Below are 226,629 nucleotides of genomic sequence, written 5' to 3'. Positions count from 1 at the left end.
TACATCGCCGAGGGCAACGAGATGTTCCTCGAAGGCGTGCCGCCGGCGCTGATCGAGAACGCCGCCAAGATGGCCGGCATGCCGGTCGGCCCGCTGTCGCTGTCGGACGAGGTCGCGCTCGATCTCGGCCTGAAGATCATGAAGGCGACCGAGCACGACCTTGGGCCCAACGCGATCAACCAGGACCACAAGAAGCTGATGGTCGAACTGGTCGAGAAGCAGGGCCGCTTCGGCCGCAAGAACGGCAAGGGTTTCTACGATTATCCCGAGAAGGGCAAGGGCGAGAAGCGGCTCTGGCCCGAGCTGGCCGCGATGCAGCCGAAGCATCTCGATCCGGATACGCTTGATGTCGAGGAGCTGAAGCAGCGCTTCCTGGTGGTGCAGGCGGTGGAAGCCGCGCGCACCGTCGAGGACCACGTCATCACCGACGTGCGCGAGGCCGATGTCGGCTCGATCCTCGGCTTCGGCTTCGCCCCGTTCACCGGCGGCACGCTGTCCTACATCGACTTCATGGGGACAAAGACCTTCGTCGAGCTGTGCCACAAATTCACAGCCAAGTACGGCTCCCGCTTCGCCCCGCCGAAGCTGCTCGAAGAGATGGCCGCCAAGGGCGAAACCTTCTACGGCCGCTTCCCGCCGAAGAAGGCGGCGGCTTAGGTTCACCACGTTAGCGGGCTCCCGGAACGCTCCGGCTTTCCGGGAGCTCGCTTCCGTCACCCTGGTTGCAGCGTCTTGAGTCGTTTTTTCCAGATTTTGGCGCTATAGTCCGGTCATGGCTGAAACGTTCGATATCGCCAAGCTGACGAAGAAGGAGCGGCTCGCTCTGATTGGAGAGCTGTGGGACAGCTTGGCGCCCGAAGACGTGAGCCTGACGTCGGCTCAGGAGGCAGAGCTTGCCCGGCGCATGGCAACGTTCGAAGCTGATGCGCAGCGAGCCGTGTCCTGGGACGAGATTGAGGCCGATCTCGACAAGCGGTGACTGTGGATGCCGCGCGTTTTATTCACGGATGCCGCGCGTGGCGATCTCGAAGACGCCTTCGCTTGCTACGAGGCGCATGCACCCGAGGTCGTTCCGCGGTTTCGTGAATCGCTGCGAGCTGCCGTCGCAAGGCTAGGCCAAAACCCCAAGCAGTTTCCTGGCCTACTCGCACAAGGCGCGCCGGGCGCTGGTTCGGCATTTTCCGTATCTGTTGATCTTCAGCGAACCCCAGCGGCCGTCTACGTGGTCGCCGTCTTTCACACCAGCCGTGACCCAACGGTCTGGCGAAATCGAACATCGTAAGGCGCCACCTCAACTTCGCTGTCCTCCCGGACAAGCTCGGAAACGCGTCAGTGTTGCCGAGCGCCGATCCGGGATCCATACGCCGCGGCAGATGTTTGGCGGCACGAAAGACGTCATGACCATCTCGCGACACACTTCACCCTGTGGTTATGGATCCCCGCTTTCGCGGGGATGACACTGAGGGTTTTGCGGCAGTGTGCCAGAAATCGCCGATCAAAAGCGAACTCACCCCGCCTTCATCAGCCCTTCCTTCGTCAGCGCTTCCTGCACCTTCGGGCGCGCCGCGACCCGGTTCTTGTAGGCGACGAGATTGGGCATTCCTGACAGATCGAACTTCATCCGGTCCGCCCAGGTCAGGATCGTGAACAGATAGCCGTCGGCGACGGTGAAATGGCTGCCCATCAGATAGTCGCGGCCGGCGAGCTGGCTGTCGATGTATTTGAACTTGCCCATCACGCGGTCCTTGAAGAACGCCTTGGCGTCGTCGGCGAGCACCGGCGAGAACATCGGGCCGAAATTCTTGTGCAGCTCCGAGGTGATGAAGTTCAGCCACTCCAGGAGCTTGTAGCGCTCGCCGCTGTCGCGCGCCGGGGCCAGGCCCTTGTCCTTGGCCTGGTCGGCGATCATCTGGACAATGACCGGGCCCTCGGTCACGATTTCGCCGCTGGGCAGCCCCAGGGCCGGCACCTGGCCCTTCGGATTGACCTTCAGATAATCGTCGCCATTTTCCAGGGTCTTGGCGCGCAGATCGACCTTGACCAGATCATAGGGCAGGCCGGCTTCGAGCAGGGCGATATGGGGCGACAGCGAGCAGGCGCCGGGTGAATAATAAAGCTTCATCCTGTATTCCCTCCTTGAGACCGTTTTGGGTGGAACCGACCGGGCGGTTCATCCGCTCTGAATGCATTGCGCCCTTAAATGCATTTGCATGGAATCGTCAAGATTGATGCAGCTGCATCGAATGCGCTAGAACGGGGACGAAGAGGATACGAGCCGGCCCATGAAACGCAAACCATCGACCGAGGCGACCGCCGCCTGGATCCGCCTGATGCGGGTCCAGAGCCGGGTGCTGGACTGCGTCGAGCAGGAGCTGAAGAAGGCCGGTTTTCCCCCGCTCGCCTGGTATGATGCGCTTCTGGAGCTGTCGCGGGCCCCGTCCGGCGAACTGCGCCCGGTCGAGCTCGAGCGGCAGATGCTGATCCCGCAATATTCGACCTCGCGGCTGATCGACCGTCTTGTCGACGAAGGTCTGGTTGTCAGACGCGAATGCAAGATGGACAAGCGCGGCCAGTTCGTCGAGATCACTGAGGCTGGCCGCGAGCTGCAGAAGCGGATGTGGTCGGCCTATTCGGCGGCGATCGAGAAGCACGTCGGCTCGAAATTGTCGGATACCGACGCCGCCAAGCTTTGCATGCTGCTCGACCGGCTCGGCTGCTCCTGCGGCCAGACCGCGCAACTTTCCGCGGCAGAAGGCGCGTCATCCCGATGAGCCATCCGATCTCATTCACATCCGCGGTCCCCAGGGGTCCGCGGCCCTTCCTGTCACCCTGCGCGACCCTCGACGCGCCTTTCCACCGAGACTCCCATGGCGCGTGACCAGATCGACATGACCCCGCTGCAGTCGCGCGACGAGCTCGTCGCGTGGCTGGAGGCCGGCGTGAAGCCGCCATCCGCCTTCCGTATCGGCACCGAGCACGAGAAGACCCCGTTCACGCTCGACGGGCACCGGCCGGTGCCGTACGAGGGCGCCCGCGGCATCGGCGCGCTGCTGGAAGGCATGAAGCTGCTGCTCGGCTGGGAGCCGATCATGGAGCGCGGCAACATCATCGGGCTCTATGACGTCACCGGCGGTGGCGCGATCTCGCTGGAGCCGGGCGGCCAGTTCGAACTGTCCGGCGCGCCGGTCGAGACCGTCCATCAGACCCAGAGCGAGTTGATGGCGCATCTGGCGCAGGTGCGCGAGATCGCCACCCCGCTCGGCATCGGTTTCCTCGGACTTGGCATGACGCCGTCCTGGACGCGGCAGGAGATCCCGGTGATGCCGAAGGGCCGTTACAAGATCATGCGCGGCTACATGCCGAAGGTCGGCAGCTACGGCCTGGACATGATGTTCCGGACCTGCACGGTGCAGACCAATCTCGACTTCTCCTCGGAAGCCGACATGGTCAAGAAGCTGCGCGTCTCCGTCGCGCTGCAGCCGATCGCCACCGCCTTGTTCGCCAATTCGCCGTTCACGGAAGGAAAGCCGAACGGCTACCTGTCGTTCCGCTCCGAGATCTGGCGCGACACCGACAATCAGCGCTCGGGCATGATCCCCTGGGCGTTCGAGGACGGCATGGGCTTCGAGCGCTGGGTCGACTACGCGCTCGACGTGCCGATGTACTTCGTCAAGCGCGAGGAAGACTACATCGACGTGTCGGGCACCTCGTTCCGCGCGTTTTTCGAAGGCAAGAACCCGGCCCTGCCCGGCGAGCGTCCGAGCCTGTCGGACTGGGCCAATCACCTCTCGACGATCTTTCCGGAGGTACGGCTGAAGCGTTATCTGGAAATGCGCGGCGCCGACGGCGTGCCGTGGGGCCGGCTGCCGGCGTTGCCGGCGTTCTGGGTCGGCCTGCTGTATGACGATGCCAGCCTCGACGCCGCCTGGGAGCTGGTCAAGAACTGGACCGCGTTCGAGCGCCAGAACCTGCGCGATGACGTCCCGCGTCTCGGCTTCAAGGCGCGCATCCGCAATCGCTATGTGTTCGAGGTCGCCAAGGACTGCCTGACCTTGGCGCATCACGGTCTGCGCCGCCGCAATCGCGTCGATCATCTCGGCCGCGACGAGAGCCGCTATCTCGAACCGCTCGACCAGATCATCGATTGCGGCCGCTCGCCCGCCGACGAGATGCTGGAGAAGTTCAATGGCGCCTGGGCCGGCTCGGTCGAGCCAGCCTATGACGAGTACGCGTTCTGACCGTTTGGAATTGAGCCAAGCATCTTTACGTACGCCCGTTGCTTGATTGGCCGCGGGTGCCGCGGCGGATTCGCTGCGCGTTCAACCAGGCATCTGACGGCTAGTTTGTTTCGTCATGTTTCTTGGGTCCGTTTTGGCGGCCACGGGCCGTTGCCTTTTGTCTGGCTGTTCCAGTCTTTCGGATCTGTTCATCGGCCATACAGGTTCGTGGCCATCAAATGACAGTCCAAGAACACGCCAGAAAAACGCGAACGTTAACAATGGGTCTCATGGTTCAGCGGCGGCGCGCGGAGCGCCTGATCGGGGCACGGCTGCGCGTCTGCGTCGGCCTGCTCGCGGCCCTGTGCCTGACACCCGTGTCGGCCCAGACCTATTCCGACCGCCCCGGCGGCGACTACATGAGCGCGCCGATCGAGTCGGGCGACCCGGCCGATTGTGCGCTGCTGTGTGAGCACGACCGGCGTTGCCGGGCTTGGAGCTTCAACTATCCGACCGTGATGGAGGCCGGCGCCGTGTGCTGGCTCAAGAACAGCGTGCCGGCCAGGGTTCCCGATAATTGCTGTGTCTCCGGCGTGCGCGGCGCGGGCGTGGTCGAGATCCGCAACGACGCCGTCGAAACCTCGATCGATCGCCCCGGCGGCGACTACCGCAGCTTCGACATTAAGACCACCGATCTCAAAGCCAACGACAAGATCGAGAAGCCTGCTGAAAAGGCCGCTGACAAGGCCGCCGACACCAAGGCGCCCGACAAGAAGGACGAGAAGGCCGCCGACGCCGAGGAGATCTGCAAGGCCGCCTGCACGGGCGACAACAAATGCCGCGCCTGGACCTTCGCGCGGCCCGGCTATGCCGGCAAGGAGGCGCATTGCTTCCTGAAGAAGGAGATCAAGCCGCCGCGTCGCCGCGCCGGGTTTACGTCCGGCGTGGTGCGCTGAAGCCTCGAGCCCGCGCCGTCAGGAATTTTCTCCGTCAGCGCGTAACGTTTTATCTGCTCCGTTCGTAATGAGTTGCGGCGCCGAAAAGCTCTGCCATCGGCCGCTCATCGCAACGCAGAGATCGGGGTTTCGCATGATGTTGTCGCGCAGGTTGTTTGCCACCGCAGCGGTGGCTGCCGTGATCGCTATCGCCAGGCTCGGGACGGCCTTCGCCGTCGAGACCACCGTCTATTCGGACGCGGCCTTCAAGGCGGCGCAGAGCGCCGGCCAGCCGATCCTGATCGAAATCCATGCCGGCTGGTGCCCGACCTGCAAGGCGCAGAAGCCGATCATCGACAAGCTCGCGGCCGAGCCGAAATTCAAGGAGCTGAAGATCTTCCGCGTCGATTTCGACGACCAGAAGACGGTCGTGAAAGGCTTCGGCGCGCAGATGCAGTCGACGCTGATCGTGTTCAAGGGGACCAGCGAGACCGGCCGCTCCGTCGGCGACACCAAGGAAGCCTCGATCGCGGCGCTGCTCGACAAGAGCCTGTAGCGCACCATGCTCGCGCTGGCGCTGGCCTTCGTGGCCGGCCTGCTCTCGATCCTGTCGCCCTGCGTGCTGCCGCTGGTGCCGATCGTGCTCGGTGCCGCGGCATCAGCGCATCCACGCGGCGCGCTGGCGCTGGCGGGAGGGCTGGCGCTGTCCTTCACCGGCCTCGGTCTGTTCATTGCGCTCGCAGGCAATGGGCTCGGTCTCGACGCCGGCGCCTTCCGCCTCGTCGCGGCGGTGCTGATGCTGGTGATCGGTGTCGTCCTGCTGGTGCCGTCGTGGCAGGCGCAGTTCGCCGTCGCCGGCGGTCCGGTGCAGCGCTGGGCCGACAGGCACTCCCAGGGATTCGCGTCGTCAGGGGCCGGCGGTCAGTTCTTGATCGGACTCCTGCTCGGTGCGGTCTGGTCGCCTTGCGTCGGCCCGACGCTGGGAGCCGCCTCGCTGCTCGCCGCGCAAGGCCGCGATCTCGTTCGCGTGACGCTGACGATGCTGGCATTCGGCCTGGGTGCCGGTCTGCCGCTGATTCTGCTCGGCCTGTTGTCTCGGACCACCATGATGCGCCTGCGCGCACGGCTGCTGTCGGCCGGCAAGCTCGGCAAGATGCTGATGGGCGCGGCGTTTGTGGGGCTGGCGGCCGCGATCCTGAGCGGGGCCGACAAGCAGCTGGAAGCTTGGCTGGTGGAGCAATCTCCGGCGTGGCTCACCACGCTGACAACGTCGATCTAGCGAGTGTGGCGCAACAGTCGCAACAAACTCGCTGTCATTCCGGGGCGGCTCGCGCTACGCGCGCCCCGGAATGACGACTGGAGAGAGCTGTTGCGACCCCGCCGGATCATTCGTCAGGTGCGATGACCGTGATCTCGGGCCACAGCGCCTTCCAGCGTGCCGCCTTGGCCGCGTAGTTTGCGGCCGTGAAATTGGCCGTGTAGTTGGGCCGCACGATCATCTTTTCGATATCGCTCAAGCCCTTAGGCGCATAGAGCTCGTATCCGTCAAGGACAAGCCGTAGTCCGACCTGCGTGTTCGCCGTGAGAAACCGATCGATGCCGTCGGTGGAGCAGGTCAGCGCCGGGTAGGGACGGCCGTGCTTGGCCGGATACCAGAGATGGACGCGTGCCTGGTTGCGCACTTCGACCTTGGCGTCGACACCCGTAAGCTGTGCGGCGACGCGCTTGATCACTGCGTCCTCCGCCTCCCACGTCGTATCGGGATCGGAGTAGAAGACGTCGTAGTCGAGGATGCCGTGATCGACAGGGCGGCCGGTCCGCACGTTCCAGACCGTCTGCACGAGGCAGCCTGAGACGAGCCACGCATCGGGCAGGTCGATCCGGCGGATCACGTGCAGGATCGCCGCGTTGATCGGATTGCGCAACGCGGCCGTGATGAACTCGTCCGGGGTCATGGCAACGGCTACTGACGCGAGTCGTCCTGCGCCAATCTACCGCCGCTCACATCGTCTGTCATCGCGAGCGCTGTCTGCATAAGCGATCCAGGCCGATGTGGCAGCGGCAGCCTGGATTGTCTCGCTCGCGCTCGCAATGACGCTGCGGAAGACGCCGTCTCTCGCTCAGCGCACCGCGGTGAAGAACCGATCGAGCCGGAATCCGGACAGCCAGGCCCAGACCGGCTGGTTCTTGAAGCCGAGATCCCAGGAGCCGACCACGGCGTCGGCGCGGCCGACCAGATTGTCGATCGGCAGCAGGCCGACGCCGCCATCGCGCAGCGACACTCGGCTGTCGGCGGAGTTGTCTCTGTTATCACCGAGCACGAACAGCTTGCCCGGCGGCACCGTCACCTCGGGCGTGTTGTCGAGCCGGCCGTTGTCGCGCATCTTGAAGATCAGATGCGAGACGCCGTTCGGCAGCGTCTCGATATAGCGATAGGCCGGCTCGTTGCGGCCGGTGTCGTCCTCGGCGTCGCCGATGCCGTCCGGCTTCAGCTGCGCGGCCTGGCCGTTGATGTAGAGCTGGCCCTGGCGCATCTGGATGCGGTCGCCCGGCAGGCCGACGACGCGCTTGACCCAGGCCTGGGAGGTGTCGCCCGGCCAGCGGAACACGACGACGTCGCCGCGCTTCGGCGTTTCGCCGAACAGCCGTCCCGTCTCAGGCAGCGTGATCTGCATCGGCAGCGACGAGGTGCCGTAGCCATAGGGGAATTTCGAGGCGAGCAGCGCATCGCCGATCAGGAGCGTCGGCTCCATCGAGCCGGAGGGCACATAGAACGGCTCGGCGATCGCGCCCTTGGCAAGGAAGACGACCGCGACGACGGCGGCGAGCTGGGCAATCTGTCCGCCCCACGTCGTTTCCTTGCGCGGAGCTTTGGTGCTGACCTTGCTCGTGGACATCTTGTCGAGGCTCATCGGCCCGTGCCTCCTACCGTGATGCGATCCATGCGAAGCGTCGGCTGTCCCACGCCGACCGGCACGCCCTGGCCGTTCTTGCCGCAGGTGCCGATGCCGGTGTCGAGCGCGAGATCGTTGCCGATCATGCTGATGCGGTTGAGGTCGGTCGGACCATTGCCGATCAGCATCGCGCCCTTCACCGGCGCGCCGACCTTGCCATTCTCGATCTTGTAGGCCTCGGTGCACTGGAAGACGTATTTGCCGGAGGTGATGTCGACCTGGCCGCCGCCGAAATTCACGGCGTAGATGCCGTTCTTCACCGAGGCGATGATCTCGGCTGGATCGCGCTCGCCGGCCAGCATGTAGGTGTTGGTCATCCGCGGCATCGGCACATGCGCATAGCCCTGGCGGCGGCCGTTGCCGGTCGGCGCCATGTTCATCAGGCGCGCGTTCTGGCGGTCCTGCATGTAGCCGACCAGAATGCCATCCTCGATCAGCACGGTGCGGCTGGTCGGCGTGCCCTCGTCGTCGATCGACAGCGAGCCGCGGCGCGAGGCCATGGTGCCGTCGTCGACCACGGTGACGCCCTTGGCCGCCACCGGTTGGCCCATCAGGCCGGCGAAGGCCGAGGTCTTCTTGCGGTTGAAATCGCCTTCGAGGCCGTGGCCGACGGCTTCATGCAGCATCACGCCGGGCCAGCCGGCCCCCAACACGACGTCCATCTCGCCGGCAGGGGCGGGGACGGATTCGAGATTGACCAGCGCCTCGCGCAGCGCGCCGTCGGCGGCTTCGCGCCACGCCTTGGTCTCGATGAAGCGCGCATAGGCCTCGCGGCCGCCATAGCCCTTGCTGCCGCTCTCCTGGCGGTCACCCTGGCCGGCGACCACGGAAACGTTGACCCGCACCAGCGGGCGGATATCGCGATAGCTCTCGCCGTCCGGGCGCAGGATTTCCACGACCTGCCAGGTCGCACCCAGGCTCACCGTCACCTGGCGCACGCGCGGGTCCTTGTCGCGCAGGTAAGCGTCGATCTCGCCGAGCAGCTTGACCTTGCTCTCGAAGCCCGGCGCGTCGAGCGGATTGTCGTCGGCATAGAGGCGCACATTGGTGTGCGGCGGCGCGCTCGCGAAGGTGCCGGAATAGCCGCCGCGCACGGCGCTGACGGCATCGGCTGCGCGCATCAGCGCCGGCAGCGACACGTCAGAGGAATGGGCGTAGCCGACCGCATCGTCCTTCACCGCGCGCAGGCCAAAGCCCTGGCTGGTGTCATAGGTCGCCTGCTTCAGCCGGCCGTTGTCGAAGGTCAGTGCCTCGGTCTGGCTGTATTCGAAGAACAATTCGCCGTCATCGGCGCCAGCGAGGCCGCGGGCGACCTCACTCCGGACCGCATCACGATCCAGATTGGCGCGCTCGAGCAGGGACGTGGTGGGAGCTGTCATGGGTCAATCCGTTGTCGGAGCGTTCATTCCAAGATAGTTGTTTTGACGCCGGGGCGCGAGGGGCAGGATGATTACCGAACGGACATGGTTGAGATCGTTCCCATTACGGCCGCTCACATCGAGAGCTTTCATCGCACGCTGGACTGCGTCGCGCGCGAACGGCGATACTTGTCCTTCGTGCAGGCGCCGCCGCTGGAGTCGACGCGCGCTTTCATTCTGAACAACATCCACGAAGGATATCCGCAATTTGTCGCTCTTTCGGCCGGCGAGGTGGTCGGCTGGTGCGATGTGACGCCCAAATCGGGGCCAATCGATGCCCGGGTCGGGGTGCTCGGCATGGGCCTTTTGCCGCAGTTCCGACACCAGGGCCTCGGACGGCGCCTGATGGACGCGGCGCTGGATGCGGCGCGGGCCGCCGGTTTCTCGCGCGTCGAGCTCACCGTTTATCGCGGCAACACCAATGCGATCCGGCTCTACCAGAAGGCCGGCTTCCTGCTCAAGGCGGTGCAGCCGCGCGAGGCCGGCGATGACGGCTTTGACAAGACGCTCCTGGTGATGGCCCTGGCGCTGGATGCGCCACGCTGAAGCCTTCCCATCACGTGAACGTGCGTCACGCCATGTCAAGCAAGCGCGACGTCAGGGAAGCTTGTCGAATCCGTCCGCGAGGCCGTTGAGGCTCAGCGGAAAGCCGATTCCTTCCTCCGGCGTCTCGAAGATGATGAAGGTCGCGGTCTTCGCCGTCTTGAGCTGGTTGAGCAGCTTGTCCTCGAGCACGACCTCGGCGACGCAGCCATTGGGCAGGCAGCGCACGAAGCCGGCGCGGCCGACGTCCTGATTGTCGAGCTTGAGCCCGAGGCCGGACGGGAGCAGCACACCGAGCGGCGCTACGACGCGCATCAGCCGGCTCTTCTGATCCGCGGTCTTCAGCATGATCACCGTGAGGCCGGCATTGGAGCGGTCCTCGGCGACGACGCTCTGAATCAACGCGCACTGCTCCGCCTGCGCGCCTGGCGGGGTATCGCAACGGATCTGCCAATCGCCATGCACGGAGCGCACGGCGCCCTGCGCGTGCGCTGAGTGCGGCATGCTGATTGCAGTCGCCAGCGTGATGGCGACCGCCGCGACACTTGCAAGGGCATCAATGCGACTTGTGAGTCGCGCGCGCATGGCGCTGAGTCGGCACAAACCGCGCGAGTCATTCGCAGCTGAGGTCGAGATGTCAGCTGTTCTGTCGGTTGAAACCCTGAGCCGGGTCGGCGCCATGACAATTTCCTGTGGGTGATCTGCGCAGCCGACGCCATGATACGGCAATGATGGCGCCTTGAGGACCGCACCTGCAGCGTACGGCACGAAACGATACGAAATAAGGCCGCACCCCTGGTGCAGGGCCGTCGCGCCTCGCCGAATCAGCGCCGCAAACGGCCACGCTCCGTTGCCTACATCGCGCCGCACGCCTGTCAAGCGCCCGTTGTCCGCGAAACCACGGGCTGCGGCAATTTCTCGGAAAAATCGATGCGACGTCACGAAGAGCGCCGCGCGCGATATCCGGCTTAAGACTGCATTGCGATAGGTCAAGAATTATGGTTTGAGAAGAACGATTTCGTCATCCCAGTGAACTGGCCGAGGTGCTTTTCTCAAGCGTCCGCCCGAAGGCCAATTGTCAGGAGAGCGGATCGACGGCGCGGCGCGTGACGAGCGCGGTGCGCCGAGGGGGAAAGTTCTGAAGGGAGCGCGACGACATGAAGATGTCGAAAGGCCAATTGGGCGCCTGCTTGCTGAAGTTGGCTGTGACGGGCGTGACGCTCGTGTCGGGTGGATCGGCGTTTGCTGAAATGGGGCAGCCCGCCCCGTGGGAATACAAGCTGCAGGAAGCCGCGACGCCGGTGATGGAGAACATCACCTGGTTCCACGGGCTGCTGCTGACGATCATCACGCTGATCACGCTGTTCGTGCTGGCGCTGCTGGTCGCGGTGGTCGTCAAGTTCAATGCGCGCGCCAATCCGGTGCCGTCGCGCACCACGCATAACACGCTGCTCGAAGTGGCGTGGACGCTGATCCCGGTGCTGATCCTCGTCACCATCGCGGTGCCGTCGTTCCGCCTGCTGTTCCTCGAGCTCGACGTGCCGAAGGCCGATCTGACGATCAAGGCGACCGGCAAGCAGTGGTACTGGAGCTACGCCTATCCCGATAACGGCAAGTTCGAGTTCGACTCGCTGATGGCGCAGGACAAGAAGCCGCGCCTGCTCGCCGTCGACAACGAGATGGTCGTTCCGGTCAACAAGGTGATCCGCGTCCAGACCACCGGGGCCGACGTCATCCACGCGTTCGCGGTGCCGTCCTTCGGCATCAAGATCGACGCCATTCCCGGCCGTCTCAACGAGACCTGGTTCAAGGCGACCAAGGTCGGCATGTATTACGGCCAGTGCTCCGAGCTCTGCGGCAAGGACCACGCCTACATGCCGATCGCGGTGCGCGTCGTGAGCGACCAGGAATTCACCGCCTGGATCGAGGACGCCAAGAAGAAATACGCCAGCGCGCCCACCAGCACCTACGCGTCGGCTGCAGGCGTCTCGCAGTAACGCACGAGGCGATGCTTAGGAATTGAGGGCCGCCTCTGGCGGTCCACCGGGGACATTGAGGATTGGACAATGGCGACGAACGTAGCGACCCAAACCGGCCATGACGATCACGCGCACGACCATCCGACCGGATGGCGGCGCTGGGTCTATTCGACCAACCACAAAGACATCGGCACGATGTACCTGATCTTCGCGGTGTGCGCCGGCATCATCGGCGCCGCCATGTCGGTCGCGATCCGCATCGAGCTGATGTATCCGGGCGTGCAGCTCTTCCACGAGAGCCACACCTACAACGTGTTCGTGACCTCGCACGGCCTGATCATGATCTTCTTCATGGTCATGCCGGCGATGATCGGCGGCTTCGGCAACTGGATGGTGCCGCTGATGATCGGCGCGCCGGACATGGCGTTCCCGCGCATGAACAACATCTCGTTCTGGCTGCTGCCGGCCTCCTTCGCGCTGCTCCTGACCTCGACCTTCGTCGAGGGCGAGCCGGGTGCCAACGGCGTCGGCGCCGGCTGGACGATGTATGTGCCGCTGTCGACCTCGGGCCATCCGGGACCGGCTGTAGACTTCGCGATCCTGTCGCTGCATCTCGCCGGTGCGTCATCGATCCTGGGCTCGATCAACTTCATCACCACGATCTTCAACATGCGCGCGCCGGGCATGACCCTGCACAAGATGCCGCTGTTCGTGTGGTCGATCCTGGTGACCGTGTTCCTGCTGCTGCTGTCTTTGCCGGTGCTCGCCGGCGCCATCACGATGATGCTGACCGACCGCAATTTCGGCACCACCTTCTTCGCTCCCGAAGGCGGCGGCGACCCGCTGCTGTTCCAGCATCTGTTCTGGTTCTTCGGCCACCCCGAAGTGTACATCCTGATCCTGCCCGGCTTCGGCATGATCAGCCAGATCGTCTCGACCTTCTCGCGCAAGCCCGTGTTCGGCTATCTCGGCATGGCCTACGCCATGGTCGCGATCGGCGGCATCGGCTTCGTGGTCTGGGCGCATCACATGTACACGGTCGGCATGTCCTCGGCGACGCAGGCCTATTTCGTCGCCGCCACGATGGTGATCGCGGTGCCGACCGGCGTGAAAATCTTTTCCTGGATCGCCACGATGTGGGGCGGCTCGATCGAGTTCCGCGCGCCGATGCTGTGGGCCGTGGGCTTCATCTTCCTGTTCACGGTCGGCGGCGTCACCGGCGTCGTGCTGGCGAACGCCGGCGTCGACCGCGTGCTGCAGGACACCTACTACGTCGTCGCGCACTTCCACTACGTGCTGTCTCTCGGCGCCGTGTTCGCGATCTTCGCCGGCTGGTACTACTGGTTCCCGAAGATGTTCGGCTACATGTACAACGAGGGCATCGCCAAGGCGCACTTCTGGGTCACCTTCATCGGCGTGAACCTGGTGTTCTTCCCGCAGCACTTCCTCGGCCTCTCCGGCATGCCGCGCCGATACATCGACTATCCCGACGCGTTCGCCGGCTGGAACCTGGTGTCGTCGATCGGCTCCTACATCTCGGCGTTCGGCGTCCTGATCTTCATCTATGGCGTCGTCGAGGCCTTCATGCGCAAGCAGCAGGCCGCGGCCAATCCGTGGGGACCGGGCGCGACCACCCTGGAATGGACCCTTTCGTCGCCGCCGCCGTTCCACCAGTTCGAAGTCCTGCCGAAGGTGCAGTAGGCACTCTCGGCCTCCGATGCGGCGCCGCGCTCGGCGCCGCATTGCCATCTGCCGGCCGGTGCGCCCGCGCGCCGGCTGGATCTCTGAAGCGACGTGCTGACCTGTTTCGTTCAGCGCCTTTGAATTGAAGTCTGGATTCGTCGTGTCGGTCATTGATCAGAACGCCATCGCCGTCGGCCCGCGGATTTCCGAGGCCGATGTCGGCGATTACATCGCGCTGCTGAAGCCGCGGGTGATGTCGCTCGTGATCTTCACGGCGCTGATCGGCCTCCTGATTGCCCCTGGGCACTTCCATCCCGTGCTCGCGATCACGTCGCTGTTGTGCATCGCCGTCGGCGCCGGCGCCTCCGGCGCCCTGAACATGGCGCTGGAAGGGGACATCGACTCGCTGATGTCGCGCACCGCGAACCGTCCGATCCCGCGCGGCCGCGTCACCCGCCAGGAGGCGCTGGCCTTCGGCATCACGCTGTCGTTCTTCTCGGTGCTGACGCTCGGCATCCTCGTCAACTGGTTTGCCGGCGCGCTGCTCGCCTTCACCATCTTCTTCTACGTCGTGATCTACACGCTGTGGCTGAAGCGCTGGACCGCGCAGAACATCGTCATCGGCGGCGCCGCCGGCGCGCTGCCGCCGGTCGTGGCCTGGGCCGCGGTCACCGGATCGATCGCTCCTGAGCCGGTCTGGCTGTTCCTGATCATCTTCTTCTGGACCCCGCCGCATTTCTGGGCGCTGGCGCTGTTCCGCACCGACGATTACGCCCGCGCCGGCGTGCCGATGCTTCCCGTGGTCGCCGGCCCCGACGCGACGCGGCTGCAGATCCTGCTGTATACGATCGTGCTGGTGGCGATCGCCGCCGCGCCCTGGCCGCTCGGCTATTTCGACGCCGTCTATGGCGTCGTCTCGCTGGCGCTCGGCGCCGGCATGCTGTGGTTGGCCATCGAGGTGTTCCGCAAGCGCGATCGCATCCCCTCGCTGCGCGCCAACCGCAAGCTGTTCGGCTTCTCGATCCTGTATCTGTTCGCGCTGTTTGCGACGCTCGGGCTCGAGGCGATCGCGCGCATGATCGCGCCGCTGATCTGGTAAGGGGGCCGCGGGGCAGGAAAGCATGGCAACCGCAATGGTCGATCCGAATGAGCCCGAGGGCGTCGTCCTCACCGAGGCGCAGCTGCGCAGCCGCCGCCGGCGCTCGATCGCGATCGCCTTGGCGCTCGGCGTGCTCGTGGTGCTGTTCTTCGCCGTGACCATGGTGAAGGGCCCGATCGTTCTGAAGCGGCCGATGTAGAGAGACGCGATGGACGCGACCGACCAGGGCAAATCGACGAGCACGACCGCTGCGCAGGCTGCGCCGGGCAAGGCCGCGCCACGCCGTGGCATCGGCCGCGATGCGCTGGTCGGCGGCATCTGCGGCGCCGTGGTGGTGCTGATGATCGGAGCCTCCTACGCTGCCGTGCCGTTCTACAACTGGTTCTGCCGCGCCACCGGCTTCAACGGCACCACCCAGGTCGCGACCGCTGCGCCCTCGGCCGCGCCGCTGGCGCGCCGCATCGGCGTCCGCTTCGACGCCAATGTCGCCGGCGGGCTGCCCTGGAAGTTCGAGCCGGAAAAGACCGAGATCGAGGTCGCGATCGGCGAAGTCGTCACGGTCTATTACACCGTGACCAACCAGTCGGCGCGCACCACCATGGCGCAGGCCGCCTACAATGTGACGCCGCTGACCTCGGGCGCCTATTTCCAGAAGATCAACTGCTTCTGCTTCACCGAGCAGACCATGGCCCCGGGCGAGACCCGCGAGATGCCGGTCGTGTTCTACGTCGATCCGGCGATCACCGCCGATCACGAGAACGACGGTCTGAACACGATCACATTGTCCTACACCTTCTATCCCGTCCGCGACGCCGCGCCGAAGCCGGTCGCCGCGGGCGAGCCGGACAAGCCGCGGGGCAGCCTGTGACCGCGCGGCCATTCGATATCCGGGGACGTTTTTTGAGCGATACTTTGCCGGGGCGACCGGCATCGATCTGGGGAGAGACTTGCCATGGCTGAGGCGCACGCCAAGCATCACGACTACCACCTCGTTGATCCGAGCCCTTGGCCGTTCGTCGGCTCGGTGTCGGCCTTCATCATGGCGTTCGGCGCCATCGGCTGGATGCACAAGATGTTCGGCGCCGCGCCGATCGTGTTCGGCATCGGCCTGATCGGCGTGCTCTACACCATGGCGAGCTGGTGGGGCGACGTCATCAAGGAAGCCCAGTACAAGGGCGACCACACCCGCGTGGTGCAGCTGCATCACCGCTACGGCATGATCCTGTTCATCGCCTCCGAGGTGATGTTCTTCGTCGCCTGGTTCTGGGCCTATTTCAACGTCGCGCTGTTCCCGGGCTACGAGGTGCAGGCGACCCGCGACGCGCTGATCGGCGGTGTCTGGCCGCCCAAGGGCATCGAGACCTTCGATCCCTGGCATCTGCCGCTGCTCAACACGCTGATCCTGCTGACCTCGGGCACGACAGTCACCTGGGCGCACCACGCGCTGCTCGAAGGCGACCGCAAGGGCCTGAAATACGGCCTCATCCTCACCATCCTGCTCGGCGCCACCTTCACCTGCGTCCAGGCCTATGAGTACGGCCACGCGACCTTCTCGTTCGCCGGCCACATCTACGGCTCGACCTTCTTCATGGCGACCGGCTTCCACGGCTTCCACGTGCTGGTCGGCACGATCTTCCTGATCGTCTGCCTGGCGCGCGCCTATGCCGGCCACTTCACGCCGAAGCAGCATCTCGGCTTCGAGTTCGCCGCTTGGTACTGGCACTTCGTCGACGTGGTCTGGCTGTTCCTGTTCCTCTGCATCTACGTCTGGGGCCACGGCGCCGAGTCGATGGCGCACGGCGCACACTGACGCGGCAAGCGGACGGACTCCGTCGAACGTGTCATCGAGGGCGGCCGTCGGGCCGCCCTTTCTCGTTGAGCGGCGCTGCGAATGGTGATCCAAATGTGATCAGCGCTCGCCGTCCGCGGATGTATCACCACGACGTATGGCGTCCGGCGGCCCGCATCGAGACCAAGGGCAAGAGCAAGGGCAACACATCATGATCAGCCATCCGCCCGTCACCCTTGCCCAGACCATCCTGCGCGGTCTCGCCTGCCGCTGCCCGCGCTGCGGCCAGGGCAAGCTTTTCGAGGGCTTCCTCAATCTGCGCAAGCGCTGCGAGGCCTGCGACCTCGACTACGCCTTCATCGACACCGGCGACGGCCCGGCCATCTTCATCATGATGCTCGCCGGCGCCATCGTCGTAGGCGCCGCGTTGATCGTTGAGGTCAAGTACCAGCCGCCGTTCTGGGTCCACGCCGCGCTGTGGGGGCCATTGATCCTGGTGACGACCCTGCTGCCGCTGCGGGCCATGAAATCCCTGCTGATCGCCCTGCAATTCCACCACAAGGCCGCGCCGGGACGATTGGTGGACAAGACCCCGCAATGAATCACGACCTCCGCGTTGTAGCCGATGATCTGCGCCGCATCGGCGGTGCGCCCCCCTCCCCCTTGCGGGGAGGGGGCGGGGGTGGAGGTAACCCCAACGGCAGTCTTTGCTGGGCCACCCCCACCCCCAACCCCTCCCCGCAGGGGGGAGGGGAGCGCACTGACCGAGCTGGGAGAGCGCCGGCAAACGCGCGGACGGCTCCGCAATGACGAGTGCGACGAGCCGCAAAACCTCATCCCGCGCCTTCGCCGCCTTCACCGTCCTGATGGTTGCGCTGTTCATCGGCCTCGGCGTCTGGCAGCTGCAGCGCCGCGCCGCCAAGCATGCGCTGATCGCTGCCCTCACGGAGCGTGTCTCAGCTGTCCCCGCGCCGCTGCCGCCGCCCAGCGACTGGCGTAGCCTCAACTCCGAGCGCGACGAATTCCGCCGCGTCAGCTTCACCGCAATTTATGCCAAGCTCCCCGACGCCATGGTCTACAGCGCCGGTTCCGCCGTGCGCGAGGATGTTTCCGGCCCGGGCACCTGGGCCTTCCTCCCCGCACGCCTCGCCTCCGGCGAGACCATCGTCATCGACGCCGGCTTCGTCGCCAACACCATGCAGGAGCGCAGCCTCCAGGATCGTCAGGTCGGCAAGCTCGTCACCGGCGAGCCCGCGACCTTGACCGGCTACCTGCGCTTCCCCGAAGCGGCGGGCCTGCTCACAGCGGCGGAGAATCGCGACAAGCGCTTGTGGTTCACCAGGGACCATCTCGCCATGGCCAGGGCGCTCGGCTGGGGCGAGGTCGCGCCGTTCTACATCGATCTGGAATCGCCGGTCCCCGACAACGGCATTCCCAAGCCCGGCCCGCTGTCGCCGCATCTGCGCGACGAGCACATGCAATACGCCGTCACGTGGTTTTCGCTGGCCGCCGCGCTGATTGCTGCGTTCGCGGTGTGGGCAAGGAGACCTCGCGCGGCGAAGCTCTGACCCGTAGACCGCATGAGCGAAGCGACATGCGAGTTCGGCACCGGCCCTGCATCTCTCTTCGCCCATGCGCGCGACGGCGATCAAAACGCCGCTTGACTTAGAGCGCGCTCGAACCCGTAGCCTGCCTGACGTCGTGAATGGAGAGGGAGCCGCATGAAGATCGGCGAGCTGGCGAGGCAGTCGGGGCTGACAGCCCACACGATCCGCTACTACGAGCGGATCGGGCTGCTGCCGAGAGCCAATCGCGATCATGCCCGCCAGCGGGACTACGACGCATCGATCCTGACCTGGATCGAATTCCTCGGCCGCCTGAAGGCGACGGGAATGCCCATCCGGGACATGCTCCGCTATGCGGAGTTGCGCGCCCGCGGCGCCGCCACGGAGCCGGAACGACGCCGGCTCTTGGAGCGGCATCGCGAAGCCGTCCGGGCGCGCGTCGCCACGTTGCAGGATTGCCTTCTCGTTCTCGACGGCAAGATCGCCGGCTATGCCGGCAGCAGCGAGAGGACGAATGACGATGACGCGATCAACGCCCAGCCAATCCACGACGACGCGCCCGATGCCGGCGGGCGGACCAGCCGGCACCATCAACGATCAGGACCGGCTGGCGCGAGGCCGGCGCGCGCTCGATAGTATCGACGGGGAGGCCGGTCACAACGTGATCGCGGCGCTCGCGGACATCGCGCCGGATTTCGCCACCTACGTCATCGAGTTTCCGTTCGGCGACATCTACACACGTCCCGGCCTCGATCTGCGCAGTCGCGAGATCGCGACCATCGCGGCGCTGACCGCGCTCGGCAATGCCAGCCCGCAGCTGAAAGTTCATCTCCAGGCGGGCCTCAATGTCGGCCTCAGCCGGGAGGAGATCACCGAGGTCATCATGCAGATGGCGGTCTATGCCGGCTTTCCCGCCGCGCTCAACGGCCTGTTCGCCGCCAAGGCCGTGTTCGCCGAGGCCGATGCAAAGGCAAAAGAGGCCTCACCGGTCTGAGCGACGATCACGGCTCGTAGCCCGCATGAGCGGAGCGACATGCGGGGCCGGTGGATGATCATAGGGGAGCTCACGTTTGTTCTTCTTACGAATTCCAGGCTGCGCGTTCACGCAAGGCAAGATGTGCGAGCTGATCGGCTAAGTTCGTTTCCTCGCAACACCGACGAGCCGGGAGGTCTGTCGCCACGCACCGCTGTCGTCCCTGCGAACGCAGGGACCCATACCGCGGAATCTCTCGGTGAGACGCAACTGCCAGTCATCGTCTCACAAGAGCCGGGGTTATGGGTCCCTGCGTTCGCAGGGACGACAGCGCATCTGACGCGGCGTCCTCCGACCCTGCTTCGATCGGGTGACCGCTCGCAATGATGAAGTCTGGCGCGATCTGTGTTGAGCGATCGCCTTCTAAGCGGACCGCCTCGCCCTGACATACGCCCGCTCGCCGGTGCGCGGCTGAAACCAGACGTCGAGCGTCTCGCCGCTGGTGGGATCGACGAAGCGCTCCTCGGTCTTGACCCAATCCGGGCCGGGCGGCGCCGAGAGCGCGTCGCGCTTGTAGCCGCCCTGGCGGAAGAAGACCCACACCAGCACGACGGCTGTGATGACCGCGAGCCAGAGCACGAGGGCGATCATCGTGCGGGTTCGATGACGGCAGCGGTCCCGTAGGCGACGATCTCGCTCATGGTCTGGCCGATCTCGGCGCTGTCGAAGCGCATCATCACGATCGCGTTCGCGCCCATCGAGGTCGCATTGTGGACCAGCCGGTCGAGCGCATGGCGCCGCGCCTCCTCCAGCATCTGCGTGTATTCGTGAATCTCGCCACCGACGATCGAGCGCAGGCTGGCGATGAAGTTGCCGCCGATGCCCCGGCTGCGCACCACCACGCCAAAGCACTGCCCGAGCATCCGCACGGTGCGGTAGCCGGTCACGTTCTCAGTCGTCACGACGATCATGGAAGGCTCCATCTCCTGCCGGCCAGCACGGCCGACGCTCGGTTTGACAACGGAGATGGTGTTCCGGTTCAAGGGGCGCTTCGTAGCCCGCATGAGCGCAGCGACATGCGGGTTCGCCTCGACCGCCTGACTTGTCCCCGCATGTCGCTGCGCTCATACGGGCTACGGACTCCTCTGGAGATCATGCTGAGCCTCACACTCCGCTGTCATCCCGGGCAAGCGCGGCGGCGCGATAGCGCCGGCGTGCGCCGACCCGGGATCCATAACCCCGATCGGGGGTGAGGTAGCAGGCTGGAGCGACAGCGTGCCTCATACGGAGGACGGTGGTTATGGGTCCCGGGTCGGCGTCCGCCAACGCTGGCGCGTTGTCGGACTTGCCCGGGACGACACCGGGGGTGAGGGATGCCGTGTCCGTCCTCATCGCATGCCGTCGTCTCATCTTCGGACTTGAGTCGCCCGACGAGGCTGTCGGCTCTGGCCCGCGCAGGCGCCGCCAACTAACGAATCCGGCTGCGCAGAAAATTTCTTTTTGTCAGAAGATCCAAGGCGATCCAGCCGTCCCGCCCGATCCGCCCGAAAATTTTTCTTTCATCTTTTCCGAAATCATGATTGTCTATGTCCATCCCGCCTCGGCAGCGAGGGGCGTACGCGTCGTCACGGACGTGAGGTGGGGATGCGATGGACGGGCAGGCCGCAACTGACGAGTGCGGCCGGCACGGACGGCGAAGTCGCGTGGTCCTGGCACCCCGACGCTGGTGTCTTGCGGGAGCGCTCAGGCGCTGTCGCTCACGGTGGCCAACAAGCCGGTGCACCGAGGAGATCGCGTATAAGGCGTAAGCCATCGCGCAGGGAAGGCCGGGTCGCTCTGGCTGAACCTGTGGTTCCTGCCCCGTGCATTCTTGTTCGCACGGGGGCCGCGGGTGCCAGCCGGCATCCGGTCTTCCCTGCGCCCTCTGCTTCAAGGAGGGAGGATTTTTCCGCAAAGCTCGGGCGCTGATCGCGCCGCGAGAAGATGAAGCTGCGCGCACACGCAGGAGACGTCTCTGCGGGCGGACTGTTTGTGACGTCGTAGGCTCTCGCCACGTCATTGCGAGGAGCGCAGCGACGAAGCAATCCAGAGTCCCGCCCACCACCCTGGATTGCTTCGCTTCGCTCGCAATGACGGAGGAACCGGCAGTGTTTTCGATGAAAGTCTCGAATGGAGTCCGGCTGGGACCACCTCCACCCTCGTCATCCCCGCGAAGGCGGGGATCCCGGACGCCGCGGCGGCGCGGTCGATCCCAGGCGCTGCGGCCTACTCGATCGCGCGATTGAACGGGGCGATGACAGCTGCGGGGGAGGCGAGATTGGGCATCGATACGGGGGGCAGGGACGAGAGCGGGAGGCGGGGGCTCGGCATTGCTCATTCCCGGCCCATACCCGTCTGCGTAACCCCGCCGTAACCCGCAGCCATGACCATCCCCAGGCCAACAACCGGTTTCGCAGCCTGCCCAAAACCATTATGGTGCCGGACCATGTTGCCGCCAGGCGGTTCCGATTTCGAATTCAATCAACGGGTTATGGCCTGGTGACGCAGGTCAGGAGAGCGGTTTGACGCGCTACGTTTCGACCCGCGGGGAGGCCCCCGCGCTCACCTTCTGCGATGTGATGCTGACCGGGCTCGCCCGGGACGGCGGCCTGTACGTGCCCGAGACCTGGCCGCAGCTGACGCCCGCGACCATCGCCTCGTTCTTCGGCAGGCCCTATTGGGAGGTCGCCGTCGAGGTCATCAAGCCGTTCGTCGCCGGCGAGATCTCCGATGCCGAACTCGGCCGCATGGCCAACGAGGCCTACGCCACCTTCCGCCATCCCGCGGTGGTGCCGCTCGACCAGACCGCCCCGCATCAGTTCGTCCTCGAGCTGTTCCACGGCCCGACCTTGGCCTTCAAGGACGTGGCGATGCAGCTGATTTCGCGGCTGATGGACCACGTGCTGGCCAAGCGCGGCGAGCGCACCACGATCGTGGTGGCGACCTCAGGCGATACCGGCGGCGCCGCCGTCGACGCCTTCGCCGGCCGCGACAATGCCGATTTGATCGTGCTGTATCCGCATGGCCGCATCTCCGAGGTGCAGCGGCGGATGATGACGACGTCGGGCGCCGCGAACGTGCATGCGCTGGCGATCGAAGGCCATTTCGATGATTGCCAGGCGATCGTGAAGGGCCTGTTCAATCATCATGCCTTCCGTGACGCGGTGTCGCTGTCCGGCGTCAACTCGATCAACTGGGCGCGAATCGTCGCCCAGGTCGTCTACTACTTCACCTCGGCGGTCGCCGTCGGCGCGCCGCATCGCGCCGTCGACTTCACCGTGCCGACCGGCAATTTCGGCGATATTTTCGCCGGCTACGTCGCCAAGCGCATGGGCCTGCCGGTGCGCAAGCTTCGTGTCGCCACCAACGTCAACGACATTCTCGCCCGCACGCTCGCGACCGGCATTTACGAGGTGCGCGAGGTCCACGCGACGGCGTCGCCGTCGATGGATATCCAGGTGTCCTCGAATTTCGAGCGGTTGTTGTTCGAGGCGGGCGGCCGCGACGCCGGCACGGTGCGGCGGCTGATGGAGAGCCTGAAGCAGTCCGGCCGCTTCGTGCTGCCGGATGCGATGCTGGCGGCGATCAGCGCCGATTTCGACGCCGGCCGCGCCGACGAGACCGAGACGGCGGCGGCGATCCGCGCGGCCTTCCGCGAGGCCGGCGATCTCGTCGACCCGCACACGGCCGTGGCGCTGGCGGTGGCCGATCGCGACGACACCGATCGGTCAGTGCCGAATATCGTGCTGGCGACGGCGCATCCGGCCAAATTTCCCGACGCGGTCGAGGCCGCTTGCGGGCAGCGTCCGCAGCTGCCGGTCTGGCTCGAAGGACTGATGAGCAAGCGCGAGGACGCAAAGATCATGCGGAACGAGCAGGCCGAGGTGGAAAAATTCATCCGCTCGGTCAGCCGGGCCGCCAAGCAGGGAATTGCATGATGGGTGTGGAAGTCACGAAGCTGCCGACCGGACTGACCGTCGTCACCGACACGATGCCGCATCTGGAGACCGCCGCGCTCGGCGTCTGGGCCGGCGTCGGCGGCCGCGACGAGAAGCCGGACGAGCATGGCATCTCGCATCTGCTCGAGCACATGGCCTTCAAGGGCACGACGACGCGCAGCGCGCGCGAGATTGTCGAGGCGATCGAGGCCGTCGGCGGTGACCTCAATGCCGGCACCTCGACCGAGACCACGGCCTATTACGCCCGCGTGCTGAAGGCCGACGTGCCGCTGGCGCTCGACGTGCTCTCGGACATCCTCGCCAACCCGTCCTTCGTGCCGGAGGAGCTGGAGCGCGAGAAGAACGTCATCGTGCAGGAGATCGGCGCCGCGCAGGACACGCCCGACGACGTCGTGTTCGAGCATCTCAACGAACTGTGCTTCCCGGACCAGCCGATGGGGCGCTCGCTGCTCGGCACCGCCAAGACGCTCGAGGCATTCGATCGCGACAAGCTGCACGGCTATCTGTCGACGCATTATCGCGGGCCCGACATGGTCGTCGCCGCCGCCGGCGCCGTCGATCATCATCGCGTGGTCGAGGATGTGAGCAGGCGATTCGCCAGTTTCAACGGCGGCGAGGGGCCGAAGCCGCAGCCGGCGGCGTTCGGCAAGGGCGGCTCGCGGGTCGTGCATCGCGACCTTGAGCAGGCGCATCTGACCTTGGCGCTCGAGGGCGTGCCGCAGGCCGACCCGTCACTGTTCTCGCTGCAGGTGTTCACCAACATCCTCGGCGGCGGCATGTCGTCCCGGCTGTTCCAAGAGGTGCGCGAGAACCGCGGGCTCTGCTACTCCGTCTACACGTTCCACGCGCCCTACAGCGACACCGGCTTCTTCGGGCTCTACACCGGCACCGATCCGGCCGACGCGCCCGAGATGATGGAGGTCGTGGTCGACATCATCGGCAATGCGGTGGAGACGCTGAGCGAGGCCGAGGTCGCCCGCGCCAAGGCGCAGATGAAGGCGGGGCTGCTGATGGCGCTGGAAAGCTGCAGCGCCCGCGCCGAGCAGCTCGCCCGCCATATTCTGGCTTACGGCCGGCCTCAGACCTTGCAGGAGATGGTCGCCAAGATCGAGGCCGTCAGCGTCGAGAGCACGCGCGATGCGGCGCGTGCGCTCCTCGCACGCAGCAAGCCGGCGGTGGTCGCGCTCGGCAGCGGCAGGGGTCTGGACACGGCGGTGACTTTCGCCGAAGGTCTCGCCGGGCCGAAATCCAAGGCTCAGCTGCATTGAGCACGAGCCCGAAAGGCCCGGAGATGTTGGGAATCGCGGTCGTCAGGCCCGCCATTCGCCGATCGAAGGGCTGAAGAGCAGGGGGAGCATCACCGATGGCCCTGTTTCGCTTACCCAGCAGTGGACCGGCCGCGCTCGCTCCGCGCGGGCATGGGCTATTCCTGCGCGCGCCGCAGATGGCCGATTACGCCCAATGGGCTCAGCTGCGCGAGCTCAGCCGCGACTATCTGACACCGTGGGAGCCGATCTGGCCGTCCGACGACCTGACCCGCTCCGGCTTCCGCCGAAGGCTGCGGCGCTATGCCGAGGATATCTCGGCCGACCGATCGTATCCGTTCATCGTGTTCCGCGAATTAGACGGCGCCATGCTCGGCGGCATTACGTTGGCCAATGTCCGCCGCGGCATCGTCCAGGCCGGCACGATCGGCTATTGGATGGGCCAGCCGCACGCGCATCGCGGCTACATGACGACGGCGCTCAAGCTGCTGCTGCCGACCCTGTTCGGCGAGCTCAACCTGCACCGCGTCGAAGCCGCCTGCATTCCGACCAATACGCCGTCGATCCGGGTGCTCGAGAAGTGCGGCTTTACCCGCGAGGGGCTGGCGCGCCGCTATCTCTGCATCAACGGGGTCTGGCAGGACCACTACCTCTATGGCCTGCTGCACGAGGATTTTCGAGGCTAGCAATCGTGATCGGGCGCGGGGGATGGGACGCCGATCGGGGCTGGTTCCGGCCTCTGAAATGGGTATAGACGCCTTTGGACAGCGCCTTTCGGCCAAGCGGTCCGGGCTCACCGCCGTCGCGCGGTCCAAGCCCGAGGGCAGGCCGGGGCGATCGATGCCGGGGATTTCGAGAATGCGACAGACGCGTATGATTCGAGTTGGGACGATGGCCGCCGTGCTGGTGGCCTTGGGCGCCGCAGGCTTGGCACCCCCAGCGGTGGCGCAATCGCTGACCGACCGTTTCAAGAGCCTGTTCGGCGGCGGCTCGGACGACAAGCAGGAGAACCTGCCGGCCAGCGGCGGACCGCCGGCCGACCCGACCGATGGGTTGACCTGCCCGCCGGTCAACATCCGGGCCGGCGCGTCGACCTATGCGGTGGCGGCGCCCGGCAAGCAGGCCGTCGGCAACGACGTCCGCTTCCAGGCCTCGATCACCAAGACCGCGCGCGAGTGCAATCTCAGCGGCAACGAGATCATCGGCAAGATCGGCATCCAGGGCCGCGTCGTCGCCGGCCCGGCCGGCGCGCCGGGGACCGTCGACATTCCCATGCGAATCGCGGTGGTTGAGGGCGGCATCGGCGAGAAGGTGATCGCAACCAAGGCCTACCGCACGACAGTGCAGATGACGGCGGATGGCAGCGTGCCGTTCACGATCGTCGCCGAGGACATGGTCTACCCCGTGCCGCCGCCGGGCAGAAATGCCGACAATTACGTCTTCTACATCGGGTTCGACCCCCAGGCGCTGACGCCGGAGCGGGGGGCCAAGAAGCGGAAGTGACGTTTGCCGTTGCTCGGCGGCGACGGCGGAGCGCGGTGGGAAAAGCGAAAGGCCGGCGTTTGGCGCCGGCCTTTCGGAAGATCTTGTATCGAAGAGAGCGGACTCAGTTCAGCTTGCGGCTGACTTCCGCGATGCCCTTGGCGACGAGGTCGTCACCGAGACCGCCCTTGACCGACTGCGACAGCACGGTCGCGGCGGCTTGGACGGCGGCTTCGGCCGCGGCGGCACGGACGTCGGCGAGCGCCTGGGCTTCGGCGAGGGCGATCTTGCTCTCGGCGGCCTTGGTGCGACGGGCGACGAAGTCTTCCATCTTGGCCTTGGCGTCCGCCGCGATGCGCTCGGCTTCCGCCTTGGCGCTGGTGACGATCTCCTCGGCCTCACGCTCGGCGCTGGCGCGGCGGGTCTTGTAGTCGGCGAGCACCTTGGCCGCCTCGTCCTTGAGCCGCTTGGCCTCCGCCAGCTCGTCCCTGATGCGATCGGCACGGTGGTCGAGCGCCTTCAGGACCATGCGGTGGACACCGAGATAGGCGAACAGGCCCATCAGGATCACGAAAGCGATCGCAACCCAGGTTTCCGGATCTGCGAGCAAATGCATCACGCCGTTCCCTTCAACGATGCATCGACCGCAGCTTCGACCGTCTTGGCCGCAGGGGCCTTGCCGGTGAGCTGCTGCACGATCGCGGAGGCCGCATCCGCGGCGATGCCGCGGACATTGCTCATCGCGGTCGCACGCGTGCTGGCGATCGACGTCTCGGCCGCAGCGAGCTTGGCCGCGAGGCTGTCTTCCAGCGCCTTGCGCTCGGCCTCCGAGGAGGCCGCGAGCTTGTCGCGGGTCTCGGCGCCGATGGCCTGGGCCCGGGCCCGGGCCGTCGCCAGCTCGGTCTCATACGCCTTCATCGCAGCTTCGGATTCATCCTTCAGCCGCTGCGCCTCGGCCAGATCGCCATCGATCGACTTCTGGCGGGCGTCGATGACGGCCCCGACCTTCGGCAGCGCCACACGCGAGACGATCACGTACAGCGCCACGAAGGCGATCACCAGAGAGGCGATCTGGGAGGGAAAGGTTTCCTTCTGGAAGGGAGGAAACCCATGCCCGCCTTCGGCCTCGGTATGGGCGCTTGCGGTGCCCTTGGCCTCGCCGCCCTTGGCTTCGCCATGACTTTCAGCCACGGGCTTCTCCTGTCCGGCTCAGGCCGTCTTAGACGGCGTACAGCAGGAGCAGGGCGATCAGCAGCGAGAAGATGCCGAGCGCTTCGGTCACCGCGAAGCCGAAAATCAGGTTGCCGAACTGGCCCTGGGCGGCCGACGGATTGCGCAGAGCGGCCGACAGGTAGTTGCCGAAGATGATGCCGATGCCGGCACCCGCGCCACCCATGCCGATGCAGGCAATGCCCGCGCCAATGTACTTCGCTGCAACCGGATCCATGACGAACTCCTTTGAGAGGTTTGGTAGAGAGGCCGGATCAGTGACCCGGATGGATAGCATCGTTGAGATAGATGCAGGTGAGGATGGTGAAGACGTAGGCCTGGAGGAACGCGACCATCAGCTCGAGGCCGGTCAGGGCGACCGTGAGGCCGAGCGGCAGCAGCGCGCCGACCTTGCCGACGAAGCCGAGCGCGCCGAGCATGGTCACGAAGCTCGCGAACACCTTCAGCGTGACGTGTCCAGCCAGCATGTTGGCGAACAGACGGACGCTGTGCGAGATCGGGCGGGAGAAGAAGGAGATGATTTCAATGATGACCACCAGCGGCAGGATCACCGCGGGGATGCCGGAGGGCACGAACAGCTTAAAGAACTTCAGGCCGTTCTTGTAGAAGCCGTAGATGATGACCGTCAGGAACACCAAAAGCGCCAGCGAGAAGGTGACGATGATGTGGCTGGAGACGGTGAAGGTGTAGGGGATGATGCCGACGATGTTCGAGACGAAGATGAACATGAACAGCGAGAACACCAGCGGAAAGAACGTCATGCCGTGCGAGCCGGCGCTTGTTCTAATGGTGTTGGCGACGAATTCGTAGGCCAGCTCGACCACCGACTGGAACCGGCCCGGAACGAGCGCGCGCCCGGCGCCGAGCATCATGGCCGCGATCAGCACGACCGCGAGCAGCATGTAGGCGCTGGAGGTGGTGAAGGCGATCTCCTGATTGCCGATGTGGCCGATCGTGAAGATCTTGTTGAGATGGAATTGTTCGATCGGATCGATCATCCGCGTGGCGTCTCAGTTGTTCACCGGCCACGCCGGCGCTTTGCAATTCACTCGTTGGTCTTCCGCGCTGACATGTTCCGCTGACGTCTCATTGGCGGGACCTGTCGGGAGCTATGCCTGCAGATCTGACCACGTTCAACACGCCGGCGGCGAAGCCGAGCAGGAAAAACACGATAAATCCGAAGGGGGATGTCGACAGCAACCGGTCGAAGCCCCAGCCAAGCACCGCACCGACGAGGACCCCGGCGATCAACTCGGAGGATAGCCGCAGGCCACGCGCCATGGCCGAAGCCCGGGCTGCAGTGTCACCGCTGCCGTTTCCAGGTTGATCAGCCTCGATCTTTCGGCCGTCCCGAATTTCGGACAACCGCTGGTCGAGACTTCCGAGCCTTGCGGAAAGCGCAACCTCATCGGGCGACTTGTCGCGATCTCCGTGTCCGCTGCTGTTGTTCGTGTCATCCGCCATGTGCCATCCGCCAAATCTGGAGATGTCTGGAGACCCGACGCGTCGCCGCGAATTGCAGGAAATAGCGCCCCATCGCCCTTTAAAGCTGCGCGGACCATACTGACCGCATCCCCCCAAGTCAAGATTGCGTGTTGAACTGTTAGATGCCTGAATTTGCTCGTTTTCTCGGCTTTTTCGTCAGATCCCTCGCGGCTGTCACCGCGGCGCATCAACAGCGTCGTGCGCAGGTGCAATGTTGCGTCTCACCGGGCGCTCTGATCCGATGCCGCTGAGCCCCCACCAGCACGGGAACCCGCATGTCGCGCCACATCGACTATTTCTTCTCGCTCCAATCTCCATGGGCCTATATCGGTCACCGCCTGTTCCGCGACATCGCCGCGAGCCACGGCGTCGGGGTGAACCTCAAGCCGGTGATGCTGCTGGACCTGTTTGCCGAGACGGGCGGCCTGCCGCTCGCCAAGCGCCACCCGGCGCGGCAGCGCTATCGCATTGTCGAGCTCAAGCGCTGGCGCGACAAGCGCGGGCTCGATTTCCACGTGCAGCCGAAGAATTGGCCGTTCAATGCCCGACTCGCCGATGGCGTGGTGATCGCGGCGCTGCAAGCGGGGCTCGATCCCGAACCTTTTCTGCAACGGGCGTTTGCGGCGATCTGGGAGCAGCAGCTCAGCCTGGGTGATCCTCAGGTCATTGCGAGCCTGGCAAGTGCCGTCGGACTGCCCGGACTCGAACTCGTGACCCAGGCCGCGAGCGATGCCGTGGGGGCGGCCTATGAACAGAACCGGCTGGACGCGATCACCGCCGACGTGTTCGGCTCGCCCGCCTATGTGCTGGATGGCGAGGTGTTCTGGGGGCAGGACCGGCTCGAGCTGCTGGCCGACGCGTTGAAATCGGGCCGCTCCGCCTATACGTCCGAGCCATGAGGGCGGCCCGTGACAGGTGATCGCACCTGAGGCCACGTCATGGCCGCGACACAATGTCGGCGTGCATGACGGCGGTTGCGACTGCGCCCTGGAGAGCCCGCCATGAGTGTGACGAAGACGAGTGTCACCAAGCAGCCCTGCCGGCATCCCCTCGTCGCGCTGCTCGCATTGGGCTGTCTGGGAGGCGAAGCCTTGGCCGCCGAGGACGCCGCGCCCGACGGCGACAAGGGGCGCTACACGATGTCGACGACAGCGGACGGCGTGATCCGGCTCGACACACGCACCGGTGCGGTCTCGACCTGCAACAACAGCGCCGGGTCCGGCTGGGCCTGTTACGCCGTGCCCGACGAGCGCGCCGCGCTCGATGCCGAGATCGGCCGGCTCCAGGCGGAGAACGAGAAGCTCAAGGCGCAGCTCGCCTCGCGCGACCAGAGCATCTCCGGCAAGATCGATGAGCCGTTGCCGAAGGACCAGGCGCTGCCCAAATCCGATCAACTGAAGAAGTCCGAGTCCAAAGCCGGTGAAAAGCCGGGGGAGTCGAAATCCGCGGATGGAACGCGCAAGCTGGAAATTCCGTTGCCCAGCGACCAGGACATGGATCGCATGATGGGTTTCCTGGAGCAGGCCTGGCGCCGGCTGCTCGACATGGCGAACCGGGTGCAGAAAGACGTCTCCGGCAGGATCTGACGGGGCGGCGAGGAGGCGGAGCAGATGTCCGTCAGATCGATATCGCGCACGGCGCCTTCGACCGTCGCCGTCAACATGGTCGTCACGTCGGCATTGACGGTGCCGACGCCTGGCCGCGGCTTCACCGATCTCACCCGCGAGGTCGAGGCCTTTCTCTCCGAAATCTCGGCACGCGAAGGCATCGTGACCGCCTTCATCCGCCACACCTCGGCGTCGCTGACGATCCAGGAGAACGCCGATCCCACCGTGCTGCGTGATCTCACCACCGCGCTGTCGCGCCTGGCGCCGGAGGACGCCGGCTGGGTGCATGACACCGAGGGGCCCGACGATATGCCGGCCCACATCAAGACCATGCTGAGCGCGGTTTCGCTGCAGGTGCCCGTGCAGGACGGGCGCATGATGCTCGGCACGTGGCAGGCGATCTATCTGATCGAGCATCGTGCGCGTCCGCATCGGCGCGAGGTGGTGCTGCAGTTCATCGGCGCGGTCTGAGCCCGCAAAAAGACAAAACCTCTGGCTTGAAACGCCGAACGGCCGCGGAGTGATCCGCGGCCGTTCGCTCGAGGTGGATGCGAGCGGGTGCCGCTCGCATCGTGACAGAGACCTCAATGGTCCTGGATGTTGACGTCCTTCGTCTCCGGCAGGAAGACGAAGCCGACGATCGCAGTGATCACGGCGAATACGACCGGGTACCACAGGCCGGCGTAGATATCGCCGGTCGAGGCCACGATCGCGAAGGCGGTTGCCGGCAGCAGGCCGCCGAACCAGCCGTTGCCGATGTGATAGGGCAGCGACATCGAGGTGTAGCGGATCTTGGTCGGGAACAACTCGACCAGCATCGCGGCGATCGGGCCGTAGACCATGGTCACGAAGATCACCAGGATGAACAGCAGGCCGATGATGGCGGCGACCTGCGGACGGAAGATGTCGAAGGGGTTCGACATCTTCACGATCGCGGCGTCGCCGGCCTTCGGATAGCCGGCGGCCTGAACGGCCGCGAGGACCGCGGGATTGCCGGCCTTGGCGTCAGCATAAGGCACGTCCGTGCCGTTGACGGTCACCTTCACGCCGGAGCCAGCCGGACCCGAGGTCGTCGAGTACTTCACCGACTGCTGGGACAGGTAGGCGCGGGCGGTGTCGCAGGGCTGGGTGAAGACGCGGGTGCCGACCGGGTTGAACAGGTCGCCGCAGCCGGCGGGATCGGCCACCACTTCCACCTTCACCGACTCGATCGCCTTCTCCAGCGCCGGGTTGGCGTTGCTGGTGATCATCTTGAAGATCGGGAAGAAGGTCAGCGCCGCGATCAGGCAACCGCCCATGATGATCGGCTTGCGGCCGATCTTGTCCGACAGCATGCCGAAGATCACGAAGAACCCGGTGCCGAGCAGCAGCGACCAGGCGATCAAGAGGTTGGCGGTGTAGCCGTCGACCTTCAGGATCGATTGCAGGAAGAACAGCGCGTAGAACTGGCCGGTGTACCAGACCACGCCCTGGCCCATGGTGCCGCCGATCAGCGCCAGCAGAACGATCTTGGCATTGCTCCAATTGGCGAAGGCTTCCGTCAGCGGCGCCTTCGAGCTCTTGCCCTCTTCCTTCATCTTCTGGAAGACCGGCGACTCGTTGAGCCGCAGGCGGATCCAGAGCGAAACGCCGAGCAGCAGCACCGAGACCAGGAACGGAACGCGCCAGCCCCACTTGGCGAAGTCCGCCTCGCCGATGATGGTGCGGGTAAACAGGATCACCAGCAGCGAGAGAAACAGGCCCAGCGTCGCGGTGGTCTGGATGAAGGAGGTGTAGTAGCCGCGCTTGCCGTTCGGCGCGTGCTCGGCGACGTAGGTCGCGGCGCCGCCATATTCACCGCCGAGCGCGAGGCCCTGCAGCAGGCGCAGCGAGATCAGGATCACCGGCGCGGCGAAGCCGATCGTCTCGGCGTTCGGCAGCAGGCCAACGATGAAGGTCGACAGGCCCATGATCAGGATCGTGACCAGGAAGGTGTATTTGCGGCCGACGATGTCGCCGATCCGGCCGAACACGATGGCGCCGAAGGGGCGCACCAGGAAGCCGGCGGCGAAGGCGAGCAGCGCGAAGATGTCGCGCGTGGCCGGGGGATAGGCCGAGAAGAACTGGGCGCCGATGATCGAGGCCAGCGAACCGTAGAGATAGAAATCGTACCACTCGAAGACGGTGCCGAGAGAGGAGGCCAGAATGACGAAGCGTTCGTCCTTCGTCATGCCTCCCGATCTCGCTTGCGTGGCGACCATTGTTGACATTGGCATTCGCTCCCCAAGTTGTTGCTATGATGGTTTCGCCTCCGCATGCCGGACTTGGACGGCGAGAGATCGCGGAGACCTTGCGCCTTCGATAACATCGCAGTGAAACCCGCCCCAATAAGACTTTCGGCCCTGCCGGCGGCAAGCGCGGGAAAGGTGGGGACATTGCGGCGGATCAAGTTCGCCGAGCGGTTGTCGCGCTACGGATGGTGCGTTGCACAAGGCGCCAATTAACCGCCTTCCCCGCCAATGGAATTGCATGCTTGCATGCGACCAGTCGCCGGGCGAGTATTTCCGAAAGTTCAAGGCAATGAGCGGATTTCGCGCGTTGCCGGCGCGCAAGATCAAATCAGGATTGAAATCAGGTTTCATGGCGGCCGCCAGCACCCATCTCGTCATTGCCGATGATCATCCGCTGTTCCGCAACGCACTGCGGCAGGCGGTGGCGAGCGTACTTGCGGAAGCCGTTGTCGACGAGGCCGGGTCGTTCGAGGATCTCACCGCGCTCTTGGAAAAGGACTCCGAGGTCGACCTGGTGCTGCTCGACCTCACCATGCCCGGCATCTCCGGCTTCTCCGGCCTGATCTACCTGCGCGCGCAATATCCGGCGATCCCCGTCGTCATCGTCTCGGCCAGCGACGACGGCGCCACCATCCGCCGCTCGCTCGATTTCGGCGCCTCCGGCTTCATCCCCAAGCGGTTCGGCGTCGACACGCTGCGCGACGCCATCCAGAAGGTGATGGACGGCGAGGTCTGGGTCCCGCCGGACACCGATCTCGCCGCCGGCGTCGATCCGGAGATGACCAAGCTGCGCGACCGCCTGGTCACGCTGACCCCGCAGCAGGTCCGTGTCCTGATGATGCTGTCGCAGGGGCTGCTCAACAAGCAGATTGCCTACGAGCTCGGCGTCTCCGAGGCGACCATCAAGGCGCATGTCTCGGCCATCCTGCAGAAGCTCGGCGTCGAGAGCCGGACCCAGGCGGTGATCGCCGCAGCGAAGATCGCGGGCAGCGCCTGGCGGCAGGACGTGCCGACGGGGAAGTGACAGGCTCATCATCTGCTGATTCAAGCCTGTCTTCAGGACAAGACTGTTGATCCTCATGGTGAGGAGGCGCGCAGCGCCGTCTCGAACCATGAGGCCACAATTGGGCCTCGCCCTTCGAGACGCCCGCCTGCGGCGTGCTCCTCAGGGTGAGGGTCTGCAGTTCTCGTGGGTTCAGGCCGCGCGATCACGGCTATGAGATCCGCAAGGCCCAAGTCGCCGTCATAAAATGATTTGATCGACGATCCATCGCGACACACCCTCTCAGCCTCGCGGCACATCTCGTGCCCGAGCTTTGCGCTTCAACCGCCCTCTTGAAACCTGAGAGCGCAGGGAAGGCCGGGCGCTGGCCGCGCCCGTGGCCCGCCTGCAACAAAAAAGCAGGCGGCAGTCACCACAGGTCTGGCCGAACACACCCGGCCTTCCCCGCGCGATGGTTTTGACGGCTGCTCCGAGCTCTCCCCGGGGATCGGCGTTCTTGCCCCCGTCGTCCGCAGCATCGTCGCTACGGACTTGGCATCAGCACCGGGATGCCAGGACCACACGGCTTGACCGTGCGCGCCGGATCGTTCGTCCGCGAGCCAAAACCCGCTGCGACCCGACGCGCCCACCGCATCCCGCGCCCCACGTTCGTGACGACCGCGAAGCGCCCCTCATGGCGGGCACGGGACGACTCAAGGGGTAGCATGATTTCTGGAAAAAAGAAACAAGAATCGCGGCGCCGATCCGTCCGCTCGCATCCGCTCAAATGTCCGCCGGCCCAGGCGGCGCGTCGTCTCAGCGCATCTCGGCATGCGGGCCCTTCCATGGCCGACGCTGCTCTGCCTCATCGCCTTCGCTTGAACGCTTTCGCGATCGATTGTAGCTCAAACAGGTGACGTCTGGGGACATGTGTCGTGAATGATATCGGGGAGGGCGGTCGCGGCGGAGCCGTGGCGGCTTGCGGCGATGAGGTCAGCTATACGCCAGTGCCGGCGTGGTTCGATCTTGCCCCCTACCAGACGGAGCCATCGGTCGATCAGGACGCGTTCATTGCGAACGGAGTTTGCCGGCTGCTCACGGAGGTGCAGGTCAATCTCACCGGTCCTAAACCCTGCTGGACCTATCGGGGCGCGCAGCGGATCCTGACCAAGGAGGGCGCCGAGCGGGCGTCGCACATCGTCGTCGACTTCGATCCAGGCTACCAGCGGCTCGACGTGCACACCGTGCGCATTCTGCGCGGCGATCAGTGCATCGATCATGCACGGCCCGGTTGTTTCCAGGTGTTCCGTCGCGAGCGCGACATCGAGCGGCTGATGTTGAACGGCCGTCTGTCGGCATCCTTCCTGGTCCCGGACGTCAGGGCGAACGACATCATCGAGTTCAGTTGCACGCTTTACGGCGACACACCAGTCTTCCAGGGCAAGTACGAGTCCCTGGTGGAGCTCGATACCGCCAATCCGAGCTTCGATTTTCGCCATCGCCTGCTGAAACCGCGCAATCGGGTGATCGCCAGCAGAGAGTTCAACGACGCGCCGCCGGCAACGACCAGCGTCAGCGGCGACATCGAAGATGTGCGCCGGCGCGTTCGGGCCCAGCCAAAACGCAGCCCGAGCCCACCCATGACGCCGCCGTGGGTGGTCCAGGGCCCTGCCTTTCAGCTCAGCCAGTTCACTGGTTGGGGCGATGTCGCGGCGCTGATGGCGGCGGCCTATGACAGCGCCGAGATGCCGTCGACGCTGGCGGAGGAGATCGACCGGATCGGCGCGGCCCATCCCGAACCTGCGCAGCGCGCGGCCGAATGGCTGCGGTTCGTGCAGCGTGAATTGCGCTACTTCCTGCTCGCGCTCGGCGAGGGCGGCCTCGTTCCCCGCGACCTCGATGCGATCTGGGCCGGCCGGTTCGGCGACTGCAAGGACAAGGCGCGGCTCTATGTGGCCGGCGCGCGCCGTCTCGGTCTCGACGCCTGCGCGGCGCTGGTCTCCACGACGCGCGGCCCGATGCTCGACAGGCTGTTGCCGAGCCCGGCCATGTTCGATCACTGCATCGTTCGTGTCCGTATCGACAGTAAGAGCTACTGGCTCGATCCGACGCTGCCGCGGCAGGGCGGCAGCCTTGCCGCGATCGAGCTGCCTCATCTCGGCTGGGCGCTGCCGCTCTCGTCAGATGTCGCGCAGCTGGAGAAGCTGCCCGAGCAGACCGTCGCGCCCGTCGCGCACTGGCACGACGAATGGCGGATCGGCCCGACCCGGCAGGCCCCCGCGACCTTGCATCGCCGCGCCGAGTTCTCCGCCTGGGGCGCCGACCATGTCAGGACGGTGATCGCCAATGAGGGCGAGGCTGGCTACGCCCGCGCCCTGCTTGCGCAAATGCGCTCCGTCTGGCCAGAAGTTGTCGAAGCGAAGCCGATGGTCGTCCATGACGATGAGCAGCAGAACAAGCTCAGCCTGGACACGTCCTACACGATCAGCGACGGCTGGCGGCCGTCCGATCGGCCCGGCCGCATTCAATGGCAGTTCGAGCGATCGTTCGGCACGGAGTTGGCCTTTGCCGGCCGCGCGACGCGCGAGCACGACATCTTCGTCGGCCGGCCGCGGCGCCTATCCTGGCGCGTGCATGTCGAGATGCCGCGGGCCTGGCCGCGAACCAACACCGACGAATCCTGTGAGCTGCCCGGCATCAAGCTGACGAGCCGCCACGGCACGGCGGACCGGCACATCGACAGCTTCGTCGAGCTGACCGTCGGAGCATGGACCGTGCCGGCGGTGGAGGCCGAGCGCTATGAGCAGCTCGTCAGGCGCATGCAGCGGGATGTCCTGTTCATCCTGGCCGATGACGGGCCAACGACGATTCGCCCCGCCGGCGCTCGCAAGCGTCTTATGATTGAGGTCTTCGCGCGAGTTGTCATGGTGCTGATCTGGATCGCCTGGGCCCTCTGGATGTGGCGATAGGTCAGTCCGGCGGAGTGATCCACACGACGAACAGGCGGGTTCGGCCTCGCCGAACCCGTCCTGCACGGTTGGCGCGCTCGATGCGCCTCAGCGCCTCGCGGCTGGGCGTTCAGCGATCATAGTAGCCGTGATGATGGTGGTGATGATGGTGATGACCGCGTCCGATGCTGACGCCGCCGACGCCGGGAATGCCGATGACCGTGCGGTGATGATGATGATGGTGATGGTGATGGTGATGATGGTAGCGGCGGCCTCTCCTGATGATCACCGTTTCCGCCAGCTGGACCTCGTGCGCTTTGCTCTGGGCACGCGCCGCGTCGTCGGCCTGCAACAGCGCCAGCGCATTGGGAATTGGCGCGAGCAGTTCGGCGTAGGACGCGGCCTGCGGGATGGGGGATGCGTTCGCGCTCGGCAATGTGTGGGCCTGTGCGCTTCCAGCAGTGATCGCCGCGGCTGCGGCTCCGAGCAGCGCGGCTGTCTTCTTGTCCATGTCGGCGTTCTCCCAGGCTTGGATTTCGACACGCCGCTTGACGGCGCACGGACGTTTGAACGCGGATCCCATGGCCTCGTTCCATTGATCGGAGTTCCGAGCCCCGCCCATGCGGGGCTCCGCCGTGCGCCGCTGCCCCTGTCTGCTCCCGCTGACGGTCAGCGGATCACGGCTTTGCGGCAGGCTGCGCGTTGAGGAAGGCGTCGATCGCGGCGACTGTCGCGGCGGGCTGCTCCTCCATCAGCCAGTGGCCGGAGCCGTCGATGACCTTCTCCTGCACGTTGTCGGCGCCGGCCCGCGCCACCACCGCCATCGTCGGGCCGAACGAGGCGCTGCCGCCGATCGCGAGCACCGGCATGGTCAGCTTGCCATGGGCGGCGAGCCAGGCGCGGTTGTCGATCGCGTCCTGATCGAAGGCGGCGAACTGGCTGAAGCCGGCATGCATCCGCCCAGGGCCGGCGTAGAGCTGCGCGTAGTGGACGCGCGCGGCCTCGGGGAAATTCGCAGGCTTGGCCGAGAACTCGTTCCAGAAGCGGTCGAGATAGATGCGCTCGCGGCCCTCGACCAGGCGCTCCATGTCGGGGCCGCCGAAGCGGAAGTGCCACAGCAGCGGGTTCTTCAGGATCTCCTCCCATGGGCCGATGCCGGGCACCGGCGCGTCCATCAGCACCAGTTTTGTCACCCGGTCGGAATGCCGCGCCGCCAGCGCATAGGCGACCATGTTGCCGATGTCGTGCGCCACGACGTCGGCGGTGCGCGCGCCCAACGCATCCATCACGCCGGTGATGTCCTCGGCCTGGTTAGCCTTTTCAAAACCCTTGTCGGCGCGGGCGGACAGGCCGAGCCCGCGCAGATCGGGCACGATCACGGTGTGGTTTGCGGCCAGCTTGGCGGCGAGCGGCACCCACATGTCGCCGGTGTCGCCATAGCCGTGCAGCAGCACCACTGCAGGGCCGGTGCCGCCGACGCGGACGTGGATCGTGGTGCCGTTGGTGGGGATCTCCTGCGTGCGGAAGGCCGGCGGGAAATGGCCGGGCTCTTCCTCGGCGTCCGCGAGGGCGGCGCCGGCAAGGGCGGTGAGCGCGGTGGCGGCGAGGGCGGTGCGTTGCAGCAGGCGGGGCAGGGTCATGGCGAGATCTCCTGGGCTTGTCGATGCACGCAAAGCTAGACCGCGGCGATCCGCAGTATTAGAGGGTAGTCACGCCAAGGATTTTTGATCTGGACGCAAAGATGATGTTGGCCAGCGCGGATCGCGCCCGGGATCTGGAGGTGTTCTGCGCCGTCGCTGACAGCGGCAGCTTCTCGGCGGCGGGCCGCGGCCTCGGGCTGACGCCGTCGGCGGTCAGCCGCACGCTCGACCGTATCGAGATCAGGCTCGGCGCGCGGCTGCTCTTGCGGTCGACGCGGGCGCTGACGCTGACGGCTGAGGGGCAGGCCTATCTCGCGGCGGCGCGCCGCATCCTCGCCGACCTCAACGAGGCCGAGCAGGCGATCGCCGACCAAAGCGCGCCGCGCGGGCGCATCCGCGTCAGCGCCGCGCTCTCGCATGGCCGCATCTGCATCGTGCCGCTGCTCGGCGAATTCGTGCGGCGCTATCCGAACATCCTGGTCGACATCAATCTCAGCGACGGGCTCGTCGACATCGCGGCGGGGCAGGCGGATGTCGCGATCCGCGGCGGTCCGCTGGCCGACAGCGCGCTCACCGCCCGCCGCCTCAGCGACAACGGCCGCAGCATCGTTGCCTCGCCGGATTATCTCGCGCGCTGCGGCGTGCCGCTGACGCCGGAGGATCTGCATCACCACAATTGCCTGAACTACGGCTTCCGCCGCGCCGAGCCGGTGTGGCCGTTCCGCCGCGACGGCGTCGACTATGCGCTGAAGCTGCGCGGCGCGATCGAAGCCAACAGCGGCGACACGCTGACCGAACTCGCGCTCGATGGCGTCGGCATCGTCCGCGTCGGCGATTTCAGCCTTCGCAACGCCGTCGCCGAGGGCCGGCTGGTGCGGCTGCTCGAGGCGTTCAATCCCGGTGACAGGGAGGTCTTCCACGCCGTGTTCGTCGGCGGCGCCAACACGCCCGCGCGGGTGCGCGTGTTCGTGGATTATCTGGTCGAGCGGATGAATGTGAAGAAAGACGCGTAGACCGAGGACTTGCCGCCCGCCAGGAGGAGAGAACTCCGGCGGGCGGCCGCGTGTCTGATTGATCAGGCCGGCTGCAGCGTCAGCTCGACCTTGGGGAAGTCGACGACGGTCTGCGCCGCGTTGTTGGTGTAGTTGGTGAGCACGTTGATCGCGACATTGGCGATGATCTCGAGCAGTCGGCCGTCGTCGAGACCGGCCGCACGCGCCGCCGCAAGATCGGAATCCGCGACCTGACCCTTGCTGTCGAGCACGCGGCGCGCGAAGCGGGCGACCGCCGCGTCGACGGCGTCGTCAGCAGTACCCTGCCGGGCCTTGCGCAGGCCATCCGGGCTCAGGCCGGCGCCCTTGCCCATCAGCGAATGCGCCGCGAGGCAATATTCGCAGCCATTGGCCTGGGCGACGGCCAGCGCGACGATCTCGCGCTGCCGGGCGCTGAGCGCGCCGTTGGCCAGCGCGTCCGAGAAGGCGACATAGCCGTTCAGCACGGCCGCGGACTGGGCGAAGGTCGAGAACAGGTTCGGCGTCATGCCGATCTTGGCCTTCACGGCGGAAAGGGTGGCGAGAACGCCAGGCGCGGCGCGGGCGGTGTCGACGAGAGCAATGCGGGGCATGGAGGGGATCCTTCGTTGAGGAGTTGCACGCCCCCTCTATGCAGGACTATGAGTCACAGCAGGTGCCAGAAACATTGCAGATCGTCCCATGGATCCGTTTGCCGCCTTGTTCGCCCACGTCACGCCGCGCGCCCGGACCTTCTTCGCCGGGAATCTCTGCAACAGCGTCGATTTCACGGACATCGGGCATCTGCACCTGTTCAAGGGCGGCGTGCTGACCCTGACCCAGCCGGGCGCCGACGATCTCGCCTTGCACGAGCCGATGCTGCTGTTCTTCCCGCGCGGACGGACGCATCGCTTCGTGGTCGATCCCGCGCGAGGCGCCGATCTCGTCTGCGCCACCGTCGAGCTCGGCGGTGCCGAGGGCAATCCGATCGGCGAGGGACTGCCGGAGCTGATCGTGATGCCGATCGCCGGACATCCGACGCTCGCGCCGGTGTGCGATCTCTTGATGGCCGAGGGTTTTGCCGATGACGGCGGCCGGCAGGCGGCGCTCGACCGGCTGTTCGACTATCTGCTGATCCTGATCGTCCGCCACGTCGTGGCCCATGGCGGCGTCGCGAGCGGCGTGCTCGCCGGGCTCGCCGATCCGCGACTCGCCAAGGCGCTGACCGCGATCCACGACGCGCCGGCCAGGCCGTGGAGCCTCGACGATCTCGCCGACATCGCCGGCATGTCGCGCACCCGCTTCGCCGACGCGTTCCGGACGCGCGTCGGCCGTACGCCGATCGAGTATCTCACGCTGTGGCGCATGGCGCTGGCGCGCCAGCTGCTGGCCAGGGGCAGGCCGGTCAAGAGCGTCGCGTCGCAGGTCGGCTACGACAGCGCCGCGGCGTTCTCGCGGGTGTTCAGCAAAGTCTCGGGCCGTCCGCCGCGCGCGCTCGTCGGCAAGGCCTGATCCTACTCCGCCGCTACCATCTGCTGGATGCGCCACTGGCCGAGCAGCGCGCGCAAGGACGCCGGCTTCAGCGGCTTGTTGAGCACGGCGATGTTGTCGTCGCGGGCGGCGGCGCGGACATGGGGGCTGCGATCGGCGGTGATCAGGATCGCGGGCAGCGCCTCGTTGAAGCGGCGGCGGATGTCTCGGATCGCGGCGATGCCGTTGCCGCGGTCGAGGTGGTAGTCGACCAGCAGGCCAGTGACGGCGCCGTTGCGGGCGGCAATCGCCTCTTCTGCGGATTCAGGATCTGAGACGGCGATCACCTCCGCGCCCCACGCCGTGAGCAAGGTGCGCATGCCGTCGAGGATTGCGGGATCGTTCTCGATGCACACGATGAGGGCGCCGGAGATCGGTGTCGTCGCCAACGGCGTCGCGCTGGTGACGGCGGCGGTGTGGTTGATCGCCTTCGCGACCGGCACCGTCACGGAGAACACCGACCCGCGGCCGGGGCGGGAGTCCAGCGCGATGCCGTGATTGAGCACGCGCGCGATGCGCTCGACGATCGACAGCCCGAGGCCGAGGCCGCGGGCGATGCGCGCGCCCTGTTCGAGGCGGTGGAACTCCTTGAAGATCTCGCCGCGCTTGACCGGGGGAATGCCGACGCCGGTGTCGTAGACACCGATCTGCAGCGACTGGCCGTGGCGACGGCAGCCGACCAGCACGCGCCCCTGTGGCGTGTATTTGATGGCGTTGGAGATGAAGTTCTGCAGCAGCCGGCGCAGCAGCAGGCGGTCGGATTCGACCGGCAGCGAGCACGGCACGAAGACCAGCTCGAGCCCCTTGGCGCGCGCCGCCGGCGCGAACTCGATCTCCAACGAGCGCATCAGATCGGCCATCTTGAAGCTCGACACCTGCGGCGTCATCGCCCCGGCGTCGAGCCGCGAGATGTCGAGCAGCGCGCCGAGGATCTCCTCGATGGCTTCGAGCGAGTCGTCGATGTTCTCGACCAGGCGCGACTCCTCGCCTGCGGTCTGGCGCTCGACCAGGCTCGTCACGTAGAGCCGCGCCGCGTTCAGCGGCTGCAGGATGTCGTGGCTTGCGGCGGCGAGGAAGCGCGTCTTCGAGATGTTGGCGTCCTCGGCCGCGCTCTTGGCCAGGGCGAGCTCCGAGTTCAGCCGCGTCAGCTCCTCGGTGCGGTCGCGCACGCGCTTTTCCAGCGTCGCGTTGGCGCGCTCCAACGCTTCCGCCGCCTCGAAGGATGGCGTCACGTCGGTGAAGGTGATGACGAGGCCGCCATCCGGCATGCGATTGGAGCGAACCTCGATCACCATGTGGCGGTCGGCGAGGCGTTCGAGATACGGCTCGCCCTCGGTGGTGTAGGCGGCGAGCCGGCGCGCCAAGAGCGCCTCGCTATCTTCATAGGTTGGCGCGCCGATCGTGCCCATGAATTCGAGGATCTCTCGCAAGGGGCTGCCGATCTGCACCAGATGCGGCGGCAGGCCGAGCAGGTCGACGAACTGGCCGTTGGAGCAGATTAGCTGCAGGTCGGCGTCGAACACCGCGATGCCCTGGCGGACGTGATTCAGCGCGGTCTGCAGGATCTCGCGGTTGAAATGCAACGCGGCGTGGGAATCGTCGAGCAGCTTTAGCGCGGCCTTGGCGGACACCGTGCGCTTGCGCAGCAGCAGCGACATCACGAGGCGGGACGAGGCCGCGCCGATCGAGGAGGCGATCAGGTGCTCGGCGTGACGCAGCAGCTCGAAATCGGCGGGCGCCGCCGGATCCAGCGACATGTTGCGCTGGGCGGCGAACGTCTCGAACGAGGCGCGGGCGCGGTCGGGACCGAGATATTGCCCGACGGTGCTCTGGATGTCCTGCACCGTCACGGTGGAGCGCCAGCGCCGGAAGCTCGGCGCGCTCGGCGTCAGCTCCGCCGGCACGAACAGATCGGCCTGCAGCAGCTCAATCGACGACGGCTGCCGCGCCAGCGACAGCACGATGTAGGTCAGCAAATTGAGCGACAGGCTCCACAGCACGCCGTGCAGCAGCGGCGGCAGGTCGGTGCCGAGCAGCGCCTGCGGCCGCAGCGGCTCGAAGCCGAACGGGCCGTGCTGCAGGAACAGGATGCCCGCGGTCGAGGTGTCGAGAAAGCTCGGAATGAACAGCGTGTAGAGCCAGACGCCGAAGCCGACCAGCATGCCGCCCATCGCGCCGCGCGCGGTGGCGCGCCGCCACAGCAGGCCGCCGAAGAAGCTCGGCGCCAGCTGCGCGATCGCGGCGAACGACAGCAGGCCGATCGCGGCGAGCTGGGCGGTGCCGAGCGCGCGATAGTAGAAGTAGGCCATCACCATGATGGCGAAGATCGCGATGCGGCGGGTGCCGAGCAGGAAGCCGGCGAAGTCGCGGCCGGTCTCGCGATGCGCCTGCTGGCGCTGCAGCACCAGCGGCACGACGATGTCGTTGCACACCATGATCGACAGCGCCACGCATTCGACGATCACCATCGCGGTCGCTGCCGACAGGCCGCCGACGAACACCAGCACCGACAGCCATTGCGAGTTCGCCTCGATCGGCAGCGCCAGCACATACATGTCGCTGTCGACGGCGCCGAACGGAAAGGTGACGAGGCCTGCGAGCGCGATCGGGATCACGAACAGATTGATGGCGACGAGATAGAGCGGGAACAGCCAGCGCGCGCGCGACACCTCGGCATCGTCGGCATTCTCGACCACGCTGACGTGAAACTGGCGCGGCAGGAGCATCGCGGCGCAGAACGACAACAGCGTCATCGTCAGGAAGTTGCCGATGCCGGGCACGTATTCCAGGGCGCGCTCGGCCTCCGGCGATTTCATCGCGCGCTCGATCAGCTCGACCGGCGAGAACATCCAGAAGGTGACGAAGGCGCCGGCGGCGATGAAGGCGACCAGCTTGATGATGGATTCGGTTGCGACCGCCAGCATCAGGCCGTGCTGGTGCTCGGTGGCGTCGGTCTGCCGTGTGCCGAACAGCACCGCGAACATGGCCATCGCGAGCGTCACCATCAGCGCCATGTCGCCGACGATCGGAATATGGGCGAAGGCGCGATCGTCGATCAGGATGGTCTGCAGCGAGGAGGCGACGGCCTTCAGCTGCAGCGCGATATAGGGCACCGAGCCGATGATCGCGATCAGCGCCACGGTGGCCGCCACCGCCTGGCTCTTGCCGTAGCGCGCGCCGATCAGGTCGGCGACGGAGGTGATGTTCTGTGTCTTGGCGAGATGGATGACCCGGCGCAGCAGCGGCGTGCAGGCCCCGACCATCAGGATCGGACCGAGATAGATCGCGAGGAAATCGACGCTGGTGCGCGAGGCGAAGCCGACCGAGCCGAAGAACGTCCAGGAGGTGCAGTAGATGGCGAGCGACAGCGGGTAGATCAGCCCGGCCAGCCAGCTGCGGCTTTCCGGCGCGCGCCGTTCGCCGGCCCGGTTGCCGCGGCTCGCGACCAGGAACAGGAACCCGATATAGCCGAACGCGGCCAGGATCACGCCCCAGTCGTGCAGCATGCGTCGCGCGAACTCCTCGTTTGGGCCCTGGAATTGAGGCGCGAGCTTAGCGCTTCGGGGAAGATGGGGCGATAGGGATGTGGAAGGGGACGCGGAGAATGGTGAGGCGTCGTTAAGGGCTGCGGCGCATTGCTGTTGCGGCTTGTCTTGCCCGTGAGAGCCGATGACGTTGCGGCGGGGGCTGTCTGCTCCCTCCCCCCTGCGGGGAGGGGTCGGGGGTGGGGGTCTCCGGGCGCTGAATGTAGTGAGGCGCGCGTCGTCCTATGCGGAGATTTCAGTTGCACGCTTGTGAGCACGGCCCTCACGAACAGAGGGACTCGTGGACCCCCACCCCCGACCCCTCCCCGCAAGGGGGAGGGGAGCGCAGCGGTGTGCGCGACGATAGCTTTGCTAAGTCAGCGGAGGGGCCGTAGCCCGGATGAGCGCAGCGATATCCGGGGTATCACGTGCCGTCTCGGTGAACCCGGGTGTCGCTGCGCTTACCCGGGCTACGAAGGCTACTCCGCCGCCAGCGGCTTCTTGTGCAGCGCCAATCCCAGCCGTTCCCAGACCTGCAGCAGGGCCTCCGCCAGGCGGTCGATCAGGCCGTCGTCGTGATAGGGCGAGGGCGTGATGCGCAGGCGCTCGGTGCCCTTGGCGACCGTCGGGTAGTTGATCGGCTGGATGTAGATGCCGTGCTCTTCGAGCAGCAGGTCGGAGGCCTGCTTGCACTTCTCGGGATCGCCGACGAACAGCGGCACGATGTGGGTGTCGTTGTCCATGACAGGCAGGCCAGCGGCGTTGAGGATCGCCTTGACGCGGGCAGCGCGGTCCTGGTGGCGCTCGCGCTCCCAGCTCGACGATTTCAGGTGCTTGATCGCGGCGGTGGCGGCCGAGCAGATCGGCGGCGGCAGCGCCGTCGTGAAGATGAAACCCGGCGCGTAGGAGCGCACGGCGTCGATGATCTCGCCCTTGGCTGCGATGTAGCCGCCGAGACAGCCGAACGCTTTCGCCAGCGTGCCTTCGAGAATGTCGATGCGGTGCATGACGCCGTCGCGCTCGGCGATGCCGCCGCCTCGCGCGCCGTACATGCCGACCGCATGCACCTCGTCGACATAGGTCATCGCATTGTAGCGCTCGGCGAGATCGCAGATCGCGGCCAGCGGCGCGACGTCGCCGTCCATCGAATACAGGCTCTCGCAGGCGATCAGCTTCGGCCGGCTCGGGCCGGCCGCGATCAGCAACTGCTCGAGATGGGCAAGGTCGTTGTGGCGCCAGATCTGGCGCTCGCAGCCGGACTGGCGCACGCCCTCGATCATCGAATTGTGATTGAGCGCATCCGACAGGATCAGGCAGTCCGGGATCAGCTTGGCGAGCGTGGCGATGCCGGTCTGGTTCGAGACGTAGCCGGAGGTGAACAGCAGCGCCGCTTCCTTGCCGTGCAGATCGGCGAGCTCGGCTTCCAGTTGCACCAGGGGATGGTGGGTGCCGGCGATGTTGCGGGTGCCGCCGGCGCCGGTGCCGACGCGGGTCGCGGTCTCGACCATTGCGCCGACCACCTTCGGGTGCTGGCCCATGCCGAGATAGTCGTTGGAGCACCAGATCACGACGTTGCGCGGACCGTTCGGCGAGTGCCAGGTGGCGTGCGGGAACCGGCCGGCGATGCGTTCGAGATCGGCGAAAACCCGATAGCGGCGCTCGTCATGCAGACGACCCAGAGCGGCACTGAAATATTGGCTGTAGTCCATCACGGAACCTGACGTGCTGCGCTGCAGCGCAGCGCCTGGAGCGGACCCTCTAAGCGACGGGGGCTTAAGGCCTTCTTAGAGCGTTTCCAGAGCGGCTGTCGAGCCGGAATCCCACGGCAAGAGTTGGGCGTTTTGTCCAAGCCCGGCCGATCTGGACCGGACCGCGCTCGCATTGCGGCAGCGCCGCGGCCGCCCGGTCTCAGCCTCAGGTGGTGCGATAATGCAGCACGCCGTCGATCTCGCGGGCGGTGAGGCGGCCCTCGACCAGCATGTAGTTGACGTGCGCGATCAGCTCGCCGGCGGCGAAGCCCATCTGGTGGGGATCGAGCACGTGCTTGTGGAACACGACGGGCACGAGCTGCGCGGACGTCCTGGTCTCGTCGCGGCAGGCCTCCGCAATCATCCGGCAGCGCTCCTCGTGATGGTCGGCCAGCTGCTTGATGCGGGTCTTCAAGCCGTAGAACGGCACGCCATGGCCGGGCAGCACCAGCACGTCGTAGGGCAGGGTGGTGGTCAGGCTCGCCAGCGACGCGAGATATTCGCCGAGCGAGTTCTGGTCGGGCTCGACCGCCCAGACGCTGACATTCGGCGAGATCTTGCTCAGCACCTGGTCGGCGGACAGGAACAGCTTGTCGGCGGCGCAATACAGCATCACCTGGTCGAGCGCGTGGCCGCCGCCGGTGATCACCTTGAAGCGGCGGCTGCCGATCTGGATCTCGTCGCCATGGGCGATGCGGCGGTACGAGGCCGGCAGCACCGAGACGCGCTGCAGATATTCCTGGCCGCGGCCGAGCAGCTTGTCGGTCAGGGTCTCGTCCATGCCGTGGCGGCGGAAGAACAGCCGCTGCGCGTTGCGCCGCTCCTCGGTGCCGCGGTTCTGATGATACACCGATTGCAGATATTCGACCTGCGACATCACCAGCGGGCAGTTGAAGCGCTCGACGATCCAGCCGGCGAGACCGACATGGTCGGGATGCGAATGCGTCACGATCAGCCGCGTGATCTTCACATCCTTGAGCGGGCCATCGAGCAGCCGCGTCCAGGCGCCGATCGACTCCTCGTTGCCGAAGCCGGAGTCCACCGCGACCCAGCCGTCGCCGTCGGCCAGCAGGTAGATGTTCACATGGTTGAGCCGGAACGGCAGCTTCAGCCGCAGCCACAGCACGCCAGGCGCGACCTCGACCACCTGGTCCTCACCGGGATGCTGCTCCCAGGGGTAGCGCAGGGCTTCGGCGGACGAATAAGCGGTGTCGGTCTTGGTCATGTCTCATCGATTAACGGCCGCAGCGGGCGAGCGCCAGCCGAAAAACGCGGCGGGACGACATGGCTGAACGGCATTCCGGGGCGTGGCAGACGGTTGCATGCGGAGCTAGCGCCTCGCACTGCTTGCCTCACTCGCGTCATTCCGGGGCAAGGCCGCAGGCATTGAACCCGGAATCTCGAGATTGTCTTGCGCTCACCAGTTCGAGATTCCGGGTTCAATCGCCAATGCGCGTTGCGCATCGGCCATTGCCCCGGAATGACGCTGGGAGCAGCTGTCGCTACGCCGCCCTGATGTTGATCAGGAAGGCGTCCACTTCCGCGCGCAAGGTCTCGGCCTCCCGGCGCAGCGCCTCCGAGGCGGTCAGCACCTCGTTCGCCGAGGTGCCGGCCTGGGCCGAGGCGCTGGAGACGCCGGTGATGTTATGCGAGACCTCGCTGGTGCCCGAAGCCGCCTGCTGGATGTTGCGGGCCATCTCGTGCGTGGCGGTGCCCTGCTGCTCCACGGCCGCGGCGATCGCGGTCGTGACGTTGTCGATCTCGGCAATGGTCCCGCCGATGTTGCGGATCGCCGCAACCGCCGACGACGCGACCTGCTGCATGCTGGCGATCTGGGCGCGGATTTCGTCGGTGGCCTTGGCGGTCTGACTGGCGAGACTCTTCACTTCCTGGGCCACGACCGCGAAGCCGCGGCCGGCCTCGCCCGCACGGGCCGCCTCGATCGTGGCGTTGAGCGCCAGCAGGTTGGTCTGCGAGGCGATCGCCTGAATGAGGTCGACGACGACACTGACGCGGCTCGCATTGTCGGCGAGGCCCTGCATCGTCGAGTCAGTGGCGCCGGCCTCCTCGACGGCTTTCTTGGCGATCTGCGCCGAGGTCACGACCTGGCGGCCGATCTCGGCGATCGACGACGACAGCTGCTCGGTGCCGGCGGACACGGTCTGCACGTTGACCGAGGTCTCCTCGGCCGCCGCGGCGACCGCGCTGACCAGCGAGTTGGACTCATCGGCGGTCTGGGACATGCTCTGCGCCGTCGTCTGCATCGCCGTCGCCGAGCTCTGCAGATTGGCCAGCGCGCTGCGCACCGTCGCCTCGAACTCGGCAATGCGCGCCTCCATGCGCGTGGCGCGCTCCGCCTTGGCGGCGTTCTCGCGCTCCTGCTCGGCGGCGAGCGTGCGGGCCTGGATCATGTTGTCGCGGAACACCTGCAGGGTGTCGACCATCGCGCCGATCTCGTCCCGCTGCTTCGAGGCCGCGATCTCCGTCGCCAGGTCGCCGCTCGAGAGGTTCTGCATCGCCTGCTGCAGCCGCTTGATCCGGCGCAGGATGTTGCCGCCGACATAGAGCCAGACGAACAGAATCGAACCGAGCAGTGTCGCCGCGCCGGCGCCAACCATGCCGAACGTCCCGAACTCGATCTCGCGGCCGGCCGTGACGGTGGCGCCTTCGGTCGATTTGCGGACGCCCTCGACGAGCTGCTGGACGCTGATGTCGAGACCGACATTGAGCTTGCGCGTCTCCTCCAGCACGGTCTGGCCGTAATCGTTCGCGTCGAGCTCTTTTTCGCGGGTCTTGAACACGCGGCTCTTGCCCTCGCCGAGCGCGGCGAGCTTCATCGCCGCGTCGTTGATCGCCTTGGTGCTGCGTCCGTTCGGCAGCAGCTCGAGGTTCGACTTTAGCTGGGCCAGCGAATCCTTGAACTGTCGCTCGACAGACTCCAGCGTGTCGCTGTCATTGGCCGAGAGCGCGGCCGCCATCTGCGCGACGATCAGATTGCCTGATGCGATCACGTTGCCGAGCTGCTCGACGAAGCGCGCCGCCGCGGTGGCGTCGTCCGCAGAGACCTCGGCGGCGCCTAGCACGGCGTTGAGCTGCGTCTGGGCGTCGAGCATCGGCTCGTTCGCCGCCTTGGTGAACTCCTCCTGCGCCTTGCGCAGCGCGTCGTACTGCTGATTGTGCATGGCTGCGACGGCGAGGCGCTCGCGCGCGGCCGACACCAGGCTCTGATTGGCCTCGTTGATGTTCTTGATCGTCTCGGCGAGCGGCGCGACCACGCTCTTTTCGGCGCCGAGTGCGCTGATTTCGGCAAGGCGCTGCTGCGTGGCCTTCTGGATCTCCTGCATCTTCTTGAGGCGATCGTTGAGCGCGTCCTCGCTCTGCGAGCCCAATAGCGCCGGACCCAGGCTGGCGAGACTCGAGCTCTGCGCCAGCAGCTGCAGGCTCGCGGTGAGGCGGGGAATGTCGCTGCCGGACAGCTCGACCATGGTGCCGCCGATGTGGCGCAGCATCAGCCCGGCGCCGACGCTGATCGCGATCGCCATGCCGGCGATCACCGCAAACGCCGCGAACAGGCTGCCACGGACGCCCCATCTGGGACGCAGGACTCCGAGCATTCTGCTGAAGCTGAACCGACCCGCCATGTCTCGTTTCCCTCGATCGTGCTACTTTGAGCTGATATTTGTGCGAGCACTATCGCGGTCGTGAGTTAACAATCAGGGAAATTACGCGGTTCCTGCTGATTTTTCATGCATTTCTACATTTCACGCCGCGGCATTCGATGCCGCGGTGGGCGTTATTAGTCCGTGGAACGAGGACCCTGTGACAAGGAAAGGCCGGCATCGCTGCCGGCCTTTTGATGCTTTATTGTTTTTTGACGCCTGCGGATCAGTAGCGGGCGGCGACGGGGACGCCCCAGTTGAAGCGGTAGTTCACGCCGGCCTTGAAGGTGTGGTCGTCGGTGGTGAAGCTGCCGGTGGGAACCAGCGCGGCCGGCGCGGCGAAGGTGGCGCTGCCGAAATTGTAGTACTGGTATTCGGCCTTGGCCGACCAGTTCGGCGCGAACATGTATTCGATGCCGCCGCCGACGGTCCAGCCGTTGCGGTGATCGCCCGAGGTCGCGAAGCCGACCTGGTTACCTGCCAGGGTCACCTTCTCGTTGTTGTCCGAATAGGCGTAGCCGCCCTTCACGTAGAGAAGGCCCGGACCCCAGGTGTAGCCGACCCGGCCGGTGATCGAGCCGAGGCCGCGCTGGCTGTTGTTATAGACGTAACCGCCCGGGAATGCCGCGCCGACGCTGCCGCTGAGCCAGCTGTACTGGCCTTCCGCGCCGATCACCCAGGTCGGAGCGAACTGCCAGTCGGCGCCGGCTTGAACGCCGCCGAGGAAGCGGCCGTTGGAGTTGTTGCCGGTTCCGAGGCCCGAGAAGTTGTTGTCGCTGGAGAAGGCGCCGCCGAGATGGGCGCCGAGATAGAAGCCGGTCCAGTTGTAGATCGGCGCGACATAGGCCGGCGCCTTGGTCGCATAGGGATAGCTGCGCGCGCCGAGATCGGCAGCGAAGGCGGAGGACGAGGCGAGCGCGGCGAGCGCAACGGTGGCGAACAGGATCTTCTTCATGGCGGGTCTCCAACTCAGACTAACAAGGCTCGCGCAGCGCGCGCCGTCGATGCATTGGAGATAGATCGCTTTTTAGTAAAATGCTGTCACTTGCGCAGCACACCCCTCTTCAAGCCGGCCGGATCAGGTGCAAACGTTGTCGCGTAGTTAGCAAACCGCTAACGAAGCCTGAAGCATTGGTTGATGAAGCGGATCGTTGTGCCGTCGCGGCACACGCGGTTAACGCGCTTTAAGAGGTCAGGGCGTTCTGAGCGAATCGTGCAGCGCGGTGACGGCCTCCCGCAGTTGATCGCGATGCAGGCTGTCGTCCCCGGGAAGGGCTGCGACGCCGGTTGCGATCTCCTTGAGGATCGCGGCGAGCAGCCCGTAGTGGAGGTGCAGGTGGATCGACTTGCGAACGTCCTCGGCTCCCGGGCGCTCCAAGGTCAGCGCCAGCCCCGACGGTTCGAGATGGGCCTCGAAGCGCGACGATCGCTCGAACGTGCCGACATAGAACTTGTCGGGATATTCGAGCGCGACCTCGGCCTTGTCGGGGACGGGCTTCGACATGGGACCTCATCTGAAACCTGGTTGTCTACCGTCGCACAACGCCGGAGGACGGCCTTGCGACAGGTCAGGGACTTGCAATCGAAAGGTGCACATCCTGTAAAATCGCGAGTTCGTATGGAACCAAATATTTACTTTATATTATCGTGAGTTCCATAGATCTGAGACAGTTTGTGGCGCCGCAGCATCCAGATTGTGCTGACCGGCGCTCGACCCCTGCGCGTCATGGCGACGCCAGGCCGATGGCAGTCACCTCTCTCGCACCAAGGAAGACAAGCGCAATGAAAACGCGGCTCTCGATCTCCGCGATGATCCTGGCCTTCGGCGTCGTCGTGGCCGTCGGCCTGGGCGCCGTGGTCGCCACCGGTATCTTCGCCGTCCGGGAGCTGAAGGTCGGCGGCCCGCTCTATCAGAACATCAAGCTGGGCAACGATCTCGTCGCCGATATCCTGCCGCCCCCGGAATATGTGATCGAGTCCTATCTGGAAGCGACGCTTGCGCTGCTCGATCCATCCAGTCTCGATGCACGAGCCGCGCGATTGGCCGACCTGAAGAAGGAATATGACGACCGCAGGACGTTCTGGAGCAGCTCGGCGCTGGAGCCGGGACTGAAATCGGAGCTTGTCGAGCGGTCGGACGCCGAGGTCCGGCGGTTCTGGCAGGTGCTCGAGCGCGAGCTGATGCCGGCGCTGCGGGGCGGAGACATGCCGGCGGCCAAGCTCGCCTATCAGCGACTGACCACCGCCTATTCCGCCCATCGGACGGTCATCGATGGCATCGTCGCGCGCGCCAACCGGATGATCGCCGAGACGGAGGCGGTGGCGGCCGGTCGCGACAGCACCATCAGCTGGTTCGGCGGCGTATTGTCGGGCCTCGTCCTGCTGGTCGTCGTCGCCGGCCTGCTCGGTCTGGTGCATGGCGTGGTCCGGCCGCTCGCACACATGACCCGGCTGATGCGGCAGCTGTCCGGCGGCGACCTGTCGACGTCCATTCCGTTTGCCGAGCGGGGCGACGAGATCGGTGCGATGGCCCGAGCGCTTGCGGTGTTCAAGACCAATGCGATGGAGAAGGAGCAGCTGCAGAAGCAGGATATCGAGCGCGTCGCGGCCGAGCAGGAAAAGCACCGCGCCATCCTCGCCATGGCCGAGGTGATCGAGCGTGAGACCACGACCTCGGTCGGCGCCGCCGCCGGAGCCTCGCGAGAGGTCGAGACCGCCGTGGGCGGACTGTCCAGCTTGGCGCACGATCTCTCCGCCGATGCGAGCGCGGTGGCGTCCGCGTCCGAGCTCTCGCTGTCCAGCGCCCATGTGGTCGCAACCGCGGCCGAGCAGCTCAGCGCGGCGATCTCTGGCATCGCGAGCCAGGTCGGGCGCGCTACCGCCATCACCAAGACCGCCGTGACAGGACGCGAGAAGGCGACCAGCACCATCCAGTCGCTCTCGGAAGCGGTCGGCAAGATCGCCGAGGTGTCCAACCTGATCGGCGGCATCGCGCAGCAGACCAACCTGCTGGCGCTCAACGCCACCATCGAGGCGGCGCGGGCGGGCGATGCGGGGCGCGGATTTGCGGTCGTCGCCGCCGAGGTGAAATCGCTGTCCGACCAGACCGCCAAGTCGACCGAGGAGATCTCGCGGCTGATCTCCGAGGTGCAGAATGCCACCAAGGCCACCGTCGACGCGGTCGAAGGCATCGGCGGCCAGATTTCGGAGATCGACGTGGTCGCGGCCTCCGTCGCCTCGGCCATGCAGCAGCAGCGTGCCGCCACCAGCGAGATCAGCCGGTCGGTCGCCGCCTCCGCAGCCGCGGCCAAGGATGTCTCGGAAAAGATCTCGAATGTCGGCCGCGGCGCCCAGGCGGTGAACGACCGCGCCGCCGAGGTCCGCACCGCGATCATGCAGGTCGGCGCGACCATGTCATCGTTGCAGGCGGTGCTGACCAATATCGTGCGCAGCACCACGAAGGACGGCGCGACCGTGTCCCGGCGGGCGGGATGAGCACCTGAGACCGCATTTCTACGGACGTAAAAATTTACTTCCGTTGAAAAAAGCTTGTGCACGCTAATCGCATCTTCAGTTGAGGCTTGGCGGCCGGAACGTGATCTCGTCAACGGCGACGGGATCGTGCCGCCAGCGCCTGCCGCGATCGCGGATCCTCCCATCTGGAATGCGTCGTCCGACATGAAAATGCGTCTTTCGATTTCCGCCCTCATCGCGGTCTTCGGCCTCGTGCTCGCGCTCGGCTTCGGTGCCGTGGTGCTGACCAGCGCCTACGCGCTGCGCGAGCTCAAGGTCGGTGGGCCGCTGTACAGCAAGATCAAGCTTGGCAACGATCTCGTCGCCGACATCCTGCCGCCGCCCGAATATGTCATCGAAGCCTATCTCGAGGCGACGCTGGTGCTGCGCAACCCGAAGAACCTCGACGCGCATGCCGCCAAGCTGGCGCAGCTCAAGAAGGACTACGACGACCGGAAGGCGTTCTGGATCGGATCGACGCTCGAGCCCGATCTGAAATCGCTGCTCGTCGAGAAGTCCGATGCCGAGGTCAGGAAGTTCTGGCAGGCGGCAGAAGCCGAACTGATCCCGGCGCTGCGCGCCGGCGACACGGCGAAGGCCGATACGGCCTATGCCCGGCTGAGAGACGCCTATGCGGCGCACCGCGCGGTGATCGACACGCTGGTCGAAAAGGCGAACAAGTTCAATTCAGACATGGAGACCGCGGCCGCGGCGCAGGACAGCAGCATCTCGGTCGTCGTCTGGACGGTCTCCGGCATCGTGATGGCGCTGGTCATCGCCGGCATGTCGGGGCTGGTGATGGGCGTCGTCCGTCCGCTGTCGCGGATGACCGGCCTGATGCGGCGGATCGCCCAGGGCGAGCTGTCCACCGACATCCCCTATTCGCAGCGCGGCGACGAGATCGGCGCGATGGCGCGCGCGCTCGGCATCTTCAAGACCAATGCGCTGGAGAATGCCGAGCTGCGCGACAAGCAGGAGCGTGATCGCGCCGAGGCGGATCGCGTGAAGAGGCGGGCCATGCTCGACATGGCCGACGTGATCGAGCGCGAGACCAGCACATCGGTGGACGAGGCGGCGGGCGCGTCGCGCCAGGTGGAGGCGGTGGCCAGTGGCCTCTCCGATCTCGCGCATGAGCTGTCGGCTGATGCCCAGGCGGTGGCGGCGGCCTCGGAGCAGTCGCTCGCGAATGCGCAGACCGTGTCGGCGGCGGCCGAAGAGCTGAGCTCGGCGATCCGTGAGATCTCCAGCCAGGTCGCGCGCGCCAGCACCATCACCAAGTCGGCCGTCACCGGCCGCGAGAAGGCAAAGTCGACGATGATGTCGCTGACCAAGGCGGTGGACAAGATTGCCGAGGTCTCGAACCTGATCGGCGGCATCGCGGAGCAGACCAATCTGCTGGCGCTGAACGCCACGATCGAGGCCGCGCGCGCCGGCGAGGCCGGCCGCGGCTTCGCCGTGGTCGCGGCCGAGGTGAAGTCGCTGTCGGATCAGACCGCGAAATCGACCGAGGAGATCTCGCGCCTGATCGGCGAGGTGCAGAGCACCACGCAGGCCACCATCGATGCGGTCGAAGGCATCGGCAGCCAGATCTCCGAGATCGACGAGGTCGCGGCCTCGGTCGCCGCGGCGATGGAGGAGCAGCATGCGGCGACCCAGGAGATCAGCCGCTCGGTGCACTCCTCCGCCAGTGCCGCCCGCGACGTCTCGTCCAAGATCGGCAATGTCGGCAAGGATGCCGGCATGGTCAACGATCGCGCCGCCGAGGTGCGCAGCGCCATCGGCAATGTGGCCTCCAGCCTGACGGCGCTGCGCGCGACGCTGGTGAAGGTGGTCCGGACCACGACCGTCGAAGCCGACCGCCGCCAATCCCCACGCTTCCGCACGAGCCTGCCGATCAAGGTGATCGATGCGCGCAAGGGGCCGGTGAAGGCGGAGCTCGTCGACATCTCCGAGGGCGGCGCCTTGTTCCGCTTCGATCCCGAACCCGGCATCGGCGATCGCGGCGTGATCCAGTTCACCGGCTTCAGCGGCGACATTCCTTATCAGGTTCGCGCCCGCGACCACGACGCGCTGCGCGTGGAGTTTGAGCTCGGCGCCAGGCGCGAGGCCTTCGCCACCTGGGTCAGGGGCTCGTTCATGCAGCAGGCGGCGTAGGGCCGCGACCCTCTTTGCTCAAGGAAAAGCCTCCGTTCCCGGCGGGAACGGAGGCTTTGTCGTTTGGCGTGCGGCTTGGTCAGCTTCGACGAACGAGATCGCTGATCCGCACCGGGAAGCGTCTGACACGGATGCCGGTCGCGTGCGCCACCGCATTGGCCACCGCGCCGGCCGAGCCGGTGATGCCGATCTCGCCGACGCCCTTGATGCCGAGCGGATTGACGAACGGATCGTGCTCCTCGACCGTGAACGCATCGATCGCCGGAACGTCGGCATTCACCGGCACATGATACTCGCCGAGATTGGCGTTCATGATGCGGCCGCTGCGGCGGTCGGTGATCGCCTCCTCGTGCAGCGCCAGCGAGATGCCCCAGATCATGCCGCCGACGAGCTGGCTCTTCACCAGCTTCGGGTTGATGATGCGGCCTGCCGCGAACGCGCCGACCATCCGTGTCACGCGCACCTGGCCGAGATCGGGATCGACCTTTACCTCGGCGAACACGGCGCCATGCGAATGCATGGCGTACTGCTCGTTGGCGGCCGGATCCGGCACGCCGCTGCCCGAGCCTTCGACCTCGTCGAGGCCGGCGCGCGCGAGGATGTCAGCATAGCTTTCACCGCGGCCTTCGTCGTCGCGCCGGACGAGGCGGCCGTTGCGGGCGATCACGCCGGCGTTGCCGGCGCCGAACAGCGGCGAGCGCTGATCCGACGTCGCGAGCTCGGCGAGCTCGGCGATCACGGCAGCGCCCGCATTGTGGATCGCGGTGCCGACGGTTGCCGTGTGCGCCGAGCCGCCGGCGATGCCGGCATCGGGCAGGTCCGACGTGCCGGCCTTGAACGTGACCTGATCGCGCGCGAGCGCCAGCGAATCCGCCGCGATCTGCGCGAACGCCGTCCACGCGCCCTGGCCCATGTCATGCGCGCCGCTCTCGACCACGCCCGAGCCGTCGCGCCGGATCACGGCGCGCGCCTGGCCTGCGAACATCAGCGCGTGGAACGTCGCCGTGCCCATGCCCCAGCCGACCAGGAAGCCGTCCTTGTCGCGCATCATCCGGGGCTTGAGCGGCCGGTCCCACCAGCCGAAGCGCTCGGCGCCCTGCGTGTAGCATTCGCGCAGCGCCTTGGACGAGAACGGCTTGCCGGTCGAAGGCTCGACCTCGGCGTAGTTCTTGACGCGGAAGGCGAGGGGATCGAGGCCGCAGGCCTCGGCCATCTCGTCGACCGCGCTCTCGAGCGCGATGGATCCCGGCGCGATGCCGGGCGCGCGCACGAACAGCGGCGTGCCGGTGTCCATCCGCACGGCGTCATAAGTGGTCGCAATTGCCGGGACGGCGTAGAGCGTATGCGTCACGTGGGCCGCCGATTCATAGAAGTCCTCGAAGCTGGAGGTGGCGATCCGCGCATGGTGATGAATCCCAGACAGCTGGCCCGCGGCGCTGGCGCCAAGCCGCAGGGTCTGCCGGGTCGGCGAGCGATGGCCGAATGGGCCATAGAGCTGCTCGCGGCGCGCCACGAGCTTCACCGGCCGGCCGACCATCTTGGCTGCGAGAATGCCGAGCACCTGCGGCCCGGCCATCAGGCCCTTGCCGCCGAAGCCGCCGCCGAGGAACGGGCTGCGGATCAGGATGTTTTCGGGCGCGATGCCGAACAGCTCCGCGAGGCGCGCGCGCATCATGACGAGGCCCTGCGTCGGCGTGTCGATGACGAGCTTGTCGCCCTGCCATTCCGCGACGATCGCATGCGGCTCCATCGCGTTGTGATAATGCGGCGGGGTCTCGTAGATCGCGGTGAGCTGCTTGTCGCTTCCCGCCAGCGCAGCCTCGACATCGCCGTGGCGTTCCTCGGCCGGCGAGCCCATGCCGACGGCCGGAGGCACATAGACGGCATCTGCATCGAGGCCGATACGCGCCGGCTCCACCTCGTAGCGCGGCGCGAGCAGGGCGGCACCCTCTGTCGCCGCTTCCAGCGATTCCGCGATGACCACCGCGATCGGCTGGTTGGCGTAGCGCACGCGATCGGTCTGCAGCGCCTCGAAGCGGAACGCGAACGGATTCGGCTTGCCGTCGGGATCGGCATGCAGCGGCGGCCGGTTGGCCGAGGTCATGACCTCGACGATGCCGGGATGCGCCTTGGCCGCCTCGACGTCGAGCGCGGTCACGCGGCCGCGCGCGATGCTGGAGACGGCCAGCACGGCGTAGAGCAGGCCGGGCGGATTGTTGTCGGCCGCGTAGGTCGCGCGGCCCGTCACCTTGGCGAGACCATCGACGCGCGACAGCGGCTGGCCGATGTTCGAGCCGTGCCGGAGATGGGCGGGATCGCGGGAGAGATTGAGCTCAGGCGTCATGAAGCACTCCTGGAACGGAGGAGAAGGGAGAGGCCGGCAGCGCCGGCATGCGCGACGGCGTGCCCTGCGCTGCGGCGGCGAGCGCCCGCACGATCAGCTGGCGCGCGAGCGGGATCTTGTAGGCGTTGTCGCCGGAGGGCATGGCGTCGCGCAGCGCCGCGTCGGCCGCGCGTTCGAACGCGTCCGGCCTGGCGGAGTGACCGGCGAGCACAGCTTCAGCATCCCGCGCGCGCCATGGCTTGGCGGCGACGCCGCCCAGCGCAAGGCGCGCCTGCGTGATGCTGCCGTTCTCGATCACGAGCCCGGCCGCGGCCGAGACGACCGCGAAAGCGTAGGAGTTGCGCTCGCGCACCTTCAGATATCGCGCGTGCTTGGCGAAGCTGCGCGCGGTCGCGGGCAACCGGACCGCGACGATCAACTCGCCGGGCGCCAGCACGGTCTCACGCTCCGGCGCGGTGCCGGGCAGAAGATGCAGCGCCTCCAGCGCGACCTCGCGGCGGCCCGCCGAACCTTCGATCTCCACGACCGCATCGAACGCGGCGAGCGGGACGCAGAAGTCGGACGGGTTGGTGGCGATGCACGCTTCGCTCCAGCCGAGCACCGCGTGCTGATGATTGTCGCCGCCCCGCGCGTCGCAGCCGGCGCCCGGCACGCGCTTGTTGCACGCCGACGCCGTATCGTAGAAATAGGCGCAGCGCGTCCGCTGCAGCAGGTTGCCGCCGACGGTCGCCGCATTGCGCAGCTGTGCCGAGGCACCCGAGAGCAGCGCTTCGGCGATCGCCGGAAAATCGCGCGTGAAGCCGGTGTCGTGAGCGAGGTCGGCATTACGCACCAGCGCGCCGATCCGGACATCGCCATTGGCGAGCGGCTCGATACGCGTGAGCTCCTTGATCTGCGTGATGTCGACCAGCCGTTCCGGCCGGACGACATTGCCTTTCATCAGATCCAGCAGGTTCGTTCCGGATGCGAGATAGGCCGCGCCCGGCGCGCCGGCCGCCGCGACCGCCTCGGCGACCGTCGATGGTTTCACATAGTCGAACCGGTTCATGCCGCGCGCTCCTTGTTCTCAGTCAGCGTCTTTTGCGCGTCGAGCACGGCCTCGACGATGCCGACATAGGCGCTGCAGCGGCAGAGATTGCCGCTCATGCCCTCGCGCACGCGCTCGGGATCATCTCCCGCGTGGCCTTCGGTGATGAGGCCGACCGCGCTCATGATCTGGCCTGGCGTGCAGAAGCCGCATTGCAGGGCGTCGTGGGCGATGAAGGCTTCCTGCACGGGGTGCAGCTGGTCTCCATTTGCGAGGCCTTCAATCGTGGTGATGGCAGCGCCGTCGAGGCTGAGCGCCAGCGTCAGGCAGGAGTTGATGCGGCGCCCGTCGACGAGGACGGTGCAGGCGCCGCACTGGCCGCGGTCGCAGCCCTTCTTGGTGCCGGAGAGATGGAGACGCTCGCGCAAGAGGTCGAGCAGGGTGACCCGGGGGTCGTCGAGCGCAAGGGTGCGCGGCTCACCGTTGACGGTGAGTCTGACAGTCCAATTCATGCGTTGTTCCGATCGAAGCGATGGCCTAATCGGATCGCAGCGGCCACCGCCTTACGGGCGCGTGTCCGTCCAGATCCAGCGACCGCGGGACGACGAGCTTCAGGAAAGGTTGGCTGTCCCGGGTGGCAGGTCTATTTATACGGAGGGATCCTCCGCTTAGCAAGAGGACATGAACGGTCCGTCATCAAGAGCTGGTGAGATGGAGACGAAACCACAAGAGCGCCATCGCAAGCCGCGCGCCGACGCGCAGCGCAATCGCGAGCGGGTGCTCGAAGCCGCCAAGGCGGTGTTCAGCGTCGGCGGTGCGGAAGCCAGCCTGGAAGCGGTCGCGCGCCAGGCCGGGGTCGGCATCGGTACGCTGTATCGTCATTTCCCCACCCGCGAGGACCTGTTCGAGGCGGTGTATCGCCGCGAGGTCGAGCAGCTTGCGGAGCTTGCCGAGGAGCTAAAGACTGAGCCGTCACCGGTTGAGGCGCTCCGGCGCTGGCTGCGCTCGACGGTACAGTTCGTCGCCACCAAGAAGGGCATGATGGCCGCGCTCGCGATCGTGATGACTGCGAACTCCGAACTCGCCGCCTATTCGCACGCCCATCTCACGCGCTCGATCGGCGCGCTACTCGCCCGCGCCGTCGACGCCGGCGAGATCCGCAACGACATCGGCGCCGACGACGTGCTGCGCGCCCTGATCGGGATGTGCTACATGCACGACCAGACCGGCTGGCAGCAGAGCGTGCTGCGGCTGCTGGATGTGTTTGTGGATGGATTGCGGGTGCAACGCTGAGGCTCCCGCGAGGAGCCAATGATGCGAGTCGCCCTCGCTCTCGTCTTGCTTGTCGCGCTGGTCTATTCAGGCGAGTGGGCCTATCGCAGCTTTATTCGGCCGATCGATCCGCTTTCTCCCGAGATCGTCGCGCTTGCGGACCATTTCGACCGGAACGGCATCAAGGTCTCGCCCTCGGCCGTGCGCCACGGCTTCCGGTATTCGGAGGTGCAGGCAGTCGCAGCCTTCAAGGTTGCCGATCTTCCCATCCCATTTGTTGTGGTGGTCTGTGCCGATAGGCAATCCGCAGCTGCCCGGTTTGCGGGGCTCAAAGGTGACGGTGCGAAGAGTGCCGGACAGAATGGCCGCATGGTTCTGGACCTCGGGCTGTGGGCTGATGAGAACCAGGAGCGCGCGGTGAGGATTCTGAGTCTCTTCCAGGCTTTCGATCACTGATAGGAATGACCCGTCCATCGAACTGCCCGGGCCAACACGTTCGACCACTCCCTCGTCCAGGCAGTGATGTATCGGGCCGAATACTCTCTCCATCGTCATTCCGGGGGGCGCGAAGCGCGAGCCCGGAATCCATAACCATGAGCGCTGCTGAAGCGCTCGGTCCTCCACACGACGCCTTGCGTCACAACGGATGCCGGTGAGTATGGATTCCGGGCTCATTCGCTACGCGAATGCCCCGGAATGACGAACGTGGCATAGGCGGTCGTCGCGCTCTCACCCCCGCAGCCACTCCATCAGCGCCTGCGCCGTCTCCTCAGGCTGCTCCGGCTGCGGCAGGTGGCCGCAATTTTCCAGCACCACGAGCCAGCTGCCGCTGATGCCGTCGGCCATCTCCTTCGACAGGCTGTTCGGGATGGTGTTGTCGGTGTCGCTCGTCAGCACCAGCGTGGGACAGCGGATCGCCGTCAGCGTCGGCCGCGAGTCCGGGCGCGCCATGATGGCGGTCAGCTGCCGGATGAAGCCGAGCACGCCGACCTCCTCGGCCATGTCGTGCACCATCTGGCGCAGCCGCGGATCGTCCTGGCGCGAGGGATGCACGAAGCCCGCGAACAGCTCGTCGACCACGGTGTGATAGTCGCCGTCCTTGGCGCGGGTGATCATGGTGCGGCGGCGTGCGCTTGCCTCCGGCGTATCCGGCCGCGCCTGGGTGTTGATCAGCGCCAGCCGGCCGACGCGCTCGGGCGCCTGGCGCATGATCTCGAAGGCGATGTAGCCGCCCATCGAATGGCCGGCGAGCGCGAAGCGCGGCGGCGCCTCGGCGAGGATGCGGCGCGCGATGCCGGCGATGCTGTCATCGCGAATGTGATTGGCCACCATCACCGGCCCGAGCCGCCAGAGCGCCGGAATGACGGGCGCATAGATCCGCGGCGAGGAGATCAGCCCGGGCACGAGCACGAGCGGCAGCGCGTCAGTCATGGCTTTCCCCCTTGGAGCGGCATTATGCTTGTTGGAGACGGGTGTCGTTCGCCCGATGTGCCATCTTTGCGCGAGATGCCGCCGATGTCCAACGAAGTCCGCCGGTTCGAGCTGCATCGGCAGAGCGATGATCTCGTCTACAGCTTCGCCCGTCTGCCCCGCCCGGACGGCAGCATCGGCTTCAAGCGGGCCGATGGGGATTATTGGATCGTATGGAAGCCGGAGTGGGGCTGGGTCGCCTGGGACGAGGTCTCGCAGTCCTGCATGGGCCGGCCCTGGAACGTGCTGCCGGCAGATCAGGGCGCAGCGCCGCCGGAGGGCGACTGGGTCAGCCGCAAGGGCGCGAAGTCCTACGTCTATACGCTCGTCCATCTCATCGGCTGAGCCACGCGCAACGGTGCAGGAGAGCCGGCCAGCCGGCGACGGGTGGTCCGCCGCGCGACACGTCTCCGTCATCGCGGTCAACACCGCGGGTAACATCAAACGTCTTCAGGCTTGGTGGCTGTTGTGATCCGGTGCCCACGGCCGCGACGACCATCGCGCGCGCATTCGCGGCAAACCGGTGGCAGCGTCTACAACGTGCCGCTTTGCTCCGGATCTCATGACGTCCGCGCCGGACCATGTCACCGCCGGCAGGAGCGTGATGATACCTGGACCTGTTTCAAATCGTGGCAACTGCGACTGACGTCAAAATAAGATCACGTAATTGGCAAGAGCGGCGCGCGCCGTCGTCTCACTACTACAACGATTAGTTCGTGGCCTGCCAAACTTCACGTCGTCGCGCGGCCGGTGCGCCGCCTGTTGCAGCGCCCTTCGTCGTAGCATCGAGAAGAGGTCGAGGCGATCGGAGCGATTGTCGCAGGCAGGCTGCCGTCATCGTCCGGCAGCCCTGCGCAGGCCGTTCAGCGTCCCTGTAGCGATGGCACGGCGGGAGACGGGCGCGCCGCAGCGCCATGGCTGGGAGACGTGATCGATCGTGATGGAGAAGCGCCTCGTCCGCCGTCACCGAACGGCGCCGCGTGCTGGCAGAGCTAAGCTGGAGGAGATGGCAGGGGCGTGCGCAGGGCCGACGCGCCGGCCGGCACCGCTTCAGTGAAGCCGGTGCCGCTTAGGATCAGTGAAATCAGACCAGCAGGGGCTGCACGGTCGTCGCAAGCTGCTTCAGCAACGGCAGAAAGCGCTCTTTCATCTCGTCGATCGTAATCCGGTCGACGTGCCCGCCAATATTCGCGGCCGCAACGATGCTGCCGTCGTAGCGGCGGATCGGCACCGAGATCGAGCGGAACCCGGGCTCGGCCTCGCCGTCGACCACCGAATAACCGTCGCTGCGCACGGTCGATATCGCGGCGATCAGCGCTTCCTGGTCGGTGGTCGTTTGCGGCGTCATCGGCGTGAGCGGCGTCTGCTCGATGGCCCGCCGCAACTGATCGTCCGGCATGCGACTGAGCAGCACCCGCCCCACGGAGGTGCAGAAGGCCGGCAGCCTGTAGCCGATCTCGAGCCCACTGGAGAACATCCGCGTCGGCGTGGCGCGCGCGATGAACACGACCTGATCGCCATCGAGAACCGCGAGAGAACAGACCTCGCGGGCCTCCGTCGCCGCGACATCCAGCAACGGCTGTACCACGGTGTTGATCTGGTTCGATGCGAGGTAGCTGGATGCTAACAACAGCACCCGCGGCGTCAGCGAGAACAGCCGATCGTCGCCATGAACGAAGCCCGATGCCTTCAGCGTCAGCAGGATGCGGCGCACCGTGGCACGCGCGAGACCTGTGAGTTCGGCGGCCTTGCTCAACGTCATCGGCCGGCCTTCGCGGCTGAAGGCCTGTATCACGCGAAGCCCTCGATCGAGTGCTTCGACGAACTCAGGCCCGTCGCCACGCGCCTGCTTCTTCTCCTCATCAGTCCGCTTTAGTTTTGGCATCGGCCTGACACGATCCGCTGTTGTTGTTCTCGGCCGCAGTGAAGCTGCTGTCCGTTTGCCCCTTGGCTTCGGTTGTAGCTTTTTCACTTGCGCTTCTCCCCAGTTAAAGCGAATCTAATCTTGGCGAACATGTGTTCGTCTAGCGAACAATATTAGATGATCGCGTGACGTCAACGCCCGACTTGCGACGGAACAGGAGAGACGGCCATCATGATGAGCAAAGAGCAGAATGATCTGATCACGCGCATCGGACCCGACGCACCTGCCGGTAAACTAATGAGGATGTATTGGCAGCCGGCTGCGCTGGTGGACGAGCTGGCGGGCGAGCGCCCCGTGCGCGCGGTCAAGCTGCTCGGCCAGGACTTCGTATTGTTCAAGGATGAGCAGGGGCGCTACGGGCTGCTCGATCGCGATTGCCCGCATCGCGGCGCTGACCTCGCTTTCGGCCGGCTCGAGCATGGCGGTCTGCGCTGTGCCTTTCACGGCTGGCTGTTCGACGTCGACGGCGCCTGTCTCGAGACGCCGGCGGAGCCTGCCGGATCGCCGCTGTGCAAGAACGTCAAGCAGCGCTCCTATCCGGTGGTGGAGAAGGGCGGCATCCTCTGGGCCTGGCTCGGCGAAGGGGCAGCTCCGGCGTTTCCGGACCTCGACTGCTTCACGGCGCCCGACGCCTACACCTTCGCCTTCAAGGGCCTGATCGAGTGCAACTGGCTGCAGGCGCTCGAAGTCGGCATCGACCCGGCGCACGCCTCGTTCCTGCACCGCTTCTTCGAGGACGAGGATACGTCCACCGCCTATGGCAAGCAGTTCCGCGGCGCCTCCGCCGACAGCGAGCTGCCGATGACCAAGGTGCTGCGCGAATACGACCGTCCGATCATCAATGTCGAGCGGACCGAATACGGTCTGCGCATCATCGCGCTGCGCGAGATCGATGCCGAGCGCACCCATGTCCGCGTCACCAATCAGCTGTTCCCGCACGCCTTCGTGATTCCGATGAGCACGGAGATGACGATCACGCAGTGGCACGTGCCGGTCGATGACGAGACCTGCTACTGGTACGCGATCTTCACCAGCTATGGCGCGCCGGTCGACAAGGCGAAGATGCGCGCGCAGCGGCTGGAACTCTATGAGCTGCCGGACTACCGCTCGCGCAAGAACAAGAGCAACGACTACGGCTTCGATCCCCGCGAGCAGGCGACCGCGACCTACACCGGCATGGGCAACGACATCAACGTGCACGATCAATGGGCGGTGGAGTCGATGGGCCGCATCCAGGATCGCACCCGCGAGCATCTGGGACAGTCGGACAAGGCGATCATCCAGTATCGCCGTCTGCTGCGCGAGCAGATCGAGACGGTCGCGCGCGGCGAGCAGCCGATGCTGCATCTCGACGCGGCCGCGGCGCGCAGCGTGCAAGGCCCGGCGACGATGGACGGGATCGGTCCGACCCGCGGCTGGGAAACCTATTGGATGGAAGTCGACGTCCGCCGCCGCCGCAACGCTCCCTGGGCCGCGCCGGTGCCCGCCGATATCGTGCGGCTGGCGCCGGATCTGAGCGCGGCGGAGTGATGGCTGGGGTCTTGTACTCGTTGGCCAGAGATAGCCTTTTCGTATTGGTCCGAGGACGGTACGCTCTTCCCGTTCTGACAGGGAGAGGGTTGGCGTGAGGGGCAGCCGCGCACCGAGCGTGCGGAGAGCCCGCTCACGCGGATTGCATCTGACGATGCAGTCCAGCCTCTCCCCGCACGCGGCAGGGCTCTCGCATTTGAAGATCGCGGTGATGTGCTCGTCTCTCTCCACGTCGTCATGGCCGGGCTTGTCCCGGCCATCCACGTCATCCGCTGCCCTGAGAACGACGTGGATGCCCGGGCCTTCGCCGCGCCGAAGCGGCTTCGGCCGCGCAGGCGGGACAAGCCCGGGCATGACGGAGTAACACGTGAGCAGGATCGTTCGCCGGTACAGCTCCGCACCGCCATATGCGGTAGACCTGCCGCACGCGCGGAGAGGCGGAGACCGAGCCAGCCGCGCTGCCGTGCACGCGATCGCGCAATCAGTCAATCCTATCAGGAGCCATCGTTGAGTTTCGTCGCCAAGCATCGGCTGTGGACCGCTGAGCAGACTGAAGCCGCGGCGCGCATGCGCCGTCTCGCCGAGGAGCACGGCCTCAACACCATCCGCTTCTCATTCCCCGACCAGCACGGCATCCTGCGCGGCAAGGCGCTGAGCGTCGACGCCGCGCTGTCCTCGCTGGAAGACGGTTGCTCGATCACGACGACGCTGCTCGCCAAGGACACCTCGCACCGGACTGTGTTTCCGGTGTTCACCGCCGGCGGCGGCTTCGGCATGAGCGAAATGCAAGGTGGCAGCGATGCGTTGATGGTCGCCGATCCCACCACGTTCCGCGTGCTGCCCTGGGCGCCCGGCACCGGATGGGTGCTGTGCGATCTCTATTTCGCCAATGGCGCGCCCGTGCCGTTCGCCACCCGCAATCTGCTGCGCTCCGCGCTGTCGACGCTCGACCAGCGTGGTTATCAGTTCAAGGCGGGCCTGGAGGTTGAGTGTCACATCTTCAAGGTCGAAGACCCGCGCCTCGCACCCGCCGACGCCGGCTCTCCCGGCCAGCCCGGCGCGCCGCCGGCGGTCAGTCTGCTGACCCAGGGCTATCAGTATCTGACCGAGCAGCGCTTCGATCAGATGGAGCCGGCGCTCGAGATCATCAGGACCCATCTCGCCGCCCTCGGCCTGCCTCTACGCTCGATCGAGCTGGAGTACGGCCCGAGCCAGTGCGAGTTCGTGCTGCAGCCCGGCATCGGGATGGAGCCAGCCGACACCATGGTGCTGTTCCGTAGCGCCGTGAAGCAGATCGCGCAACGCCACGGCTATCATGCTACCTTCATGTGCCGGCCGCGCATTCCCAACGTGATGTCGTCGGGCTGGCATCTGCACCAGTCGCTGGTGGCGCGTGATGGCGGGAACGCCTTCATGAGCAATGAGCCCGAGGAGCTCTCCGCGCTCGGCCGTCACTACATGGCCGGCCTGCTCGCGCATGCGCGCGCGGCCGCAGTGTTCTCGACGCCGACGATCAACGGCTACCGGCGCTACCGCTCATATTCGCTGGCGCCGGACCGCGCCATCTGGGGCCGCGACAACCGCGGCGTCATGATCCGCGTGCTCGGCGGTCCGGGCGACAGCGCGACCCGGCTGGAGAACCGGATCGGCGAGCCCGCCGCCAATCCCTATCTCTACATAGCCTCGCAGATCGCAGCCGGCCTCGACGGCATCGACCGCGCGCTCGATCCCGGCCCGTCGGCCGACGTGCCCTACGAGACCAAGGCGAGCCCGCTGCCGAAATCGCTGCGCGAGGCCGTCGATGCGCTCAAGGGCGATGCCTTCTTCCGCCAGGCGTTCGGCGCCACCTTCATCGATTACTACACCTTCATCAAGAACGCCGAGATCGAACGCTTCCAGCAGGAGGTGTCGGACTGGGAGCAGCGCGAATATTTCGAGATGTTTTGATCAGGATGCTGTCGCAGGATGCAACAAGAGACGGCTTCGCCATTTCGAGATGGCGAACTGGCCGTTTGAATCCCAATCCTGTCGCTATGCATAACCTCCATCCCCTCACCCTGAGGAGCCCGCCGCAGGCGGGCGTCTCGAAGGGCGAGGCCAAAGTCGCGGCCTCATGGTTCGAGACGGCGCTACGCCTCCTCACCATGAGGGTGAGCACCGAAATCTGCGCGGCAGCCCCAGATCCAAGAGCAGTGTGCTCATGACGCCGAGATTGCCACGTTTGGAATCCAGGATGTGATCAAGATTTTCACCGATTTCAACGCCCGCACGAACGACGATCTCTGCTGGCTTCTCAAATATCGTGAGCGTGATCTCGCGCCGCAGATCGACGCATTGCAACTCCGAAAGGGAGACCGCATCATCCTGTTTCATGATGACGGTGATTTCGAAGTTATCGCGATGCTCGATTATCGGTTCGTTGAGGTTCTCGGGCGTGATGAATGGGTCGCGATCCCTGACTGGGATACGCTCGTCAGAAAATAGCCTCCGCGCCTCACACGCTGCGCGTCAATCCGCCGTCGACGCGGATGTTCTGGCCGGTGATGTAGGCCGCGCCGTCGGAGGCGAGGAAGGCGATGGTCGCGGCGATCTCCTCGGCCTTGCCGTAGCGGCCCATCGGCACCGTGGTGCGGCGCTGTTCCGTCGCGGGCAGGCTGTCGATCCAGCCCGGCAGCACATTGTTCATTCTGATGTTGTCAGTCGCGTAGCTGTCGGTGAAGATCTTGGTGAAGGACGCGAGGCCGGCGCGGAACACGGCCGATGTCGGGAACATCGCGGAGGGCTCGAAGGTCCAGGCCGTCGAGATGTTGATGATCGCGCCATTTTTCTGCGCCCGCATGATCGGTGTGACCAGACGCACGGGACGGATCACGTTGAGCAGATAGGTGTCGAGCCCGGTGTGCCACTGCTCGTCGGTCAGCTCCAGGATCGGCGCGCGCGGGCCGTGGCCGGCGCTGTTGACGAGCACGTCGATGCGGCCCCAGCGACTCATGGCTCCGTCGACCAGGCGCTTGAGATCGTCGCTCGACTTGTTCGAACCGGTGACGCCGAGGCCGCCGAGCTCCGCGGCGAGCGCCTCGCCCTTGCCGGAGGACGACAGGATCGCAACGTTGAAGCCGTCGGTGGCGAGACGGCGCGCCGCCGCCGCACCCATGCCGCTGCCGCCGGCGGTGACCAATGCGACCTTCTGAGCTGTCATGGCGAAAACTCCCGATGCGGTGCGCGGCTCGCCGCGCCTATTGCCGGGCACCGTCTCTACGGGTTTTCACCGGCAGCGTCGAGCGGTGCGCGTCGCTGCGGCCTATCGGTCCGGGATCGTCTGATCTGGTTGATGACGGCGGCGCCGATCCTGCTCCAGGGACGTCCTGCCAGGCTGTAGAGGCTCACCGTTCGCTCGATCGCAAGACCGGCAATGGCGATGCGGCGCAATCCCGCCGGCAGCTGCGCGCTGCGTGGCAGGAGCGCGACGCCGAGGCCGGCTGCGACGAGCCCGAGCAGATCGCGCTCGGCGTGGACCTCGCCCGCACGGATCGCACCGACGCCGTGGCGTCTCAGCCCTTCGAGGATGCCCGGCGTATGCTCGCAATAGGCTCCGACCAGCAACGGCTCCCGGCAAAGCTCCATGGCTGGAACCAGCGGCCGGCCTGCGAGCCGGTGCTGCGTGTGGACCACGAGGTCGAATCCCTCGGTGAACAGCGGCAGCTGGTGGAGATGAGAGCCCGCCTTGTGCAGATCCGCCGCGATGACCAGCTCGACGTCCCCGTCTTGCAGCATCGCCGCGGCCTTGGCGCCGTCGCCGCGCTGAACGGTCAGGTCGAGATGCTCGAAGCGGTTGCGGATGCGCTGGATGTGAGGAATGACGGGAGCCAGATCGATCGATTCGGTGAGGGCCAGGCGAAGGCTGGTCTGCGGTCGCTGCCTCATCGAGATCGCCACCGCCCGCGCGCCGAGCGCGGCGTCGTAGCACTGCTTCAGCGCAGGATGCACGGCGTGGCCGAGCGCGGTCAGTCGTGCCGACGGTGGTCCTCGCACGAACAGCTCGCCGCCAATCTCCGCCTCCAGCTGCTTGATGGCGCGCGACAGCGACGGCTGCGTCACGTTGCATTCATCGGCGGCACGGGAAAAATTCAGAAGCTTGGCGACGGTGAGGAAGTAACGGACCTGATGCATCTCCATCGGCGCGACCCTGATGAGCGGGAACGAAGGCGCCGGCCGGCGCGCTGGGGAGCCCGGCCGAAGCCGGGGTGACGCTGCAGCACGCGCCGGGCTATTCGTGCCGGCCAGCGCTGCGACTATGCGAGCGAGCCATGCGACGCGCGTTCACGGATCGCGGACCATGTACAAAATCCGCTGGCCGGCTTCGCGCCGAACGCCAGGCTTCGTCAGGACGACAGCTGCTTGCGGTATTCCGATGGTGTCAGGCCGCAGGCCTTGCGAAACGCCGTGGCGAAATGCTGCGACGACGCGAACCCGAGCGCGAGAGCGATATCGGTGATGGAGTGATCGCGCTCGGCGAGCAGCGCGCGGGCGCGCTCGATCCGACGCTGCATCATCCAGCGATAGGGCGAGCTGCCGAGCCCGCGCCGGAACAGCTCTGTCAGATGCGGTACCGACAGATCGAGAAATGCGGCGAGGTCCGCCACCGAGAGACTCTCGCCGAGCCGGCTGTCGAAATAGTCGACGAGCTGCCTGAGCCGCCGATCCTCGATGCGGGGGTTGCCACGCAGCGGCTTGGCGAACGCTGCGTCTGCGCGATTCGAGTGGTGGATCAACAGATGCCCGAACAGTGTGGTCGCCAGGCTTTCCAGGTAGGATTGTTCGACCGCGGAGCCGCTGCTGCCGAGAAGCGCGCGCCGCAGCTCGCGGGACAGCGACAGCAGGACGCCATTGGGGTCGTGACCGACACTCGCGAACTCGATCTGCGAGGCGGCGGCGTGGCAGCCGAATTGCGCGAGACCTTGCGCCAGCGCGCCGTTCGATAGCATCAGGCGAATGCACTCGAAGCCGGTTCCTCGCGCGGCGCGGAAGCTGTCGCCCGGCGCATGCGCCTGCCACAGACCGATCGGTACCGGACCGTCATGGACCTGACGCTCGTTCTGCCAGATCGTGACCGAGGTCGGTCGCAGCTGCAGGCAGAACATCGTGGCGTCGATGCAGGGACCGTTGATCTCTTCGAGATCGTCAGAGCGGCAATGACGCAGCATCGCGCCCGACGCGCTCTCGAACGATGTCGTTGCGACGAGATGTGACGACCACAAACCGTCGACGAGAGCCGCCTCCTGCCTGACTGTGCGCATATGCCTTCCGAACGTCCTGGAAACAACGACCGGCAGCGGAAAATCACCACACTTGCTGCCAAGGCGCAAGCGCGGCCGGCCCGCCGGCGCATGTCACGGTTCCGTCAAACGGGCGCACGGCTGGCATTCGGGAACCGGATCTCGCCGAGCGGCATATCAGACGGGCGCGTCCCGGCCCACGGATGCAGCAAGGCCATGTTGGCCGTAACCATGAGAGGCGGAGCAGGACGAGAATGTCAGACCACAAGCCGCAGCGCGATCGCGCGGTCGTCGACAGCGGCGATGCGTCCGACCTTTCGACCGAGCACCACGACATCTTCTTCGCGGCCGTCGAAACGACGCGCATGCCGATGATCGTCACTGATCCGCGCCAGAACGACAATCCGATCCTGTTCGCCAACCGCGCGTTCCTGGAGATGACCGGCTACGGCCTGACGGAGATCGTCGGCTCGAATTGCCGCTTCCTGCAAGGGCCCGATACGGACCGCGACACCATCGACGCCGTGCGCACCGCGATCGCCAACCGCCAGGACATCGCGGTGGAGGTTCTGAACTATCGCAAGAACGGCGCGGCGTTCTGGAACGCGCTGTTCATCAGCCCGGTCTACAACCGCAACGGCGACCTCGTGTACTTCTTCGGCTCGCAGCTCGACGTCTCGCGCCGGCGCGATGCCGAGAGCGCGCTGGTGCAGTCGCAGAAGATGGAGGCGATCGGCCAGCTGACCGGCGGCATCGCCCACGACTTCAACAACATCCTGCAGGTGATCATCGGCTACACCGAGACCCTGCAGGGAGCCGTGAGCGAGCTGGCGCCGCGCCACCGCCGTGCCGTCGACAACATCCGCACGGCGGCCAACCGCGCCGCGACCCTGACGCAGCAGCTGCTGTCGTTCGCGCGCAAGCAGCGGCTCGACAGCCGTCCCATCAACCTCAACAACATGATCGAGACGATGGTGCAGATGGCGCGGCATACGCTCGGCGAGAGCGTGCGCATCGTCGTCAAGGCGCAGCCGGATCTGTGGAACAGCCGCGTCGACCAGACCCAGGCGGAGGTCGCGCTGCTCAACCTGTTCGTCAATGCGCGCGATGCGATGCCGCATGGCGGCACGCTCACCATCCGCACCGAGAACAAGGACATCGCGGACGAGGACATCCTGCAGTTCGGCGTGCCCAAGTCCGGACGCTACGTCGCGCTCAAGGTGTCCGACGACGGCGTCGGCATTCCGCACCACATTCTGGCGCGCGTCGCCGAGCCGTTCTTCACCACCAAGGACGAGGGCAAGGGCACCGGGCTCGGGCTTGCGATGGTCTACGGCTTCACGCGCCAGTCGGGCGGCAGCACCTATATCTACAGCGAGGTCGGCCTCGGCACCACGGTGCAGCTGTTGTTTCCGGCGACCGAGCAGGCGATCGCCGTGCCGGCCGTGCGGACGCCGATGGCGATGGACCGCACGGGCAGCGAGCGTATCCTGATCGTCGAGGACCGCACCGATGTCGCCGAGCTCGCGCGCTCGATCCTGGAGGATTTCGGCTATCGCACCGAGGTCGCGACCAACGCGCATGCGGCGCTGGAGCTTTTGGATTCCGAGATCCGATTCGATCTCCTGTTCACCGATCTCGTGATGCCCGGCGGCATGAACGGCACGGTGCTGGCGCGCGAAGCGCGCAAGCGCCAGCCGAAGCTGAAGGTGCTGCTCACGACCGGCTATTCCGATGCGGCGGTCGAGCGGGCCGACGCCAATATCGGCGAGTTCGAAATCATCAACAAGCCGTACCGCCGCACCGATCTGGTGCGTCGCGTCCGGCAGTTGCTCGACGGCCCGACCGGCGTGACCTGATGCAGCGCTTGACCCGGCGACTCCTCGCGTCGAAAGTCGCTGTCGAGAGCGGAGAACCCGGCATGCGCCACGTCACAATCCAGTCACCGGCCGACGCGCGTCGCGAGCCTGGCGTGGTCGCGGCCGGCGTTTATGCCAACGGCCGCCGCGTCGCCGATATCGCGATCGACGAGGCCGGCGCATGGAGCCGCAAGCCGGGACATGTCGTCTGGATCGGGCTGCACGAGCCGGATGCGGCGCTGCTGCAGCGGATCGCCGATCAGTTCAACCTGCATGAGCTCGCGATCGAGGACGCCTCTAAGGCGCATCAGCAGCCGAAGGTCGAGCGCTATGGTGATGCGCTGTTCGTCGTCGCGCGCACCGCGCAGCTCGTCAAGGAGCACATCATCTTCGGTGAGACCCATATCTTCGTCGGCCCCGGTTTCGTCGTGTCGGTGCGGCACGGCGCCTCGACCTCCTATGGCGCGGTGCGCGAGCGCTGCGAGAGCTGCCCGGGCTCGCTCGCCAAGGGCGAGGACTACATCCTCTATGCGATCCTCGATTTCATCGTCGACAACTACCGCCCCGTCACCGAGAGCATCATGGCCGAGGTCGAGACCCTGGAGGAGGTCGTGCTGCAGCGGCCGCTGGCGCGCCACGAGGTGGACCGGCTCTATCGTCTCAGGCGCGACCTGCTGCGGCTCCGCCGCGCCGTCGGCCCCGTGGTCGACGTCTGCAAGCGGCTGGAACATGTCGACAATGTCGCGATCGACGCCGAGATGGCGCCGCTGTTCCGCGACGTGCTCGACCATGCCAAGCGCGCCGAGGAGGATGCGGATTCGCTGCGCGAGATCCTCGCCTTCGTGTTCGAGGCCAGCATGATGGCGGGACAGGCGCAGCAGACCGACATCGCCCGCCGCCTGGCGGCCTGGGCCGCGATCCTCGCGGTGCCGACGGCGGTGGCCGGCATCTACGGCATGAATTTCGAGCACATGCCGGAGCTGAAATGGCAGTACGGCTACTACGCCGTGCTCGGCTTCATTGCGGTCGTCTGCAGCACGCTGTACTGGCAGTTCCGCCGCCGCGGGTGGCTGTGAGGGGCGCACCGCGAGCCGAACTAAATCTCACTTGTTCATTGCAACACTCTGCGAGCCCCAACTACGGTGCACCCTCTCCCCTTGTGGGAGAGGGTGGCTTCGATGCGAAGCATCGAAGCCGGGTGAGGGGTCTCTATCGGCACGGGAATTCGCGGAAAGAGACCCCTCACCCGGCATGATCGAGCTTCGCTCGCTCATGCCACCCTCTCCCACAAGGGGAGAGGGTGCACCACCGTTGTGGACTGGAAGGGATAGAGTATGTCGCCAGCGTGGCGAGAGGTGATCATGTGGCCGAGCGCGTTACCTCGGTCTTTCCCGACCAACACGCTACCCCTTCGCGAACTGCCGATAGTCCGGCTCGCGGTGGAACCAGAACTCGTAGCCGCTCACCGCTTTCTGCATGGCGACGTCGTGGATCGGCTGGTTGAGCGGCACCACCGGAACCTCGCGCATGCACAGTGCGATGAACTCCTTCACCGTCGCCTCGTACTCCGCCGCATCCGTCGTGAAGCGCGCCTTGTCGATCAGCGCGTCCATCTCCTTGCTCTGGTAGGACGAGATGTTGAAGATCGAATTGCGGCCGTGGAAATTCCAATAGAAGTAGTATTCGGGATAATCGAGCCAGCCCGAGAACCGGTTGAGCGCCATCGGAAGCTCCTTCTTGTTCAAGGTCGTGCGCCAGTTGGCACCGGGAATCTTCTCGATGCCCGCCTTGATGCCGATCTTGGCGAGGTTCTCCTGGATCAGGATCGCGGTGGGCTCGCCGACTGTCGCGGTGCCGGCGTCGAGCGACAAGGTCGTCTCCAGGCCTTCGAATCCGGCCTCCTTCATCAGCGCCTTGGCCTTGTCGAGGTCGGTGACATAAGGGAACGGCTGCGGCCATACCGGCTTCTCCACCTCAGCCTTGCCGCCATACATCGGCACCGCGCGGCCGAAGAACGCGCTGGATTGGATCTGTTCATAGGGCATTGCCCAGGCGATCGCCTGGCGCAGCTTGACATTGTCGAATGGCGGCCTGGCCGTGTTCAGTGCGACGTACCACAGCGCGTTCGGGATCGGAACGCCCGTGACCTTGACCTTGCCCTCCTTGATCAACTGGTCGAAGTCGCGCGGCGCAAAGCCGCTGGAGAGGTCGGCATCGCCGCGCTCGAGCATCGCCCGCCGCGTGCCGGCGGAGGGAATGTCGCGCGCGATGACGCGCTTGATCTTCGGCAGCGGGCCGCACCTCCAGCCGTCGAACCGGCTCAGGATCGTCTCGGTGCCGGCCTTCCAGCTCTCCACCTTGTAGGCGCCGCCGCCGGCCTCGTTGTTCTTCAGCCAGGCCAGCGCCCACGGGTCCTCGGGCGTCGCGTTCTTCTTCGCGAGCTCCGAATTGATCACGAAGGGCACGACCACCGCGACATTGAACAGCAGCATCTTGTCCTTGCGGATGTAGTCGATGCGGAAGGTGTGATCGTCGACCAAGACGAACTGCTCCGGCTTCTCCAGCGAGCCCGCCGACATCTGGAAGGTCGGAAAGCCACCAACCGAGACGGCGCGATCGAACGACCATTTCACATCCTTGGCCGTCACCGGCGTGCCGTCGTGAAAGGTTGCGTCGTTGCGCAGCTTGAAGGTGCAGGACATGCCGTCGGCGGCGACCTCCCAGCTCTCGGCGAGCTCCGGCGCCAAGGTGGCGCGATCGTACGAGATGGTGCCGTCCGGCAGCGTCTTCGCCGCGTAGCTCAGCAGCCGGTCATAGCAGTTCCAGGCGAGACCGTTGACCGTTTGGTTCGAGCCCACGCCCTGCATGTCCAGCGAGTTCGGCCCGAGTTCCTGCACCACCAGCAGCGTTTCGGCGCGGCCTTGCGCTTGCGCGATGCGCGGCCCGAGCGCGCTCACGCCGGCAGCCCCCAATCCGCCGAGAACGACGCTGCGGCGTGTGACATCGACATACGAGCTGCTCATTGAGACCTCCCTGCGGCACGATCGGTTGCAGCTGTGGAGGCAAGGCGCATGCCATGCCGCGCGCTCACGCCGCGGCGGATCGACCCTGGTGCGCCGACCACCAGGCGGCGATCGCGTCGGTCAGCTCGTCCCAAAGCGTCGTCGGAAGATCGGGCACCGCCACGCGAACGCTGTAGCGGTCTGTAGTGGCGTCGTGAAACCATTCGGTCGCGGCGAAGTCGAAGCCGAAGCTGCCGGCGTGGCGGATCGGCAGGCCGGCGCGGCGGAGGTCGTCGCTCATGACGGCCGCGGCTTGCCGCGCCGTGGCTTCGTCCAGCGTATCGCGGCTCGCGAGCGTGACGTAGAGGCCGTGCGCGAAGTCGAGCTCCGCGGTCAGGCCGCGCAGCGTCGTCGCAAACCGGCGACGCGCGCGGCGGCTGTTCCGCAGAATGGCGGCCGTGCGTTTGCCTGTCAGATCGCGGTAAGGCTCCGTGCCGACAAAGGGCGGGAAATGCGTGGGCAGGGCTGCGCCGCCGAGCAGCCTCATGGCGTTGCGCATTTCCTCCGGCAAGGCGGCGAGCGGCGCGCGCTGCTCGACGCCAGACCCGATGAAGGCGACCGAGCCCAACCGGCCGTATTCGGCGCCGAGCGAATCCAGCTTGGTATGACTCCGCACCATCACGACCGGCACGTTCCAGCGCCGCGCCCAGGCGAGCACGCGTCGGATGCGCCCCGAACCGTTCGCAAAGCAGGTCGTGTCGAAGATCAGGAGATCAACCGCCGGACGTCGGCAGTGGAGCACAGCTTCGAAGCGTGCGGTGGTCGCGCTGGAATCGAGCAGCAGCAGGCGCGGTGAACGCGATCGCTGCGTCAGCACATCGGCGAGGTCGCGCGACACCGTGACCGGGCGCAGGTGCCGCGCATGCGCGTCGACCAGCTCCTGGGTCTCCCCATAGGAGCCCGGCAGCATCAGCAGGTCCGCCTCGCCGAGCACCGGCCGCGTCGCCAGCAGCAGCGCCGCGATCGCGGCCATGCCCGAGATCGTGTAGATCGTGTCTCGAATGTCGTCGCCGACCGAATAGAATGACGGGCCGCGCACGTCGAGGTCCGCGCGCTGATAGTCGTAAGCGAAGGCGAACGGTCCGGCGCGATGGTCCTCGGTGTCCGACCAGGCGGTTTCCGTCGCTGTCCAGTCGCTCAGCGCGTACTCGGCCTTGAGCGCGGCCGCGAGCTGAAACTTCTGCCTGACGACCTCGTCGACCGTGCGCGGCACAGGGACGGGACACGGCCGCCGCAGGCAGCCGTTCAGGAGCTTCAGCTCCTGATGTTTGCGGACGAGATAGGCGTCGATCGTCTCCATCGGGCTCTTTCAATGGGGTCAGACTGGAACGCGCGGGCGCTACGTTGGGTCCAAACGAGCGGCTGAGCTTGAAATGCGCTAGGCTGCGCGCGCACAAGGGAGGATGCTATGGGCAGGGAACTCGAGGGCAAGGTGGCTGCCGTCACCGGCGCGGCGTCGGGCATCGGGCTCGCGAGCAGCGAGGCGATGCTGGCCGCCGGCGCGCGCGTCGTGATGATCGATCGCGATGCCGCGGCGCTGGCGCGCCTGCGCGAGCAGCACGGCGAGGCAATCATTCCGGTGGTCATCGACCTGCTCGATCCCACGGATTGCGCCACGCTGCTGCCTCGCGTGCTGGACGCAGCCGGCCGGCTCGACATCTTCCACGCCAATGCCGGCAGCTATCTTGGCGGCGACCTGGTCGATGCCAGGACGGACGCGATCGACCGCATGCTCCATCTCAATATCAACGTCGTCATGAAGAACGTCCGCGACGTGCTCCCGCACATGATCGCGCGCGGCTCCGGCGACATCATCGTCACCAGCTCGCTCGCCGCGCATTACCCGACGCCGTGGGAGCCGGTCTACGCGTCATCGAAATGGGCGATCGACTGTTTCGTGCAGACCACGCGCCGTCAGGTCTTCAAGCATGGCATCCGCGTCGGTGCGATCTCGCCCGGCCCGGTGGTCACAGCCCTGATCGCGGACTGGCCGGCCGAGAAGCTGAAGGAGGCGCGCGAGTCCGGCAGCCTGCTGGAGCCCGCGGAGGTCGCCGACGTCATCCTCTTCATGCTGACCCGCCCGCGCGGCATGACCATCCGGGATGTCGTGATGCTGCCGACGAATTTCGATCTGTAGCAGACGGGCAAGTTATTGATCAGCGCGGTCGCGGCGACCTCATTTTACCTCGTCCGCGTGTCGGAACAGGCCGGATTGCATCGTGAGATGCAATCCGGGTGAGGGAGGACCCGCCGCGAGCGCGGTCTCCGCGGAGGCCTCCTCGTCTTCTCCCCCGAGTAAGAAAATGCAGCTCACCGGCAGGTAGCCCGCATGAGCGCAAGCGACATGCGGGTTCATGTCAGTGTCGGTGATTGCTCACGCCCAAGCGAAACGACGAGGGAACGGCCACGCCTCACTCCGGCACGGGCACATCGAACGTGTTGAGCGTGACCGACACCATGCAGTAGATGCCGATCAGATAGGACAGCTCGGCCGCGCCATGCTCGCCGAACTGCGCCACGGCGGCCTTGTAGGTCAGCTCCGGCAGCACGCCGCCATTGACCAGCGCGGACGCGAAATCATAGGCGACGGCTTCCTCCTTGGTGAGGTCGACCGGCCGCTGCCCGGCCACGATAGTGGCGAGCTTGTCGTCGGACAGGCCGCGCTGCTCGGCCACGTGGACATGCGCATAGATCTCGTAGGCCGAGCGGAAATGCGCACCGGTCACGAGGATCGCGACCTCGCGCACCGCCGCCGGCAGCGACGGCTTGTTGGCGATCGCCTTCACCAGCTCCCACACCGGCTTGCCGAATTTCGGCTCGCGCAGCCACGGATTCCAGGGGCCCAGCAGTGCGCCGTCGTCGCGGATGTTGATGAAACCCTTGAAGCTCGCCTGGATGCCCTGCTTCATGTCGTCGTAGAGCGGCTTCTGCTCGTCGCTCAACGCATCCGGGTTGAGAATGGGAAGGCGCATGATGATCTCCTGTTGCAATGCGCCAAAGATACTGCCGCATTGCAACGGGGCAAGGACCGGACCGGTCACAATCAGGTTCGATCTGAACGGGTCGACAGACCCGTGCCGGGCGGCTCGGCGTAAGCAGACATCGAGATGTCACATGTCACGACGATTCGGCCTCGTTTGTGTCCCTTGCTGAGGCCCGCGCGGCGCGGGCGTTGCGCTCGTCACATCCCATCAGAAATGTCCGGATGATGTTGCCGGTCTCCGGATCCGTCACCGACTCGCCAGCATGGCGTGCGGCTTTCTTGAGCGTGTCGATGTCGATCAGCGACCCCAGTTCCTCCCATACGAAAGAGAGGCTCAGCGCGCTGACATCGGCGACGCTGGCGCGCAGGAACGGCGCGACGGCATCCGGCTCCGTCAACAGCGCGGCCAGCCAAGCGCGTTGGGCTGGCCGATCCAGGCGACCCCATTCGAACATCAGCGGTGGCGCATCGGCCCGCTCGCGCAGCATCACCCGCCAATCCAACTTGGCCTCGTCCGCGAGACGGCTGGCTAGCGCCTTGTCCAAAGCGCGCCAACTCTCCTCCCTGATCAACGTGTCGGAGCGCTGGCGGCGGTTTCGGTCGCGTTCGTGCTCGGCGGCGGCACGGTGGATCGCTTCGCGGAAATACAAGGCCAGCGAGAGCGGCAGATCCTGCCCTACTTTCCAGATCTCATAGATCTCGACGGGGCGCGCCGGGTGATCTTCCGCCCAGGACTGGGCCAAGGCGTTCGGTCTCAACACCAGCTGAGCGATGACATAAGCGAGGTCCCGCGGCCGGATCTGCGACGTTTCGTCCAGATGCGGGCTTGCGCCGATCAGCGCCTGGGCGAGGGTCAGCAGCGTCTGCATGCTCGCGTTGTCGGCGCGTTTCAGCAGAAGCTGCAGCAGCTCCCGCGGATTGCGGGCGTAGAGTGTCTTGATCCGCTGCACCGCCTCGCCGGTCGAAACATGCAGTAATTCCTCCAGCTCGAGATCACCGATCTCATCAGCAGCGATCCCATAAGAGAAGTAGCGGTCGAAGTAGCGCGGTCTCGCTATTCCTTGCGGCCGCAACGGCATTGTTTTGAACAGGGCCGCGATGAGTGTTCGGGCGGAGTCGGCTTCGTCGGGAGCGACGCTATGCAAGGCCGCCTCGATCCGGGCGTCGATGCCGTCCTTGTCGTAGAGCGTCCGGCGCTTGGGCCCCGCGTCGAGGCTCGGATAGCCCTCGGGATCGTCCTCCACCGCGAACACGCGCTTGTTGTCGCGGACGACGGCGTAGAGCTCCGGGTACAGCACCCGCAGGCCCTCGATGCTCATCTGATCGGCGACATCCACCTCACCCTTCAGCATCGGCAGCGCGAACCTCAACGCGTTGCCGTAGCGGATCGCCTGGCGCGGGGTGGTCAGACGACGGGCAAGGCCGTCGCGAGCCAGCGTCTTGAACCGCAGCCAGTCGTCGTCGGGCAGCGTCACTCCGGCATGGTCAAGGGCTGCGATCGCCTGCTGCTCGACGAAGGTCATCAGGCGCTCGCGAGGGACCGCCGGGAGCGTATACGGATACTGGACGATCTTCTCCAGGAACTGGCGGCCGGCATCGCCATCGCTGCCGAATTTCTGCGCAACGGCGCGACCCACCATCTCGTCGTCGAAGGCGAGCAGATAGATCACATTGGGGAAGTTGGCCGTGAGCCTGACAATCTTGAGCAGCTGCAGGATTTCGTCGCGGTCGAGCCGGTCGAGATCATCGATCAGCACGACGACCTTCTTGTCGGCGGTCTGCATCGCCTCGCGAACGTCATCGCGAACCTCTTCAATCGTTTTGAGGAAAGCCTTTCCCAGCTCCTTTGTCGCGGTCCCTGCACCGCTCGCCAGGAAACCGAGCACGCCGCCGAACTCAGCCAGCATGTGGCCAAACTGTTCGCGCGTGCTCTGGCTGCTTCGTCCCATTACAAAGAAAAGCTCTTCGAAGAACCGCTTCAGCAGCGTCTCATTGTCCTTGAACAGCCAGGGATTGAAGGACAGCAGCACGACCTGATCGGCATGCTCGGTCTCCAGCACTTTTTTCAGGAAATTGAGCACAGAGGTCTTGCCCGACCCCCATTTTCCGTAAATTCCAATCACCGGCGCGCCTTCGCGCGCGTCGAACGTCGCGATCATGCGCGCCAGCCGCTGGCTGAATGGCCAGCGGTTGAACGCGTCGTCATCCTTGTGAACCACGGGATCGCCAAGCTGTCGGTTGGTCATCACATCCACCCCGGCAAGAAAGGAAGATCGCAGGCATCGGAGATCAGCGATCAGCACCCTACGCCGGAATTCGCGTCACGTGAATGACGCTCCGTGAGGCTGAGGTGCGCGGATCTTCGGCATCGCTCCGCCTCTCGCATGCCCGTCATGCTCAAACTGTCCGTCGTGCCGGTTTGCCGCAGCACAGCACCTTGCGTCGTCGGGCAAATCACCTGCAGATTTCCGCGCGTTCCGTGCTCATCAAGAGGGACGCTTCGCGGGTCGTCACGAGCGTTGGGTGCGGGATGCGATGGCCGGATCGGAGTTGCAGCTACGCATTCGCGAGCGGACGAACAACTTCGATACGGACGGAGAAGTCGCGTGGTCCTGGCCTCCCGGCGCTGAGGTCAAGCCTGTCGATGTGCGTCACGCGCATCGCGGGCGATGGGGGCAAGACAGCCGGTCCCCAGGAAGATCGCGTATAAATCGTAAGCCCATCGCGCAGGGAGGGCCGGGTGTGTTCGGCCAGACCTGTGGTGACTGCCGCCTGCATTCTTTTGCTGCAGGCGGGCCACGGGCGCGGCCAGCGCCCGGCCTTCCCCGCGCCCTCGATATCGAGAGGGCGATATGATCGCAAAGCTCGGACGCCTTGCGCGCCGCGAGACGACGCTGTCATGGCCCGCGTCCCGGACACTGTCATTCCCTGTCATCATGCCGGTCGCAGGCCGAATCTGGAACTTTCGCGCCACGCGGTTTTGATTGGGTTGGCTTGGCTTATGCAAGGTACGAGACCTGATCGACCCCGCCGGACTACGCGGTCCTTCATGATCAAGGAATCATCAGCTCATGACCACCATCGCAGATCAGATCGTCGAGACTCTCGAGATTGCCGGCGTGAAGCGCATCTACGGCGTCGTCGGCGACAGCCTCAACGGGCTGACGGAGTCGCTGCGCGTCCGCAAGACGATCGACTGGGTGCATGTCCGTCATGAGGAAGCCGCAGCGTTTGCAGCTTCGGGAGAATCGCAGATCACCGGCGGCCTCGCGGTTTGCGCCGGCTCTTGTGGCCCGGGCAATCTTCATCTCATCAACGGTCTCTACGACGCGCAACGCAGCCGCACGCCGGTGCTGGCGATCGCCGCGCACATTCCGTCGAGCGAGATCGGCGGCGGCTACTTCCAGGAGACTCATCCCCAGAATCTGTTCCGCGAATGCAGCGTCTATTGCGAGCTGATCTCCGATCCGACGCAGATGCCGTTCGTGCTGGACAACGCGATCCGCGCCGCGATCGGCGAGCGCGGCGTCGCCGTGATCGTCATTCCCGGCGACGTCGCGCTGAAGGCGGCGCCGAAGCGCGCGCTGCCGCCAGCGATCGGCCTGCGGCCGCCGAAGCCGGTGGTGCGCCCGGCCGAGCCGGAGCTCGATGCGCTGGCGGCGCTGCTCAATGGCGCTCGGCGTGTGACGTTGTTCTGCGGCCGCGGCTGCGCCGGCGCGCATGCCGAGCTGATGCAGCTCGCCGAGACGCTGCAAAGCCCGATCGTGCATGCACTCGGCGGCAAGGAGCATGTCGAATACGACAATCTCTATGACGTCGGCCTCACCGGCTTCATCGGCTTCTCCTCGGGCTATCACGCCATGCACAGCTGCGACACGCTGCTGATGCTCGGCACCGATTTTCCCTACAAGCAGTTCATTCCGTCGGACATCAAGATCGCCCAGGTCGACATCCGCCCGAGCCAGCTCGGCCGCCGCGCCCGCCTCGACGTCGGCGTGGTCGGCGATGTCGGGGAGACTCTTCGCGCATTGCTGCCGAAGCTCACGGCGAAGTCCGACCGCGGCCATCTCGACGAGAACCTCAAGCGCTATGTCGCCGCCCGCAAGGGCCTCGACGATCTCGCCGTCGGCACGCCTGGCCGTCCGCCGATCCATCCGCAATATCTGACGCGGCTGATCAGCGAGAACGCCGCCGATGATGCCGTCTTCACCTTCGACGTCGGCACTCCCACGATCTGGGCCGCGCGCTACATCGCGATGAACGGCCGCCGCCGGCTCGTGGGCTCGCTGGTGCATGGCTCGATGGCCAATGCGATGTCGCAAGGCATCGGCGTCCAGGCCGCGCAGGCGGGGCGGCAGGTGATCTCGTTGTCGGGCGACGGCGGCTTCGCGATGCTGATGGGCGATCTGATCACGCTCAAGCAGATGAAGCTGCCCGTGAAGGTCGCGATCTACAACAACGGCACGCTCGGCTTCGTCGCATTGGAGATGAAGGCGTCCGGCTTCGTCGAGCACGGCACCGATCTGGAGAATCCGGATTTCGCCGCGATGGCCAAGGCGATGGGCATCCATGGCCGCCGCGTCGAGGATCCCGGCGAGCTGCCGGGCGCGGTCGCCGAATGGCTCGCGCATGATGGCCCCGCGGTGCTCGACGTCGTCACCGCCAAGCAGGAGCTGTCGATGCCGCCGACCATCGGCCTGGAACAGGTCAAGGGCTTCAGCGTCTGGCTGATCCGTGCCGTCATGAGCGGCCGCGGCGACGAGGTGATCGACCTGGCAAAAGAAAATCTGCTGCCGCGATGAGGGAAAGATTGCGCCGCGGACGATGCCTGTGGCCCGAAGGCCCGCGATGTCCCCTCATGGTGAGGAGCGCCGCGCCCGAGTTGAACTTTTGCGACGCGTGTCAAGCGCGGCGCGTCTCGAACCATGAGGCCGGGATGGTCCGGACCTGTCGTGTGGGGAAAACGCTGGTGCTGCCGGACAGGATTGAACTGTCGACCTCTCCCTTACCAAGGGAGTGCTCTACCACTGAGCTACGGCAGCAAATGCAGCAGGGGCTGGCCCTTGGGGCCGCGACCGGGCGCGGGCGGTTCTTGCCACAAGGTCCCCGTCGGCGCAAGCGCGGGTCGCCCGGTTTTCGGGGAAAGACGCCGGCTCCAAGCCCTGAAATCCCGCCGACACCGTTCGAATCTGACCGAATCTGCCCGCGAGGCACAATTTGCCCGTCCCTCCCGCTCGGCCAACTCAGCCATCACCGGCTTCGTCGTACCTCCCCAACCGGGCAGGCGACGTCGCGCGGCACGGAACCTACCGTCTGCGTCGCCATCCCCCCTTGGCTTTCGCGCCCGCAGCACCGATTGTTGGGCCTCTGGTAAGAGATGACCGGGGAGGGGGATGACCGATCAGAGCAAGCCGCCGCCGAAGACATCGCGCGAGGAGCGACTGAAGCAGGCGCTGCGCGAGAACTTGAAGCGGCGGAAGGCGCAAAGCCGGCAGCGGAGCCAGGCGGTCGCGGCCGAGACGGGCAGTGCCGTCGAGGCCCCAGGCGATGATGCCGATGATTCGGTGCGTTGAGCAGAGTGGACGTAGGGGAGCGTGATGACGGTGACTGACGGGACGACGGCGGGTGCCGCGGCGGGGCGTGCGGAGCTGGCCAAAACCTTTGTCCGGTTCGAGCAGACCTTCCCGGAGCTGACGCCGCAGGAGATCGCCCGCCTGCGCGGCTTCGGCGAGATCAGGACCTATCGCGACGGTGAGCTGCTGTTCGAGACGGGCAAGCCTGGTCCCGGCATGTTCGTGATCCTCAAGGGCCACGTCGCCATCACCCAGCGCGACGGCCTGGGTCACGTCACGCCCGTGATCGACCAGGGCCCGGGACAGTTTCTCGCCGAGATCGGCCAGCTCTCCGGCCGGATCGCCCTGGTCGACGGTCATGCCGAAGGCGAGGTCGAGGTCATCCTGATTCGCCCGGACAAGCTGCGGGCGCTGCTGATCGCCGAGGCCGAGCTTGGCGAGCGCATCATGCGGGCGCTGATCCTGCGCCGGGTCAATCTGATCCAGGGCGGTGCTGGCGGCCCGGTCCTGATCGGCCCGCCGCAATCGGCGGCGATCGCGCGGTTGCAGAGCTTTCTCACCCGCAACGGTTTTCCGCACCACCTGCTCGATCCCGCCGCCGATCACGATGCCGCCGATCTGATCGCGCGCTATTCGCCGACGCCGGCCGAACTGCCGCTCGTCGTGGTCTCCGACGGCAGCGTGCTGCGCAATCCCAGCGAGAACGAGCTGGCGCGCGCCGTCGGCATGATCGGCGGTCCGCGCGGCGAGAAGATCTACGACGTCGCCGTGGTCGGCTGCGGACCGGCGGGACTTGCCACCGCGGTGTATGGCGCCTCCGAAGGCCTCTCCGTGGCGGTGCTGGATTCCCGCGCCTTCGGCGGCCAGGCCGGCGCCAGCGCGCGCATCGAGAATTATTTCGGCTTTCCGACCGGAATCACCGGGCTCGCGCTGACCGCCCGCGCCTTCAACCAGGCGCAGAAATTCGGCGCCGAGATCATGATCCCGGTATCGGTGACGGCGCTCGATTGCGAGCGCAAGAATGGCGCCTTCGTGCTGGCGCTGGAGGGCGGCGACGAGGTGCGGGCCCGCTCGGTCGTGGTCGCCAGCGGCGCGCGCTACCGGCGTCCCGATCTTGATCGCCTCAAGGAGTTCGAGGGCCGCGGCGTCTGGTACTGGGCCTCGCCGATCGAGGCGCGGCTGTGCGCGGGCCAGGAGGTCGCGCTGGTCGGCGGCGGGAATTCGGCGGGACAGGCGGCGGTGTTTCTCTCCGGGCACGTCAAGAAGGTGCGGATGATCATCCGCGGCGGCGGGCTCGCCGCATCGATGTCGCGCTACCTGATCGAGCGGATCGAGGCGACGCCGAATATCGAGCTCATGTTCAACACCGAGGTGGTCGCGCTCGACGGCGGCACTGATGCGGGGCTTGAGCGCATCACGCTGAAGAGCCGGCTGTCCGGCGAGGAGACGCCGGCCAATATCAGCAATCTCTTTCTCTTCGTCGGCGCCGATCCCGCCACCGGCTGGCTCGGCAATTGCGGCGTGACGCTGGACCGCGCCGGATTCGTCGTGACCGGCGCGCAGTCCGAGCAGAATGCCGGGCGGATGGTGTCGCCGCTGGAGACCTCGGTGCCGGGTGTCTATGCGGTGGGCGACGTGCGCTCCGGCTCGGTCAAGCGGGTCGGTGGTGCGATCGGCGAGGGCGCTCAGGTGGTGGCCGCGCTGCACGGCTTTCTTGCCGATCCGCTGGTGCCGCCGGTCTGATTCGCCCAGCGGGTTGCACCGTCAGGGGATGACTCCGCGGAGGATGCGACCTGCCGTTGCGAACCCATCAAATCGCCGTAATGTCGGTCCTGTTGCGCCAACCTTAGGCAAATCTCCCGGCCAGCTCGATAGGACCAGCATGGATCGCATTCGCATCGTCGGCGGCAACCCGCTTCACGGCACCATTCCGATTTCGGGCGCGAAGAACGCCGCTTTGCCGCTGATGATCGCGGGCCTGCTGACACCGGAGACGCTGATCCTGGACAACGTCCCCCGCCTCGCCGACGTCGCGCAGCTGCAGCGCATTCTCGGCAATCACGGCGTGGACATCATGTCCGTCGGCAAGCGCCCCGGCGATGGCCAGTACCAGGGCCAGACCTTGCAGATCTCGGCGGCCAGCATCATCGACACCACCGCGCCTTATGAGCTGGTGTCGCGGATGCGCGCCAGCTTCTGGGTGATCGCGCCGCTGCTCGCGCGCATGCACGAGGCGCGGGTGTCGCTGCCCGGCGGCTGCGCTATCGGCACGCGGCCGGTGGATCTCCTGATCATGGCGCTCACGAGGCTCGGCGCCAGCATCGACATTGACGCCGGCTACGTCGTCGCCAAGGCGCCAGGCGGCCTGCGCGGCGGCACGATCGATTTCCCCAAGGTCACCGTCGGCGGCACCCATGTTGCGGTCATGGCAGCGAGCCTCGCCAAGGGTACGACGGTCGTCACCAATGCCGCGTGCGAGCCGGAGATCTCCGATCTCGCCGACTGCTTGAACAAGATGGGCGCACGCATCTCCGGCGCCGGTACGCCTGTTATCGAGATCGAGGGCGTGGCCTCGCTGCATGGCGCGCGGCACACGGTGCTGCCGGATCGCATCGAGGCCGGCACCTACGCGATCGCCACCGCCATGACCGGCGGCGACGTCCAGCTTGCCGGCGCGCGGCCGGAGCTGCTGCAGTCCGCGCTCGACGTGCTGGCCGAGGCTGGCGCGGAGATCTCCAGCGATGCGGAGGGTATTCGCGTGGTGCGCAATGGCCACGGCATCCGCCCGGTGCAGGTCACCACCGCGCCGTTTCCCGGCTTCCCGACCGATCTCCAGGCGCAGCTGATGGCGCTGATGGTGCGGGCGCAGGGCGCCTCGGCGATCACCGAGACCATCTTTGAAAACCGTTTCATGCACGTCCAGGAACTCGCCCGCTTCGGCGCGCGTATCAGTCTGGACGGCGAGACCGCGCGGATCGAGGGCATCTCGACCCTGCGCGGCGCGCCTGTGATGGCGACCGACCTGCGCGCCTCGGTGTCGCTGGTGATTGCGGGGCTGGCGGCGGAAGGCGAGACCATGATCAATCGCGTCTACCATCTCGATCGCGGCTTCGAGCGGCTGGAGGACAAGCTGAAGGCCTGCGGCGCGACGATCGAGCGCATTCGCGAATGAGATGAGGATGATGTCGTGACCGACCGGCTCAAACTGATCGCGCTCGACGCCGACGATCTCGCCGTGATTTCCGCCCACGTCCAAGATGCGCGGGTGCAGCCGGCCGACATCATCTGGCGCCAGGCCGAGAAGCGGCTGGTGATCGGCATGAACCGGCTCGACTGGGAGCAGGCGCTGCATGGCGAGAACGAGCCGCGCCGGCTGTTGGCCGCGTTGCGCTTCGACCGGGTGCTGGCCTGCAAGTCGCGCCGCATCGACCTCGCTGCGCCGGATGCCGTGCTGGAGCTGATCGGCATCGAATTCCATCCCGGCACCGAGGCGCCCGCCGGCAGCGCGCTGCTGCTGTTCTCCCACGGCGGCGCGCTGCGGCTGGATGTCGAATGCCTGGAATGCGAGCTGACCGATCTCGGTGCCGATGACCTCGGCACCTCCGACGTGATCGACGACATCCCGCCGCTGACCGGGTAGGGGCCGGTTCAAAGGGTTGACGGCCCCGCGCTGCCGCGCCATTGAGCAGGGGGTCTGGGGCAGCCACCCCTTCGGAAAGTGCCAGAGATGCCCATTCGCCTGTCCCGCGCCAGCGCCGATTTCGACACCCAGTTTCGGCAGTTTCTCGCCGCCAAGCGCGAGGTCTCCGCCGACGTCGAAGCCGCCGCCCGCGCCATCGTGGATGACGTCGCCAGGCGCGGCGATGCGGCGCTGCTCGAGGCGACGGCCAAGTTCGACCGGCTGGAGCTGAGCGCCGCCACGCTGCGCGTCACGGCGTCCGAAATCGAAGCCGCGGTGAAAGCTTGCGACACGGCGACCGTCGATGCGCTGACATTCGCCCGCGACCGCATCGAGGCCTTTCACCTCAAGCAGCTGCCCCAGGACCAGCGCTTCACCGATGTCGCCGGCGTCGAGCTCGGCTGGCGCTGGAGCGCGATCGAATCGGCCGGGCTCTATGTCCCGGGCGGCACGGCGGCGTATCCGTCCTCGGTGCTGATGAACGCCATTCCCGCCAAGGTCGCAGGCGTCTCTCGCCTCGTCATGGTGGTGCCGGCGCCGGACGGCAAGCTCAATCCACTGGTACTGGCGGCGGCGCATCTTGGCGGCGTTTCCGAGATCTACCGCGTTGGCGGTGCCCAGGCCGTGGCGGCGCTGGCGCATGGCACCGCGACGATCGCCCCGGTCGCCAAGATCGTCGGCCCCGGCAATGCCTATGTCGCCGCCGCCAAGCGGCTGGTGTTCGGCAAGGTCGGCATCGACATGATCGCAGGCCCCTCCGAGGTGCTGGTGATCGCCGATGACAGCGGCAATGCCGACTGGATCGCGGCCGATCTGCTCGCCCAGGCCGAGCACGATGCCAGCGCGCAGTCGATCCTGATCACCGACAGCCGCCGCCTGGCCGATGACGTCGCCCGCGCCGTCGAGAGCCAGCTCAAGACCCTGCCCCGCGCCGCGATCGCCGGCGCGTCCTGGGCCGATTTCGGCGCCATCATCGAGGTCGACCACCTCGACGAGGCCGTGCCGCTCGCGGACGCCATCGCCGCCGAGCATCTCGAGATCATGACCGCCGATCCCGATGCGTTCGCGGCCAAGGTCCGCAATGCCGGTGCCATCTTCCTCGGCGCGCACACGCCGGAGGCGATCGGCGACTATGTCGGCGGCTCCAATCACGTGCTGCCCACCGCGCGCTCGGCGCGGTTCTCCTCCGGTCTCGGCGTGCTCGACTTCATGAAGCGCACGTCGCTGTTGAAATGCGGTCCGGAGCAGTTGCGCGCGCTGGGGCCAGCGGCGATGACTCTGGGCAAGGCCGAGGGTCTCGACGCCCATTCACGCTCCGTGGGAATACGCCTCAATCTGCCATGACCCAGCACCCGCCAGGCGACGACCGGACCAATCGCATCGTGGCGGTGACGCTCGACGAGGAGTCGATCGGCCGCTCCGGTCCGGACATCGAGCATGAGCGGGCGATCGCGATCTACGACCTCGTCGAGGAGAACCTGTTCGCGCCCGAGGGCGCCGACGGCGCCGGTCCCTTCACCCTGCATCTCGGCATCACCGCCAACCGGCTGATGTTCGACATCCGCAAGGAGGACGGCACCCCGGTCGTGACGCATCTGTTGTCGCTGTCGCCGTTCCGGCGGATCGTGAAGGACTATTTCATGATCTGCGACAGCTATTACAACGCGATCCGCACCGCGACGCCCGACAAGATCGAGGCGATCGACATGGGCCGCCGCGGCATCCATGACGAGGGCTCGCGCACCCTGCAGGAGCGGCTCAAGGGCAAGGTACGGGTCGATTTCGAGACCTCGCGCCGGCTGTTCACTTTGATCACGGTGCTGCATTGGAAGGGCGAGGGCCAGTGACGCCGCGCGCCGCCCAGCCCGCGTCCTGCCGTCCGGCCAAGGGCGCCTAGACGCATGGCCGAGGGGCCGCCGCGCGCGCGCCAGCCGCAGGCGGTGCTGTTCGCCTGCGGGCAGAACAGCGTGCGCTCGCCGATGGCCGAGAGCCTCTTGCGGCAGATGTTTCCGCACGCGCTCTACGTCCGCTCCGCCGGCGTCAAGAAGGGCGAGCTCGACCCGTTCGCCGTCTCCGTAATGGCCGAGCTCGGCCAGGACATCTCGCAGCACAAGCCCACCACGTTCGAGGAGCTCGAGGACTGGGAGGGCCTGAACTTCGACCTCATCATCACCCTCTCGCCGGAAGCACACCACAAGGCCCTCGAGCTGACCCGCACCATCGCCGCCGACGTCGAATATTGGCCGACGCCGGATCCGACAAATACCGACGGCAACCGCGAGCAGAAGCTCGCAGCGTATCGCGAGGTCTGCGACGGCCTGTTCACGCGCATCCGCAAGCGCTTCGCCAAGCCCGGCCCGGCCGGCTTGTGAGTTCCACGGTTCCTCCACCGCTGTCATCGAACCGAAATACCAGCGTCGTCCCTCGCTCAAACTCGCACCGTAGAGCAGGCCTGTCGCAGCCTTGTCGCAGTCTCCGGGTTGTGGAATGGCACCCCTTCCGATAGGTTCCGCGCGCCCGCCCCTCGGCTTCCGAATCCCTCAGCGAAATCAGCATGCTCGGCCGTCCCAAAATCGTTCTTGCATCCGGCTCGCCGAGGCGTCTGGCGCTGCTCAACCAGGCCGGCATCGAGCCCGACGCGCTGCGCCCGGCCGATGTCGACGAGACGCCGAAGCGCGGCGAGCTGCCGCGCGCCTGCGCCAACCGCCTCGCCCGCGCCAAGGCCGATGCGGCGCTAAAGTCCGTCCAGCTCGACGACGAGCTTCGCGGCTCCTTCATCATCTCCGCCGACACGGTGGTCGCGGTCGGCCGCCGCATCCTGCCCAAGGCCAATCTGGTCGACGAGGCCTCACAGTGTTTGCGCCTGCTGTCGGGCCGCAACCACCGCGTCTACACCGCGATCACCTTGGTGACGCCGAAGGAGGCGTTCCGCCAGCGCCTGGTCGAGACCCGCGTCCGCTTCAAGCGGCTCAGCGAGGACGACATCCAGGCCTATATCGGCTCTGGCGAATGGCGCGGCAAGGCCGGCGGCTACGCCGTGCAGGGCATCGCCGGCTCGTTCGTGGTCAAGATGGTCGGCTCCTACACCAACGTCGTCGGCCTGCCGCTGTACGAGACCACGACGCTGCTCGCCGGCGAGGGCTTTCCGATCCGCTTCGGCTGGCTGAACACCGTCGGCGTCTGAGTCGGCTGAAGGGATGCGCTGGACGTTCTGGGCGCCTAAATAGCGGCCATGTCCGACGAATCAACCCGCTCCACCACCGCGCCCGCCAAACCCATCCGACGCTGCCCGATCTGCAACCGGCCGGCTGCCGAAGCCTCGCGCCCGTTCTGCTCGCCGCGCTGCCGCGACGTCGACCTCAATCGCTGGCTCAGCGGCTCTTATGTCATCCCGGCCACCGAAGGCGACGAGGACGACGTCGAATAGAGCAGCGTTTTCATGGTGTTGCGCCGGTGGTGGCGGCCGTCGCAAGGGCCGCTGCGCATCTGCAAAAGGAATGTGAAAACTTCGCGTCTCGGCGGTAGACAGCGCCGTCCCGTCTGACTATAACCCGCCGGCTCGTCGGGCTTTTTGGGCCCGTAAGAGACATGCCCAGGTAGCTCAGTTGGTAGAGCATGCGACTGAAAATCGCAGTGTCGGTGGTTCGATTCCGCCCCTGGGCACCACGCTTCGCCCTGCGGGCTACGCGTGGCGCAGCCAGGCCGTAGCCCGCAGGGCGAAGCGTGCCCGGCGAAGCCCCTTGGCGAAGCCGGGCGTTTGAGCCCCCCAAGTCTCGCTTGAGCCCCGCTCCCTGATCTCCGATCAACCCTGTCAAACAGCCTGCCACTCGCCGCAGCGGTCGCTCACGCCCACGCGCTCGCAATCTCGCTGCCTGATCGGCCCGAGCTCTGCTGCAGATGGCGTCCTCGTCAGAAGAGAGGGCGCAGGGAAGGCCGAGTGCCGACTGGCACCCATGGCCCCCGTGCGAAAGAAATGCACGGGGCAGGAACCACAGGCTCAGCCGGAAACAACCCGGCCTTCCCTGCGCGATGGTTTGAACGGCTGCTCCGCGCTCTCCCAGGGGACCGGGCTTGCTTGCCCCCGTCATCGGCATCGTCGCCGACCAAGACACCAGCGTCGGGGTGTCGGGACCACACGGCTTGACCGTCCGCATGACGACGTTCGTCCGCACCCGCAAATCGAGATGCTGCGTCGCCCCACGGCCACCACTCCCCGCCGCAACGTCCCGTGACGATCGCGATACGCCCCTCTCAGTGCGGGCGGGATGCGCGGGATAAAACCACTGATTTGGGGGCGGCGTCAACACATTTTCTGGTATTCAGAATAAGCGCTGTTCCGGCCAATCTCAGCGTCTTCCGGGGGGGCGAACAATCGGATTTACGGAAACAAGCAAGAGGAGTGCGGACTCACTGTTACTCTCCTCAGAGGATGAGAAAGAATTGGATTTTTGCGGTTTTCGGACGGGCTAAGTCGTTGATTTGACTCACGTCGAGAATCACCAAAATCGAAAGATTCACAGCCTCTCAGGACAAGCGTGGGCTGTTCTGTGGCGGACATGACTCATCGCAACCTACCCCTGAGGCTTTCCTCCGTGTCCTCTCGGTTTGCCTCAGCTTCATAGGTTCGCACCAATTGCATCAGCAGAGCCGATGCAACATACGGATGAGTGGACTGAAGGGAGTCGGCCCAAGTGCGGTACTTTGTTGCCAGCTCTCGTTCCTGGTCGCCGCCAGCACCGCGCCAGACCGCGCCGCGCGAATTGTAAACGCCAGTATGTGCGCCTCGCATCAGCTGTTCAGAGTGAACCTCTTCCATAACTGTGCGGACGGATTCACTAGGCCAGATACCGTCGGAACCAACGGGCGAATGTGCTAGCAAGCGTCCGATGCACATGTCCGCCACATCAATGCGACTAATGCCTTTCGCAGATTGGCGAACTGACGACACCCATCTTGCCAAGGTATTGGCGTCTGACTTTCCGATCTCATCGTGGTCTGGAATACGCTGGAGTGCCTCCAGCAATTTGTACCCACGCTCGGCCATGTCCTTTACGCGCTCTTCTGGAACCCGAATCTCATCCGGGTCCGCCGCACCATCTTTCCGCTTGTATGCCCACGCAATTGCCTGGGCAAAAAGCTCCGGGTGGGCCTCTACATATCTCTCCAAATTGGGGATGCCGTAGCTGTCGCCCCGGCTATCCCAAGGCCGCGCGAGAACATCAATATACGCAAACTCAAGACCAGCTTTTTCGTCAAGGGAGAGTGCTGAACTAGTGTTCAGGTATTTGAAAGCTTCCTCAACATTATAATGCTCCAGCATATACTCGCCCGATTTGTCATTGCCACCGGTTGCCATATCCTGCAGGAGGCGGTGCAGGATCTGCGGGTCCAGTCCGGTTGGCTTCAGGCGAATACACGAGAATGCCGCGCGCGGTCGGCCCGCTTTCAGAAGACGCTCAACGCTCTGACTATTTTCATCGTCCGAATGTGGGCTCCAATCGGGAACCACATCGCTCCAATATTTTGCCTGGCCATCTGGTCCTAGGGTATCGACGATCGCCCAGGTCGCCGCTGAATAAGGGCACAACACTAAAAGTCTTGCTGCTTGCTCGTCGGACAATGCGGAACACACAGCCTGAATTACGTGAGTGCGCTTTGCATCATCGGCGATCCCGCGAAACGTGCCGCCGATTAAGTTTCTGGAGGTATGAACGTCAGTTTCATCAGCCAGAACCGGACGCAAAGCAACATTGATCAGTTCGATCAATTGTGATTCATCCAGAACGTTGTTCATCGCTGCAACTGCACCAAGTGTCCAGGCGGCGTTTCCGCGCTTGGCGAGTGTGATCAGCCCACCGACACCTTGTGCACAAAGCACTTCCTTTAGCGCAGCGGCACGGACTTCTTGAATCCGTTCAGAGCGCTTGCTGTAGTCGGTATATTCGATGTCTTCAATCTCATCAGCCGACTCCTCCAGCCACTGCTCACGAAAGAGCCAAGCGTGCTTATTTAGGAGGTCGCTTGGCTCAAGGGCTTCATACGCAGACTTAGCGGCTTTAACCAAGGCGCGCGCCGCGGCATCCTTCTTTGACTGCCGAGCTGCGCGTCGAGACAGCGTTGAGACGCGAATCTTCTCGCGCATCGCCGCTTTTTCCGCGTCACTCGCTCCAGTCTTTGCCCACGTTTCGATCAGGGACCAAACCCGCGTCTGGTGCTCAGGCGCAAGGACCCGCAGCCGAGATACAAGATCGCTAAGCGTTTCGAGAGTATGGTGTGGCCAGTTGAGAGCCATCTCGATCATCTCTCGGACGAACGAATGTATTGGCTCCCACGTCGCGAAAGGTTCACCAAATCCATATCCGTCGGAACGCCAGCGCGGCTTGTGGCTGTAGTGGCCCGTTTCACCATAAACATCAAACTGTGAGACGCAGAGGCGCCAGGCAACATCGGGATAAGTTCTGGCGAGAGTTTTCATCAAGCTGACGCGCTGGTTATGATCCGCTGCAGTTTGGGGCATCCATGCCCGGAAAATGGATTGCAGAGAATTGGTCGGCTTATTAACCCAATTGTCATCGATTTCGATCCTAGCGAGTTGCGCCAGAATGATTGCCGCGCGTGGTAGCGTTTCCGGATTCCAAGACAGGCCTTCAAGTGCCCACAAGAGGCCGGTGCGGCTCGGGCTTCGTCCGAAAAAGCTAGTCGAGACTGGGCGCAGCAAACCAAGAACGGCGGGATTGTCCGATGCTAAGTCGCGTTCGATGATCGATAGAAATTCGCGCGGCGCGGCTTCGGCGTAAGTAGGCAAGTCGCGATCATTTGCCTCAAGCTTGCGCGTGGTGAGAGGATTTTCAAGCAGCCGACGAACGAGGAGTGCTGCCTCGCCTTCTGGATCTACGCCCAGCCGCGCTCTGAAAAGGTGTGGCCCCTCGATTGATAGCAAGACGAGGGTTTCCGATATGCCTTCGCGGAATGGGCTAGAAAATTCGCGTGTTTTACCATAGAGGCCGGCTGCCCATCTTTTTTCGTCATCCAGGTCGAGCGTCGGATCATCTTCTCCTAGCACTATCTCCGCTATATTGAAAAAGCGCCTAAGGTCTTCGGCGGTGACCACGTCGGCGATTGCGTAAAGTAGATCAATTTTGGAGACAACTCCGCGATAAGGTCCTATCGACCACACGGGCGGATCATTAATTAGCGCTAATTGCTGAACCTGCCTCTCAAGGTGTGGGTATGGTATTTCTTCTGCTAGCAAAGACAGAGCCAGCCTGTCAGCGTCGTTCGCGCTGTGCCATGCGCCGGCGAAGAGGAATGGCACCAGACTGGATGCCGTCGTTTTTGTGTCGGCCCAAAGAGGCGTCCGCAAAGCGCCTGATGCGAGCCTTCGTCTCAGGACTGTGAGCGAACGACCAGATTCGGCCTCCAGGCGATTAATTTCGTCGCGGTCTTTGCCCATCTCCGCGAGAGCCGAGCCAAATGCGGCATGTGAAATCTGCCCAAGCAGGATCTTTGGCTCTGAGTTCGCGGCATTCCGGGGATAGATGACGATCGAATGCATCTGCTTGAGGTAGGGCGCGAGCTCCCGCTCCACCTCTCGCGACGTGGCAACTGGGATGAATGTCTGAGCGCCTTCCGCAAGATGCGGCAATGTGGCAGGCGCGTCGAATACCAGTACACGGTCTCGATACGATCTTAGGTCAAGGCGCGCAGCGCGCGCCATGCCGTGGTCGTGCGCTTCAGCCGGACGCGCGGCCGCTATGAGCGGCAAGGGCTGATGGTCGAGCCGCAGGTTCTGGCAGAGTTGCGCGACGAGACCGCCTGAGCCCGGGGCCATCGCAGCGCGTTCACTTCCGAGCAATGCTGCGGAGGCGCCGCTGCGTTCGCCCGCAATCCGCGGCTCACGCCGCCCGCACGGAGCCCAGGAATTTGCCGACCTCCGACTTCAGCCGGCTCGAATTGTGCGACAGCGAGCGGGCGGCGGCGAGGACCTGGGAGGACGCGGCGCCGGTCGAGCGGGCGCCGCCTTGGACGTCGGTGATGTTGGACGACACCTGCAGGGTGCCGTGCGCGGCCTTCTGGACATTGCGGGCGATCTCCTGCGTCGCGCTGCCCTGCTGCTCGACGGCGGTGGCGATGGTGGAGGAGATCTCGGACAGTCGCTCGATGGTGCTGCTGATCTCGGTGATCGCGCCGACCGATTCCTTGGTCGCCATCTGGATGCCGTTGATCTGATGGCCGATCTCGCCGGTGGCCTTGGCGGTCTGCTCGGCCAGCGCCTTGACCTCCGACGCCACGACAGCGAAGCCGCGGCCGGCGTCGCCGGCGCGCGCCGCCTCGATCGTGGCATTGAGCGCCAGCAGGTTGGTCTGTCCGGCGATGGTGTTGATCAGCTCGACGACGTCGCCGATGCGCGCCGCGGCCTTCGACAGCTCGCCGACACGGCCGGTGGTGGCGCGCGCCTGGTCGACGGCGTCGCTCGCGACGCGCGCCGATTCCTGGACGCGGCGGCTGATCTCGCCGATCGAGGTCGACAGCTCCTCGGTCGCGGACGCCACCGACTGCACGTTGGCGGAGGCTTCGTCGGACGCGCCGGCGACCGTGATCGTCAGTTGCTGCGAGCGCTCCGCGGTCGCCGTCAGCGACGAGGCCGAGGCCTCCAGCTCGTTGGCGGCCGTCAGCACCGTCTCGACGATCTCGCCCACCGCAGCCTCGAAGCTGTCGGCGAGCGCGATCATGTCGGCCTTGCGGCGCTCGGTGGCCTGTTGATCCCCATGCGCCCGCGCCGCGGCCTCGTCGCGCGCCCTGCGCTCGGCGTTCTCGCCGATGATCACCACCGTCTTGGCGACCTCGCCGACCTCGTCGCCGCGCGTGGCGCCGGGGATTTCGATGGTCAGCTCGCCGGCCGCCATTTTCTTGAGCGCCCCGTTCAGCCGCGTCAGCGGCCTTGCAATGCCGAGGAACGAGAACAGCACCGAGCCGACCAGCGACAGCATCACGATGACGGCCACGACCAGGCTCAGGCGGTTGGTCTGGCTCAGCTCGGTGGCCGCCAGCGCCTTGGCGGCCTCGGCGTCCCGGGCCGCGGTCTCGAGCGCGCCCTGCATCAGCCCGACGATCTCGCCCGCCGCGGGCAACGCCTTGGTGTTGAGCAGCGACTTCTTGGCGGCCTCCACCGCGATCGCCTCGGCGGTGACGGCGGAAAAGGACTTGACGTTCTTCGCGAGCCCATCGATCGTCGCAAGCAGCGTGGTGTCGCTGATGATGCTGCGGGCGCTGTCCAGCGTGTCTTCCAAGCCGCCGGTGCGATTGACGATGACCTGCTTCTCGCTCTCGTCGCCGGTGGCGATCAGGCGCCAGGTCGCGGCCTGAACCGAGTTGAAGTTGGAATCCGCTTCGTTCAGCACCCGCTCGATGTCGCTGCGATTGGCGGCGCGGATCAGCGCCGGCGACAGCTGAAAGCCTTCGAAGGTCTTGGTCCAGTCCGCCGACCGTTCGGCCCGCTTCTTCGTGATGTCGATGATCCTGAGCTGGGCCTTGCCGATCTCCGAGGCGGAGGCATGATAGTCGGCCCCGAGGGCGCGGATCTTCTGCAGGCGATCCTTGTCCTCCGGCCGCACGACGTTGGCCACCGCCGCATCGAGCTCGCCTGTCATGCTCGCATAGGCGCCGTTGAGACGGTCCATCTGCTTCTCGAGGTCCGCTGCGGTCTTCGACTGCCAGACGTCGCGCAGCGACAGCTCCATGCCGCGCAACGCGATGTTGGCGCGCAGGGTGCGATCGGCGACCGCCTGCTGCACCCAGGCGCGATTGTTCGCCGCGGTGATGGTCGTCTCCGAACTCATCTGGTTGGCGACCATGCCTGTCGACAGCAGAACGCCGAACAGCCCGACGGCGCCGAGCTTGTTTCCAATGCGATTGAGCTTGATCACGATGCGCACCGCTTCAGGTTGAAGTTGGAACTGTTTCGCGCGGCCAATTCCATTTGGATTGGCAGGATTTCATCGTCGCAATAGCAGGCGCGCTTCTAATTTGGAGTTAAGTTTCCGTTCCCGGCGGTTCTCTGAATGAGGGGCGCCTGATGCGCGATGATCTCGCGGACGTGTAGTTCCCTTGCTCACAAGAGACGCCTGCACCTCTGCAGCTCACATGCGCGGCGCTTCCGCGGATCAAAAGCGGAGCTGAACGCCGCGCGCCGAGGTCGAGCTGGCGTTGACCCACCATTCGGGCCGATGCCAGTCCGATGTTCGGCGCGGCAGCTTGCGAACCACCCAGCGCCTGATCCGTCGGCGGCGCTTGCCCGTTGCGCGCAGGCGATCATCGGTTCATCTTGATGATGCGCGGAGGCCGCGCCGCCTGGAGAGCCGCATGTTCGTCGACCTGCCCGCCTATTGGCCTGAAGATCCGAAGCCCGAGCGTCCGAAGCGCCGGCTGTCCGCGCGCGGCGAGAAGGTTCTGGTCGGGCTCGTCGGCCTCAACATGGTGCTGCTCCTGATCGCGCCCATCTGCGGCGCCTCGCTGATCGATTGGGTGCTCGCGGTGCTCGCGCGCTGACGTCGGCCACGCGCGGCGCCAGCGGATGGGGCGACACGCTGTCGCGACATCCGAGCGGACGCGGTCATGTGAGTTGAGTTGCGCGAGGTCCGTTGTCGGTATCCGATTGTGGGTGCGCAACACCGCGCGACGCCGGAGGCTTGGCGAGCGCTCCGCATCGCGTCTGCACCTCTGCGTTGCAGCACGTCATTCGTGTAGACATCCTGCAGGGGTTGTGAGACGCTTGTCGTACATCCAGGCTGCTGCCGTCGATTGATGAAATGATTTGATAGTTGCGCCGGCCCGCCATTGCGGGCGGCTTGTTTGTTTGATCGAAGCGAGGTCAGCCCATGACCATTTTGACCGGGCCTCCGCGTGATGCGATTAGGAATCAGCCGATTTCGGACGAGCTGACGCGCGTCCTGCAAACCGCGGCCGAGGCAGCGGGCATCGACATGATCAGGATCAATTCGGGCGGGCAGGATCCGCCCGGACCCGGCGCGCGGCGCACCGGCTCGACGCGCCACGACCATGGTCGCGCGGCGGACGTGCAATGCGTTGTCGGCGGCTCCACGCTGACCTTCACCGATCAGTCGGCGCCGGAAGCCATCGTCACCTTTGTCTCCGCGGCAGCAGCGGCCGGCGCGACCGGCATCGGTGCCGGCGTGGGCTATATGGGCAACCGGACGATCCATGTCGGCTTCGGCGTCTCGACGAGCGACCATTCGCAACTCACCTGGGGTGCCGGCGGCCGCTCCGCGACGGCGCCGCAATGGCTGCGAGACGCGGCCGCCGCCGGATGGGCAGCACCCGCGCCCGCGCCTCCGCAGCCTGCGCCGGCCGCCGCGCCGGGCCGCTTCGTCGTGATCGCGCGTGACGGATTGAAGCTGCGCGGTGGTCCGGGCACGAGCTTCGGCTCGGAGAGGACGCTGCCGGCGGGGACGGAGCTGACGGTGGTCGCGCGGTCGGCGGTGGATCCGGCATGGGTGCGCGTCGATGTCGAAGGCGACGGGTTGCTCGACGGCTACGTCTTCGCCGCGTTCCTGGCGCCGGTCGCGCCCGACGACCTTCACGAGCATGCGCCCGAGCCGCGCCCGGGCGACAACTGACTTCGACGGCGGCGTGGTTGCCGGACGCCGTCTTGATTTGAACGTCCCTTTGGTTTGAAGCCCTCGTTGCCGATGGAGTGCCTCGTGGTTACAGCTGACGATATCAGTTGGTTCAAGCGGCAGTTTCGCCACCCCATCCAGGCGGCCCTGCCGGGCACGCCGTTCGATGTGGACATGATCGTCGCGATCGCCTGTCAGGAGACAGGCTATATCTGGTCGGTGCTGCGCAAGAAGGACCTCCCGCTCGATCGCGTTCTGGCGCTGTGCGTCGGCGACACCATCGACTTCCGCGGGCCGGGCAAGGGCCGGCAGGCGTTTCCGCGCAACAAGGAGGCCCTGGTCGCGGCGCCGAACGGCGAGGCGATGTTCGACATCGCGCGCCAGGCGCTGGTGGACATGGCGGCGTTCATTCCGGGCTACAAGGACGCGGCCGCCAATCCGAAGAAGTTCTGCCACGGCTTCGGCGTGTTCCAGCGCGACCTGCAGTTCTTCAAGGACGATTCTGACTACTTCCTGCAGCGGCGTTACGAGATCTTCCCCGACACGCTCGCGCAGTGTCTCGGCGAGTTGCGGCGCGGGCTGAAGAAGCTCGGCTTCGAGGCCCGGACGAGCCTGACGGACGAGGATTTCGCGAAGGTGGCGATCGCCTACAACACCGGCGGCTACAATCCGGTCAAGGGCTTGAAGCAGGGCTTTTTCGACGGCGAGAAGTTCTACGGCGAGCGGATCTTCGACTACGTGACGCTGTCGCGCAGCGTCGAGCCCAGCCATGGCCTGGCGACAGGGCGCTACGTCGTCATCGCGCGCGGCGGCCTCAAGCTGCGCGGCGGGCCGGGCACGAGCTTCGAGTCCGAGAAGACGCTGCCGGCCGGAACCGAGCTGACCGTGGTCGAGACCGACAGTCATGATCCGACCTGGGTGCGGGTGGACCTCGAGGGCGACGGGCTGCTCGACGGCTACGTCTTCGCCAGCTTCCTGGCGCCGGCCGAGCAGCATGCCGGTGCCAGGGAGGATGTCCCGGAGCCGTCGTGACGCGACTGCCGGGCTTCGCAAGCAGCGCGCGCCCTCACGGCATGCGGCGGTAGATCTGCAGGTAGTTGGTCGAGGGGCGGCCGCCGATGCGCCAGCGCATCGTCAGCGGGTTCAACTCGACGGCCACCGTCTCCACCGGAATGAAGCGACGCGGCGCGAGCAGCGTCCGCAGCTCCGAAGGCTTCACGAACCGGCGCCAGTCATGCGTGCCGCGCGGCAGCCAGCCGAGGATGTATTCGGCGCCGATGATCGCCTTCACGAACGAGATCGGCGTGCGGTTCAAGGTGCCGATCACGAGCAGGCCGCCGGGACGCACGAGGTCGGCGACATGGCCGACGAAGCGGGCGAGATCGGCGACGTGCTCGACCACTTCGAGCGTCAGCACGATGTCGGCCTGCTCGCCTTCGGCGGCGAGATCCTCCGGCAGCGCGTGGCGGTAGGAAACGAGCGCGCCCTGCCTGCGAGCGTGGTCGGCGGCGACCAGCACGTTGCGCTCGGCGGCATCGATGCCCAGGGTCTCGGCACCGAGCCGCGACAACGGCTCGGTGACGATGCCGGCGCCGCAGCCGACGTCGATGATGTCGAGGCCGGCCAGCGGCAGGTTCGCTCCGGCGTCGCGGCCGACCAGCGCGGGCAGGCGATCGCAGAGGTAGCGCACGCGCGCGGCGTTGAAGGCGTGCACCAGCTTGAACGCGCCGTCCGGCTTCCACCATTCCTCGGCCAGACGCGAGAACCGCGCGATCTCGGCGGGATCGATGGTGGAGGGGCCCTCGGCGGTCGCGGCGAAAGCGGGCTTCACGGCATCCTTGTAGAGCATCGTCGTCCTTTCTCCGCCGACGGCGCTACTGCGCGAGGCGCAGCAGCACGGCGGCGCTCAGCACGATATGGATCAGGGTGAGCACGACCGAGGCGCCATGAAGGCGGGCGAAGCGGCGCTTCTCGCCGGCATCCGTGGCGCGGTTGATGGCGGGCATCAGGATCTGCCGTGCCAGTACGGCCGTCAGCGCAACCGCGACCAGGGCTCCGCCGGCGAGCTCATCTCCGGACAGCGCCAGCAGGCCCGCGGCGGCCGCCGCCGCAATCACGAACAGATAGAAATGCGGGAAGGCGCGGCGGATCAGCGTACGCGTCGTGTCGGCCGGCAGCGCGCTGAACAGGAACGGCGCGAAGCCGAACGAGAACAGCGTCATGCCGCCGAACAACAGCGCGGTGATCAAGAGGGCGGCGGCGTTGATCATGGCTTGGGCTCTCCGCGCGCGGGCCAGCGCGGCAGGATGTAAGGCACGCGGGCGCGATAGGTTTCAAAACGCGCGCCATAGAACTGCGTGAAGCGGCGCTCCTTCCAGCGCGGCGCGAACAGGCAATAGGCGGTCAGCACCGAGGCCACGGCAAGCTGGTCCGGTGTCCAGACCGGGACCGTCCACAGCGACAGGGCAAATGACAGATAGATCGGCTGCCGGATCAACGCGAACAGGCCGCTCATCGGCATGTCGGGAAAGCGCGGCGCGCGATCGGCGACCAGCGACAGCCAGCCGAGCGCGCCGGACTGCACCTCCACGCCGGCGTCCCAGCTCGCCTTGATCAGCAGCAGCCAGGTGCTTGCATAGACGAGGCAGAGCCCGACGAAGGCCGCGCCTTGCGCGCGCCACCAGATGATCCCGCTCGGCGTCCACAAGGCGAACAGCGACAGCAGCTGCAGCGAGGCAATGATCGCGTAGTGGGTGGTGGCGAGAGTCGCACCATGCCGTCCCAGTCGCGTCAGCCAGCGGCGGCCGGGTCCGAGCAGCAACGAATGGACCAGCGGAAACTGCAGCAGCAGCGCGGCATTGACGAAAATCGACCACGGCCAGGGCACGCGGCCGAAGCTCTCGCTCATGCCGAAGAACATCGCGCCGATCATCGCCAGCACGGCGAGGGCGAACAGCGCGTGACAGACGAGGCCCGTTGCGACCGCGGTCGTAATGCGTCCCGCGCCAGCGGGCGCGGCGAGCGCCGCGCGCAGCAGCGCCGTCAGGCGGGACAGATGGGTGGTGTCGGCGGAGGTGCTCACAGTGCCGCTACGCCGCCCGCCGTCGCGCGGATTTCAACAGGATATCACGGATGCGTGAGAGGCGAGGACGGAGAGCCGCTCGGGCAATGCAGATCGAGGAAGGTCAGACCTTCATGTCGATCACGATCCGACTCATCTCGTCGCTGGCCTTGAGCACGCGCGCATTGGCGGCGAAGCTGTATTTGGCGACGAGCTGGCTGATCATCTCTTGCGCCAGGTCGACCCGAGGCGCGGCGACGAGGCCTTCCTTGTTGGCGAACGGCGCCGTGGGGTCGTAGCTCGCCGAGGTGCCATTGCCGGCCTTGGCGATCGTCGTCTGCGTGCCGCCGCCCGCGACGTCGCTCTGCACCAGTTCGAGCGGATCATAGGCCTTCGGCGCGCCCGCCGGCACATTGCCGTTCGTATCCGGCAGCGCGCCCGTGCTCCTGGCATTGGCGACGTTCGACGCCGACACTTCGAGGCGGCGCGCGGCCGCGTTCATCCCGGAGACTGCGTTGGAGGCGATGGGGCTCATGGGATGGCAGCTAAGCGCGGAGCCTGCGAAGCAAGCGTCAAGGCCGGCGGGCGATTTCAAGCTAGCGGTGCAAGGTTTTGTTCACCATGCGGCGTTGGGTGACCTCATGGCGATTTGTTCCGCGCGGCTTGCAGCAGCGCCAGCGCAGGAGCGACATCATCAGCCGACGCGATCAGCGCATAGTCGCCGCGAGCCGCGCCTGCGCCGGCGGTGACGACCACCGTTCGTTTCGGGCAAAGGCCGAAGCACGAGGCCATGATGACGCGGGCGCGTTTGCCATTCGGATCGACCGCGTGCCTGGTCTCTCGCTTGATCGCCTTCTTGATGTCCTTGGCGGCATCGCTGCGCTTGAGGCATTTGCGGCAGATGAATACGGGTGCAGGGCGGCGCGGCCGAATGAGGGTGGGGGAAGCCATGCGCCTGAGCTAAGAGGTAGGGCGGGCCGCCGCATCCCTCGGGATCGCGCAGCCGCCGTGCGACAGGCGCGGTTCCGGCGCCGCTTTCAGTCCGCCGCGCCACGGGCCAGCAGCCAGCGCGTGCCGATGCCGATGGCGAGCGCGGGCAGCACGACCATCGCGCCTGCGATGATGGCAAACACCAGCTCCAACGGCCACAGATTGTGCGACGTCGGATCGATGGCGGTGTGCCGCCAGACCGGGACGATGACGATGCTCGGCACAGTGGCGATCATGACCTGCGCGATGCGCCGCGGCCCGGCTGCTTCGGTGACGACGAGGACGTAGGTCAGGAGGCCGAGCAACAGCGCTCCCGGAAGGATTGGAAATTGGCCGTGGTTCAGCTCGGCATAGGACAGCCGCCAATATGGGATGCCGACCGCCAGGACGACGACGACATAACCAAGCGCGAGCGCGATGAGGCCGGTGACGATCTTCATGCTCGGAGGCTGGCATGGTTCGGCTTAAGACCACCTAACCGGTAGAGGTGAGCTATTGCCCGGCGGCCGGGCATATGATCTGCTGAATTGTCATCATCGTCATCGGCTGGGGATGTTGCCGAAGCTCGGTTCCCGCGGCCCGGACGGCCATGTCATAGTGCCGCCGATCCGCGTCGGACAAGGTCCTGCGGGACAGGCATCATCCGAAGGAGACCGCTCGGCGCCATGGCGGGCAGCGACAGCGACAAATCACGGCTCGACGACGCCGCCCGCGCCGGCTGGCTGTATTTCATCGCCGGCCATACCCAGGACGAGATCGCTCGGATGCTGCAGGTCTCGCGCGCCTCGGCGCAGCGGCTGGTGTCGCTGTGCCTTGCCGAGCGGCTGATCACCTTCCGGCTCGAGCACCCGATCGCCTCCTGCATGGCACTGGCCGCACAGTTGAAGGAGCGCTTCGCGCTGGTGCATTGCGAGGTGGTGCCGACCGATCCGGCTGCGCCCACGGGCGCCGCCGGCATTGCCGAGCGCTCCGCCAACCTGCTGGAGACGACGCTGCGCGCCGAGACGCCGGTTATCATCGCGCTGGGCACCGGCCGTGCGGTCCGCGCCGCGGTCGAGCGCGTGTCGCCGATCGACCGGCCCGAGCATCAGATCGTGTCGCTGGTCGGCAACATCCTGGCCGACGGCTCTGCGAGCTTCTTCGACACGGTGGGCCGGCTGGCCGACCGCACCGGCGCCCGGCATTACCCGATGCCGCTGCCGTTTTTGATGGGCAGCGAGGACGAGCGCGACCGCATGGTCAGGCTCGACGCGATCGCCAAGGTGAAGGCGGTCGCCGACAAGGCCGACCTCAAGCTGGTCGGCATCGGCCAGATGGACCAGAAGGCGCAGATGCATATCGACGGCTTCGTCACCCGCGACGAACTCACCGAGATGATGCGGCTGGGCGCCATTGGCGAGATCACCGGCTGGGCCTATGACGCCAAGGGGCGGATCATCGACGCCGGCATCAACCGTCGCCTGACCAGCATTCCGCCCGACGTGCCGGCGCGCGCGATGACCATCGCGGCGGCGCTGGGACCGGCGAAGATCACGGCCATCCGCGCCGCGCTGACCGGGCGGCTGATCAACGGCCTGATCACCGATGAGGCGACCGCGCGCGCCATCCTGGCTTGAGGATGCCTCACTCTCTCTCGTCATTCCGGGGCATTCGCGCCAGCGAATGAGCCCGGAATCGATAACCCCAGGCTAGCGTTTCGAGACGCGATGCCCACGACCAGCGTGCCCCGAACCTCTCCTTGTGGGTATGGGTTCCGGGCTCGCGTTTACGCGCGCCCCGGAACGACTGATCAAGATAGACACGCGATCTTCAGTGGCGCCTTCAATCTCTGAGGGATTTCCTTATGCGTCGCACAACCAGCGGGCGCCGACACCTGCTTGACAAAGTCCAACCGTTGTTGTGAACATCAGCCCAGCCCGTGAGCATATGTTCAAAAGACACGGGGAGGGAGGAGACCGTGAAGACCATCTTCACTCGCACGCACACGCTTGCCGCCCTGATGGGCGCCGCCGCGCTGCTGACCACTATGCCCGCATTGGCCGAGACGACCCTGACCATCGCCACCGTCAACAATGGCGACATGATCCGGATGCAGGGCCTGACGGGCGAATTCACCAAGGCCAATCCCGACATCCAGGTGAAATGGGTGACCCTGGAAGAGAACGTGCTGCGCCAGCGCGTCACCACCGACATCGCCACCAAGGGCGGCCAGTTCGACATCCTCACCATCGGCACCTACGAAGTGCCGATCTGGGCCAAGAAGAACTGGCTGGTGCCGCTCGACAAGCTCGGCGCCGACTACGATGCGAACGACATCCTGCCGAAGATTAAGGACGCGGTGTCCGTCGACGGCAAGCTCTACGCCGCGCCATTCTACGGCGAGAGCTCGATGGTGATGTACCGCACCGATCTGTTCGACAAGGCCGGGCTGAAGATGCCGGAGAGCCCGACCTGGGACTTCGTCATCGACGCCGCCAAGAAGCTGACCGACAAGCAGGCCGGCACGTTCGGCATCTGCCTGCGCGGCAAGGCCGGCTGGGGCGAGAACATGGCGTTCCTGACCGCGATGTCGAACTCGTTCGGCGCGCGCTGGTTCGACGAGAAATGGCAGCCGCAGTTCAACACGCCGGAATGGAAGAAGACGCTGTCGACCTATGTCGACCTGATGAAGGAGGCCGGCCCTCCTGGCGCCAGCTCCAACGGCTTCAACGAGAACCTCGCGCTGTTCAACGCAGGCAAATGCGCGATGTGGATCGACGCCACGGTCGCGGCCTCGTTCGTGACCAATCCGAAGGAGTCCAAGGTCGCCGACAAGGTCGGCTTCGCGCTGGCGCCGAACACCGGCCTCGGCAAGAACGCCAACTGGCTTTGGGCCTGGAATCTCGCGATTCCCGCCGGCTCGAAGAAGACGGACGCAGCCGAGAAGTTCATCGCCTGGGCGACCAGCAAGGACTACACCAAGCTCGTCGCCTCGAAGGAGGGCTGGGCCAATGTGCCGCCGGGCACCCGCACCTCGCTGTACAAGAACGAGGACTATCTGAAGGTCGCGCCGTTCGCGAAGATCACGCTCGCCTCGATCGACGCGGCTGATCCGAGCCATCCGACGGTGAAGCCGGTGCCCTATGTCGGCGTGCAATACGCCGCCATTCCGGAATTCCAGGGCATCGGCACCGCGGTCGGTCAGCAGTTCTCCGCCGCGCTTGCGGGATCGATGACCGTCGATGCGGCGCTGAGCGCGGCGCAGTCCGCCACCGAACGCGAGATGAAGCGCGCCGGCTACATCAAGTAAGCGCGCTACAGTATCAGCTCGTCACGGAACTCCTCCCGAGCTGATCACTGGCGGCCATCCCTCCCCACAAGGGATGGCCGCATTTTCTCTAGGCTTGAACGAAGGACCTGTAGGGTGGGCAAAGCGCAGCGTGCCCACCGCGCCACGGTGGAGGTGACGATGGTGGGCACAGCGCTCCGCGCCTTTGCCCACCCTGCGGACTTCTCGAGCATACAACGAAGCCGGTGCCTATGACTGCGCCCTCTCCCCTTGCGGGAGAGGGCATCACCGGCCAGTCCACATACGCGGTTGGGTGAGGGGTATGCTTCCGCAAGCGGAGCTCGCTGAGAGAGACCCCTCACCCAACCGAGCTTGCCGAACTGTCTTACATGCCCTCTTCCGCAAGGGGAGAGGGCGCAGTCACGGGCATCGCGCTCGTCTCTGGAGCTTCAAGCGCTAAGGTTTGGGTTCAACGATGCTATCGCCAAACCATCAATCGTCATTGCGAGGAGCGAAGCGACGAAGCAATCCAGAGTCCCGCGCACGCCCCTGGATTGCTTCGCTTCGCTCGCAATGACGGCGGTGTTCACCGAGCAATACGGACAGAGCCATGGCCACCCGACAAACTCAACTGCTCGCCCGGGCGCTGATGTCGCCGGCCGTCATGCTGCTGTTCGTGTGGATGATCGTGCCGCTGGCGCTGACAATCTACTTCTCGACGCTGCATTACAGCCTGCTCGATCCAGGCTCCGAGAGCTTCGTCGGCCTGGAGAATTTCGAGTACTTCCTCACCGATCCCGCCTTCCTGGCCTCGCTGCAGAACACTCTGGTCCTCGTTGGCTCCGTTCTGCTGCTCACCATCGGGCTCGGTATTCCCCTCGCCATATTGCTCGACCAGCCCGTCATCGGTCGCAACTTCATCCGGCTCATGGTGATCGCGCCGTTCTTCGTGATGCCGACGGTGAGCGCGCTGGTGTGGAAGAACCTCTTGATGCATCCGGTGTCCGGCCTGTTCGCGTGGATCGCGACCTCGCTGGGCTTCACCCCGATCGACTGGTTCACCGATGCGCCGCTGCTCGCGGTGATCTTCATCGTCGCCTGGCAATGGCTGCCGTTCGCAACGCTCATTCTGCTCACCGCGCTGCAGTCGCTCGACGAGGAGCAGAAGGAGGCCGCCGAGATGGATGGCGCCAGCGCGCTGTCGCGCTTCATCTACCTGACCTTGCCGCATCTGGCGCGGCCGATCACAGTGGTGATCCTGATCGAGACGATCTTCCTGCTCACCGTGTTCGCCGAGATCTTCGTCACCACCGGCGGCGGGCCCGGCTTGCAGACCACCAACATCGCCTTCCTGGTCTATTCGCAGGCGCTGATCCAGTTCGACGTCGGCACCGCCTCGGCCGGCGGCCTGGTCGCGGTGGTCATCGCCAACATCGTCGCCTTCTTCCTGGTCCGCATCGTCGGCCGCAATCTGGAGGCCTGACATGGCGCGCAAGGTCACCGGACGTCACGTCGTGATCTCAACGCTTGGCGCCTGGCTCGCCGGCTTCGTGATCTTCTTCCCGATCCTGTGGATGGTGCTGGCGAGCTTCAAGACCGAGCTGGAGGCGTTCGCGACGCCGCCCTCGTTCCTGTTCTTCCACTGGACCACCGAGAACTACGTCACCGTGCAGGAGCGCAGCGACTATCTGCATCACGCGCTGAACTCGTTGATCGTCGCCGGCGGCTCGACCCTGATCAGCGATGCTGATCGCTATTCCCGCGGCGTGGTCTATGGCGTTCTCGCCGACCAGACGGACCAAGGACATCCTGCTCTGGATGCTCTCGACCAAGATGATGCCGCCGGTCGGCGTGCTCGTGCCGATCTATCTGATCTACAAGAACATGGGCCTGCTCGACACGCGGACCGGGCTGGTCTTCATCCTGTGCCTCGGCAATCTGCCGATCGTGATCTGGATGCTGTTCACCTACTTCAAGGAGATCCCGAAGGACATCCTCGAAGCCGCGCGCATGGACGGCGCCACGATCGGGCGCGAGCTGATCTACGTGCTGACGCCGATGGCGATCCCCGGGCTCGCCTCGACCTTGCTGCTCAATCTGATCCTGGCGTGGAACGAGGCGTTCTGGACCTTGAACCTGTCGACCCTCGAGGCGGCGCCGCTGACCACCTTCATCGCTTCCTATTCGAGTCCGGAAGGGCTGTTCTGGGCGCGGCTGTCGGCGGCCTCCACGCTCGCGATCGCGCCGATCCTGATCATCGGCTGGTTCAGCCAGAAGCAGCTCGTGCGCGGGCTGACCTTCGGCGCAGTGAAGTAACGAAAGGGCTGATCATGGGACGGATCACGCTGGAAGGTGTGCAGAAATCGTTCGGGCCGGTGCACATCATCAAGGGTGCCGATCTCGACATTCCCGACGGCGCCTTCGTGGTGTTCGTCGGCCCGTCCGGCTGCGGCAAGACCACCTTGCTGCGGCTGATCGCGGGGCTGGAGGATGTCTCGGGCGGACGGATCCTGATCGACGGCAACAACGTCGTCGACGTGCCGCCGGCCAAGCGCGGCCTGTCGATGGTGTTCCAGTCCTATGCGCTCTATCCACATATGAGCGTGCGCGGCAACATTGCCTTCGGCCTGAAGATGGCCGGGCTGCCGAAGGCCGAGATCAACCAGAAGGTCGAGGCCGCCGCGGCGACGTTGAACCTCACGCCCTATCTCGACCGCAAGCCGCGCGAGCTGTCCGGCGGCCAGCGCCAGCGTGTCGCGATCGGCCGCGCCATCGTGCGCGAGCCCAAGGCGTTCCTGTTCGACGAGCCGCTGTCCAATCTCGATGCTGCTTTGCGCGTGCAGATGCGGCTCGAGGTGACGCGGCTGCAGAAGCAGCTCGGCACCACCGCGATCTATGTGACGCACGACCAGGTCGAGGCCATGACCATGGCCGACAAGATCGTGGTGCTGAACGCCGGCCGCATCGAGCAGTACGGCTCGCCGATCGAATTGTATCAGCGCCCGGCCAACCTGTTCGTCGCCGGCTTCATCGGCTCGCCGAAGATGAACTTCATCGTCGGCGAGGAAGCCGCGCGGCGCGGCGCCACCACGATCGGCGTGCGGCCGGAGCATATCGGCATCGTCGATGATGGCGGCGATGGCTGGCGCGGCAAGGTGCTGATCGCCGAGCATCTCGGCAGCGACACTTTTCTTTACGTCGACACCGGCGCGCTGGGAACGCTCACGGTGCGCTGCGTCGGCGAGAAGCGGCTCAGCGCCGGCGATGCCGTGACGCTGCGGCCCGAGCCGAACCGCATCTACCGCTTCGACGAGAGCGGCCATTCCATCTTCACATGAGAGGTGACGTCCCCTTCGGGCGTCAACGACAACCACGGACGACGACGATGTATCTGGAAAAATTCAAGCTGAACGGCAAGACGGCGCTGATCACCGGCGGCGCGCAGGGCATCGGCCTTGCCTGTGTCGAGGCGCTGGCGGAGGCGGGCGCGCATGTGGTGATCGCCGATCGCGACGCCAAGGCGGCGGCGGACGCGCAGGTCGCGATGAAGGCTAAGGGCTTCACCACCGAGACCGCGCTGATGGACGTCACCGATTCGGCGCAGGTGACGCAGATCGCCGACGATCTCGTCGCACGGCACGGCAAGGTCGACATCCTCGTCAACAATGCCGGCATCGCCCGCAGCGAGACACCGGCCGAGACGGTCACCGACGAGCACTGGCTCAATGTGCTCGACGTCAATCTCAACGGCACCTTCTGGTGCTGCCGCGCCTTCGGCAAGCATATGCTGGCGGCCAAGAGCGGCACCATCGTCAACATCGGTTCGATGTCGGGCTTCATCGTCAACAAGCCGCAGGAGCAGTCGTTCTACAATGCCTCCAAGGCCGCGGTGCACCATCTGACCAAGTCGCTGGCCGCCGAATGGGGCGCGCGCGGCATCCGCGTCAACGCGGTCGCGCCGACCTATATCGAAACGCCGCTGAATGCCTTCGTGAAGAGCAACCCGCGGATGTACGACGCCTGGATCGGCGGAACCCCGATGGCGCGGATGGGGCAGGTCGAGGAGATCGCCTCCGTCGTGCTGTTCCTGGCTTCGGAGGCGGCAAGTTTGATGACCGGCAGCGTCGTCGTTGTCGATGGCGGCTACACTTGCTGGTAAGCTCGCGTCAAAATTGACGGGAGCGAAACATGGGCCAGGCTTTTATCGGTGTCGATGTCGGCACGTCCAGCACGCGCGCCGGAATTTTCGACGAGAACGGCCGCCTGCTCGCTGCGGCGCGGCACCCGATCCAGACCTGGCATGAGGCCGGGGACGTCGTCGAGCAGTCGTCGGATAATATCTGGCGAGCCTGCTGCGCCGCGGTCAAAGCCGCGCTGTCGGAGGCCGCCATTTCGCCGGAGCTGATCAAGGGGATCGGCTTCGACGCGACCTGTTCGCTGGTGGTGCTCGACCCGCGCGGCGCGCCGGTCACGGTGAGCGGCTCCGGCGACGCGGCGCGCAACGTCATCGTCTGGATGGATCACCGCGCGCTCGCCGAGGCGCGCGACATCAACGCGACCGGAGACGACGTGCTGCGCTATGTCGGCGGCTCGATCTCGCCGGAGATGGAGATGCCGAAGCTGCTCTGGCTGAAGCGACACCTCCGAACGAGCTTCGACGCGGCCGGGCACTTCTTCGATCTCGCCGATTTCCTCACCTGGCGCGCCACCGGCTCATTGGCACGCTCGATGTGCACCGTCACCTGCAAGTGGAATTACCTCGCGCATGAGACGCGCTGGAGCGCGGACTACATCCGCCGCATCGGGCTGGAGGACTTCGTCAGCGAGGACTACGCCCGCATTGGCACCAAGATCGTCGCGCCCGGCACGTCGCTCGGCCACGGGTTGTCGGCGCAGGCGGCGGGTGAGCTTGCTCTTGTGGCAGGAACGCCGGTCGGCGCGGCGCTGATCGATGCCCATGCCGGCGGCATCGGCGCGATCGGCGGCCGCGCGGCTGACAGCGGCGAGGTCGATGTCTGCGATCGGCTCGCCTACATCATGGGGACCTCGGCCTGCATCATGGCGACCACGCGAGCGCCGTCCTTCGTACCCGGCGTGTGGGGTCCGTATTATCAGGGCATGGTTCCTGGGTTCTGGCTCAACGAGGGCGGGCAGTCCGCCGCGGGCGCCGCGATCGATCATCTGCTGCGCTCACATCCGGCCGTGGCCGAGGCGACCGCCGCGGCACGCGCGGAAGGGCTCGATCTGATCAGCTTCCTCGAAAAGCGGATCATGGCGCGAACGCCGAGCGTCGGTGCGGCAGCGCTGCTCGCGCGTGAGGTGCACATCCTACCCGAGTTTCTCGGCAACCGGTCGCCCTATGCCGATCCGGCCTCGCGCGCCGTCATCGCCGGCCTCGATCTCGATGCCGATATCGGTGCGATGGAGCGGCTGTTCGTCGCAGGGCTGTGTGGTCTGGCTTACGGCCTCGCGGACGTGATCGACGCCTTCGCCGCCAATGGCGTCACCAGCCGTACGCTGGTGATGGCGGGCGGTGCATCACGGAGCCCGCTGGTGCGTCAGATCATGGCGGACACAACCGGCCTGACCGTGGCTCTGCCGGGCACCCAGGAGCCGGTGCTGCTCGGCGCAGCCATGCTCGGCGCCGTGGCCAGCGGCGTCTTCCGCTCGATCGGCGAGACGATGGCGTCGATGTCGACGCTCGGCCGTCTCAGCGAGCCGACCGAGCCTGGGGTCGCCGACTTCCATCTCCGCAAGCGCCGCATCCACGGCATGCTACGGACGCTTGATCGCGACAGCCGTTCCGTGATGCATGGGGCCGGGTGAGGAGGCGGATCATGATCCTGAGCTGCGGCGATGCTTTGATCGATTTCGTCCCGGCCAAACTGGCCGACGGACGTGACGTGCTGCGGCCGGTCGTCGGCGGCTCCTGCCTGAACGTCGCGGTCGGCCTGGCGCGGCTCGGCGCGCCGACCGGCTTCATCGGCGGCATCTCGACCGACCTGTTCGGCACCATGATCGCGGCGCATGCGCAAGCCTCGGATGTCGACCTCGGTTACGCCACGCGCAGCCCCGACCAGACCACGCTCGCCTTCGTGCGCCATGTCGGCAGCGAGGCGCAATACGCGTTCTACGATGCCGAGACGGCCGCGCGAAAATGGTCGTTCCGGCCCGGCAGCATCCCCTTTGCCGCCATCGACGCCATTCATGTCGGCTCGACCACGCTCATCCACTATCAGGGTGCCCGTGAGACCCGGGCCATGATCGCGGCCTCCGACGGCGCGGTGACGATCTCGTTCGATCCGAACTGCCGGCCGAACCTCGTGACCGACAAGGCGGCTTACGTCTCCGACATGGACGCGTTTGCGGCGCGCGCCGACCTGATCAAGATGTCGGATGTCGACTTCGACTATCTGCATGGCCACGATGACTATCCCGCACGGGCCGCGGCGCTGCTGGCGCGCGGCACCAGCCTCGTCGTCGTCACCCGCGGCCCGAAGGGCGCGCTCGGCTGGCATGCGCAAGCCGGGGCGGTGGAGGTCGCGGTCCCCAACGTCGATGTGGTCGATACGATCGGCGCCGGCGATACTTTTCAGGCCGGGATGCTGTTCGCCTTGCGCAAGCTCGGACGGATCGGCCGGGACGGGCTCAAGCGCTTGAGCGCAGCCGAGCTGCGCAAGGTGCTGGCCTTCGCCGCCGCGTGTGCCGCGATCACTTGCACGCGCGAGGGAGCCGATCCGCCACGCTGGGCCGAGATGGCCGCAACCTGGGATCGCCTGGGCTGAAGCACCCCATTGCGCTCGTCATTGGGAACTGGTTGGCTGTTTCCCCGTCATATGTGAATACCGGACGGCTGATCGCGATGGCGAGCGGCCCTCGTCCGGGTCACGGAAAACATGGCGCGACAACGAGTTGCAGGGAGGAGAACCATGGCACCCGCCGCAAGGACCGAGCCGCTGTCCCGTCATGCGCTGGCCTTCGTTCTGGCCGGCGGACGCGGCAGCCGCCTGTTGGAGCTGACCGACCGGCGCGCCAAACCCGCCGTCTATTTCGGCGGCAAGTCGCGCATCATCGATTTCGCGCTGTCGAACGCCGTCAATTCCGGCATCCGTCGCATCGCGGTGGCCACGCAGTACAAGGCGCACAGCCTGATCCGCCATCTGCAGATGGGCTGGAACTTCTTCCGCCCCGAGCGCAACGAGAGCTTCGACATCCTGCCGGCCAGCCAGCGCGTCTCCGAGACGATGTGGTACGTCGGAACGGCCGACGCGGTGTACCAGAACATCGACATCATCGAGACCTACAACACCAAATACATCGTCGTGCTGGCCGGCGACCACATCTACAAGATGGATTACGAGCTGATGCTGCAGCAGCATGTCGACCAGCGGGCCGACGTCACCGTCGGCTGCCTGGAGATGCCGCGGGAGGAATCCTCGGGCTTCGGCATCATGCACGTCAACGATGACGACACGATCCGCGACTTTATCGAGAAGCCGGCAGATCCGCCGCCGATGCCGGGCAAGCCCGACAAGTCGCTCGCCAGCATGGGCATCTATGTGTTCGATTCCAAGTTCCTCTATGACGAGCTGAAGCGCGACGCGGCCGATCCGAACTCGAACCATGATTTCGGCCGCGACATCATCCCCTACATTGTCAAGAACGGCCGCGCGGTGGCGCATCAGTTCAGCCGCTCCTGCGTCCGCGCCGCCTCCGATCAGGGCAGCTATTGGCGCGACGTCGGCACGGTCGACGCCTATTGGGCCGCCAATCTCGACCTCACCGACGTGGTGCCCGAGCTCGATCTCTACGATCGCTCCTGGCCGATCTGGACCTATTCCGAGATCACGCCGCCGGCCAAGTTCGTGCACGACACCGACGGCCGCCGCGGCGAGGCGACCTGCTCGCTGGTCTCGGGCGGCTGCATCGTGTCGGGCGCCCAGGTGCAGCGCTCGCTGCTGTTCACCGGGGCGCATCTGCATTCCTATGCCAAGCTGCAGAACGCCGTGCTGCTGCCTTACGTCAACGTCGCACGCCACGCCCGGCTGACCAACGTGGTCGTCGATCGCGGCGTGCAGATTCCGGAAGGGCTCGTCGTCGGCGAGGATCCGGAGTTCGACGCCAAGCGCTTCAGGACGACGGAGAACGGCGTCACCCTGATCACCCAGCCGATGATCGACGGGCTCAATTCATGACGCCATTGCGCGTTCTGTCGGTCGCCTCCGAGGTCTATCCCATCATCAAGACCGGCGGTCTCGCCGACGTCGCCGGTGCGCTGCCCTGGGCGCTGATGGCGGAGGACGTCGAGGTCCGCACCTTGATCCCCGGCTATCCCGCCGTGATGAAGGCGCTGGAGCACGCCAGCGAGATCAGCTCGCTGCCGAACTTCTTCGGCGGCAATGCCCGGCTGCTCGGCGGCAGTCATGGCGCGCTCGACCTGTTCGTGCTCGATGCGCCGCATTTGTATGATCGCGAGGGCAACCCGTATCTCGGTCCGGACGGCAAGGATTGGCCTGACAACCCGTTCCGCTTCGCCGCACTCGCGCGCGCGGCGTCCTATATCGGCCTCGGCGCAGTCGCGAGCTTCGTGCCCGATATCGTCCACGGCCACGACTGGCAGGCCGGACTCATCCCGGCCTATCTGCTCTACAGCCATCGGCCGCATCCCGGCACGGTCATGACCGTGCACAATCTGGCGTTCCAGGGCCGCTTTCCGCGTCACTTCCTGCCGCCGCTCGGCCTGCCGCCGGAATCCTTCTCGATCTACGGGCTCGAATATTACGGCGACATCAGCTTCCTGAAAGCGGGGCTGCAATTCGCCGACAAGATCACGACGGTGTCGCCGACCTATGCGCGCGAGATCCAGAGCGACGAGCACGGCATGGGCCTCGGCGGCCTGCTGCGCCAGCGCTCGTCCGATCTCGTCGGCATCCTCAATGGCATCGATACGACGGTGTGGGATCCTGCCAGCGATTCCGCGATCCCCTCGCATTTCGGCATCGAAAAGCTCGAGGCGCGCGCGCCGAACAAGGCCGCGCTGCAGACGCGCATGGGCCTGCAGGCCTCGCCGGAGACCTTCCTGCTCGGCGTCGTCAGCCGGCTGACCTCGCAGAAGGGACTCGACCTGCTGCTGTCGTGCCTGCCGACCTTGACCAGTGCCGGTATCCAGCTGGCGCTGCTCGGCGACGGCGAGGCCGAGCTGCGTGACGCGTTCCGCGCCGCCGCCGCGCACCATCCCGGACAGATCGGCGTGTTCATCGGCTATGACGAAGATCTCGCGCATCTGATCCAGGCCGGCTGCGACGCGCTGGTCGTGCCGTCGCGGTTCGAGCCGTGCGGGCTGACGCAGCTCTGCGCGCTGCGCTACGGCGCGCTGCCGATCGTCACCGCCGTCGGCGGCCTTGCCGACACCGTGATCGACGAGACCGAGGCCGGCGTGGCCGCGACCGGCTTCAAATGCGGAGCTGTGACAGCCGAGGCGCTCGACCAGACCTTGCGCCGCGCCGCCGCCGCGTTCTACGCCGCCCGCAGCAACGCCTCGAACTGGACCCGCATGCAGCTCAACGCGATGCTGACCGACGTGTCATGGCGGCACCGCGCGGGGCGTTATGCCGAGCTGTACCGCCAGATCGTCGCGCAGCGCCGCCCGGCGGGGTGAGCGCTGCGCGGAGGTCATGGCCCTAGGCCTCGATGAGGACCTTCAGGGCATGCGTTTTCGCGGCCGCGCCGAAGGTTTCATAGGCGTCGAGAATCTGATCCAGCTTGAAGCGGTGAGTGATCAGCCGCTTCGGCTCCAGTTTCTTGGATTGCACCGTCTTGAGCAGCATCGGCGTCGTCACGGTGTCGACCAGCCGCGTGGTGATCGCGATGTTGCGGTCCCACAGCTTCTCCAGATGCAGGTCGGCCTTGACGCCGTGCACGCCGACATTGGCGATGATGCCGCCGGGAGCGATGATGTCCTCGCAGGTCACGAAGGTGGCGGGCACACCGACCGCCTCGATCGCGGTATCCACGCCGCGGCCATTGGTCAGCGCCATCACCTTTTCGACCGCCTTGCCGTCGCTATTGTTGATCACGCTGGTGGCGCCGAAGCGGGCGGCGACCTCGAGACGGTTGTCGTCGAGGTCGATCATGATGATTTCGGCCGGCGAGTAGAACTGCGCGGTCAGTAGCGACGCCAACCCGATCGGGCCGGCGCCGACGATGGCCACGCTGGAGCCCGGCTCGACCTTGCCGTTGAGCACGCCGCATTCGAAGCCGGTCGGCAGGATGTCGCTCAGCATCACCAGCGCCTCCTCCTCGGTGCCGGCGGGCACGTGATACAGGCTGGTGTCGGCATGCGGGGTGCGCACATATTCCGCCTGGGTGCCGTCGATCTTGTGGCCGAGGATCCAGCCGCCGTGGCGGCAATGCGAGTACATGCCGCGCCGGCAATAGTCGCAGGTTCCGCACGCCGAGATGCAGGAGATGATGACGTGGTCGCCCGGCTTGAACGCGCGCACAGCGCTGCCGACCGCGTCGACCACGCCGACCCCCTCGTGACCGAGGATGCGGCCCGGCGTGCAGGTCGGCACGTCGCCTTTCAGGATGTGCAGGTCGGTGCCGCAGATCGTGGTCTTCAGGATTTTGACCACGGCATCGCCGGGTTCGAGGATCGCCGGCTTCGGGCGCTCGTCGAGGGATTTCTGACCGGGACCGTGATAGACCAGGGCTTTCATGACGCTCCTCCGCAAAGTTTGCTGGAGGGAGAGTGGCGCAGACGAGGTTGTGCGCCGTTGAGGCGTATCAAGGGCGGAGGCGTTCCGTCTCACGATCGCGTGTCTCGGAAATGGGACCGGGCGCTTCGCGCCGGTGAATGCAGTTCAGCCCGGCGCGGATGACATGCGGATGAAGCTGGACGCGCTGTAATAGCTCCAGGATAGTTCTGTGGTTTCCAGCGAGACCTAGCTCATGACCAATGACCCGACCTCCTTCGATCTCATCATCCGCGGCGGCACTGTCATCGACGGCACGCGCGCGCCGCGCTTTGCGGCGGATGTCGGCATCAAGGACGGCCGCATCGTCGCCATCGGCGAGGTCTCAGGCGAAGCTCGGCGCGTGATCGACGCCTCCGGCCGCATCGTCGCGCCGGGCTTCATCGATGCCCATACCCATGACGACAGCGCGGTGCTGGTCGATCCCGGCATGACCTGCAAGGTGTCACAGGGCGTGACCTCCGTCGTGACGGGCAATTGCGGCGTCAGCATCGCGCCGCTGAAGCCGGGCTCGCCGCGACCGATGCCGCTCGGCCTGCTGTCACCGGGCGACGGGCGCGTTGCGGAATATGCCTCGTTCGCGGACTACGTCGCGGCGTTGCGCGCGGCGCCATCGGCGGTGAACGTCGCGCCGATGACCGGCCATACCTCGCTGCGCGCGTCCGTCGTGAGCGATCTCGGCCGCGCGGCGACCGAGAGCGAAGTTGCCGAGATGCGCGCCTTGGTTCAGGAGGCGCTCGATGCCGGCGCGATCGGCGTCTCTACCGGCACCTTCTATCCGCCGGCGGAGGCCGCGCCGACCGAGGAGATCATCGAGGTCTGCCGTCCGCTGACCGGCAGCGGCGGCGTCTATGCCACGCATATGCGCAACGAGGCTGATGACGTCGTCAAATCGCTGGAGGAGAGCTTTGCAATTGGCAAGGCGCTCGACGTCCAGGTCGTGATCTCGCACCACAAGGTGGTGGGGCCGGCGAATTTCGGCCGCACGAAAGAGACGCTGCCGTTGCTCACCGAGGCGATGAGCTGCCAATGCGTCGCGCTCGACTGCTATCCTTATAACGCATCCTCGACGATGCTGCACACCGATCCGGCCAAGCTGCAGGTCAAGGTCGTGGTTGCCGCGTCGAAGCCGCATCCGGAGATGGCGGGCCGTGATCTCGCCGACATCGCCGCCAGCTGGGGCGTCGACCGGCTCGAAGCCGCGAAGCGGCTGCAGCCGGCATCGGCCATCTACTTCTCGATGGACGAGGCGGACGTGCGCACCATCCTCGCCTTCGAGCCGACCATGATCGGCTCCGACGGTCTCCCGTTCGGCGAGCGGCCGCATCCGCGCCTGTGGGGCACGTTCCCACGCGTGCTCGGCTATTACTGCCGCGAGCTCGAGCTGTTCTCACTGGAGACGGCGGTTTGGAAGATGAGCGGCCTTACCGCGCAGAATTTCGGCATCAAGCGCCGCGGCACGCTGGCCGTCGGCCACCATGCCGACATCACGATCTTCGACGCGGCCAGCGTGCGCGACGCTGCGACCTATGACGAGCCCTGCGTGCCCGCTGCCGGCATCGACGCGGTCGTCGTCAACGGCGCGCTGACGTGGTGGCAGGGGGCGCACCAGAATGCGCGCGCTGGGCAGGTGATCACGCGGGCACGTCTGCGCTGATCAGGGCCGCGGCTGCGCCGTCGATCCGCGGATGATGAGCTGCGGCGCCAGCACGACATGCTCGTCCGTGACCTCATGGCGCGCAATGCGCGCCAGCAGCAATCGCGCTGCGGCTTCCCCCATGTCGCGCTGGGCGATCCGCACCGTGGTGAGCGGCGGCGAGACCATGTCGACGAACGGCATGTCGTTGTGGCCGACCACCGACACGTCGCCGGGGCAGGCGAGGCCGCGGGCGGCGAGCGCGTCATAGACGCCGAGCGCCAGCAAATCATTGGCGGCGACGATCGCGGTCGGCCGCGTCCGGCGCGTCAGGAGGCGCAGCGCAGCCTCGCGGCCGGCCGCGCGCGTGTAGGAGTCAGCGACCTCGACCGGCGCGTGGCGGGCGGACAGGCCCGCATCCCTGGCGCTGGCCTCGAAGCCGGCCCGCCGGCGCGCGCCGGTCGAGATCTCCTGCGGGCCGGCGACGTGGCCGATCCGCTGGTGGCCGAGCGCCACGAGATGCTCGACCGCAAGCCGCATGCCCGCCGCGTCATCGCTGGCCGCTGATGGCAACTGGCTCGCGCCATCGACGCGATTGACCAGTACGACCGGCAGCGCCGCATCGAGACAATGCTTTACGACATCGTCGCGCAAGCTCACCGTCGCCAGCACCAGGCCGTCGACCCCGCGCGCGATCAGGCGATCGACCAGATCCTGCTCCGAGCCCTTGCTGCCGACGTCGACGACGATCGTCGCATAGCCCTCGGCATTGAGGTGATCCGCGATGCCGGAGAGCACCGGCGGAAAGCCGGGGTCGGCGATATCGGGCGCCAGCACGCCGATCAGGCCGCTGCGCCCGGTGCGCAACCCCTTGGCCGCCATGTTGAGCCGGTAGCCGATGGCGTTGGCAGCGGCCTGGATACGGTCGGCGACATCCGTCGCGACCAGATGCTTCATGGCCGGGCTGAGCGCGCGCGAGACCGTCGACGGGTGCACGCCGCATCGGGCGGCCACGTCCTTGATCGTCGGGCGGGCGGATGCCGTTGCCTGCGGCCGTCTCGCCGGTCGCGATGTCTGCTCCATGTCCAGCCTCTGATGTCGCAGCGCAGCGACGTTTCCCTCTGACTTACCTTGACACTCTTAACGTGCATGCAATAAATCCGGCTCTGCAATCGATTGCAATAACTCAATGGGAAACGTCCACATGACAGCCAGCGCGCTGAAGCCGCATCTGGTCAGCCCCGAGCATCTCGATCCGCATTGGCGCTGGAGCCGGGCGATTCCCTCGCACGGCCATGTCTCGGTCGATTTCGAGCGCCGCGTCGATTTCGATCGTCTGCGGCGATACCGTCTGGCGCGGGCGCGCCAGGCGCTGAAGGCCTCGGGCTGTGGCGCGCTGCTGCTGTTCGACGTCAACAACATCCGCTACGTCTCCGGCACCAAGATCGGCGAATGGGAGCGCGACAAGCTCTGTCGCTTCGCGCTCCTGGCCGGCGACGGCGAGCCGATCGTGTGGGATTTCGGTTCGGCCGCCGTGCACCACCGCATCTTCTGCGACTGGCTGGCGCCTGAGAACTGCCGCGCCGGCATGCTCGGCATGCGCGGCACGGTGCCGCCGGCCGTCGGCCTGATGAAGGCTCATGCCGAAGAAGTCATGAGCCTGCTGCGCGCGGCCGGCGTCGCCGACATGCCGGTCGGTGTCGACCTTGCTGAAACCGCGATGTTCTTCGAGCTGCAAAAGGCCGGCATGAAGGTCGTCGACGGCCAGCAGGTCATGCTCGACGCGCGCGAGATCAAGAACATCGACGAGATCATGCTGCTCAACCAGGCCGCGGCAATGGTCGACGGCGTCTATCATTCGATTTACGAGAATTTGAAGCCCGGCGTCCGCGAGAACGACATCGTCGCGCTCGCCAACAAGATGCTCTACGAGATGGGCTCCGACGACGTCGAGGCGATCAACGCGATATCCGGCGAGCGCTGCAATCCGCATCCGCACAATTTCACCGACCGCATCCTGCGTCCGGGCGACCAGGCGTTCTTCGACATCCTGCAGTCCTATCAGGGCTACCGCACCTGCTATTACCGCACCTTCAATGTCGGCCGAGCCACGCCGGCCCAGCACGATGCCTACAAGCGCTGCCGCGAGTGGCTCGACAACGCGATCGCGTTGATCAAGCCGGGCGTGTCGACCGATTCCGTCGCCAAGGTGTGGCCGGCGGCGGAGGAGTTCGGATTCCCCTCGGAGATGGCGGCGTTCGGCCTGCAATTTGGCCACGGTCTTGGTCTCGCTCTGCATGAGCGCCCGATCATTTCGCGCCTGGTCTCGCTGGACAATCCGATGGAGATCAAGACCGGCATGGTATTCGCGCTGGAGACTTATTGCCCAGCCACTGACGGCTTCTCCGCGGCGCGCATCGAGGAGGAGGTCGTGGTCACCGACAAGGGCTGCCAGGTGATCACGCTGTTCCCCGCGGAAGAGCTGCCGATCGCCAATCGTTACTGAGCGAGATAATGCTACGAGCAAGACTGCCTTTCTAAATTTCTCGTCATTGCGAGCGAAGCGAAGCAATCCAGGGCCGAGCAAGGACTCTGGGTTGCTTCGTCGCTTCGCTCCTCGCAATGACGACTGCCGTGACCAGTATGACGAGGAGACGACAATGACCGCGACGCATTCGCTCGGCTGGATCGGCATGGGGCGCATGGGCTATCCGATGGCCGAGCGGCTGCTGAAAGCCGGACACAAGGTGTCGATCTTCAACCGCACCCGGGCCAAGGCCGAGCCGCTGGCGACGAAGGGCGGCATCATCGTCGACCATCCGAGCGATCTCGCAGGATGCGACATCGTCTTCTCGATGGTGTCGACGGCCAAGGATCTCGAGCAGGTCTATTTCGGCGACCATGGACTCGTCGCGTCGGGCTCGGGTCCGCGTCCTCAGATCCTGGTCGATTGCTCCTCCATCGGTGTCGGGCAGTCCGAGGCGATCGACGCCAAGCTGAGACAGCTCGACTGCGCGTTCGTGCGCGCCCCGGTGTCCGGCAACGGCAAATGCGTCAAGGCCGGCAAGCTGTCATCGGTCGTGTCCGGACCCAAAGCCGCGTTCGATGCCATCGCACCATATCTCGCCAAGATCGCCGTCTCCGGCGTGTCCTACGTCGGCGAGGGCGAGCTCGCGCGCATCTGCAAGATTGCGCACAACGTCTTTCTCGGCGTCGTGATCCAGAATCTGGCCGAAATCACCATCCTGGCGCAGAAGGCCGGCGTGCCGCGCCATGCCTTCCTCGACTTCATGAATGCCAGCGTCATGGGCTCGACCTTCACCAAGTACAAGAGCAACGCGCTGGTCAATCTCGACTGGACCACGACCTTCACGCCGACCCTTCTGCGCAAGGATCTCGATCTCGGCCTGTCGGCGGCGCGCCAACTCGACGTCGCGATGCCGGTGACGGCGGCAACGCGCGAGGCGCTGCAGGCCCATGTCGGCGCGGCGTCGCTGCAGAGCGATCCCGCCGCCTACCTGGAAAAGGATTTTGCGGCGCTGCTGGAGACGGTGGCGCTGGCTGCCGGCCTCAAGCTGCAGCCGGAAAATGTCCCGATGCCGACGGGCTTGGAAACCGAGGGGTAGGGCGGCCTCTTGGCCAGGGACGTCATTCCGGGGCAAGGCCGCAGGCCTTGAACCCGGAATCTCGAGCTTGTCTTGCGTCCGCTCCAATAATCTCGGGAGTCCGGATTCAATCGCCAACGCGCCGCCGATTCGCGCCGTCGCATTCGCGATTGCCCCGGATTGACGGCGAGACGCTTGTGCCCTCAGCGACCGAACTACTCAGTAGACAGCGCCCGCCAGCGCGTGTCACGCGCGGAGGGGCGGCGGTGCAGGCGGGCATCGAGGACCTCGCGTGCCTTCGCGAGGTCGCGGCTGCGGATCAGGGCCAGGACGTAGGTATCCTCGATCACCTCGCGCTGGGCGTGGCTGCCGCCGATGCGGGCGAGGTCGCCCATAACCGGTGTGAGCTCGCGCGCGCAGGCACGCCAATTCTCCTCGGCGAAGGCGCGCAGGGCCCGCAGCATGTGCGGCACGATCCGCCCCGCCGGGAGATTGCCCTCGATCTGCCGCCGCTCGATCGCGGCAAGACGCCCCTTAAGAGCCGTCGTATCGTTGGTGGCCGCGGCGATCATCACCAGGTGCATTTCGATGAAGGCAAGCGTCGAGCCCGTGAAGCGCGGTCTGGCATAGGCTGCCACCTCGGTCCAGGCCCCGTCGGGCAACGTATGGTTCTCCGCCCTCAGCCGCCACAGCAGCGAGGCACAGTCCGACAGCGTGTTAAGCGGCGGCGCGGTGTCCATCGTCGGCAACAGCACGTCAGTGTACACCCTGAGCGCGCCGGCCGCATCACCGCGGTCCAGCGCACCCAGCGCCTGGTGCCAGCAGATGTGACCGTGCAGCATGCCCGTGCGATCGTAGTCGCCGATCCAGCCCTCGACGAGCGCGCCGGCCTCGGCGAGCGAGCCTTGCTCGAACATGGCATGCAGCAGCGCATGCACGGCATAGGCGTTGTGCCGGCGCAGCGCGAAGCTGCGCTCGGTGATGGCGCGGCCTTGCGACACCTCGCCGGCCTCGGTCAGAGCCCAGCCATGGTTCGACAGGAACCACCAGTCCTCGCCATAGGCTGCGGCAAAGCGGTTGCACAGATCGCGTCGCGCCGCGTCGTGATCTCTCCGCCCCGAAAAAGCGAGCAGGCCGAAGGCGCCGAGCGGCAGCGCCATGATCATGGCATCGCGCGGCCAGCTCTCGAGATGCGTCAGGGCCGCATGGAGCGCGTCGGTGCCGCGCCCCTCGATGGCGAGCACCAGGGTAGCGACATGGCTCTTCTCGCGTTCGGTACCGCGCTTGGCGACGAGGTCGCGGGCGCGCTTGATTGTCTGCAGGGCCGCCTCGCGCTGCATGTAGATCGCATGAATGCGCGCGCGGGCGGCATGCGCCAGCGCGAAGTCCGGATCCAGCATGATCGCCCGCTCGAACGCGTCGGTGGCGCCGGGCCAGAAGGCGAGCAGCAGATCCATGCCTTCGCGATAAGCAGAAGCCGCATCGGTGGAGGCGGTGGACAGCGGCAGGCCGTAACGATCGTCCACCATCTCAGCCCACCCGCGGCCTGCGGCCTTCGATCGGATAGGCCGGATCGTTGTAGCCCGGCGTTGACGCGTGGCCGGTGACGACCAGGCGATCGATCAGCGCTTCGTCGTCGGCAGCATAGGGATAGTCGATCGATCGGATGTAGTCATCCCATTGCGGCTCAGTGCGCGGCCCTGCGATGACCGAACTGATGAACGCGGAGTTCAGCACCCATGACACCGCGAACTGGCCGGGTGTAAAGCCCTTGGTCTCGGCGTGGCGCTTGATCTCCTGCGCGAGCTTCAGGGATTCCGGCCGCCATTCGGTCTGCATCATCCTGGTGTCGTTGCGGCCGGCCCGCGTGTCCTTGTCGGGCGGCGCATCGGGGCTGTATTTGGCGGTGAGCACGCCGCGCGCCAGCGGGCTATAGGGCACCACGCCGAGGCCGTAATAATCGCAAGCCGGCAGGTGCTCGACCTCGGGCATCCGGTTCATCGCGTTGTAATAGGGTTGGCTGACCACAGGACGGTCGATGCCCATTCCGTCGCACAGATTGCAGATCTCGGCGAGCCGCCACGCGCGATAGTTCGAGACGCCGAAATAGCGGATCTTGCCGGCGCGCATGAGGTCACCGATCGCGCGCACGGTCTCCTCCAGCGGCGTCGCGTGGTCCTCCTTGTGAAGATAGTAGATGTCGATGTGACCGGTGCCGAGCCGCTTCAGGCTCTCGTCCGCGGCCTGCAGCATCCAGCGCCGCGACAGCCCGGCGCGGTTGGGATCATCGCCCATCGGGTTGGCGAGCTTGGTCGCGACGATCCAGCGGTCGCGCTCCCGCGCGATGGCGCGGCCGACGACCTCTTCAGAGGCGCCCTTGTTGTAGGCATCCGCCGTGTCGATGAAATTGATGCCGGCATCGCGGGCTTTCGCGATGATGCGCGCCGCGGTCGGCTCGTCGGTCGGGCCGCCGAACATCATCGTGCCCAGGCAGATCGGCGACACTTTCAGGCCGGAACGGCCGAGCTGGCGATAGTTCATGGAAGCCTCATTCCTGCCATAAGCGAGCATGGATTTACGAACGATAGCTCGCTCCGCGCGTCATTGCGAGCGCAGCGAAGCAATCCAGAGCCCCAGATTGGAAACAGTCCTGGATTGCTTCGTCGCGGAGCCTGTCATCGGGCCGCGCCTTGCGCGGACCCGTTGGCTCCTCGCACTGACGCCGGAGACAGCCGCGGCTCACTCGCTCTTCAAAATCTTGAACACGCCCGACGCCATCGCGATCACGCGGTCCGCAGCGGTCACCTCGGTGGTGATGAACACGAGGCTGCGGGTGATCCGCACGACATGCGGCCGCGACACCAGGGTCTCGCCGATCTTGCCGGACTCGACGAAATGCGTGTCGAACTGGATCGTCGCCATGTGCTCCTTGCCGGCGGCAAAGCGGGCCGTCATGCCGCAGCTGCGGTCGGCGAGCGTCATGATCACGCCGCCCTGGACCAGGCCGCGGCGATTGTGGTGCTTGTCCTCGGTGACAATGGCGTACTCATGGACACCGTCGAGAACCCGCTGCCACAGCGGCCCGATCAGATGCAGAAATCCGGAGGTATCGACGATCTCCCAGCCGTCGGACTTCATCTTTGCCGCAGCTGATTTCGTCATCTCGGACATCCCCTTCCATCGGTGCCGCAGGCCGGCACATGGTCGTTTCATCCGCCGCGGGGCTGGTGTAGTCAAGCTGCATGGCCATGCCGTTCGACGATGCCACACGACGGAAAATCGCGTCCTGCTGCGCGGGCTTCGTGCGCCTGGACACGATGGCCGGGACGCCGCCGCTGAAGCGCGCGGCGGTGGCGATCGCGCTGGCCCCGCATCACGAGACCGGCACGACCACGTTGCTGCTCACCTTGCGCGCCGCGGGACTGCGCAGCCATGGCGGCCAATGGGCGCTGCCGGGCGGCCGCTGTGATGCCGGCGAGACGCCGATCGAGGGCGCGCTGCGCGAGCTCGAGGAGGAGCTCGGCCTCACCCTCGAGGCGGATGCCGTGCTCGGCCTGCTCGATGACTATCCGACGCGGTCGGGCTATCTGATCACCCCTGTCGTCGTGTGGGCGGCGAATGGCCGCATGTTGCGGCCGAATCCCGACGAGGTCGCCTCGGTGCATCGGATCGGGCTCGATGCGATCACGGCCGACGGCGCGTTCGATTTCACGGCGATCCCCGAGAGTACGCGGCGCGTGATCCGGTTTCACGCCCGCGAGGGCCTCATTCACGCGCCGACCGCGGCCCTGGTCTATCAGTTCCGCGAGGTGCTGGCCGGCCGCGATACCCGCGTCCACGAGCTCGAACAGCCGGTGTTCGCCTGGAAGTAGCCACCGTTTCGGCTACAAGGGCGGCATGCCGCATCAGCCGATTCGCAAGCTCGCATTGATCCTCGCCTGCGCCGTCGCGGGTGCATCGCCTCTCCCGGCCGCGGAACCTGCGCCGGCCCCGGTCGCGCGCGATGCCCTGGCCCAGATGGCTTCGCCGGCGGCGATCGCCGAATACCAGCGCAAGCTCGCCGAGTATCAGCAGGCGCGCGCCGCGTTCGACCAGGAGGCGGGCGCCTATTGGAAGGCGATCGCCGACAAGCGCCGCATTCGTAACGCCAAGCGCCGCGACCGGCAGCCGATCGGGCTCGACGATTACGTGCTGGAGCAGCCGCCGGTCTACACCGGGCCGAAGCGGCCGGTGAATCCCGAGCCGGAGCCCGAGGGCGAGCCGCGCGAGCGCAAATACATTCCCGTCGTCGCCGATCTGCTCAAGGCGGCGCAGGAGCACTTCCAATGGTCGCCGCAACGCCCGACCAACGACATCGACTTCAAGCGCGCCTATGCCCGCTTCGCCGCCTCCTCGGGACTGACGCGGGAGCAGGCGGTGCGCGTCTATTCGTTCGAGACAGGCGGCAACGGCCGACATGACTCGCAGTCGGGATTCAAGGGCAACCGCCCGATCTCGACCGCGATCGGCTACAACCAGCTGCTGACGACCAACACGGTCGAGCTGCTGGCCGAGCAGGGCCCGCTGTTCACCCGCCTGCTCGGCGAGCGCGTTGCGCAGACGTCAGGTCCGGCGCGGGGCGCGATGGAGCACAAGCTCAATGTGCTGAAAAAAATGGTCGCGATCGCGCGCTCGGTGCCGGACGACTGGTCCGCGCATGAGAAGATCGGTAACACCGAGCAGGGCTGGGCGATGCATGCGATGGTGCTCGACATCGATGTCGGGCCGATGCTGCAGACCCACAAGCTGCTCACGTCAGTGCTGTTCGCCCGCGCCAAGGGCTACACCCGGCCGCTCTCGGCCGCCGAGCTCGAGATGATGAACCTCACCGGCGACGGCACCGGCTTCGACATCGTCACCATGCCGCTCGAGATGCGCGACCAGGTGCCGACCGCGAATTTCTTCCAGCGCGGCGGCTATGAGCGCAATCCCGTCGCCGTCCGTCACAACACGGTGGCCAGGCTGCTCGCGGTGACCGATGCCAGGATGGACTCGCTGAGCGTCCTGCCCGGCGCCAAGGAGCTGGCCGCGGCGTTTTGAGACGCTCATTGGCCGCTTGGTGGGGGAGCGCGATGCGCATCCCACCGTCGTCCCGGCGAACGCCGGGACCCAGACTCCCAGGACATCGTGATTGTGACGGGCGTAGCTCCAAGCGCGCGCGACAACCGAGGCCGGTGGCTATGGGTCCCGGCGTTCGCCGGGACGACACCCTTATCAATCGCGCTTACTCGTCTGCGCCGAACGAGAAGCTGCCGTCGCCCTCGAGATACGGCGCCGTCCGCATGTAGAGCTGGCCGTTCTGACCGATGAAGAACAGCGTTCCCTTCGGCACCTTCTTGGCGCCCTTCAGCAGCATGTCGGCATTCTTCGTGCCCATCTTGTAGGCGAGCGTCTTGCCGTCTTTGCCGTAGGCGTAGCCCATGTCGGGCTTGAGCTCCCATGGCTCGGGCGGAGCCGCAAGTGTCACGCCGGTCAGCGCGCACAGCGTCCCCATGGCGAGCAGGGTTTTCAGAACGGGTCCTTTCATGATCCTCCTCCTTGGTGGTCTCGTTGAACAAATCAAGAACGGCGTTGGAAGCGGCGTTGTCGAGCGCGCCATTGGTCGGCGCTTCCAGATTTTCCCATTCCTCGTCTCGCGATTATCCTGCAGCGTGGTTTAGAAACAAATGCCAAGAAAACATTTTGGGGATGATTCGGATGAGTCTCGTCACGAAGATCGGTTGGGTTGCGGCCTTGTCGCTGGTGGCGCTGACGTCCGCCCGGGCCGACGATTTCAAGCTGTCCAACAACCAGCGCATCGCCTGCAGCCGCGGCCTGTCCGCCGGCAAGCTCAACACGGCCGTCTGCAAGTCCTACGCCTATCTCTTCAACGTGAAGACGTCGGAGTTTTTCCGCTGCCAGGTGTCGCTGTCCCTGACCCGGGACAACAAGGAGGTCCTCAACGTCCAGACCGACGGCAGCTGCAGCAAGCGGCCACGGGTGTTCGACACCGACTCGAAATACGATTTCGACGCGACCGAAACCGAGCCGGCCAACACCAATTCCTTCTTCGGCAATGGCGGCTACTCGATCTGGGTGGCGGACACCACCCAGCAGAAGCTGCGCGGTTGCATCACGATCTCCTCGGGCCTCGGCTCCGACATCTCCAAGTGCGTCGACATGACCTTCCAATGATCTCCAATGATCTGCCCGGCCTGATGGCAGCTCGCGGCCGCGCCGCGGCCTCGGAGCATCTGAGGTTCAGGCGTGCAGTGCCGTCAATGCTGAGTTGATCATTCCGGGCGCGGTTCTGCCTCGCCGTCGCTGACCCACGGCCCGCCGCCGCGGCGCGCGGCCGCCCGTCTTTCGGATGGGTTGACCCGACGCATGCATCCGTCCAATTTGCCGGCAAAATCAATGGGAGGACAGATGCGTTTCTCGAAACTCTTTGGCACTGCAACCGGATTGTTCCTGGCCGTCACCAGCCTTCTTGCGGCCCCTGCGGCACAGGCGCAGAGCTTCATCAATGTGCTTACCGGCGGCACCTCCGGCGTCTATTATCCGCTGGGCGTCGCAATCGGGAAGATCTACGGCGACAAGATCCCGAACGTGAAGACCCAGGTGCAGGCGACCAAGGCCTCGGTCGAGAACTTGATCCTGCTGCAGCAGGGCCGCGGCGAGCTCGCCTTCGCGCTCGGCGACTCCCTCAAGTCGGCCTGGAACGGCGAGGAGGAGGCGGGCTTCAAGTCCAAGCTCGACAAGCTGCGCACCATCGGCGCGATCTATCCGAACTACATCCAGATCGTCGCGACCGCCGAGTCCGGCATCAAGACGCTGGCTGATCTGAAGGGCAAGAGCCTGTCGGTCGGCGCGCCGAAGTCGGGCACCGAGCTGAACTCGCGCGCGATCCTCGCTGCCGCCGGCATGAGCTACAAGGATCTCGGCAAGGTCGAATATCTGCCGTTCGCCGAATCCGTCGACCTGATGAAGAACCGGCAACTCGGAGCCACCTTGCAATCGGCCGGCCTCGGCGTCGCCTCGCTGAAGGACCTGTCGACCTCGTCGCCGATCACCGTGGTGTCGGTGCCGAAGGAGGTGGTCGACAAGATCGGCGCGCCGTTTGTGGCGGCGACCATCCCGGCCAACACCTATACCGGCCAGGACAAGGACGTGCCGACCGCGGCGGTGATCAACTATCTCGTCACCAGCTCGGCCGTGTCCGATGATCTCGCCTATCAGATGACCAAGCTGATCTTCGAGTCGCTGCCGGAACTCGCCAACGCGCACGCGGCCGGCAAGGAGATCAAGCTGGAGACGGCGGCACAGGACAGTCCGGTGCCGCTGCACCCGGGCGCGATCCGCTACTACAAGGAAAAGGGCGTCCTGAAGTAAGGACGCCGCCTGCGCCGCCCGAAGGCCGGCTCGTTTCCAAAATCGACTGCGCGGGCTCCCGCGCAGTCTTCTCGTTTCAGGTAGCCGCGGCCGATGGGCGGATCCTGGCAAGGGCGCGTTGGGGGAATCATGACGATCGAAGCCGTGAACATGGAGACACCGGTCAAGGTCGAGTTCGACAATTTCGAGCACGGCTTTCCGGAGGGCTTCGGCCCGGGCCGCTGGGGCTATCTCGCCTACGGCATCGGCCTCGCCTTCGCGCTGTTCCAGCTCTACGTCGCCGCCTTCAACTATCTGCCGAGCCAGGTTGTGCGCGGCGTCCATGTCGGGTTCCTGCTGCTGCTTACCTTCGGCCTGATCGGCAACTTCACCGCCAAGACCGACGCCGGGCGGATCGCCGGCTGGGCGATCGGCGCGATAGGTTTTCTATGCGGCTTGTATCAGTGGATCTTCTACGCCGACCTGATCGCGCGTGACGGCGATCCGACGCGCGTCGATCTCGTGGTCGGAACCCTGCTGGCTGTGCTGATTTTCGAGGGCACTCGCCGCCTGATGGGCCTCGCGCTGCCGCTGATGTGCGGCGCCTGCCTGCTGTACTGGTTCTTCGGCCAGTATCTGCCATCGCCGCTGAACCACCGCGGCTATGATTTCGACCAGGTGATCACGCATCTGTCGTTCGGCACCGAGGGCTTCTACGGCGTGCCGATCTACGTCTCCGCGACCTACATCTTCCTGTTCATCCTGTTCGGCTCGTTCCTCGAGCATGCCGGCATGATCCAGCTTTTCACCGACGTCTCGCTCGGCCTGTTCGGGCGCACCCGCGGCGGTCCCGCCAAGGTCGCGGTGTTCGCCTCGGGCATGATGGGCACGATCTCCGGCTCGGGCGTCGCCAATGTCGTCACCGTCGGCCAATTCACCATTCCCCTGATGATCCGGTTCGGCTACCGCCGCGCCTTCGCCGCCGGCGTCGAGGCCACGGCGTCGATGGGCGGCCAGATCATGCCGCCGGTCATGGGCGCAGTCGCCTTCATCATGGCCGAGACGCTCGGCGTCGACTACTCGGTGATCGTCAAGGCGGCCGTCATCCCGGCGATCCTTTACTTCGCCTCCGCCTTCTGGATGGTGCATCTCGAAGCCGGTAAGCACGGCCTGACCGGCATGAAGCCGTCGGAAATCCCGAGCGCCTGGAAGGCGCTGGTGGCGCGCTGGTATCTCGTGCTGCCGCTCGCCGCGCTGGTCTACATGCTGTTCGAGGGCTTCACGCCGCTCTATGCGGGCTCGATGGGCCTCGCGCTGACCGTGGCGCTGATCCTGGGCACCTCGATCACGATGGGCTTCTCCAACCAGGTGCTCCGCTACGTGTTCTGGATCGGGCTTGCGCTCGTGGTCGGCGCGCTGTCGCGCAACGGCCTGCAGATCGTGCCGGTGGCCTCAGTGGTCGTGGCGCTCGTTGTCATCACCGGCTTTATGCGCGGCGGCATGGCGACCCTGCATGCCTGTCGTGACTCGCTCGCCGAAAGCGCCAAGTCTGCGCTCACCGTCGGCATGGCCTGCGCCATCGTCGGCGTCATCATCGGCATGATGACCCAGACCGGCGTCGGCTCGATCTTCGGCAGCTGGGTGATCGGTCTCGGCAAGACCAGCCTGTTCGCGGCGCTGATCATGACCATGCTGCTGTCGATCCTGCTGGGCACGGGCATTCCGACTATCCCAACCTACATCATCACCGCAGCGCTCGCCGCGCCCGCGCTCGCCAAGCTCGGCGTGCCGCTGATTGCGAGCCACATGTTCGCGTTCTACTACGGCATCATGGCGGACCTCTCGCCGCCGGTGGCGCTGGCGGCGCTGGCCGCCGCACCGATCGCCAAGGAGAATCCGGACAAGATCGGCTGGGAGGCGATGCGCATCGCGCTCGCCGGCTATGTCATTCCCTTCATCTTTGTCTACTCGCCGGCGCTAATGTTGCAGGCGGGCGATCCGATGGAGGCGCAACTCGGTTTCTATGGGGCGGTGGCGTATGCGTTCGTCAAGGCGCTGATCTCGATCGGCCTGTTCGGCATGGTCGCCATCGGCTTCCTGTACACTCGCATGACGGTGATCGAACGCCTGTTGTCATTCGTCGCATCGGTCTGCCTTCTCGGTGAATTCCCCTATAGCGACGTGCTGGGCTTCGTGCTGGCGGCGGCGATTGTCGCCTGGCAGTGGCGGCAGCGGCCGCCGGCGGCCGTGGTGGCCTCCGCTTGAGCCTCTGTCTGGCGTCATCCGGTGTGGTGAAGGCGCTGGCGCTGGCCGGCTTCACTTTGGCCTGGACGCATTCGGTCGAAAAGACCGGATGGCAGGAGGACTGGCGCGTGACGGCGGATGGCCTCCAACTGGTTGAGGCCCGCGTGAAGGGCTCCGGCGCCGGCATGGAGCCGCCGCCCGAGGCGCGGCTGGTCGACGGGTGGTACCAATGGTCCGTCGAGCGCGAGCCGCTGTCGCGGATCGTGCTCGCGAATTCCGGCGCAGCCGGCGAATGGCGGATCTGCAACGACGGGCGATGCCGGACGATCTCTGAGATCTTCGGCCATGAGATCGGCGCCGCGACGATCACGATGAGCGCCTGCGACGAATAACAAACAACGGGAGAACGCGATGGGACGTCTGGAGGGCAAGGTGGCGCTGGTGGTGGGCGCCGGCTCGATCGGACCGGGCTGGGGCAACGGCAAGGCCACGGCCGTGACGTTCGCGCGGCAGGGCGCAAGAGTGTTCTGCGTCGATCGCAACAGGGACGCCGCGGCTGAAACGGCTGCGATCATTGCAGGCGAGGGCGGCCAGGCCGAGGCCTACACCGCCGATGTCTCCAAGGCCGTTGAGGTGGAGGCGATGGTGAAGGCCTGCCTCACGGCCTATGACCGCATCGACGTGCTCGACAACAATGTCGGCATCGCCGAGATGGGCAGCGTCGTCGATGTCGAGGAGGCGGAGTGGGACCGCGTGTTCGCGGTCAACCTCAAGAGCGCCTATCTCGCCATGAAGCACGTCATTCCCGTGATGATCGGACAGGGCGGCGGCTCGATCATCAACATCTCCTCGGTGGCCTCGATCCGCCAGGTCGGCATCTCCTATGTCAGCTATGGCGCCAGCAAGGCGGCGATGAACCAGATGACGCGCACGACCGCGGTCGAATTCGCGCCGAAGCATGTCCGGGTCAATGCGATCCTGCCCGGGCTGATGAAGACGCCGATGGTCGAGCATTCGGCCGGTCTGGCGGCGAGCTACGCCAAGGGCGACGTCGAGGAGATGTGGCGGAAGCGCGATGCGCAGGTGCCGATGGGGCATATGGGCGATGCGTTCGACGTCGCCAACGCGGCGCTGTTCCTCGCCTCGGACGAATCGAAATACGTCACCGGAATCACGCTGGTGGTCGATGGCGGGCTCACCTGCCGCAGCTAGGCTGAGCGGATTGCATCGCGGCGCGGGCTGCGCCATATCCGTGCAAGGGCTATTTATCCGGATGTGACGATGCAGCCATGCCGCCGAGGAGCGGTCATCCTGGCCACGCTGACCGCCTGGCCGATCCTGCTCGCCGTCGAGGCATATGCCGTCGGCGCAGCCGAGCCTGCCAAGGAACCGGTGGTCGACGCCGCCGCCTGCATCGCCGCGTCCGAGGCGCAGGACGGCGACAAGGTGCTCACTGAGTGCGGTGCGCTGATCGACAATCCGAAGACTGCGAAGAGCGATCGTATCAACGCGCTGATCGCGCGTGCCTCGATCTACATCGTCAGGGGTGAGACCGATCGCGCCATCGCCGACTACGGCACGGCTTTGCAGCTCGATCCGACGCTGGCCAACATCTTCAACGCGCGCGGCGAACTGTACCGAAAGAAGGGAGACCGGCCGAAGGCGCTGGCTGATTTTGCTTCTGCCCTGCGGCTCAATCCGGATCACGTCGGCGCGCGCAGCAACTACCGCGCCCTCGCCCTCGAGCTCGAGCGTCTGGGCGCGCAGATGGCGGTGGCCGGCCGGCCGAGCTTCAATTGCGCGGCGGCGCGGCGCGCCGCCGAGAAGGCGATCTGCGCCGACCCGGAGCTTGCCAATCTCGATCGCGAGATCGACGGCTCGCATGCGCGGGCGGTGCGCGAGGCGCCGGGGCCGGCCGCGGCGCGAGCGCTGCAGCGTGAGCAGGACGCCTTCATCGCCCGCCGCAATGCCGATTTCGGCCGTAGCGGCTACGATCTGAAGAAGGCGATGCAGGACCGCCTTCGGCGGCTGAACGGCGCCGACGGCTACTAGGCCACCATCAGGCGCGCGCGACTGTTCGCGCCTGCGGACGAGGGCACGCACCGCGTACTTCCTTGCGGGTCCCCTGCACGCTCAGGCCTGGCTAAGACCTTTGTCTAGGCCGAGGGGCCGCAGCGCGCAGCGCGAGGCTCCGGATCGGAAAATGACCTGCCCGCACGCCCGTGCCTGATCTGGATCAATTCATGATGGCTTGAACTGTCGCTTTGTCCCGGACAATAGTTGGGAATAAACACAGATCTTGGGGAAACGTCATGAGCGCTGCGAGCCGCTATCACGAGGTCCATGCCCGGTCGCTGCAGGATCCGGAAGGGTTCTGGGCCGAGGCCGCCCGCGCGATCGACTGGATCGAGCCGGCCAAGACAATCTTCGATCCCTCGATGGGCGCCTATGGCCGCTGGTTCGCCGGCGCCGTCGTCAACACCTGCTTCAACGCGCTCGACCGCCACGTCGCCGCCGGCCGCGGCGAGCAGCTGGCTCTGATTCATGATTCGCCGCTGACGAATTCCGTCACCAGGATCACCTATGCCGAGATGCTGAAGGAGGTACAGACGCTCGCCGCCATCATGCAGGATTTCGGCGTCGGCAAGGGTGACCGCGTCATCCTCTACATGCCGATGGTGCCGGAGGCGATGGTCGCGATGCTCGCCTGCGCGCGCATCGGCGCGGTGCATTCAGTGGTGTTCGGCGGCTTCGCGGCCAAGGAGCTCGCGACCCGCATCGACGACGCGACCCCGAAGCTGGTGCTGTCGGCGAGCTGCGGCATCGAGCCCGGCCGCATCGTGCAATACAAGCCGCTGCTCGACCAGGCGATCGAGCTTGCCGACAAGCGGCCGCAGGCCTGCATCATCCTGCAGCGGCCGGAGCATGTCTGCGAGCTCAAGCCCGGCCGCGACTACGACTGGGCGGCGCTGCGCAAATCCGCAATCGCCAACGGCAAGCTCGCGCCTTGCGTGCCCGTGCTCGCGACCGATCCGCTCTACATCCTCTACACCTCCGGCACCACCGGCAAGCCGAAGGGCGTCGTGCGCGACAATGGCGGTCACCTCGTCGCGCTGAAATGGTCGATGGAGAATCTCTACGGCATCAAGCCCGGCGAGGTCTGGTGGTGCGGCTCCGACATCGGCTGGGTCGTGGGCCACAGCTACATCATCTACGGGCCGCTGATTCACGGCGCGACCTCGGTGATGTATGAGGGCAAGCCGGTCGGCACGCCCGATGCCGGCGCGTTCTGGCGCGTCATCGCCGACCACAAGGCCGTCGCGCTGTTCACCGCGCCCACGGCGTTCCGCGCGATCCGCAAGGAAGACCCGGAAGGGACGTTGCTGAGCAAGTATGATCTGTCGCAGTTCCGCACGCTGTTCCTGGCCGGGGAGCGCGCCGACCCGCCGACGGTGGAATGGGCCGAGCAGCAGCTCAAGGTGCCGGTGATCGATCATTGGTGGCAGACCGAGACCGGCTGGTGCATCGCCGGCAACCCGGTGGGCCTCGGCCTCTTACCGGTCAAGCATGGGTCTCCGACGGTGCCGATGCCGGGCTATCAGGTCGATATCGTCGACGAGGCAGCGAAGCCGGTGCCTGCCAACACAATGGGCTCGATCGTGATCAAGCTGCCGATGCCCCCTGGTTGTCTGCCGACGCTGTGGCAGCAGGAGGATCGCTTCAAGGAATCCTACCTCAGCGAATTCCCCGGCTACTACAAGACCTCCGATGCCGGCTTCAAGGATGAGGACGGCTATGTCTTCGTCATGGGCCGCACCGACGACATCATCAACGTTGCCGGCCATCGGCTGTCGACCGGCGGCATGGAGGAAATCCTGGCGTCGCATCCCGATGTCGCCGAATGCGCCGTGCTCGGCATCAAGGACGCGATCAAGGGCGAGGTGCCCTGCGGCTTCCTGGTGCTCAAGGCCGGGGTCTCGCGCAGCCCGTCGGTGATCGAGAAGGAGATCGTCGCGCTGGTGCGCGACAAGCTCGGCCCGGTCGCGGCGTTCAAGCTCGCCATCACCGTCGGCCGCCTGCCGAAGACACGCTCCGGCAAGATCCTGCGCGGCACCATCAAGAAGATCGCCGACGGCGAGCAGTGGAGCATGCCGGCCACGATCGAGGACCCCAAGGTTCTCGAGGAGATCGGCGAGGCGCTGAAAAGCCGGGTGTAGAGCGAGCGCTAGCGTTCGCCCGTTTCCACGTCGTCATGGCCGGGCTTGTCCCGGCCATCCACGTCGAGCGGCCCCTTGGGAACGACGTGGATGCCCGTGACGGGCCCGGGCATGACCGAGTAACTAACTGGTCATCTCGTTTGTCGCGCCTTCCTCGCAGCCTCGTATGCGATTCCCAGGGCTTGACCCTGGCCGCCAATGCCGTCAAGCAACGGCTGAGCCCGATGGACGAGAATGGACCCTTCGATGCGACAGACCTCCGCCCGCTTTGCTCTGGTGCTGACGGCCGCGCTCTCGCTCGCCGCCTGCGCCTCTCGCAATCAGGGCGCCGCGGTGGCGCTCGGCAATGATGATGACGATGCGGTCTGTCAAGCCGGCGGCAAGGTCGCGCCGGGCTCGGCCGAATATGTCGCGTGCCGCAAGGATCGCGACGTGCAGCGGCAGCGGGCGGAAGCTCGTGCGGATCGCCGTCAGCGCGATCTCGGCGAATATATGATGAACCATCCAGATCGACCCTGACCGCGACTGCAACCGCCTCTCATGGCGCGTGTTGCCCATGCAACAGTCTGACGACATCGGCGCTGCAACAACGTCGATTGATTGAGATCAAATCCAATCGAATGGTGTCCCTGCCACATCTGTGACCGCAAGAGCGCGGCTTGTCCGCGCGGATTGAGCGGACGTGCAGCTCAAGTGTGGCTATGGGGACCTCGATGAATAGAACCTTCCAACTCTCGTCGTCGCTGCTGGTGCTGGCGGCGATCTGCGGCGCCATGGGCTCTGCGCAAGCGGCCGACCTGGAGGCGGCGCCAGTCATCACCAAGGCTCCGGTGATCGAGGCATGGAATCCCTGGATGATCCGCGTCCGCGCGCTCGGCGTGCTGCCGGATGCCGGCGGGTCGACCCTCAACGTGACCGGCGTGCCGGCGCTGTCGTCGCCGAACTCGAGCCTGAAAATCTCCAATCAGGTCGTTCCCGAGCTCGACATCAGCTACTTCTTCACCAGGAACATCGCGGCCGAGCTGATCCTCGGCGTCACCAGGCATTCGATCAGCGGCACCGGCGCGCTTGATGGCCTCAACATCGGCAAGGCCTGGCTGCTGCCGCCGACGCTGACCCTGCAATATCACTTCACCGATTTCGGCGCCTTCAAGCCCTATGTCGGCGCCGGCGTGAACTACACGGTGTTCTTCAACCAGAGCGCCGCCAACCAGGTGGTCAACGGTCTCGCTGTCACCAACCTGAAGATCTCGAACCAGTGGGGCGCCGCGGTCCAGTTCGGCTTCGACTACATGCTCGACAAGCATTGGGGCCTGAACGTCGACGTCAAGAAGCTGTGGCTGCAGCCGAACTACTCGGCGACCGTCAACGGCGTCATCCCCGTCACCGGCCGCGCCAACATCGACCCCTGGCTGGTCGGTGCCGGCGTCACCTACAAGTTCTGATTGCTAGCGTTCCTTCCAGACTTGAATGGCGCCGGTTGACCGGCGCCATTTTTTTCGAGGGAAGATTGCTGCTCGCGGATTTGAGTGTGGCGGGGATCTCGCGCCGCCCCATCGTCGTCGTCCCGGCCTTGAGCCGGGACCCAAACGCCGCAGCGGGTGAGGAAAGGGGCGCTGAGTCACGGCCAGCTCGGGCCGCAATGTAAGCCGGTGGTCATGGGTCCCGGCTGTCGCCGGGACGACACCGTTGGTGGAGCGGCTGCCCGCGAGTGACGCGGGAAGGCCGGGACGATGCCGAGAGTGATCCTACTCCTCGTCCTCGTCGTGCTTCTTGCCGCCGATGGTCTTGAGCTTGGCGAACACCGCGTCGACGTTGAGGTCGTCCTCGTCGCGCCCGGCGGGCTCGTACTCGTCCTTGCGGGTGGTCTCGGAGGCCGGCAGCAGCGTGGCGCCGCTGTAATTGGCGTCGAGCGGCTTTTCCTTTGCGGCGCGCTGCACCTCGAAATCGAGCTCGATCTGCGAGCACAGGCCGAGCGTCACCGGGTCCATCGGGGTCAAAGTCTGCGCGTTCCAATGGGTGCGGTCGCGGACGCTGGCAATGGTGGTCTTGGTGGTGCCGACCAGCCGCATGATCTGCGCGTCCTTGAGCTCGGGGTGGTTGCGCACCAGCCAGAGGATGGCGCTCGGGCGCTCATGGCGGCGCGAGACCGGGGTGTAGCGCGGGCCCTTGCGCTTCGGCTGCGGCGGCAGCACGACCTTGCTCTCCTGCAGACGGAGCCGGTAATTGGGGTCGCGCTCGGCCTTTTCGATCTCCTCGCGGGTGAGCTGGCCGGTCGAGATCGGGTCCATGCCCTTGATGCCCTGGGCGGCGTCGCCGTCGGCAATGGCGCGCACCTCCAGCGGGTGCATCTTGGTAAAATCGGCGACCTGGTCGAAGGTCAGCGCGGTATTGTCGACCAGCCACACGGCAGTTGCCTTCGGCATCAGCGGGGCGTTGCTCATGGCAAATCTCCTTTGTGCTCCGCCCCGGCCCTGGGAGGCGAAACCTGCGGTCATCGGCGATGACGGGGAATTCGCCCTATATAAGCCGTCCCGGGGGCGGGGCGCAATGGCCTGACGAAAACGGCCTTGACAGCGCTCCAAAGCAGTCCCAAGTCCTACCCAAACACGTCTCTCACTCGAAGCCGTGACGTTTCGACCGCCCCCGCTTGCCGGCCCGGGGTGCCCCGGTCGCCGCAACAAGCCCGCACAGATCAGCTCAGACCGCCCATGGCAGCTAAACCAGACCTCAAAATCGTGCTCTGCTCGCCGCGCGGCTTCTGTGCCGGCGTGGTCCGCGCCATCGATACCGTGGAACGGGCGCTCGCCATCTATGGCGCCCCGGTCTATGTCCGGCACGAGATCGTGCACAATAAATACGTCGTCGACAGCCTGAAGACCAAGGGCGCGATCTTCGTCGAGGAACTGGCCGAGATCCCCGACAATACCAATGCACCGGTGGTGTTCTCGGCCCACGGCGTGCCGAAATCGGTTCCCGCCGAGGCCCAGGCGCGCAATTTCTTCTCGCTCGACGCGACCTGCCCGCTGGTCACCAAGGTGCACCGCGAGGCCGCCATTCACTTCAAGCGCGGCCGCGAGATCCTGCTGATCGGCCATTCCCATCACCCGGAGGTAGTCGGCACCGTCGGCCAGCTGCCGCCGGGCGCCGTGACCCTGATCGAGACCGCCGAGGATGCCGCGACCTTCACCCCGAAGGATCCGAACAACCTCGCTTTCGTCACCCAGACCACGCTGTCGATCGACGATACCGCCGACATCGTGGCCGTGCTCAAGGGCCGCTTCCCGAACATCTCCGGCCCGCACAAGGAAGACATCTGCTACGCCACCACCAACCGCCAGCTGGCGGTGAAGAAGGTGGCCCCGGTGGTCGACGCCCTGATCGTGGTCGGCGCGCCGAACTCGTCGAACTCGCAGCGCCTGCGCGAGGTCGCCGAGCGCGAGGGCTGCCCGATCGCGGTGCTGGCGCAGCGCGCCTCGGATATCGACTGGGCGCGCTTCGAGGGCATCAAGAGCCTCGGCATCACCGCCGGCGCCTCGGCCCCCGAGGTGATCGTCGAGGAGATCATGGGCGCGTTTGCCGAGCGCTACGTGCTGCATGTCGAGACCGTCTCCGCCGCGGAAGAAAACGAATTCTTCCCGCTGCCGCGCTCGCTGCGCCCGGAAGCGGCCGCCGAGTAGGCCGGCGGTTCTTTTCCACCCGCCGGCGGGCCATCGGCCTTGAACGCGACGCCCGCATGCGCGATGAAGGCGCAACGGGCCTGTCCGGTGACGAAGTTCGCAGCGGAGAGGCGGGGGCAGGCGAACTTCGATAACCGGGACATCGCATGGCGGTCTATACCGACGTCGCCGCCGACGAGCTTGCGGACTTCCTCAAGACCTACGACATCGGCGAGCTGCTCTCCTACAAGGGCATCGCCGAGGGCGTCGAGAACTCCAACTTCCTGCTGCACACCACGAAGGGCTCCTACATCCTCACGCTCTATGAGAAGCGCGTGGCGGTGGACGATCTGCCGTATTTTCTGGGCCTGATGGCCCATCTCGCCGAGCGCGGCGTCAACTGCCCGCAGCCGGCGCGCAACCGCGACGGCGCGGTGTATTCCAGCCTGGCCGGCCGGCCGGCGGCGATCATCAACTTTCTCGAAGGGATGTGGCCGCGCAAGCCGGCCGTCGTGCATTGCGCAGGCGTTGGCGAGGCGCTGGCGCGGATGCATTTGGCTGGGCGCGACTTCCCGCTGGTGCGCAAGAACCCGCTGTCGGTGTCCGGCTGGCAATCGCTGTTCGCCCAGGCGGCCGATCGCGCCGACACGGTGCAGGCCGGCCTGTCCGCGCTGCTCTCGACCGAGTTGGACTACCTTGCGCGCGCCTGGCCGACAGATCTGCCGGAAGGCGTCATTCACGCCGACCTGTTTCCGGACAACGTCTTCTTCCTCGGCGACCATCTGTCCGGACTGATCGACTTCCCGTTCTCCTGCAACGACATCCTCGCCTATGACGTGGCGATCTGCCTGAACGCCTGGTGCTTCGAGGCCGACCATTCGCTCAACGTCACCAAGGCGCGCGCCTTCTTCAATGCGTATGGCCGCGCGCGGCCGCTGTCGGACGCGGAGCTGGAGGCGCTGCCGCTGCTCGCGCGCGGCGCCGCGATCCGCTTCCTGCTGACGCGGCTGGTCGACTGGCTCAACGTGCCCGCGGGCGCGCTGGTGAAGCCGAAGGATCCGCTCGAATATGTCCGCAAGCTGCGCTTCCATCAGGCGGTGACCAGCGCGCGCGACTACGGCATCGGAGCATCCGCATGAGCGAGCTTCCGGTCGTCAGCATCTTCACCGACGGCGCCTGCTCCGGAAATCCCGGCCCTGGCGGCTGGGGCGCGATCCTGCGCTTCGGCGACAAGGAGAAGGAGCTCAAGGGCGGCGAGCCGCATACCACGAACAACCGCATGGAGCTGATGGCGGCGATCTCGGCGCTGGAGGCGCTGAAGAAGTCGTGCCAGGTCGAGCTTTACACCGACAGCCAATATGTCCGGCAGGGCATCACCGGCTGGATCCACGGCTGGAAGCGCAACGGCTGGAAGACCGCCGACAAGAAGCCGGTCAAGAACGCCGAACTCTGGCAACGCCTCGATGCCGCGCTGAAACCGCACAAGATCAACTGGCACTGGGTCAAGGGCCACGCCGGCCATCCCGAGAACGAGCGCGCCGACCAATTGGCGCGTGATGGCGTGGCGATGGCGCGGATGCAGAAGAACGTGCGGAGCTGATGAGCTAGTAAGGCGGTGTCGCCTCAACCAAAGCCGTCATCGCCCGGCTTGACCGGGCGATCCAGTATTCACCAGCAGTCGTGTTCAACCGAGAGGCCGCGGCGTACTGGATTCCCCGCCTCCGCGGGGAATGACGTCGGTGGTGAAGAGGCGGTGTGCCTCGATCCTGACGAGCCGGGATCAGCGAGCGAGCTTGCCGCAGTCCTTCCCTCACACTCCGCTGTCATCGCCCGGCTTGACCGGGCGATCCAGTATTCACGAGCAGTCGTGTTCAACCGAGAGGCCGCGGCGTACTCGATTCCCCGCTTTCGCAGGGAATGACACCGATGGTGGGGAGGCCGTGTGCCTCAAGCTCGATAGATCGATCAGCTCACAGCTGCCCCAGCAGCGTGTCGCCGCCGGAGACTTCGACCTTGCCCGGGGCGGCTTCGAGGTTCAGCTTGGTCACCTTGCCGTCCTCGACCAGCATCGAGTAGCGCTTGGAGCGGATGCCCAGCCCGGCGCCGGAGGCGTCGAGCTCCATGCCGATGGCCTTGGTGAACTCCGCATTGCCGTCGGCCAGGAACACCGCCTCGTCGCGCTGGTCGGTGTCGCGCTTCCAGGCATTCATCACGAAGGCGTCGTTGACCGAGACGATCGCGATGGTGTCGACGCCCTTGTCCTTCAGCGCATAGGCGTTGAGGAAGATGCTGGGCAGATGCATCTTGTGGCAGGTGCCGGTGTAGGCGCCGGGGACCGCGAACAGCGCGACCTTCTTGCCCTTGAAGATGTCGTCGGTGGTTTTGACCTGCGGGCCTTCGCCGGTCATGACGCGGAACTGAGCCTGCGGCAGCTGATCGCCTACCTGAATAGTCATTGGAATAACTCCTTCCCCTGGATATCGTTTGCGCTTGGCGCGCTACACTATGCGGCGGGCGGCAAACGGCAACGGCCCGCCCCGATCACGACTCCGTCATCGCACAACGGTGCCGCGCCGCCAACGGATCAAGCCGCGGCCGCCGGATTCTTCTTCTCGTCCCGCAGCTCGCGGCGCAGGATCTTGCCGACATTGGTCTTCGGCAGCTCGGTCCTGAACTCGATCTGCTTCGGCACCTTGTAGTTCGTCAGCTGCTCGTGGCAGTGCTTGACGATGTCCTCGGCGGTGAGACCCGGGTCCTTCTTGACGACGAACGCCTTGACGACCTCGCCGGTCTTCTCGTCGGGCAGGCCAATGACGGCTGTCTCCAGCACGCCCGGATGGGTCGCGATGACCTCCTCGACCTCGTTCGGATAGACGTTGAAGCCGGAAACCAGGATCATGTCCTTCTTGCGGTCCACGATCTTCACCGAGCCGTCGGCAGCCATGATGCCGACATCGCCGGTGCGGAAGAAGCCGTCCGCGGTCATCACCTTGGCGGTCTCGTCGGGCCTGTTCCAATAGCCGGCCATCACCTGCGGACCCTTGGCGCAGATCTCGCCGGCCTGTCCCAGCGGCACCTCGTTGCCGTCATCGTCGCGGATCGACAACCAGGTCGAGGGCAGCGGCAGGCCGATCGTGCCGGTGAACTCGGTGGCGGTCGGCAGGTTGCAGGTCAGCACCGGCGCGGTCTCCGACAGGCCATAGCCTTCGGCGATGCTGCAGCCGGTCACCTGCTTCCACTGCTCGGCAACGGGGCGCTGCACGGCCATGCCGCCGCCGTTGGAGACTTTCAGCTTGGAGAAGTCGAGCTTCCGGAAATCGGGATGCTGCAGCAGGCCGTTGTAGAGCGTGTTGACGGCCGGGAAGTTGTTGACCTGATACTTCATCAGCTCCTTGATGAAGCCGGGAATGTCGCGCGGGTTGGGAATCAGCAGGTTGGCGCCACCGGCGCGCACCGCGAGCAGGAAGCAGCAGGTCAGCGCGAAGATGTGATAGAGCGGCAGCGCGCAGACGATCAGGAGCTGATCGACATGCGGCGGCTTGTCCATCACCGGCTGCAGCCAGGCATCGTTCTGCAGCACGTTGGCAACGACGTTGCGATGGAGCAGCGTGGCGCCCTTGGAAACGCCGGTGGTGCCGCCGGTATATTGCAGGAAGGCGGCATCATCGGGCCCAATGGTGGGCTTGTGGAAGCGCTTGCCGCGGCCGGTGGCGAGCGCGTCGTTGAACGGCACCGCGCCCGGCAGCGAGAACGCCGGCACCATCTTCTTCAGCCGGCGCACGACGAGATTGACGATCACGCCCTTGAAGCCGAGCAAGTCGCCCATGCTGGCGACTACGATGTGCTTGACCTGGGTGTGGCCGACGACCTGCTGCACCGTGTGCGCGAAGTTCTCCAGAACGATGATCGCCTCGGCGCCGGAATCCTTGAGCTGATGCTCGAGCTCGCGCGGCGTATACAGCGGATTGACGTTGACCACGGTGTAGCCGGCGCGCAGCACCGCTGATATCGCGATCGGGTACTGCAGCACGTTCGGCATCATCAGCGCCACGCGGGCGCCCTTGGCCAATCCCAGGCCCTGCAGATAGGCGCCCATCGCGACCGACATCTCGTCGAGCTCGCGATAGCTGATCGCCTTGTCCATGCAGATGAAGGCGCGGCGGTTGGCGAATTTTTTGAAGCTCTCCTCCAGCAGCTCGACCAGCGATGGGTATTTGCTGGGGTCGATATCGGCGGGAACGCCGGCTGGATAGTGCTTGAGCCAGATGCGCTCCATGAACCTTCCTCTCCTGATCGTCTCTTTGGTGATCGTGTTTTTGGTCGCTTGCGGGTCTGCGGCGCCGGTCGGTTCCGGGCGGCATGCGGCGGCCAAAATCTCACCTCCGGCCGGCCAAGGCAAGCGGCCGGGACCTCGTCGAAGGAGGAAGGTGAATGCGCTTGGGGGCGCCCGCGGGTTCGCTCCGCGATCAGCCGTCCTTCGGCGCCGGCTTGCCGTCGGTCTTCGGCCTGGCGGCTGCCTTGGGCTTGGCCGGCTTGGCCGCGGTGTCGGAGGCCGGCTTGTCCGCAGATTTCGCGCCCGTGTCGTGCTTGGCGGCGACGTGGCGTGCCGTGGCCGACTTGGCGTCGGCGGTCTTCGAATCAGGCTTGCCGGCCGGCTTGGCCTCACTGCCGGTCTTGCCATCAGACTTGGCCGCCGTGTGCGTCGCCGGCTTGGCGTCGGTCTTCCCGGCGGCATGCGCCTTCTTGCCGCGGTGCTTGGGCGGGGTCTGGGCATCGGCGTCAGCCGCGACGGCGGCGATCAGCGCAGGACCGGTACGGGTCGGGCCGGTATAGACCAGCACGGGCTCGGACGGCGCAGGCGCTGCTGCCAGGATCTCCGACGGCTTCAGCGCCGGCGCCTGCAGCCCGGCGAGCAGCGTCCCGCCGGTGGTCGTCTCGCCCTCGTTGCTCGCCTCCTCGCCGTCGTCATCGCTGGCGGGCCGGTGCCGGCGGCCGCTGCACATGTCATCGCGCAGGTTCGGCGGGGTGGCGTCAACCGGCACCAGCTGCTCGACATTGCCGAGCGGCGCCTTGAGCCAGCTGAGTTGATTGGTGTTGAAGCCGCGATCGAGCATCTGGATCGCGCGCACCGCGCGCATCTGGCCTGAGGAGGCGCCAAGCACGACCGCGATCAGGCGCTTGCCGTTGCGGGTGGCGGACGCCACCAGATTGTAGCCGGAGGCGCAGATGAAGCCGGTCTTGAAGCCGTCGGCGCCGGGATAGCGCCCGATCAGCCGGTTGAAGTTCTGCACCACCCGGCGGCCGTAGCGGATCGAGGGGATGTGGACGAAATATTCGTATTCCGGCAGGTCGCGAATGATGGCGCGCGCCAGGATCGCGAGGTCGCGGGCCGAGGTGATCTGGCCGTCGGCGGGCAGGCCGTTCGGATTGACGTAGCTCGTCTGGGTCATGCCGAGCCGCTGCGCGGTCTCGTTCATCATGATCGAGAAGCCGTCGATCGAGCCGCCGATGCCTTCCGCCAGCACGACAGCCATGTCGTTGGCCGACTTCACCAGCATCATCTTCAGTGCGTTGTCGACGGTGACCTGTGTGCCCGGCCGGTAGCCCATCTTCGAGGGCGATTGCGACGCCGCGGTCGGCGACACCGTCAGCAGCGTGTCGAGCGAGGCCTTGCCGTCCTTCACCGCCTTCAGCGTGACATAGGCCGTCATCAGCTTGGTGACGGAGGCGGGGTACCAGGGATAGGTCGCGTTCTGCGCCTCGAGCACCTTGCCGGTGTCGGCCTCGACGAGCAGAAGCGCCTCGGCATGGGCCATACGCGGCGCGAGCATTAGCGCGGCAGCAACAGCGATGATCTTCAGCGGGGAATAGCGGAACAACAGGCGAAGCGTCTGCACTGGTCTGGTCCGGTCCTTTGAGAACCCGCCTCGCGCGAGCGAGGTGGGCAAACGGGCTTTCGGGTTTCAAGCGTGTCCGGCGCCGCTTTGGTTGCGGCAGGTCGCGAACCTATACCGGCTCGATGCTGGTTAACAGGGCCCAGCCATTCAATTCCACGATGAAAGCGTCCCGCGATCAGGCCTTGACCGTTGAGCCTTCGCTTTCAGGCGCGGTGAGAGTCGCGCGCGCATTCTCCTGCACCATGAATTGGGCCTTTGCGAGTTCCGCGAAATGGCCGCCTCTGGCGACGAGTTCATCGAACGTTCCGCTTTCGATCACGCGTCCGTTCTCGAACACCAGGATCCGTGTCGCGTTGCGGATCGTCGAGAGCCGGTGGGCGATCACGAAAGTCGTGCGGCCCTTCATCACCTCGTCGAGCGCAGCGTTGAGCTTGGCCTCGGTCACGGCATCGAGCGCCGACGTCGCCTCGTCGAGAATCAGGATCGGCGGATCCTTCAACAGCGCACGCGCGATGGATAGCCGCTGACGTTCGCCACCCGACAGCATGCGGCCGCGCTCGCCGGCATTGGTGTCAAATCCCTGCTCGGCGCGGTCGATGAACTCGAGCGCCTGGGCACGGGCGGCTGCGGTGCGCAATTCCTCGTCCGTGGCATCGGGCTTGCCGACCAGGAGGTTCTCGCGGATCGAGCGATTGAACAGCAGTGCTTCCTGGAACACGACGCCGATGTTCCGGCGCAGCGTTGCCAGCTTCAGCCCGCGGACGTCCATGCCATCGATTTTGATGAACCCGGACTGCGGATCGAAGGCGCGATGCAGCAGCGCGATCGCGGTCGACTTGCCGGCGCCGGTCGGGCCGACCAGTGCGATGGTCTGGCCGGGCAGGGCGGTGAAGGTGAGATCCTCCACCGCCGGGCGCTTGCCGTCATAGGAGAACGACACGTCGTTGAACTCGACGAGGCCGGAGAGCCGGCCGACGTCGATCGCGTCGGGCCGGTCGCGCACCGCGGGCACCGCATCGAGCACAGTGAAGAACTCGGCGAGCCGCGGCGCCTCCATGAACACGTTGTTGATGAACGACACGACCTGCTCGAGCTTCTGGATCAGCATGGTCGCGAACGACACGAACATCACGATCTCGCCGACCGAGGTCAGCCCGGCCTGGTGCAGGGCGATGCCGAGCGTGAAGATCGCGAGCACCGTGATCGTGGTCGAGGCGCGCGTGATCACGGTGACCAGCGCCCACCAGCCGAGCACCGGCATCTGCACCGACAGCAATTGGCCGGCGACGTGGCGCAGGCCCTGCACCTCGGCATCGATGCGCACGAAGCTCTGCACCAGCGCGACATTGCCGAGCGCGTCGGAGGCGCGCGCGGACAGATTGCTGTAGTGCTCCTCGACCTCGCTCTGCATGCCGTAGGTCTTGCGCACGACGAGCGTCGTCAGCACGGTGAACACCACGCACAGCACGAACAAGAGGATCGCGAGCCGCCAGTTGAGATACAGCGACAGCGGCAGCAGCACGATCACCGACATGATCGCCGCGAAATGCTCGCGGAAGAACGACAGCCAGAGATGCCACAGCGCATCGGTGCCGTTGATCATCACCTTCATCAGCCGCCCCGAATGCGTACCCGAGTGGAACGTCAGCGGCAGCTGCAGGATGTGCTCGAAATAGCTGGTCAGCACCGCATGGCGCTGGCGATGGGCCAGCCGGTCGGCCTGCAGTGCGACCCAGGCGCTGGCGAGAATCGTGAACAGCCCGAAGCCCGCCCAGGCCGCGAGCAGCGGCCAGGCCGTGCTGGTCGAGGCGCTTGCGGACAGCGAATCGACAATGCGTCCGAACAGCACCGGCTCGGCGAACTGCGCCACCGCCAAAGCGAGGTTGGCGATCGCCACGATCCAGCCCAGCCGCGCCTCCTTGCCGAGCAGTTGGAGCACGCGGACATAGATGCGAAGCAGGGACATCGGCGAGGCGCTTTTCGATCAGGCAGAGGCGGAGGGGGGCGCCGACGGCGCGTGGGCCATGTTAGCAAGGGATGGGCACCGGGTGACAGCCCAATCGCGGCGAGCGCGTCAATTGACGAGGCGGCTGTCGGCCGGGGGCAGGAAGCCGTCGTCGAAGATGTCGGCGGGTGCCGGGCGCTTGTGGACGAATTTGCGGTCCTCGGCGATCTGGTCCAGCGCGCGCTCGAACCGGGCCGCATCGATGCCGCCAATGCCGTCGCGGCGCACGTCCGATGTCAGCACGTTGTCGGCGAGAACGGTCTGCAGCCGCTCCAGCTCGAGCTCGCGCGAGCCGTCCTCCATCCGGCTCACCACGTCGGTGATCGCAGCCTGAGGATCCTTGATCGCGAGATGGAGGCCCGCCGTCACCGCGCGCAGGACGCCCTTCACCGCCGCCGGCTGCCTGTCGGCGAAGCCGGGATTGACGATCACCGCGTGGCCGTAGGCCTCGCAGCCATAATCGGCGAAACGCAGCACAGCCAGATCCGCGGCGGGCACGCCGCGGTCGCGCAGATTGATCGCCGAGAGGTATAAGAAGCCGCTGACCGCGTCGACCTGTCCCGCCGACAGGATCGGCTCGCGCACCGCGGCGCCGACGCGCGACAGCTTGATGGTCTCGGACTTGAGATGGTTGTGCTTGACGACCGCCGGCCACAGCCGGATCGAGAGGTCGCCCTCGGCGACGCCGAGCGTCTTGCCGTCGAGATCGGCGAGGGCGTTGATGCCGCGGCTCTTGCGCGCGATGATCGCGTAGGGCGCGCGATTGAACAGCACGAACACGGCCTTGACCGGCTGGCTGCCCGCCGCGTCCCGATAGCGGATGAGCTCGTTGATGTCGGCGAGTGCCATATCGGCCTCACCGGATGCCACCCGCGCGATCGCGTCGGGTGAGCCCTTGGCCGTGGTCGTCGTGACCGTCACGCCCTCGGCGCTGAACAGCCCCTGGCTGCCGGCGAGCACCACGGGTGCCACGCTGCCGTCGAGCGGGCGATCCAGCGCGAACATGACGGCGACCGGACGTTTCGGCTCTTCGGCTGAAGCCGGCTGCTCCGACAACCAGGCCGGCACGACGAACGCCGCGACGAGCGCAAGCGTGAGCAGGGTGACGGGTCGTCGCATACGCATCATGTCACGCCATCAGGTCACGCCAGTCTTCGCTGGTCACACCGGTCTTTATCGCCGGTATCCTAATCAGTCCACCGCGCTCCGATCGCGTGTCGCCTGAATGCATATGTCAAATTCGTGACGGGCGCTCACGCCGAAGGGCGCCCTAGCATGTCTGAACGAATCTGAACGGTCCATGAGCGAGGCCTGCGGCGATTTGCGGCTTCGACTTCGGGTTTCGAGAGCGGAACTGTCACCCCGGTTGAAACGTTGGGTTCGCGAAATCTCATTATACGGAGGATCCACATGATCGCACAGCGCGGGACTATTTCACGCGTCGGCCGTGCTACCGTCCTGGCGACGGTGGCCGCGGTGACGTTCACGGCCGTTCAGCCGACGCTCGCCTTCGCCGGCTCGGCGCCGGCCGAAAAGGGCGTCGTTGCCAAGACGGCGAACGAGGGCGGCCTGACCGATGTCAGCGCCCGCCGGCGGCACTATCGGGGCAATGGCGGTGCGGCCGCCGCTGCGGCTTTCGCTGGAATCGTCGGCACGGGCCTCGCGATTGCCGCGGCCCAGAACCGCCGTTCCTATTACGAGGACAACTACTACTATGGCCGGCCGGCCTATTACGGCTATGGCCCGGGATATCACTATTACGGTGGCGGCAACCCGTATTATGGCGGCGGCTACTACAATCCCTGGTGAGACGATCGATCGTGAAAAGATCCGCCGGCCTCTGTGCCGGCGGATTTTTTTATGTCGCTGGCGAGCGTTAACACCGCCGCCATTGATTTTAACTATTGTGTGTCGATGACTGATTCGATCGAGCGGCTCTATCGGGCGGTGCTGGCGGCCAGGGATCTGGATCCGTCACGCTCGCGCACGGCCAAGCTGATGCAGCAGGGCACCGCCAAAATGGCCAAGAAGCTCGCCGAGGAGGCGATCGAGGTCTCGATCGATGCGGTCAGCGGCGACGCCCAGGCCGTGGTCCGGGAAAGTGCCGACCTGATCTACAATCTGACGGTGCTGTGGGCCGATCTGGACGTCCGTCCGGAGGACATCTGGCGCGAAATGGCGCGACGCGAGCTGATGCTGGGAATCGCCGAAAAGCTGCCGAAAACACCGGTGAAGCTGGCGAAGACCGCGCCCGCGCGCGTGTCGGGGCGGCCAATTGTCGCGGCCGACAGCCGGGTCATCCGCAAGCGGCACTAGCTCATCCGCTGATGGACATATCGGCCATGGACAAATGCGGCCCGGTTTGCTTCATCGCCAACCATGCTCAGACGGATCTACGACTGGTGTATCGACGCCGCCCATAAGCCGCATGCCCTCTGGATCATGGCTGCGATCGCCTTCGCCGAAAGCTCGTTCTTTCCGGTGCCGCCGGATGTGATGCTGATTCCGATGTCGCTGGCGAAGCCGCAGCGGGCGTGGCTGTTCGCCGGTGTGTGCACGGCGGCCTCGGTCGCGGGCGGCGTGGTCGGCTACGCGATCGGCGCGCTGCTGTATGACTCGCTCGGCCAATGGCTGATTCACCTCTATGGCCTCGGCGACAAGGTCGAAGCCTTCCGCGCCTCCTATGCGGAATGGGGCGCGATCATCATCCTGCTGAAGGGGCTGACACCGATCCCCTACAAGCTCGTCACGATCACGTCGGGCTTCGCGGGCTATAACCTCTTCCTCTTCATCGTGTGCTCGATCGTGGCGCGCGGCGGCCGCTTCTTCATCGCCGCGATCGTGCTCAATCGGTACGGCGAATGGATCCGGGTCCACATCGAGAAGCATCTCGGCCTCTGGGTGGCTCTTGGCGCGGCCGTTCTGGTGGCCGGCTTCGTCGTCGCGCTGAAGCTGATCTGATGTCGGCGTTGCGCCGCGGCATGGTCGCAGCGACCGCGCTGCTCGCCGTCGCGATGTCGACGCCGTCATGGGCGCAATCGCCACCCCCGGCTGCGGGCCTGCGCGAGGTGCCGCCGGAGCCGGCGCCGGTCTCGCCCGCGCCGCCGTCGTCCAATCCGGGGCTGCTGGATGATCTCGGCAAGCTGTTCGAGAAGATAACCATCATTCCGCTGAAGCGTCCGGGTGAGGCCGATGGCGAGTCCCCCGCCCGCGCGCCCGGTGAGGCCGCGGGCGCGGCGCCAGCCGATCAGCGGCCCCCACCAGGGCCCGATCGTCCGGCGCCGAGCAGCAATGTCCAGGGCGGTGGATTGAAGGACGCCGGCGACACGCTCTCGCGACTCACCAAACCGTCCACGATGATCTCCGGCCGCATCGTCTGTCCGCTCGCCGCGAACGGCACGCCGGATTGCAAGCTGGGCGCTGACCGATTGTGCCAGGGCAAGGGCTACAGGGACGGCAAGAGCCTCAACACCGACTCCGCAGAGACCTGCTCCGCCCGGGTGCTGATCCCCGGCCGCCAGCGCAAGCCGGGCGACTGCCGCACCGACACATTCGTGACTTCGGCGTTGTGCCAATAGGGCACCGGCGGCGCTCCTCCAGCGCCTCAACGCAAGACCCCCCACGGGCTTTTCCGGTCCCTCTGCGAGCGAATTGCCATGACGGCATGATGTCGGGCATGCTTGCGCGCAACGAGCATCACCGCATTTCACCAAGAGGAATTCCCATCCATGTCCATGCCCGCCTTGTTCAAGGGGCGTCTGTCGATCCCGGTGATCGGCTCGCCGCTGTTCATCATCTCCGTGCCCGATCTCGTCATCGCGCAATGCAAGGCCGGCATCGTGGGCTCGTTTCCGGCGCTCAACGCGCGGCCAGCCGCGCTGCTGGACGAATGGCTGGCGCGCATTACCGAGGAGCTTGCGGCCTATGACCGCGCGCATCCGGAGCGTCCGTCTGCGCCGTTCGCGGTCAACCAGATCGTGCATCGCTCCAACAACCGCCTCGAGCAGGACCTGGCGCTGTGCGAGAAGCACAAGGTGCCGATGATGATCACCTCGCTCGGCGCGCGCGAGGAGCTGAACCAGGCGGCGCATCGCTGGGGCGGCATCGTTTTCCACGACGTCATCAACCAGTTCTTCGCCCACAAGGCGATCGAGAAGGGCGCCGACGGCCTGATCCTGGTCGCGGCCGGCGCCGGCGGCCATGCCGGCACGATCTCGCCATTCGCCTTCGTGTCGGAGACGCGCAGCTGGTTCGACGGCCCGATCGCGCTGTCGGGCGCGATCGCCAATGGCCGCGCCATCCGCGCCGCGCGCGTGCTCGGCGCCGATTTCGCCTATATCGGCTCGGCCTTCATCGCCACCAAGGAGGCGAATGCCGTTGAGGCCTACAAGGACATGATCACCAAGTCGGGCGCCGACGACATCGTCTACTCGAACCTGTTCACCGGCGTGCACGGCAACTACCTGAAGCCGTCGATCGTCAACGCCGGACTCGACCCCGACAATCTGCCGACGTCGGACCCGTCGAAGATGAGCTTCGGCACCGACGCCTCGGGCGAGCGCGCCAAGCCGAAGGCGTGGAAGGAGATCTGGGGCTCCGGCCAGGGCATCGGCGCCATCAAGGAGGTCGTGCCCGCCGCCGAGCTGATCGCGCGCTTCAAGAAGGAATACGACGAGGCAATCGATCCGCCGCTGTGAGGGGGAGTCGCCGCCTCGATTTCCGGTGTCATTCCGGGGCGATGCGCGCCAGCGCGGCGAGCCCGGAATCCATCGGGCCGCGTAGTCCGCCGTGACGTGGATTCCGGGCTCGTGCCGCGCACGCCCCGGAATGACGCAGCAGAGCGCCGCGATCGACTCACTATCCGATCGACGCTGCAATTCGATGTGAGCATCCCGGCCGAAATGAAAGACGCGGCAGCCTCAGGCTGCCGCGTCCATCGGTCGAACAATCAAGTCGGGTGGAAAGCTATTCCAGCTCGATCGCCTGGAACTTGCCGCGCTCGTCGAGCGCGGTGCCCCAGATCTTGTGCGAGGCCTGGTGCTCGGCGCGGCCGAAGCCGAGCTTGGCGCCAAGGCCGAGATCGACGCTCTGCATGTTCTCCAGCGTGTCGATCAGCGCCTCGGTGTCGAGCTGCGGGCCGACCTTGCGGAGCGCCTGGACGAGCACGTTGGCCGAGACGTAGCCCTCGAACGAGACGTAGGACGGTGCCTCGCCGGGGAAGTACTTCTCCAGCGCGCTCTTGTACTCGAGCACGGCGCTCGAATAGCCGCCGACCGCCGGCACCACCTGGGTGACGATCACGCCGTTGGCGTAGCGCGGGCCGAGCAGCATCAGCTCGTCCGACAGCTCTGTCGAGCCCACGAAGGACACGTTGGTGTAGATCATGTTCGGGTACAGGTCGCGCGTCTTCTCGATGAACTTCGCGGCCGCCCGGTAGGTCGCCACCATGACGATCGCCTTCGGCGGGTTCTTCATGGCGCGCAGCTGGTTGACAGCCTCGTCCACGTCGACAGTGTTGCGCTTGTAGTTGAAGCGGACGATCGAGGTGTCGGCCAGCCCAAGCGAGCGGAACGCCTTGGCCACGCCGGAGAAGCCGGCATCGCCATAGGAGTCCTGCTGGGCGAACACGGCGATGTCGCGCGGCTGCAGGCGACGCAGCTTCACGAGATAGCGCACGACCGTGTCGGTTTCTTCCGCGTAGCTGGCGCGGTAGTTGAAGACGTAGCGATCCGGCGGATCGTTGCGCAGGATGTTGGCGCCGGTGAAGGCGCCGTAGAACAGCACCCGGCGCTGCAGCGCGTAGGGCATCGCCACCGCCGAGGTCGGCGTGCCGACATTGCCGACGAAGCCGAACACCTTGTCCTTCTCGTAGAGCTGCTTCATCGCGTCGAGCGTACGCGACGGCTCGTAGCCGTCGTCGGCCGAGAACAGGCGCAGCGAGCGTCCATTGATGCCGCCGCTGTCGTTGGCGCGGTTGAAGGCGGCCTCGATGCCCATCTTCATCTGCCGTCCGAGCTCCTTGGACGCGCCCGAGAACGGACCGGCAATGCCGAAGCGGATCTCGTTCTGGGTGACGCCCTGGACGTTGCTCGCGGTGGGCGGCGGCAGCGTCACGGTCGGCGCCGTCGCGGCAACGGCCGCGGACGGCGCGATCACGCCGGCGAGGCTGGTGGCCGCCTGGCTGGGTGCGGTCTGACCGAGCGAGCGCTCCAGTTCGGCGAGCTGGCGACCCGCCGTGTTGCAGTCGGTCTGTGCCGCACCGACGCGGTTGCGCCCGTCGGCCACGTAGCCGTTGAACACGCGCGTCAGCTCGTCGCGATCCGAGCCGCCCGTGGAGGCCTCCCGGATCACCTCGCGAAACTTGTCGACAATGGCCTGAACGCGGCCCTGGTCGATCGCCTGACAGGCGGATGCTGCTCCCACGATCGGCCCAACCCGGCTCGCAAGATTACGCACCACATCCGCATTGGTGCCCGCCGCGCTGGCGGGCGTTGCGAGCAATGCCGCAACCAAGAACACGCTAGAACGAAAGCTCATTGCCACTATCCCACTATGGACCCCATCCAGGTCTTCCGCCTGGTGATTTGACGCTCTGTGTCTGCGACGGATTAGACCTAAGACCGTCATCATGCACAGACCAGCTTTTCCTAAGAGCATGACCATTTCGGTAACCAGGCACGCCTTTTTCCGATCATGCTTTAGAACCAGCTAAGACGTCTCCTACAACCAGTTCGTTTCCCCTCAAACTTTAGTCTATTCCAGTTCGATCGCCTGATACGTGCCGTTCTCGTCGAGCGCGGTGCCCCAGATCTTGTGCGATGCCTGATGCTCTGCGCGTCCAAAAGCGAGCTGAGTGCCGAGGCCGAGATCGAGGCTGCGCATCGACTCCAGGGTGTCGACAAGTCGCTCGGTGTCGAGCGGGCTGGTCTGCTTCAGCGCCTGCACCAGGATCGTCGCCGCGATGTAGCCTTCCAAGGATGTGTAGTCCGGCGCCTCGCCTGCTGCATATTTCGCCAGGGCATTCTTGTAGTCGAGCACGAGGCTTGAATAGCCCGAAACGGCCGGAACGCCTTGCGTCACGATGACGCCGTTGGTGAAGCGCGGCCCGAGCAGCTTCAGCTCGGTCGCAAGCGAGGTCGACCCGACGGCGGAGACGTTGGCGTAGATCAATCCCGGCACGGTATCGCGCGTCTTCTCGATGAACTTGGCGGCTGCGCGGTCCGTCGCCACCATGATGATCGCCTTCAGTCCCGGCTTGTGCGCCTTCACCTGGTTGACCGCGTCATCAACGTCCATGGTCGCACGCGGATAGGAGAACCGCGTCACGGGATCGCTGATGTTCAGTTGACGATAGGCCTTGGCGACACCGGAATAGCCGTCGTCGCCGAACGCGTCCTGCTGCGTGAGGACGGCAATCTGCTTCGGCGGAATGCGCTTCAGCTTGACGAGATAGCGCACTAGCGCGGCCGTCTCCTCGGCGTAGCTGGCGCGATAGTTGAAGACGTAGCGATCAGGGGGATCGCGGCGGACGACCGCCGCGCCGGAGTTGGGAGCGAAATACAGCGTCCGGCGCTCCAGCGCGTAAGGGATCGCGACTTCGGAGTTCGCCGTGCCGATATTGCCGATGAAGCCGAACACCTGCTCCTTGTCATAGAGCTGCGTCATCGCCGCGAGCGTCCGGCTTGGATCATAGCCGTCATCAGCCGCGACGAGCCGCAGCGTGCGCCCATTGATGCCGCCCGCGTCGTTGGCGCGCGCGAATGCGATCTCGATGCCCTGTCGCATCTGCCGTCCGGTCTCCTTGCGGATCCCGGAGAACGGCAGCACCATTCCGAAGCGGATTTCGCGATCGGTCACGCCGCGCACAGGCCCCGTCGTTGCCGCGCCGGTCGTCGTTTCGGACCTCGGCACCGGGCTTGCGCCGGCCGGCGGGTTGAGCGAACTCTCCAGATCCGTGAGCTGCCGCTCGGCGGCTGCGCAATTGCCCGGCGCGGACCCCGTGCGACTACGGCCTTCCGCAATGAAGCCGTTGAACGTGCGCGTCAGCTGATCGCGCTCGTTGTCGTTGCCGGAGGACTGGCGGATGGCCTCGCGGAATTTGTCGACGATGGTCTGCACGCGCCCTTGCGCGATGTCCGGGCAGGCCGAGGCCTGTCCCACAATCGGTCCAACCCGGCCCGCGAGCTCCCTCACGGCGTCGGTTGCCGCCGCGAAGGCGGGGCTGATGGAAGCCGAAAACAGGCTTCCGATGATCAACGCGGACCAATGAACGGTCATCGTACTATCTATCCGTTGGCTCTGAGAGCTGCTGCTAATCCTCACCGCTCTGCTATTCGTGGCATTTCGAATTAATGTCGGGTTTCTCTGTCGCTGTTTTGTCGTGGTAGTAGGGGCTGGTTGTCGGCCAGCGGTATCCTAGTCAAGCTCGATCGGTTGGTAGTTGCCGCTTTCGTCCAGCGCAGTGCCCCAGATCTTGTGCGAGGCCTGGTGCTCGGAGCGGCCGAAGCCGAGCCGGACACCGAGCCCGAGATCGAGATCGCGCATGGTCTCCAAGGTCTCGACCAGCTGCTCGGTGTCGAAGCTGCGGCCAGCGCGCTTCAGACCCTCGATCAGCACGCTGGCCGAGATGTAGCCCTCGAGCGACATGTAGTCCGGGGCCTCGCCCGGGAAGTATTTTGCCAAAGCGTTCTTGTAGTCCAGCACCAGGCTGGAGTAGCCGGAAACCCCCGGCACCGTCTGGGTGACGATGACGTTCTCGGTATAGCGCGGGCCGAGCAGCATGAGCTCGCTCGCGAGCGCGGAGCCGCCGACGGCCGAAATATTGGCGAACACCGCACCTGGGAAGACGTCGCGCGCCTTCTCAATGAATTTGGCGGCGGCGCGGGTGGTGGCCAGCATGATCACGGCGCGGACCGGCGTCTTCAGCAGCCTGAGCTGGCTGATGGCGTCGTCGACGTCGATGCTGTTGCGCGGATAGTTGACGCGCACGATCGTGCTTTCGTTGGCGCCGAGCGTGCGAAAGGCCTTGGCGACGCCGGCGAAGCCTGCATCGCCGAATGCGTCGTTCTGGGCGAACACGACGATCTGGCGCGGCTGCAGCTTGCGGACCTTGACGAGGTAGCGGACCAGCGCGTCGGTCTCCTCGGCATAGCTCGGCCGGTAGTTGAAGACGTAGCGGTCCGGCGGATCGTGGCGTCCGACATTGGCACCGGTGTAGGGCGCGAAGAACAGCGCGCGGCGCTCCAGCGCGTAGGGGATCGCGACGGCGGCTGTGGCCGAGCCGAAATTGCAGATGAAGCCGAAGACCTGCTCCTTCTCGTAGAGCTGCTTCATCGCATCGAGCGTGCGCGACGGGTCATAGCCGTCGTCGGCGGTCACGAGCTTCAGCACGCGACCATTGATCCCGCCGGCCTCGTTGACGCGGTTGAAGGCGGCCTCGACGCCGATCCTCAGCTGCCGGCCGCTCTCCTTCACCGGGCCGCCGAACGGGATCACCATGCCGAACTTGATGTCGTTCTGCGTGACGCCACGGGTCTCGACCGCGGGCGGCAGGACCTGCGCGGGCATCGTCGCGGCAACGGCGCTCGGCGGCGCGAGCGTCACGGCCGGAAGGTTGGATCGGGCGGCGGGTGGTGCTGCGATCGACTGTTCGAGATCGGCAAGCTGGCGGTCGGCGCTGCGGCAATCCATGCGGCCTGACGTCACCAGGCTGCGGCCGTCGGCCACGTAGCGGTCGAGCAGGCGGGTCAATTCGTCACGGTCGGCCTCGCTGGTCGCGGCCTCGCGGATGACGAGCTGAAACTTCTCGATGATCGCCTGGATGCGCGGGCGGGCGATGTCACGGCATGCGAGTGCCGAGCCGATGATCGGGCCGACACGGCTGCCGAGCTGGCGCGCCACGCTCACGGCCTCGCCGGGCGCGGCATCGGCCACCCCGGACATGCCGAAGGCTCCGCTGGCCACGATGGTCCCGAGCAGCACGGCTGCGATACGGGCGTGAGCTAGCGAACCGCGTGCTGCCGCTTTCTGCGGTAGGACGTCGATCATAATCGCCTTGAAGATGTTGGACGTCGGCTCAGTCGAGGCGGATTAGCGAACCCGCTCCATCTGACCCGTCTTCTGGTTCCACTGCATGAACTGCTGCAGCATCGGCTTATCGGGAGTGTCGGTGTCAGCTGCCGGCTCCGGTGCCGGGGCATCGGCGAGCAGCGACTTGAACTGCGACAGCGCCGGAGCCTGCGGCTCGGCGCGCTCCGGCAGCGAGCTGGTCTGGTCGGCCTTGGCGTCCTGAGCGTCGGCCGCGACCGGCGGCACCGTCTTCATCGACTGGACGGCGGCCACGAAAGACGAGCTCGCATCGGGCTGGCGCCACACCGGGACGATATTGACGAAGAACAGCGCGACCACGGCGGCGACACCGGTGGCGGCCGCGAAACGGCCGGCGATCTTGAACGCGACCGAGCGGCGATCACGGTCACGCTGGAATCCGGGCGGCTCGCCCATGACCTGCGGGTTCAGCGACTGGCGGAGGGACTCAAACACGGCGGTCTCCAGGCGAGCATCGAGGGGGGCTTGCTGTCCCGAAGCGGGACGCTCGGCCGCCTCCGCTGCCTTGGTGGAGTCACCGACGAGAGATAGACGCGCGGCTTCCGGACGCTCACGCAGCCACCGCGGTGCATAGTGCAGCGGGTCCTGCGGGTTCATCGGATTCTGTTCACTCAACGAACTCATACGCTACTCCTCTGACGCTCGATTCCGGTCAACTGTTCGCTTCTGTCACGGTCGTATGAGAGCTAGTTTCAAACGAGAGACGGGAGCGGTTCTGCCACTTCAGTTCACATGGAATCACTTGCAGAATCAGGCGTTTCGCGCCGATCAGCGATCGCACGTCGAAGGTCCCTTCCTGCCGGGCGCCGTGGCACTTTGATCGTGCCTTTGACGCCGCCTTTGAAGCCATGCCCCGCCCCCTGACGAGTGTCAATTGTTCGGAACCGCTTAAACCCGTCAGCTCCGCATTATATGTACGTTAAAGTTATCATCATGATGTGATCGAAATGAGGCACAATGAGTCTTGACGCAGATGCTCATGATTTGTGTCTCATTCACGCCAAGTTTCCGCCTCGATTCGATCATCATCGAAGCATGTCGGGCGCGCCGCTGTCGATTTTCGAGCGGCTTAGCGTCGATTTAACCATCCGTTAACCATCTGGCGCCGACAGTTAACCAATCGCTAAGAAGGGTTGGGTCGGATGGTCATGAGTGCCAGCGCTGAAACGGTGCGTCCTGTAATTCGTCTGCGCGGGCGCTCCTACGTCGCCTTCGTGTTCTCGCCGGTGGTCCCCATTGCCGACTGGCTCGGCGAGCTCGATGCGATGCTCGCGGGCTCTCCCGGCTTCTTCGTCGGCAAGCCGATCGTGCTCGATCTCTCCGCCGTCGATCTCAGCCCGCTCGCCATCACCCACCTCATCAAGAGCATCGAGTCGCGCAACATCCGCGTACTCGGCCTCGAAGGCGTCGAGCAGGGGCGCCTCTCGCTCGGCATGCCGCCATTGCTGTCGGGCGGACGCCAATGCGCGGTGCAGGAGATCGAGCCCGAGAAGCCGTCTCTGCAGCAGCCGACCTCCTTGCTGCTCGATCAGCCCGTGCGCTCCGGACAATCGATCGTGTTTCCCGATGGCGACGTCACCGTGCTCGGCGCGGTGTCCTCGGGCGCGGAGATCGTCGCCGGCGGATCGATCCATGTCTACGGCGCGCTGCGCGGCCGCGCGATGGCCGGCATCAACGGCAATTCGGCGGCGCGAATCTATTGCCAGAAGATCGAGGCCGAGCTGGTCGCGATCGACGGCTACTACCAGACCGCCGAGCAGATCGACGCCGGGCTGCGTGGCAAGGCCGCGCAGGCGCGGCTCGAAGGTCATTCCATGAAGATCGTAGCTTTGAGCTGAGTAGCAGGAGGATTCGCAAAATGGCTAAGGTTCTTGTTGTGACGTCGGGCAAGGGTGGCGTCGGAAAGACCACCACGACGGCGGCGATGGGCGCGGCGCTGGCGCAGGCCGGCGAGAAGGTCGTGGTCGTCGATTTCGACGTCGGCCTGCGCAACCTCGATCTCGTCATGGGCGCGGAGCGCCGCGTCGTGTTCGATCTCATCAACGTCGTGCACGGCGTCGCCAAGCTGCCGCAGGCGCTGATCCGCGACAAGCGGCTGGAGAATCTGTGGCTGCTGCCGGCCTCGCAGACCAAGGACAAGGACGCGCTCACCGAGGACGGCGTCGGCCGCGTTATCGCCGAACTGCGCAAGACCTTCGACTGGGTGATCTGCGACAGCCCGGCCGGCATCGAGCGCGGTGCCATGCTCGCGATGCGCTATGCCGACGAGGCGGTCATCGTCACCAATCCCGAGGTCTCGTCGGTGCGCGATTCCGACCGCATCATCGGCATGCTCGATTCCAAGACGGTGCGCGCCGAGAACGGCGAACGCGTCGGCAAGCACATCCTCATCACCCGCTACGATGCCGGCCGCGCCGCGCGCGGCGAGATGCTGTCGATCGACGACGTGCTGGAGATCCTGGCGACGCCGCTGCTCGGCATCGTGCCGGAGAGCCAGGACGTGCTGCGCGCCTCCAATGTTGGCTGCCCGGTCACGCTGAACAGCCCGGCGAGCGCGCCGGCGCGCGCCTATCACGACGCGATGCGCCGCCTGCTCGGTGAGGAGGTCGAGATGCAGATCCCGAGCGAGCGCAAGGGCCTGATGAACCTGCTGCTCGGACGGAGGGCTGCATGAGCGTATTGCGACTGTTTACGGGACGCGCAGCCTCGGCGCCGGTGGCGCGCGAGCGGCTGCAGATCCTGCTCGCGCATGAGCGCAGCCTGCGCGGCCAGCCCGATCTGCTGATGCAGCTGCGCGAGGAAATCCTCGCCGTGGTTTCGCGCCATGTGCTACTCGATCCGGACAAGGTCATCGTCCGCATGGACCGGGGAAAGCATGTCTCGACGCTCGAGGTCGACATCGAACTGCCCAACGGCGCCGATCGCGCCTTCGCCAGCGCGGGCTGAAACGTGGGACAGCGTGCGCTGATGCGGCCGATCTTTCGCGTCACGGACAGTCAGGTCGCCGTCAGTCCCGATGCCGCCGGTCCCTGGGATCCGACCATGCAGCACGGCTCGGCGCCCTCGGCGCTCGCGGTGTGGGCGGCCGAGCGCATCCCGACGAAGTCGCCGATGCGCATCGCCCGCGTCACCATCGACCTGATGCGCCCGGTGCCGCTCGCCCAGCTCGACGTCGAGACGGAGGTGCTGCGCGAGGGCCGCAAGATCCAGCTCTGCGCGGTGCGCCTGCGCGCCGGCAACACCGTCGTCGTCACCGCGACCGTGTTGAAGATCAGGCAGGACGCGGTGCCGCTGCCGGACGATGTCCACGAACTGCCGGTCGATCTCGCCGGCCCGGATCAGGCGCAGCCCGAGCCGGCCGATTTCTCCACCAGCCCCTTCGTCCGCGGCATGACCTTGCGCGCCGCCCGCGGCCGCTTCGGCGTCCGCGGCCCCGGCGCGATCTGGTATCGCGTCGACTGGCCGCTGGTCGAGGGCCACGCGGTGTCACAGGCGATGCGCGCGGTGGTGGCCAGCGATTTCTGCAACGGAACGTCGGCCGCGCTCGACTTCCACAGCTACACGTTCCTCAACGCCGACCTCACCGTCAACATGGCCCGCGAGCCGGTCGGCGACTGGATTTTGCTCGACGCCGAAAGCTGGATCGGCCCCGATGGCGCCGGACTCGCAATGGCGCGGCTCGGCGATGCGAAGGGTTATTTCGGCCGCGTGGTGCAGAGCCTGGTGATCGAGAAGCGGTGAGGCCGTGACGGTGCGCTCCCCTCCCCGCAAGGGGGAGGGGAGTTCACCGTCGTTGGGTTGAGAGCGGGGTAAGCAACTCACAAAGCTAGCGCCCTTACGCCGCCCGCACCGTGCTCAGGAAGCGCCCGACCTCCAGCTTCAGCCTGTTGCTGTCCTGCGACAGCGTCTGCGCGGCCGACAGCACCTGCGAGGACGCCGAGCCGGTCTCGGCGGCGCCGTGCTGCACGTCAGTGATGTTCGACGACACTTCGTGCGTGCCCTGCGCGGCCTGCTGGATGTTGCGCGAGATCTCCTGGGTCGCGGCGCCCTGTTCCTCGACTGCCGCGGCGATGGTCGACGAAATCTCTGCGAGCTTCTCGATCGTGCCGCTGATCTCCCTGATGGCGCCGACCGAGTCCTGGGTGGCAGCCTGGATGCCGGAGATCTGCTGGCCGATTTCGCCGGTCGCCTTCGCGGTCTGCTCGGCCAGCGCCTTGACCTCGGTGGCGACCACGGCGAAGCCGCGCCCGGCCTCGCCCGCACGCGCCGCCTCGATGGTGGCGTTCAGCGCCAGCAGGTTGGTCTGTCCGGCGATGGTGTTGATCAGCTCGACGACGTCGCCGATCCGCGCCGCTGCTTTCGACAGCTCGCTGACACGATCGTTGGTTCTGCGCGCCTGGTCGACCGCCTCGTTGGCGATCCGTGCGGAGTCCTGCACCTGCCGGCTGATCTCGGTGACGGACGAGCTGAGCTCCTCCGTCGCCGACGCCACCGACTGCACGTTCGCGGTGGCCTGCTCCGAGGCCGCGGCGACGGCGGTGGTGCGCTGCTGCGTGCGCTCGGCGGTCGAGGTGAGCGTCGACGCGGAGGCTTCGAGCTCGGTCGAGGCCGATGACACGGTGTTGATGATCTCACCGACCGCGCCCTCGAAGCTGTTGGCAAGCGCGTGCATGTCGCGCTTGCGCCGCTCGGCGGCGAGCTTCTCGGCCTCGGCCTGCTCCGCGCGGAGCCGCTCGGTCTCGATGGCGTTGTCCTTGAACACTTGCACGGCACCGGCCATCTTGCCGATCTCGTCCTTGCGCTCGGTGCCGGGGATCGCGGCGGTCATGTCGCCGCCGGCGAGCCTGCGCATCGCCTCGGTCATCGCGGTGATCGGTCGCGCGACGCCCGAGACAATGAGATAGCCCATCGCGGTGCAGAGCAGGGCAGCGAGCGCGATCGTGGCGAAGATCCATGACAGCGAGGACTGATAGACGGCGGCGCCCTTGTCGGCCTCCTTCTTGCCCTGCTCGACGTTCCAGGCGAGGTCCTGCTCGAGCGCCTTGCGCGCCTGGACAAAATCTTCACGCAGCCTGCCCATGAACAACGCGGTGGCCGCCTCGGTCTGGTTCTTGCGCGACAGCTCGAGCAGCGGCTTGCTTTCCTCGAGATATGCAGTCCAGGGCCTCTTGAACGCCGCCACCAGCGCCCTCTCTTCGGCTGTCGTCACCGTGGGCTCGTAGAGAGCCCAGGTCTTGTTGAAGAGCTCCAGGCTCTCGCTGATCTGCCGCTCCTGCTCGTTCTTGGCTTCGGCCGTGGTCGCCAACAGGAACTGGCCTTGACGTGCGCGATACTGCTCCACGGACTTCGAGATCGTGCCGAGCCATCCTGTCGCCGGCAGCCAATTGTCGCGGACCTCGGCGGCCGAGCCATTCACGGTCCCTAGCCGGTCGATCGAGAAGCCGCCAAGCCCCATGGCCGTCATCAGCACGATGCCGAAGGCAAACAACACCTTATTGCGAATCGAGAGGTTGCAAAACGACGGCATTTTGGACTCCAGATATCAATCGTGCGGGGATCGTCGGGGGTGCGGCCGGCCGGAGCAGAGGCTCGTTGCTGCAAATATATGCACCGGCCGCTCATCGTTGAGGCGTCACGGTAAAAACGTGCGGATAGTTAGGCGCGCGAGAGATAAATTTTGCTCTAAACTTGAGCAGAGTAAGCTGGCCGTAGAACTACGGCCGGATTTGCGCTGGATCAGCGATCCGCGGCGACGGCCGTGTAGTTTGTGTGCCGATGTTCGCGACCGAGCCGGGGCCCGAGATGAGGATCGCTGTTCCGACCAGGGACTGGAGCACTATCAGCAGTCACGCGGGACAGGCGCGCTGCTGGCTGCTCTATGATCTCACCAATCATGCTGCGAGCGCGCGTCTGCCTGCGCCGGATCGCGTCGAACTCGCGAAGGACCAGGTGCTGCATCACTTCAAGGACGACTGTCCGCATCCGCTCGATGGCATCGACATCGTGCTGGCCGGCAGCGCCGGCGACGGCTTCATCCGCCACATGAAGGCGCGCGGCGCCGACGTGCTGCTGACCGGCGAGAGCGATGCCGAGACCGCGCTCGCGCGGCTCATTGCCGGCGAGCCGCTGCCCGCGCAGCGCTTCGACGTCACTACTTCGCTCTGCAAGCTGCGCGACCTGTTCTCGCGGCATTGATGTGCCTGAATAGCAAACATCATCCTCGTCCCGGCGAACGCCGGGACCCATACCCACAGGACGTCGTGCGAGGCGCGCTGGCGATTGGCGTTTTCGCGCCTCATGCCCGGCACGGCGTCTGGAACCCGGATCGGCGCCGCGCCGGCGCGCGTCGCAGCTTGTCCGGGACGACGGTGGTGAGGGACGCAATGACGCAGAAGACCGAAGCCCCGTGGTGGCGCTATCCCACCATCCGGCCGCGTCCCTCCCAGTACTTCGCGCGCAGCACCTTCTTGTCAATCTTGCCGACGCCGGTCACCGGCAGCTCCTTGACGAACTCGACGCGCTTCGGCGCGTGCGCCGAGCCCTTGCGCGCCTTGACCAGCTCGATCAGCTCGGTCGCGTTGGGCTGCGCGCCCGCGCGCGGCACTACGATCGCGGTGACGGCCTCGCCCCATTTGTCGTCGGGCACGCCGACCACGGCGCACATCGCGACATCGGCGTGCTGCGTCAGCACGTCCTCGATCTCGCGCGGAAAGATGTTGAAGCCGCCGGAGACGATCATGTCCTTCTTGCGATCGAGGATGTACAGGTAGCCGCGCTCGTCGCGGCGCGCGATGTCGCCGGTGCGCAGCCAGCCGTTCTTCAGGGTCTCCGCCGTGATGTCGGGCCGTTTCCAGTATTCCGCCATCACATGCGGCGCGCGCACGCAGATCTCGCCAGCCTCGCCCTGCGGCGCCTCCTGATCATCGTCGTCGAGGATCTTGACCTCGCAAGCCGCGATCGGGAAGCCGCACGACAGAAACAGCTCCGGCTGCTTCGGATCATGATCGGCCTTGCGCAGCACCGACACCGGATAGCATTCGGTCTGGCCGTAGAGCTGCGAGAACACCGGGCCGATACGCTCGATGCCTTCGACCAGCCGTGTCGGCGACATCGCGGACGCGCCGTAGAGCACGAGCTCCAGCGAGGAGAGATCGGTCCTGGCGAGCGCGGGATGATCGAGCAGCACGTAGATCATGGTCGGTACGAACAGAGTGAAGTTGATGCGCTCGCGGGCGATGGTGTCCAGCACGGCCTCGGGATCAAACCCTTTGAGCATGTGCACGGTGCCGCCGCGCATCAGGGTCGGCAGCACCTTGGTGCCGGCGACGTGGCTGATCGGCGCCACCGTGAGATATCGGGCGCGGTCCGGAATCTCGAAATCGGCGAGGATCGCCGTGGCGAAGCCGCCATATTCCCGGTGATGGCGCAGCGCGCCCTTCGACTTGCCCGTGGTGCCGCCGGTGTAGTTGAGCGTGGCGAGGTCGTCGGGTCTCGCGAAATTGCGCGCGGTGGCGTGGCCGGATTGCGCGATGGCGGCGAGCAGATCGGCGCCGTACCCGGCGGGCCCGAGCGTGAACACATGGCGCAGACCGTCGGCGCGCGCGGCGAGTTCACCGCCGCGGTCGCGGAACGCGGCGGCATCGATCACCAGCACCTGCGACTCGGAATCCGACAGCTGGAACAGCTGGTCCTCCAGCGAGCCCAGCGGATGCAGCCAGGTGATGGCGAGCCGCGACAGCTGCGCCGCCATGCCGGCGCACCACGCATCGGCGCGATTCGCGGTGAGGAACGCGACGCGTGTTCCAGGCGGCAGGCCGAGCCGCATGAACACGCCCTGCATGCGGCCGATCAAGTCGATCGCGCCCTGATAGGACAGCGATCCTCCCGGCCAGCTGAAAGCGGTGCGCTGCGGATGGCGCGACAACGTAAGCAACGTCTGCTCGCAGACGACGGGGAACGCGTGGAGTTCACGGTTCATGCGGATGTCCTCCCGAAGTGCCCCGCTGGTTGTTGCGTCGCGGAGCTTGATACGCAGGCTAACAGAATGGCCTTCGCGCTCAAGTCGCGTCGCGGCTTGGCTCGGAACATCGCCGCGCGCGCGGCGTTGCCCGGCCGAACAATCAGGGAGCAAGGCCATGCGCACGTCGACAGCTTTCTTTGCGGGGGCCGGAACAGTCGCGGTTGCCGTTGCGGCCGGCCTCGGCGGCGGGCTCATGATTGCCCAGGGGATGAATCCGAAATCGCCGGCGACGGAAGCCGCCAGGCTCGAACGTTCGGTGCCGGATGCGCCGTCGCCGTCTCCGACTGTGACGTCCTATCTTGCGGCAACGCAGGCGGCCGCGACGGTCCCGGTCAAGGTGGCACCCGCGGCGGCCAGCGCGGCCACGGCGAGCCCGGCTTCGGCGAGTGCTTCGCAGGCTCCGGCAGCAATGACGACCACCGCAGCCGCTTCACCGACATCCATCATGCCCCAGCCCGGCGATGCACAGGCCAAGGTGCAGGACGCCGCGCAAGACACGACACAAGACAAGAGCCAGGACAAGGTTGCAGACAAGGCGCCGGATCCGGAGCAGACGTCACGCGCGGCCGAGCGCAGGCGCGTCGCCGAGCAGCGCCGTGCCGAACGGCACCGGCAGTATGTCGAACGCCGCCGGCAGCGCCGCGAGCAGGATCTGCGCGCCGTCGAGCAGGCGGTGCGCGAGGATTCGACGCCGCGGGCCTATGCCGCTCAGCCCGCGGACATGCCGGGCCCGCGCTTCAGCCTGTTCGGCGACGATTGATCGCGCGCGCCGGCGTAGCTATCCCTGGGTGCAACGAGCCTCAGGGAGGACACGCGGTGCAGACACTTCCTCTGCCTGAAATACGCAAGCGGCTGCGGCTGCCGCTGATCGCGGCGCCGATGTTCCTGGTGTCGGGCGTCGAGCTTGTCAGCGCGGCCTGCGCCAACGGCGTCATCGGCGCGTTCCCGACGGTGAACTGCCGCACGCCCGACGAACTCGACGGCTGGCTGCGCGACATCGCCGGCCGGCTCGCGCGCGCCAGCGATGCCAGCGGCGTGGCGGCGGCACCGGTCTGTCCGAACCTGATCGTACACCGTTCCAACGCGCGGCTTGCGGATGATCTCGCGGTGCTGCTGCGCCACCGGCCGGAGCTCGTCATCACCTCGGTCGGCTCGCCGGCGCCGGTGATCGCGCCGCTGCATGAGGCCGGCGCGCTTGTGTTCGCCGACGTCGCCTCGCTCCGCCACGCCGAGCGCGCGATCGAGGCTGGCGCCGATGGTCTGGTGCTGCTGACGGCAGGCGCGGGCGGTCAGACCGGCTGGCTCAATCCGTTTGCCTTCGTGCGGGCGGTGCGCAGCCTCTTCGCCGGCCCGATCGTGCTCGCCGGCGGCATCAGTGATGGCGTGGCGTTGCGCGCGGCCGAGATGCTCGGCTGCGATCTCGCCTACATGGGCACCAAGTTCATCGCGACACGCGAGAGCGTGGCGGATGCCCGCTACAAGACCATGCTGGTCGACAGCTCGGCGGACGATGTGCTGCTGACCTCGGCCGTCACCGGCCTGCCGACCAGCATGCTCCGGCCCTCGATCTTTGCGGCGGGACTCGATCCGGACGCCCTGCCGGCGCGCGGCGCGATCGAGATCGGCAAGGACATCGATGTCGGCGCGCGCGAAAGCAGGCCGACGCGGTGGCGTGACATCTGGAGCGCGGGGCATTCCGTCTCTGGGGTCACGGACATCACCGACGTCGCCACGCTGGTTGCGCGCACGGCTGAGGAGTATGAGCACGCGGGCTCGCGACGCGCCGGCTGACGATGCTGCGGTCCCACTGTGTCCTTAAGGCACCATTAACCATCCCGCCGCACAATCCGCCGAGTTTCGATTTGGCGGAATTGCGCAATGGGCATCGAGTTGGGGCTGACCAAGGAGCGGGCGACGCTCGAGGAGATTCGGATTCGCGTTGGACATGCCCTGCAGCGCCATCCCCTGTGCCGCAGCGTTCAGTTCGACATCATGAGCGTGCCGCGAACTGCGCGCGGCGGAAACTGGACCATCAGCCTGCATTCGGTGGAACCGGCGGCGTTGTGGGAGGCCTCCGATATCGTTGCCGACATCCAGGCCGCCTACGATCTGCTGACGCCGGCCGAGCTGTCTTCCGCGGCATAAAAAAATATCCGTCATCTGCGCAGGGCGGAATGGTGGCTCACCTGTTTCTGTGGCATCGTAAAGCCTTAATTTGCTCCCAGTTTTCGGCAAAGTGCGGCGTTTCCGCCGGGATACGGAGATTTGCGTGACGAAGTCGATCGCTATTGCCGCTTTGCTTGGGGTTCTGATCGCCGGCGCTGCCGTGACCAGTATCCTGATGCGGGACAGCGTTCCCTCGGCTGGTGCGATGATGCCGGCCGTGGTTGCGAAAAGCCCGATCTCCAACCGCGAAGCTAAGGGCGACCGCCTCGCCATGGTCACAGTTGCGGCCGCCGACGTCGAGCCGCAGAGCGCGCCGGTGACCCGGAGCACGCTGCGCCAAGCCTATGCCTACGCGCCGTCCGAGCCGGAGGTTGCCAAGGAGCCGGCAAAGGCGCCCGTCGTGGCGGCGGAGCCGATCCTGCCGAAGTCCAAGATCATGGCCCGGACCGACGCGCCAGCCGCGCCGCTCAAGCCCGAGGTCCAGAAGGCCTATTCGCTGCTGTCGGATACCCAGATCGCGGGAATCAAGGAGCGGCTGCGGCTGTCGGCCAGCCAGGAATATTATTGGCCGGCGGTGGAAACCGCGCTGCGCGCCGTCGCCCGCAAGATCCACACCGGCCGCCAGACCGCCGCGAAGCCGGGCGCCGTCGCGATCGACCCGGATTCCGACGAGGTGCAGCAGCTGAAATCGGCGGCGATGCCGCTGCTCTGGCAGCTGCGCGACGACCAGAAGGACGAGGTGCGGCGGCTCGCGCGCACGATCGGCCTCGACAAGGTGGCGGCCGCGATCTGACGGGCCGCGCTGGCGCGTCATTATTGGTTCAGGAAAGCTGAATGGGAAAAGGCCGCGCATTGCACGGCCTTCGTTTTTCTGGAGCAAGCGAATGCTACCGCGCCGGCGGGCTCGCCTCCGGATGACCGCCGCTCTCCGGTCCGGCGCCCGTCGGTGACGAGGCGGGGGCGGTGCGCAGATCGGGGCCGGGGCGGGCCGGCTGCGTCATCGTCGGCGACTCCGGCGGGGTGATCGCCGCGCCGGCGCCCACGGTGGTGCCGCGGTCGGTGTTGGTCGGCGCTGACGGGACCGGCGTCGGCTTGTCGCCGCCAGCGAAGCGGGTCGACCCGCCGCTCTGATAGCCGGCGACCAGGAGGCCGGCGACGATCAGGCCGAGCACGAACAGACCGCCGAGTTCCGGCAGCGCGCCCGACGGCGCCATGCCGCGGCCGCGGCCATCGCCCTCGAGCGCGACAGCGGCGATCTCGCGGTTGTGCCGCGAGCGCAGGAACGACAGGAAGGCGCCGGCGGCGATGATGATGCCGGCGGCGAGCGTGAAGAAGGTCAGCCAGGTAATGGGGTGGTCGGCTTGCATGTCGAACATCCTTCGCGTGAGGGCCGCACGACGTGCAGTCGCGTCAGTCCCGCATGACAATCTCTGTTCGGCAATCGCCAGCGCGACGGAAGGTTTCCTGGGCCCGATAAAATCTCAGCCGGTCCCGCCATCCGACGCGAGCGCAGAGCCGGTCATGTAGGTCAGCTCCGGCGAGGCCATGGCGACAGCGAACTCGGCGATCTCTTCGGGCGACGCCATGCGCTTGAAGCCCGGCATCTTGCTCCGCGCCCATTGCGTGGCGGCGATCTGCCACACGGCGTCCGGCATGCCCTCGGTGCCGGCGACGCGGCGGACCAGCGCGGTGTCGGTCGTGCCCGGCAGGATCGCGTTGATGCGGATGTTGTTGTCGGCATAGTCGAGCGCCGCCGACCGCACCATGCCGACCAAGCCGGCCTTGGTCGCGGTGTAGGCGCTGCGGCGCGGCCCGGTGCGATGGACGACGGAGGACGAGGTCACGAGAATGGTCCCGCCGCCGCGCGGCAGCATCTCGGCGATTTCATACTTCATGGCGAAGAACACGCCGCGCAGGTTGGTGTCGACGACATCGGCCCAGTCGGCAGCATCGAGCTCGTGCAGCGGCTTTTCGATCGTGATGCCGGCATTGTTCAACGCGATGTCGAGACCGCCGAACGTTGCAATCGCCTGTACCACGAGATCCCGCATCTCGGCCTCGACGCGGACATCGGCGCGGATGAAGCGGGCGCGGCCACCCTCCGCCTTGATCTCGGCCTCGACCTCGCGGCCCAGCGCCTCGCGCCGGCCGCAGAACACGACTGCCGCGCCCTGGCGGGCAAAGGCGATCGCGGCGGCGCGTCCGATTCCCGAGGTGGCCCCGGTGACGAGCACGGTCTTGCCGCCGAACCGTTTCGGGGCCGCAATGATGGTGGGCGCCGGCCGGTGCGCCGTCTGGGCGAATGCGGCGCCGCCGAGCGCGCCCGCGGCGAGGCCGCCGGCGAATCCCGCCAGCGCATAGCGTCGAGACCGCACGGGGGTTGAGGGTGCGTCGGTCATGGCATCATCTCCGGTTCAGATCCGATGTGAACGATGATAACATCATCCTAGGCTAAATATGATCAGTGTCAACATCGATTGAAATGACGAAAATGCCCGCAGACCCGACGTCGACCGAGCCGCGGCCCTATCATCACGGCAATCTGAAGCAGGCGCTGATCGCCGCCGCGACCGAGCTGCTCGAGCGGGATGGCGCCGAGGCGCTGTCGTTCCGCGCGACTGCGCGAGCCGCCGGCGTGTCGCAGTCGGCGCCCTACAATCATTTCGCCGGCAAGGAAGACCTGCTGGCCACCGTCGCCGAAGCCGGCTTCCTCGCCCTCACCACGTCGCAGGAAGCTGCGCAGGCGCGCTGGCCGGCTGGGGAGGACCAGCTGACCGGCCTCGGTCTCGACTATATCGGCTTCGCCGCCGCGCGGCCGCAGCTCTACCGGCTGATGTTCGGGGTCGGCCTGCCCGACTGGCACGCCTATCCGGAGGTGGCCTCGGCAAAGCGCGCGACCTTCGGACCGCTGCGCCAGGCGCTCACGAGCTTCCTGCCCGCTGCGACGCCCGCCGCGACCCTCGAGCAAGCCGCCGTCGCCGCGTGGGGGCTCGCGCATGGGCTGGCGATGCTGCGGATCGACGGCTCGCTCGGACGCCGGGACGAACCGGGCGGCCCGCCGCCGGAGGAGGGCGCACTGCGTCTGTTCGGGCGCGGCTTGCGCGCGGCCTGCGCGATGTCCTGAACCCCAACGCGGGTAGGCGTCAGCGCCCTTCGCCCGCCGCCCACAGCGCGTCGAGCCCTTCGCGGTAGGTCGGATAGGCGAAGACCAGGCCGAGATCCTGCTTGGCCCTGGTATTCCGGATGCGCCGGTTGCTGGCGTAGAAGCTCCGCGCCATCGGCGACAGATCGGCGCTGTCGAACGGCAGCTCCGGCGGCGGCGCGATGCCCATCAGCCGGGCCGCGTAGGCGATGACGTCCTGCGGCGGCGCCGGCTCGTCGTCGACGATGTTCCAGGCGCCGCCCCTCTCACGTCGGATCGCGCCCTGAATCGCGGCGGCGATGTCGTCGACATGGATGCGGTTGAACACCTGGCCCGGCTTGACGATGCGGCGCGCGCGCCCCGCACGCAGCTCGACCAGCGCGTTGCGGCCGGGGCCATAGATGCCGCCGAGCCGGAGCACCGCCAGCCGGTCACCGATCCGGGCGCGCCAGTCTTCCTCGACGCGCACGCGCGCCTGCACCCGGCCGTGCTCCGGCGCCAGCGGCGTGTCCTCGTCGATCCAGGCACCCTGGTGGTCGCCATAGACGCCGACCGTGGAGAGATAGACCACGCGCGCGCGGCCCGATGTGATCGCATCGCCGAAATGGGTCAGGGCAGGATCCTCGCCGGCGCCGGGCGGCGCCGAGATCAGCACGACATCCGCCTTTGCGGCCTTCGCCAGCGTCGCCGCGGCCGGCATCGTGCCGTCGAACAGATCGAGCGCGTAGCGCGCGAACTGCGCGCGCTTCTCGGCGCCGCGCACCGTGCCGCCGATGGCAGCGAAGCCGCTGCCGTGGAGATCGACGAAGCGCTGGGCGGAATAGCCGAAGCCGATGACGAACAGGTTCATGATGTGGCTCGAATGGCGGAGCCTCGATCTATCCGGCCTCGGCCGGCCGGCGCAAATCAAATGACGGATGTCCGCAAGGTGGCGCCGCCTGCGGGCGCGGCGGTGCTGACCTGACGCTCTTGTCATGGCTCCCGTCATGGAACATGTCGTATGCTCCGGCGACAGGAGATGGACTGCCCCGATGAATTTCCATTCGATCTACCGTCATGGCTTCGCCCGCGTCGCCGCCTGCGTCACCGCCTCCAGCGTCGCCAATCCCACCGCCAACGCGGCGGCGATCCTGGCGGCCGCGCGCGCCTGCCATGAGCAGGGCGCGGCGGTCGCGGTGTTTCCCGAGCTGTGCCTGTCCGGCTACGCCATCGACGACCTCGTCAAGCAGGATCCGCTGCTCGACGCCGTGCAGCGCGGGCTGCTCACGCTGGTCGAAGCCTCGCACGACCTGATGCCGGTGCTGATCGTCGGCGCACCGCTGCGCTTTTCGCATCGCGTCTACAATTGCGCCGTGGTGATCCATCGCGGCGAGGTGCTCGGCGTCATTCCGAAAAGCTATCTGCCGACGTATCGCGAGTTCTATGAAGGCCGTCACTTCGCCTCCGGCGCCGGCATCCGCGGCGAGATGATCGAGGTCGCCGAAACGATGGCGCCGTTCGGCACCGACCTCTTGTTCGCCGCCGCTGACGTCGCCGGCCTCGTCATCGGCGTCGAGGTCTGCGAGGACATGTGGGTGCCGGTGACGCCGGCCTCCGAGCTCGCGCTCGCCGGCGCCACCGTGCTCGTCAATCTCTCCGGCAGCCCGATCACCGTGGGCCGCGCCGAATCCCGCTCGCTGCTGTGCCGCTCGACCTCGGCGCGCTGCCTTGCCGCCTACATCTACGCCGCCGCCGGCGTGGGTGAATCCACCACCGATCTCGCCTGGGACGGCCAGACCTCGATCTTCGAGAACGGCGTGCTGCTGGCCGAGAGCGAGCGCTTCCGCCAGACCGGCCAGACCATCTTCGCCGATGTCGATCTCGATCTGCTGCGCCAGGAGCGGGCGCTGATGGGCACGTTCGACGACAACGCGCGCGCGCAGGATCAGAGCGTGCATTGGCGCCGCATCGGCTTCGAGCTGCAGCCGGCCGAGAGTGACATCGGCTTCAGGCGGGCGATCGAGCGCTTCCCTTTCGTGCCGAGCGATGCCGCGCGGCTCGATCAGGACTGCTACGAGGCCTACAACATCCAGGTCGCCGGGCTGACACAGCGGCTGCGCGCTACCGGAACCAAGCGCATCGTGATCGGCGTCTCCGGTGGCCTCGATTCCACGCATGCGCTGATCGTCGCCGCCAAGGCGATGGACCTGCTCGGCCTGCCCCGCACCAACATCCTCGCCTACACGATGCCGGGCTTCGGCACGGGCGCGCAGAGCAAGTCTTACGCGCACGCCTTGATGAAGTCCCTCGAGGTCAGCGCCGCCGAGCTCGACATCCGCCCCGCCGCCACGCAGATGCTCAAGGACATCGGCCATCCGTTCGGCCGCGGCGAGGAGGTCTACGACGTCACCTTCGAGAACGTGCAGGCGGGCCTCCGCACCGACTATCTGTTCCGCCTCGCGAATGACCGCGGCGGCCTCGTGCTCGGCACCGGCGACCTCTCCGAGCTGGCGCTCGGATGGTGCACCTATGGCGTCGGCGATCAGATGTCGCACTACAACGTCAATGCCGGCGTGCCGAAGACCCTGATCCAGCATCTCATCCGCTGGGTAATCGCCTCGCGTCAGTTCTCGGCCGAGGTCGACCGCACCCTCGAAGCCGTGCTGTCGGCCGAAATCTCGCCGGAGCTCGTGCCGGTGAAGGAGGGCGAGACGCCGCAGAGCACGCAGGCCGCGATCGGTCCCTATGAGCTGCAGGACTTCAATCTGTTCTACACGCTGCGCTACGGCCTACGCCCATCGAAGATCGCCTTCATGGCGCACCACGCCTGGAAGGACGCGCGCGAGGGCGCCTGGCCGCCGCATTTCCCCGATGACAAGCGCAACGCCTATGCGCTCGGCGAGATCCGGAAGTGGCTGGAGGTCTTCCTCAAGCGCTTCTTCGCCTTCAGCCAGTTCAAGCGGTCGGCAATGCCCAACGGCCCCAAAGTCGTCGCCGGCGGCGCGCTGTCCCCCCGCGGCGACTGGCGCGCGCCGTCGGATGGTAACGCCGCGGCGTGGCTGGAGGATCTGGAGAGCGTGCCGAAGTAGGGGCTGCAGTGGGACCACGTCTTCGTCATCGAGGCGCGATGTCTCAGCACGGGCAGTGCGCTCCCTCTCCCCGTAAGCAGGGGGAGAGGGAGCGCAGCGGTGCTCGCCGCCCGGCGATCGCATCCCCCATCTTGCTCCGCCGTCCGGCATGCCATATCCGATCATCATCCCGCACAAAGCCTGCGTGCGAAACGACATCGAAACGGAGCCCCCATGAGCATCAACGTCGCCGGCATTTCCTCGATGGCGACCCGGCAGATCCTGGCCGAGCTCGCGGCCGCCTATGAGGAGGCGACCGGGGAGGTGATCACGATCGAATCCGTCGGCGGCGTCGATGCCGCCAAGCGCATCCGCGCCGGCGAGGCGTTCGACTTCGCGGTGCTCGCCTCCGATGCGCTGCAGAAGCTCGAGGCCGACGGCCATCTCGTTCCCGGCAGCATCATCGAGATCGCGGAATCGCCGATGGCGATGGCGGTGCGCGCCGGCCGACCCAAACCCGATCCGCTCGACGAGGCCGCCGTGCGCAAGGCGATGGAGAGCGCCAAGGCGATCGGCATCTCCACCGGCCCGAGCGGCACCCATGTGCAGAAGCTCGCCCGCGATTGGGGGCTGGAGAGCGAGGGCTCGCGCCTAGTTCAGGCCAAGCCCGGCATCCCGGTCGCGAAGCTGCTCGCCGACGGCGAGGTGGATGTCGGCTTCCAGCAGCTCAGCGAGATGCTCGGCGCCCCGGGCATCGACATCGTCGGCCTGCTGCCCGAGGCGCTACAGCCGGGCACGGTGTTCGCCGCCGCGCTGTGCAAGGCGGGCGCGCACGCCGACGCCGCCCGCGCCTTCATCGAATATCTCGTCTCCGACGAGACCGCCGAAACCAAGCGCCAGCACGGCATGACGCCGGTGTGAGCCGGCGCAGGAGAGCGGGTTCCGCTCGTGCTTCGCGAAAAACCCTCTGGCGCCTGTCGTCCCGGTGATCGCTCGCTCGTCTTCCAGATGTCATCTGCAGGAGATGCTGGACATGAGCACATCGTTGTATCGCTGGGTGATCGTGGGCGCCGGGGGCGTGCTCGGCTGCGTCGCCGTCGGCGGGCTGTTCTCGCTGCCGGTGTTCCTCAAGCCGATGGCCGCCGCGACCGGCTGGTCGGTCGCAGGCATCTCCAGCGCGCTGACGATCGGCTTCCTCGCGATGGCCTGCACCAGCATGGCCTGGGGCACGCTGTCCGATCGCATCGGCCCGCGCCCCGTGCTGCTGATCGGCTCGACCCTGCTCGCGTTGAGTCTTCTGTTGGCAAGCCTGACATCGTCGTTGCTCATGTTCCAGCTGCTGTTCGGCCTGATCGCGGGCGTCGCGACGGCGGCGATCTTCCCGCCGGTCATGGCGACCGTCACCGGCTGGTTCGACACCCATCGCAGCCTCGCGGTCTCGCTGGTGTCGGCCGGCATGGGTGTCGCGCCGATGACGATGTCGCCGCTCGCGGCCTGGCTCGTCTCGAGCTATGACTGGCGCACCGCGATGCAGTGCATCGCCGCCGTTGTCGCTGCCATCATGATCCCCACCTCGCTGCTCGTCGGCCGCCCGCCACTGTCGGCGCCCGGCGACGTCGTCGCGTCGGGCGCCGACGCCGGGCCGGCTGAGATGACGCGCTCGGCGGCGCTGCGCTCGCCGCAGTTCCTGATCCTGCTCGCCACCAATTTCTTCTGCTGCGCCACCCATTCCGGCCCGATCATCCACACCGTCAGCTACGCCGTCACCTGCGGCATCCCGCTGATGGCAGCGGTGACGATCTACAGCGTCGAGGGCCTCGCCGGCCTCGGCGGCCGCATCGCCTTCGGCCTGCTCGGCGACCGCTTCGGCGCCAAGCGCGTGCTCGTGCTCGGCCTCCTCGCGCAAGCCTTCGGCGCGCTCGCTTATGTGGCCGTGCGCGACCTCGCCGCGTTCTACGCCGTCGCCGCGACGTTCGGCTTCCTCTATGCCGGCACCATGCCGCTCTACGCGTCCATCGCGCGCGACAACTTTCCGCAAGGCATCATGGGCACGGTGATCGGCGGCACTGCCATGGCCGGCAGCCTGGGGATGGCGACAGGCCCGCTGGCCGGCGGCCTGATCTACGACAGCTTCGCCAGCTACACGTGGCTGTATGTCGGCTCATGGATCATGGGCCTCGGCGCGGTCCTGATGATGATGACCTTCCGGCCGTTCCCGAAAGCCCAGTCCGCGATGGCGCCGGCGCAAGCCCCGGCGTAGATCCGCTGCGGAGCAACATTTGCGGTGTCGCTGCTGATAGGACTTCGTTCCTCATCAGCAGGGTCTGAAGCCTACACCAACGCTTGATCGGTGATCCGGAACGCGGATGTCATCGGCGGGTTGGGCGTGAGTGTTTCACATCCTGATGGAGATCGGATCCATGAAGAAGACCCAGCTCGCGATGGCCGCCCTCGTCACCGCCACCCTCGCCGCCGCGCCGTTCGCGGCCGAAGCCAAGCACCACAAGAAGCACCATTCGTCGATGTCGACGAATTCCTCGCAAACCACCGGCGCCAACATGCAGCCCGGCAGCGGCAACACCAAGTCCGGTCTCGACTCCACCTCGTCGAGCCAGGGCAATGTCGGCCCGGGCACGAACCAGGCGGGGAGCATGGGGAAGTAAGTCGGGCAATCCTCTTCGGCGTCGGGCAAGCCGCTTTGGCTCTCCCGACGCGCTCGAAGCAGGCGTCTGCGATTCCGTTGCTCCCGTTCGTACTTTGCCCGGATGACGTCCTGCTGCAGAGAGCGACAGTCCTCATAAGTACTCCAGCAACTCAGTTCTTTCGTGCTAGTAGGAAATAGGCCGGTTCGTCCTGATCACATCGTTCAGTTTTGACTGTTAATGGTTCCGCACGTTGATTTGTTGGCCGATTCAACGACGAAATGTAATCGTCTTTCGTTTTTCCGAAAATCATGTTCTACTCTCCGCATCCCGCCTCGATGCAGAGGGCGTGCGTGTCGTCACGATACGTGGAGGTGGGCTGCGATGGACGTGGATGCGGCGCTGGACGAGCGCTCGTGTTGCGGGCGGCGAAGTCGTGTGGTCCCGGCCTCCCGGTGCTGAGGTCAAGTCGTGCCCGGCATGCGGTAGTTGTCGACGAATCCGAAATCAGATTTGCTGAAGCCGAGCTTTTCGAGCTGCGGACCGAATTCGTCCCAGATCTGCTGCGAGATATTGTGACTGAACTCTGTGTCTGCCATGTGCCCCCCGCATCACCTTCAGCTTCAAGCTTCCCCGGCTCGCAGCGCGTTGAGCTGACCGGGAAACTCTGCATTGAGCTCTCGCCAAAGACTATCCTCGATGAGGATTTCGTTCTGGCCTCTGTATTCTTTGTTTCCGTCCCGCCAAGGCGTGTCGTGCCAGATCATCGGCTCTCCGGCGGCGCGCTCACGCAGCAACCACCTGCTGTAGTCCTGAAGCAATCCAAAGAGCTCCGTCCCATCGGGTCGCCGTGGATATTTTTCCGTCGGTACTTCGCGCCATCGAAGCCGCTGGGCACGCCCCAGAACATTTATAAAAAAATACGCGCTGGCCAATTTCAGCTTGGCCGCGATTGCCCGATCGGCATGACAGGCGACCGGAATGAACTCGACTTCCCCGGGTGCCGAACGCTCAATGACAACACGTGCCCGATCCGAGAACACAATGATGTCTCTGGCTGTGTGAAACATATCCGGCAGCGGTGCGCGTGCCCTGTCGAAGTTCAATGTCTTGGGGAAACATGATGCCGGAATGGGCAGATTCCGAGGACGATACTCATCCCAGTCGCCGGACATCTTCCATGTAGCCTCATCGAGGTGAAAGATCGTGCCATTCCAGTAAACGGGATCGAACTTGTAAACCATGCCCGTTCCTCACGCACCGATCTTGAGAGTGAGGCGGACGACGGGAAAGGCGACGAAATCGCCCGCATCGGCATGCGAAATCGCGAATTTCATCTGGCCTTCGACGCCAATGGTTTCATTGTCAGCGAGGCGCTTGCCCGACTTCAGAAGATATTCCGCAGTTGAATAGGCATGCTGCACGATGAAGCCCGGATCGAGCGGCGCGGCCGCATATTCAAGCTCCCGCAATCCGAAGATCAGCAATCCTCGCAGAGGTGTTGTATTCAAGTATTCTATTGGCAGCGAGTGAATTTGGCAAGAGACCTCGAGAGGTTGTATTATGAAGTTGAGCTCGTAAGCTCGAACTGCCGGTCCGCGAGAGTGTGTTCATTGCCGGTGTTATTCTGACGCACACAATTGTCCGGTAAGGCCAAAAACCTATTGCCCAGTGAGGATGCTGCAGTCATGACCGATGCGTCTTCCCAAAGCACTTCAATCCGCGACGTAGCCGGCCAAGCTGGTCGCCAGTACGTATTAGTTATAGTTCATCTGTTTATTGCCGTCGCCGCCTTCAGCGCCGCAGGCGTCTACTCAAATTACTTTTTAGGACTTAAACCACCGCAAATCACGCAGTTCGCCAAAGAGCCAGCGGATGTTGTGGTATCCATTATCAACCTGATCGTCGCAGTTTTTGCGGCCTACTTCCCACTCGTTGCGGCTATTTGGGTTGGTCTGAAGTTTGCTGCGAGAGCAAATGCGCTGATGCGGGCCGCATTCTACGAACAGACGAGTGTCGTTCCTGCCAAAGACTTTGATTTGGTGAAGGACGCAATCAAAGATGGGAAGTCGGCCCCGGTCACAGAATATATCCGTCTCGTTAGCTTGACTGGAGGCGTCGGTATTTTCCAGAAGATTGGTCTGACAGGTTTACCCCTGGTGACGCTCGGGTTGGTGCTATTCTTTTCATGCGGAGTGCTCTTTACCGATAGCAAGTCCGAGACATTCAACGCTTTTCTCGACTTTACGAAGCTCACACTCGGCGCGTTCATAGGCTCCTTCGTTCAGCGGCAAGTCGAAAGCCGCAGCCAAGAAGCCGAACTGCGGCGGGCAGTCGAGAACATCAAGAGTGGAGGGGGAGGGACTCCGCCAGTTGACGGGACGACAAATCCGAGTGGGCCCGACGCTGGCACAGCCGAAGCCAAGGCAACTGAAGCCAAGGCGGCAGAAGCCAAGGCAGCAGAAGCCAAGGCGGCAGAAGCCAAGGCGGCAGAGGCCAAGGCGGCAGAAGCCAAGGCGGCAGAAGCCAAGGCAGCAGAAAGCGGAGCGGGAGAAGTAAAGGTAGCAGAAGCAAAGATTGCCGAGAGTAGGATGGAGGAAGCCAAGGCGAATGAGGCCATTAACCCCGAAGAAGATGACACTGCAGACGCCGCTTCTGGGGAGGGGCAGGCGGAAATTGCTCGCCATGAAGACACGTCTAGGAAATAGGCCGTTTCGTCCCGATCACATTGTTCAGCTTTGACCATTAATGGTTCCGCACGTTGATTTGTTGGCCGACTAAACGACGAAATGTAATTGTCTTGCGTTTTTCCGAAAATCATGCTCTACTCCTGCATCCCGCCTCGATGCAGAGGGCGTACGCGTCGTCACGATACGTGGAGGTGGGCTGCGATGGACGTGGATGCGGCGCCGGACGAGCGCTCGTGTCGCGGACGGAAAAGTCGTGTGGTCCCGGCCTCCCGGTGCTGAGGTCAAGCCCGTGTCGTTGCTCGACGGCAGGCGCAGGCGATGGGGGCAAAAAGCCGGTCCCCAAGGAGAGCACGAAGGACACCGTTAAAACCGATCGCGCAGGGAGGGCCGGGTCTGTCCGGCTGGACCTGTGGTACCTGCCGCCTGCATTTTTCTTCCGCAGGCGGGCCACGGGCCTCAGTCGAGGTCCGGCTCTCCCTGCGCCTCTGATGTGTTTCGAGGCGCGCGACGGATGTAACCCTCGGGCTCATTCAGTTGCGAGATCGCGGGCGCATGTCTGGAGTGACCGTGCGGTTGAAGGCGCGTGGCTGTTTGACAGTGTTGGACCGAGATGCGAGAGCACGGCTCAAGCGAGACTTGGGGGCTCAAACGCCCGGCTCCACCAAGAGACTACGCCGGGCACGCTTCACCCTGCGGGCTCCTGCCCGGCTGCGCCACGCGTAGCCCGCAGGGCGAAGCGTGGTGCCCCTGGCCGGAATCGAACCAGCACTCCTTGCGGAACTCGATTTTGAGTCGAGCGCGTCTACCAGTTCCGCCACAGGGGCATTCGCATTGGACCCTGCAGAGGAACCAGCGAAGCGGGGCGGACTATAGCGGGCGGCCGGGCCGGGTCAACCCGCACGGACGTGATGGGCGCGCATCTCGACAGGTTTCGCGGCCGGGAGTAGGAGCCGGAACGGCCCGGCATGGGCCGGATGCAGGCCCGTTCTGGAGGATCGATGAGCAATACCTCGGTGATGGCGCGCCCCGCGACCGGGGCGATGAGCCCGGCGGCGACGGCGGCGCTGGTCGCGGCCGGATTCGCGGCGGCCGCGCTGGCGGGGGCCTGGTACATGCAACTGGCATGGGGCCTGCAGCCCTGCGAGCTGTGCCTGAAGCAGCGCTGGGCCTATTACGCGATCGTCCCGCTCGGGATTCTCATCGCGCTCGCCGCGAAGGTTGGCGCCCCTCGCGCCGTGGTGCTCGCGGGCCTCGGCCTGATCGCGCTGGCCGCGCTCGGCAATGCCGGGCTCGGCGTCTACCATTCCGGCGTCGAATGGGGCTTCTGGCCGGGGCCGACCGAATGCACCGGGCCGATCGGCAATCTCGGCAGCGCCGGCAGCCTGCTGGAGCGGCTCGACAGCGTCCATGTCGTGCGCTGCGACGAGGTGCAGTTCCGCTTTCTGGGCCTGTCGCTGGCCGGCTACAGCGTGCTGATCTCGCTCCTGATCGCCGCCATCGCCGGCTGGGGCCTGACGCGCAAGACGGCCGGCGCCTAATCGTCGACATCCTCCTGCGGCCGTCCGAACAGATGGACGATGCCGGGGGTGGCGATGGTGACGAAGACGAAGCGCGAGAGGTGATGCGCGCCGACGAAGATCGGGTCGATGTGCAGGGTCAGCGCCAGCGCCATCATCGCGTCCATCGCGCCGGGCGCGAAGGCGACGATGGTGTCGGAGAAGCGCACATGCGTCACCAGCACGATCACGGTGACGAACAGCGCCGAGATCGCGACAGCGATCGCGAACGAGCCGAGCGCCGCCCTGACATGGCTGACCAGCGTCTTGATCCGCATCCGCGCGAAGCGGCTGCCGATCAGCGCGCCGATGCCGACCAGCGCCACGCCGCGCATCCACTCCGGCAGGCCGCCGTCGACCAGGCTGGTGCCGTGCAGGATGCCGCTCGCGACCATCGCGCCAAACAGCCAGCTTGCCGGAAACTTGATCAGCTGCATCAGCACGGCGGCGACCAGCGAGGCCACCAGCAGCGCCAGCAGGCCGAGCGGCGAGGCGACGCTCTGGCCGAGCGAGACCGGCGCCGCGGGCGCGACGCCGGCGATGGCCAGCACCAGCGGCAGCGCCGCGGTCAGGATGATCACGCGCAAGGTCTGCACGACCGCGATCGCCGGCAGGTCGGCGCCGCGCTCGACCGCGAGCAGCGTGATCTGCGACAATGCGCCGGGGCTGCCGGCGAGCAGCGCCGAGGTCCGATCCCAGCCATGGACGCGCTGAAGATAGAGGCTGGAGCCGAAGGTCGAGCAGAAGGTCGCGAGCGCGAGCAGCGCGATCGTCACCGGATAGGCGCTGACATGGGTGATCAGCTCGCGCGAGACGATCGCGCCGATCGAGATGCCGAGCAGCAGCAGCACGGTCTGGGTCAGGATCGGCGGCATCGCCAGGGGACGGCCGGCGATGGCGGCGATCGCGGTCGCCATCATCGCGCCGGAGATCAGGCCGCCCGGCAGATGGGCGACGAGGAACAGCAGGCCGCCGGCGGTGCCGAGGGCGAGCGTCTCGACCGCGCTCAGGGTCTTGGCGCGGTCCGGCAATTCGAAGGGGAGGGAGGAGATGATCTGGCGCACGCGCGCCTTATGCCAAAACCATGGCGGGGGAACAATTCCCTCCTGCTGCGGTGCGGCCATGCAGGTGGGGAGAAGGCCGGCCGGGCGCGCGTCCGCGAACCCGGCCGGCATGCGGATCATTTCGGCTTGTCGGCAGGCGCAGCTGCCGCCGCAGCGGCCGCCTTGTCACGCTTGCAGGCGGAGCGGAATTTGCCGCGCGCCTTGCCGTGGAAAAGGCCCTGATCGTCGGCTTCCTTCGAGCAGGCCATCGAGATCGCACGGCGCGTCGACTTGTCCATGGTCGCGTAGGTGTCGGTGGCGGCATCGGGCCGCGACGGCAGCGACAGTCCGTGTTGTGAGAAGGCGGGACCCGCGGCCAACAGGATGGCGATTGCAGTGGCTGCAGCCGCCGCGCGGGCAGTGAAATTCATGCTGGTATCCTCGACTGATCAGGCACGGCGCGATGGCCGGCGATGCTGAACCCGGTATGAATGGAATGAGCCGTATTGCGATGCGAGGCAAATTATATTTTCGCGACGTCGGGCTCACGCCTGCTTTGTCGGTCGCCGGCGGCTCGCTAGACTAATCGCCCCATTCAACATGCTCCACAGGGAGATCTGGGATGAGTTTTCAGGCAAAATCATTGGTTGTCTCGTCAGTCGCTGCCGTCGCCGTGCTCGGCCTCGCAGCCTTCGCCACCGCGCCCGCGCAGGCGCTGACCGCGCAGGAATGCAGCGCCAAATACAAGGCGGCAAAGGACGCCGGCACGCTGAACGGCCAGAAGTGGAACGACTTCCGCAAGGCCCAGTGCGGCAGCGACGCCACGGCGGCCGCTCCGGCTGCAGCGCCGGCCGCTCCAGCGGCCCCTGCGCCCGCACCCGCCGCCGAGGCCAAGCCGGCGAAGGAGACGAAGGCGGCGGCCAAGGAGGCAGCCCCGGCGGCGGAGCCGAGCGGCCCGGCCGTCTTCCCGAATGCGGTCGATCCGAAGTACGCGAAGGAGAAGCCCGGCGAGGCGCGCATGCATACCTGCGTCGACCAGTACAATGCCAATAAGGCGACCAACGCCAATGGTGGCCTGAAGTGGATCCAGAAGGGCGGCGGCTACTACAGCGAATGCACTAAGAAGCTGAAGGGTGCCGCCTGAGCGCTGTGATCGCATGACGTGGTGGCGGCCGGATGCAGCGTGCGTCCGGCCGCTCCTGTTATCGAGTATCGCAGAGCGGAATTGGCACGCGCACAATGCGCTGCGGTGAAGTTGGGGCTTGCCTTCGTGGCGGGGAAATGAATTTGCTCCCGCCATGATTTCCGCGACTCAAGGCATTCTCGGTGTGCTGTGCGGCGGGCTGGTCGGGTTCTCGCTCGGGCTGGTCGGCGGCGGCGGTTCGGTGCTGGCGGTCCCGCTGATGGTCTATGTGGTCGGCGTGCCCGAGCCGCACATCGCGATCGGCTCCAGCGCCATCGCGGTGGCGACCAATGCAGCGGTCAATCTCGCCAACCATGCCCGCGGCGGCACCGTGATCTGGCCGATCGCGGCACTGTTCGCGGCGGCCGGCATCGTCGGCGCCTTCACGGGCTCGCTGCTCGGCAAGATGGTCGACGGCCAGAAACTGCTGGCGCTGTTCGCGCTGGTGATGATGGTGATCGCGCTCCTGATGCTGAAGACGCGGGCCCGTGTCGGCATCCCCGACGTCAAGATGAGCATGGCGAATGTGCCGGCGATCGTCGGCTTCGGCCTGGCGACCGGTACGCTGTCCGGCTTCTTCGGCATCGGCGGCGGCTTCCTGATCGTGCCGGCGCTGATGGCCGCGACGGGGATGCCGATCATGAATGCGGTGAGCTCCTCGCTGGTCGCCGTGACCACGTTCGGCCTCACCACGGCGGCGAGCTATGGCTGGTCCGGCCTGGTCGCCTGGGACCTCGCCGGTCTCTTTATCGCGGGCGGCATTGCCGGCGGGCTTGCGGGCACCCGCCTCGCGCGCCATCTTTCGGAGCGGCGCGGCGCGTTGAACGTGGTGTTTTCGATCGTGATCGCGGCGGTGGCGCTGTACATGCTGACGCGCAGCCTGCTGCACATCTGGAGCTGACGATTATGACACGCCGTCCGTCGACCACGATCGTCCAGGCCAGCAGCCGGCGCGAGCTTCTTTCGCTTTTTGGCGCCGGAGCCGCGCTGTCGCTTTTGTCCCGCCCCACCCGCGCTCAGGACGCCGACGAGCCCGACGAAGCGTCGGTGCTGCGCGATCCCGACGCGCCGGTGCTCGGCAACGCCGCAGGCGACATCGCGATCGTCGAATGGTTCGACTACAACTGTCCGTATTGCCGCAAGCTCGATCCCGAGCTCCAGCAGGTCGTGCATGACGACGGCAAGGTTCGCTGGGTCATGAAGGAATGGCCGATCCTCGGACCTGTTTCGGTAACCGCGGCGCGGATGGCGCTCGCCACCAAGTATCAGGACAAATATGCCAAGGCGCATGACGCGCTGATCGGCGTCAGCTCCAAGCTCACGGAAACGCGCATCGACGAGCTGCTCGCCGAAGCCGGCATCGATGTCGATCGCGCCAAGCGCGATCTTGCGACCAACGGCAAGGCGATCGACGCGATGCTGGCGCGCAACGACAGCCAAGCGCGCGGCCTGCGCTTCCGCGGCACGCCGTCCTTCATCGTCGGCAAGTTCAGGGTGCCGGGCGTGCTGACCATGGCGCAGTTCGAGCAGGTGATCGCCGATGCACGCAAGGCCAAAGCGGCCAATTAGGAGCAAAGCAAAGGACGCCCCGACACGAGGTCGAGGCGCCCTGCAAACGAGCGGTGCTGCGCGTTACTTCGACGAGATGCGAACCCAGTCGTCATGCGCGCGCGTCTTGAGCGAATTCCAGCTGTCCGCCGCGACGTCCCAGTTGACGATGGTCCGGCGCGACTGCGCACCTGATCCGTTCGCGACCTCCGAGGTCTGCATCGAATCGTGAATGTAGACGCCGAACCCCAGAATGAGCGCACCCAGGATCATTCCCACCAATGTCCGCATGATCATGTTCTCCAGTGTGACGGCCGACAACGCCGCCGTCGAAGCTTGGTTCCGCCCTCGCAGCGGAAGGTTCAAGCGCTACCCAACAAACTAACTGCGTGGTTTTTCAGGACGCGATTCCGGCGCCGAGGTGACCAGATTGAGTGATTTCAGCTCGTCGGGCGTGAAGGTGAACAGCTGGTCATGCGGCGTCTCCATCGCATGCACCCAGACCTTGAGATCGATGCCCATGTCGGCCAGATGACGCTGGCAGCGCGCCGAGACGTTCTGCGCGAGGCTCATGTCGTCGTCGGTGCGGGCGGGCTTGGCGGAGCGGACGGCGGCGATCTGGTGCACGCCGATCATCGCCCGCTCGCCGGCGCGGCGCTCGATGCCGCCGGCGAACACCAGCGGACACGATGAGGCACAGGTCTTGCCGGCCTCGATCTCGGTAGCGAATTTCCGGTTGCGAATGAGCCGTCCCATCGCCAGCGCATCGGCGACCGAGCCACCCGGCGAGTTCAGCACGACGGTCTTGACGTATTCGCCGTGCCGCTCGACCTCATCGGCGAAAGCGCGCGCACTGCCGGGCGTGATCGTGCCGGTCGCATACAGCCGGCCGCCGCCGCGGAGCTCCAGGCTGATCGGCTGCTCGAGCGCGGGATCGCCCTTGGGCAGCGGCATCAGCCGCTTCAGCAGCGGCGTGAGCACGGCGGGAGAATCGGCTGGCCCATCAGGCTGATCACGCTGAATGTCGAGCTGGGGCTGAGCGGTGTCGGACGCGGCATGCGGGGTGGTCTGATCGATCAGATCCAACGCCAGGATCACGACAGTGACGACGAGGATCGAGCGGAACACCCAGCGCAGCACGCTTTCATCCGGATTGCCGGCGAGCCACGCATGGACGCGTTGGTTCAGAGGCGTGGCCATGCACTACTTGCCGATGCGTGCGGAGGACAAAGAGGTGACGTTCTCCTCCGTCGCGGCGGTTGGAGGCGCAGACGGCTGTGGCTCAAGGATGGGCGCGGATGGTGCGTCGGCGGGCGTGGGTGCTGGGCGCATTTCGGCCGCGCGCCGGGCATCCTCGACCTCGCGGGCGACCTGCATCGCCGCGACGAGATCGGCGGCGGTCAGGCTGGAAGCGCTCGCGGCGGGCAAGCCTTCGCGGCGGATTGCGGCGTGCACGACGCAGAGGATCAGCACCAGCACCGCCGGCATCAGGTCGATGGAAATCGCGCCCGCCCAGCTCGGGATGAAATCGCTAGCATAACGCAGCACGGCCTCCGCCGGCGACAAGGTCTGGAACCGGGTCGGCTCGATCCGCGGCAGCGCCAAGATTTTGTCGGCGGCATCCGCTAGCGACGCCGCCTGCGTCGCGATCGCACCTTCCACCTTACCGACCACGGCAGTCTGCCGCTCGGCCAGGTCGCCATTTCGTCCGCCGGCGGCGGGCGCGATGAAGCCGGCCGACAGCGAGGTGGCCGCGCGCTTCACGGCGGGAGCGACCGATGTCTGCTGCAAATTGGCGATCACGCCCATCAGGGCCAGCGACTCCGTCGCGAACGCATCGCTGCGCACGGCGATCGGACCACGGTCGGAGATGAGCTCGCGCATCTTGGCGAGGCTCTTGCTGCCCTGCTCGTAAAGGCCGGAGACGCGCTTGCCGGATTCCTGCACTTGCTGTCCGAGACCATCGAGTTGTGTCGACATCTGGCTCAGCAACTGGACGACGGTGCCGGAGCCCGAAGTGCCCGTCAGCGAGCCGGCGCGCTCAGCCTCCGCCAGCTTGGCGAAGCGCGAGGAGGCGAGCTGGATGTCGGGCAGCAGGCTTTGCGCCGCGATGGCCTGGGTGTTGGCGCGATCCAGGTCGCGCGTGTAGTTCTGCACGGTGATCGCGAGATGCTGCTGGATGGCGGCGGCGCCAGCCAGCGCCGAGGCGTTCAGCCAGGACGACATCGCGACGATCATCAGCGACCCCAGCAGCATGCAGCCGCCCATCAGCAGCCGCCCCACCACGCTCGTCACATGCGGCATGAACTGCATCATGAACACCCAGAAGGCGTAGATGCCGATGGAAACCGCGACCGAGTAGATGACGGCGGCGAAGAACACGGTCGTCGGGCTGCCGTTGAGCAGTTCGCGGACACCGAGATAGGTGTAGACGCCGGCGGCAAGCGCCAGAATTGCCGTTGTGAACTTGAGCGTGACTTCGAGGCGATCGACACCATTGGCAAGCAGCACGGAGGCGGGGCGGGCCGAAGCGAGAGGCGCGGGCATAGGCAATCCTTCGGCGGCATCACGTCCGCCCTGAGCAGCGCCCCCGCTGATCGGCAAGAGATGACCATTGCGGAGAAAATCCGCCGAAATTACGTCGCGGAGCTTACCGATCGGTCATGTCGGGCCGCAGGTCACCAAGTTGATCAGCTCATGAGCCAGCGCAGCAGATCGACGTTCACCTCGCGCGGATAGCAATGACTGAGATCATCGAGCTCGCGATAGACGACGCTGGCGCCGGATTTCGCCAGAGCGTCCTGGGTGTGCCGCGCGATCTCGACCGGGAACATCCAGTCGAGCTGGCCGTGGACGATCTGGATCGGCAGCCCGCGCAGCCGGTCACGATCGGCGATCTCGGCCATCAAGGGGTGAAACGTCGCGGCGACCGGCGCGAGATGCGTAAATGGCGAGCTGCGCTCCAGGCCGCTGACATAGCAGAAGGTGCCGCCATCGCTCATGCCGGTCAGCAGCATCCGCGCAGGATCGACGGCGACGCGGCTGCGGACGAGATCGAGGATGCGCATCAGGTTCGGCGTATCGGCATCCTCGCCCATCAGCGCCCAGGTCGGGCCGGTGGCGGTCGGCGCCACCAGGATCGCGCCAAGGCTGCGCGCGGCGCGCAGCCAGCTCCACAGGAAGTCGCGCCCGTTGCCGCTGCCGCCATGTAGCGCCATCACCAGCGGCCAGGCGCGATCGGCCGTGTAGTATTCGGGAACATATAGCGAGAAGCCGCCGCGATTGCCGATCTCGTTGTGGTCGTGAAACACGGCGTCCTTGCCGGCCGATGCCGCCAGCAGCTGGCGCAGCCCTTCGTCGTTTTCGACGGCGGGGTCGAGGAAGAACTCGCTGAGCGGCGGCAACGTGGCGGCCAGCGGAAACAGCGCCTCGAGCGCGCGCGGCAGCTGGCGCAGCGCGCGGAACACCTCGATCAGATCGCCCTGGCCGCCCTGCACGGCTCGCAGGCCCGCGAACGAAGTCAGCGCAGCGTCGGCGGCGGTGTCGAAGGCGATTCGGATGTGGGCAAAATCCGCCGGCCACTCGGTGAGATGGGCACGCGCCGTGTGCAGGGTCTGCTCGGGATCGCCGATGGCGGCCATCACGCGATCGAAATCCGGCGGGTTCAGATAGCGGGCGACATAGGACAGGGCTTCGAGCGTCTGCAGCAGCGGCGGCAACATGACGAGGATGTCGTCCACCACAGCGTCAGTCATGGAGCTCTCCTGAATCGGGCGGGTTCGGTTTGCACCCGCTGGCCGGCGAGCGCGCTCATGCAACGCAAAATCGGCGTCGCGGGCAATGATCATTTTCCGAACGGACGTTCACTGCGAAGATCGCGGAATCACGCGCGTCTGATGCGAGAGGAGAAACCCTGGCGACGGTCATGATCGGAGGTCGCGCGAGAGGCGCATCGGGCGCAAATACACGTGTGGACGAATCGCGATTGACAAACATTGGACGTGATGTCGCACATCATGAAAGCTGGCGGCGCGGCGGTGGTGTTTCCGATTGGAGTGCATCGTCGCGGTCGAAACTGCCGACCGGCTCACACGGGGGATGCGTATCATGACCAGTTCGCCGTCGGCCGCGTTGATCAACGCGGTGCTCGCCATGGACGTTTACAACAGAGGCGTCAACGCGACGCTCTCGGTGAATTTCAATCGCATCGGAAGCTACGAGCTCGTGGCCGGCAGCGTCGCCGCGGCCGCGGACAATTTCGAAGCCGCAACCTATCAGCTCGTCGGCGACCCCTCGACGCGGATCATCTCCTATCGCGGCACGGACAGCATCGCCGACGTGCCGGCCTGGCTCGGTGGTGCCGGGCTGACCGGCTGGCCGACGCAGTTCCCGGATGCCGAGGCTTACTACAAGCAATGGGCGACGACGTCGCATGTGTCGCTGACCGGTCACTCCCTCGGCGGCGGCCTGGCCGGCTACATCGCGGCGCTGAACGACAAGGCTGCCTACGCCTATGATGCGATGCCGTTCGAGTTCGCGGCCGAGGTCCGCTATGATCAGCTGCATGGCTTCTGGGGCGCGCTCGGCTCGCACCCGGTCGACCGCTACTCCGACATCCATATGGTCTCGGTGTCCGGCGAGGTGCTGCAATATGTCCGCGCCGCCGCGCCCGTGCTGGAAGCGCCGCTGGCGCTGCTGCAGCTCGGACCGGTCGCCGGCGCGCTGGCCATCGCCGATGCGGCGATCGGCATCTCATCGGAGCAGAAGACCGTGCTCGGCGCCGGCACCGATCTGGGGCTCGATCCGATCAAGCTGCATTCGATCGCGATGCTGACGATGATGCAGTGGGCCAGCGACAACAACGCGCAGGACTGGAAGAAGGCGGCGGCCGTGCTGCTGGCGCCGCTCGAGGATGACGCGATCGCCAAGGCGGTCGGCATTCCCGCGGCCGGCGTCGGCGGCGAGGGCGCGCCAGCCGAAAAGATGAAGGACATGATTGCCTATTCGACGGTCACCGACGCGATCGGCTATGGCAATAGCGCCGTGCAGGCGCTGTTCAATGGCGGGGGCGCGCTCGGCGACAGCGTCAGCGCGTCGACCGCGGCGGGCTATCTGAAGAATGGCGGCGTCGAGAAGGCGCTGGCCGACATCGTGGTAGAGTATTCGGCGCTGCTGGCGCAGAACCACGACGAGGTGACCTCGACGCCGGGGGTGATCGGCCATGAGCACGGCATCCTCTATCAGGACGTTGCGAAGAACCTGATGGTGGCGGATCTGTCGTCAGACCTGTGGTCGCACACCGACACGGGATCGGCGGTCGACATCATCGGCAAGGTCGCGCTGATCGATGCCGCCGCGAGTTTCGACGGCGAGGATGTCGCTCTGATCGACATGGCGATCAGCACGCTGTGGGGCGGCAAGACGGACAATCTCGACTGGCTCAGCGCGGCGCTGAGCGATGCCGCGACGACGGTGGCGATCGATCCCGTATCGGGCGCCACGATCGCGGCCAGTGATGGTGCGCTCCTGATCGCCGGCGGCGGCAACGACGCGCTGTATGGCACTGCCAACGACGACCTGCTGATCGGTGGTCTCGGCAGCGATGTGCTCAAGGGCGGCGGCGGCGACAACATCCTGGTCGGCGGTGTCGGCGCGACCTATGTCTACGCGCCCGGCGACGGCAACGACGTCATCATCAATGGCGTCGCGTCGCTCTCGAAGCCGACCGGGACGCTGGATTTCGGCTCGGCCTACACGGCCGACAATTTCTGGTTCGTCAAATCCGGTAACGATCTGGAGATCGACATTCTCGGCACTCACCAGCAGGTGACCGTTGCCGACTGGTTTCTCGGCGGCTCCTACCAGCTGCAGGAGATCAAGGCCGGTGGTCTTGAGCTCGATACGCAGGTCACGCAGCTCGTCCAGGCGATGGCGACCTACGCGCAAACGCATCAGGGCTTCGATCCGGCGCTCGCCTCACAGCTGCCGAGCGATGCGCATCTGCACGATCAGGTCGCCGCGGCCTGGCACGTCATGACGTGACGTGCCGCCCGCCTCAGTGCAGCCGCGGCGCCTTCAACAGCTTGGCGCGGTCCGTGGAGGCTACCGTGACGTCGAAGGTCACGCCTTCGTGGTGCACGGTCAGCGGCACGTCGACGCCGGCGTCGCCGAGCGCCCAGAGCTTGCGATAGAACTCGCTCTGGCTGGTGACCTTGTCGCCATTGATGCCGAGGATCACGTCGCCCGACTTCAGCTCGGCGCGGGCCGCCGGCCCGTTGCTCGCGACCCCGATGACGACGACACGATCGTCGACCTCGGTCGCGAACATGCCGAGCCAGGGGCGCGCCGGCTTGTTGACGCGGCCGAAGCGGCGGAGATCGTCGATGATCGGTTTCAGCAAATCGATCGGCACGATCATGTTGACGTGCTCGGCCTTGCTGTCGCGCTCACGCTCGAGCTGCAGCGAGCCGATGCCGATCAGTTCGCCCTTGGGTGAGAGCAGGCCGGTGCCGCCCCAATTGGGATGCGCCGGGTGCGTGAAGATCGCCTCGTCGAGCAGATACTCCCAATAGCCGGCGAACTCCTGCTTGGCGATGATCTGGCTCGCCACCGAGCGCGTCCGGCCGCCGGCGCCGCCGAGCACGACCTGGTCGCCGATCTTGGTGGCCGCCGAGGAGCCGAGCGGCAGCGCCGGCAGGTCGAGCCGGCCGAGCGCCTGCACCAGGCCGAAACCGGTGGCGAAATCAAAGCCAAGGACGTGTCCTTCGACCACGCGCCCGTCATTGAGGTGGAGCCAGACGGACTCGGCCTCGGTGATGAGATAGCCGATGGTCAGCACCAGCCCGTCGTCGATCACGACTGCGTTGCCGGCGCGCTCGGTGCCGAGCGTCTCCGCGCTGAACGCATCCGACGGAATGATGGAATGCAGCCCCACGATCGAGGACAGTGCATGGTCGAGATCATATTGGTAGTCTTCGGCGCGAGGCTGGAAGGCAAACGGCACTTTCCATTCGGTCAAAGAAGGCATTTCGTTCTCCTGCCCTGCCGATGCCCCGGGGGAAGAGTCCCCCATGAGAGCACCGACCAGGCGCTTGCTTCGTGTCGCGTGATCGTCGCGTCTCGCTATCGTTCTTGGCCGCAGCCTCGACGCGAGCTTAACATCTTTGGCCGTCGGCGCCAGTTCCCGGGGCTCCGCAATCGCGCGGAGGGGATCCGCGCGCCGCTCCTAGCCGCGGCCGCATCCCTTGCCGACGATCGGCCAGACCAGCCAGGCGCCGGCGGCGTAGAGCCTGCCGACCGTGGCTGTCCCCGTTCTCGCCGCAACATGGAAACGCCCGGCGTCGAGCAAGGCTCCATCCGAGGCGATGATCGCCGGAATCATCTGGTCCGCTGGCCCGAACACCACCACGGCCTCGGGCCTGACCACCAGCGCCATCGCCGCCATCCCTGCAAACCAGGCGAAGACGACTGCCAGCAGCCCCCGCCAGGGCAGGGCGCTCAATGACGACAGCCGATCAGTAATCGTAGGCATGCTCGAAATTGTAGCCGGCGGCTTCGAAACGGACGATGTCCTGAACCAGCGACCGCACCGGCACGTCGACGCCGATGCGGCGCGCGCCGGGACGGGACTGGATCGGGACACTGAATATAGGTAGCCCGTCGAAGGCCGCCAGCCGCTCGACGCCGGGCGGGACGACGATCGTGACCAGGATCTGATGGTTGCCGGCCACCTCGGCGAGCGCCGCGCCGGGACGGCGACCGAGCTCCCTGGCGAAGGCGTCGAACCTGGCGTAGCGCTCGGTCTCCACCAGCAGGCCCTTGACGCCCTTGGCGTCGCTCACCTCGCGGATCACCTTCACGCCGGGGATGGCGGCGAGCTCGGCCACGGGCAGGCCGGTCACGACGCTCTGGATCTTCAGCACCGCGGGATCATAGCCGGCGGCATAGCCGATCACGGCCGCATAGGCGGCGCGCCCGGCATATTGCAGGCTGAGGGAGAAGCGCCGTTCCACCGAACGTACCGAGGGCACGAACGGCGTCTCGCGCCAGAACTGCTCGAGCTTGGCCCAGAACGGATAGCGATACCATGGGGTCTGGTAGAGAAACGCCGCGTAGTCCTTCAGCAGGGCCAGGTTGAAGGCGTCCTCGGCGGTCTTGACGCCGTCGGTCGTCTCCTCGGTCAGCGCGCCGATGCTCTTCTCATAGGCGCCCTGCAGCGCCATCTCGGCGGTGAAGCTGAAGCCGATAATGTAGTTGGTCAGCTTCTGATCCGAGGTGGCGGGGCCGGACCCGTCGGCCTGCCGTGTCGCGCGGCACAGGCTCCGCCAGAAACCGGCAATGCTCGAGAGATAGCGGAACCTGGACTCCGAGGTCTGGCCGGTCACGCCGGCGAGATCGCCATAGGCGTGGACGATGTACCATTCGGGAAAGGTCAGGAAGCTGTCGCCCTGTGATCGGAGGTAGCTGGGATCGGTGATGCCGAAACCCGAGATCACCACTGGCGTCGGTACGTCGGCGGTACAGACCGTCTCGACGCTGATCACGGTCGTGGTGATGCCGATCGCCGCCGCGGCGAGCATCGCGCCGGCGAGATAGAGGAGCTTGCGACGCAGGCTCATGCGAGCGCGGGCCTCGCGCCCCAGGGCGACCAGCCGACCGCAATGCCGATCGCGCCGAGGGCGAGATGCGGCAGGCTCGACAGCACCTTCACCAGCCATGATGTGTTGCGGACGCCATCGATGATGATGGAGAGATCGAGATAGCCTGAGCCGGTGAACACGCCCATCACGCCGTCGAGGAAGTACAGGGTGCCGAACACGCGCAGGAAGAACATTGCGCTGCGGCGTGACAGCATTGAGGCCAGGGCCCAGAGCCCGGAGGCGACGTGCAGGGCGTCCTTGTAGATGTCGAGCTGGAACAGGCCGAACACCCGCCCCTGCGCGTCGATGAAGGCGGGGATGTAGTCGGTTGCCGCCGCGAACAGCAGCGCCACGGCGAGCGCGAGCGCGGCGATACGGTAGCGGTCGAATGAGAAGCCGTCGGCTGATGTCGTCATGCGAAGTAAGCGTCCCACATCGCGTTGCGGAACAGGAGGTTCGGATCATACTGCCGCTTGGCGGCGACGAAGCGGGCCGCCGCCGGATAGGCCGTCTCGACCTGGTCGCGACGGGCATGCAGACGATAGGGCAGATAGAACGCGCCGCCAATCGCGGTGATGCGGTCGATCAGGGCTTCGGTGGTGCGCAGCATGTCGATCTCGCCCTCGGGCGAGGTGATCTGCGAGAACGACATCACCGCAGCGATGCGGCGTACCGGCGCGATGGTGAGGGCAGGGGTCTTGTCCTCGGCGACGTAGCGCAGCGTGACATTCAGAAACTCGGCACGCGCCTTCGGGATGATGTCGCGGCAGGCGGTGAGGAACTCGCCGAACCGCTCGGGCGCCACAAAATATTCGTGCAGGATGTCGGTGCGGTGCATGTCCTTCTGCGCGAGGTTGGCGACCGGCTCGGCCATCAGCGAGTTGCGGGTGTAGCGGCTGTCGGAGATGGCGGGGCCGAGCCGCGTCTCCATGAACCAGCGCAGGCCCTTGGCGACTTCCCAGCCGGTCTGCGCGCGGTAGATCGTGTTGGCGACGCCGGTCAGCTTGCCCGAGCTCGCCACCGGCGGCAGCGCCGACGGCGCATCGGGCGCAGGGCGGAAGGTCACCAGCAGCGCATCGTCGAAGAACGCCTTGCGCGACACGGACATCCGGCCATAGGCCATTTTCACATTGGGATCGCCGTCGATCGCGCGCGTGAAAGCCTCGGCGAATGTCTCCGGCACCATGCGCTCGAAGCGCGGCTCGAGCAGGAGGTTCGGCACCATCTCGACCTCGAGGTCGACGATGATGCCGAACAGGCCGTAGCCGCCCATGGCGAGGCCGAACAGCTCGGCATTCTCGGTCCGCGAGCATTGCACCAAGGTGCCGTCGGCGAGCAGCATGCGAATCGACTTCACCGTCGAGCCGAACGGGCCGTAGGGCACCGGCCAGCCATGCGCGTTGACGCTGAACGTGCTGCCGACGCCGAAATCGCTGTTGGACTGCATCACCGCCGGCGAGAAGCCCTTGGCGTCGAGCGTGGCGATCACGTCCCACCAGCGGTTGCCGGCGGCGGTGCGATAGGTCCGCGCCGCGCTGTCGAGCTCGATCGCGCCGCCATCGAGGGTGATCGCGGTGCCGTCGCGCGGCAGGCTCTGGCCGCCCATCGAATGCCGGGCGACGGCCGCCGTCACCGAGCGTTTCGCGGCGGCAGCTTCCTTCAGCTCGGCGCGCAGCCGCGCGATCAGGTCGTCAGTGGCGGGTTTGGAGATGACCACGTGCTTGGCGACCGGCGTCGGGTTCAGCCGGCTGGCATCGTTGAGGATAATGCGCAGCTCGGCGCGCGCCCGCGGCATCCGCGCAAATGGCAGCGCCGCAGCCGTGGCTGCGGTGCGCAGAAACCGTCGTCGTGAAATCATGGCGCGAACACTCCTGCCCATTTTCGGAGTCTACGCCAGCATCGTAAACGTTCGAAAAATTGTCGTCCCGTCAGTCTGCCGGGGAGCGCGCGCGGGCCGGCAACAGACGGAAGTCCCGACCCTCCTTCAACCACATGGCGCGCTCGTCGCGCAGCAGCGTGCGGCGGACCTTCCCGGAATCATCGCGCAGCATCGTGTCGACCAGCTCATAGCTCTCCGGGTGCTTGTAGCGCGAGAGCCGGTCGGCGAGGAACGCGCTCATGCCATCGACGATCGCCTGCGCGTCCTTGGCGCGATCGATCTCCACGATCGCATGCACCCGCTGGCCGAGCTCGGGATCGGGCAGGCCGACCACGACACAGGAGCGGATGTCGGGATGCGCCATCAGCGCCGCCTCGACCTCGGCCGGATAAATGTTGGCGCCACCGCGCAGCACCATGTCGGCGAGGCGGTCGCCGAGATAGAGATAACCGTCTGCATCGAGCCGGCCGATGTCGCCGAGCGACTCCCAGCCATCGGCGCGCCGCTTCGGCTCGGCGCCGAGATAGTGATAGGTGCTGCCCGGGCCGTCGGCGGGCAGGAAGTAGATCTCGCCACTCTCGCCCGGCGCGACGTCATTGCCGTCGGGGCCGAGGATGCGCAGTTTGCACGCGTCGTCGATCTTGCCGACCGAGCCTTTGTGCTGAAGCCATTCGGTGCCGGAAATGATGGTGCGGCCCTGCCGCTCGGTGCCGCCATAGAGCTCGTAGACGCGCTCCGGGCCGAGCCACTCGATCCATTTCCCCTTCAGCCAGGGCGGCATCGGTGCCGCCATGTGGAATACCATTTTCAGGCTCGACAGGTCGTAGCTGTTGCGTACCGCCTCTGGAAGCGCCCAGATCCGGTGCATCATGGTCGGCACGAAATTCACCCATTGGATGCGCTGCGCCTGGATCAGCCGCAGCGTCTCCTCGGCATCGAACTTCACCATGCCGGTTAAGGTGCCGCCGGCGAACAGCGCGTAATGCGATACGATGAAGGGCGCGTTGTGATACAGCGGCCCGGGATTGAGCAGCGCCGCGCCCTTGGGAATTCCGAGCGGCGGTTCGGCTGCGGTGTCGGTCACCGCTGGCGCATGATCGAGGATCACCTTGGGCCGGCCCGTCGAGCCGCCCGACGTCATCGCCTTCCAATAGCGCGACACCGGACCGGTGAGCGGCTCGTCCGAGAAACCCTCGGGCGTGAAGCCGGCGGGCAGCGCATTCGGCGCGTTCCAATCGGCCTCGCCGCCGACGACGAGTGAGGGCTTGAGAATCTCGAGCACCGCGGCGGCTTCGCCGCGCGGCAGCCGCCACGACAATGACGTCGGCGTGGCGCCGCATTTCCAGACGGCAAAGCTGGTCTCGAACAGCTCGTTGCCATTGGGCAGGCCGATCGCGACGAAGTCGCCGGGCTTCACGCCCTTCGCGGCAAAGGCGCGGGCGCGCGCATTGGCGCGGCGCTCGAGCTGCTCCCAGGTGAGCGCGTCGGTTCCATGCTGGATCGCGATGCTGTCTTTGGGCTTGCGCTCGGCGTACCAACGCGGCACGTCCGCGAGTGGGATCAGCATCATGTCCTCCGCATCGTCAGGCGCTTGTGCGCGCCGTTTTTGGTCCAACAGCTTGTGCCGCCGGGATCAGTGCCGAGGGGAGTTGTGCCTCAACGCGATGGAGGCGTCCATACGCGCACGGCGCAGGGTTTCAGACGGCAGTTCTGCGAAATGACGCTTGTAGTCGAGCGAGAACTGACTGAAGTGCCAGAAGCCGTGGCGCACGGCCACGTCGTAAATTCCGTCGCGCGGATCTTGATTGGACTTCAGGTCGCGCCGGACGCGGTTGAGACGGACCGCGCGCCAATAGGGGATCGGACTGGTGCCGAGCACGTCCTGGAAACAGTAGCTGAGCTTGCGGCGGCTCGCGCCGACCGCCTTGCAGATGTCGAGCATCGACACCGGCGTCTCCGCGTCGGCGAGCATCATCGCACAGGCTTGGTCGACGATGCGTTTGCGGTCAGCCGCACTGCGCGTGTCCTTGGCAGGAGCGAGGTTCGGCAGCAGGTCCGCGATTTCGAGCAGCAGGCTGTCCTGCAGCGCCTCGGCTCCTGCAGGGTCATCGGCCAGCGGCGTCCCGTCGCCGAGGGCGGCATCGATGGCGGCGAGCGCGGCGCGCAAGCGCGCGAGCAAGGATGGCGACGCCGACAGCGCGCTCATCCGGTGCTTCAGCCCGCGCGGCAGCTCGATCCCGAGCTGGCATGCGATGTCCTCGATCACCGCTGTCGGCAGCGTGACGCCGCGGAGCTGGAAGCGGCGCGGCGTGCAGATGTCGACATCGGCGTCGAAGGAGATGATCAGCGCATCCTGGGTGATGCTTGTGCCATTGACGTTAACCGGCCCTTCGCCGCCGCAGGGCACGGCCAGGCCGAAGCAGTCCCGTCCGAGCTGGCCGTACTGCCGCACCTGCTGGCTAGTGACCTCGCGAAACACGTCGAGCCGCGACAGCGAGACCTGGGTGAAGCTGCCGCGGAAGGCGCCGGCGCTGATCTGGTCATAGGCCAGCTGCCAGCCGCCGAGCTGCGCGCAGTGCTCGTCGACGTCGGTGCTGTGCGTCTGCACGAGGGCCGGGCGGTCGGCCGGGTTTGGCGGCGTCCTGGTCAAATCAGCGTCCTGGTCAAACCAATGACATCACGGCGGAATTCCCTCCGGTCCGCGCTGCAAGATGCACGCCAGGGCGGCGCGCGCCGGAAGCATACCCACGGATGATCTTGCCCGATTTCGATAACGCTGTCCTGCGCCTGATTGGCAGTCTCGGCTCATTTCCACGTGCCGAGCGAGGACGCGATGCGACCGACCGACATCATGCGCGGCAGCCCTCCGCCGCCGGAGGCGCAGGTCACCAAAGCCAATTGGCGAACCTATCCCGCCATCCGCTGGGGCTTCACTCATGCGCGTGAATTGCTGCCCACCGCAGCGATCCGCCGCGCGTCGCAGCCGACGCCGCTGGTGGAGGCGCAACGCGAGCTGACGAGCCTCGCGTTCTCGACGCCCGACGGTCAGCGCACCACGGTGGCCGAGACCTTGCAGGCCACCGATGCCGATGCGCTGATCGTGATGCATCGCGGCGTCATCCTCACCGAATGGTACGGCGAGGGCATGAGCGAGACCACGCCGCACATGCTGTGCTCGGTGAGCAAGTCGATCTGCGGCACGCTCGGCGGCGTGCTGGCGGCGCGCGGCTTGATCGATCCGGGCGACAAGGTCACCGCCTATCTGCCGGAGCTCGCGGGCACCGCCTATGACGGCTGCACTCTCCGGCATCTGCTCGACATGCAGGTCGGCATCCGCTTCGAGGAGGATTACGACGATCCCAATGGCGACGTGGCGCGTTACCGCCATTCGTCGGGCTGGGACATCGCCCCTCCGGGTGTGCCGGCCGGCGATCAGCGCGGCTTCCTGACGACGCTGCGCCCCAGCGGCAGGCCGCATGGCAAGCTGTTTCACTACGTGTCGCCGAACACCGATGTCTGTGGCTGGGTCTATGAGCGGGCCTGCGGCGCGCCCTATGCGAAGATCCTGTCGGACTATCTGTGGCAGCCGATGGGCGCGGCCGAGGATGCCTCGATCACCCTGGACTCGATGGGAGCAGGGCGCTTCGCCGGCGGCATCTCGGCGACGGCGCGTGATCTCGCGCGCTTCGGCGAGATGATCCGCTGCCGCGGCCTTGTGCAGGGCCGGCAGGTCGTGCCGGGCGCGTGGATCGACGACATCCATGATGCCGGCGACCGGCAGGCCTGGGCCAACGGCGATCTCGCCTTCGTGTTTCCCGACGGGTGCTACCGCAGCAACTGGTACACGGTCGACGTCAAGCGGCGGGACCTCGCCGCGGTCGGCATCCACGGCCAATGGATCTATGTCGATATCGCCAGCGACTCCGTGATCGTCAAGCTCGCCACCCAGGGCAAGGCGATGGACATCGCCCAGGACCATCGCTGGCTCGCCGGCTTCCGCGCCATCACCGCGCATCTCTCCTAATCGAACCGATGGAGTCCAACGTGCAGGACATCACCGCCGCCGCGACCGCCGTGGTTCATCCGCTCGACCCTTTGACATCGGACGAGATCGCGGCCGCCTGCCGCCCGGTGCATGCGGCCGCCGTCTCCGCGGAGCACTGCCGCTTCCCGATCGTGCGGCTGGAGGAGCCAGCCAAGGCCGAGCTGATCGCCTGCGAGCGCGGACAGGCGCTGCCGCGCAGGGCCTTCGTGGTGTCGCTCGACATCGCGAGCGGCGAGTCGGTCGAGCACGTCGTCGATCTCGGCCGCGGCGAGATCGTTGCCCGCAAGGTGGTGCCGAACCGCGAGGCGCCTTACGGCCAGCCGCCGGTCATGCTCGAAGAGTTCTTCCGCTGTGAGGCCGCGGTCAAGGCCGATGCCGGCTGGCGCAAGGCGATGCATCGGCGTGGTCTCACCGACAAGGACATCGAGCTGGTGCAGGTCGATCCATTCTCGTCCGGCTTCTTCGACCTGCCGTTCGAGCGCGGCGCCCGCATCGTCCGCGCCGTCAGCTATTTCCGCGAGCATCCGCAGGACAATGGCTATGCGCATCCGATCGAGGGTGTGGTCGCCGTGGTCGATCTGATCGCCGGCAAGGTGATCGATCTGACCGATCAGGATCCGGTCATCCCGATCCCGCGCAAGAAGCGCAACTACGGTGCGCATGAGGTGACCTCGCCGCGTACCGGCATCAAGCCGCTCGACATCGAGCAGCCGCAGGGGCCGAGCTTCACGGTCGACGGCTGGAAGGTCGATTGGCAGAAATGGAGTTTTCGCGTCGGCTTCACGCCGCGCGAGGGCCTCGTGCTGCATCGGCTGTGCTATCAGGACGGCGAGCGCACCCGCCCGATCATCCATCGCGCCAGCGTCACCGAGATGGTCGTGCCTTACGCCGACCCGACCGCCAACCATTTCTGGAAGTCGGCGTTCGACGCCGGCGAATACGGCCTCGGCATGCTGGCGAATGCGCTGGAGCTCGGCTGCGACTGTCTCGGCAACATCCATTACTTCGACGTGCCCGCCGCCGACAGCAAGGGCGAGCCGTTCGTGATGCAGAACGCGATCTGCATGCACGAGGAGGACTACGGCGTCCTCTGGAAGCACTATGAGTTCCGCAACGGCCTGTTCGAGGTGCGGCGCTCGCGCCGCCTCGTCATCAGCTTCTTCGCCACCGTCGGCAACTACGATTACGGCTTCTACTGGTATCTGTACCAGGACGGCACCATCCAGCTCGAATGCAAGCTGACCGGCATCATCCAGACCGCGGCGGTGGCGCCGGGGGCGACCTATCCGTGGGGCGGCATGGTCGACGACAATCTCGGTGGGCCCACGCATCAGCATTTCTTCAACGCTCGCCTGCACATGGACATCGATGGCGGCGGCAACACCGTCACCGAGCACGAGTTCGTGCCGCGGCCCTGGGGCGGCGACAATCCGCACGGCAACGTGTTCGACACCACGAGCCGGGTGCTGGCGCGCGAGCGCGATGCGGCCCGCCTCGCCAATGGCGAGACCGGACGCTACTGGAAGATCTCCAATCCCAACGCAAAGAACTCAGTGGGTGGCGCGCCGGGCTACAAGCTGATCGTCAATCCCAGTCCGGTGATGCTGGCGCAGGAGGGGAGCTTCGTGCGCAGCCGCGGCGGCTTCGCCACCAAGCATGTCTGGGTCACCGCCTATGATCCGGCGGAGAAATACGCCAGCGGCGACTATCCGAACGTGCATGGCGGCGGCGACGGTCTGCCGCGCTACATCGCGCAGAACCGCAGCATCGAAAACACCGACATCGTGGTCTGGCATTCGTTCGGGCACACTCATGTGTGCAAACCGGAGGATTTCCCGATCATGCCGGTCGAGTATGCCGGCTTCTTGCTGAAGCCCGTCGGCTTCTTCGCCGCGAATGCCGGCTTCGACATTCCAGCGGAGCGGAACGCGAAGAGCGTGCTGAGCGCGGACGGGACGTCCGGCACGGAAGGCGGTAGCTGCTGTCACTGAGCGCGGTCAACGCATGGCGGAGGAGAGATGCATGCCGGGAACAGGTTAGGCGTCAGCGCGCACCAATACGTTGATGTCGCAGCCAGAAACCGGCAAAATCAGCTGCGTCCGCCGTTCCCCATTGCGGCCGGTTGTCACCCGGCATGCTCAGAGAGAACGTCGGCATGGGGGATCCGTTCCCTCACGGCAAACGCTCCCCTCACGAGTCATCGCAAAAGCAAAAGGCCGGGCCCAAGAGCCCGGCCTGTCCGACCATGGCGACCGGATTGCTCCGGCCCTGAGAACGCCATTGCAGACGATTCCGTCGATCAGCCACCATTCAGTTTGGTCGTCAGCGTCGTGAAGATGCCCTCGAGAGTCAGTCCGAGCTTGTTGAGGATGGTGATGATCGCAAGCGCGATGCCGGCACAGATCAAGCCATATTCGATCGCCGTCGCGCCCGATTCATCTTCGTAAAATTTGAGAAGCAATGTCTTCATCGACCCCCTCCGCAATCCGCCGATTCTGGCCCCCGGGTGACATCGGGGAAACTACGGAGTGGAACCTAAGGTAGTGTGAATGTCGTTTCGCCAAGTGTCTCGATCTGCTGAAAATGGCTGAATTGACAGCTGCGGCCGGTTCCGCTGCACGCCGCGGGATCAGGCAGGGACGCCCGCCGCGCGCAGGGCTTCCGCATAGGTTGTGGCCATGGTCTGCACCGGGAACGGGATCCGCGCCAGGAAGCCCGAAACGGTGAGGTCGGGCTCCACGATCAACAGTTGGCGCGCGACGCCGGTGGCCCGGGCGAGGTCACCTGCTCTGACCAGGGCCACGATCAGCACGCGCAGCGCAACGGCGAAGCGGCGGTTCTGGCCGAGCGCCGTCTCGGCCCAGCGGATGGCGCCGCCGAGATCATCCCCCGCAAGCGCGCAGATCGCCATCGCGCCGGCTGCGAACCAGCCGCGCGGATCGCGCGGATTCAGCCGCAGCGCACGTTCGATCATCGCGCGGCCTTCGGCCGGCTGTCCCGCCATCGCGGCGATCCAGCCGCTCATGGTGAGCGCCATTGCCGAGTTCGCATTGATGGCGAGCGAGCGCTTGAACAGCTCGCGCGCAGGCGCGCTCTCATCGGCCATGTTCCAGATCGCGAACGCCGCCATCCACAGCACCTGCGCATCGCCCGGCGCGCGCTCCGTCGCTCGCCAGGCCAGCGCGACGGCGTCAGCGCGATAGTCCTCGTCCGGCTCGCTCCACCTCTGGAAATGCCGGAGTGCCTGACAATAGGCGCGCGCCGCCATCGCCGGCGCATAGTCAGCATCGATCGCGAGCGCGTGGTCCAGGCAGGCGATCGCGGCCTTCAGGCTCTCGGGCGTGAAGGCGTCGCGCAGGCTGGCGGCGCGCAGCAGCAGATCATAGGCGTCGGGACGCGGCTGCGGCGCCGCGCGGCGCCGTGCGCTCTCGGCGAGCTCGAGCGTCGGCTCGATCGCCGCCACCACACTCTCGGTGATGCGGTCCTGCAACGCGAACAGATCGCTCACATCGCCGTCGAACCGGTCGGCCCAGAGATGCGCGCCTGAGCCGGCGTCGATCAGCTGGCCGTTGATGCGCAGCCGCTCGCCCACGCGGCGCACGCTGCCTTCGAGCACATAGCCGACGCCGAGCTCGCGTCCGACCTCGCGGATGTCCACGGCGCGGCCCTTGTAGGTGAATGACGAGTTGCGCGCGATCACCGCGAGGCCGCTGCAGCGGGAGAGCGCCGTGATGATATCCTCGACCATGCCGTCGGCGAAGTAGTCCTGCGCCGGATCTCCGCTCATGTTGGTGAACGGAAGCACGGCGATGGCCGGGCCGTCGAGACGTGGCGTGGTCATGACAGGCGCCGCCATGACGGCGGCCTGCTCGCGAACTTCGGCGATGAAACGGACGCCCTTGCGCGGGAAGGTGCGGATCAGGCGTTGCGCCTCGCCATTGTCGCCGATCGCGCTGCGCGCCGCGCTGATGCGGCTCGCCAGGGTGGCCTCCGAGACGATGCGGCCGCCCCACACCGCATCCAGGATCTCGTCGCGGCTGACGACGTGGTCGCGCGCTTTGATCAGGAACGCGATGAGGTCGAAGACCTGCGGTTCCAACGCGACCGGATCGCCGCCACGGCGCAGCTCGCGGCGATCGGGATCGAGCACGAAATCGTCGAAACGATACACCACATCCGCCCATCGCTGCCGCACGACCAATCTCACCTTCGCGTCAGCTCCGATGCAAAATCAAGCTCGCCTCAAGCAAAAATCAAGCTCGCCTCCAAGCGCGTCGCGCCGGCATCGCGCACAAGGGCCCATCAGTCCCATGGAGACCCGATATGACGAAAATGTTTCATCAGAGCCGCCGCAACTTTCTCGCGATGGCTGGAACCGCAGTCGGGGCGTTCCAGCTCGGTTCCCGTTCCCGAGCGCAGGGTTTCAATGCGTCAGCAAAGTTGCCGGTGATCACGCGGGGCACGGCGACGACACTGGGCCCGCTGAAGCAGGTCACCGCCGGCGAGATCAGCATCGGCTACGCCGAAGCAGGCCCCGCCGATGGTCCGGTCGTCATCCTGCTGCACGGCTGGCCCTACGACATCCACAGCTTCGCCGATGTCGCGCCGGCGCTGGCCGCGTCGGGTCATCGCGTGATCATTCCCCATCTGCGCGGCTATGGCACGACGCGGCTGCTCTCACCCACCGCGCTGCGCAGCGGCCAGCGGGTCGCGGTCGCCGCCGATATCGTCGCTTTGATGGATGCGCTCGGCATCGGGTCCGCCACGCTCGCCGGCTATGATTGGGGCGCGCGCACCGCCAACATCATCGCCGCGCTGTGGCCCGAGCGCTGCAAGGCGATGGTCTCGGTCAGCGGCTATCTGATCGGCAGCCAGCAGGCCGGGCTCAAGCCGCTGCCACCGGCCGCCGAGCTGCAATGGTGGTATCAATTTTACTTCGCCACCGAGCGTGGGCGAGAGGGCTACGACACGAACCGGAAGGATTTCGCGCGATTGATCTGGCAGACGGCCTCGCCGAAATGGGCGTTCGACGATGCGACCTTCGGGCGCAGCGCGGCCGCCTTCGACAACCCCGATCACGTCGATGTCGTCGTGCATAATTATCGCTGGCGGCTCGGCCTCGTGCAGGGCGAGGCCAGATATGACGAGCTCGAGGCGAAGCTCGCGACCTTCCCGAACATCACCGTGCCGACCATCACGATGGAGGGAGACGCCAACGGCGCGCCGCATCCGCCGCCGGCGGCCTACGCGAAGAAGTTCACCGGCCGCTACGAGCATCGCCTGATCACGGGCGGCATCGGTCACAATCTGCCGCAGGAGGCGCCGCAGGCATTCACACAGGCCGTGATCGACGTCATGGCGGGCGCCTGACACGCGCGCCATGGATCGGCCGCAGGCGGGATCATCACCGCCTGCGCTGCAGCCACGTCTCCCGCCGCACCACCCACTGCTCGGAGCGCGCCTCGCCATTGTTGTGCGCGAGATCGATCAGGCCGATGAACTCCGCGCCGGTCTTCTGCTTGACCCGGCGCGAGGCGGCGTTGGTCGCGACGTTGCAAACGATGAACTGATCGAGACCGAGCATGTCGAAGGCGAAGTCGTTCACGGCGGCGATCGCCTCGCTCATCAATCCACCATTCCAATAGGGCTCGGCGAGCCAGAAGCCGCGATGGCCCTTCACCGACTCCAGGCGTGGCCTGAAGTGAATGTTGCCGATCGCCTCGCCGTCGCCGTCGCGCAGCACCAGGACCCATTGATAGATCTCCTCGCCGGCCGCGATCCGATCAAGCTGCAGCCGCACGAAGGTCTCGGCCCCGTCGGCCGGGTAGGGCCACGGCACGGTGGTTGCGAGGTGGCGGATGATGTTCCAATTGTCGAAGTGACGCTGGATCGCGGGCGCGTCGGATAGCGCCAGCGGTCGCAATATCAGCCGCGCGGTATGCAACGTCGGAGCGAACATTCGGTCATCGTGGTGTTAACCGAGTCCCGGGTCAAGCGTCGGGGCAAGCTGCGCCCCCGAGCTCTATGTCGTTGATTTTCCAGACCCCACGTTCTCATTAAGGTTGCCGAGGAGTTTCGTTCCCGCGTCGGAACCGGATACTCCCGCGCCGCACAATTCTGGTGCATTGATCGAACACACGCGAATGCAATGGTGCAGCGTGCATACAACCGCCGCAGGTCACTGCGACGGGTCGGGCTCAAGGTTGCGCCCGAAACGTCCGCCGGCCCTGCCGCAATAACAAACGAATTCGGGTGAACTCGAGTCGAGGTGTCGTGGACATGAAGCGCGGAACGACCGATCTCCAGTTGCGTCGACGGCACGTGGATCAAACCTTCGATCCGCGCACCTGGCGCGAACGGCAGCTCACGCGGGCCACGCCCTTCTACGGCTCAGAGCTGTTTCAACTCGGCTGTCCGCCGCTCGCCTCCTTCATCGCCGCCTTCCTCGGATGCCTGATGACCTTGCATCTGAGCGCATCGGGCTTGTCGCCGCCGGTCGCGTCGGCAATGGCTGCGATGCTGTTGTGTGCGTCGCTGATCCTGACGCGGACGGTCGACCTCGTGCCGAGCACGTTCTTCTCCTCGGCCTATGGTGGCAGCTTCGTCGGCATGACCCCGGTCGTGCTGTTGAACGCGAGCGTCATCCGCGCCGGCCTGCCGCTCGATGCAGCCTTCACTCTGCTGTCGCTGTTCACGGGACTGATGTTCTGCCTCGGCTGCGCGCTCGACATGTGGCTGCGCGGCGGGCTTGCCCGCGGCTATGGCGGACGGCTCGGGGCGCTTGCCGCCGTTGCCTCCTTCCTGTTCGTCGGGCTGGCGCCGATGCTGGGCGCGGAGGGCGAGTTGTTTCCGATCGCACGCCGCCCCATGCCGGAATTGGGGCTCGTGGCAGCCGCGACCACCTTCCTGCTGTGCACGGCGGGCATGCTGGCAACGATGGCGGCGCTGCGCTGGGCTCCAGTTGCGGGATCGCGACGCGCGGTCCGCATCTTCGTGGCCGCCACCGTGGCGTTCGCCGGCCTCGTCCTGCTGCTGCAATTCGTTCCCGCCAACGCCGCCGAGCTCGATGCCTATTACGCCGGCTGCTTCCTCGGCATGTCGTCGCAGCGTCGGCTGCGCAGCCTGCTGCAGGCATTGTCTGCCGCGGTGCTGCTGACCGCGCTGTTGATGATGACCTGTCCGATGCTTCCTGCTGTCGGCGGCAGCCTCGGCTATGTCGCCTTCGTGTCGGTGATCTTCGTCGACGCCGCGGTCCGGCTGTTCATCGAGGCCGGCGAATCGCCGCGCCAGTCCATGATCGCGTGGGGACGGGGGCTCGCCGCCGCGATCGCCGTTCTCGTCGCGCTGCTCTTCAGTGAGCTGTGGTTCGCTCCCCCGCAGATCCAGCCAACCGGCTCGATCGCCAAGACGCAGACGCCGCCTGCGCCTGCCGTGCGGCCGCCTCCACCGATCGCGGAGGCGACGCGCGATGCGGCTCTGTCGGTCGCCGGCGAGCCGCCGACATCAGCCGCTGCGGTGCCCGATCTGCCGATCCAGATCCTGCGTCCCGACGGCGCGCTCTTTGCCGCCCCTCGGTCCGGCGAGATCGTCCCGCGCGCGCCATCGCCTGTGGCAGAGCCGACCCGCCGCGTCGTGCGCTACGGCCAGGCTGCGACCGCGCCGGCTATGCCGGCCAGGCGCAACCAGAACCATGTGGTGCCGCGTCCGGCGGCACGGCCGAAATTCGTGGCACGGCAGGATGTCCAGTCTGCGCCGGAGTGGAGGCCCCTTTCGTCCACATCGGCGGGGCCGTGACGGCGGACTGTAAGCCTTTCTGCGGCGATAACCCGGTGCCGCCACAGGTTCGCACGTGTTTCGCCATGTTTCCGCGTCAACATGCATTACGCGGTGCGTAGCGGGTCTCGTCCGGCATTGGGGGGCGGACGAGGTGCCCGTACGATCCACATGGGGGTGGTTCGTCGATGCAGCAGGCCACTGATGGCGCGGTATGGCGAACGGGCCTGCCGGTGCTTTACGAGCCGCGTCCTCAGCGGCGGCGTTTCGATTTATCCGTCGCGCTCCTCGTGTCCTTCGCCGGCGCGTTTCTCGGCTGTCTCGCGACCCTGCATCTGAGCGCGCTGGGCCTGCCGCCCACGCTCGCCTCGGCGGCGGTGACGGTGGTGCTGTGCGCAGGTCTGATGATTGCGTCTCCCGACAATCTGGCCGCGACCACTTTCGCGTCATCGGTCTACGGCGGCAGCTTCAGCGGCATGACGCCGATGGCACAGATCAGCGAGAGCGTCGTTCGCACGGGACTGCCCCCGGAGGCGTCACCTTATCTGCTGTCGATCTTCTGTGGCCTGCTGTTCTGCATGCTCACGGCGGTCGAGATCCAGCGGCGCGTCGTGCTTTTGCAGGGCTATGGTGGTCGGCTGGGCGTGCTGGCCACCATCGGATCGCTGCTGTTCGTCACGCTCGGGCCGTGGGTCGCCGGACAAGGCGAAGCGCTGCATCTGGCGCATCTGAATCAGTTCGACCGGGAACTCGACGACTCGCTCGCGATCCTCGCGGCGTGTCTCGCCGGGACGTTCCTGACGATCTTCATCCAACGGCTTCCACGCGTTGCAGCCGCAGGGCGGGCCTCCCGCACCTTCGCCTCGGCGACCCTGGCCTTCGCCGGCATGGCGATCATGCAGGTGCTGTGGCCCGATCAGCGCTGTTTCGTCGACGCCTATTATGCGGGATGTTTTCTCGGCATGTCCTCGCCGCAACGGCTGTCCGGGCCGCTGCAGCCGATCGTGGCCGCGCTGACGCTCACGGTGGTTCTGGTCCAGGCATCGACGGTTCTGCCGATGGTCGGCGGCAGCCTCGGCCTCGCTGCTTTCATTGCCGCGGCCGGTGTCGACATCGCCTGGCGAGCGGCTTGCGCGCTGCCGGTCTCGGCCGAATCCATGAAGCTCGGCCTCGGCCGTGGATTTGCCGTCGCCCTGACGGTGGCAGGTTGTCTGATGCCGGGCCATGTCTTTCACAAGATGGCCGACGATACGACCGGCGTCCTGCGCGAAGCTGCTCCGGTTGTGGCTCCCGTCCTTGCAGCGTTGCCTGAAGAACCGGTGGTGGAAGCAGCCCCGCCCGACGTGGCTCCGCCAGAGGCAGCTCCGCGGGAGGCCGCATCGCTCGTGCCCGTTGCTCCTGTCGATGAATCCGTTGCCGGGCTCGCCACGGGTACGACGGCTTGGCCCGCCGTGCCGGACGTCTCCGTCCGTGTGGAGGCGCCTTCCGAGGCCCAAGCGCCGGCTTCAGCGCCCCGCGCCGAACTGCCGCGGACGCAGCAGCGCACGAGCCGGACGGGCTCGCGATCGCCGTCTGGTCCCGCCGGTCTGGGACCCTGGGGCATCATCCGCTCCGCGGACCCGGCGCGGACGGTAGCGGCGGCTGCGCGACCTGCGCGTGCCAAGCCCAGCCCGGTTCGTGGCGTCGAGGGGGCCCCGGCTGCGGCAGCTCCAGCCGCGCGACCGCAGGCTCAGAGTTCGGCCAAGAGGCCGGCGCGGCCTTCCGCCGCAGCCGCCAGCGAGTAAGCCCCTGACGGCTCGGCCGAGATTGAATCGCTAGTCATTCGCAACGGCCGCTGGCCAGCGCTCCCCTCGTGCAAACCCATGTCGTGCCGCAGCCCATGGCGCGGCCCTGGATTGTGGCGCGCAGGAGGTGCTGCCCGCACCGGTGTGGCGGTCCGAACCGTAGGCATCGGCAGGTCCATAACCGCGAACGGACCGGGGCGTTAGACGAACGATCGTGCCCTTTCGTTGATTCCGCACTGCTTTTCGCGATTCTGTTGTAGGCGAGGGATCTGCACCTTTTAGTGCGTACAGCAGCCGGCTACTTCCGGCCTGCAGAAATTTGCGGGCATCGTCGCGGCGGGTTTGCGGCATGGAGGCCGCGCCCGGCAGGTCGGAGCTGAGTGTGTGCTCGCGCCTGACTGCTGCTGACAACGAGATCGCCCCGGGCATGCAGCGAGGTGTTCACCGCCTCCAGCCTGCCGCGAGTGGCCGCAAGGGGTGAAGAGCAAATGGCTGATTCGCGTGCGGGTGATGCGCAGAACCCCGCGGCTTTCGATCCGCTGGTGTGGCGCGAAGGTCTGCCGCCGTTGTCCGAGCCGGGTCCTCACGCCTGGCCGCGCTTCGGACTCTCTATCGTCCCTGTGGCCTCGTTTGCCGGCGCATTTCTCGGCTGCATGGCGACGCTGCAACTGACGACCTACGGTCTGCCGTCGCCGCTCGCCTCGGCCGCGGTGACGCTGCTGCTGTGTGCCGGCCTGATCATCGCGCCGACCAGAAACCTGGAAGCGACGACGTTCTCCTCCTCGGTCTATGGCGGCAGCTTCAGCGGAATGACGCCGGTCGGGATCGTCGTCGCGAGCGTGGCCCAGGCCGGTCTGCCGGACGAGGCGTCATTCTTCCTGCTGTCGGCCTTTTGCGGACTGTTGTTCGCCATCCTGACTTTGACTGAAGTCCGGCTGCGCGTGGTGCTGCTGCAAGGCTATGGCGGGCGCCTCGGTGTGCTCGCGGCGATCGCATCGCTGCTGTTCCTGTGTCTGATGCCGTTGCTCGGTAATGGCAGCGACATGCTGCGGCTGGCGCATCTGGATCATTTCGACAAGGGTCTGGAGGCCTCGCTCGCGATCTTCGCAACGTGCCTGGCCGGCACGGCGCTGACCCTGGTGATGCTGCGGCTGCCGACCGTTGCCGGGGCCGGCCGGGCCGGGCGTACATTCGTTTCGGCGGTGATCGCTTTCACGGGCATGGCGGTCCTGCAGGCGCTTCTGCCTGACGAGCGCTGCCTCATCGACGCCTATTACGCCGGATGTTTTCTCGGCATGTCCTCGCCGCAGCGGCTCTCCGGCCGGTTCGCACCGGTCGTCGCCGCGGCGACGCTGACGGTCCTGCTGGTTCAGGCCGCGACGGTGCTGCCGCTGGTTGGCGGCAGCCTGGGCTTTGCGGCCTTCGTCACCGTGGCCGTGCTTGACCTGCTGAGCCGCGCAGCCCTCGGTCTCAGCCCGAGCCGGCATGGGGCCGCGACGCTCGTGCTCAGAAGCCTGACCCTTGTGGCTGCCATTGCCGCGCTGCTGTTGCCGACCGAACTGTTCCGGGAGGAGATCGATCTCGCGCCGACAGGCTCCATCGCGCAGCAGGACTCTCCGCTGCCGCTCGCAACTCCGTCCGACGTGCCTGCGCCCGAGCCCGCCCCCAATCCTCCCGCATCGGTGGCTGCAAGCGTTCCAAGCGACCGCGCCCCGGCGAGTGCCACGCCGAAGCCCGACATTGCGCCTCCGATGGTGCAGCCGGCGCGCAGCGCCGCGCAACCGGCCAAGCCGCGCCGGCGTGCTGCCGCGTCCACAGCCGCCGCGCCGCCGACCTCCCCTGTCGAGCCCGCGCCGCCGCAGCGGACTACGCGTGCCGTCCAGCGTCCGGCGCCGGCTGGGGCCGGCACCGTCGGAGTGAATACATCCGCGAGCGTCCCGACCGTGTCGACCCGGCGCGCAGCCGCGCGCCCGCCGGGTGTTTCGTCATCGTCGCAAGCGCCGCGGCGAGAGGGGCTGCGCGCGCAGGAAGCCGCGGCGGCACCCGCGGCGGAGCGATGAGCCGGCGGATCAGCCGAACTTGCGCCGCGCGTCGAGCGCGAGCCCGAGGCCGACGCTGCCGAGCAGGTCGGTCTCGGCGATGCGCGCGTCCGGAAACAGCGCGAGCACCGCCTGGCGCAGTGCCGGCACCATGCTCGAGCCGCCGGTGAGGAAGATCGTGTTGATCGCGGCGGCCTCGACCTTGGCATCGCCGAGCAAGGTCGTGACGGTGCGCACGACGCGCTCGACGGAATCGGCGATGGCGCGATCGAAATCCTTGCGCGTGAACTTGATGCGCGCCCAGTCGTCCTTTTCCGACAGCACCGAGGTCAGCGACTTCGCCGATGTCAGCGCGATCTTCGCCTGCTCGACGCCGATCGCCAGCGTATGGCCGCGATGCTCCTCCACCACCTTGATGAAGCGGTCGACGAGGTCGCGCCGCTCGGCCTCGTAGCGGATCTGGCGCAGCTCGTGAACGACGCCCTTCTTGTAGAGCTGGTTGATGCGATGCCAGGTGGCGAGCTCGTGATAATAGGCCGTCGGCAGCTCGCGCTTGCCGTCGGCGGTCAGGCTGCCATAGCCGAGATGCGGCATGACGCTCTTCAGGCTCAGCAGCCGGTCGAAATCGGTGCCGCCGATGTGGATGCCGCCATTGGCCAGGATGTCGCCTTCGCGATCGGCCTTGCCGCGCCGCTCCGGCGAGACGCGGACGATCGAGAAGTCGGAGGTGCCGCCGCCGATGTCGACGATCAGCACGAGCTCCTCGCTGTTCACCTGCTGCTCGTAGTCGAGGGCGGCGGCGATCGGCTCGTATTGGAATGCGATGTGCTTGAAGCCCTGCTCGCGCGCGATGCCTTCGAGCGCGCTCTGCGCCTCGGCGTCGGCGGCATCGTCCTTGTCGACGAAGCGCACGGGACGGCCCAGCACGACCTGGTCGACGTCGTCGCCGAGGCGCGCCTCGATCTGCGACTTCAGATGCGCGAAGAAGAAGCCGAGAATGCCCGAGAAGGGAACGGCCTTCTGCCGGATATAGGTCTTCTCGTGGATCAGCGCGGTGCCGAGAATGCTCTTCAGCGCGCGCATGAAGCGGCCGTCATGCCCAGTCAGATAGCGCTCGATCGCCGCGCGCCCGAACTGCACGCCGTGATGCTCGAAATCGAAGAACATTGCGCTCGGCAACGTCCGCTGCTCGCCCTCCAGCGGGATGAGCTGCGCAGAGGCGGGATCGCTGAGGCCAACGGTGGTATTCGAAGTGCCGAAGTCGATGCCGCAATAGGCCGCTGCCGCCATGCTCGTCTCGTTTCCGTCCGGGGGCGGTCCGCTTAGCCGTTTCGCAGTGCAATGTCATGTGCGAATGTGAGGCATGATGGGTATGAGGATGTCGCACATGGCGCATGGCTGCTCGGTCGCGCAGCTGAACTCGAATGCGCAATCAAAAGGCAACGTTGCAAGACAATGGGGACCTGTCGCGACAAACGGTCCTGTCAGTTAGTTACTCCGTCATGCCGGGACAAGCCGGGCCATGACGGCGTGGAGAGAGGCGGACGCAAAGTCCGATCGTCGATGTGGCGGCCAGGGAGATTCACTCCCCAGCCTCTCGTTGATCACCCCGCCGGCCTGAACGTCAGTCCCTTGAAGCGCAGGCCGGCGGCGCCGCGTTCGACGCGGCCATGCGCGGCCTGCACCAGCCGGACCTCGCCGGCTTCGGCGACGCGCGCACGGCCATCGAGCAGGGCGGCGAGGCGGGCGATCGCCAGAGCCTTGTTGCCATGCTGCGAGCGGCCGTCGCGGGCGATCGCGGTGAGGCCGCTCGGCAGGTGGACGGCGCGCACCGCGCTCTCGGTCTTGTTCTGGTGCTGGCCGCCGGGGCCGCCGGCGCGGAAGCTCTCGAAGCGGACATCACTGGTCGACAGCATCGGCAGCTGCGCGGGCAGCGGCAGATCGACGATCCCGACGAACCAGTTCTTGCGGCCGTGATGTGGCCGCAACGGACTGCGGCACACCCAGAGCAGCGAGCCCCGGGTCCAGCGTTGCGCGATCGCGTCGGCGCCCGTTCCGTCCAGCACGGCGATCGCGCTGGCCGGTCCGTGGCGGTCGGCGTCGCTTGGCGCGATCGCGCAGTCGCAGTCCGCCGCCGCGGCTTCGTCCGCGAGACGCGCGAGCGCATGTGCGACCGCGATCCGGCATTCCGCCGGACCGCGTCCCGAGGTGAGGAGCAGCCGTCTCATCGGCGCTCCTCCTTCGGCCGCCGCTCGGTGGCGATCTTCTTCACCGTCACCAGCGGCCGGAAGCTGGCGACGACGCGCGCGAGCCCGAACGCCTCAAGATCGGCGATCACGCCCGAGATCGGCTTGTAGGCCTCTGGCGCCTCCTCGGCGAGCAGCGCGCGGTCCTCGCAGATCACGCGGCCGCCGAACGGATTGCGCGACAGCCGCTCGCGATCCGATTTGGTGGCGCCGACCCGGCCGATCATCGACGACCGGTCGAACTTGCGGCCCGCGCCATGCGCAATCGACCACAGCGCCTCCTTCGGCGCCGTGGCGAGCGGCGCGACCAGATAGGACAGCGCGCCGCGCGAGCCCGGCACGACGACGAGGCCCTGGTCGGACGGCGCCGCGCCCTTCCGGTGCAGCACGCCCTCGCCGCGATGGACCACGCAATTATGCGAGCATTCGCACACGGGATCGGCCTCGCAGCGCAACGCTGCTGCGGCCTGCCGCGCGATCACGTCGCGATTCAGCCGTGCCCAGCGCAGCGCATGGTCATGCGCTGCGAGATAGGCCTGGCCGTCAGCGCTGTCAGGTGCGAGCGGCTTCAATCCATCCGCGACATGCCGTTCGAGCAGCGCGTGGCCGAGGCCGCGCGAGCCCGAATGCACCAGCAGATGAGCGCGATCGCGATCGATGCCGCAGGTCGCATCGAACACCTCCTCCACGGCCTGCAGCTCGCAGAAATGATTGCCGCCGCCGATCGTGCCGAGCGAGGCATCGAAGTCGGACGACGCCAACTCATGCGCGGCAAGCTCGCTTGCGATATCGCCGTCATAGGGCTTGGCGATGTCGCGCAGCCGGTCGGCCGCCTTGTCGACGCGGATGCGCCGCGCGGCGAGATCGAGCTGATACAGCGCCATGCCGCAGCCGGCGTCGGCGCCGACAAAGGCCGGGTGGATGTGATCGGCGAGGATGGCGCAGCCGACAGGTCCGAACTTGCCGGGATGCAGATCCGGCAGCCCGGCGACCGCGCGTACGCCGTCGATGTCCGCCACCGTTTCGAGCTGCCGCACGGCGGCGCCCTCGATCCAGGAGCTGGACGAGTAGAAGCCGTGGACCGGCGCACGGCCATCCACGCGATGGGAATTGCCCATGTGGGTACCTTGGAGAGATCAGGAGAGATGTCAGGGACTAACAGCGCGCGGATGCGCGCATGCCCGGCCACACCCCGCCTCACGCGAGGATCAGGCCCGGCGGCTCCTGGTGGAGCAACGGATGATCGCAGTCATCGTGTCTCTCCTCATGCGGCGGAGCGGAATGCTCGACGCCGGCGGCGTACTAATCACATCGCTGGCCGTTTGGCAACGTGCAGGACCCGATCGCATTTCCGGTGTGATGCGCACGACACGGATGCCACATCTGATCCAGGTCGCTCGCTTTTCGCCGTCATTGCGAGCGCAGCGAAGCAAGCCAGAGTCCCGCCCACCGTCCTGGATTGCTTCGCCGCGCTCGCAATGACGCGGTGAGACCGCGCGGCGACAACGGCGCATCCGCCCGCGACCGCATCCCGGACTTAGAACAGCGCGAGGAAATCGCCGAGCAGATACAGGAGCGCGAGCACGATCAGAACGCCCATGAGCATGAAGGAGAGCTGCACAGCGATCGCGCAGCCGCCAAGCGTCGTGGCCATCGCCGCAACCTGCCGCTCCTCGCGGCGCAACTGGCCGACAACGCCGAGGATGATCGCGAGCAGGCCGAGCGAGACCGCGGCAATCGGCAATTGCTGATGCAGCCGGTCGGTCCACGATCTCTCGCGCACCGGCGCCTGGTACTCGACGCCCCTAATCCGCGCCACCAGCCGCTCCTTCACGCGGTGCCCGACATCGACGATGACCTTGTCGATCGGCGGCGGCGGATCGATCGCCGGCAGCACCCAATGCGGCAGCACCGCGGCCATCAGGGCAAACAGCCCGATCACGCAGCCGATGACGCCCAGCCGGCGCGAACGAACGATCGTGTCTGTCATGGCTCATGATCTCCCATGCCGACGTCCGCCAAGCTCACAGCAGGCGATCCACAAGCTGCTCCGCCTCCCAGCCCTCCAGAAAGTCCCGCTGCTGCGTGACCCAGCGGACATTCTCGCTGCCCCACTCGCGCGCGCGGCTGGCCTGCTCGCCCATCAGCCAGATATGCCTGACGATCACGAAGGCATGCGCGGCCTCGTAGTCTGCGGCCGAGATCGGGCGGACCGAGCGATAGCCGTCGACGAAGGCGTGCCATGCGGCATGGAAGCGCCGGCCGAACGACAGTTTCGTCCACAGGAACACCGACAGGTCGTAGGCCAGATAGCCGGGGCCGCCGTCGTCGAAGTCGAAGAACACAGCCGTCCCGTCGGCGCCGATGCGCGCATTAAAGCCGTGGCAGTCGCCGTGACAATGCGTCCACGTCAGGCCGTCCACCGCCGCGATCCGCGCCGCGGTTCGCTGCGCGACCTGCTGCAGAAAGCCGCCATCATCGACGTCGATCAGACGGCAGAGCTGTTGAGCGCGCGTCAGCGGCCGGTGCAGCAGGTGGTCGAGATCCAACTGGTACAGCGGCGCTTCGGGCTGATAGGAGCTTGCTGCATCGTGCAGTCTGGCGAGCGTCACGCCGTTGGCCCGCGCGTCGCTTTGCGATGCGACGTCCGGGGTCCGTCCATCGACGGCGTGAAACAGCACGCCCTCGCGCAGCCCTTCCGCCGCCTCGCCGCGCACGAACAGCGCGCCGTCGCGCGTCGCAACCGCTGCGGCCACCGGCACGTCGCAGCGCGTGAGATGCGCAAGGAAGTCGGTCTCGGTACGGACATCGGCCGGGCCGCGGGCGCGATCATGCGACAGTCGGAAGACGTAGCGTTCGCCGGTCGACGCGGTGATCAGATAGACGTCGTTGAAACCGCGGTTCATCAGCCGGCACGCGAGCGGCTCTGATAGCGCGTAGTGTGTTGCCACCAGGCGGCCGACGCTCTCGGCGCCGTTCGTCGTGTAGATCGGCTCGAAGTCTGGCACGGTGCTTGATCCGGATCGTGGAGATCAGCATCCTAAGCCGCCGCGGCTCTCAGGGAAAGGCGCGACGGGCACGAGCACTCCGCCGTACTAACCCATGCAGGTTGCATCTTGCTGCCCGTCGGGCAAATCGGTCGACGGGCGGCGAGCAATCCGCGTTGATGTCTTCAGTCTCCGGCTCAAGAATATTCCTGTTTCGGTTGTTCGGACTTAATGTTTATCCCCCCCTGCTATCCCGCCTCGTGCGGAGGGACGTGCGCGTCGTCACGCTAAGTGGAGGTGGGGAGTGGTGGCCGCGGACCTGTCAGGCGCCGATGCGCAGGACGACCGACAGCTCGCGGACGGTCAAGCCGTGTGGTCCTGGCGCCCCGAAGCTGGCGTCAAGTCTGCTGCGACAGCGCCTGTCGCGCAGATGACGGGGACAAACAAGCCGGTCCCCGGGGAGCGCGGAGCAGCCGTTCCAACCATCGTGCAGGGAAAGGCCGGGTCGTTTCCGGCTGAACCTGTGGTTCCTGCCCCGTGCATTTTCTCCGCACGGGGGCCACGGGGCCTCGGCCGAGGCGCGGTCTTCCCTGCACCCTCTCATGCCGAGAGGGACATGGTCAGCACAGCTCGGACAGAGTATGTCGCGAGACCTCTTCGCATGCCCTGACCGGATCGCGTGCAGCAAGCGTGGACTAGGCGCTGAGCGACAGCGGCGTGGTGGTCGCCGTCACGTTGCGATGCTGGACCAGCCAGGCGATCGCGTCGTCTTCCTTCATCGGCTTGCCGTACAGCCAGCCCTGGGCGTAGGAGCAGCCGAGCATGCGCAGGCACTCGGCGTCGACCTCGCGCTCGACGCCCTCTGCGATGATGCGATGGCCGAGCGGCAGCGCCACGGCGGTGATGGCGGCGACGAGCTGTTGATCCCTGCGGTTGCCGGCAATGCCGTCGATGAAGGAGCGGTCGATCTTGACGGTGTCGATCTCGACCGCCATCAGGTTGGCGATCGAGGAATGACCGACGCCGAAATCGTCGATCGCCAGCGCGAAGCCGTGCTCGTCGATCAGCTTGAGCTCGTCGGCACACCGCTTGGGATCGAACATCGCCTCCTCGGTGACCTCGATCTCGATCCGCTTGGGATCGACGCCGTAGCGCTCGGTGACGAGCTTCAGCGTCTGCGCCGGCGAGTGGATCGGAAATTCGCGCGGCGAGACGTTGATCGAGACGCGAACACCGCTGGCCTTCTTGCGGTCGAGCGCGCGCAGGAAGGCGCATGCGCGCTCTCCGACGAACTCGGTGAGCTGGCCTGCGAGGCGCAGCCGGATCGCGGCGGAGACGATATCCGGCGGCGGGATCATGCCGGCGCTCGGATGCTTCCAGCGCAGCAGCGCCTCGAAGCCGATGACGTCCTGGGTCGCCATCGCGACCTGCGGCTGAAACTCGACGTGGAGCTCGCGGCGGGCCAGGGCCGCCGGCAGCTCGGCATCGAGGCGGCGCTGCAGGGTGAGCGCGCACTGCATCCTGGCGTCGAACACCCGCAGGCAGGCGCGGCCGTCGTCCTTGGCGCGATACAGTGCGGCATCGGCCCGGGCGGACAGTTCCTCGAGGTCGATGGCGCCGTCCTGCTGCGCCGCGACGCCGATCGAACAGCTGACGATCAGCGGCTGGCCCGCGATCAGCACCGGCCGCAGCAGCGCGCTCATCAGCCGCTCGCCCAGCGCAACAGCGCGGCCGGCGACGTCGGCGCCTTGCAGCACCACGATGAACTCGTCGCCGCCGAGCCGGACCGGAAGCTCGTCGTCGCCGCAGGCTCCGCGCAGCAGCGCCGCCACTGTCTGCAGCACGCGGTCGCCGGCGTCGTGGCCGCGGGTGTCGTTGATGGTCTTGAAATGATCGACGTCGAACAGCAGGAACGCGACGCCCTGTCCGGCGGCGCAGGCTGCGCCGGCAATCGCGCGAAAGTGGCTCCGGTTGGCGAGTCCGGTCAGCGAATCCGTTCGCACCAGCCGCTCGAGCGTCTGGTTGGCTTCGGCCAGGGAGTCTGCAAGCTCGGTGGCCGCCATGGTCGTGCTCTGGCCGGCGATGAAGTTGCGCTCGCCGAGCCGTGCCGCGCGGAACAGCATCACGGTGAGGAACGCGATGTCGGCGGCAACGATACAACCGACGTCGCCGCCGGAGAGCAGCATCCGCAGGATCGTGGCGCCCATCAGCGGCGCGCCGAAGGCGATCGCCATCGGCGAATAAGCGAGGCTCTGGATGATGGCGCCGGTGGTGGCGCCGGCCATGATGAAGACGATGTCGTTGACGTTGTGGGCGTGCGTGAAGACCGGCAGGCCCAGCGGAACGACCGACCACAGCAGTCCGCTGGCCAGCGCCATGATCGTCAGGGCACGCAGCACGCGCTGCGGATCCCGCTCGATCTTGCCGGAGGATTTGAGGTGCGAGACCCATGCGGCCCGCAGCGTGGCGAAGCTCGCGGCGCCGGCCAGCCACCACAGGATCGGCGTGCTGCCCTCGCGCAGATAGATGAGCAGCGCCAGCGAGGTCGCGATGGCGACGTTCGCGAACAGGGTCAGGGCGATGTTCTGCAGCGAGCTCGCCGCCTGGGCTTTGGCGAGCGCCGCCGCCTGGGGGTCGGTGGGAGCGGTCTGCATGCGCGGATGAAACAGCCCTGCTTGATCGGTCATCGAACGCGCCGGTCATCGGCTGCCCGTCACTCGGTCAGCAACCTTGCCGCGCACCGGCCTAAAGGCGAGTTAATTCGCTCGGAATGTCGGTAGCAGGATGTTCCTCGCAGATGCGGGCCGCCGAAACAGGAGGCGACAATCTGATCTGCGACCGGTGCGATGGGCTGTCCCGGGCTTCAGCCGGCATGCGGCCGCAGATCGTCGCGTCCGGCGGATTTCTTGCCGGTGCCGGCGATGCGTGCGGCCATCCGCCTGATCAGGTCGAGGGCGCGCCCGGGGCCGACCGTCTCGCGCAGTTCCTTCTGCACGGCCGCAAGCTCATCCGCCGCCCGTTCGGCCGCCCGCGCGGGTCCGAGCAGCGTGGCGAGCGTCACGGTGCCATGGTCCTGGCCGACATCCTTGCCGATTGCATGGGCATCGCCTGTCAGGTCGAGGAGATCGTCGAATATCTGAAATGCGACGCCGAGCCGCTGGCCCGCGCGGGCGATGCGCAGCAGCGTCTCCGGATCCACCTCCGCGAGGAGCGCGGGGCAGCGGAACGCTGCGACAAACAGCGCGCTGGTCTTGCGTTGATAGCGATGGATCAGATCCTGCTCGGTCGCGTAGTAGGGAGGATAGAGATCGTCATATTGCCCGCCACAAAGGGCCTGCGGGCCGATGGCGTGCGACAGAGTGTCCACGATGGAACTGCGGGAGGCGGGCGAAAGTTGCCGGTCCCTCGCCACGACCTCCATCGCGCGGGCGATCAGGGCGATGCTGCTGAGGATTGCTGTGGCCTCGCCGAACGCGACATGCGTCGCCGGCTGCGACCGTCGCCGCCGCGCGTCGTCCATGCAGGGAAGATCATCGACCACGAGGGAGGCTGCATGAATGGTCTCAATAGCCACAGCCGACGACAAAAGCTGCTCCTCGGGCACGCCGAGGTCCGATCCGAGCGCGAGCACGAGCATGCCGCGGTATCTCTTGCCGCCCGCCAGGACTGCGTGGCTCATGCCCGCCTGCAGCGGGGCCGGAACCGTCGTGCCGAATGCCATGGCCTCGGCAACCGCTTCGCCGATGCGTCCCCGCCAACGATCGAGCTGGGTCTCGAAGGCCGCCGTATCGGTGAGGTCGACGGGTTTGTGCATACTCTGAACCTGCCTTCGAGGTGATCCGGTGACACGTCCAGGCCGTTCCGTTCTGAGGTGAACAGTGCAAGCATGGTGTCTTAACGTGAACGGACGAGATCGGCTTCAGGATCACACGACTCCCGGAGCTTGGCTCGGATCCGAGGTGCGGCATTTTGCTCGGCGCGGTGCACTGTCGGCTCGGCCGGTTATCGCCGCGCGTGAGCGCGCTGCGTTGTCGTCATGAGTCGAGATGCCGACGTCATCGTCATCGGCGGCGGTCTTGCCGGCTGCCTGATCGCCTTGCGGCTCACCGACGCACGGCCGGATCTGCGCGTCGTCATCATCGAAGGCTCGGCCAGCATCGCCGGCAATCACACCTGGAGCTTCTTTGGAACCGATATCTCGTCCGACCAGCACGCCTGGCTCGGACGGCTCGTCGGTCATCGCTGGCCGGGTTATGAGGTGCGCTTCGCCGAACATGCCATCCGTCTGTCGACCGCCTACCTCTCCATGACGTCGACGCGGCTGCGTGCCGAGGTCGAGCAGCGTTTTCCGGAGAGGATCCTGCGCGACGCGACGGCCATCTCCGCAACGGCAGACCATGTCGTGCTGGAGGGCGGCCGCACCTTGCGCGCGCCCTGCGTGATCGATGCGCGCGGCGGCCGGCCGGTGCCGGGGCTCGCTCTCGGGTTTCAGAAGTTCCTCGGGCTCGAGGTGCGGCTGGCCGCGCCGCACGGCCTCGATGTGCCCATCGTGATGGACGCGACGGTCGCGCAGAGCGACGGCTATCGCTTCGTCTACACGCTGCCGCTCGACCCTCAGCGGCTGTTGATCGAGGACACCTACTATAGCGACGGCGGCGAGTTGCCCGAGCAGGTGCTGCATCAGCGCATCGCGCGCTACGCGCTCGCCAAGGGCTGGCAGATCGCCGAGATCATCCGCGCGGAGCAGGGTGTGCTGCCCGTCATTCTGGCGGGCGATCCGTCCGGGCTGGTCAGCAAGCCCGACAGCCCGCCGCGCGTGGGTCTCGCGGCGCTTCTCGTGCATCCGACGACCGGCTATTCGCTGCCGGACGCGGTCCGCGTCGCCGATCTGCTGACGGCGCGGCTTGCGCAACGGGGCGCGCTCTCGAGCGCTGACGCGCGCGAGACGATCGATGGCTACGGCCGGACGATCTGGCGCCGGCGCGGCTACTATCGCTTCCTGAACCGGATGCTGTTCAAGGCCGCCGAGCCCTCCGAGCGTCACCGAATCCTGGCACGATTTTACGGTCTCGATCAGGCCCTGATCGAGCGCTTCTACGCCGCCCGGATCCAGCCGCAGGACAAGCTGCGCGTCTTCATGCATATGCTGATGAAGCCGCCGATCCCGATCTCGTCCGCGCTCGCCTGCCTGCCTGAGGCGAGCGCCTTCAAGACCCCATGAGTCAAGAGATGCAGAACGCCAAGACAGCAGTGGTGATCGGTTCGGGATTTGGTGGGCTTTCGCTCGCCATACGCCTGCAATCGGCCGGGATCGCGACAACGCTCGTCGAGAAGCGCGACAAGTTCGGCGGCCGCGCCTATGTCTACGAGCAGGACGGCTTCACCTTCGACGCCGGGCCCACTGTCATCACCGATCCGACCTGCCTGCAGGAGCTGTTCGCGCTCTCGGGGCGCAAGCTCGAGAACTATGTCGAGCTGATGCCGGTCTCCCCATTCTATCAGCTGCGCTGGGAGGACGGCGCCACTTTCGACTACGTCAACGACCAGGCCGAGCTGGAGCGCCAGATCGCGGCGTTCTGTCCGGCTGATGTGGACGGCTATCGGCGCTTCCGGTCGTATAGCGAGCGCCTGCTGGAGGAGGGCTACGTCAAGCTCGGCCACGTGCCGTTCCCGGATTTCCGGAGCATGGTGCGTGTGGCGCCGCAGCTGGTGGCGCTGCAGAGCTATCGCAGCGTCTATAGCAAGGTGTCGCAATACGTCTCCGACGAGCATCTGCGGCAGGCCTTCAGCTTCCACTCGCTGCTGGTCGGCGGCAATCCGTTCGCGACGTCCTCGATCTACGCGCTGATCCATGCGCTGGAGCGCCGCTGGGGAGTCTGGTTCCCGCGCGGCGGCACCGGCGCGCTCATCAACAAGGGGCTCGTCCAGCTGTTCAAGGATCTCGGCGGCGAGGTGACGCTGTCGACCAGCGTGAGCCGGATCGAGACGGCGAACGGGCGGGTCAGTGCCGTGGTCGCCGAGGACGGCCGTCGGTTCGCCGCCGACATCGTCGCCAGCAACGCCGACGTCGTTCATACCTACCGCGATCTCCTGAAGGACGAGCCGCTGGCGCGGCCGACGGCGCAATCTTTGATGCGCAAGCGCTTCAGCATGTCGCTGTTCGTGATCTATTTCGGCCTGCGCCGCGAGCATCCGGAGCTCAAGCACCACATCATTCTGTTCGGCCGGCGCTACCGCGAGCTGATCAACGAGATCTTCAAGGGGCCCGCGTTGCCTGAGGATTTCTCGCTGTATCTGCACGCGCCGAGCGTGACCGATCCGTCGCTCGCGCCACAAGGCTGCAGCACCTATTACGTGCTCTCGCCGGTGCCGCATCTCGCCGCCGCACCGATCGACTGGAGCGTGGAGGGCCCGCGCTATCGCGACCGCATCCTCGACTATCTCGAGGCGCGCATTCTGCCGGGGCTGAAGTCGGACCTCGCCACCTGCCGCATCTTCACGCCGCAGGATTTCAACACCGAGCTGAATGCGCATCTCGGCTCCGCGTTCTCGCTGGAGCCGATCCTGACGCAGAGCGCGTATTTCCGCGCCCACAACGCGGACGACAAGATCAAGGGGCTGTATCTCGTCGGCGCCGGCACCCATCCGGGCGCCGGCATTCCCGGCGTCGTCGGCTCGGCCAAGGCGACCGCGCGAGTCATCCTCGAGGACCAGCGCGAACTCGCGGAGGCGCAATGACGCTGCGCGACAATGACCATCTGGCGCGGCTGAGCGAAGCCGTCATCCGCAACGGCTCGAAGAGTTTCGCAGCCGCATCCAAGCTGTTCGATTCCCGCACCCGTGCCAGCGTGCACCTGCTCTACGCCTGGTGCCGGCATTGCGACGACGTCATCGACGGACAGGATCTCGGAATTCGGCAGGGCGTCGGCGCGCCTGGCCCGCAGATCGGGACTTTGCAGATGCTGCGCGACCAGACGGCGCAGGCGCTGGAGGGGGCGCCGATGCGCGATCCGGTGTTCCAGGGATTGCAGCGCGTCGTGCAGGAGCACGCGATTCCGCACCATCACGTGTTCGAGCTGCTCGACGGCTTCGCCATGGATGTCGACGGGCGCGAATACGAGACGCTGAGCGAGACGCTGGACTACTGCTATCACGTGGCCGGCGTGGTCGGCGTGATGATGTCGGCGATCATGGGCGCTCGCGAGGAGGCGACGCTGGACCGCGCGGCCGATCTCGGCATCGCGCTGCAGCTCACCAACATCGCCCGTGACGTGATCGAGGATGCCCAGGCCGGCCGCATGTATCTGCCGCAGCAATGGCTGTGCGAGGCCGGCGTGCCGGCCGCCGAGGTCGCGGAACCGCAGCATCGGCAGGCGGTGTTCCGTGTCGTCGCGCGGCTGCTCGATGTCGCGGAGCAGTTTTACGAGGCCAGCGAGGCAGGCATCGCCCGGCTGCCGGTGCGTTGCGCCTGGGCGGTGGAGACGGCCCGCGTCGTCTATCGCCAGATCGGGCGCGAGGTGATGAAGCGCGGTCCCGGCGCCTGGGACGCCCGCATCGCCACGACAGGCGCGCAGAAGCTCGGCGCGATCGGCCGCAGCGCATTGACGCTTGGTCTCACCCGCACCTGGGTTAAGGTGCCCGCGCGCGAGCACAACCTCTGGACCCGCCCGAAGGCGCGGCGCGCCGCCAGTGACGCACAAGCGAGCTTTGCCAATGCATGCAGCAACCGCCAAGGCTACTGAGTTCGGGGCCTCTCGGCGCGACGATGCGAGGCAGCGCCGCGTCGGTCTCACGCTGGCCGCGGTCATCATCGCCGCCTGGCTGGTGCTGCATGTCGGTCTGATGTTCTTCTGGCCGCTGACCCTTCACAGCCTGCTGCCGGCTTTGCCTCTGGTGGTGCTGCAGACCTGGCTCTATGTAGGCCTGTTCATCATCGCGCATGACTGCATGCACGGCTCGCTGGTGCCGTTCAAGCCGCAGGTCAACCGCCGTATCGGACAGCTCTGCCTGTTCCTCTATGCCGGGTTCTCCTTCGACGCTCTCAATGTCGAGCACCACAAGCATCACCGCCATCCCGGCACGGCCGAGGATCCCGATTTCGACGAGGTGCCGCCGCACGGCTTCTGGCACTGGTTCGCCAGCTTTTTCCTGCACTATTTCGGCTGGAAGCAGGTCGCGATCATCGCAGCCGTCTCGCTGGTTTATCAGCTCGTCTTCGCCGTTCCCTTGCAGAACATCCTGCTGTTCTGGGCGCTGCCCGGGCTGCTGTCGGCGCTGCAGCTGTTCACCTTCGGCACCTATCTGCCGCACAAGCCGGCCACGCAGCCCTTCGCCGATCGCCACAACGCGCGGACGAGCGAATTTCCCGCGTGGCTGTCGCTGCTGACCTGCTTCCACTTCGGCTTTCATCACGAGCATCATCTGCATCCCGATGCGCCGTGGTGGCGGCTGCCGGAGATCAAGCGGCGGGCCCTGGAAAGGCGTGACTAAACCCGCTGCCGCATGCGCAGCACCATCCACGCCGATCCGAACAGCGCGACCGCGACACCGGCGAGCAGGGCGATCGGCAGCTCGATCTGCGACAGCGGTGCATCGCGCCACAGCAGGCCGTGATAGCCGTCGATCACCCACGCATTCGGCATCACGGCGCTGATGCTTTGCAGCCAGGGCGGCATCAGGAAGCGTGGCACCATGCTGCCGCCGAGCGCCGACAGCACCAGGACGATGAAGTTCGACAGCGTCTGCGCCTGCTCGCGGGTGCGGCAGGTGGCGGAGAGCAGCAGCGCGAAGCTCGCCGCCGCCGCCGAGGCCGAAAGCGTCAGGCCGCTCCACTCCGGCCATCGCGCGGTGAAATCGACGCCATAGGCGAGCTTGGCGACGATGAAGATCAGGCTGGCCTGCAGTACGCCCTGCAGCAGCAGGAACAGGAACTTGCCGCCGAGCAGCGCCCCGAGCCGCCCCTGTCCCGACAGCAGCCGATCGAAGATGCCGTTCTGTCGCTCGTCGATCAGCACCATGCTGCTCTGGATCGAGGAGAACATCAGGAACATCACGCCGACCGCGCCGGCGTAATACACAACCGCGGCCGCGATGCCGCCGGCGGCGGATTTCACGTTCATTTGCTCGACCAGCGGCGCTGCGCTCGCCTGAGCCGCGCTGCCCTCCGCCGCCTGGGTGCCCATCGCGTCGAGAATGGCGGCGACGCGCGCCTTCTGCTCGGGCTCGAGCGCAACGAAGCGGCGCTCGATATCGGCGAAGGTCCTGCGATAGGCCGCGTCCGGCAGCTTTTCGGCGAACAGGCGCTGCAGCTGGCCGGCCACGATCGGCGTTCCCACCGCCTTGGCGCTGTCGCCGATGACCACGATCGGCGCGGGCGCGCCGGGGATGTCCTGCGCCGGATCCGCGCGCAGCAGGATGCCGACATCGGCCTCGTCCTGCCGCACCATGGTCTCGAGCTCCTCGCGCGACACAGGCGTGCGCTGCGGGCGCCGGAAGGTCGGCTCGGCCCGGATCGCTTCGGTGAGGCGCTGCGTGACCGCGCTCTGCACCGTGTCGAGCACGACGACCCGCAGCCGCAATTGATCGCCGGTGGTGCCGGCGAAGATCGAGGCGAAGATCACGTAGATCGCGGGCGGCAGCACGAAGGCCATCACCAGCGCGCCGCGGTCGCGGATCAAGGCGAGCAGCATCACCCGCAGGATCGAGATCATCATCGCTCGGCTCTCCGGCCGACGAGCTGGCGGAACAGGCTGCCGATATCGGGATCGCGCACTCTCAGCTCCTTCACGGTGATTGCGGCGCCGGCGAGCAGCGCGCTCAACCGGCCGGCGTCGAGGATCTCGGGCGCCAGCAAGCCGCTCCATTCGAGCGGGCCCTGCGCCTGGGCAAAGCCGAGACCGGCCAGCGCCTGCGCCTTTTCGGCGTCGGGCGCCTGCGGCAGGATCACGATCACCTCCTTGCGGTCGCCCATGGTCGTGCGCAGCAGGTCGTCGGGCGTCCCCTCGGCGATGATCCGCCCGTCGTGCAGCACGCCGATGCGATCGGCGATCTGCTGGGCCTGCTCCAGGTCGTGCGTGGTGAGCAGCATCGCCGTGCCGCGCGTCTTGATGTCCGCGAGCATCGCATGCACCGCATCGCGGGCGTCGACGTCGATGCCGACCGTCGGCTCGTCGAGGACGAGCGCCGCCGGCTTGTGCAGGATCGAGGCGCAGATATTGACCCGGCGCTGATAGCCGCCCGAGAGCGTCGAGGTCCGCTGACCGGCGCGCTCGGTCAGGCCGGCGCTGGCCATGGCCCTGTCGACCTCCTGCTTCAGGTCCTTCGCGGGCACGCCGGCGAGCCGCCCGAACACGCCGAGATTTTCGGCCACCGTGAGGTAGGGGTAGAGCGCAATGTTCTGCGGCACGAAGCCGATCTGCGCGCGCGCGGCGTCGTCGCGGACGTCGCGGCCGCCGAGCTCGACCTGCCCGGCGTCGAGCCGCAAGCGGCCGCAGATGGCGTGCATCAGCGTGGTCTTGCCGGCGCCGTTCACGC

The 226,629-nt window shown here is 66.2% G+C and carries 206 protein-coding genes, 3 tRNA genes and 1 pseudogene (2 of these 210 only partly in view); 117 read left to right on the top strand and 93 right to left on the bottom strand.

Features of this window, described 5'->3' with window-relative positions:
* From BRADO_RS31220 to BRADO_RS36050, 3 genes are all read left to right on the top strand, one after another.
* A protein-coding gene (locus BRADO_RS31220; protein ID WP_012030191.1) for a 3-hydroxyacyl-CoA dehydrogenase NAD-binding domain-containing protein crosses the window boundary here: on the top strand, positions 1–657 show its end. Its footprint begins 1,557 nt before the window's first position; only the last 657 of its 2,214 coding nucleotides appear in the window; the start codon falls outside the window, past its left edge; its stop codon occupies positions 655–657.
* 115 nt (positions 658–772) lie between these two features.
* The gene (locus tag BRADO_RS31215; protein ID WP_012030190.1) at positions 773–979 is read left to right on the top strand and encodes an addiction module protein; all 207 of its coding nucleotides are present in this window, start codon (positions 773–775) and stop codon (positions 977–979) included.
* A 6-nt stretch (positions 980–985) separates the two neighbouring features.
* Positions 986–1,282, top strand: coding sequence for a type II toxin-antitoxin system RelE/ParE family toxin (locus tag BRADO_RS36050; protein ID WP_012030189.1), 297 nt, complete (start codon positions 986–988; stop codon positions 1,280–1,282).
* Between the two features lie 225 nt (positions 1,283–1,507).
* Here the strand turns inward: BRADO_RS36050 and gstA are convergent, their stop codons facing one another.
* A complete protein-coding gene (gene gstA / locus BRADO_RS31210; protein ID WP_012030188.1) occupies positions 1,508–2,122 on the bottom strand; it encodes a glutathione transferase GstA in 615 nt (204 codons plus the stop codon).
* A 160-nt stretch (positions 2,123–2,282) separates the two neighbouring features.
* On the opposite strand from gstA, the gene BRADO_RS31205 reads away from it, so the two are divergent.
* From BRADO_RS31205 to BRADO_RS31185, 5 genes are all read left to right on the top strand, one after another.
* A complete protein-coding gene (locus BRADO_RS31205) occupies positions 2,283–2,771 on the top strand; it encodes a MarR family winged helix-turn-helix transcriptional regulator (protein WP_012030187.1) in 489 nt (162 codons plus the stop codon).
* 96 nt (positions 2,772–2,867) lie between these two features.
* Positions 2,868–4,238 (top strand): glutamate--cysteine ligase, encoded by a 1,371-nt coding sequence (locus BRADO_RS31200; RefSeq protein WP_012030186.1) that lies wholly within the window; start codon positions 2,868–2,870, stop codon positions 4,236–4,238.
* A gap of 269 nt (positions 4,239–4,507) precedes the next feature.
* Positions 4,508–5,173: a PAN domain-containing protein gene (locus BRADO_RS31195; RefSeq protein ID WP_157872694.1), complete on the top strand. Its 666-nt coding sequence runs from the start codon at positions 4,508–4,510 to the stop codon at positions 5,171–5,173.
* A gap of 133 nt (positions 5,174–5,306) precedes the next feature.
* Positions 5,307–5,708 carry a thioredoxin family protein gene (locus BRADO_RS31190; protein WP_041757184.1) on the top strand — a complete coding sequence of 134 codons (402 nt, stop codon included), beginning with the start codon at positions 5,307–5,309 and terminating at the stop codon, positions 5,706–5,708.
* 6 nt (positions 5,709–5,714) lie between these two features.
* The gene (locus tag BRADO_RS31185) at positions 5,715–6,431 is read left to right on the top strand and encodes a cytochrome c biogenesis CcdA family protein (RefSeq protein ID WP_012030183.1); all 717 of its coding nucleotides are present in this window, start codon (positions 5,715–5,717) and stop codon (positions 6,429–6,431) included.
* A gap of 106 nt (positions 6,432–6,537) precedes the next feature.
* On the opposite strand, the gene BRADO_RS31180 is transcribed toward BRADO_RS31185, so the two are convergent.
* The 3 genes from BRADO_RS31180 to tldD form a co-directional block, all read right to left on the bottom strand.
* Positions 6,538–7,107 (bottom strand): nucleotidyltransferase family protein, encoded by a 570-nt coding sequence (locus BRADO_RS31180; protein WP_012030182.1) that lies wholly within the window; start codon positions 7,105–7,107, stop codon positions 6,538–6,540.
* A 165-nt stretch (positions 7,108–7,272) separates the two neighbouring features.
* Positions 7,273–8,064 (bottom strand): signal peptidase I, encoded by a 792-nt coding sequence (gene lepB / locus BRADO_RS31175; protein WP_012030181.1) that lies wholly within the window; start codon positions 8,062–8,064, stop codon positions 7,273–7,275.
* Positions 8,061–9,485, bottom strand: coding sequence for a metalloprotease TldD (gene tldD / locus BRADO_RS31170; RefSeq protein WP_012030180.1), 1,425 nt, complete (start codon positions 9,483–9,485; stop codon positions 8,061–8,063). Before tldD ends, lepB begins: the two co-directional genes overlap by 4 nt.
* A gap of 84 nt (positions 9,486–9,569) precedes the next feature.
* Between tldD and BRADO_RS31165 the strand changes: the two genes are divergently transcribed.
* Positions 9,570–10,070, top strand: a complete 501-nt coding sequence (locus BRADO_RS31165) for a GNAT family N-acetyltransferase (protein ID WP_012030179.1) — start codon at positions 9,570–9,572, stop codon at positions 10,068–10,070.
* Between the two features lie 51 nt (positions 10,071–10,121).
* Here BRADO_RS31165 and BRADO_RS31160 read toward each other — a convergent pair whose 3' ends face one another.
* Positions 10,122–10,748 (bottom strand): invasion associated locus B family protein, encoded by a 627-nt coding sequence (locus BRADO_RS31160; protein ID WP_012030178.1) that lies wholly within the window; start codon positions 10,746–10,748, stop codon positions 10,122–10,124.
* 476 nt (positions 10,749–11,224) lie between these two features.
* Here BRADO_RS31160 and coxB point away from each other — a divergent pair, with 476 nt between their 5' ends.
* From coxB to BRADO_RS31110, 10 genes are all read left to right on the top strand, one after another.
* Entirely contained in the window at positions 11,225–12,064 is an 840-nt protein-coding gene (coxB, locus tag BRADO_RS31155; RefSeq protein ID WP_012030177.1) for a cytochrome c oxidase subunit II, read from the top strand.
* Between the two features lie 69 nt (positions 12,065–12,133).
* Entirely contained in the window at positions 12,134–13,747 is a 1,614-nt protein-coding gene (ctaD, locus tag BRADO_RS31150) for a cytochrome c oxidase subunit I (protein WP_012030176.1), read from the top strand.
* A 142-nt stretch (positions 13,748–13,889) separates the two neighbouring features.
* The gene (locus BRADO_RS31145) at positions 13,890–14,828 is read left to right on the top strand and encodes a heme o synthase (RefSeq protein ID WP_012030175.1); all 939 of its coding nucleotides are present in this window, start codon (positions 13,890–13,892) and stop codon (positions 14,826–14,828) included.
* A gap of 22 nt (positions 14,829–14,850) precedes the next feature.
* Complete coding sequence (locus tag BRADO_RS31140; protein ID WP_009027033.1) at positions 14,851–15,027, top strand: hypothetical protein; 177 nt, start codon at positions 14,851–14,853, stop codon at positions 15,025–15,027.
* A 9-nt stretch (positions 15,028–15,036) separates the two neighbouring features.
* Positions 15,037–15,696 (top strand): cytochrome c oxidase assembly protein, encoded by a 660-nt coding sequence (locus BRADO_RS31135; RefSeq protein WP_012030174.1) that lies wholly within the window; start codon positions 15,037–15,039, stop codon positions 15,694–15,696.
* Positions 15,697–15,780: 84 nt separating this feature from the next.
* Positions 15,781–16,638: a cytochrome c oxidase subunit 3 gene (locus BRADO_RS31130; protein ID WP_012030173.1), complete on the top strand. Its 858-nt coding sequence runs from the start codon at positions 15,781–15,783 to the stop codon at positions 16,636–16,638.
* 190 nt (positions 16,639–16,828) lie between these two features.
* Complete coding sequence (locus BRADO_RS31125) at positions 16,829–17,218, top strand: DUF983 domain-containing protein (RefSeq protein ID WP_012030171.1); 390 nt, start codon at positions 16,829–16,831, stop codon at positions 17,216–17,218.
* Between the two features lie 205 nt (positions 17,219–17,423).
* Entirely contained in the window at positions 17,424–18,185 is a 762-nt protein-coding gene (locus tag BRADO_RS31120; RefSeq protein ID WP_012030170.1) for an SURF1 family protein, read from the top strand.
* 153 nt (positions 18,186–18,338) lie between these two features.
* The gene (locus BRADO_RS31115) at positions 18,339–18,818 is read left to right on the top strand and encodes a MerR family transcriptional regulator (RefSeq protein WP_012030169.1); all 480 of its coding nucleotides are present in this window, start codon (positions 18,339–18,341) and stop codon (positions 18,816–18,818) included.
* Positions 18,745–19,176 carry a carboxymuconolactone decarboxylase family protein gene (locus tag BRADO_RS31110; protein ID WP_050781060.1) on the top strand — a complete coding sequence of 144 codons (432 nt, stop codon included), beginning with the start codon at positions 18,745–18,747 and terminating at the stop codon, positions 19,174–19,176. Before BRADO_RS31115 ends, BRADO_RS31110 begins: the two co-directional genes overlap by 74 nt.
* Before the next feature lie 402 nt (positions 19,177–19,578).
* Here the strand turns inward: BRADO_RS31110 and BRADO_RS31105 are convergent, their stop codons facing one another.
* On the bottom strand, positions 19,579–19,806 hold the full coding sequence (locus BRADO_RS31105; protein ID WP_012030167.1) for a hypothetical protein: 228 nt from the start codon (positions 19,804–19,806) through the stop codon (positions 19,579–19,581).
* On the bottom strand, positions 19,803–20,126 hold the full coding sequence (locus BRADO_RS31100) for a YbjQ family protein (protein ID WP_041757875.1): 324 nt from the start codon (positions 20,124–20,126) through the stop codon (positions 19,803–19,805). Before BRADO_RS31100 ends, BRADO_RS31105 begins: the two co-directional genes overlap by 4 nt.
* Positions 20,127–21,716: 1,590 nt before the next feature.
* On the opposite strand from BRADO_RS31100, the gene thrC reads away from it, so the two are divergent.
* From thrC to BRADO_RS31075, 4 genes are all read left to right on the top strand, one after another.
* Positions 21,717–23,132, top strand: a complete 1,416-nt coding sequence (gene thrC, locus BRADO_RS31090; RefSeq protein ID WP_012030165.1) for a threonine synthase — start codon at positions 21,717–21,719, stop codon at positions 23,130–23,132.
* Positions 23,132–24,421 carry a pitrilysin family protein gene (locus BRADO_RS31085; RefSeq protein WP_012030164.1) on the top strand — a complete coding sequence of 430 codons (1,290 nt, stop codon included), beginning with the start codon at positions 23,132–23,134 and terminating at the stop codon, positions 24,419–24,421. The genes thrC and BRADO_RS31085 overlap by 1 nt, the downstream gene beginning before the upstream one ends.
* Positions 24,422–24,516: 95 nt before the next feature.
* Positions 24,517–25,104, top strand: a complete 588-nt coding sequence (locus BRADO_RS31080; protein ID WP_012030163.1) for a GNAT family N-acetyltransferase — start codon at positions 24,517–24,519, stop codon at positions 25,102–25,104.
* Positions 25,105–25,309: 205 nt separating this feature from the next.
* Positions 25,310–25,921 (top strand): hypothetical protein, encoded by a 612-nt coding sequence (locus BRADO_RS31075; protein ID WP_012030162.1) that lies wholly within the window; start codon positions 25,310–25,312, stop codon positions 25,919–25,921.
* Positions 25,922–26,024: 103 nt separating this feature from the next.
* Here BRADO_RS31075 and BRADO_RS31070 read toward each other — a convergent pair whose 3' ends face one another.
* The 5 genes from BRADO_RS31070 to BRADO_RS31050 all read right to left on the bottom strand — a co-directional run bounded on the left by BRADO_RS31070 (position 26,025) and on the right by BRADO_RS31050 (position 28,594).
* Complete coding sequence (locus BRADO_RS31070; RefSeq protein WP_041757182.1) at positions 26,025–26,516, bottom strand: ATP F0F1 synthase subunit B; 492 nt, start codon at positions 26,514–26,516, stop codon at positions 26,025–26,027.
* Entirely contained in the window at positions 26,516–27,091 is a 576-nt protein-coding gene (locus BRADO_RS31065) for an ATP synthase subunit b 2 (RefSeq protein ID WP_012030160.1), read from the bottom strand. The genes BRADO_RS31070 and BRADO_RS31065 overlap by 1 nt, the downstream gene beginning before the upstream one ends.
* A gap of 28 nt (positions 27,092–27,119) precedes the next feature.
* Positions 27,120–27,347, bottom strand: coding sequence for a F0F1 ATP synthase subunit C (locus BRADO_RS31060; RefSeq protein ID WP_006615622.1), 228 nt, complete (start codon positions 27,345–27,347; stop codon positions 27,120–27,122).
* A gap of 37 nt (positions 27,348–27,384) precedes the next feature.
* On the bottom strand, positions 27,385–28,128 hold the full coding sequence (locus BRADO_RS31055) for a F0F1 ATP synthase subunit A (RefSeq protein ID WP_012030159.1): 744 nt from the start codon (positions 28,126–28,128) through the stop codon (positions 27,385–27,387).
* Between the two features lie 88 nt (positions 28,129–28,216).
* Positions 28,217–28,594 carry an AtpZ/AtpI family protein gene (locus tag BRADO_RS31050; protein ID WP_012030158.1) on the bottom strand — a complete coding sequence of 126 codons (378 nt, stop codon included), beginning with the start codon at positions 28,592–28,594 and terminating at the stop codon, positions 28,217–28,219.
* A gap of 296 nt (positions 28,595–28,890) precedes the next feature.
* Between BRADO_RS31050 and BRADO_RS31045 the strand changes: the two genes are divergently transcribed.
* From BRADO_RS31045 to BRADO_RS31035, 3 genes are all read left to right on the top strand, one after another.
* Positions 28,891–29,514, top strand: coding sequence for a 2-hydroxychromene-2-carboxylate isomerase (locus tag BRADO_RS31045; RefSeq protein ID WP_012030157.1), 624 nt, complete (start codon positions 28,891–28,893; stop codon positions 29,512–29,514).
* Between the two features lie 102 nt (positions 29,515–29,616).
* Positions 29,617–30,201 carry a hypothetical protein gene (locus BRADO_RS31040; protein WP_012030156.1) on the top strand — a complete coding sequence of 195 codons (585 nt, stop codon included), beginning with the start codon at positions 29,617–29,619 and terminating at the stop codon, positions 30,199–30,201.
* 24 nt (positions 30,202–30,225) lie between these two features.
* The gene (locus BRADO_RS31035; RefSeq protein ID WP_012030155.1) at positions 30,226–30,693 is read left to right on the top strand and encodes a secondary thiamine-phosphate synthase enzyme YjbQ; all 468 of its coding nucleotides are present in this window, start codon (positions 30,226–30,228) and stop codon (positions 30,691–30,693) included.
* 113 nt (positions 30,694–30,806) lie between these two features.
* Here BRADO_RS31035 and BRADO_RS31030 read toward each other — a convergent pair whose 3' ends face one another.
* On the bottom strand, positions 30,807–32,432 hold the full coding sequence (locus BRADO_RS31030) for an MFS transporter (protein WP_244422929.1): 1,626 nt from the start codon (positions 32,430–32,432) through the stop codon (positions 30,807–30,809).
* 409 nt (positions 32,433–32,841) lie between these two features.
* On the opposite strand from BRADO_RS31030, the gene BRADO_RS31025 reads away from it, so the two are divergent.
* Both BRADO_RS31025 and BRADO_RS31020 read left to right on the top strand, forming a co-directional pair.
* Entirely contained in the window at positions 32,842–33,516 is a 675-nt protein-coding gene (locus BRADO_RS31025; protein WP_041757873.1) for a response regulator transcription factor, read from the top strand.
* Between the two features lie 893 nt (positions 33,517–34,409).
* Positions 34,410–36,443 carry a DUF3857 domain-containing transglutaminase family protein gene (locus BRADO_RS31020; protein ID WP_041757180.1) on the top strand — a complete coding sequence of 678 codons (2,034 nt, stop codon included), beginning with the start codon at positions 34,410–34,412 and terminating at the stop codon, positions 36,441–36,443.
* Between the two features lie 109 nt (positions 36,444–36,552).
* On the opposite strand, the gene BRADO_RS31015 is transcribed toward BRADO_RS31020, so the two are convergent.
* Together BRADO_RS31015 and BRADO_RS31010 are read right to left on the bottom strand one after the other, a co-directional pair.
* Positions 36,553–36,933 (bottom strand): hypothetical protein, encoded by a 381-nt coding sequence (locus BRADO_RS31015; protein WP_041757871.1) that lies wholly within the window; start codon positions 36,931–36,933, stop codon positions 36,553–36,555.
* A 166-nt stretch (positions 36,934–37,099) separates the two neighbouring features.
* A complete protein-coding gene (locus BRADO_RS31010; protein ID WP_012030150.1) occupies positions 37,100–38,062 on the bottom strand; it encodes an alpha/beta fold hydrolase in 963 nt (320 codons plus the stop codon).
* A gap of 101 nt (positions 38,063–38,163) precedes the next feature.
* Here BRADO_RS31010 and BRADO_RS31005 point away from each other — a divergent pair, with 101 nt between their 5' ends.
* Positions 38,164–39,075 carry a LysR family transcriptional regulator gene (locus BRADO_RS31005; protein WP_012030149.1) on the top strand — a complete coding sequence of 304 codons (912 nt, stop codon included), beginning with the start codon at positions 38,164–38,166 and terminating at the stop codon, positions 39,073–39,075.
* Positions 39,076–39,137: 62 nt separating this feature from the next.
* Here BRADO_RS31005 and BRADO_RS31000 read toward each other — a convergent pair whose 3' ends face one another.
* Positions 39,138–39,686 (bottom strand): carboxymuconolactone decarboxylase family protein, encoded by a 549-nt coding sequence (locus tag BRADO_RS31000; RefSeq protein ID WP_012030148.1) that lies wholly within the window; start codon positions 39,684–39,686, stop codon positions 39,138–39,140.
* A gap of 88 nt (positions 39,687–39,774) precedes the next feature.
* On the opposite strand from BRADO_RS31000, the gene BRADO_RS30995 reads away from it, so the two are divergent.
* Positions 39,775–40,584, top strand: coding sequence for an AraC family transcriptional regulator (locus tag BRADO_RS30995; RefSeq protein WP_012030147.1), 810 nt, complete (start codon positions 39,775–39,777; stop codon positions 40,582–40,584).
* A gap of 2 nt (positions 40,585–40,586) precedes the next feature.
* Here the strand turns inward: BRADO_RS30995 and BRADO_RS30990 are convergent, their stop codons facing one another.
* The 6 genes from BRADO_RS30990 to BRADO_RS30965 form a co-directional block, all read right to left on the bottom strand.
* Positions 40,587–44,108, bottom strand: coding sequence for a PAS domain-containing hybrid sensor histidine kinase/response regulator (locus BRADO_RS30990; RefSeq protein WP_012030146.1), 3,522 nt, complete (start codon positions 44,106–44,108; stop codon positions 40,587–40,589).
* Between the two features lie 497 nt (positions 44,109–44,605).
* Positions 44,606–45,835, bottom strand: coding sequence for a 5-aminolevulinate synthase (hemA, locus tag BRADO_RS30985; RefSeq protein ID WP_012030145.1), 1,230 nt, complete (start codon positions 45,833–45,835; stop codon positions 44,606–44,608).
* A gap of 205 nt (positions 45,836–46,040) precedes the next feature.
* On the bottom strand, positions 46,041–47,099 hold the full coding sequence (locus BRADO_RS30980) for an MBL fold metallo-hydrolase (RefSeq protein ID WP_012030144.1): 1,059 nt from the start codon (positions 47,097–47,099) through the stop codon (positions 46,041–46,043).
* A gap of 277 nt (positions 47,100–47,376) precedes the next feature.
* A complete protein-coding gene (locus BRADO_RS30975) occupies positions 47,377–49,515 on the bottom strand; it encodes a methyl-accepting chemotaxis protein (RefSeq protein WP_012030143.1) in 2,139 nt (712 codons plus the stop codon).
* Positions 49,516–49,759: 244 nt separating this feature from the next.
* Entirely contained in the window at positions 49,760–50,488 is a 729-nt protein-coding gene (locus tag BRADO_RS30970; protein ID WP_012030142.1) for an outer membrane protein, read from the bottom strand.
* 237 nt (positions 50,489–50,725) lie between these two features.
* Positions 50,726–51,037: a hypothetical protein gene (locus tag BRADO_RS30965; RefSeq protein WP_012030141.1), complete on the bottom strand. Its 312-nt coding sequence runs from the start codon at positions 51,035–51,037 to the stop codon at positions 50,726–50,728.
* Positions 51,038–51,315: 278 nt separating this feature from the next.
* Here BRADO_RS30965 and BRADO_RS30960 point away from each other — a divergent pair, with 278 nt between their 5' ends.
* Together BRADO_RS30960 and BRADO_RS30955 are read left to right on the top strand one after the other, a co-directional pair.
* Positions 51,316–53,028, top strand: coding sequence for a methyl-accepting chemotaxis protein (locus BRADO_RS30960; RefSeq protein WP_012030140.1), 1,713 nt, complete (start codon positions 51,316–51,318; stop codon positions 53,026–53,028).
* Between the two features lie 183 nt (positions 53,029–53,211).
* Positions 53,212–55,200, top strand: a complete 1,989-nt coding sequence (locus BRADO_RS30955; RefSeq protein WP_012030139.1) for a methyl-accepting chemotaxis protein — start codon at positions 53,212–53,214, stop codon at positions 55,198–55,200.
* A 79-nt stretch (positions 55,201–55,279) separates the two neighbouring features.
* Here BRADO_RS30955 and BRADO_RS30950 read toward each other — a convergent pair whose 3' ends face one another.
* Genes BRADO_RS30950 through BRADO_RS30940 form a run of 3 tightly spaced genes read right to left on the bottom strand, consistent with a single transcriptional unit; the run spans position 55,280 to position 59,083 of the window.
* Positions 55,280–57,544, bottom strand: coding sequence for a xanthine dehydrogenase family protein molybdopterin-binding subunit (locus tag BRADO_RS30950; RefSeq protein ID WP_012030138.1), 2,265 nt, complete (start codon positions 57,542–57,544; stop codon positions 55,280–55,282).
* Positions 57,534–58,592 carry a xanthine dehydrogenase family protein subunit M gene (locus BRADO_RS30945; RefSeq protein WP_012030137.1) on the bottom strand — a complete coding sequence of 353 codons (1,059 nt, stop codon included), beginning with the start codon at positions 58,590–58,592 and terminating at the stop codon, positions 57,534–57,536. The genes BRADO_RS30950 and BRADO_RS30945 overlap by 11 nt, the downstream gene beginning before the upstream one ends.
* Entirely contained in the window at positions 58,589–59,083 is a 495-nt protein-coding gene (locus BRADO_RS30940; RefSeq protein WP_012030136.1) for a (2Fe-2S)-binding protein, read from the bottom strand. Before BRADO_RS30940 ends, BRADO_RS30945 begins: the two co-directional genes overlap by 4 nt.
* A gap of 199 nt (positions 59,084–59,282) precedes the next feature.
* On the opposite strand from BRADO_RS30940, the gene BRADO_RS30935 reads away from it, so the two are divergent.
* On the top strand, positions 59,283–59,864 hold the full coding sequence (locus BRADO_RS30935; RefSeq protein ID WP_041757179.1) for a TetR/AcrR family transcriptional regulator: 582 nt from the start codon (positions 59,283–59,285) through the stop codon (positions 59,862–59,864).
* An 18-nt stretch (positions 59,865–59,882) separates the two neighbouring features.
* On the top strand, positions 59,883–60,299 hold the full coding sequence (locus BRADO_RS30930; RefSeq protein WP_012030134.1) for a hypothetical protein: 417 nt from the start codon (positions 59,883–59,885) through the stop codon (positions 60,297–60,299).
* Positions 60,300–60,572: 273 nt separating this feature from the next.
* Here BRADO_RS30930 and BRADO_RS30925 read toward each other — a convergent pair whose 3' ends face one another.
* Positions 60,573–61,274 carry an alpha/beta fold hydrolase gene (locus BRADO_RS30925; RefSeq protein WP_012030133.1) on the bottom strand — a complete coding sequence of 234 codons (702 nt, stop codon included), beginning with the start codon at positions 61,272–61,274 and terminating at the stop codon, positions 60,573–60,575.
* A gap of 84 nt (positions 61,275–61,358) precedes the next feature.
* On the opposite strand from BRADO_RS30925, the gene BRADO_RS30920 reads away from it, so the two are divergent.
* Complete coding sequence (locus BRADO_RS30920) at positions 61,359–61,658, top strand: hypothetical protein (RefSeq protein ID WP_041757869.1); 300 nt, start codon at positions 61,359–61,361, stop codon at positions 61,656–61,658.
* Positions 61,659–62,397: 739 nt separating this feature from the next.
* On the opposite strand, the gene BRADO_RS30915 is transcribed toward BRADO_RS30920, so the two are convergent.
* A complete protein-coding gene (locus BRADO_RS30915) occupies positions 62,398–63,285 on the bottom strand; it encodes an IclR family transcriptional regulator C-terminal domain-containing protein (RefSeq protein ID WP_012030131.1) in 888 nt (295 codons plus the stop codon).
* A gap of 123 nt (positions 63,286–63,408) precedes the next feature.
* Here BRADO_RS30915 and BRADO_RS30910 point away from each other — a divergent pair, with 123 nt between their 5' ends.
* The 3 genes from BRADO_RS30910 (at position 63,409) to BRADO_RS30900 (ending at position 67,251) form a co-directional block, all read left to right on the top strand.
* Positions 63,409–64,767 (top strand): aromatic ring-hydroxylating dioxygenase subunit alpha, encoded by a 1,359-nt coding sequence (locus BRADO_RS30910; protein WP_012030130.1) that lies wholly within the window; start codon positions 63,409–63,411, stop codon positions 64,765–64,767.
* A 507-nt stretch (positions 64,768–65,274) separates the two neighbouring features.
* The gene (locus BRADO_RS30905; protein WP_012030129.1) at positions 65,275–66,714 is read left to right on the top strand and encodes a glutamine synthetase family protein; all 1,440 of its coding nucleotides are present in this window, start codon (positions 65,275–65,277) and stop codon (positions 66,712–66,714) included.
* 288 nt (positions 66,715–67,002) lie between these two features.
* On the top strand, positions 67,003–67,251 hold the full coding sequence (locus BRADO_RS30900) for a hypothetical protein (protein WP_012030128.1): 249 nt from the start codon (positions 67,003–67,005) through the stop codon (positions 67,249–67,251).
* Positions 67,252–67,261: 10 nt separating this feature from the next.
* Here BRADO_RS30900 and BRADO_RS30895 read toward each other — a convergent pair whose 3' ends face one another.
* The 3 genes from BRADO_RS30895 to BRADO_RS30885 all read right to left on the bottom strand — a co-directional run bounded on the left by BRADO_RS30895 (position 67,262) and on the right by BRADO_RS30885 (position 70,064).
* Positions 67,262–67,966, bottom strand: coding sequence for an SDR family oxidoreductase (locus BRADO_RS30895; protein ID WP_012030127.1), 705 nt, complete (start codon positions 67,964–67,966; stop codon positions 67,262–67,264).
* A 56-nt stretch (positions 67,967–68,022) separates the two neighbouring features.
* On the bottom strand, positions 68,023–68,943 hold the full coding sequence (locus BRADO_RS30890) for a LysR family transcriptional regulator (protein WP_012030126.1): 921 nt from the start codon (positions 68,941–68,943) through the stop codon (positions 68,023–68,025).
* A gap of 206 nt (positions 68,944–69,149) precedes the next feature.
* Complete coding sequence (locus BRADO_RS30885) at positions 69,150–70,064, bottom strand: helix-turn-helix domain-containing protein (RefSeq protein ID WP_012030125.1); 915 nt, start codon at positions 70,062–70,064, stop codon at positions 69,150–69,152.
* Positions 70,065–70,297: 233 nt separating this feature from the next.
* Here BRADO_RS30885 and BRADO_RS30880 point away from each other — a divergent pair, with 233 nt between their 5' ends.
* Positions 70,298–71,902, top strand: coding sequence for a hybrid sensor histidine kinase/response regulator (locus BRADO_RS30880; RefSeq protein ID WP_012030124.1), 1,605 nt, complete (start codon positions 70,298–70,300; stop codon positions 71,900–71,902).
* A gap of 62 nt (positions 71,903–71,964) precedes the next feature.
* Complete coding sequence (locus BRADO_RS30875) at positions 71,965–72,978, top strand: magnesium and cobalt transport protein CorA (RefSeq protein WP_012030123.1); 1,014 nt, start codon at positions 71,965–71,967, stop codon at positions 72,976–72,978.
* Between the two features lie 327 nt (positions 72,979–73,305).
* Here BRADO_RS30875 and BRADO_RS30870 read toward each other — a convergent pair whose 3' ends face one another.
* Together BRADO_RS30870 and BRADO_RS30865 are read right to left on the bottom strand one after the other, a co-directional pair.
* Positions 73,306–74,925 carry an ABC transporter substrate-binding protein gene (locus BRADO_RS30870; protein WP_012030122.1) on the bottom strand — a complete coding sequence of 540 codons (1,620 nt, stop codon included), beginning with the start codon at positions 74,923–74,925 and terminating at the stop codon, positions 73,306–73,308.
* Between the two features lie 64 nt (positions 74,926–74,989).
* Positions 74,990–76,264: a hypothetical protein gene (locus BRADO_RS30865; RefSeq protein ID WP_041757177.1), complete on the bottom strand. Its 1,275-nt coding sequence runs from the start codon at positions 76,262–76,264 to the stop codon at positions 74,990–74,992.
* A 108-nt stretch (positions 76,265–76,372) separates the two neighbouring features.
* Between BRADO_RS30865 and BRADO_RS30860 the strand changes: the two genes are divergently transcribed.
* Complete coding sequence (locus BRADO_RS30860; protein ID WP_012030120.1) at positions 76,373–77,101, top strand: SDR family oxidoreductase; 729 nt, start codon at positions 76,373–76,375, stop codon at positions 77,099–77,101.
* A 274-nt stretch (positions 77,102–77,375) separates the two neighbouring features.
* Here BRADO_RS30860 and BRADO_RS30855 read toward each other — a convergent pair whose 3' ends face one another.
* On the bottom strand, positions 77,376–77,936 hold the full coding sequence (locus BRADO_RS30855) for a carboxymuconolactone decarboxylase family protein (RefSeq protein ID WP_012030118.1): 561 nt from the start codon (positions 77,934–77,936) through the stop codon (positions 77,376–77,378).
* Between the two features lie 145 nt (positions 77,937–78,081).
* Positions 78,082–80,193 (bottom strand): P-loop NTPase fold protein, encoded by a 2,112-nt coding sequence (locus BRADO_RS30850; protein ID WP_012030117.1) that lies wholly within the window; start codon positions 80,191–80,193, stop codon positions 78,082–78,084.
* An 825-nt stretch (positions 80,194–81,018) separates the two neighbouring features.
* Between BRADO_RS30850 and poxB the strand changes: the two genes are divergently transcribed.
* The gene (gene poxB, locus BRADO_RS30845) at positions 81,019–82,749 is read left to right on the top strand and encodes a ubiquinone-dependent pyruvate dehydrogenase (RefSeq protein ID WP_012030115.1); all 1,731 of its coding nucleotides are present in this window, start codon (positions 81,019–81,021) and stop codon (positions 82,747–82,749) included.
* A 165-nt stretch (positions 82,750–82,914) separates the two neighbouring features.
* On the opposite strand, the gene BRADO_RS30840 is transcribed toward poxB, so the two are convergent.
* Positions 82,915–82,989, bottom strand: a tRNA-Thr gene (locus tag BRADO_RS30840).
* Between the two features lie 351 nt (positions 82,990–83,340).
* Between BRADO_RS30840 and BRADO_RS30835 the strand changes: the two genes are divergently transcribed.
* The 10 genes from BRADO_RS30835 to BRADO_RS30790 all read left to right on the top strand — a co-directional run bounded on the left by BRADO_RS30835 (position 83,341) and on the right by BRADO_RS30790 (position 90,865).
* Positions 83,341–83,520 (top strand): hypothetical protein, encoded by a 180-nt coding sequence (locus tag BRADO_RS30835; RefSeq protein ID WP_012030114.1) that lies wholly within the window; start codon positions 83,341–83,343, stop codon positions 83,518–83,520.
* A gap of 24 nt (positions 83,521–83,544) precedes the next feature.
* Entirely contained in the window at positions 83,545–85,263 is a 1,719-nt protein-coding gene (locus tag BRADO_RS30830) for a cyclic nucleotide-binding domain-containing thioredoxin-disulfide reductase (RefSeq protein WP_012030113.1), read from the top strand.
* A 139-nt stretch (positions 85,264–85,402) separates the two neighbouring features.
* Positions 85,403–86,692 carry a UDP-N-acetylglucosamine 1-carboxyvinyltransferase gene (gene murA, locus BRADO_RS30825; protein ID WP_012030112.1) on the top strand — a complete coding sequence of 430 codons (1,290 nt, stop codon included), beginning with the start codon at positions 85,403–85,405 and terminating at the stop codon, positions 86,690–86,692.
* Between the two features lie 15 nt (positions 86,693–86,707).
* Positions 86,708–87,160: a DUF2948 family protein gene (locus tag BRADO_RS30820; RefSeq protein WP_012030111.1), complete on the top strand. Its 453-nt coding sequence runs from the start codon at positions 86,708–86,710 to the stop codon at positions 87,158–87,160.
* An 87-nt stretch (positions 87,161–87,247) separates the two neighbouring features.
* A complete protein-coding gene (hisD, locus tag BRADO_RS30815; RefSeq protein WP_012030110.1) occupies positions 87,248–88,543 on the top strand; it encodes a histidinol dehydrogenase in 1,296 nt (431 codons plus the stop codon).
* A complete protein-coding gene (locus BRADO_RS30810) occupies positions 88,540–89,046 on the top strand; it encodes a UPF0262 family protein (protein ID WP_012030109.1) in 507 nt (168 codons plus the stop codon). The genes hisD and BRADO_RS30810 overlap by 4 nt, the downstream gene beginning before the upstream one ends.
* A 54-nt stretch (positions 89,047–89,100) precedes the next feature.
* Entirely contained in the window at positions 89,101–89,571 is a 471-nt protein-coding gene (locus tag BRADO_RS30805; RefSeq protein WP_012030108.1) for a low molecular weight phosphatase family protein, read from the top strand.
* A gap of 182 nt (positions 89,572–89,753) precedes the next feature.
* Positions 89,754–90,383 carry a Maf-like protein gene (locus BRADO_RS30800; RefSeq protein ID WP_008962300.1) on the top strand — a complete coding sequence of 210 codons (630 nt, stop codon included), beginning with the start codon at positions 89,754–89,756 and terminating at the stop codon, positions 90,381–90,383.
* A 48-nt stretch (positions 90,384–90,431) separates the two neighbouring features.
* Entirely contained in the window at positions 90,432–90,626 is a 195-nt protein-coding gene (yacG, locus tag BRADO_RS30795; protein ID WP_012030107.1) for a DNA gyrase inhibitor YacG, read from the top strand.
* A gap of 163 nt (positions 90,627–90,789) precedes the next feature.
* Positions 90,790–90,865: transfer RNA gene (locus BRADO_RS30790), tRNA-Phe, on the top strand.
* Positions 90,866–91,760: 895 nt separating this feature from the next.
* Here BRADO_RS30790 and BRADO_RS30785 read toward each other — a convergent pair.
* On the bottom strand, positions 91,761–95,030 hold the full coding sequence (locus BRADO_RS30785) for an addiction module antitoxin (RefSeq protein WP_157872637.1): 3,270 nt from the start codon (positions 95,028–95,030) through the stop codon (positions 91,761–91,763).
* 64 nt (positions 95,031–95,094) lie between these two features.
* A complete protein-coding gene (locus tag BRADO_RS30780) occupies positions 95,095–97,122 on the bottom strand; it encodes a methyl-accepting chemotaxis protein (RefSeq protein ID WP_041757868.1) in 2,028 nt (675 codons plus the stop codon).
* Between the two features lie 439 nt (positions 97,123–97,561).
* On the opposite strand from BRADO_RS30780, the gene BRADO_RS30775 reads away from it, so the two are divergent.
* From BRADO_RS30775 to BRADO_RS30765, 3 genes are all read left to right on the top strand, one after another.
* The gene (locus BRADO_RS30775; RefSeq protein WP_012030104.1) at positions 97,562–97,747 is read left to right on the top strand and encodes a hypothetical protein; all 186 of its coding nucleotides are present in this window, start codon (positions 97,562–97,564) and stop codon (positions 97,745–97,747) included.
* Between the two features lie 329 nt (positions 97,748–98,076).
* Complete coding sequence (locus BRADO_RS30770; RefSeq protein ID WP_012030103.1) at positions 98,077–98,835, top strand: SH3 domain-containing protein; 759 nt, start codon at positions 98,077–98,079, stop codon at positions 98,833–98,835.
* An 84-nt stretch (positions 98,836–98,919) separates the two neighbouring features.
* Positions 98,920–99,867 carry an SH3 domain-containing protein gene (locus BRADO_RS30765; protein ID WP_012030102.1) on the top strand — a complete coding sequence of 316 codons (948 nt, stop codon included), beginning with the start codon at positions 98,920–98,922 and terminating at the stop codon, positions 99,865–99,867.
* A gap of 34 nt (positions 99,868–99,901) precedes the next feature.
* On the opposite strand, the gene ubiG is transcribed toward BRADO_RS30765, so the two are convergent.
* From ubiG to BRADO_RS30735, 6 genes are all read right to left on the bottom strand, one after another.
* A complete protein-coding gene (gene ubiG / locus BRADO_RS30760; protein ID WP_012030101.1) occupies positions 99,902–100,684 on the bottom strand; it encodes a bifunctional 2-polyprenyl-6-hydroxyphenol methylase/3-demethylubiquinol 3-O-methyltransferase UbiG in 783 nt (260 codons plus the stop codon).
* 25 nt (positions 100,685–100,709) lie between these two features.
* A complete protein-coding gene (locus tag BRADO_RS30755) occupies positions 100,710–101,105 on the bottom strand; it encodes a DUF4149 domain-containing protein (RefSeq protein WP_012030100.1) in 396 nt (131 codons plus the stop codon).
* Complete coding sequence (locus BRADO_RS30750; RefSeq protein WP_012030099.1) at positions 101,102–101,917, bottom strand: isoprenylcysteine carboxylmethyltransferase family protein; 816 nt, start codon at positions 101,915–101,917, stop codon at positions 101,102–101,104. Before BRADO_RS30750 ends, BRADO_RS30755 begins: the two co-directional genes overlap by 4 nt.
* 103 nt (positions 101,918–102,020) lie before the next feature.
* Entirely contained in the window at positions 102,021–102,431 is a 411-nt protein-coding gene (locus BRADO_RS30745) for a flagellar basal body rod protein FlgC (RefSeq protein WP_012030098.1), read from the bottom strand.
* Between the two features lie 104 nt (positions 102,432–102,535).
* Positions 102,536–102,847, bottom strand: coding sequence for a hypothetical protein (locus tag BRADO_RS30740; protein WP_012030097.1), 312 nt, complete (start codon positions 102,845–102,847; stop codon positions 102,536–102,538).
* Between the two features lie 86 nt (positions 102,848–102,933).
* Positions 102,934–103,326, bottom strand: a complete 393-nt coding sequence (locus tag BRADO_RS30735) for a hypothetical protein (protein WP_012030096.1) — start codon at positions 103,324–103,326, stop codon at positions 102,934–102,936.
* A 225-nt stretch (positions 103,327–103,551) separates the two neighbouring features.
* Here BRADO_RS30735 and BRADO_RS30730 point away from each other — a divergent pair, with 225 nt between their 5' ends.
* The 10 genes and pseudogenes from BRADO_RS30730 to glgA all read left to right on the top strand — a co-directional run bounded on the left by BRADO_RS30730 (position 103,552) and on the right by glgA (position 115,812).
* Positions 103,552–104,502, top strand: coding sequence for a sugar-binding transcriptional regulator (locus tag BRADO_RS30730; RefSeq protein ID WP_012030095.1), 951 nt, complete (start codon positions 103,552–103,554; stop codon positions 104,500–104,502).
* Positions 104,503–104,885: 383 nt separating this feature from the next.
* Positions 104,886–106,175 carry a sugar ABC transporter substrate-binding protein gene (locus BRADO_RS30725; protein ID WP_050781114.1) on the top strand — a complete coding sequence of 430 codons (1,290 nt, stop codon included), beginning with the start codon at positions 104,886–104,888 and terminating at the stop codon, positions 106,173–106,175.
* Between the two features lie 589 nt (positions 106,176–106,764).
* Positions 106,765–107,637, top strand: a complete 873-nt coding sequence (locus BRADO_RS30720; protein ID WP_012030093.1) for a carbohydrate ABC transporter permease — start codon at positions 106,765–106,767, stop codon at positions 107,635–107,637.
* A gap of 1 nt (position 107,638) precedes the next feature.
* Positions 107,639–108,470, top strand: a pseudogene (locus BRADO_RS30715) (carbohydrate ABC transporter permease).
* A 14-nt stretch (positions 108,471–108,484) separates the two neighbouring features.
* Positions 108,485–109,492, top strand: a complete 1,008-nt coding sequence (locus tag BRADO_RS30710) for an ABC transporter ATP-binding protein (RefSeq protein ID WP_012030091.1) — start codon at positions 108,485–108,487, stop codon at positions 109,490–109,492.
* Positions 109,493–109,539: 47 nt separating this feature from the next.
* Positions 109,540–110,313 (top strand): SDR family NAD(P)-dependent oxidoreductase, encoded by a 774-nt coding sequence (locus BRADO_RS30705; protein ID WP_012030090.1) that lies wholly within the window; start codon positions 109,540–109,542, stop codon positions 110,311–110,313.
* 29 nt (positions 110,314–110,342) lie between these two features.
* On the top strand, positions 110,343–111,980 hold the full coding sequence (locus BRADO_RS30700; RefSeq protein WP_012030089.1) for an FGGY-family carbohydrate kinase: 1,638 nt from the start codon (positions 110,343–110,345) through the stop codon (positions 111,978–111,980).
* An 11-nt stretch (positions 111,981–111,991) separates the two neighbouring features.
* Positions 111,992–112,939: a carbohydrate kinase gene (locus tag BRADO_RS30695; RefSeq protein ID WP_012030088.1), complete on the top strand. Its 948-nt coding sequence runs from the start codon at positions 111,992–111,994 to the stop codon at positions 112,937–112,939.
* Positions 112,940–113,083: 144 nt separating this feature from the next.
* A complete protein-coding gene (gene glgC / locus BRADO_RS30690) occupies positions 113,084–114,349 on the top strand; it encodes a glucose-1-phosphate adenylyltransferase (protein WP_012030087.1) in 1,266 nt (421 codons plus the stop codon).
* Positions 114,346–115,812, top strand: coding sequence for a glycogen synthase GlgA (gene glgA, locus BRADO_RS30685; protein WP_012030086.1), 1,467 nt, complete (start codon positions 114,346–114,348; stop codon positions 115,810–115,812). Before glgC ends, glgA begins: the two co-directional genes overlap by 4 nt.
* Before the next feature lie 22 nt (positions 115,813–115,834).
* Here glgA and BRADO_RS30680 read toward each other — a convergent pair whose 3' ends face one another.
* Positions 115,835–116,872 carry a zinc-dependent alcohol dehydrogenase family protein gene (locus tag BRADO_RS30680; protein ID WP_012030085.1) on the bottom strand — a complete coding sequence of 346 codons (1,038 nt, stop codon included), beginning with the start codon at positions 116,870–116,872 and terminating at the stop codon, positions 115,835–115,837.
* Between the two features lie 232 nt (positions 116,873–117,104).
* On the opposite strand from BRADO_RS30680, the gene BRADO_RS30675 reads away from it, so the two are divergent.
* Positions 117,105–118,565: an amidohydrolase family protein gene (locus BRADO_RS30675; RefSeq protein ID WP_012030084.1), complete on the top strand. Its 1,461-nt coding sequence runs from the start codon at positions 117,105–117,107 to the stop codon at positions 118,563–118,565.
* Here BRADO_RS30675 and BRADO_RS30670 read toward each other — a convergent pair whose 3' ends face one another.
* Positions 118,566–119,540 carry a LacI family DNA-binding transcriptional regulator gene (locus BRADO_RS30670; RefSeq protein WP_012030083.1) on the bottom strand — a complete coding sequence of 325 codons (975 nt, stop codon included), beginning with the start codon at positions 119,538–119,540 and terminating at the stop codon, positions 118,566–118,568.
* 208 nt (positions 119,541–119,748) lie between these two features.
* Between BRADO_RS30670 and BRADO_RS30665 the strand changes: the two genes are divergently transcribed.
* Both BRADO_RS30665 and BRADO_RS30660 read left to right on the top strand, forming a co-directional pair.
* Positions 119,749–121,050, top strand: a complete 1,302-nt coding sequence (locus BRADO_RS30665; RefSeq protein WP_041757175.1) for a Xaa-Pro peptidase family protein — start codon at positions 119,749–119,751, stop codon at positions 121,048–121,050.
* 154 nt (positions 121,051–121,204) lie between these two features.
* Complete coding sequence (locus tag BRADO_RS30660) at positions 121,205–122,170, top strand: NAD(P)-dependent oxidoreductase (protein ID WP_012030081.1); 966 nt, start codon at positions 121,205–121,207, stop codon at positions 122,168–122,170.
* A gap of 194 nt (positions 122,171–122,364) precedes the next feature.
* Here BRADO_RS30660 and BRADO_RS30655 read toward each other — a convergent pair whose 3' ends face one another.
* The 3 genes from BRADO_RS30655 to BRADO_RS30645 all read right to left on the bottom strand — a co-directional run bounded on the left by BRADO_RS30655 (position 122,365) and on the right by BRADO_RS30645 (position 125,311).
* The gene (locus BRADO_RS30655) at positions 122,365–123,678 is read right to left on the bottom strand and encodes a tetratricopeptide repeat protein (RefSeq protein WP_012030080.1); all 1,314 of its coding nucleotides are present in this window, start codon (positions 123,676–123,678) and stop codon (positions 122,365–122,367) included.
* A 1-nt stretch (position 123,679) separates the two neighbouring features.
* Positions 123,680–124,690 carry an aldo/keto reductase gene (locus tag BRADO_RS30650; protein ID WP_012030079.1) on the bottom strand — a complete coding sequence of 337 codons (1,011 nt, stop codon included), beginning with the start codon at positions 124,688–124,690 and terminating at the stop codon, positions 123,680–123,682.
* Positions 124,691–124,888: 198 nt separating this feature from the next.
* Positions 124,889–125,311: a PaaI family thioesterase gene (locus BRADO_RS30645; RefSeq protein WP_012030078.1), complete on the bottom strand. Its 423-nt coding sequence runs from the start codon at positions 125,309–125,311 to the stop codon at positions 124,889–124,891.
* Positions 125,312–125,391: 80 nt separating this feature from the next.
* On the opposite strand from BRADO_RS30645, the gene BRADO_RS30640 reads away from it, so the two are divergent.
* Complete coding sequence (locus BRADO_RS30640; protein WP_012030077.1) at positions 125,392–126,021, top strand: NUDIX domain-containing protein; 630 nt, start codon at positions 125,392–125,394, stop codon at positions 126,019–126,021.
* Between the two features lie 25 nt (positions 126,022–126,046).
* On the top strand, positions 126,047–127,228 hold the full coding sequence (locus tag BRADO_RS30635; protein ID WP_012030076.1) for a hypothetical protein: 1,182 nt from the start codon (positions 126,047–126,049) through the stop codon (positions 127,226–127,228).
* Positions 127,229–127,412: 184 nt separating this feature from the next.
* Here BRADO_RS30635 and BRADO_RS30630 read toward each other — a convergent pair whose 3' ends face one another.
* On the bottom strand, positions 127,413–127,715 hold the full coding sequence (locus tag BRADO_RS30630; protein ID WP_012030075.1) for a hypothetical protein: 303 nt from the start codon (positions 127,713–127,715) through the stop codon (positions 127,413–127,415).
* Positions 127,716–127,885: 170 nt separating this feature from the next.
* On the opposite strand from BRADO_RS30630, the gene BRADO_RS30625 reads away from it, so the two are divergent.
* The 9 genes from BRADO_RS30625 (at position 127,886) to BRADO_RS30585 (ending at position 137,444) form a co-directional block, all read left to right on the top strand.
* Positions 127,886–128,362, top strand: coding sequence for a hypothetical protein (locus BRADO_RS30625; RefSeq protein ID WP_012030074.1), 477 nt, complete (start codon positions 127,886–127,888; stop codon positions 128,360–128,362).
* Positions 128,363–128,596: 234 nt separating this feature from the next.
* Entirely contained in the window at positions 128,597–129,559 is a 963-nt protein-coding gene (locus BRADO_RS30620) for a TAXI family TRAP transporter solute-binding subunit (RefSeq protein WP_012030073.1), read from the top strand.
* 150 nt (positions 129,560–129,709) lie between these two features.
* Positions 129,710–131,803 (top strand): TRAP transporter permease, encoded by a 2,094-nt coding sequence (locus BRADO_RS30615; RefSeq protein WP_012030072.1) that lies wholly within the window; start codon positions 129,710–129,712, stop codon positions 131,801–131,803.
* Entirely contained in the window at positions 131,800–132,174 is a 375-nt protein-coding gene (locus tag BRADO_RS30610; protein ID WP_012030071.1) for a DUF1850 domain-containing protein, read from the top strand. Before BRADO_RS30615 ends, BRADO_RS30610 begins: the two co-directional genes overlap by 4 nt.
* Before the next feature lie 19 nt (positions 132,175–132,193).
* Positions 132,194–132,994, top strand: a complete 801-nt coding sequence (locus tag BRADO_RS30605; RefSeq protein ID WP_012030070.1) for an SDR family NAD(P)-dependent oxidoreductase — start codon at positions 132,194–132,196, stop codon at positions 132,992–132,994.
* A 69-nt stretch (positions 132,995–133,063) separates the two neighbouring features.
* On the top strand, positions 133,064–133,834 hold the full coding sequence (locus BRADO_RS30600) for a tetratricopeptide repeat protein (protein ID WP_012030069.1): 771 nt from the start codon (positions 133,064–133,066) through the stop codon (positions 133,832–133,834).
* Positions 133,835–134,094: 260 nt separating this feature from the next.
* Positions 134,095–135,999 carry a propionyl-CoA synthetase gene (locus BRADO_RS30595; protein WP_012030068.1) on the top strand — a complete coding sequence of 635 codons (1,905 nt, stop codon included), beginning with the start codon at positions 134,095–134,097 and terminating at the stop codon, positions 135,997–135,999.
* Between the two features lie 246 nt (positions 136,000–136,245).
* Positions 136,246–136,518 (top strand): hypothetical protein, encoded by a 273-nt coding sequence (locus BRADO_RS30590; protein ID WP_050781059.1) that lies wholly within the window; start codon positions 136,246–136,248, stop codon positions 136,516–136,518.
* Between the two features lie 194 nt (positions 136,519–136,712).
* Positions 136,713–137,444, top strand: coding sequence for an OmpW family protein (locus BRADO_RS30585; RefSeq protein ID WP_012030066.1), 732 nt, complete (start codon positions 136,713–136,715; stop codon positions 137,442–137,444).
* 303 nt (positions 137,445–137,747) lie between these two features.
* Here the strand turns inward: BRADO_RS30585 and BRADO_RS30580 are convergent, their stop codons facing one another.
* A complete protein-coding gene (locus tag BRADO_RS30580; protein ID WP_009030002.1) occupies positions 137,748–138,443 on the bottom strand; it encodes a DUF1013 domain-containing protein in 696 nt (231 codons plus the stop codon).
* Positions 138,444–138,710: 267 nt separating this feature from the next.
* Between BRADO_RS30580 and ispH the strand changes: the two genes are divergently transcribed.
* The 3 genes from ispH (at position 138,711) to rnhA (ending at position 141,258) form a co-directional block, all read left to right on the top strand.
* Positions 138,711–139,679 (top strand): 4-hydroxy-3-methylbut-2-enyl diphosphate reductase, encoded by a 969-nt coding sequence (gene ispH, locus BRADO_RS30575; protein ID WP_035660134.1) that lies wholly within the window; start codon positions 138,711–138,713, stop codon positions 139,677–139,679.
* A 146-nt stretch (positions 139,680–139,825) separates the two neighbouring features.
* The gene (locus BRADO_RS30570) at positions 139,826–140,797 is read left to right on the top strand and encodes a homoserine kinase (protein ID WP_012030065.1); all 972 of its coding nucleotides are present in this window, start codon (positions 139,826–139,828) and stop codon (positions 140,795–140,797) included.
* On the top strand, positions 140,788–141,258 hold the full coding sequence (gene rnhA, locus BRADO_RS30565) for a ribonuclease HI (protein ID WP_173363534.1): 471 nt from the start codon (positions 140,788–140,790) through the stop codon (positions 141,256–141,258). Before BRADO_RS30570 ends, rnhA begins: the two co-directional genes overlap by 10 nt.
* 370 nt (positions 141,259–141,628) lie before the next feature.
* Here the strand turns inward: rnhA and BRADO_RS30560 are convergent, their stop codons facing one another.
* The 5 genes from BRADO_RS30560 to BRADO_RS30540 all read right to left on the bottom strand — a co-directional run bounded on the left by BRADO_RS30560 (position 141,629) and on the right by BRADO_RS30540 (position 148,685).
* Complete coding sequence (locus tag BRADO_RS30560) at positions 141,629–142,114, bottom strand: peroxiredoxin (RefSeq protein WP_041757173.1); 486 nt, start codon at positions 142,112–142,114, stop codon at positions 141,629–141,631.
* Between the two features lie 128 nt (positions 142,115–142,242).
* Positions 142,243–143,934: a long-chain fatty acid--CoA ligase gene (locus BRADO_RS30555; protein WP_012030064.1), complete on the bottom strand. Its 1,692-nt coding sequence runs from the start codon at positions 143,932–143,934 to the stop codon at positions 142,243–142,245.
* A gap of 190 nt (positions 143,935–144,124) precedes the next feature.
* Complete coding sequence (locus tag BRADO_RS30550) at positions 144,125–145,555, bottom strand: serine hydrolase (RefSeq protein WP_012030063.1); 1,431 nt, start codon at positions 145,553–145,555, stop codon at positions 144,125–144,127.
* Positions 145,556–145,730: 175 nt separating this feature from the next.
* Entirely contained in the window at positions 145,731–147,521 is a 1,791-nt protein-coding gene (locus tag BRADO_RS30545) for a glucan ABC transporter ATP-binding protein/ permease (protein ID WP_012030062.1), read from the bottom strand.
* A gap of 108 nt (positions 147,522–147,629) precedes the next feature.
* Positions 147,630–148,685 (bottom strand): ABC transporter substrate-binding protein, encoded by a 1,056-nt coding sequence (locus tag BRADO_RS30540; RefSeq protein ID WP_041757865.1) that lies wholly within the window; start codon positions 148,683–148,685, stop codon positions 147,630–147,632.
* 285 nt (positions 148,686–148,970) lie between these two features.
* Here BRADO_RS30540 and BRADO_RS30535 point away from each other — a divergent pair, with 285 nt between their 5' ends.
* From BRADO_RS30535 to BRADO_RS30515, 5 genes are all read left to right on the top strand, one after another.
* Positions 148,971–149,369, top strand: coding sequence for a hypothetical protein (locus BRADO_RS30535; protein WP_012030060.1), 399 nt, complete (start codon positions 148,971–148,973; stop codon positions 149,367–149,369).
* 105 nt (positions 149,370–149,474) lie between these two features.
* Positions 149,475–149,876, top strand: a complete 402-nt coding sequence (gene hisE / locus BRADO_RS30530) for a phosphoribosyl-ATP diphosphatase (RefSeq protein ID WP_012030059.1) — start codon at positions 149,475–149,477, stop codon at positions 149,874–149,876.
* Positions 149,877–149,939: 63 nt separating this feature from the next.
* Positions 149,940–150,521, top strand: a complete 582-nt coding sequence (locus BRADO_RS30525) for a YqaA family protein (RefSeq protein ID WP_009029990.1) — start codon at positions 149,940–149,942, stop codon at positions 150,519–150,521.
* Positions 150,521–151,138 carry a hypothetical protein gene (locus BRADO_RS30520; protein WP_012030058.1) on the top strand — a complete coding sequence of 206 codons (618 nt, stop codon included), beginning with the start codon at positions 150,521–150,523 and terminating at the stop codon, positions 151,136–151,138. Before BRADO_RS30525 ends, BRADO_RS30520 begins: the two co-directional genes overlap by 1 nt.
* 150 nt (positions 151,139–151,288) lie before the next feature.
* Positions 151,289–152,257, top strand: a complete 969-nt coding sequence (locus tag BRADO_RS30515) for a nitronate monooxygenase family protein (RefSeq protein WP_012030057.1) — start codon at positions 151,289–151,291, stop codon at positions 152,255–152,257.
* A 268-nt stretch (positions 152,258–152,525) separates the two neighbouring features.
* Here the strand turns inward: BRADO_RS30515 and BRADO_RS30510 are convergent, their stop codons facing one another.
* The 4 genes from BRADO_RS30510 to BRADO_RS30495 form a co-directional block, all read right to left on the bottom strand.
* Positions 152,526–154,097 (bottom strand): ABC transporter substrate-binding protein, encoded by a 1,572-nt coding sequence (locus BRADO_RS30510; RefSeq protein WP_244422928.1) that lies wholly within the window; start codon positions 154,095–154,097, stop codon positions 152,526–152,528.
* Positions 154,098–154,313: 216 nt separating this feature from the next.
* Positions 154,314–155,837 carry an ABC transporter substrate-binding protein gene (locus BRADO_RS30505; protein WP_041757172.1) on the bottom strand — a complete coding sequence of 508 codons (1,524 nt, stop codon included), beginning with the start codon at positions 155,835–155,837 and terminating at the stop codon, positions 154,314–154,316.
* Between the two features lie 138 nt (positions 155,838–155,975).
* Positions 155,976–157,607, bottom strand: coding sequence for an ABC transporter substrate-binding protein (locus BRADO_RS30500; protein ID WP_012030054.1), 1,632 nt, complete (start codon positions 157,605–157,607; stop codon positions 155,976–155,978).
* Positions 157,608–157,649: 42 nt separating this feature from the next.
* A complete protein-coding gene (locus BRADO_RS30495) occupies positions 157,650–158,102 on the bottom strand; it encodes a hypothetical protein (RefSeq protein WP_244422927.1) in 453 nt (150 codons plus the stop codon).
* Positions 158,103–158,809: 707 nt separating this feature from the next.
* Between BRADO_RS30495 and minC the strand changes: the two genes are divergently transcribed.
* Genes minC through BRADO_RS30475 form a run of 4 tightly spaced genes read left to right on the top strand, consistent with a single transcriptional unit; the run spans position 158,810 to position 161,408 of the window.
* A complete protein-coding gene (gene minC / locus BRADO_RS30490) occupies positions 158,810–159,505 on the top strand; it encodes a septum site-determining protein MinC (protein WP_008961869.1) in 696 nt (231 codons plus the stop codon).
* Positions 159,506–159,525: 20 nt separating this feature from the next.
* Positions 159,526–160,341 (top strand): septum site-determining protein MinD, encoded by an 816-nt coding sequence (gene minD / locus BRADO_RS30485; protein WP_012030051.1) that lies wholly within the window; start codon positions 159,526–159,528, stop codon positions 160,339–160,341.
* The gene (gene minE, locus BRADO_RS30480) at positions 160,338–160,613 is read left to right on the top strand and encodes a cell division topological specificity factor MinE (protein ID WP_009029981.1); all 276 of its coding nucleotides are present in this window, start codon (positions 160,338–160,340) and stop codon (positions 160,611–160,613) included. Before minD ends, minE begins: the two co-directional genes overlap by 4 nt.
* Before the next feature lie 21 nt (positions 160,614–160,634).
* Complete coding sequence (locus tag BRADO_RS30475) at positions 160,635–161,408, top strand: thioesterase family protein (RefSeq protein ID WP_173363520.1); 774 nt, start codon at positions 160,635–160,637, stop codon at positions 161,406–161,408.
* A gap of 94 nt (positions 161,409–161,502) precedes the next feature.
* On the opposite strand, the gene BRADO_RS30470 is transcribed toward BRADO_RS30475, so the two are convergent.
* Positions 161,503–163,194 (bottom strand): methyl-accepting chemotaxis protein, encoded by a 1,692-nt coding sequence (locus BRADO_RS30470; RefSeq protein ID WP_012030049.1) that lies wholly within the window; start codon positions 163,192–163,194, stop codon positions 161,503–161,505.
* A gap of 275 nt (positions 163,195–163,469) precedes the next feature.
* On the opposite strand from BRADO_RS30470, the gene BRADO_RS30465 reads away from it, so the two are divergent.
* Positions 163,470–163,862, top strand: coding sequence for a hypothetical protein (locus tag BRADO_RS30465; protein WP_012030048.1), 393 nt, complete (start codon positions 163,470–163,472; stop codon positions 163,860–163,862).
* Positions 163,863–164,082: 220 nt separating this feature from the next.
* On the opposite strand, the gene BRADO_RS30460 is transcribed toward BRADO_RS30465, so the two are convergent.
* Positions 164,083–165,645: an AMP-binding protein gene (locus BRADO_RS30460; protein WP_041757171.1), complete on the bottom strand. Its 1,563-nt coding sequence runs from the start codon at positions 165,643–165,645 to the stop codon at positions 164,083–164,085.
* A gap of 157 nt (positions 165,646–165,802) precedes the next feature.
* Between BRADO_RS30460 and BRADO_RS30455 the strand changes: the two genes are divergently transcribed.
* The 4 genes from BRADO_RS30455 (at position 165,803) to BRADO_RS30440 (ending at position 168,646) form a co-directional block, all read left to right on the top strand.
* Complete coding sequence (locus BRADO_RS30455; protein WP_041757170.1) at positions 165,803–166,447, top strand: hypothetical protein; 645 nt, start codon at positions 165,803–165,805, stop codon at positions 166,445–166,447.
* A gap of 56 nt (positions 166,448–166,503) precedes the next feature.
* Entirely contained in the window at positions 166,504–167,478 is a 975-nt protein-coding gene (locus BRADO_RS30450; protein WP_012030045.1) for a nitronate monooxygenase family protein, read from the top strand.
* Positions 167,479–167,565: 87 nt separating this feature from the next.
* Complete coding sequence (locus BRADO_RS30445) at positions 167,566–167,832, top strand: hypothetical protein (protein WP_008962221.1); 267 nt, start codon at positions 167,566–167,568, stop codon at positions 167,830–167,832.
* Between the two features lie 181 nt (positions 167,833–168,013).
* Complete coding sequence (locus BRADO_RS30440; RefSeq protein WP_012030044.1) at positions 168,014–168,646, top strand: hypothetical protein; 633 nt, start codon at positions 168,014–168,016, stop codon at positions 168,644–168,646.
* A gap of 94 nt (positions 168,647–168,740) precedes the next feature.
* On the opposite strand, the gene BRADO_RS30435 is transcribed toward BRADO_RS30440, so the two are convergent.
* Positions 168,741–169,220, bottom strand: coding sequence for a hypothetical protein (locus BRADO_RS30435; protein ID WP_012030043.1), 480 nt, complete (start codon positions 169,218–169,220; stop codon positions 168,741–168,743).
* Positions 169,221–169,334: 114 nt separating this feature from the next.
* A complete protein-coding gene (locus BRADO_RS30430; protein WP_012030042.1) occupies positions 169,335–170,252 on the bottom strand; it encodes an SDR family NAD(P)-dependent oxidoreductase in 918 nt (305 codons plus the stop codon).
* 92 nt (positions 170,253–170,344) lie between these two features.
* Here BRADO_RS30430 and BRADO_RS30425 point away from each other — a divergent pair, with 92 nt between their 5' ends.
* Complete coding sequence (locus tag BRADO_RS30425) at positions 170,345–170,977, top strand: TetR/AcrR family transcriptional regulator (protein ID WP_041757863.1); 633 nt, start codon at positions 170,345–170,347, stop codon at positions 170,975–170,977.
* A gap of 19 nt (positions 170,978–170,996) precedes the next feature.
* Here the strand turns inward: BRADO_RS30425 and BRADO_RS30420 are convergent, their stop codons facing one another.
* A complete protein-coding gene (locus BRADO_RS30420; RefSeq protein WP_012030040.1) occupies positions 170,997–171,845 on the bottom strand; it encodes an NAD-dependent epimerase/dehydratase family protein in 849 nt (282 codons plus the stop codon).
* A 181-nt stretch (positions 171,846–172,026) separates the two neighbouring features.
* Between BRADO_RS30420 and BRADO_RS30415 the strand changes: the two genes are divergently transcribed.
* The 4 genes from BRADO_RS30415 (at position 172,027) to BRADO_RS30400 (ending at position 176,705) form a co-directional block, all read left to right on the top strand.
* The gene (locus tag BRADO_RS30415) at positions 172,027–174,063 is read left to right on the top strand and encodes an NAD(+) synthase (protein WP_012030039.1); all 2,037 of its coding nucleotides are present in this window, start codon (positions 172,027–172,029) and stop codon (positions 174,061–174,063) included.
* A gap of 213 nt (positions 174,064–174,276) precedes the next feature.
* Positions 174,277–174,963 (top strand): substrate-binding domain-containing protein, encoded by a 687-nt coding sequence (locus tag BRADO_RS30410; protein WP_012030038.1) that lies wholly within the window; start codon positions 174,277–174,279, stop codon positions 174,961–174,963.
* A 112-nt stretch (positions 174,964–175,075) separates the two neighbouring features.
* Positions 175,076–176,302 (top strand): MFS transporter, encoded by a 1,227-nt coding sequence (locus BRADO_RS30405; protein WP_012030037.1) that lies wholly within the window; start codon positions 175,076–175,078, stop codon positions 176,300–176,302.
* Positions 176,303–176,462: 160 nt separating this feature from the next.
* Entirely contained in the window at positions 176,463–176,705 is a 243-nt protein-coding gene (locus tag BRADO_RS30400; RefSeq protein WP_041757861.1) for a hypothetical protein, read from the top strand.
* A gap of 443 nt (positions 176,706–177,148) precedes the next feature.
* Here BRADO_RS30400 and BRADO_RS35930 read toward each other — a convergent pair whose 3' ends face one another.
* From BRADO_RS35930 to BRADO_RS30390, 3 genes are read right to left on the bottom strand one after another with little or no spacing between them, the layout of a single operon-like run.
* Positions 177,149–177,283 carry a hypothetical protein gene (locus BRADO_RS35930; RefSeq protein WP_012030035.1) on the bottom strand — a complete coding sequence of 45 codons (135 nt, stop codon included), beginning with the start codon at positions 177,281–177,283 and terminating at the stop codon, positions 177,149–177,151.
* 24 nt (positions 177,284–177,307) lie between these two features.
* Positions 177,308–177,928: a hypothetical protein gene (locus BRADO_RS30395; RefSeq protein WP_012030034.1), complete on the bottom strand. Its 621-nt coding sequence runs from the start codon at positions 177,926–177,928 to the stop codon at positions 177,308–177,310.
* Positions 177,929–177,937: 9 nt separating this feature from the next.
* The gene (locus tag BRADO_RS30390) at positions 177,938–178,171 is read right to left on the bottom strand and encodes a DUF4261 domain-containing protein (protein WP_041757168.1); all 234 of its coding nucleotides are present in this window, start codon (positions 178,169–178,171) and stop codon (positions 177,938–177,940) included.
* Between the two features lie 201 nt (positions 178,172–178,372).
* Here BRADO_RS30390 and BRADO_RS35635 point away from each other — a divergent pair, with 201 nt between their 5' ends.
* Positions 178,373–179,392, top strand: a complete 1,020-nt coding sequence (locus BRADO_RS35635) for a hypothetical protein (RefSeq protein WP_197535373.1) — start codon at positions 178,373–178,375, stop codon at positions 179,390–179,392.
* 721 nt (positions 179,393–180,113) lie between these two features.
* Here the strand turns inward: BRADO_RS35635 and BRADO_RS30380 are convergent.
* A tRNA-Leu gene (locus BRADO_RS30380) sits at positions 180,114–180,198 on the bottom strand.
* A 174-nt stretch (positions 180,199–180,372) separates the two neighbouring features.
* Between BRADO_RS30380 and BRADO_RS30375 the strand changes: the two genes are divergently transcribed.
* Positions 180,373–180,912 carry a disulfide bond formation protein B gene (locus BRADO_RS30375; protein ID WP_050781058.1) on the top strand — a complete coding sequence of 180 codons (540 nt, stop codon included), beginning with the start codon at positions 180,373–180,375 and terminating at the stop codon, positions 180,910–180,912.
* On the opposite strand, the gene BRADO_RS30370 is transcribed toward BRADO_RS30375, so the two are convergent.
* The gene (locus BRADO_RS30370; RefSeq protein ID WP_012030030.1) at positions 180,909–181,994 is read right to left on the bottom strand and encodes an AbrB family transcriptional regulator; all 1,086 of its coding nucleotides are present in this window, start codon (positions 181,992–181,994) and stop codon (positions 180,909–180,911) included. The genes BRADO_RS30375 and BRADO_RS30370 overlap by 4 nt on opposite strands.
* Positions 181,995–182,110: 116 nt before the next feature.
* On the bottom strand, positions 182,111–182,404 hold the full coding sequence (locus tag BRADO_RS30365; protein WP_041757166.1) for a hypothetical protein: 294 nt from the start codon (positions 182,402–182,404) through the stop codon (positions 182,111–182,113).
* Between the two features lie 191 nt (positions 182,405–182,595).
* Between BRADO_RS30365 and BRADO_RS30360 the strand changes: the two genes are divergently transcribed.
* From BRADO_RS30360 to BRADO_RS30350, 3 genes are all read left to right on the top strand, one after another.
* Positions 182,596–183,117: a hypothetical protein gene (locus BRADO_RS30360; protein ID WP_041757165.1), complete on the top strand. Its 522-nt coding sequence runs from the start codon at positions 182,596–182,598 to the stop codon at positions 183,115–183,117.
* A gap of 154 nt (positions 183,118–183,271) precedes the next feature.
* Positions 183,272–184,057, top strand: coding sequence for a sulfite exporter TauE/SafE family protein (locus tag BRADO_RS30355; protein ID WP_012030027.1), 786 nt, complete (start codon positions 183,272–183,274; stop codon positions 184,055–184,057).
* A gap of 5 nt (positions 184,058–184,062) precedes the next feature.
* On the top strand, positions 184,063–184,725 hold the full coding sequence (locus BRADO_RS30350) for a DsbA family protein (RefSeq protein ID WP_041757164.1): 663 nt from the start codon (positions 184,063–184,065) through the stop codon (positions 184,723–184,725).
* Between the two features lie 63 nt (positions 184,726–184,788).
* Here BRADO_RS30350 and BRADO_RS30345 read toward each other — a convergent pair whose 3' ends face one another.
* The 4 genes from BRADO_RS30345 to BRADO_RS30330 all read right to left on the bottom strand — a co-directional run bounded on the left by BRADO_RS30345 (position 184,789) and on the right by BRADO_RS30330 (position 188,459).
* Positions 184,789–184,995: a hypothetical protein gene (locus BRADO_RS30345; RefSeq protein ID WP_012030025.1), complete on the bottom strand. Its 207-nt coding sequence runs from the start codon at positions 184,993–184,995 to the stop codon at positions 184,789–184,791.
* A gap of 90 nt (positions 184,996–185,085) precedes the next feature.
* A complete protein-coding gene (locus tag BRADO_RS30340) occupies positions 185,086–185,904 on the bottom strand; it encodes a hypothetical protein (RefSeq protein WP_012030024.1) in 819 nt (272 codons plus the stop codon).
* Between the two features lie 3 nt (positions 185,905–185,907).
* Positions 185,908–187,251, bottom strand: a complete 1,344-nt coding sequence (locus BRADO_RS30335; protein WP_041757163.1) for a hypothetical protein — start codon at positions 187,249–187,251, stop codon at positions 185,908–185,910.
* A 143-nt stretch (positions 187,252–187,394) separates the two neighbouring features.
* Complete coding sequence (locus BRADO_RS30330; RefSeq protein ID WP_012030022.1) at positions 187,395–188,459, bottom strand: phospholipase; 1,065 nt, start codon at positions 188,457–188,459, stop codon at positions 187,395–187,397.
* A 352-nt stretch (positions 188,460–188,811) separates the two neighbouring features.
* Between BRADO_RS30330 and BRADO_RS30325 the strand changes: the two genes are divergently transcribed.
* Positions 188,812–190,746 (top strand): calcium-binding protein, encoded by a 1,935-nt coding sequence (locus BRADO_RS30325; protein ID WP_041757858.1) that lies wholly within the window; start codon positions 188,812–188,814, stop codon positions 190,744–190,746.
* A gap of 13 nt (positions 190,747–190,759) precedes the next feature.
* Here the strand turns inward: BRADO_RS30325 and BRADO_RS30320 are convergent, their stop codons facing one another.
* The 7 genes from BRADO_RS30320 to BRADO_RS30290 all read right to left on the bottom strand — a co-directional run bounded on the left by BRADO_RS30320 (position 190,760) and on the right by BRADO_RS30290 (position 197,872).
* Positions 190,760–191,731: a S1C family serine protease gene (locus tag BRADO_RS30320; RefSeq protein WP_012030020.1), complete on the bottom strand. Its 972-nt coding sequence runs from the start codon at positions 191,729–191,731 to the stop codon at positions 190,760–190,762.
* A gap of 198 nt (positions 191,732–191,929) precedes the next feature.
* Positions 191,930–192,235 (bottom strand): hypothetical protein, encoded by a 306-nt coding sequence (locus BRADO_RS30315; protein WP_041757162.1) that lies wholly within the window; start codon positions 192,233–192,235, stop codon positions 191,930–191,932.
* Positions 192,219–193,322: a hypothetical protein gene (locus BRADO_RS30310; RefSeq protein ID WP_012030018.1), complete on the bottom strand. Its 1,104-nt coding sequence runs from the start codon at positions 193,320–193,322 to the stop codon at positions 192,219–192,221. The genes BRADO_RS30315 and BRADO_RS30310 overlap by 17 nt, the downstream gene beginning before the upstream one ends.
* Entirely contained in the window at positions 193,319–193,759 is a 441-nt protein-coding gene (locus tag BRADO_RS30305; RefSeq protein ID WP_041757161.1) for a DUF4383 domain-containing protein, read from the bottom strand. Before BRADO_RS30305 ends, BRADO_RS30310 begins: the two co-directional genes overlap by 4 nt.
* The gene (locus BRADO_RS30300; protein WP_041757160.1) at positions 193,756–195,201 is read right to left on the bottom strand and encodes an FAD-binding protein; all 1,446 of its coding nucleotides are present in this window, start codon (positions 195,199–195,201) and stop codon (positions 193,756–193,758) included. Before BRADO_RS30300 ends, BRADO_RS30305 begins: the two co-directional genes overlap by 4 nt.
* 70 nt (positions 195,202–195,271) lie before the next feature.
* The gene (locus BRADO_RS30295; protein ID WP_012030015.1) at positions 195,272–196,789 is read right to left on the bottom strand and encodes an AMP-binding protein; all 1,518 of its coding nucleotides are present in this window, start codon (positions 196,787–196,789) and stop codon (positions 195,272–195,274) included.
* A 66-nt stretch (positions 196,790–196,855) separates the two neighbouring features.
* Positions 196,856–197,872 (bottom strand): helix-turn-helix domain-containing protein, encoded by a 1,017-nt coding sequence (locus tag BRADO_RS30290; protein WP_012030014.1) that lies wholly within the window; start codon positions 197,870–197,872, stop codon positions 196,856–196,858.
* Positions 197,873–198,055: 183 nt separating this feature from the next.
* On the opposite strand from BRADO_RS30290, the gene BRADO_RS30285 reads away from it, so the two are divergent.
* Together BRADO_RS30285 and BRADO_RS30280 are read left to right on the top strand one after the other, a co-directional pair.
* A complete protein-coding gene (locus BRADO_RS30285; RefSeq protein ID WP_012030013.1) occupies positions 198,056–199,246 on the top strand; it encodes a serine hydrolase in 1,191 nt (396 codons plus the stop codon).
* Positions 199,247–199,254: 8 nt separating this feature from the next.
* Positions 199,255–201,258 (top strand): primary-amine oxidase, encoded by a 2,004-nt coding sequence (locus BRADO_RS30280; protein WP_012030012.1) that lies wholly within the window; start codon positions 199,255–199,257, stop codon positions 201,256–201,258.
* A 308-nt stretch (positions 201,259–201,566) separates the two neighbouring features.
* On the opposite strand, the gene BRADO_RS30275 is transcribed toward BRADO_RS30280, so the two are convergent.
* Together BRADO_RS30275 and BRADO_RS30270 are read right to left on the bottom strand one after the other, a co-directional pair.
* Complete coding sequence (locus BRADO_RS30275) at positions 201,567–201,737, bottom strand: Flp family type IVb pilin (RefSeq protein ID WP_041757159.1); 171 nt, start codon at positions 201,735–201,737, stop codon at positions 201,567–201,569.
* A 159-nt stretch (positions 201,738–201,896) separates the two neighbouring features.
* A complete protein-coding gene (locus BRADO_RS30270) occupies positions 201,897–203,441 on the bottom strand; it encodes a winged helix-turn-helix domain-containing protein (protein ID WP_041757854.1) in 1,545 nt (514 codons plus the stop codon).
* Between the two features lie 149 nt (positions 203,442–203,590).
* Here BRADO_RS30270 and BRADO_RS30265 point away from each other — a divergent pair, with 149 nt between their 5' ends.
* Positions 203,591–204,637 (top strand): alpha/beta fold hydrolase, encoded by a 1,047-nt coding sequence (locus tag BRADO_RS30265; RefSeq protein WP_041757158.1) that lies wholly within the window; start codon positions 203,591–203,593, stop codon positions 204,635–204,637.
* A gap of 34 nt (positions 204,638–204,671) precedes the next feature.
* Here BRADO_RS30265 and BRADO_RS30260 read toward each other — a convergent pair whose 3' ends face one another.
* The gene (locus BRADO_RS30260; RefSeq protein ID WP_041757157.1) at positions 204,672–205,226 is read right to left on the bottom strand and encodes a GNAT family N-acetyltransferase; all 555 of its coding nucleotides are present in this window, start codon (positions 205,224–205,226) and stop codon (positions 204,672–204,674) included.
* Positions 205,227–205,588: 362 nt separating this feature from the next.
* Here BRADO_RS30260 and BRADO_RS30255 point away from each other — a divergent pair, with 362 nt between their 5' ends.
* The 3 genes from BRADO_RS30255 to BRADO_RS30245 all read left to right on the top strand — a co-directional run bounded on the left by BRADO_RS30255 (position 205,589) and on the right by BRADO_RS30245 (position 210,884).
* Positions 205,589–207,061 carry a hypothetical protein gene (locus BRADO_RS30255; protein WP_244422926.1) on the top strand — a complete coding sequence of 491 codons (1,473 nt, stop codon included), beginning with the start codon at positions 205,589–205,591 and terminating at the stop codon, positions 207,059–207,061.
* A 167-nt stretch (positions 207,062–207,228) separates the two neighbouring features.
* Positions 207,229–208,824, top strand: a complete 1,596-nt coding sequence (locus tag BRADO_RS30250) for a hypothetical protein (protein WP_012030007.1) — start codon at positions 207,229–207,231, stop codon at positions 208,822–208,824.
* A gap of 488 nt (positions 208,825–209,312) precedes the next feature.
* A complete protein-coding gene (locus BRADO_RS30245; RefSeq protein WP_041757155.1) occupies positions 209,313–210,884 on the top strand; it encodes a hypothetical protein in 1,572 nt (523 codons plus the stop codon).
* Positions 210,885–210,893: 9 nt separating this feature from the next.
* Here BRADO_RS30245 and BRADO_RS30240 read toward each other — a convergent pair whose 3' ends face one another.
* The 7 genes from BRADO_RS30240 to BRADO_RS30210 all read right to left on the bottom strand — a co-directional run bounded on the left by BRADO_RS30240 (position 210,894) and on the right by BRADO_RS30210 (position 219,910).
* The gene (locus tag BRADO_RS30240) at positions 210,894–212,153 is read right to left on the bottom strand and encodes an Hsp70 family protein (RefSeq protein WP_012030005.1); all 1,260 of its coding nucleotides are present in this window, start codon (positions 212,151–212,153) and stop codon (positions 210,894–210,896) included.
* A 314-nt stretch (positions 212,154–212,467) separates the two neighbouring features.
* Positions 212,468–213,091, bottom strand: a complete 624-nt coding sequence (gene prfH / locus BRADO_RS30235; RefSeq protein ID WP_012030004.1) for a peptide chain release factor H — start codon at positions 213,089–213,091, stop codon at positions 212,468–212,470.
* The gene (locus tag BRADO_RS30230) at positions 213,088–214,227 is read right to left on the bottom strand and encodes an RNA ligase RtcB family protein (RefSeq protein ID WP_012030003.1); all 1,140 of its coding nucleotides are present in this window, start codon (positions 214,225–214,227) and stop codon (positions 213,088–213,090) included. The genes prfH and BRADO_RS30230 overlap by 4 nt, the downstream gene beginning before the upstream one ends.
* Before the next feature lie 419 nt (positions 214,228–214,646).
* Positions 214,647–215,099 carry a hypothetical protein gene (locus BRADO_RS30225; protein ID WP_041757154.1) on the bottom strand — a complete coding sequence of 151 codons (453 nt, stop codon included), beginning with the start codon at positions 215,097–215,099 and terminating at the stop codon, positions 214,647–214,649.
* Between the two features lie 34 nt (positions 215,100–215,133).
* A complete protein-coding gene (locus BRADO_RS30220) occupies positions 215,134–216,117 on the bottom strand; it encodes a phosphotransferase enzyme family protein (protein ID WP_012030001.1) in 984 nt (327 codons plus the stop codon).
* Between the two features lie 674 nt (positions 216,118–216,791).
* Complete coding sequence (locus BRADO_RS30215) at positions 216,792–218,750, bottom strand: bifunctional diguanylate cyclase/phosphodiesterase (RefSeq protein ID WP_012030000.1); 1,959 nt, start codon at positions 218,748–218,750, stop codon at positions 216,792–216,794.
* A gap of 209 nt (positions 218,751–218,959) precedes the next feature.
* Positions 218,960–219,910, bottom strand: coding sequence for a polyprenyl synthetase family protein (locus tag BRADO_RS30210; RefSeq protein WP_012029999.1), 951 nt, complete (start codon positions 219,908–219,910; stop codon positions 218,960–218,962).
* Positions 219,911–220,132: 222 nt separating this feature from the next.
* Between BRADO_RS30210 and crtY the strand changes: the two genes are divergently transcribed.
* Genes crtY through BRADO_RS30190 form a run of 4 tightly spaced genes read left to right on the top strand, consistent with a single transcriptional unit; the run spans position 220,133 to position 224,586 of the window.
* Entirely contained in the window at positions 220,133–221,317 is a 1,185-nt protein-coding gene (crtY, locus tag BRADO_RS30205; protein WP_012029998.1) for a lycopene beta-cyclase CrtY, read from the top strand.
* A gap of 8 nt (positions 221,318–221,325) precedes the next feature.
* Positions 221,326–222,834, top strand: coding sequence for a phytoene desaturase (locus BRADO_RS30200; RefSeq protein WP_050781057.1), 1,509 nt, complete (start codon positions 221,326–221,328; stop codon positions 222,832–222,834).
* Positions 222,831–223,838, top strand: coding sequence for a phytoene/squalene synthase family protein (locus tag BRADO_RS30195; RefSeq protein WP_012029996.1), 1,008 nt, complete (start codon positions 222,831–222,833; stop codon positions 223,836–223,838). Before BRADO_RS30200 ends, BRADO_RS30195 begins: the two co-directional genes overlap by 4 nt.
* Complete coding sequence (locus tag BRADO_RS30190) at positions 223,810–224,586, top strand: fatty acid desaturase (RefSeq protein WP_012029995.1); 777 nt, start codon at positions 223,810–223,812, stop codon at positions 224,584–224,586. Before BRADO_RS30195 ends, BRADO_RS30190 begins: the two co-directional genes overlap by 29 nt.
* Here the strand turns inward: BRADO_RS30190 and BRADO_RS30185 are convergent.
* Positions 224,583–225,809: an ABC transporter permease gene (locus BRADO_RS30185; protein ID WP_041757153.1), complete on the bottom strand. Its 1,227-nt coding sequence runs from the start codon at positions 225,807–225,809 to the stop codon at positions 224,583–224,585. The two genes, BRADO_RS30190 and BRADO_RS30185, sit on opposite strands and share 4 nt — an antisense overlap.
* A protein-coding gene (locus BRADO_RS30180; protein ID WP_012029993.1) for an ABC transporter ATP-binding protein crosses the window boundary here: on the bottom strand, positions 225,806–226,629 show its 3' portion. The gene runs 115 nt beyond the window's last position; the window shows 824 of its 939 coding nt (coding positions 116–939); its start codon lies off the right edge, out of view; its stop codon occupies positions 225,806–225,808. The genes BRADO_RS30185 and BRADO_RS30180 overlap by 4 nt, the downstream gene beginning before the upstream one ends.

The organism is Bradyrhizobium sp. ORS 278 (assembly GCF_000026145.1).
GTDB lineage: Bacteria > Pseudomonadota > Alphaproteobacteria > Rhizobiales > Xanthobacteraceae > Bradyrhizobium.
The sequence above is the reverse complement of the archived record's forward strand: the minus strand, read 5'-3'. Positions and strand labels throughout refer to the sequence as shown.

Excerpts from the sequence above, each read along its gene's own strand:
- BRADO_RS31215 (WP_012030190.1), top strand. The coding sequence starts at position 773 with ATGGCTGAAACGTTCGATATCGCCAAGCTGACGAAGAAGGAGCGGCTC.
- BRADO_RS36050 (WP_012030189.1), top strand. The coding sequence starts at position 986 with ATGCCGCGCGTTTTATTCACGGATGCCGCGCGTGGCGATCTCGAAGAC.
- gstA (WP_012030188.1), bottom strand. The coding sequence starts at position 2,122 with ATGAAGCTTTATTATTCACCCGGCGCCTGCTCGCTGTCGCCCCATATC.
- BRADO_RS31205 (WP_012030187.1), top strand. The coding sequence starts at position 2,283 with ATGAAACGCAAACCATCGACCGAGGCGACCGCCGCCTGGATCCGCCTG.
- BRADO_RS31200 (WP_012030186.1), top strand. The coding sequence starts at position 2,868 with ATGGCGCGTGACCAGATCGACATGACCCCGCTGCAGTCGCGCGACGAG.
- BRADO_RS31195 (WP_157872694.1), top strand. The coding sequence starts at position 4,508 with ATGGTTCAGCGGCGGCGCGCGGAGCGCCTGATCGGGGCACGGCTGCGC.
- BRADO_RS31190 (WP_041757184.1), top strand. The coding sequence starts at position 5,307 with ATGATGTTGTCGCGCAGGTTGTTTGCCACCGCAGCGGTGGCTGCCGTG.
- BRADO_RS31185 (WP_012030183.1), top strand. The coding sequence starts at position 5,715 with ATGCTCGCGCTGGCGCTGGCCTTCGTGGCCGGCCTGCTCTCGATCCTG.
- BRADO_RS31180 (WP_012030182.1), bottom strand. The coding sequence starts at position 7,107 with ATGACCCCGGACGAGTTCATCACGGCCGCGTTGCGCAATCCGATCAAC.
- lepB (WP_012030181.1), bottom strand. The coding sequence starts at position 8,064 with ATGAGCCTCGACAAGATGTCCACGAGCAAGGTCAGCACCAAAGCTCCG.
- tldD (WP_012030180.1), bottom strand. The coding sequence starts at position 9,485 with ATGACAGCTCCCACCACGTCCCTGCTCGAGCGCGCCAATCTGGATCGT.
- BRADO_RS31165 (WP_012030179.1), top strand. The coding sequence starts at position 9,570 with ATGGTTGAGATCGTTCCCATTACGGCCGCTCACATCGAGAGCTTTCAT.
- BRADO_RS31160 (WP_012030178.1), bottom strand. The coding sequence starts at position 10,748 with ATGGCGCCGACCCGGCTCAGGGTTTCAACCGACAGAACAGCTGACATC.
- coxB (WP_012030177.1), top strand. The coding sequence starts at position 11,225 with ATGAAGATGTCGAAAGGCCAATTGGGCGCCTGCTTGCTGAAGTTGGCT.
- ctaD (WP_012030176.1), top strand. The coding sequence starts at position 12,134 with ATGGCGACGAACGTAGCGACCCAAACCGGCCATGACGATCACGCGCAC.
- BRADO_RS31140 (WP_009027033.1), top strand. The coding sequence starts at position 14,851 with ATGGCAACCGCAATGGTCGATCCGAATGAGCCCGAGGGCGTCGTCCTC.
- BRADO_RS31135 (WP_012030174.1), top strand. The coding sequence starts at position 15,037 with ATGGACGCGACCGACCAGGGCAAATCGACGAGCACGACCGCTGCGCAG.
- BRADO_RS31130 (WP_012030173.1), top strand. The coding sequence starts at position 15,781 with ATGGCTGAGGCGCACGCCAAGCATCACGACTACCACCTCGTTGATCCG.
- BRADO_RS31125 (WP_012030171.1), top strand. The coding sequence starts at position 16,829 with ATGATCAGCCATCCGCCCGTCACCCTTGCCCAGACCATCCTGCGCGGT.
- BRADO_RS31120 (WP_012030170.1), top strand. The coding sequence starts at position 17,424 with ATGACGAGTGCGACGAGCCGCAAAACCTCATCCCGCGCCTTCGCCGCC.
- BRADO_RS31115 (WP_012030169.1), top strand. The coding sequence starts at position 18,339 with ATGAAGATCGGCGAGCTGGCGAGGCAGTCGGGGCTGACAGCCCACACG.
- BRADO_RS31110 (WP_050781060.1), top strand. The coding sequence starts at position 18,745 with ATGCCGGCGGGCGGACCAGCCGGCACCATCAACGATCAGGACCGGCTG.
- BRADO_RS31105 (WP_012030167.1), bottom strand. The coding sequence starts at position 19,806 with ATGATCGCCCTCGTGCTCTGGCTCGCGGTCATCACAGCCGTCGTGCTG.
- BRADO_RS31100 (WP_041757875.1), bottom strand. The coding sequence starts at position 20,126 with ATGATCGTCGTGACGACTGAGAACGTGACCGGCTACCGCACCGTGCGG.
- BRADO_RS31085 (WP_012030164.1), top strand. The coding sequence starts at position 23,132 with ATGGGTGTGGAAGTCACGAAGCTGCCGACCGGACTGACCGTCGTCACC.
- BRADO_RS31080 (WP_012030163.1), top strand. The coding sequence starts at position 24,517 with ATGGCCCTGTTTCGCTTACCCAGCAGTGGACCGGCCGCGCTCGCTCCG.
- BRADO_RS31075 (WP_012030162.1), top strand. The coding sequence starts at position 25,310 with ATGGCCGCCGTGCTGGTGGCCTTGGGCGCCGCAGGCTTGGCACCCCCA.
- BRADO_RS31070 (WP_041757182.1), bottom strand. The coding sequence starts at position 26,516 with ATGCATTTGCTCGCAGATCCGGAAACCTGGGTTGCGATCGCTTTCGTG.
- BRADO_RS31060 (WP_006615622.1), bottom strand. The coding sequence starts at position 27,347 with ATGGATCCGGTTGCAGCGAAGTACATTGGCGCGGGCATTGCCTGCATC.
- BRADO_RS31055 (WP_012030159.1), bottom strand. The coding sequence starts at position 28,128 with ATGATCGATCCGATCGAACAATTCCATCTCAACAAGATCTTCACGATC.
- BRADO_RS31050 (WP_012030158.1), bottom strand. The coding sequence starts at position 28,594 with ATGGCGGATGACACGAACAACAGCAGCGGACACGGAGATCGCGACAAG.
- BRADO_RS31045 (WP_012030157.1), top strand. The coding sequence starts at position 28,891 with ATGTCGCGCCACATCGACTATTTCTTCTCGCTCCAATCTCCATGGGCC.
- BRADO_RS31040 (WP_012030156.1), top strand. The coding sequence starts at position 29,617 with ATGAGTGTGACGAAGACGAGTGTCACCAAGCAGCCCTGCCGGCATCCC.
- BRADO_RS31035 (WP_012030155.1), top strand. The coding sequence starts at position 30,226 with ATGTCCGTCAGATCGATATCGCGCACGGCGCCTTCGACCGTCGCCGTC.
- BRADO_RS31030 (WP_244422929.1), bottom strand. The coding sequence starts at position 32,432 with ATGACGAAGGACGAACGCTTCGTCATTCTGGCCTCCTCTCTCGGCACC.
- BRADO_RS31025 (WP_041757873.1), top strand. The coding sequence starts at position 32,842 with ATGGCGGCCGCCAGCACCCATCTCGTCATTGCCGATGATCATCCGCTG.
- BRADO_RS31015 (WP_041757871.1), bottom strand. The coding sequence starts at position 36,933 with ATGGACAAGAAGACAGCCGCGCTGCTCGGAGCCGCAGCCGCGGCGATC.
- BRADO_RS31010 (WP_012030150.1), bottom strand. The coding sequence starts at position 38,062 with ATGACCCTGCCCCGCCTGCTGCAACGCACCGCCCTCGCCGCCACCGCG.
- BRADO_RS31005 (WP_012030149.1), top strand. The coding sequence starts at position 38,164 with ATGATGTTGGCCAGCGCGGATCGCGCCCGGGATCTGGAGGTGTTCTGC.
- BRADO_RS31000 (WP_012030148.1), bottom strand. The coding sequence starts at position 39,686 with ATGCCCCGCATTGCTCTCGTCGACACCGCCCGCGCCGCGCCTGGCGTT.
- BRADO_RS30995 (WP_012030147.1), top strand. The coding sequence starts at position 39,775 with ATGGATCCGTTTGCCGCCTTGTTCGCCCACGTCACGCCGCGCGCCCGG.
- BRADO_RS30990 (WP_012030146.1), bottom strand. The coding sequence starts at position 44,108 with ATGCTGCACGACTGGGGCGTGATCCTGGCCGCGTTCGGCTATATCGGG.
- hemA (WP_012030145.1), bottom strand. The coding sequence starts at position 45,835 with ATGGACTACAGCCAATATTTCAGTGCCGCTCTGGGTCGTCTGCATGAC.
- BRADO_RS30980 (WP_012030144.1), bottom strand. The coding sequence starts at position 47,099 with ATGACCAAGACCGACACCGCTTATTCGTCCGCCGAAGCCCTGCGCTAC.
- BRADO_RS30975 (WP_012030143.1), bottom strand. The coding sequence starts at position 49,515 with ATGGCGGGTCGGTTCAGCTTCAGCAGAATGCTCGGAGTCCTGCGTCCC.
- BRADO_RS30970 (WP_012030142.1), bottom strand. The coding sequence starts at position 50,488 with ATGAAGAAGATCCTGTTCGCCACCGTTGCGCTCGCCGCGCTCGCCTCG.
- BRADO_RS30965 (WP_012030141.1), bottom strand. The coding sequence starts at position 51,037 with ATGTCGAAGCCCGTCCCCGACAAGGCCGAGGTCGCGCTCGAATATCCC.
- BRADO_RS30960 (WP_012030140.1), top strand. The coding sequence starts at position 51,316 with ATGAAAACGCGGCTCTCGATCTCCGCGATGATCCTGGCCTTCGGCGTC.
- BRADO_RS30955 (WP_012030139.1), top strand. The coding sequence starts at position 53,212 with ATGAAAATGCGTCTTTCGATTTCCGCCCTCATCGCGGTCTTCGGCCTC.
- BRADO_RS30950 (WP_012030138.1), bottom strand. The coding sequence starts at position 57,544 with ATGACGCCTGAGCTCAATCTCTCCCGCGATCCCGCCCATCTCCGGCAC.
- BRADO_RS30945 (WP_012030137.1), bottom strand. The coding sequence starts at position 58,592 with ATGAACCGGTTCGACTATGTGAAACCATCGACGGTCGCCGAGGCGGTC.
- BRADO_RS30940 (WP_012030136.1), bottom strand. The coding sequence starts at position 59,083 with ATGAATTGGACTGTCAGACTCACCGTCAACGGTGAGCCGCGCACCCTT.
- BRADO_RS30935 (WP_041757179.1), top strand. The coding sequence starts at position 59,283 with ATGGAGACGAAACCACAAGAGCGCCATCGCAAGCCGCGCGCCGACGCG.
- BRADO_RS30930 (WP_012030134.1), top strand. The coding sequence starts at position 59,883 with ATGATGCGAGTCGCCCTCGCTCTCGTCTTGCTTGTCGCGCTGGTCTAT.
- BRADO_RS30925 (WP_012030133.1), bottom strand. The coding sequence starts at position 61,274 with ATGACTGACGCGCTGCCGCTCGTGCTCGTGCCCGGGCTGATCTCCTCG.
- BRADO_RS30920 (WP_041757869.1), top strand. The coding sequence starts at position 61,359 with ATGTCCAACGAAGTCCGCCGGTTCGAGCTGCATCGGCAGAGCGATGAT.
- BRADO_RS30910 (WP_012030130.1), top strand. The coding sequence starts at position 63,409 with ATGATGAGCAAAGAGCAGAATGATCTGATCACGCGCATCGGACCCGAC.
- BRADO_RS30895 (WP_012030127.1), bottom strand. The coding sequence starts at position 67,966 with ATGACAGCTCAGAAGGTCGCATTGGTCACCGCCGGCGGCAGCGGCATG.
- BRADO_RS30890 (WP_012030126.1), bottom strand. The coding sequence starts at position 68,943 with ATGGAGATGCATCAGGTCCGTTACTTCCTCACCGTCGCCAAGCTTCTG.
- BRADO_RS30885 (WP_012030125.1), bottom strand. The coding sequence starts at position 70,064 with ATGCGCACAGTCAGGCAGGAGGCGGCTCTCGTCGACGGTTTGTGGTCG.
- BRADO_RS30880 (WP_012030124.1), top strand. The coding sequence starts at position 70,298 with ATGTCAGACCACAAGCCGCAGCGCGATCGCGCGGTCGTCGACAGCGGC.
- BRADO_RS30875 (WP_012030123.1), top strand. The coding sequence starts at position 71,965 with ATGCGCCACGTCACAATCCAGTCACCGGCCGACGCGCGTCGCGAGCCT.
- BRADO_RS30870 (WP_012030122.1), bottom strand. The coding sequence starts at position 74,925 with ATGAGCAGCTCGTATGTCGATGTCACACGCCGCAGCGTCGTTCTCGGC.
- BRADO_RS30865 (WP_041757177.1), bottom strand. The coding sequence starts at position 76,264 with ATGGAGACGATCGACGCCTATCTCGTCCGCAAACATCAGGAGCTGAAG.
- BRADO_RS30860 (WP_012030120.1), top strand. The coding sequence starts at position 76,373 with ATGGGCAGGGAACTCGAGGGCAAGGTGGCTGCCGTCACCGGCGCGGCG.
- BRADO_RS30855 (WP_012030118.1), bottom strand. The coding sequence starts at position 77,936 with ATGCGCCTTCCCATTCTCAACCCGGATGCGTTGAGCGACGAGCAGAAG.
- BRADO_RS30850 (WP_012030117.1), bottom strand. The coding sequence starts at position 80,193 with ATGACCAACCGACAGCTTGGCGATCCCGTGGTTCACAAGGATGACGAC.
- poxB (WP_012030115.1), top strand. The coding sequence starts at position 81,019 with ATGACCACCATCGCAGATCAGATCGTCGAGACTCTCGAGATTGCCGGC.
- BRADO_RS30835 (WP_012030114.1), top strand. The coding sequence starts at position 83,341 with ATGACCGATCAGAGCAAGCCGCCGCCGAAGACATCGCGCGAGGAGCGA.
- BRADO_RS30830 (WP_012030113.1), top strand. The coding sequence starts at position 83,545 with ATGACGGTGACTGACGGGACGACGGCGGGTGCCGCGGCGGGGCGTGCG.
- murA (WP_012030112.1), top strand. The coding sequence starts at position 85,403 with ATGGATCGCATTCGCATCGTCGGCGGCAACCCGCTTCACGGCACCATT.
- hisD (WP_012030110.1), top strand. The coding sequence starts at position 87,248 with ATGCCCATTCGCCTGTCCCGCGCCAGCGCCGATTTCGACACCCAGTTT.
- BRADO_RS30810 (WP_012030109.1), top strand. The coding sequence starts at position 88,540 with ATGACCCAGCACCCGCCAGGCGACGACCGGACCAATCGCATCGTGGCG.
- BRADO_RS30805 (WP_012030108.1), top strand. The coding sequence starts at position 89,101 with ATGGCCGAGGGGCCGCCGCGCGCGCGCCAGCCGCAGGCGGTGCTGTTC.
- BRADO_RS30800 (WP_008962300.1), top strand. The coding sequence starts at position 89,754 with ATGCTCGGCCGTCCCAAAATCGTTCTTGCATCCGGCTCGCCGAGGCGT.
- yacG (WP_012030107.1), top strand. The coding sequence starts at position 90,432 with ATGTCCGACGAATCAACCCGCTCCACCACCGCGCCCGCCAAACCCATC.
- BRADO_RS30785 (WP_157872637.1), bottom strand. The coding sequence starts at position 95,030 with ATGGCCCCGGGCTCAGGCGGTCTCGTCGCGCAACTCTGCCAGAACCTG.
- BRADO_RS30775 (WP_012030104.1), top strand. The coding sequence starts at position 97,562 with ATGTTCGTCGACCTGCCCGCCTATTGGCCTGAAGATCCGAAGCCCGAG.
- BRADO_RS30770 (WP_012030103.1), top strand. The coding sequence starts at position 98,077 with ATGACCATTTTGACCGGGCCTCCGCGTGATGCGATTAGGAATCAGCCG.
- ubiG (WP_012030101.1), bottom strand. The coding sequence starts at position 100,684 with ATGCTCTACAAGGATGCCGTGAAGCCCGCTTTCGCCGCGACCGCCGAG.
- BRADO_RS30755 (WP_012030100.1), bottom strand. The coding sequence starts at position 101,105 with ATGATCAACGCCGCCGCCCTCTTGATCACCGCGCTGTTGTTCGGCGGC.
- BRADO_RS30745 (WP_012030098.1), bottom strand. The coding sequence starts at position 102,431 with ATGAGCCCCATCGCCTCCAACGCAGTCTCCGGGATGAACGCGGCCGCG.
- BRADO_RS30740 (WP_012030097.1), bottom strand. The coding sequence starts at position 102,847 with ATGGCTTCCCCCACCCTCATTCGGCCGCGCCGCCCTGCACCCGTATTC.
- BRADO_RS30735 (WP_012030096.1), bottom strand. The coding sequence starts at position 103,326 with ATGAAGATCGTCACCGGCCTCATCGCGCTCGCGCTTGGTTATGTCGTC.
- BRADO_RS30730 (WP_012030095.1), top strand. The coding sequence starts at position 103,552 with ATGGCGGGCAGCGACAGCGACAAATCACGGCTCGACGACGCCGCCCGC.
- BRADO_RS30725 (WP_050781114.1), top strand. The coding sequence starts at position 104,886 with ATGGGCGCCGCCGCGCTGCTGACCACTATGCCCGCATTGGCCGAGACG.
- BRADO_RS30720 (WP_012030093.1), top strand. The coding sequence starts at position 106,765 with ATGGCCACCCGACAAACTCAACTGCTCGCCCGGGCGCTGATGTCGCCG.
- BRADO_RS30710 (WP_012030091.1), top strand. The coding sequence starts at position 108,485 with ATGGGACGGATCACGCTGGAAGGTGTGCAGAAATCGTTCGGGCCGGTG.
- BRADO_RS30705 (WP_012030090.1), top strand. The coding sequence starts at position 109,540 with ATGTATCTGGAAAAATTCAAGCTGAACGGCAAGACGGCGCTGATCACC.
- BRADO_RS30700 (WP_012030089.1), top strand. The coding sequence starts at position 110,343 with ATGGGCCAGGCTTTTATCGGTGTCGATGTCGGCACGTCCAGCACGCGC.
- BRADO_RS30695 (WP_012030088.1), top strand. The coding sequence starts at position 111,992 with ATGATCCTGAGCTGCGGCGATGCTTTGATCGATTTCGTCCCGGCCAAA.
- glgC (WP_012030087.1), top strand. The coding sequence starts at position 113,084 with ATGGCACCCGCCGCAAGGACCGAGCCGCTGTCCCGTCATGCGCTGGCC.
- glgA (WP_012030086.1), top strand. The coding sequence starts at position 114,346 with ATGACGCCATTGCGCGTTCTGTCGGTCGCCTCCGAGGTCTATCCCATC.
- BRADO_RS30680 (WP_012030085.1), bottom strand. The coding sequence starts at position 116,872 with ATGAAAGCCCTGGTCTATCACGGTCCCGGTCAGAAATCCCTCGACGAG.
- BRADO_RS30675 (WP_012030084.1), top strand. The coding sequence starts at position 117,105 with ATGACCAATGACCCGACCTCCTTCGATCTCATCATCCGCGGCGGCACT.
- BRADO_RS30665 (WP_041757175.1), top strand. The coding sequence starts at position 119,749 with ATGACAGCCAGCGCGCTGAAGCCGCATCTGGTCAGCCCCGAGCATCTC.
- BRADO_RS30660 (WP_012030081.1), top strand. The coding sequence starts at position 121,205 with ATGACCGCGACGCATTCGCTCGGCTGGATCGGCATGGGGCGCATGGGC.
- BRADO_RS30655 (WP_012030080.1), bottom strand. The coding sequence starts at position 123,678 with ATGGTGGACGATCGTTACGGCCTGCCGCTGTCCACCGCCTCCACCGAT.
- BRADO_RS30650 (WP_012030079.1), bottom strand. The coding sequence starts at position 124,690 with ATGAACTATCGCCAGCTCGGCCGTTCCGGCCTGAAAGTGTCGCCGATC.
- BRADO_RS30645 (WP_012030078.1), bottom strand. The coding sequence starts at position 125,311 with ATGACGAAATCAGCTGCGGCAAAGATGAAGTCCGACGGCTGGGAGATC.
- BRADO_RS30640 (WP_012030077.1), top strand. The coding sequence starts at position 125,392 with ATGGCCATGCCGTTCGACGATGCCACACGACGGAAAATCGCGTCCTGC.
- BRADO_RS30635 (WP_012030076.1), top strand. The coding sequence starts at position 126,047 with ATGCCGCATCAGCCGATTCGCAAGCTCGCATTGATCCTCGCCTGCGCC.
- BRADO_RS30630 (WP_012030075.1), bottom strand. The coding sequence starts at position 127,715 with ATGAAAGGACCCGTTCTGAAAACCCTGCTCGCCATGGGGACGCTGTGC.
- BRADO_RS30625 (WP_012030074.1), top strand. The coding sequence starts at position 127,886 with ATGAGTCTCGTCACGAAGATCGGTTGGGTTGCGGCCTTGTCGCTGGTG.
- BRADO_RS30620 (WP_012030073.1), top strand. The coding sequence starts at position 128,597 with ATGCGTTTCTCGAAACTCTTTGGCACTGCAACCGGATTGTTCCTGGCC.
- BRADO_RS30615 (WP_012030072.1), top strand. The coding sequence starts at position 129,710 with ATGGAGACACCGGTCAAGGTCGAGTTCGACAATTTCGAGCACGGCTTT.
- BRADO_RS30605 (WP_012030070.1), top strand. The coding sequence starts at position 132,194 with ATGGGACGTCTGGAGGGCAAGGTGGCGCTGGTGGTGGGCGCCGGCTCG.
- BRADO_RS30600 (WP_012030069.1), top strand. The coding sequence starts at position 133,064 with ATGCAGCCATGCCGCCGAGGAGCGGTCATCCTGGCCACGCTGACCGCC.
- BRADO_RS30595 (WP_012030068.1), top strand. The coding sequence starts at position 134,095 with ATGAGCGCTGCGAGCCGCTATCACGAGGTCCATGCCCGGTCGCTGCAG.
- BRADO_RS30590 (WP_050781059.1), top strand. The coding sequence starts at position 136,246 with ATGCGACAGACCTCCGCCCGCTTTGCTCTGGTGCTGACGGCCGCGCTC.
- BRADO_RS30585 (WP_012030066.1), top strand. The coding sequence starts at position 136,713 with ATGAATAGAACCTTCCAACTCTCGTCGTCGCTGCTGGTGCTGGCGGCG.
- BRADO_RS30580 (WP_009030002.1), bottom strand. The coding sequence starts at position 138,443 with ATGAGCAACGCCCCGCTGATGCCGAAGGCAACTGCCGTGTGGCTGGTC.
- ispH (WP_035660134.1), top strand. The coding sequence starts at position 138,711 with ATGGCAGCTAAACCAGACCTCAAAATCGTGCTCTGCTCGCCGCGCGGC.
- BRADO_RS30570 (WP_012030065.1), top strand. The coding sequence starts at position 139,826 with ATGGCGGTCTATACCGACGTCGCCGCCGACGAGCTTGCGGACTTCCTC.
- BRADO_RS30560 (WP_041757173.1), bottom strand. The coding sequence starts at position 142,114 with ATGACTATTCAGGTAGGCGATCAGCTGCCGCAGGCTCAGTTCCGCGTC.
- BRADO_RS30555 (WP_012030064.1), bottom strand. The coding sequence starts at position 143,934 with ATGGAGCGCATCTGGCTCAAGCACTATCCAGCCGGCGTTCCCGCCGAT.
- BRADO_RS30545 (WP_012030062.1), bottom strand. The coding sequence starts at position 147,521 with ATGTCCCTGCTTCGCATCTATGTCCGCGTGCTCCAACTGCTCGGCAAG.
- BRADO_RS30540 (WP_041757865.1), bottom strand. The coding sequence starts at position 148,685 with ATGCGTATGCGACGACCCGTCACCCTGCTCACGCTTGCGCTCGTCGCG.
- BRADO_RS30535 (WP_012030060.1), top strand. The coding sequence starts at position 148,971 with ATGATCGCACAGCGCGGGACTATTTCACGCGTCGGCCGTGCTACCGTC.
- hisE (WP_012030059.1), top strand. The coding sequence starts at position 149,475 with ATGACTGATTCGATCGAGCGGCTCTATCGGGCGGTGCTGGCGGCCAGG.
- BRADO_RS30525 (WP_009029990.1), top strand. The coding sequence starts at position 149,940 with ATGCTCAGACGGATCTACGACTGGTGTATCGACGCCGCCCATAAGCCG.
- BRADO_RS30520 (WP_012030058.1), top strand. The coding sequence starts at position 150,521 with ATGTCGGCGTTGCGCCGCGGCATGGTCGCAGCGACCGCGCTGCTCGCC.
- BRADO_RS30515 (WP_012030057.1), top strand. The coding sequence starts at position 151,289 with ATGTCCATGCCCGCCTTGTTCAAGGGGCGTCTGTCGATCCCGGTGATC.
- BRADO_RS30510 (WP_244422928.1), bottom strand. The coding sequence starts at position 154,097 with ATGAGCTTTCGTTCTAGCGTGTTCTTGGTTGCGGCATTGCTCGCAACG.
- BRADO_RS30505 (WP_041757172.1), bottom strand. The coding sequence starts at position 155,837 with ATGACCGTTCATTGGTCCGCGTTGATCATCGGAAGCCTGTTTTCGGCT.
- BRADO_RS30500 (WP_012030054.1), bottom strand. The coding sequence starts at position 157,607 with ATGATCGACGTCCTACCGCAGAAAGCGGCAGCACGCGGTTCGCTAGCT.
- minC (WP_008961869.1), top strand. The coding sequence starts at position 158,810 with ATGGTCATGAGTGCCAGCGCTGAAACGGTGCGTCCTGTAATTCGTCTG.
- minD (WP_012030051.1), top strand. The coding sequence starts at position 159,526 with ATGGCTAAGGTTCTTGTTGTGACGTCGGGCAAGGGTGGCGTCGGAAAG.
- minE (WP_009029981.1), top strand. The coding sequence starts at position 160,338 with ATGAGCGTATTGCGACTGTTTACGGGACGCGCAGCCTCGGCGCCGGTG.
- BRADO_RS30475 (WP_173363520.1), top strand. The coding sequence starts at position 160,635 with ATGCGGCCGATCTTTCGCGTCACGGACAGTCAGGTCGCCGTCAGTCCC.
- BRADO_RS30470 (WP_012030049.1), bottom strand. The coding sequence starts at position 163,194 with ATGCCGTCGTTTTGCAACCTCTCGATTCGCAATAAGGTGTTGTTTGCC.
- BRADO_RS30465 (WP_012030048.1), top strand. The coding sequence starts at position 163,470 with ATGAGGATCGCTGTTCCGACCAGGGACTGGAGCACTATCAGCAGTCAC.
- BRADO_RS30460 (WP_041757171.1), bottom strand. The coding sequence starts at position 165,645 with ATGAACCGTGAACTCCACGCGTTCCCCGTCGTCTGCGAGCAGACGTTG.
- BRADO_RS30455 (WP_041757170.1), top strand. The coding sequence starts at position 165,803 with ATGCGCACGTCGACAGCTTTCTTTGCGGGGGCCGGAACAGTCGCGGTT.
- BRADO_RS30445 (WP_008962221.1), top strand. The coding sequence starts at position 167,566 with ATGGGCATCGAGTTGGGGCTGACCAAGGAGCGGGCGACGCTCGAGGAG.
- BRADO_RS30435 (WP_012030043.1), bottom strand. The coding sequence starts at position 169,220 with ATGCAAGCCGACCACCCCATTACCTGGCTGACCTTCTTCACGCTCGCC.
- BRADO_RS30430 (WP_012030042.1), bottom strand. The coding sequence starts at position 170,252 with ATGACCGACGCACCCTCAACCCCCGTGCGGTCTCGACGCTATGCGCTG.
- BRADO_RS30425 (WP_041757863.1), top strand. The coding sequence starts at position 170,345 with ATGCCCGCAGACCCGACGTCGACCGAGCCGCGGCCCTATCATCACGGC.
- BRADO_RS30420 (WP_012030040.1), bottom strand. The coding sequence starts at position 171,845 with ATGAACCTGTTCGTCATCGGCTTCGGCTATTCCGCCCAGCGCTTCGTC.
- BRADO_RS30415 (WP_012030039.1), top strand. The coding sequence starts at position 172,027 with ATGAATTTCCATTCGATCTACCGTCATGGCTTCGCCCGCGTCGCCGCC.
- BRADO_RS30410 (WP_012030038.1), top strand. The coding sequence starts at position 174,277 with ATGAGCATCAACGTCGCCGGCATTTCCTCGATGGCGACCCGGCAGATC.
- BRADO_RS30405 (WP_012030037.1), top strand. The coding sequence starts at position 175,076 with ATGAGCACATCGTTGTATCGCTGGGTGATCGTGGGCGCCGGGGGCGTG.
- BRADO_RS30400 (WP_041757861.1), top strand. The coding sequence starts at position 176,463 with ATGAAGAAGACCCAGCTCGCGATGGCCGCCCTCGTCACCGCCACCCTC.
- BRADO_RS35930 (WP_012030035.1), bottom strand. The coding sequence starts at position 177,283 with ATGGCAGACACAGAGTTCAGTCACAATATCTCGCAGCAGATCTGGGAC.
- BRADO_RS30395 (WP_012030034.1), bottom strand. The coding sequence starts at position 177,928 with ATGGTTTACAAGTTCGATCCCGTTTACTGGAATGGCACGATCTTTCAC.
- BRADO_RS35635 (WP_197535373.1), top strand. The coding sequence starts at position 178,373 with ATGACCGATGCGTCTTCCCAAAGCACTTCAATCCGCGACGTAGCCGGC.
- BRADO_RS30375 (WP_050781058.1), top strand. The coding sequence starts at position 180,373 with ATGAGCAATACCTCGGTGATGGCGCGCCCCGCGACCGGGGCGATGAGC.
- BRADO_RS30365 (WP_041757166.1), bottom strand. The coding sequence starts at position 182,404 with ATGAATTTCACTGCCCGCGCGGCGGCTGCAGCCACTGCAATCGCCATC.
- BRADO_RS30360 (WP_041757165.1), top strand. The coding sequence starts at position 182,596 with ATGAGTTTTCAGGCAAAATCATTGGTTGTCTCGTCAGTCGCTGCCGTC.
- BRADO_RS30355 (WP_012030027.1), top strand. The coding sequence starts at position 183,272 with ATGATTTCCGCGACTCAAGGCATTCTCGGTGTGCTGTGCGGCGGGCTG.
- BRADO_RS30350 (WP_041757164.1), top strand. The coding sequence starts at position 184,063 with ATGACACGCCGTCCGTCGACCACGATCGTCCAGGCCAGCAGCCGGCGC.
- BRADO_RS30345 (WP_012030025.1), bottom strand. The coding sequence starts at position 184,995 with ATGCGGACATTGGTGGGAATGATCCTGGGTGCGCTCATTCTGGGGTTC.
- BRADO_RS30340 (WP_012030024.1), bottom strand. The coding sequence starts at position 185,904 with ATGGCCACGCCTCTGAACCAACGCGTCCATGCGTGGCTCGCCGGCAAT.
- BRADO_RS30335 (WP_041757163.1), bottom strand. The coding sequence starts at position 187,251 with ATGCCCGCGCCTCTCGCTTCGGCCCGCCCCGCCTCCGTGCTGCTTGCC.
- BRADO_RS30330 (WP_012030022.1), bottom strand. The coding sequence starts at position 188,459 with ATGACTGACGCTGTGGTGGACGACATCCTCGTCATGTTGCCGCCGCTG.
- BRADO_RS30325 (WP_041757858.1), top strand. The coding sequence starts at position 188,812 with ATGACCAGTTCGCCGTCGGCCGCGTTGATCAACGCGGTGCTCGCCATG.
- BRADO_RS30320 (WP_012030020.1), bottom strand. The coding sequence starts at position 191,731 with ATGCCTTCTTTGACCGAATGGAAAGTGCCGTTTGCCTTCCAGCCTCGC.
- BRADO_RS30315 (WP_041757162.1), bottom strand. The coding sequence starts at position 192,235 with ATGCCTACGATTACTGATCGGCTGTCGTCATTGAGCGCCCTGCCCTGG.
- BRADO_RS30310 (WP_012030018.1), bottom strand. The coding sequence starts at position 193,322 with ATGAGCCTGCGTCGCAAGCTCCTCTATCTCGCCGGCGCGATGCTCGCC.
- BRADO_RS30305 (WP_041757161.1), bottom strand. The coding sequence starts at position 193,759 with ATGACGACATCAGCCGACGGCTTCTCATTCGACCGCTACCGTATCGCC.
- BRADO_RS30300 (WP_041757160.1), bottom strand. The coding sequence starts at position 195,201 with ATGATTTCACGACGACGGTTTCTGCGCACCGCAGCCACGGCTGCGGCG.
- BRADO_RS30295 (WP_012030015.1), bottom strand. The coding sequence starts at position 196,789 with ATGCTGATCCCACTCGCGGACGTGCCGCGTTGGTACGCCGAGCGCAAG.
- BRADO_RS30285 (WP_012030013.1), top strand. The coding sequence starts at position 198,056 with ATGCGACCGACCGACATCATGCGCGGCAGCCCTCCGCCGCCGGAGGCG.
- BRADO_RS30280 (WP_012030012.1), top strand. The coding sequence starts at position 199,255 with ATGGAGTCCAACGTGCAGGACATCACCGCCGCCGCGACCGCCGTGGTT.
- BRADO_RS30275 (WP_041757159.1), bottom strand. The coding sequence starts at position 201,737 with ATGAAGACATTGCTTCTCAAATTTTACGAAGATGAATCGGGCGCGACG.
- BRADO_RS30265 (WP_041757158.1), top strand. The coding sequence starts at position 203,591 with ATGACGAAAATGTTTCATCAGAGCCGCCGCAACTTTCTCGCGATGGCT.
- BRADO_RS30260 (WP_041757157.1), bottom strand. The coding sequence starts at position 205,226 with ATGTTCGCTCCGACGTTGCATACCGCGCGGCTGATATTGCGACCGCTG.
- BRADO_RS30250 (WP_012030007.1), top strand. The coding sequence starts at position 207,229 with ATGCAGCAGGCCACTGATGGCGCGGTATGGCGAACGGGCCTGCCGGTG.
- BRADO_RS30245 (WP_041757155.1), top strand. The coding sequence starts at position 209,313 with ATGGCTGATTCGCGTGCGGGTGATGCGCAGAACCCCGCGGCTTTCGAT.
- BRADO_RS30240 (WP_012030005.1), bottom strand. The coding sequence starts at position 212,153 with ATGGCGGCAGCGGCCTATTGCGGCATCGACTTCGGCACTTCGAATACC.
- prfH (WP_012030004.1), bottom strand. The coding sequence starts at position 213,091 with ATGAGACGGCTGCTCCTCACCTCGGGACGCGGTCCGGCGGAATGCCGG.
- BRADO_RS30230 (WP_012030003.1), bottom strand. The coding sequence starts at position 214,227 with ATGGGCAATTCCCATCGCGTGGATGGCCGTGCGCCGGTCCACGGCTTC.
- BRADO_RS30225 (WP_041757154.1), bottom strand. The coding sequence starts at position 215,099 with ATGACAGACACGATCGTTCGTTCGCGCCGGCTGGGCGTCATCGGCTGC.
- BRADO_RS30215 (WP_012030000.1), bottom strand. The coding sequence starts at position 218,750 with ATGCAGACCGCTCCCACCGACCCCCAGGCGGCGGCGCTCGCCAAAGCC.
- BRADO_RS30210 (WP_012029999.1), bottom strand. The coding sequence starts at position 219,910 with ATGCACAAACCCGTCGACCTCACCGATACGGCGGCCTTCGAGACCCAG.
- crtY (WP_012029998.1), top strand. The coding sequence starts at position 220,133 with ATGAGTCGAGATGCCGACGTCATCGTCATCGGCGGCGGTCTTGCCGGC.
- BRADO_RS30200 (WP_050781057.1), top strand. The coding sequence starts at position 221,326 with ATGCAGAACGCCAAGACAGCAGTGGTGATCGGTTCGGGATTTGGTGGG.
- BRADO_RS30195 (WP_012029996.1), top strand. The coding sequence starts at position 222,831 with ATGACGCTGCGCGACAATGACCATCTGGCGCGGCTGAGCGAAGCCGTC.
- BRADO_RS30190 (WP_012029995.1), top strand. The coding sequence starts at position 223,810 with ATGCATGCAGCAACCGCCAAGGCTACTGAGTTCGGGGCCTCTCGGCGC.
- BRADO_RS30185 (WP_041757153.1), bottom strand. The coding sequence starts at position 225,809 with ATGATGATCTCGATCCTGCGGGTGATGCTGCTCGCCTTGATCCGCGAC.